Annotated in this window: 200 protein-coding genes, 3 tRNA genes, 1 other RNA gene, 4 pseudogenes and 1 riboswitch (1 of these 209 cut by a window edge); of the genes and pseudogenes, 64 read left to right on the top strand and 144 right to left on the bottom strand. The window is 57.7% G+C overall.

Annotated elements, in window-relative coordinates:
• The 4 genes from AQ621_RS07140 to AQ621_RS07125 form a co-directional block, all read right to left on the bottom strand.
• Nucleotides 1-471: the 5' end (the start) of a FimL-related protein gene (locus AQ621_RS07140; protein WP_058340869.1), read on the bottom strand. Its footprint begins 1,236 nt before the window's first position; only the first 471 of its 1,707 coding nucleotides appear in the window; it begins with the start codon at nucleotides 469-471; its stop codon lies off the left edge, out of view.
• A 133-nt stretch (nucleotides 472-604) separates the two neighbouring features.
• A complete protein-coding gene (gene dnaQ / locus AQ621_RS07135; RefSeq protein WP_058340868.1) occupies nucleotides 605-1,315 on the bottom strand; it encodes a DNA polymerase III subunit epsilon in 711 nt (236 codons plus the stop codon).
• 44 nt (nucleotides 1,316-1,359) lie between these two features.
• Nucleotides 1,360-1,803: a ribonuclease HI gene (gene rnhA, locus AQ621_RS07130; RefSeq protein WP_058340867.1), complete on the bottom strand. Its 444-nt coding sequence runs from the start codon at nucleotides 1,801-1,803 to the stop codon at nucleotides 1,360-1,362.
• Nucleotides 1,804-2,604 carry a class I SAM-dependent methyltransferase gene (locus AQ621_RS07125; protein WP_058340990.1) on the bottom strand — a complete coding sequence of 267 codons (801 nt, stop codon included), beginning with the start codon at nucleotides 2,602-2,604 and terminating at the stop codon, nucleotides 1,804-1,806.
• 118 nt (nucleotides 2,605-2,722) lie between these two features.
• On the opposite strand from AQ621_RS07125, the gene gloB reads away from it, so the two are divergent.
• From gloB to AQ621_RS07085, 8 genes and pseudogenes are all read left to right on the top strand, one after another.
• On the top strand, nucleotides 2,723-3,517 hold the full coding sequence (gene gloB, locus AQ621_RS07120; protein WP_058340866.1) for a hydroxyacylglutathione hydrolase: 795 nt from the start codon (nucleotides 2,723-2,725) through the stop codon (nucleotides 3,515-3,517).
• Between the two features lie 166 nt (nucleotides 3,518-3,683).
• On the top strand, nucleotides 3,684-5,423 hold the full coding sequence (locus tag AQ621_RS07115) for a LysM peptidoglycan-binding domain-containing protein (protein WP_058340865.1): 1,740 nt from the start codon (nucleotides 3,684-3,686) through the stop codon (nucleotides 5,421-5,423).
• 12 nt (nucleotides 5,424-5,435) lie between these two features.
• A complete protein-coding gene (locus tag AQ621_RS07110; RefSeq protein ID WP_058340864.1) occupies nucleotides 5,436-7,268 on the top strand; it encodes an extracellular solute-binding protein in 1,833 nt (610 codons plus the stop codon).
• Nucleotides 7,269-7,314: 46 nt separating this feature from the next.
• A pseudogene (locus AQ621_RS07105) lies at nucleotides 7,315-8,401 on the top strand (microcin C ABC transporter permease YejB).
• Nucleotides 8,401-9,423: an ABC transporter permease gene (locus AQ621_RS07100; RefSeq protein ID WP_058340863.1), complete on the top strand. Its 1,023-nt coding sequence runs from the start codon at nucleotides 8,401-8,403 to the stop codon at nucleotides 9,421-9,423. Before AQ621_RS07105 ends, AQ621_RS07100 begins: the two are co-directional and overlap by 1 nt.
• Nucleotide 9,424: 1 nt before the next feature.
• The gene (locus AQ621_RS07095; RefSeq protein WP_058340862.1) at nucleotides 9,425-11,023 is read left to right on the top strand and encodes an ABC transporter ATP-binding protein; all 1,599 of its coding nucleotides are present in this window, start codon (nucleotides 9,425-9,427) and stop codon (nucleotides 11,021-11,023) included.
• Nucleotides 11,024-11,092: 69 nt separating this feature from the next.
• Nucleotides 11,093-11,878 (top strand): enoyl-ACP reductase FabI, encoded by a 786-nt coding sequence (locus AQ621_RS07090; RefSeq protein ID WP_058340861.1) that lies wholly within the window; start codon nucleotides 11,093-11,095, stop codon nucleotides 11,876-11,878.
• A gap of 117 nt (nucleotides 11,879-11,995) precedes the next feature.
• Nucleotides 11,996-13,069 carry a 3-deoxy-7-phosphoheptulonate synthase gene (locus AQ621_RS07085; protein ID WP_058340860.1) on the top strand — a complete coding sequence of 358 codons (1,074 nt, stop codon included), beginning with the start codon at nucleotides 11,996-11,998 and terminating at the stop codon, nucleotides 13,067-13,069.
• Between the two features lie 71 nt (nucleotides 13,070-13,140).
• On the opposite strand, the pseudogene cobA reads toward AQ621_RS07085, so the two are convergent.
• The 21 genes and pseudogenes from cobA to leuC all read right to left on the bottom strand — a co-directional run.
• A pseudogene (gene cobA, locus AQ621_RS07080) lies at nucleotides 13,141-13,956 on the bottom strand (uroporphyrinogen-III C-methyltransferase); the annotation flags it as partial.
• A gap of 38 nt (nucleotides 13,957-13,994) precedes the next feature.
• Nucleotides 13,995-15,269: a serine--tRNA ligase gene (gene serS, locus AQ621_RS07075; protein ID WP_058340858.1), complete on the bottom strand. Its 1,275-nt coding sequence runs from the start codon at nucleotides 15,267-15,269 to the stop codon at nucleotides 13,995-13,997.
• A 118-nt stretch (nucleotides 15,270-15,387) separates the two neighbouring features.
• Nucleotides 15,388-16,722: a replication-associated recombination protein A gene (locus AQ621_RS07070; protein ID WP_058340857.1), complete on the bottom strand. Its 1,335-nt coding sequence runs from the start codon at nucleotides 16,720-16,722 to the stop codon at nucleotides 15,388-15,390.
• The gene (lolA, locus tag AQ621_RS07065; RefSeq protein WP_058340856.1) at nucleotides 16,722-17,375 is read right to left on the bottom strand and encodes an outer membrane lipoprotein periplasmic chaperone LolA; all 654 of its coding nucleotides are present in this window, start codon (nucleotides 17,373-17,375) and stop codon (nucleotides 16,722-16,724) included. The genes AQ621_RS07070 and lolA overlap by 1 nt, the downstream gene beginning before the upstream one ends.
• Nucleotides 17,376-17,409: 34 nt before the next feature.
• Nucleotides 17,410-19,068: pseudogene (locus AQ621_RS17990) on the bottom strand (DNA translocase FtsK); the annotation flags it as partial.
• 381 nt (nucleotides 19,069-19,449) lie between these two features.
• Nucleotides 19,450-19,848: pseudogene (locus AQ621_RS17985) on the bottom strand (DNA translocase FtsK 4TM domain-containing protein); the annotation flags it as partial.
• A gap of 161 nt (nucleotides 19,849-20,009) precedes the next feature.
• Nucleotides 20,010-21,233, bottom strand: a complete 1,224-nt coding sequence (locus AQ621_RS07055; RefSeq protein ID WP_058340854.1) for an O-succinylhomoserine sulfhydrylase — start codon at nucleotides 21,231-21,233, stop codon at nucleotides 20,010-20,012.
• 21 nt (nucleotides 21,234-21,254) lie between these two features.
• Nucleotides 21,255-22,778, bottom strand: a complete 1,524-nt coding sequence (gene purF / locus AQ621_RS07050; RefSeq protein WP_058340853.1) for an amidophosphoribosyltransferase — start codon at nucleotides 22,776-22,778, stop codon at nucleotides 21,255-21,257.
• Between the two features lie 34 nt (nucleotides 22,779-22,812).
• Nucleotides 22,813-23,382, bottom strand: a complete 570-nt coding sequence (locus tag AQ621_RS07045) for a CvpA family protein (RefSeq protein ID WP_058340852.1) — start codon at nucleotides 23,380-23,382, stop codon at nucleotides 22,813-22,815.
• A 103-nt stretch (nucleotides 23,383-23,485) separates the two neighbouring features.
• On the bottom strand, nucleotides 23,486-24,145 hold the full coding sequence (locus AQ621_RS07040; RefSeq protein WP_058340851.1) for an SPOR domain-containing protein: 660 nt from the start codon (nucleotides 24,143-24,145) through the stop codon (nucleotides 23,486-23,488).
• Nucleotides 24,146-24,235: 90 nt separating this feature from the next.
• Complete coding sequence (gene folC, locus AQ621_RS07035; RefSeq protein WP_058340850.1) at nucleotides 24,236-25,546, bottom strand: bifunctional tetrahydrofolate synthase/dihydrofolate synthase; 1,311 nt, start codon at nucleotides 25,544-25,546, stop codon at nucleotides 24,236-24,238.
• On the bottom strand, nucleotides 25,527-26,456 hold the full coding sequence (gene accD, locus AQ621_RS07030; protein WP_058340849.1) for an acetyl-CoA carboxylase, carboxyltransferase subunit beta: 930 nt from the start codon (nucleotides 26,454-26,456) through the stop codon (nucleotides 25,527-25,529). The genes folC and accD overlap by 20 nt, the downstream gene beginning before the upstream one ends.
• Before the next feature lie 38 nt (nucleotides 26,457-26,494).
• The gene (gene trpA, locus AQ621_RS07025; protein ID WP_058340848.1) at nucleotides 26,495-27,304 is read right to left on the bottom strand and encodes a tryptophan synthase subunit alpha; all 810 of its coding nucleotides are present in this window, start codon (nucleotides 27,302-27,304) and stop codon (nucleotides 26,495-26,497) included.
• A 17-nt stretch (nucleotides 27,305-27,321) separates the two neighbouring features.
• Entirely contained in the window at nucleotides 27,322-28,518 is a 1,197-nt protein-coding gene (trpB, locus tag AQ621_RS07020; protein ID WP_173637038.1) for a tryptophan synthase subunit beta, read from the bottom strand.
• Nucleotides 28,519-28,522: 4 nt separating this feature from the next.
• Nucleotides 28,523-29,152, bottom strand: a complete 630-nt coding sequence (locus AQ621_RS07015) for a phosphoribosylanthranilate isomerase (protein WP_058340846.1) — start codon at nucleotides 29,150-29,152, stop codon at nucleotides 28,523-28,525.
• The gene (gene truA / locus AQ621_RS07010) at nucleotides 29,149-30,057 is read right to left on the bottom strand and encodes a tRNA pseudouridine(38-40) synthase TruA (RefSeq protein ID WP_058340845.1); all 909 of its coding nucleotides are present in this window, start codon (nucleotides 30,055-30,057) and stop codon (nucleotides 29,149-29,151) included. Before truA ends, AQ621_RS07015 begins: the two co-directional genes overlap by 4 nt.
• Nucleotides 30,058-30,144: 87 nt before the next feature.
• Nucleotides 30,145-33,234, bottom strand: coding sequence for a FimV/HubP family polar landmark protein (locus AQ621_RS07005; protein ID WP_058340844.1), 3,090 nt, complete (start codon nucleotides 33,232-33,234; stop codon nucleotides 30,145-30,147).
• Between the two features lie 313 nt (nucleotides 33,235-33,547).
• Entirely contained in the window at nucleotides 33,548-34,663 is a 1,116-nt protein-coding gene (gene asd / locus AQ621_RS07000; RefSeq protein ID WP_058340843.1) for an aspartate-semialdehyde dehydrogenase, read from the bottom strand.
• A 126-nt stretch (nucleotides 34,664-34,789) separates the two neighbouring features.
• On the bottom strand, nucleotides 34,790-35,863 hold the full coding sequence (gene leuB, locus AQ621_RS06995; RefSeq protein ID WP_058340842.1) for a 3-isopropylmalate dehydrogenase: 1,074 nt from the start codon (nucleotides 35,861-35,863) through the stop codon (nucleotides 34,790-34,792).
• Between the two features lie 17 nt (nucleotides 35,864-35,880).
• Nucleotides 35,881-36,528, bottom strand: a complete 648-nt coding sequence (gene leuD, locus AQ621_RS06990) for a 3-isopropylmalate dehydratase small subunit (protein WP_058340841.1) — start codon at nucleotides 36,526-36,528, stop codon at nucleotides 35,881-35,883.
• A gap of 17 nt (nucleotides 36,529-36,545) precedes the next feature.
• Nucleotides 36,546-37,964, bottom strand: coding sequence for a 3-isopropylmalate dehydratase large subunit (leuC, locus tag AQ621_RS06985; protein ID WP_058340840.1), 1,419 nt, complete (start codon nucleotides 37,962-37,964; stop codon nucleotides 36,546-36,548).
• A 488-nt stretch (nucleotides 37,965-38,452) separates the two neighbouring features.
• Here leuC and AQ621_RS06980 point away from each other — a divergent pair, with 488 nt between their 5' ends.
• Both AQ621_RS06980 and AQ621_RS06975 read left to right on the top strand, forming a co-directional pair.
• Complete coding sequence (locus AQ621_RS06980) at nucleotides 38,453-39,334, top strand: LysR family transcriptional regulator (RefSeq protein ID WP_058340839.1); 882 nt, start codon at nucleotides 38,453-38,455, stop codon at nucleotides 39,332-39,334.
• A gap of 24 nt (nucleotides 39,335-39,358) precedes the next feature.
• Nucleotides 39,359-40,516, top strand: a complete 1,158-nt coding sequence (locus AQ621_RS06975; RefSeq protein WP_058340838.1) for a PilT/PilU family type 4a pilus ATPase — start codon at nucleotides 39,359-39,361, stop codon at nucleotides 40,514-40,516.
• A gap of 8 nt (nucleotides 40,517-40,524) precedes the next feature.
• Here the strand turns inward: AQ621_RS06975 and AQ621_RS06970 are convergent, their stop codons facing one another.
• From AQ621_RS06970 to AQ621_RS06925, 10 genes are all read right to left on the bottom strand, one after another.
• Nucleotides 40,525-41,667 (bottom strand): MFS transporter, encoded by a 1,143-nt coding sequence (locus AQ621_RS06970; RefSeq protein WP_058340837.1) that lies wholly within the window; start codon nucleotides 41,665-41,667, stop codon nucleotides 40,525-40,527.
• Between the two features lie 18 nt (nucleotides 41,668-41,685).
• On the bottom strand, nucleotides 41,686-42,780 hold the full coding sequence (gene aroC / locus AQ621_RS06965) for a chorismate synthase (RefSeq protein WP_058340836.1): 1,095 nt from the start codon (nucleotides 42,778-42,780) through the stop codon (nucleotides 41,686-41,688).
• Nucleotides 42,781-42,817: 37 nt separating this feature from the next.
• Nucleotides 42,818-43,723 carry a 50S ribosomal protein L3 N(5)-glutamine methyltransferase gene (gene prmB / locus AQ621_RS06960; protein ID WP_058340835.1) on the bottom strand — a complete coding sequence of 302 codons (906 nt, stop codon included), beginning with the start codon at nucleotides 43,721-43,723 and terminating at the stop codon, nucleotides 42,818-42,820.
• Between the two features lie 84 nt (nucleotides 43,724-43,807).
• On the bottom strand, nucleotides 43,808-45,004 hold the full coding sequence (locus AQ621_RS06955) for a patatin-like phospholipase family protein (RefSeq protein WP_058340834.1): 1,197 nt from the start codon (nucleotides 45,002-45,004) through the stop codon (nucleotides 43,808-43,810).
• 3 nt (nucleotides 45,005-45,007) lie between these two features.
• Entirely contained in the window at nucleotides 45,008-45,817 is an 810-nt protein-coding gene (locus AQ621_RS06950) for a DUF4892 domain-containing protein (RefSeq protein ID WP_227508260.1), read from the bottom strand.
• Between the two features lie 94 nt (nucleotides 45,818-45,911).
• A complete protein-coding gene (locus AQ621_RS06945; protein WP_058340832.1) occupies nucleotides 45,912-46,832 on the bottom strand; it encodes an alpha/beta fold hydrolase in 921 nt (306 codons plus the stop codon).
• 12 nt (nucleotides 46,833-46,844) lie between these two features.
• Nucleotides 46,845-47,195: a PilZ domain-containing protein gene (locus AQ621_RS06940; protein WP_022990106.1), complete on the bottom strand. Its 351-nt coding sequence runs from the start codon at nucleotides 47,193-47,195 to the stop codon at nucleotides 46,845-46,847.
• A gap of 59 nt (nucleotides 47,196-47,254) precedes the next feature.
• Entirely contained in the window at nucleotides 47,255-48,286 is a 1,032-nt protein-coding gene (gene holB, locus AQ621_RS06935; RefSeq protein ID WP_058340831.1) for a DNA polymerase III subunit delta', read from the bottom strand.
• Nucleotides 48,279-50,375, bottom strand: coding sequence for a transglutaminase TgpA family protein (locus tag AQ621_RS06930; RefSeq protein ID WP_058340830.1), 2,097 nt, complete (start codon nucleotides 50,373-50,375; stop codon nucleotides 48,279-48,281). The genes holB and AQ621_RS06930 overlap by 8 nt, the downstream gene beginning before the upstream one ends.
• Complete coding sequence (locus AQ621_RS06925) at nucleotides 50,372-51,400, bottom strand: DUF58 domain-containing protein (RefSeq protein WP_058340989.1); 1,029 nt, start codon at nucleotides 51,398-51,400, stop codon at nucleotides 50,372-50,374. The genes AQ621_RS06930 and AQ621_RS06925 overlap by 4 nt, the downstream gene beginning before the upstream one ends.
• A gap of 251 nt (nucleotides 51,401-51,651) precedes the next feature.
• On the opposite strand from AQ621_RS06925, the gene AQ621_RS06920 reads away from it, so the two are divergent.
• A complete protein-coding gene (locus AQ621_RS06920; RefSeq protein WP_058340829.1) occupies nucleotides 51,652-52,266 on the top strand; it encodes a hypothetical protein in 615 nt (204 codons plus the stop codon).
• A 135-nt stretch (nucleotides 52,267-52,401) separates the two neighbouring features.
• Here AQ621_RS06920 and AQ621_RS06915 read toward each other — a convergent pair whose 3' ends face one another.
• Together AQ621_RS06915 and AQ621_RS06910 are read right to left on the bottom strand one after the other, a co-directional pair.
• On the bottom strand, nucleotides 52,402-53,391 hold the full coding sequence (locus AQ621_RS06915) for a DUF6160 family protein (RefSeq protein ID WP_058340828.1): 990 nt from the start codon (nucleotides 53,389-53,391) through the stop codon (nucleotides 52,402-52,404).
• Between the two features lie 156 nt (nucleotides 53,392-53,547).
• Nucleotides 53,548-54,129 carry a hypothetical protein gene (locus AQ621_RS06910; RefSeq protein WP_058340827.1) on the bottom strand — a complete coding sequence of 194 codons (582 nt, stop codon included), beginning with the start codon at nucleotides 54,127-54,129 and terminating at the stop codon, nucleotides 53,548-53,550.
• A gap of 171 nt (nucleotides 54,130-54,300) precedes the next feature.
• Between AQ621_RS06910 and pabB the strand changes: the two genes are divergently transcribed.
• Nucleotides 54,301-55,662 carry an aminodeoxychorismate synthase component I gene (gene pabB / locus AQ621_RS06905; RefSeq protein ID WP_058340826.1) on the top strand — a complete coding sequence of 454 codons (1,362 nt, stop codon included), beginning with the start codon at nucleotides 54,301-54,303 and terminating at the stop codon, nucleotides 55,660-55,662.
• 58 nt (nucleotides 55,663-55,720) lie between these two features.
• On the opposite strand, the gene thrH is transcribed toward pabB, so the two are convergent.
• Nucleotides 55,721-56,335 (bottom strand): bifunctional phosphoserine phosphatase/homoserine phosphotransferase ThrH, encoded by a 615-nt coding sequence (thrH, locus tag AQ621_RS06900; RefSeq protein ID WP_058340825.1) that lies wholly within the window; start codon nucleotides 56,333-56,335, stop codon nucleotides 55,721-55,723.
• 209 nt (nucleotides 56,336-56,544) lie between these two features.
• Here thrH and AQ621_RS06895 point away from each other — a divergent pair, with 209 nt between their 5' ends.
• Entirely contained in the window at nucleotides 56,545-57,270 is a 726-nt protein-coding gene (locus AQ621_RS06895; RefSeq protein WP_058340824.1) for a phosphoadenylyl-sulfate reductase, read from the top strand.
• A 67-nt stretch (nucleotides 57,271-57,337) separates the two neighbouring features.
• On the opposite strand, the gene cysB is transcribed toward AQ621_RS06895, so the two are convergent.
• Complete coding sequence (gene cysB, locus AQ621_RS06890; protein WP_058340823.1) at nucleotides 57,338-58,315, bottom strand: HTH-type transcriptional regulator CysB; 978 nt, start codon at nucleotides 58,313-58,315, stop codon at nucleotides 57,338-57,340.
• A 214-nt stretch (nucleotides 58,316-58,529) separates the two neighbouring features.
• Between cysB and AQ621_RS06885 the strand changes: the two genes are divergently transcribed.
• A complete protein-coding gene (locus AQ621_RS06885) occupies nucleotides 58,530-61,286 on the top strand; it encodes a winged helix-turn-helix domain-containing protein (RefSeq protein ID WP_058340822.1) in 2,757 nt (918 codons plus the stop codon).
• Between the two features lie 236 nt (nucleotides 61,287-61,522).
• Here AQ621_RS06885 and dinG read toward each other — a convergent pair whose 3' ends face one another.
• Genes dinG through AQ621_RS06860 form a run of 5 tightly spaced genes read right to left on the bottom strand, consistent with a single transcriptional unit; the run spans nucleotide 61,523 to nucleotide 68,402 of the window.
• Complete coding sequence (dinG, locus tag AQ621_RS06880) at nucleotides 61,523-63,709, bottom strand: ATP-dependent DNA helicase DinG (RefSeq protein ID WP_058340821.1); 2,187 nt, start codon at nucleotides 63,707-63,709, stop codon at nucleotides 61,523-61,525.
• On the bottom strand, nucleotides 63,709-64,416 hold the full coding sequence (locus AQ621_RS06875) for a general secretion pathway protein GspB (RefSeq protein ID WP_058340820.1): 708 nt from the start codon (nucleotides 64,414-64,416) through the stop codon (nucleotides 63,709-63,711). Before AQ621_RS06875 ends, dinG begins: the two co-directional genes overlap by 1 nt.
• Before the next feature lie 3 nt (nucleotides 64,417-64,419).
• Entirely contained in the window at nucleotides 64,420-66,108 is a 1,689-nt protein-coding gene (locus AQ621_RS06870; protein ID WP_058340819.1) for an ExeA family protein, read from the bottom strand.
• A 6-nt stretch (nucleotides 66,109-66,114) separates the two neighbouring features.
• Complete coding sequence (locus AQ621_RS06865; protein ID WP_022989022.1) at nucleotides 66,115-67,599, bottom strand: DUF3336 domain-containing protein; 1,485 nt, start codon at nucleotides 67,597-67,599, stop codon at nucleotides 66,115-66,117.
• A 23-nt stretch (nucleotides 67,600-67,622) separates the two neighbouring features.
• A complete protein-coding gene (locus AQ621_RS06860) occupies nucleotides 67,623-68,402 on the bottom strand; it encodes an MlaA family lipoprotein (protein WP_058340818.1) in 780 nt (259 codons plus the stop codon).
• Nucleotides 68,403-68,492: 90 nt separating this feature from the next.
• Here AQ621_RS06860 and AQ621_RS06855 point away from each other — a divergent pair, with 90 nt between their 5' ends.
• Nucleotides 68,493-68,900, top strand: coding sequence for an acyl-CoA thioesterase (locus AQ621_RS06855; RefSeq protein WP_058340817.1), 408 nt, complete (start codon nucleotides 68,493-68,495; stop codon nucleotides 68,898-68,900).
• Nucleotides 68,901-68,906: 6 nt separating this feature from the next.
• On the opposite strand, the gene AQ621_RS06850 is transcribed toward AQ621_RS06855, so the two are convergent.
• The 3 genes from AQ621_RS06850 to AQ621_RS06840 all read right to left on the bottom strand — a co-directional run bounded on the left by AQ621_RS06850 (nucleotide 68,907) and on the right by AQ621_RS06840 (nucleotide 75,892).
• The gene (locus tag AQ621_RS06850) at nucleotides 68,907-70,028 is read right to left on the bottom strand and encodes a beta-ketoacyl-ACP synthase III (RefSeq protein WP_058340816.1); all 1,122 of its coding nucleotides are present in this window, start codon (nucleotides 70,026-70,028) and stop codon (nucleotides 68,907-68,909) included.
• 117 nt (nucleotides 70,029-70,145) lie between these two features.
• Nucleotides 70,146-74,078, bottom strand: a complete 3,933-nt coding sequence (gene hrpA / locus AQ621_RS06845; RefSeq protein WP_082640933.1) for an ATP-dependent RNA helicase HrpA — start codon at nucleotides 74,076-74,078, stop codon at nucleotides 70,146-70,148.
• A 140-nt stretch (nucleotides 74,079-74,218) separates the two neighbouring features.
• A complete protein-coding gene (locus tag AQ621_RS06840; RefSeq protein WP_058340815.1) occupies nucleotides 74,219-75,892 on the bottom strand; it encodes a long-chain fatty acid--CoA ligase in 1,674 nt (557 codons plus the stop codon).
• Between the two features lie 165 nt (nucleotides 75,893-76,057).
• Between AQ621_RS06840 and AQ621_RS06835 the strand changes: the two genes are divergently transcribed.
• On the top strand, nucleotides 76,058-76,543 hold the full coding sequence (locus AQ621_RS06835) for a MaoC/PaaZ C-terminal domain-containing protein (RefSeq protein ID WP_058340814.1): 486 nt from the start codon (nucleotides 76,058-76,060) through the stop codon (nucleotides 76,541-76,543).
• Between the two features lie 11 nt (nucleotides 76,544-76,554).
• Here the strand turns inward: AQ621_RS06835 and AQ621_RS06830 are convergent, their stop codons facing one another.
• The 19 genes from AQ621_RS06830 to AQ621_RS06745 form a co-directional block, all read right to left on the bottom strand.
• Nucleotides 76,555-77,538 carry an AgmX/PglI C-terminal domain-containing protein gene (locus AQ621_RS06830; RefSeq protein WP_058340813.1) on the bottom strand — a complete coding sequence of 328 codons (984 nt, stop codon included), beginning with the start codon at nucleotides 77,536-77,538 and terminating at the stop codon, nucleotides 76,555-76,557.
• Nucleotides 77,531-78,019: an ExbD/TolR family protein gene (locus AQ621_RS06825; protein ID WP_058340812.1), complete on the bottom strand. Its 489-nt coding sequence runs from the start codon at nucleotides 78,017-78,019 to the stop codon at nucleotides 77,531-77,533. The genes AQ621_RS06830 and AQ621_RS06825 overlap by 8 nt, the downstream gene beginning before the upstream one ends.
• Nucleotides 78,016-78,546 (bottom strand): ExbD/TolR family protein, encoded by a 531-nt coding sequence (locus tag AQ621_RS06820; RefSeq protein ID WP_058340811.1) that lies wholly within the window; start codon nucleotides 78,544-78,546, stop codon nucleotides 78,016-78,018. Before AQ621_RS06820 ends, AQ621_RS06825 begins: the two co-directional genes overlap by 4 nt.
• Before the next feature lie 40 nt (nucleotides 78,547-78,586).
• On the bottom strand, nucleotides 78,587-79,231 hold the full coding sequence (locus tag AQ621_RS06815) for a MotA/TolQ/ExbB proton channel family protein (RefSeq protein WP_022989032.1): 645 nt from the start codon (nucleotides 79,229-79,231) through the stop codon (nucleotides 78,587-78,589).
• A gap of 26 nt (nucleotides 79,232-79,257) precedes the next feature.
• Entirely contained in the window at nucleotides 79,258-79,608 is a 351-nt protein-coding gene (locus tag AQ621_RS06810; protein WP_058340810.1) for a hypothetical protein, read from the bottom strand.
• The gene (locus AQ621_RS06805) at nucleotides 79,605-80,093 is read right to left on the bottom strand and encodes a tetratricopeptide repeat protein (RefSeq protein WP_058340809.1); all 489 of its coding nucleotides are present in this window, start codon (nucleotides 80,091-80,093) and stop codon (nucleotides 79,605-79,607) included. The genes AQ621_RS06810 and AQ621_RS06805 overlap by 4 nt, the downstream gene beginning before the upstream one ends.
• The gene (locus AQ621_RS06800; protein WP_227508258.1) at nucleotides 80,086-82,884 is read right to left on the bottom strand and encodes a tetratricopeptide repeat protein; all 2,799 of its coding nucleotides are present in this window, start codon (nucleotides 82,882-82,884) and stop codon (nucleotides 80,086-80,088) included. Before AQ621_RS06800 ends, AQ621_RS06805 begins: the two co-directional genes overlap by 8 nt.
• The gene (locus tag AQ621_RS17710; protein WP_201785320.1) at nucleotides 82,881-84,485 is read right to left on the bottom strand and encodes a hypothetical protein; all 1,605 of its coding nucleotides are present in this window, start codon (nucleotides 84,483-84,485) and stop codon (nucleotides 82,881-82,883) included. Before AQ621_RS17710 ends, AQ621_RS06800 begins: the two co-directional genes overlap by 4 nt.
• Nucleotides 84,486-84,867: 382 nt before the next feature.
• Nucleotides 84,868-86,046, bottom strand: a complete 1,179-nt coding sequence (locus AQ621_RS06790) for a vWA domain-containing protein (protein ID WP_058340808.1) — start codon at nucleotides 86,044-86,046, stop codon at nucleotides 84,868-84,870.
• A 22-nt stretch (nucleotides 86,047-86,068) separates the two neighbouring features.
• Nucleotides 86,069-86,911 carry an AAA family ATPase gene (locus tag AQ621_RS06785; protein ID WP_058340807.1) on the bottom strand — a complete coding sequence of 281 codons (843 nt, stop codon included), beginning with the start codon at nucleotides 86,909-86,911 and terminating at the stop codon, nucleotides 86,069-86,071.
• 31 nt (nucleotides 86,912-86,942) lie between these two features.
• Nucleotides 86,943-87,287 (bottom strand): hypothetical protein, encoded by a 345-nt coding sequence (locus AQ621_RS06780; RefSeq protein WP_022989039.1) that lies wholly within the window; start codon nucleotides 87,285-87,287, stop codon nucleotides 86,943-86,945.
• Nucleotides 87,287-87,733, bottom strand: a complete 447-nt coding sequence (locus tag AQ621_RS06775) for a YcgN family cysteine cluster protein (RefSeq protein WP_058340806.1) — start codon at nucleotides 87,731-87,733, stop codon at nucleotides 87,287-87,289. The genes AQ621_RS06780 and AQ621_RS06775 overlap by 1 nt, the downstream gene beginning before the upstream one ends.
• The gene (locus AQ621_RS06770) at nucleotides 87,730-88,023 is read right to left on the bottom strand and encodes a YcgL domain-containing protein (protein WP_058340805.1); all 294 of its coding nucleotides are present in this window, start codon (nucleotides 88,021-88,023) and stop codon (nucleotides 87,730-87,732) included. The genes AQ621_RS06775 and AQ621_RS06770 overlap by 4 nt, the downstream gene beginning before the upstream one ends.
• Nucleotides 88,020-89,171: a ribonuclease D gene (locus AQ621_RS06765; protein ID WP_058340804.1), complete on the bottom strand. Its 1,152-nt coding sequence runs from the start codon at nucleotides 89,169-89,171 to the stop codon at nucleotides 88,020-88,022. The genes AQ621_RS06770 and AQ621_RS06765 overlap by 4 nt, the downstream gene beginning before the upstream one ends.
• A gap of 14 nt (nucleotides 89,172-89,185) precedes the next feature.
• On the bottom strand, nucleotides 89,186-89,788 hold the full coding sequence (gene recR, locus AQ621_RS06760) for a recombination mediator RecR (RefSeq protein WP_022989043.1): 603 nt from the start codon (nucleotides 89,786-89,788) through the stop codon (nucleotides 89,186-89,188).
• 32 nt (nucleotides 89,789-89,820) lie between these two features.
• Nucleotides 89,821-90,144 (bottom strand): YbaB/EbfC family nucleoid-associated protein, encoded by a 324-nt coding sequence (locus AQ621_RS06755; RefSeq protein ID WP_022989044.1) that lies wholly within the window; start codon nucleotides 90,142-90,144, stop codon nucleotides 89,821-89,823.
• 4 nt (nucleotides 90,145-90,148) lie between these two features.
• Entirely contained in the window at nucleotides 90,149-92,023 is a 1,875-nt protein-coding gene (dnaX, locus tag AQ621_RS06750; protein WP_058340803.1) for a DNA polymerase III subunit gamma/tau, read from the bottom strand.
• 259 nt (nucleotides 92,024-92,282) lie between these two features.
• An RNA gene (gene ffs, locus AQ621_RS17265) (signal recognition particle sRNA small type) lies at nucleotides 92,283-92,379 on the bottom strand.
• Nucleotides 92,380-92,459: 80 nt separating this feature from the next.
• Nucleotides 92,460-93,221 carry a 2OG-Fe(II) oxygenase gene (locus tag AQ621_RS06745; protein ID WP_058340802.1) on the bottom strand — a complete coding sequence of 254 codons (762 nt, stop codon included), beginning with the start codon at nucleotides 93,219-93,221 and terminating at the stop codon, nucleotides 92,460-92,462.
• Nucleotides 93,222-93,330: 109 nt separating this feature from the next.
• Here AQ621_RS06745 and AQ621_RS06740 point away from each other — a divergent pair, with 109 nt between their 5' ends.
• The 15 genes from AQ621_RS06740 (at nucleotide 93,331) to AQ621_RS06670 (ending at nucleotide 114,485) form a co-directional block, all read left to right on the top strand.
• Entirely contained in the window at nucleotides 93,331-94,251 is a 921-nt protein-coding gene (locus AQ621_RS06740; RefSeq protein ID WP_058340801.1) for a D-hexose-6-phosphate mutarotase, read from the top strand.
• Between the two features lie 34 nt (nucleotides 94,252-94,285).
• A complete protein-coding gene (locus AQ621_RS06735; RefSeq protein ID WP_058340800.1) occupies nucleotides 94,286-95,101 on the top strand; it encodes a lysophospholipid acyltransferase family protein in 816 nt (271 codons plus the stop codon).
• The gene (locus AQ621_RS06730) at nucleotides 95,101-96,048 is read left to right on the top strand and encodes an SDR family oxidoreductase (RefSeq protein WP_058340799.1); all 948 of its coding nucleotides are present in this window, start codon (nucleotides 95,101-95,103) and stop codon (nucleotides 96,046-96,048) included. The genes AQ621_RS06735 and AQ621_RS06730 overlap by 1 nt, the downstream gene beginning before the upstream one ends.
• A 109-nt stretch (nucleotides 96,049-96,157) precedes the next feature.
• Nucleotides 96,158-98,287 carry an XrtA/PEP-CTERM system histidine kinase PrsK gene (gene prsK / locus AQ621_RS06725; RefSeq protein ID WP_058340798.1) on the top strand — a complete coding sequence of 710 codons (2,130 nt, stop codon included), beginning with the start codon at nucleotides 96,158-96,160 and terminating at the stop codon, nucleotides 98,285-98,287.
• A gap of 97 nt (nucleotides 98,288-98,384) precedes the next feature.
• The gene (gene prsR / locus AQ621_RS06720) at nucleotides 98,385-99,755 is read left to right on the top strand and encodes a PEP-CTERM-box response regulator transcription factor (RefSeq protein WP_058340797.1); all 1,371 of its coding nucleotides are present in this window, start codon (nucleotides 98,385-98,387) and stop codon (nucleotides 99,753-99,755) included.
• 46 nt (nucleotides 99,756-99,801) lie between these two features.
• Nucleotides 99,802-102,258, top strand: a complete 2,457-nt coding sequence (locus AQ621_RS06715; RefSeq protein ID WP_058340796.1) for a tetratricopeptide repeat protein — start codon at nucleotides 99,802-99,804, stop codon at nucleotides 102,256-102,258.
• Between the two features lie 191 nt (nucleotides 102,259-102,449).
• Nucleotides 102,450-102,536, top strand: a riboswitch (cyclic di-GMP riboswitch).
• 41 nt (nucleotides 102,537-102,577) lie between these two features.
• Nucleotides 102,578-103,336, top strand: coding sequence for a PEP-CTERM sorting domain-containing protein (locus AQ621_RS06710; RefSeq protein WP_058340795.1), 759 nt, complete (start codon nucleotides 102,578-102,580; stop codon nucleotides 103,334-103,336).
• Nucleotides 103,337-103,450: 114 nt separating this feature from the next.
• A complete protein-coding gene (locus AQ621_RS06705) occupies nucleotides 103,451-104,902 on the top strand; it encodes an exosortase/archaeosortase family protein (protein ID WP_058340794.1) in 1,452 nt (483 codons plus the stop codon).
• Nucleotides 104,899-105,828, top strand: coding sequence for a phosphotransferase (locus tag AQ621_RS06700; protein WP_058340793.1), 930 nt, complete (start codon nucleotides 104,899-104,901; stop codon nucleotides 105,826-105,828). The genes AQ621_RS06705 and AQ621_RS06700 overlap by 4 nt, the downstream gene beginning before the upstream one ends.
• 29 nt (nucleotides 105,829-105,857) lie before the next feature.
• The gene (locus tag AQ621_RS06695; RefSeq protein ID WP_058340792.1) at nucleotides 105,858-108,443 is read left to right on the top strand and encodes an RIFT barrel domain-containing protein; all 2,586 of its coding nucleotides are present in this window, start codon (nucleotides 105,858-105,860) and stop codon (nucleotides 108,441-108,443) included.
• Entirely contained in the window at nucleotides 108,443-109,051 is a 609-nt protein-coding gene (locus tag AQ621_RS06690) for an acyltransferase (protein WP_058340791.1), read from the top strand. Before AQ621_RS06695 ends, AQ621_RS06690 begins: the two co-directional genes overlap by 1 nt.
• Nucleotides 109,048-110,751: a hypothetical protein gene (locus tag AQ621_RS06685; protein WP_058340790.1), complete on the top strand. Its 1,704-nt coding sequence runs from the start codon at nucleotides 109,048-109,050 to the stop codon at nucleotides 110,749-110,751. The genes AQ621_RS06690 and AQ621_RS06685 overlap by 4 nt, the downstream gene beginning before the upstream one ends.
• The gene (locus AQ621_RS06680) at nucleotides 110,748-112,133 is read left to right on the top strand and encodes a phenylacetate--CoA ligase family protein (protein WP_058340789.1); all 1,386 of its coding nucleotides are present in this window, start codon (nucleotides 110,748-110,750) and stop codon (nucleotides 112,131-112,133) included. Before AQ621_RS06685 ends, AQ621_RS06680 begins: the two co-directional genes overlap by 4 nt.
• Nucleotides 112,124-113,050 carry a glycosyltransferase family 2 protein gene (locus AQ621_RS06675; protein ID WP_058340788.1) on the top strand — a complete coding sequence of 309 codons (927 nt, stop codon included), beginning with the start codon at nucleotides 112,124-112,126 and terminating at the stop codon, nucleotides 113,048-113,050. The genes AQ621_RS06680 and AQ621_RS06675 overlap by 10 nt, the downstream gene beginning before the upstream one ends.
• Nucleotides 113,037-114,485, top strand: a complete 1,449-nt coding sequence (locus tag AQ621_RS06670) for a hypothetical protein (protein ID WP_058340787.1) — start codon at nucleotides 113,037-113,039, stop codon at nucleotides 114,483-114,485. Before AQ621_RS06675 ends, AQ621_RS06670 begins: the two co-directional genes overlap by 14 nt.
• Before the next feature lie 37 nt (nucleotides 114,486-114,522).
• Here AQ621_RS06670 and AQ621_RS06665 read toward each other — a convergent pair whose 3' ends face one another.
• Complete coding sequence (locus AQ621_RS06665; protein ID WP_058340786.1) at nucleotides 114,523-115,641, bottom strand: hypothetical protein; 1,119 nt, start codon at nucleotides 115,639-115,641, stop codon at nucleotides 114,523-114,525.
• 222 nt (nucleotides 115,642-115,863) lie between these two features.
• On the opposite strand from AQ621_RS06665, the gene wecB reads away from it, so the two are divergent.
• From wecB to AQ621_RS06650, 3 genes are read left to right on the top strand one after another with little or no spacing between them, the layout of a single operon-like run.
• Nucleotides 115,864-117,036: a non-hydrolyzing UDP-N-acetylglucosamine 2-epimerase gene (gene wecB, locus AQ621_RS06660; RefSeq protein WP_058340785.1), complete on the top strand. Its 1,173-nt coding sequence runs from the start codon at nucleotides 115,864-115,866 to the stop codon at nucleotides 117,034-117,036.
• Nucleotides 117,033-118,301: a UDP-N-acetyl-D-mannosamine dehydrogenase gene (gene wecC / locus AQ621_RS06655; protein WP_058340784.1), complete on the top strand. Its 1,269-nt coding sequence runs from the start codon at nucleotides 117,033-117,035 to the stop codon at nucleotides 118,299-118,301. Before wecB ends, wecC begins: the two co-directional genes overlap by 4 nt.
• A gap of 31 nt (nucleotides 118,302-118,332) precedes the next feature.
• A complete protein-coding gene (locus tag AQ621_RS06650; protein ID WP_082640931.1) occupies nucleotides 118,333-119,766 on the top strand; it encodes a glycosyltransferase in 1,434 nt (477 codons plus the stop codon).
• 22 nt (nucleotides 119,767-119,788) lie between these two features.
• On the opposite strand, the gene AQ621_RS06645 is transcribed toward AQ621_RS06650, so the two are convergent.
• From AQ621_RS06645 to AQ621_RS06570, 16 genes are all read right to left on the bottom strand, one after another.
• On the bottom strand, nucleotides 119,789-121,786 hold the full coding sequence (locus tag AQ621_RS06645) for a PA14 domain-containing protein (RefSeq protein ID WP_058340782.1): 1,998 nt from the start codon (nucleotides 121,784-121,786) through the stop codon (nucleotides 119,789-119,791).
• Between the two features lie 102 nt (nucleotides 121,787-121,888).
• Nucleotides 121,889-123,328, bottom strand: a complete 1,440-nt coding sequence (locus AQ621_RS06640; RefSeq protein WP_058340781.1) for an oligosaccharide flippase family protein — start codon at nucleotides 123,326-123,328, stop codon at nucleotides 121,889-121,891.
• Nucleotides 123,329-123,340: 12 nt separating this feature from the next.
• Nucleotides 123,341-124,474: a glycosyltransferase gene (locus AQ621_RS06635; protein WP_058340780.1), complete on the bottom strand. Its 1,134-nt coding sequence runs from the start codon at nucleotides 124,472-124,474 to the stop codon at nucleotides 123,341-123,343.
• A complete protein-coding gene (asnB, locus tag AQ621_RS06630) occupies nucleotides 124,474-126,387 on the bottom strand; it encodes an asparagine synthase (glutamine-hydrolyzing) (RefSeq protein ID WP_058340779.1) in 1,914 nt (637 codons plus the stop codon). Before asnB ends, AQ621_RS06635 begins: the two co-directional genes overlap by 1 nt.
• 2 nt (nucleotides 126,388-126,389) lie before the next feature.
• On the bottom strand, nucleotides 126,390-127,553 hold the full coding sequence (locus tag AQ621_RS06625) for a glycosyltransferase family 4 protein (RefSeq protein WP_058340778.1): 1,164 nt from the start codon (nucleotides 127,551-127,553) through the stop codon (nucleotides 126,390-126,392).
• Nucleotides 127,550-128,893 (bottom strand): O-antigen ligase family protein, encoded by a 1,344-nt coding sequence (locus tag AQ621_RS06620; protein WP_058340777.1) that lies wholly within the window; start codon nucleotides 128,891-128,893, stop codon nucleotides 127,550-127,552. Before AQ621_RS06620 ends, AQ621_RS06625 begins: the two co-directional genes overlap by 4 nt.
• Nucleotides 128,893-130,071: a glycosyltransferase family 2 protein gene (locus AQ621_RS06615; RefSeq protein ID WP_227508257.1), complete on the bottom strand. Its 1,179-nt coding sequence runs from the start codon at nucleotides 130,069-130,071 to the stop codon at nucleotides 128,893-128,895. The genes AQ621_RS06620 and AQ621_RS06615 overlap by 1 nt, the downstream gene beginning before the upstream one ends.
• Nucleotides 130,068-131,192: a FemAB family XrtA/PEP-CTERM system-associated protein gene (locus AQ621_RS06610; RefSeq protein WP_227508256.1), complete on the bottom strand. Its 1,125-nt coding sequence runs from the start codon at nucleotides 131,190-131,192 to the stop codon at nucleotides 130,068-130,070. Before AQ621_RS06610 ends, AQ621_RS06615 begins: the two co-directional genes overlap by 4 nt.
• Nucleotides 131,189-132,313, bottom strand: coding sequence for a GNAT family N-acetyltransferase (locus AQ621_RS06605; protein WP_058340776.1), 1,125 nt, complete (start codon nucleotides 132,311-132,313; stop codon nucleotides 131,189-131,191). Before AQ621_RS06605 ends, AQ621_RS06610 begins: the two co-directional genes overlap by 4 nt.
• 26 nt (nucleotides 132,314-132,339) lie before the next feature.
• Nucleotides 132,340-134,166 carry a carbamoyltransferase family protein gene (locus tag AQ621_RS06600; RefSeq protein ID WP_058340775.1) on the bottom strand — a complete coding sequence of 609 codons (1,827 nt, stop codon included), beginning with the start codon at nucleotides 134,164-134,166 and terminating at the stop codon, nucleotides 132,340-132,342.
• On the bottom strand, nucleotides 134,163-135,158 hold the full coding sequence (locus tag AQ621_RS06595; protein WP_058340774.1) for a polysaccharide deacetylase family protein: 996 nt from the start codon (nucleotides 135,156-135,158) through the stop codon (nucleotides 134,163-134,165). Before AQ621_RS06595 ends, AQ621_RS06600 begins: the two co-directional genes overlap by 4 nt.
• A 23-nt stretch (nucleotides 135,159-135,181) precedes the next feature.
• The gene (locus AQ621_RS06590; protein WP_058340773.1) at nucleotides 135,182-136,528 is read right to left on the bottom strand and encodes a hypothetical protein; all 1,347 of its coding nucleotides are present in this window, start codon (nucleotides 136,526-136,528) and stop codon (nucleotides 135,182-135,184) included.
• Nucleotides 136,529-136,532: 4 nt separating this feature from the next.
• The gene (locus AQ621_RS06585; RefSeq protein WP_058340772.1) at nucleotides 136,533-137,408 is read right to left on the bottom strand and encodes a P-loop NTPase family protein; all 876 of its coding nucleotides are present in this window, start codon (nucleotides 137,406-137,408) and stop codon (nucleotides 136,533-136,535) included.
• Nucleotides 137,408-138,979, bottom strand: a complete 1,572-nt coding sequence (locus AQ621_RS06580) for an XrtA system polysaccharide chain length determinant (RefSeq protein WP_058340771.1) — start codon at nucleotides 138,977-138,979, stop codon at nucleotides 137,408-137,410. The genes AQ621_RS06585 and AQ621_RS06580 overlap by 1 nt, the downstream gene beginning before the upstream one ends.
• The gene (locus AQ621_RS06575; protein ID WP_058340770.1) at nucleotides 138,979-139,617 is read right to left on the bottom strand and encodes an XrtA/PEP-CTERM system exopolysaccharide export protein; all 639 of its coding nucleotides are present in this window, start codon (nucleotides 139,615-139,617) and stop codon (nucleotides 138,979-138,981) included. The genes AQ621_RS06580 and AQ621_RS06575 overlap by 1 nt, the downstream gene beginning before the upstream one ends.
• Before the next feature lie 36 nt (nucleotides 139,618-139,653).
• The gene (locus tag AQ621_RS06570; protein ID WP_058340769.1) at nucleotides 139,654-141,054 is read right to left on the bottom strand and encodes a TIGR03013 family XrtA/PEP-CTERM system glycosyltransferase; all 1,401 of its coding nucleotides are present in this window, start codon (nucleotides 141,052-141,054) and stop codon (nucleotides 139,654-139,656) included.
• 257 nt (nucleotides 141,055-141,311) lie between these two features.
• On the opposite strand from AQ621_RS06570, the gene AQ621_RS06565 reads away from it, so the two are divergent.
• The 3 genes from AQ621_RS06565 to AQ621_RS06555 all read left to right on the top strand — a co-directional run bounded on the left by AQ621_RS06565 (nucleotide 141,312) and on the right by AQ621_RS06555 (nucleotide 144,245).
• Nucleotides 141,312-142,223 carry an XrtA system polysaccharide deacetylase gene (locus AQ621_RS06565; RefSeq protein ID WP_058340768.1) on the top strand — a complete coding sequence of 304 codons (912 nt, stop codon included), beginning with the start codon at nucleotides 141,312-141,314 and terminating at the stop codon, nucleotides 142,221-142,223.
• A 20-nt stretch (nucleotides 142,224-142,243) separates the two neighbouring features.
• Entirely contained in the window at nucleotides 142,244-143,287 is a 1,044-nt protein-coding gene (locus AQ621_RS06560) for an ExeA family protein (RefSeq protein ID WP_058340767.1), read from the top strand.
• Between the two features lie 220 nt (nucleotides 143,288-143,507).
• The gene (locus AQ621_RS06555; protein WP_058340766.1) at nucleotides 143,508-144,245 is read left to right on the top strand and encodes a THxN family PEP-CTERM protein; all 738 of its coding nucleotides are present in this window, start codon (nucleotides 143,508-143,510) and stop codon (nucleotides 144,243-144,245) included.
• Nucleotides 144,246-144,304: 59 nt separating this feature from the next.
• Here AQ621_RS06555 and prpF read toward each other — a convergent pair whose 3' ends face one another.
• The 5 genes from prpF to AQ621_RS06530 all read right to left on the bottom strand — a co-directional run bounded on the left by prpF (nucleotide 144,305) and on the right by AQ621_RS06530 (nucleotide 151,220).
• Nucleotides 144,305-145,483: a 2-methylaconitate cis-trans isomerase PrpF gene (gene prpF / locus AQ621_RS06550; protein WP_058340765.1), complete on the bottom strand. Its 1,179-nt coding sequence runs from the start codon at nucleotides 145,481-145,483 to the stop codon at nucleotides 144,305-144,307.
• A 236-nt stretch (nucleotides 145,484-145,719) separates the two neighbouring features.
• A complete protein-coding gene (gene acnD / locus AQ621_RS06545) occupies nucleotides 145,720-148,344 on the bottom strand; it encodes a Fe/S-dependent 2-methylisocitrate dehydratase AcnD (protein WP_058340764.1) in 2,625 nt (874 codons plus the stop codon).
• 13 nt (nucleotides 148,345-148,357) lie between these two features.
• Complete coding sequence (gene prpC, locus AQ621_RS06540; RefSeq protein WP_058340763.1) at nucleotides 148,358-149,491, bottom strand: bifunctional 2-methylcitrate synthase/citrate synthase; 1,134 nt, start codon at nucleotides 149,489-149,491, stop codon at nucleotides 148,358-148,360.
• 143 nt (nucleotides 149,492-149,634) lie between these two features.
• Entirely contained in the window at nucleotides 149,635-150,522 is an 888-nt protein-coding gene (gene prpB / locus AQ621_RS06535) for a methylisocitrate lyase (protein ID WP_058340762.1), read from the bottom strand.
• A 17-nt stretch (nucleotides 150,523-150,539) separates the two neighbouring features.
• Nucleotides 150,540-151,220, bottom strand: a complete 681-nt coding sequence (locus tag AQ621_RS06530; protein WP_058340984.1) for a GntR family transcriptional regulator — start codon at nucleotides 151,218-151,220, stop codon at nucleotides 150,540-150,542.
• A gap of 231 nt (nucleotides 151,221-151,451) precedes the next feature.
• Here AQ621_RS06530 and galU point away from each other — a divergent pair, with 231 nt between their 5' ends.
• Nucleotides 151,452-152,288 carry a UTP--glucose-1-phosphate uridylyltransferase GalU gene (gene galU / locus AQ621_RS06525; RefSeq protein ID WP_058340761.1) on the top strand — a complete coding sequence of 279 codons (837 nt, stop codon included), beginning with the start codon at nucleotides 151,452-151,454 and terminating at the stop codon, nucleotides 152,286-152,288.
• Between the two features lie 18 nt (nucleotides 152,289-152,306).
• Here the strand turns inward: galU and AQ621_RS06520 are convergent, their stop codons facing one another.
• A complete protein-coding gene (locus tag AQ621_RS06520) occupies nucleotides 152,307-152,723 on the bottom strand; it encodes a helix-turn-helix domain-containing protein (RefSeq protein WP_058340760.1) in 417 nt (138 codons plus the stop codon).
• Nucleotides 152,724-152,842: 119 nt separating this feature from the next.
• Between AQ621_RS06520 and AQ621_RS06515 the strand changes: the two genes are divergently transcribed.
• Nucleotides 152,843-153,715: a RibD family protein gene (locus tag AQ621_RS06515; protein ID WP_058340759.1), complete on the top strand. Its 873-nt coding sequence runs from the start codon at nucleotides 152,843-152,845 to the stop codon at nucleotides 153,713-153,715.
• On the opposite strand, the gene AQ621_RS06510 is transcribed toward AQ621_RS06515, so the two are convergent.
• From AQ621_RS06510 to AQ621_RS06495, 4 genes are read right to left on the bottom strand one after another with little or no spacing between them, the layout of a single operon-like run.
• Nucleotides 153,716-154,663, bottom strand: a complete 948-nt coding sequence (locus AQ621_RS06510) for a lysylphosphatidylglycerol synthase transmembrane domain-containing protein (RefSeq protein WP_082640927.1) — start codon at nucleotides 154,661-154,663, stop codon at nucleotides 153,716-153,718.
• Entirely contained in the window at nucleotides 154,648-156,567 is a 1,920-nt protein-coding gene (locus AQ621_RS06505; protein ID WP_058340758.1) for a glycosyltransferase, read from the bottom strand. The genes AQ621_RS06510 and AQ621_RS06505 overlap by 16 nt, the downstream gene beginning before the upstream one ends.
• Nucleotides 156,554-156,952 (bottom strand): 6-pyruvoyl trahydropterin synthase family protein, encoded by a 399-nt coding sequence (locus AQ621_RS06500; protein WP_058340757.1) that lies wholly within the window; start codon nucleotides 156,950-156,952, stop codon nucleotides 156,554-156,556. Before AQ621_RS06500 ends, AQ621_RS06505 begins: the two co-directional genes overlap by 14 nt.
• Nucleotides 156,953-156,964: 12 nt before the next feature.
• On the bottom strand, nucleotides 156,965-157,945 hold the full coding sequence (locus AQ621_RS06495; protein ID WP_058340756.1) for a zinc-dependent alcohol dehydrogenase: 981 nt from the start codon (nucleotides 157,943-157,945) through the stop codon (nucleotides 156,965-156,967).
• A 111-nt stretch (nucleotides 157,946-158,056) separates the two neighbouring features.
• Between AQ621_RS06495 and AQ621_RS06490 the strand changes: the two genes are divergently transcribed.
• The 6 genes from AQ621_RS06490 (at nucleotide 158,057) to AQ621_RS06465 (ending at nucleotide 162,899) form a co-directional block, all read left to right on the top strand.
• Entirely contained in the window at nucleotides 158,057-158,800 is a 744-nt protein-coding gene (locus AQ621_RS06490) for a CDP-alcohol phosphatidyltransferase family protein (RefSeq protein WP_058340755.1), read from the top strand.
• A complete protein-coding gene (locus AQ621_RS06485) occupies nucleotides 158,781-159,383 on the top strand; it encodes a YceI family protein (protein ID WP_058340754.1) in 603 nt (200 codons plus the stop codon). The genes AQ621_RS06490 and AQ621_RS06485 overlap by 20 nt, the downstream gene beginning before the upstream one ends.
• 128 nt (nucleotides 159,384-159,511) lie before the next feature.
• Complete coding sequence (locus AQ621_RS06480) at nucleotides 159,512-160,576, top strand: hypothetical protein (RefSeq protein WP_058340753.1); 1,065 nt, start codon at nucleotides 159,512-159,514, stop codon at nucleotides 160,574-160,576.
• Between the two features lie 34 nt (nucleotides 160,577-160,610).
• Nucleotides 160,611-161,702 (top strand): hypothetical protein, encoded by a 1,092-nt coding sequence (locus AQ621_RS06475; protein WP_058340752.1) that lies wholly within the window; start codon nucleotides 160,611-160,613, stop codon nucleotides 161,700-161,702.
• 117 nt (nucleotides 161,703-161,819) lie between these two features.
• Entirely contained in the window at nucleotides 161,820-162,779 is a 960-nt protein-coding gene (locus AQ621_RS06470; RefSeq protein WP_022989067.1) for a DMT family transporter, read from the top strand.
• A 43-nt stretch (nucleotides 162,780-162,822) separates the two neighbouring features.
• Nucleotides 162,823-162,899: transfer RNA gene (locus tag AQ621_RS06465), tRNA-Val, on the top strand.
• Between the two features lie 15 nt (nucleotides 162,900-162,914).
• On the opposite strand, the gene AQ621_RS17640 is transcribed toward AQ621_RS06465, so the two are convergent.
• Nucleotides 162,915-163,058, bottom strand: coding sequence for a hypothetical protein (locus tag AQ621_RS17640; RefSeq protein WP_158499524.1), 144 nt, complete (start codon nucleotides 163,056-163,058; stop codon nucleotides 162,915-162,917).
• A 489-nt stretch (nucleotides 163,059-163,547) separates the two neighbouring features.
• On the opposite strand from AQ621_RS17640, the gene AQ621_RS06460 reads away from it, so the two are divergent.
• From AQ621_RS06460 to AQ621_RS06450, 3 genes are all read left to right on the top strand, one after another.
• A complete protein-coding gene (locus AQ621_RS06460; RefSeq protein ID WP_058340751.1) occupies nucleotides 163,548-164,378 on the top strand; it encodes an AraC family transcriptional regulator in 831 nt (276 codons plus the stop codon).
• Between the two features lie 82 nt (nucleotides 164,379-164,460).
• Nucleotides 164,461-165,081, top strand: coding sequence for a LysE family translocator (locus AQ621_RS06455; RefSeq protein WP_058340750.1), 621 nt, complete (start codon nucleotides 164,461-164,463; stop codon nucleotides 165,079-165,081).
• 64 nt (nucleotides 165,082-165,145) lie between these two features.
• Entirely contained in the window at nucleotides 165,146-165,943 is a 798-nt protein-coding gene (locus AQ621_RS06450) for a thioesterase family protein (protein WP_058340749.1), read from the top strand.
• Nucleotides 165,944-166,150: 207 nt separating this feature from the next.
• Here the strand turns inward: AQ621_RS06450 and AQ621_RS06445 are convergent, their stop codons facing one another.
• From AQ621_RS06445 to AQ621_RS06435, 3 genes are read right to left on the bottom strand one after another with little or no spacing between them, the layout of a single operon-like run.
• Complete coding sequence (locus tag AQ621_RS06445) at nucleotides 166,151-169,273, bottom strand: efflux RND transporter permease subunit (protein ID WP_058340748.1); 3,123 nt, start codon at nucleotides 169,271-169,273, stop codon at nucleotides 166,151-166,153.
• Nucleotides 169,270-170,565, bottom strand: a complete 1,296-nt coding sequence (locus tag AQ621_RS06440; protein WP_058340747.1) for an efflux RND transporter periplasmic adaptor subunit — start codon at nucleotides 170,563-170,565, stop codon at nucleotides 169,270-169,272. The genes AQ621_RS06445 and AQ621_RS06440 overlap by 4 nt, the downstream gene beginning before the upstream one ends.
• A gap of 5 nt (nucleotides 170,566-170,570) precedes the next feature.
• Complete coding sequence (locus AQ621_RS06435) at nucleotides 170,571-171,890, bottom strand: TolC family protein (protein ID WP_058340982.1); 1,320 nt, start codon at nucleotides 171,888-171,890, stop codon at nucleotides 170,571-170,573.
• A gap of 215 nt (nucleotides 171,891-172,105) precedes the next feature.
• On the opposite strand from AQ621_RS06435, the gene AQ621_RS06430 reads away from it, so the two are divergent.
• The 3 genes from AQ621_RS06430 (at nucleotide 172,106) to AQ621_RS06420 (ending at nucleotide 173,506) form a co-directional block, all read left to right on the top strand.
• On the top strand, nucleotides 172,106-172,390 hold the full coding sequence (locus AQ621_RS06430; protein WP_058340746.1) for a hypothetical protein: 285 nt from the start codon (nucleotides 172,106-172,108) through the stop codon (nucleotides 172,388-172,390).
• Between the two features lie 149 nt (nucleotides 172,391-172,539).
• Nucleotides 172,540-172,779 carry a hypothetical protein gene (locus tag AQ621_RS17635; RefSeq protein WP_022990664.1) on the top strand — a complete coding sequence of 80 codons (240 nt, stop codon included), beginning with the start codon at nucleotides 172,540-172,542 and terminating at the stop codon, nucleotides 172,777-172,779.
• A 217-nt stretch (nucleotides 172,780-172,996) separates the two neighbouring features.
• On the top strand, nucleotides 172,997-173,506 hold the full coding sequence (locus AQ621_RS06420; RefSeq protein ID WP_227508254.1) for an ATP-grasp domain-containing protein: 510 nt from the start codon (nucleotides 172,997-172,999) through the stop codon (nucleotides 173,504-173,506).
• A gap of 60 nt (nucleotides 173,507-173,566) precedes the next feature.
• On the opposite strand, the gene AQ621_RS06415 is transcribed toward AQ621_RS06420, so the two are convergent.
• The 9 genes from AQ621_RS06415 to AQ621_RS06375 all read right to left on the bottom strand — a co-directional run bounded on the left by AQ621_RS06415 (nucleotide 173,567) and on the right by AQ621_RS06375 (nucleotide 182,172).
• Nucleotides 173,567-174,025 (bottom strand): hypothetical protein, encoded by a 459-nt coding sequence (locus AQ621_RS06415; RefSeq protein WP_058340745.1) that lies wholly within the window; start codon nucleotides 174,023-174,025, stop codon nucleotides 173,567-173,569.
• A gap of 184 nt (nucleotides 174,026-174,209) precedes the next feature.
• Complete coding sequence (locus tag AQ621_RS06410) at nucleotides 174,210-174,596, bottom strand: DUF302 domain-containing protein (protein WP_058340744.1); 387 nt, start codon at nucleotides 174,594-174,596, stop codon at nucleotides 174,210-174,212.
• Between the two features lie 24 nt (nucleotides 174,597-174,620).
• Nucleotides 174,621-176,981, bottom strand: a complete 2,361-nt coding sequence (locus AQ621_RS06405) for a heavy metal translocating P-type ATPase (protein WP_058340743.1) — start codon at nucleotides 176,979-176,981, stop codon at nucleotides 174,621-174,623.
• A complete protein-coding gene (locus AQ621_RS06400; protein WP_022990675.1) occupies nucleotides 176,974-177,201 on the bottom strand; it encodes a DUF805 domain-containing protein in 228 nt (75 codons plus the stop codon). Before AQ621_RS06400 ends, AQ621_RS06405 begins: the two co-directional genes overlap by 8 nt.
• Before the next feature lie 27 nt (nucleotides 177,202-177,228).
• Complete coding sequence (locus AQ621_RS06395; RefSeq protein ID WP_058340742.1) at nucleotides 177,229-178,581, bottom strand: APC family permease; 1,353 nt, start codon at nucleotides 178,579-178,581, stop codon at nucleotides 177,229-177,231.
• 11 nt (nucleotides 178,582-178,592) lie between these two features.
• Nucleotides 178,593-178,946 (bottom strand): hypothetical protein, encoded by a 354-nt coding sequence (locus AQ621_RS06390; protein WP_048496392.1) that lies wholly within the window; start codon nucleotides 178,944-178,946, stop codon nucleotides 178,593-178,595.
• Between the two features lie 152 nt (nucleotides 178,947-179,098).
• Nucleotides 179,099-179,848, bottom strand: a complete 750-nt coding sequence (locus tag AQ621_RS06385; RefSeq protein ID WP_058340741.1) for a copper resistance protein B — start codon at nucleotides 179,846-179,848, stop codon at nucleotides 179,099-179,101.
• Complete coding sequence (locus AQ621_RS06380; RefSeq protein WP_058340740.1) at nucleotides 179,845-181,554, bottom strand: copper resistance system multicopper oxidase; 1,710 nt, start codon at nucleotides 181,552-181,554, stop codon at nucleotides 179,845-179,847. The genes AQ621_RS06385 and AQ621_RS06380 overlap by 4 nt, the downstream gene beginning before the upstream one ends.
• Nucleotides 181,555-181,638: 84 nt before the next feature.
• Nucleotides 181,639-182,172, bottom strand: a complete 534-nt coding sequence (locus tag AQ621_RS06375) for a cupredoxin domain-containing protein (RefSeq protein ID WP_058340739.1) — start codon at nucleotides 182,170-182,172, stop codon at nucleotides 181,639-181,641.
• A 199-nt stretch (nucleotides 182,173-182,371) separates the two neighbouring features.
• On the opposite strand from AQ621_RS06375, the gene AQ621_RS06370 reads away from it, so the two are divergent.
• Together AQ621_RS06370 and AQ621_RS06365 are read left to right on the top strand one after the other, a co-directional pair.
• Nucleotides 182,372-183,037, top strand: a complete 666-nt coding sequence (locus AQ621_RS06370) for a response regulator transcription factor (RefSeq protein ID WP_022990681.1) — start codon at nucleotides 182,372-182,374, stop codon at nucleotides 183,035-183,037.
• The gene (locus AQ621_RS06365; RefSeq protein ID WP_058340738.1) at nucleotides 183,024-184,358 is read left to right on the top strand and encodes an ATP-binding protein; all 1,335 of its coding nucleotides are present in this window, start codon (nucleotides 183,024-183,026) and stop codon (nucleotides 184,356-184,358) included. The genes AQ621_RS06370 and AQ621_RS06365 overlap by 14 nt, the downstream gene beginning before the upstream one ends.
• A 334-nt stretch (nucleotides 184,359-184,692) precedes the next feature.
• On the opposite strand, the gene AQ621_RS17260 is transcribed toward AQ621_RS06365, so the two are convergent.
• Nucleotides 184,693-184,854: a DUF2897 family protein gene (locus tag AQ621_RS17260; RefSeq protein WP_082640925.1), complete on the bottom strand. Its 162-nt coding sequence runs from the start codon at nucleotides 184,852-184,854 to the stop codon at nucleotides 184,693-184,695.
• Between the two features lie 123 nt (nucleotides 184,855-184,977).
• Between AQ621_RS17260 and AQ621_RS06360 the strand changes: the two genes are divergently transcribed.
• Nucleotides 184,978-185,781, top strand: coding sequence for an RluA family pseudouridine synthase (locus AQ621_RS06360; RefSeq protein ID WP_058340737.1), 804 nt, complete (start codon nucleotides 184,978-184,980; stop codon nucleotides 185,779-185,781).
• 48 nt (nucleotides 185,782-185,829) lie between these two features.
• Here the strand turns inward: AQ621_RS06360 and AQ621_RS06355 are convergent, their stop codons facing one another.
• Genes AQ621_RS06355 through dapA form a run of 5 tightly spaced genes read right to left on the bottom strand, consistent with a single transcriptional unit; the run spans nucleotide 185,830 to nucleotide 190,415 of the window.
• The gene (locus tag AQ621_RS06355; protein ID WP_058340736.1) at nucleotides 185,830-186,837 is read right to left on the bottom strand and encodes an NAD-dependent epimerase; all 1,008 of its coding nucleotides are present in this window, start codon (nucleotides 186,835-186,837) and stop codon (nucleotides 185,830-185,832) included.
• Nucleotides 186,838-186,887: 50 nt separating this feature from the next.
• Nucleotides 186,888-187,622, bottom strand: a complete 735-nt coding sequence (locus AQ621_RS06350; RefSeq protein WP_058340735.1) for a TIGR04219 family outer membrane beta-barrel protein — start codon at nucleotides 187,620-187,622, stop codon at nucleotides 186,888-186,890.
• A gap of 29 nt (nucleotides 187,623-187,651) precedes the next feature.
• Nucleotides 187,652-188,365 carry a phosphoribosylaminoimidazolesuccinocarboxamide synthase gene (gene purC, locus AQ621_RS06345; RefSeq protein WP_058340734.1) on the bottom strand — a complete coding sequence of 238 codons (714 nt, stop codon included), beginning with the start codon at nucleotides 188,363-188,365 and terminating at the stop codon, nucleotides 187,652-187,654.
• A gap of 42 nt (nucleotides 188,366-188,407) precedes the next feature.
• Nucleotides 188,408-189,502, bottom strand: coding sequence for an outer membrane protein assembly factor BamC (gene bamC, locus AQ621_RS06340; RefSeq protein ID WP_058340733.1), 1,095 nt, complete (start codon nucleotides 189,500-189,502; stop codon nucleotides 188,408-188,410).
• Nucleotides 189,503-189,536: 34 nt separating this feature from the next.
• Nucleotides 189,537-190,415, bottom strand: coding sequence for a 4-hydroxy-tetrahydrodipicolinate synthase (dapA, locus tag AQ621_RS06335; RefSeq protein WP_058340732.1), 879 nt, complete (start codon nucleotides 190,413-190,415; stop codon nucleotides 189,537-189,539).
• Between the two features lie 74 nt (nucleotides 190,416-190,489).
• Here dapA and AQ621_RS06330 point away from each other — a divergent pair, with 74 nt between their 5' ends.
• The gene (locus AQ621_RS06330; RefSeq protein ID WP_058340731.1) at nucleotides 190,490-190,957 is read left to right on the top strand and encodes a peroxiredoxin; all 468 of its coding nucleotides are present in this window, start codon (nucleotides 190,490-190,492) and stop codon (nucleotides 190,955-190,957) included.
• Nucleotide 190,958: 1 nt separating this feature from the next.
• On the opposite strand, the gene AQ621_RS06325 is transcribed toward AQ621_RS06330, so the two are convergent.
• Together AQ621_RS06325 and AQ621_RS06320 are read right to left on the bottom strand one after the other, a co-directional pair.
• The gene (locus tag AQ621_RS06325; protein ID WP_058340730.1) at nucleotides 190,959-192,035 is read right to left on the bottom strand and encodes an AI-2E family transporter; all 1,077 of its coding nucleotides are present in this window, start codon (nucleotides 192,033-192,035) and stop codon (nucleotides 190,959-190,961) included.
• A 15-nt stretch (nucleotides 192,036-192,050) separates the two neighbouring features.
• Nucleotides 192,051-192,278, bottom strand: a complete 228-nt coding sequence (locus AQ621_RS06320; protein WP_058340729.1) for a sulfurtransferase TusA family protein — start codon at nucleotides 192,276-192,278, stop codon at nucleotides 192,051-192,053.
• Between the two features lie 156 nt (nucleotides 192,279-192,434).
• Between AQ621_RS06320 and AQ621_RS06315 the strand changes: the two genes are divergently transcribed.
• Nucleotides 192,435-193,904 (top strand): M48 family metalloprotease, encoded by a 1,470-nt coding sequence (locus AQ621_RS06315; protein WP_058340728.1) that lies wholly within the window; start codon nucleotides 192,435-192,437, stop codon nucleotides 193,902-193,904.
• An 18-nt stretch (nucleotides 193,905-193,922) separates the two neighbouring features.
• On the opposite strand, the gene nadA is transcribed toward AQ621_RS06315, so the two are convergent.
• From nadA to aspS, 14 genes are all read right to left on the bottom strand, one after another.
• Nucleotides 193,923-194,984, bottom strand: a complete 1,062-nt coding sequence (nadA, locus tag AQ621_RS06310; RefSeq protein WP_058340727.1) for a quinolinate synthase NadA — start codon at nucleotides 194,982-194,984, stop codon at nucleotides 193,923-193,925.
• A 194-nt stretch (nucleotides 194,985-195,178) separates the two neighbouring features.
• Nucleotides 195,179-195,254: transfer RNA gene (locus tag AQ621_RS06305), tRNA-Lys, on the bottom strand.
• A 62-nt stretch (nucleotides 195,255-195,316) separates the two neighbouring features.
• Nucleotides 195,317-195,392 (bottom strand) — tRNA-Lys (locus AQ621_RS06300).
• A 112-nt stretch (nucleotides 195,393-195,504) separates the two neighbouring features.
• On the bottom strand, nucleotides 195,505-196,251 hold the full coding sequence (gene ybgF / locus AQ621_RS06295) for a tol-pal system protein YbgF (protein WP_058340726.1): 747 nt from the start codon (nucleotides 196,249-196,251) through the stop codon (nucleotides 195,505-195,507).
• Between the two features lie 25 nt (nucleotides 196,252-196,276).
• Nucleotides 196,277-196,846, bottom strand: coding sequence for a peptidoglycan-associated lipoprotein Pal (gene pal, locus AQ621_RS06290; protein ID WP_058340725.1), 570 nt, complete (start codon nucleotides 196,844-196,846; stop codon nucleotides 196,277-196,279).
• A gap of 59 nt (nucleotides 196,847-196,905) precedes the next feature.
• Nucleotides 196,906-198,189 (bottom strand): Tol-Pal system beta propeller repeat protein TolB, encoded by a 1,284-nt coding sequence (tolB, locus tag AQ621_RS06285; RefSeq protein ID WP_058340981.1) that lies wholly within the window; start codon nucleotides 198,187-198,189, stop codon nucleotides 196,906-196,908.
• Nucleotides 198,190-198,242: 53 nt separating this feature from the next.
• The gene (tolA, locus tag AQ621_RS06280) at nucleotides 198,243-199,250 is read right to left on the bottom strand and encodes a cell envelope integrity protein TolA (RefSeq protein WP_082640921.1); all 1,008 of its coding nucleotides are present in this window, start codon (nucleotides 199,248-199,250) and stop codon (nucleotides 198,243-198,245) included.
• 18 nt (nucleotides 199,251-199,268) lie between these two features.
• A complete protein-coding gene (gene tolR / locus AQ621_RS06275; protein WP_022989105.1) occupies nucleotides 199,269-199,715 on the bottom strand; it encodes a protein TolR in 447 nt (148 codons plus the stop codon).
• A 31-nt stretch (nucleotides 199,716-199,746) separates the two neighbouring features.
• Nucleotides 199,747-200,436: a protein TolQ gene (gene tolQ / locus AQ621_RS06270; protein WP_022989106.1), complete on the bottom strand. Its 690-nt coding sequence runs from the start codon at nucleotides 200,434-200,436 to the stop codon at nucleotides 199,747-199,749.
• A gap of 36 nt (nucleotides 200,437-200,472) precedes the next feature.
• Complete coding sequence (ybgC, locus tag AQ621_RS06265) at nucleotides 200,473-200,895, bottom strand: tol-pal system-associated acyl-CoA thioesterase (protein WP_058340723.1); 423 nt, start codon at nucleotides 200,893-200,895, stop codon at nucleotides 200,473-200,475.
• On the bottom strand, nucleotides 200,888-201,919 hold the full coding sequence (ruvB, locus tag AQ621_RS06260; protein WP_058340722.1) for a Holliday junction branch migration DNA helicase RuvB: 1,032 nt from the start codon (nucleotides 201,917-201,919) through the stop codon (nucleotides 200,888-200,890). The genes ybgC and ruvB overlap by 8 nt, the downstream gene beginning before the upstream one ends.
• A gap of 147 nt (nucleotides 201,920-202,066) precedes the next feature.
• Nucleotides 202,067-202,699, bottom strand: coding sequence for a Holliday junction branch migration protein RuvA (gene ruvA, locus AQ621_RS06255; RefSeq protein ID WP_058340721.1), 633 nt, complete (start codon nucleotides 202,697-202,699; stop codon nucleotides 202,067-202,069).
• Nucleotides 202,700-202,729: 30 nt separating this feature from the next.
• Complete coding sequence (ruvC, locus tag AQ621_RS06250) at nucleotides 202,730-203,257, bottom strand: crossover junction endodeoxyribonuclease RuvC (RefSeq protein ID WP_022989110.1); 528 nt, start codon at nucleotides 203,255-203,257, stop codon at nucleotides 202,730-202,732.
• A gap of 69 nt (nucleotides 203,258-203,326) precedes the next feature.
• On the bottom strand, nucleotides 203,327-205,126 hold the full coding sequence (aspS, locus tag AQ621_RS06245) for an aspartate--tRNA ligase (protein ID WP_022989111.1): 1,800 nt from the start codon (nucleotides 205,124-205,126) through the stop codon (nucleotides 203,327-203,329).
• Between the two features lie 342 nt (nucleotides 205,127-205,468).
• On the opposite strand from aspS, the gene fabR reads away from it, so the two are divergent.
• Nucleotides 205,469-206,095, top strand: coding sequence for an HTH-type transcriptional repressor FabR (fabR, locus tag AQ621_RS06240; RefSeq protein ID WP_022989112.1), 627 nt, complete (start codon nucleotides 205,469-205,471; stop codon nucleotides 206,093-206,095).
• 13 nt (nucleotides 206,096-206,108) lie between these two features.
• Here the strand turns inward: fabR and AQ621_RS06235 are convergent, their stop codons facing one another.
• From AQ621_RS06235 to tadA, 4 genes are read right to left on the bottom strand one after another with little or no spacing between them, the layout of a single operon-like run.
• Nucleotides 206,109-206,519, bottom strand: a complete 411-nt coding sequence (locus AQ621_RS06235) for an HIT domain-containing protein (protein ID WP_058340720.1) — start codon at nucleotides 206,517-206,519, stop codon at nucleotides 206,109-206,111.
• A gap of 17 nt (nucleotides 206,520-206,536) precedes the next feature.
• Nucleotides 206,537-207,883 (bottom strand): UDP-glucose dehydrogenase family protein, encoded by a 1,347-nt coding sequence (locus tag AQ621_RS06230; RefSeq protein ID WP_058340719.1) that lies wholly within the window; start codon nucleotides 207,881-207,883, stop codon nucleotides 206,537-206,539.
• Nucleotides 207,884-207,915: 32 nt separating this feature from the next.
• Nucleotides 207,916-208,905 (bottom strand): UDP-glucose 4-epimerase GalE, encoded by a 990-nt coding sequence (gene galE / locus AQ621_RS06225; protein WP_058340718.1) that lies wholly within the window; start codon nucleotides 208,903-208,905, stop codon nucleotides 207,916-207,918.
• Nucleotides 208,906-208,911: 6 nt separating this feature from the next.
• Nucleotides 208,912-209,415 carry a tRNA adenosine(34) deaminase TadA gene (gene tadA, locus AQ621_RS06220; RefSeq protein ID WP_058340717.1) on the bottom strand — a complete coding sequence of 168 codons (504 nt, stop codon included), beginning with the start codon at nucleotides 209,413-209,415 and terminating at the stop codon, nucleotides 208,912-208,914.
• Between the two features lie 271 nt (nucleotides 209,416-209,686).
• Between tadA and AQ621_RS06215 the strand changes: the two genes are divergently transcribed.
• On the top strand, nucleotides 209,687-210,718 hold the full coding sequence (locus AQ621_RS06215; protein ID WP_058340716.1) for a zinc-dependent alcohol dehydrogenase family protein: 1,032 nt from the start codon (nucleotides 209,687-209,689) through the stop codon (nucleotides 210,716-210,718).
• A gap of 70 nt (nucleotides 210,719-210,788) precedes the next feature.
• Here the strand turns inward: AQ621_RS06215 and guaA are convergent, their stop codons facing one another.
• Together guaA and guaB are read right to left on the bottom strand one after the other, a co-directional pair.
• On the bottom strand, nucleotides 210,789-212,366 hold the full coding sequence (gene guaA / locus AQ621_RS06210) for a glutamine-hydrolyzing GMP synthase (protein WP_058340715.1): 1,578 nt from the start codon (nucleotides 212,364-212,366) through the stop codon (nucleotides 210,789-210,791).
• 64 nt (nucleotides 212,367-212,430) lie between these two features.
• A complete protein-coding gene (gene guaB, locus AQ621_RS06205; RefSeq protein ID WP_058340714.1) occupies nucleotides 212,431-213,894 on the bottom strand; it encodes an IMP dehydrogenase in 1,464 nt (487 codons plus the stop codon).
• A 190-nt stretch (nucleotides 213,895-214,084) separates the two neighbouring features.
• Between guaB and xseA the strand changes: the two genes are divergently transcribed.
• From xseA to AQ621_RS06190, 3 genes are all read left to right on the top strand, one after another.
• On the top strand, nucleotides 214,085-215,464 hold the full coding sequence (gene xseA, locus AQ621_RS06200) for an exodeoxyribonuclease VII large subunit (protein ID WP_058340713.1): 1,380 nt from the start codon (nucleotides 214,085-214,087) through the stop codon (nucleotides 215,462-215,464).
• 112 nt (nucleotides 215,465-215,576) lie between these two features.
• Nucleotides 215,577-217,451, top strand: a complete 1,875-nt coding sequence (locus AQ621_RS06195; protein ID WP_058340712.1) for a propionyl-CoA synthetase — start codon at nucleotides 215,577-215,579, stop codon at nucleotides 217,449-217,451.
• A gap of 328 nt (nucleotides 217,452-217,779) precedes the next feature.
• Complete coding sequence (locus AQ621_RS06190) at nucleotides 217,780-217,989, top strand: cold-shock protein (protein ID WP_022989121.1); 210 nt, start codon at nucleotides 217,780-217,782, stop codon at nucleotides 217,987-217,989.
• 106 nt (nucleotides 217,990-218,095) lie between these two features.
• Here the strand turns inward: AQ621_RS06190 and leuA are convergent, their stop codons facing one another.
• On the bottom strand, nucleotides 218,096-219,790 hold the full coding sequence (leuA, locus tag AQ621_RS06185; protein ID WP_058340711.1) for a 2-isopropylmalate synthase: 1,695 nt from the start codon (nucleotides 219,788-219,790) through the stop codon (nucleotides 218,096-218,098).
• Between the two features lie 137 nt (nucleotides 219,791-219,927).
• Between leuA and AQ621_RS06180 the strand changes: the two genes are divergently transcribed.
• Complete coding sequence (locus AQ621_RS06180) at nucleotides 219,928-220,425, top strand: Lrp/AsnC family transcriptional regulator (RefSeq protein ID WP_058340710.1); 498 nt, start codon at nucleotides 219,928-219,930, stop codon at nucleotides 220,423-220,425.
• On the opposite strand, the gene AQ621_RS06175 is transcribed toward AQ621_RS06180, so the two are convergent.
• Entirely contained in the window at nucleotides 220,413-221,036 is a 624-nt protein-coding gene (locus tag AQ621_RS06175; RefSeq protein ID WP_058340709.1) for a TetR/AcrR family transcriptional regulator, read from the bottom strand. The two genes, AQ621_RS06180 and AQ621_RS06175, sit on opposite strands and share 13 nt — an antisense overlap.
• Before the next feature lie 123 nt (nucleotides 221,037-221,159).
• On the opposite strand from AQ621_RS06175, the gene AQ621_RS06170 reads away from it, so the two are divergent.
• Entirely contained in the window at nucleotides 221,160-222,893 is a 1,734-nt protein-coding gene (locus AQ621_RS06170; protein ID WP_058340708.1) for a proline--tRNA ligase, read from the top strand.
• 72 nt (nucleotides 222,894-222,965) lie between these two features.
• Here AQ621_RS06170 and murB read toward each other — a convergent pair whose 3' ends face one another.
• From murB to AQ621_RS06130, 8 genes are read right to left on the bottom strand one after another with little or no spacing between them, the layout of a single operon-like run.
• Nucleotides 222,966-223,994 carry a UDP-N-acetylmuramate dehydrogenase gene (murB, locus tag AQ621_RS06165; RefSeq protein ID WP_058340707.1) on the bottom strand — a complete coding sequence of 343 codons (1,029 nt, stop codon included), beginning with the start codon at nucleotides 223,992-223,994 and terminating at the stop codon, nucleotides 222,966-222,968.
• Nucleotides 223,991-224,482 (bottom strand): low molecular weight protein-tyrosine-phosphatase, encoded by a 492-nt coding sequence (locus AQ621_RS06160; protein WP_058340706.1) that lies wholly within the window; start codon nucleotides 224,480-224,482, stop codon nucleotides 223,991-223,993. The genes murB and AQ621_RS06160 overlap by 4 nt, the downstream gene beginning before the upstream one ends.
• The gene (gene kdsB / locus AQ621_RS06155) at nucleotides 224,475-225,260 is read right to left on the bottom strand and encodes a 3-deoxy-manno-octulosonate cytidylyltransferase (RefSeq protein WP_022989128.1); all 786 of its coding nucleotides are present in this window, start codon (nucleotides 225,258-225,260) and stop codon (nucleotides 224,475-224,477) included. Before kdsB ends, AQ621_RS06160 begins: the two co-directional genes overlap by 8 nt.
• Nucleotides 225,261-225,277: 17 nt before the next feature.
• The gene (locus AQ621_RS06150; protein ID WP_022989129.1) at nucleotides 225,278-225,466 is read right to left on the bottom strand and encodes a Trm112 family protein; all 189 of its coding nucleotides are present in this window, start codon (nucleotides 225,464-225,466) and stop codon (nucleotides 225,278-225,280) included.
• A complete protein-coding gene (lpxK, locus tag AQ621_RS06145) occupies nucleotides 225,459-226,520 on the bottom strand; it encodes a tetraacyldisaccharide 4'-kinase (protein ID WP_058340705.1) in 1,062 nt (353 codons plus the stop codon). Before lpxK ends, AQ621_RS06150 begins: the two co-directional genes overlap by 8 nt.
• Entirely contained in the window at nucleotides 226,517-228,289 is a 1,773-nt protein-coding gene (msbA, locus tag AQ621_RS06140) for a lipid A export permease/ATP-binding protein MsbA (RefSeq protein WP_058340704.1), read from the bottom strand. The genes lpxK and msbA overlap by 4 nt, the downstream gene beginning before the upstream one ends.
• On the bottom strand, nucleotides 228,286-228,711 hold the full coding sequence (locus tag AQ621_RS06135) for an ExbD/TolR family protein (RefSeq protein ID WP_058340703.1): 426 nt from the start codon (nucleotides 228,709-228,711) through the stop codon (nucleotides 228,286-228,288). Before AQ621_RS06135 ends, msbA begins: the two co-directional genes overlap by 4 nt.
• A 5-nt stretch (nucleotides 228,712-228,716) precedes the next feature.
• Complete coding sequence (locus tag AQ621_RS06130; RefSeq protein WP_022989133.1) at nucleotides 228,717-229,343, bottom strand: MotA/TolQ/ExbB proton channel family protein; 627 nt, start codon at nucleotides 229,341-229,343, stop codon at nucleotides 228,717-228,719.
• Between the two features lie 142 nt (nucleotides 229,344-229,485).
• Here AQ621_RS06130 and AQ621_RS06120 point away from each other — a divergent pair.
• Nucleotides 229,486-230,618 (top strand): IS3 family transposase gene (locus AQ621_RS06120; RefSeq protein WP_413772290.1). Its coding sequence is split into 2 segments (ribosomal slippage): nucleotides 229,486-229,768 and nucleotides 229,768-230,618, totalling 1,134 coding nucleotides; the frame shifts between segments, so codons are not numbered across the junction.
• Nucleotides 230,619-230,686 lie beyond the last annotated feature (68 nt).

Genomic DNA, 230,686 nt, shown 5'->3' with positions numbered 1-230,686 from the left:
CGCCTTGCCCTTGCAGAAATCCGGGCGTCCCCTGACCTCGAGGTCAAAAAAGCAGGATTCAGGATAAGGTTTTTCGCGGCGGGCTTCGCGAAGATCGTTTATCACCGGCAGCAACAGTTCGGGATGGTCTTCCCGCTGCTGGTGGTAATACTCCACATAGCGGCGAAGAATGAACAGCGCACCACTGAGAGTGGTCAGGAGAATGTTTTTGTCGTCGTTGGCGCCAACAGGCACATCGTTGGCCAGGCTGACGGCTTCCTGGCAAAGCAGGGTGCCACCGCGCAGCTCCACCAACAGGAAAATGCCGCGAAGCTGGTTCAGGTAATCGACACAGTTTTGCAGGTCTTCCCCGCTCTCGCGGTTTTCCTGGAAACGTTCAAGGCTGGCCTCGGCCTGCTTGATGGTCTGTTCGATTTCGCTTTTGACCAGATCAAACGACTGCGATTTCGTCGCCAGAGACGATTGAACCATAAACGTTTCCTGCTTCCTTACAAAGAATAATCAGTTACCAAAAAAACTGGCGAACTTCCCATTACTTATAACACAGAATTCAAGTACCTCAAGAAAGCCGGAATGTAACATTTGGTACACCCTGACCCAGTTCTCATTCTGCTCCCTGTAACTTGCTCCAAACCGTTCCGCCGGCCTGCTTTTCCATCATCGCCATGAACGCATCATGGGCTTCGGCTTCTTCATCACTGGCGCGCACAACGGCCAGCGGCTGGCGCTCTGAACTGATCCTGCGCAGGCCTCCGGCGCTGCCATCATCACCGGCACCGCTGTCCAGTGACAGCGCGGTCTGGCCGCCGGTCATCAGCAGATAGACATCGGCCAGGATCTCGGCATCCAGCAAAGCGCCGTGCAGGTCACGGTTGCTGTTATCTACGCCGTAACGCTTACAGAGTGCGTCCAGGTTGTTCTTCTGGCCCGGATGCTTGGCCCGGGCGATAGCCAGGGTATCGACAACACCGCAGTGGTCCGCCGTTTTGCGGACAGGCTTCAGGCGGGCAAACTCGGAATCCATGAAGCCGACGTCGAACGCCGCGTTGTGGATGACCAGCTCGGCGCCCTTGATGAATTCGAAAAACTCGTCGGCAATCTCCGCAAATTTCGGTTTGTCTGTCAGGAATTCATTGGTAATGCCGTGAACGGTTATGGCTTCGGCTTCTACTTCCCGTTCCGGATTGATGTAAACGTGGTAGTTCCTGCCCGTCAGCTCCCGCTCGACCACCTCAACACAACCAATCTCGATAATCCGGTGGCCATCGTTGGGATCAATACCCGTTGTTTCGGTATCCAGTACGATCTGTCTCATTGCTTACCTTCAGAAATACCCATCAGACTTTAGAAAATGCCGGTTCAGCTGCCGGACAACTCAGCCACGCCACGATTCGCCAGCTCATCCGCCAGCTCGTTATCCGGGTGGCCGGAATGCCCTTTGACCCAGTGCCAGTTTACCTTGTGCCGGGCGGCTTCAGCATCAAGCTCCTGCCAGAGGTCGGCGTTTTTCACCGGTTTCTTTGCCGAGTTTTTCCAGCCGTTACGCTTCCAGCCGGCCATCCATTCGGTGATGCCTTTACGGACGTATTGGGAATCGGTGTACAGTTCCACCTCACACTCCCGCTTCAACGCCCTCAAGCCCTGAATGGCGGCCATGAGTTCCATACGGTTATTGGTGGTTTGCGCCTCTCCGCCGTGCATGGTTTTGCAGGCGTCGCCATAACGCAACAATACACCCCACCCGCCGGGGCCCGGGTTACCTTTACAGGCACCATCGGTATACATCACTACCTTGCCGGCCATTTACACTCCTGAACTGTTCTGCTGTTTCTTTACCGTGCCGGTACTGGCGCAGGTTCCGTGGGAACCCACAGCCCCGGGTAACGACACGACCCGTGTTTTGCGCCAGGGCACCCGCCGCTGCAACCGGGCATAGACACGTTTGCGGGCAAGGATACAGTAATAGGCCCCGACTGGCAGGAAATGTCCATGACAATCCAGGTCTTTGCTTTGCCGGCTTATATAGTTGCCCTTTCTTTGCAGCGGAAGCGTACAGAAAAACGTGGCACTGCCCTCCAGCTGAAACCCCAGCAACCTGAGCCAGTCTTCCATCCTCGCCCTGAGCAGAAAACGACCGCCCCATGGGCCGAGCTGATGCCGGGAAACAAGCTTGCGCGCGCCCCAGAGACTCAGCGGGTTAAATCCGATCAAAGCCAGGTGCCCTTCTCCCCGCAAAACCCGGGCCGACTCCCGGAGCACCTGGTGTGGATCCGGTGAAAAGTCGGCAGTGTGGTGCAGGATGACCAGGTCCATCGAATCCCCGGGAAACGGCAACTCGTCCGCATCGCAAACCGCTACGCCGTCCGGCATGTGGGTATACCAGGCTGGCGTGGTGATAATTTTCTGGGAGAAGTCGGTACCGCTGGCCAGGGGCAATCGATGGCTCAGCCCCACCTGCAATTGTCGGGCGCCGGTTAATCCATCCAGGTGATGGTCAAGGACACGCCGCTGGCTGGCCAGCAGGGCGCGGCCAAGCGGGGTCTGTATCCAGCGCTCGAAACTTTCGTGGCGTGCGGAATAATCTACAGGCTGCAAACCTTTCACCAGGATTTCTCCAACATCAGCGCCCCTGTTCCGGGCCGGATTCACGGGCGCGCTTCTTGGGATGACAGCACGGTTGCATTATCATAACAGGCACATTCATCGAGCACATGGGGTCACCATGCTCAGTATTCACCCGATTCCGGCGTTTTCAGACAACTATATCTGGTGCCTGGCAGACCAGGACACCGGCAAGGCACTGATTGTAGACCCGGGGCAGGCGCAGCCGGTGAAGGACTACCTGGCCGCCAACAACCTGGTTGCAGACACCATCCTCGTTACCCACCACCACCCAGACCACGTCGGCGGCATCAAAGACCTGCAGCAAGCATGGCCAGACGTGCGCGTGGTCGGGCCGGCGAAATCCCCGTTCAAGGGCAGCAATCACCCGGTTCACCCCGGTGACGAAGTTGTCTGGCAGGGGCTGACCTTTGACGTGCTGGCCGTACCGGGCCACACCCTCGACCACCTGGCTTATTTCAGCCCCACACAGGTCGATGGCAAGCCGGTACTGTTTTGTGGCGACACCTTATTCGTTGGCGGTTGTGGTCGCTTGTTCGAAGGCACGGCGGAGCAAATGCACCAGTCCCTGAGTACCCTCCGGGATCTGCCCGGCGATACAGCCGTGTATTGCGCCCATGAATACACCCTGGCCAACCTGCGGTTTGCCCGCAGCTGGTTGCCCGACGACCAGGCCCTGGCGGATTTCGAGCAACAGTGCCAGGCACGCCGTGACCAGGGCCTGCCCACCGTGCCCTCAACCATGGCCGCCGAGAAATCGCTGAACCTGTTCCTGCGCTGGGACGACCCGGCAGTGGCAGAAGCCGCCCATCGGTACTGTGCCGAGCAGGGTTTGCCCTCCGGCTCGGATAGCGAAATTTTTGCAGCTGTCCGGCACGGAAAGGATCATTTCTGATCCTTTCCGGCGCTGCCGGTTAACAGTTCTTGTCACAGCTGTAACACGGCAATTCTTGACCGCCGTGAAAGGGCTTTCTTAGAATCCCAACCTGCTATCGACCGTAACCAGTCATTTCTGCCGGCCCTTTATACATGACGCTGCCGGCGCTACTCGGAACTCTTTTATGCCGGTCAAACGACTCTCATATGTGTTACTCGCTTCCTCGCTGCTTTCTGCCTGCAGCAGTACCCAGATCATGGAGAACTGGAACTCCCCATCAGCCTGGTTCGGATCGGACACTGACCAGCAAGGCAACCCGGTGGATTCCGAGAAGGTAGTAGTAGCCCGGGGAGACGAAGACCTGAAAGCCTCGGTGGCTGCCGGCAATGGCGATGAAGCCACGGATGCCCCGCTGGATGACGCCATATCCCCGGAACTGCGCGCCAAGGCGAAGGATGCCCGGCAAAAACTGGACGATCCGAAAACCCGGGCAGATGCCAGTGCCGACAGCCAGGACCTTTGGGACCGGATGCGTTCAGGTTTCGCCATGGACCACTCTGTCGACAACGCCAGGGTCAAGTCACAACTCGACTGGTACGCCCGCCACCCGAGCTACATCAAGCGGGTTGTCGAACGGGGCTCTCGTTACCTGCACCATATTGTGGAAGAAACCGAGGCACGGGGTCTGCCGACAGAAATGGCCCTGCTGCCGATTGTCGAAAGTGCGTTCGACCCGTTTGCCTATTCCCATGGCCGGGCAGCCGGCCTCTGGCAGTTCATTCCTTCTACCGGCAAATACTTCGGCCTGACCCAAAGCTGGTGGCACGACGACCGCCGTGATGTTCTGGAAGCAACCGACGCAGCCCTGACCTACCTGGACCGTCTGGCAAAGCGGTTTGACGGTGACTATACCCTCGCCCTGGCCGCCTATAATGCCGGTGGCGGCACCGTATCCAGCGCCATGCGGCGTAACCGGAATGCCGGAAAACCGACGGATTTCTGGTCTCTGTCACTGCCCAAAGAAACCAGCCACTATGTGCCCAAGCTGATTGCACTGGCCAAGATCTTCGACAACCCCGAAGCCTATGGCATCGAGTTGCCAGCACTGGACGACGAGCCCTACTTCGAAGTGGTGGATACCGGCTCACAGCTGGACCTGGCCCAGGCTGCCGAGCTGGCCGGGGTGGATATTGATGAAATCTACCTGCTGAACCCGTCTTACAATCGCTGGGCCACCAATCCGGAAGGCCCGCACCGTCTCCTGGTTCCGAAACAGAATGCCGGAGAGTTCCGCCAGGCCCTGGCGAATTTCCCGAAAGAACAGCGTGTATCCTGGCAGAACTACAAGGTCCGCAAGGGCGACAACCTGAACAGCATCGCCCGGAAGTTCGGCACGACTACGTCCGTGGTGCGCCAGGTGAACAAACTGGATTCCGACCTGATCCGCATTGGCCAGAGCCTGCTGATTCCATCCTCAACCCGCGGCGCTGATGCCTATGCCCTGAGCCAGTCCCAGCGCCTGCAGCGCACCCAGTCACGCAAGCGGGATGGCAACAAGGTTTCCTATACCGTGCGTTCCGGCGACACCTTCTGGGACATCGCCCGCGAACACCGGGTATCGGTGCGTGAAGTGGCCGCCTGGAACGGTATGGCTCCCGGCGACCCGCTGATTCCCGGCAAGAAGCTGGTTATCTGGTCCAAGAATGCACAACCCACCGTTGCCTCCAACAACTCTGCCCGCAGCAAGGCAATGGTTCGCAAGGTGGGCTACCGGGTCCGCAGTGGCGACTCACTGTCTGCCATTGCCAGCCGTTTCTCGGTGAATGTGCGGGACATCGCATCATGGAACGATCTTAATACCAAGCGTTATCTGCAACCCGGACAAAGTCTGGTACTCTACGTTGACATAAGAAACAGCCCTTAACGTGCGAGAACCATGATAAAAACACGGAAAGCCGCCTTTTCACTGACCAGTATTTTCACCTCCCTGGCCCTGATGACCACCGCAGCAACCACCGTTGCGGAAACCCCGGCGGCTTCGAATCCCGCTCCCGTGCACGGCATTGCCATGCACGGCGAGCTGAAGTATCCGGAAAATTTCAGCCACTTTGACTACGTAAATCCGGACGCCCCGAAGGGCGGCACCCTGCGTATGTCTGTGGTGGCCAACGGCTTCGACAGTTTCAACCCGTTTGTTATCCGGGGTGTTGCGGCTGCTGGCGTCAGCACCTATGTTTACGACACCCTCCTGGAATCCTCTGCCGACGAACCGTTTTCCGAATACGGACTGATCGCCGGGAGCGTTGAAGTACCGGAAGACCGCAGCTACGTGATCTTCAACCTGCGGGAGCAGGCCCGCTTCCAGGACGGGGAGCCCATTACCGCCGAAGACGTTGAATTCTCGTACCGGATACTCACCACCGAAGGCCACCCTTTTTACCGCAACTACTATGCGGACGTGAGCAAGGTCACCGTCGAAAACAGCCATCGTATCCGCTTTGATTTCGGTGCCACCGAAAACCGTGAACTGCCGCTGATCCTCGGGCAGATGCGTGTGATGCCGGCCCACTACTGGGCCGACCGCAAGTTCGAAGGCAACGGCCTGGATGTTCCGGTTGGCAGCGGCCCTTACCGCATCGACAGCTACGAGGCCGGACGCTCGGTAACCTATGAGCGGGTCGATGACTATTGGGCGGAAGACCTGAGCATCCGCAAGGGCCGCTTCAATTTTGATCGCATCAAGTACGAGTACTACAACGACGACACCGTCGCCCTGGAATCCTTCAAGGCCGGCAACTTCGATCTGCGAGTGGAGACCTCCGCCAAGAACTGGGCCACTGCCTACACCGGGCGCGGCTTCGACAACGGCGAAATCACCAAGGAAGCAGTTGAGCACCACCGCCCCAGCGGCATGCAGGGCTTTGTCTTCAACACTCGCAAAGCAGTGTTCAAAGACCCGAAGGTACGCAGGGCCCTGGCCTATGCCTTTGACTTTGAATGGGCCAACCGCAACCTGTTCTTCGATCAGTACACCCGCACCGACAGCTATTTCGAGAACAGCGACCTGGCCTCCTCCGGCTTGCCCTCCGGCCGCGAGCTGGAGATTCTCGAGACGTTCCGGGATCAGCTGAACCCGGCTGTTTTCACCGAGACCTACACGCCTCCGACGACCGGTGACGGCACCTCCATGCGGGATAACCTGCGCACGGCCATGCAACTGCTGCAGCAAGCCGGCTACAGCGTCCGCGACGGCAAGATGGTGCACGCGGAAACCGGCAAGCCACTGGCCTTTGAGGTGCTGCTGTTTCAGAAAAGTTTCGAGCGCGTTGTCCTGCCCTTCCGGCAGAACCTTGAGCGCCTCGGGATTGACGTATCCGTGCGGCTGGTGGACAGCAACCAGTATGTTCAGCGGGTACGGGATTTTGATTTCGACATGATCACCCAGGTATTGCCCCAGTCCGATTCTCCGGGCAATGAGCAACGCGAATACTGGCACTCATCCAACGTGGATGTGTCCGGTTCCCGCAACTACATGGGTGTGAGTGACCCGGTGGTGGACCGCCTGGTGGAGATGGTCATCCAGGCACCGGACCGGGACGAACTGGTATACCGCGTCCGCGCCCTGGACAGGGTATTGTTGCACGGCCACTACGTGATCCCCCACTGGCACCTGACCAGGGACAGGGTTGCGTACTGGAACAAACTGCAGCGCCCGGAGGTCACACCGAAAAACGGTATCGACCTGAACAACTGGTGGGTCAAACCCTGATCCGCCGGTTTATTCCACAGCAGTAACGGAAGGACTCCTCCCCTCAATGGGCATTTACATACTCCGCAGGCTGGCCCTGATTATCCCGACCCTGGTCGGGATAATGCTGCTGAATTTTATCATCGTGCAGGCGGCGCCCGGCGGGCCTGTAGAACAGCTGATCGCTGAAATGGAAGGGCATGGCGGCAGCGCCCTGGCCCGGGCCGGTGGCGGGGACACCGGCGGTGAGGTGGCGTCGGGCTCTTCTGACAGCCGGGGTTCCCGGGGCCTGCCTCCGGAACTGCTGCAAGAAATCGAGGCAATGTACGGCTTCGACAAGCCCGCCCATGAACGTTTTCTGATGATGTTAAAGGACTACGCCACCTTCGATTTCGGCGAGTCTTTCTTCCGGGACCGTACGGTCATCCAACTGATCATCGACAAAATGCCCGTTTCGATATCCCTGGGGCTCTGGTCTACCCTCATCATTTATCTGATCTCTATTCCCCTGGGTATTCGCAAAGCGGTCTCGGACGGTTCGCGCTTCGACGTCTGGACCAGTTCCGCCATCGTGGTGGGCTACGCCATCCCCGGCTTTCTGTTCGCCATCCTGCTGATCGTACTGTTTGCCGGTGGCAGTTACTTCGACTGGTTCCCGCTGCGGGGGGCTGACCTCTGCCGATTTCGAGCAGATGACCTGGTACCAGAAGATCGGTGACTACTTCTGGCACCTGGCCCTGCCGGTAACCGCCAACGTCATTGGCGGCTTTGCCACCCTGACCCTGCTCACCAAGAACTCCTTCCTGGATGAAATCGGCAAGCAGTACGTGGTCACGGCCAGGGCCAAGGGCCTTGAGGAAAAACAGGTGCTTTACGGCCATGTATTCCGTAACGCCATGCTGATTGTGATTGCCAGCCTGCCCGGGGTGCTGGTGTCGCTGTTCTTTACCGGCTCCCTGCTGATTGAAGTTATCTTCTCCCTGGACGGTCTGGGCTTACTGGGTTTCGAGGCCGCCCTCAATCGCGATTACCCGGTCATCTTCGGCACCCTGTACATCTTCACCCTGATGGGCCTGGTCCTGAAGCTGATCAGCGACATCACCTACGTGCTGGTGGACCCCCGTATCGACTTTGAAACCCGGGAGGGTGCGTAATGCCAACACTCTCTCCCATACAGAAGCGACGGCTTCGTAACTTCAAGGCCAACCGGCGCGGCTACTGGAGCCTGTGGTTGTTCCTGCTGCTATTCGGCCTGTCCCTGGCCGCCGAGCTGATCGCCAACGACAAGCCGTTGATGGTGTCCTATCAGGGCGACTGGTATTTCCCGGTAGTACAGAACGTACCGGAGGAAACCTTTGGCGGCTTCCTGCCCACCGAAACGGACTACCGGGATGATTTTATCGCCGGGGAAATCAACGCCAACGGCTGGATGATCTGGCCGCCAATCCGCTTCAGCTACAACACCATCAACTACGACCTGGATGTACCGTCACCAGCGCCCCCCAGTGCCGAGAACTGGCTGGGTACCGATGACCAGGGCCGGGATGTCGCCGCCCGCGTTATCTACGGGTTCCGAATTTCCGTGGTGTTCGGCCTGACCCTCACCATTGCCAGCTGTATTGTGGGCGTAATCGTGGGCGCCATTCAGGGCTATTACGGCGGTAAGGTTGACCTGTTCGGGCAACGGTTCATCGAAATCTGGTCCGGCCTGCCCATGCTCTACCTGCTGATTATCCTGTCGGCTATCGTTCAGCCCAATTTCTGGTGGCTGCTGGGCATCATGCTGCTGTTCAGCTGGATGGGGCTGGTGGATGTGGTGCGCGCCGAGTTCCTGCGGGCCCGAAACTTCGAGTACGTGAAGGCTGCCCGAGCCCTGGGCCTGGAGAACCGTCACATCATGTTCCGGCACATACTGCCCAATGCCATGGTCGCCACCCTCACCTTCCTGCCCTTTATCCTGACCGGTGCCATTACCGGCCTGACCTCACTGGATTTCCTGGGTTTCGGCCTGCCGTCCGGGTCGCCATCCCTGGGGGAACTGATCGCCCAGGGCAAGTCCAACCTGCACGCACCCTGGCTGGGCATTTCAGCGTTCGTGTCTTTGTCCGTAATGCTGACCCTGCTGGTGTTTACCGGTGAAGCCGTGCGTGATGCCTTTGACCCGAGAAAGAACTGATATGAGCGAACTACTGAACATCTCGGGGCTTTCCATCCGTTTCGACAAGGGCCCGCTGGTGGTGGATGACCTGTCCCTATCCATTAACAAAGGCCAGACCCTGGCGCTGGTGGGTGAAAGCGGTTCCGGTAAGTCGGTTTCCGCCCTGTCGGTACTGCGCCTTCTGGACGAGCGCCACGCCGACTATCCGTCTGGCAGCATCACCTATCAGGGCGAAGACCTTCTGAAGGCCCCGGAAAAACGGTTGCGGCAAATCCGGGGGCGGAAGATCAGCATGATCTTCCAGGAGCCCATGACGTCCCTGAACCCGCTGCACACGGTAGAGAAGCAGATCACCGAAACGTTGGAACTGCACATGGGCCTGCGGGGCGAGCAAGCCAGGGCGCGATGCATGGAACTACTGGCGCTGGTGGGCATTCCGGAACCGGAACGTCGCCTCAAGAGTTATCCGCACCAGCTTTCTGGTGGGCAGAAGCAACGGGTCATGATCGCCATGGCCCTGGCCAACGAGCCGGAGTTACTGATCGCAGACGAACCCACCACCGCCCTGGATGTCACCGTGCAGAAGCAGGTGCTGGAACTGCTGAAATCCCTGCAGCAGAAGCTCGGTATGGCCATGCTGCTGATTACCCATGACCTGAGCCTGGTGCGCCGGTATGCCGATAACGTGGTGGTTATGGAACGCGGCAAACGGGTTGAGGAAGCACCGGTCGCCATCCTGTTTGAATCGCCATCCCACCCCTACACCCGCAAGCTGATTGATGCGGAGCCACCGGAACACCCGGTTGCGGCAGAAACCGGCGGCCCTGAGCTGATCAAAGTCGATAAGCTGAACGTGCACTTCCCCATCAAAAAGGACCTGTTTGGCCGGGTAAAAGAGAGCTACCACGCCGTTCGGGACGTGGCTTTCACAGTGCGCCCCGGGGAAACCCTGGGCATTGTCGGCGAAAGCGGCAGTGGCAAGACCACCATCGGCCACGCCTTGTTAAAGCTTACCGGCGCAACCGGCAACATCCAGCTGGGTGGCACCGACATCGGCAACCTCACCCAGAAAGCCTTCCGGCCCTGGCGCAAGCGTATCCAGATTGTGTTCCAGGACCCGTTCGGCAGCCTGAGCCCGCGCATGTCCATTGCCGAAATTGTCGGCGAAGGCCTGACGATTCACGACCCGGACAACCAGGACCAGCACGAAGCCCGTGTCATCCGCGCCTTGCAGGATGTCGGTCTGGACCCGGAAGCCAGGCACCGATACCCCCATGAGTTCTCCGGAGGGCAACGCCAGCGCATTGCGATCGCCCGTGCCCTGGTTCTGCAACCTGAGCTGATTATCCTGGACGAGCCGACATCCGCGCTGGACCGAACCGTGCAGAAACAGGTGATCGAACTGTTGCGGGATATACAGCAGCGATATCGGTTAAGCTATATCTTTATCAGCCATGACCTGGCCGTCGTCCGGGCATTGAGCCACAAGCTGCTGGTGCTCCATCATGGCAGCATCGTGGAGTACGGCGATGCGGAGAAGATCTTCCGGCAACCGGAACAGCCGTATACCCGGGAATTGCTGAACGCAGCCTTCTTCTACCAGACTACGACCAATTGACCGTTACCCGCGTGTACCCCGGTCGGGGATAATACGCGCAAATCACAGGAACACAGGGAGCAGATACCCATGGGAATTCTCAGTGGCAAGAAAGCACTGATTGTTGGCGTAGCCAGCAAGCATTCCATCGCTTACGGCATTGCCGAGGCGTTCGCCCGTGAAGGCGCCGAACTGGCCTTCACCTACCAGAACGAAAAGCTGCAGTCCCGCGTTGAGAAATTCGCGGAACAGTGGGGCAGCACCATCACCCTGCCCTGCGATGTCGCCAGCGACGAGGAAATCGAGAATGTGTTCACCGAGCTTAACAAGCACTGGGACAACATCGACATCATCATCCACGCCGTTGGCTTTGCCCCGGCCCACGAGCTGAACGGCAACTATGTGGATGTCACCACCCGCGAAGGCTTCAAGATTGCCCACGACATCAGCTCCTACAGCTTCGTGGCGCTGGCCAAGGGCGCCCGCAAGATGATGCACGAAGGCAGCAGCCTGCTGACCCTGAGCTACCTGGGTGCCGAACGTGTCCTGCAGAACTACAACGTGATGGGCCTGGCCAAGGCCTCACTGGAAGCCAACGTCCGTTACATGGCCGCCAGTCTGGGCGAAGAAGGCATCCGGGTGAACGCGATTTCTGCCGGCCCGATCAAGACCCTGGCCGCGTCCGGCATCGCCAGCTTCCGCCGTATGCTGAGCGAGAACGCCAAGCGCGCTCCGTTGCGTCGTAACGTGACCACCATTGAAGTGGGTAACGCCGCTGCGTTTATGTCGTCTGACCTGGCCTCCGGTATCACTGGCGAGGTTCTGTACGTAGACGCCGGCGCCAATATCTCCGGCATGGGTTCGCTGGACGACTGAGCACCGCCGTTGAAAAGCACTGCCAAATAACGCAGACTAACCAGCTCACCGGCGGGCGGACAACCGCCTGCCGGCACCATTTGCGTTAATCTTCAGTCACCGGGGAAGCACTACAAGATGTCGGGCAAGAAACTGGAAAACCTGAACGTGGCCAGCCAGGAACCACTGATCACTCCTGAAGCCCTGAAAAGCGAACTGCCGCTTTCAGATACCGCTGCAGAAACCGTGGCCAACGGCCGTCAGGCAATCTACGACATCATGGACGGCAAAGACCACCGTCTGTTCATTGTAGTTGGCCCCTGCTCTATCCACGACGTGGACGCTGCCCGGGACTATGCCAACCGACTGAAGAAACTGGCCGACGAAGTCAGCGATACCCTGCTGCTGGTGATGCGGGTTTACTTTGAAAAGCCGCGGACTACCGTTGGCTGGAAAGGCCTGATCAACGATCCGCACCTGAACGATACCTTCGACATCGAACAGGGCCTGCACATCGGCCGTCGCCTGCTGCTGGATATCAATGAACTGGGCCTGCCAACGGCAACCGAGGCGCTGGATCCGATTTCTCCGCAGTACCTGCAGGACACCATCGCCTGGTCTGCCATCGGAGCCCGTACCACGGAATCCCAGACCCACCGGGAAATGAGCAGTGGCCTGTCTATGGCTATCGGCTTCAAGAACGGCACCGACGGCAGCCTGGATGTTGCTGTTAACGCCATGAAGTCGGTCTCCCATCCTCACAGCTTCCTGGGTATCGACCAGCAGGGTAAAGGCGCCATCATCCGCACCAAGGGCAACAACTACGGTCACGTAGTACTGCGCGGTGGCGGTGGTAAGCCCAACTACGATTCTGTGAACGTTGCCCTGTGTGAGCAGGCACTGGAGAAAGCCGATCTGCGCAAGTCCATCATGGTGGACTGCAGCCACGCCAACTCCAGCAAAGACCCGGCCATCCAGCCGCTGGTAATGCAGGACGTTACCCACCAGATCCTGGAAGGCAACAAGTCTATCCAGAGCCTGATGGTGGAAAGCAACATCAACTGGGGCAACCAGTCTATTCCGGAAAACCTGGCAGACCTGAAGTACGGCGTGTCGGTGACCGACGCCTGTATCGACTGGGAAACCACCGAGAAAGCAATCCGCACCATGCGTGAAAAGCTCAAGGACGTACTGCCCAAGCGAATCGACTGATTCGATTCGCGAGGCATAAAAAAACCGGGCTCATTCAGCCCGGTTTTTTTGTGCCTGATGTTTGGCCAAACTCAATATGGCTCGGGTTGTACGCCCAGCCAGTCCAGGCGGTTGCGCAGGGTGACCACCTCGCCAATAATCACCAGCGTGGGCGCGGCCACTTCCCGGTTTTCGATGATACCCACGATGGTCTCCAGCGTACCGGTAATGACTTCCTGCTCCGGCGTGGTGCCCTTTGACACCAGTGCAACCGGCATATCCGGCGCCATGCCGTGGGCGATCAACTCCCGACTGATAATCGGCAGGCCCACCAGCCCCATGTAGAACACCAGGGTCTGGCTGGTCTGCACAAAATCAGCCCAGGGCAGATCACAACTGTCGTTCTTCAGGTGGCCGGTAATAAACCGGACCGACTGGGCATAGTCCCGATGGGTCAACGGAATTCCCGCGTAGGCCGAACAACCAGAGGCGGCGGTGATACCCGGCACGACCTGAAACCGCACCCCGGCCTGGGCCAGGGTTTCGATTTCCTCGCCACCACGGCCGAAGATAAACGGATCGCCGCCCTTCAGGCGTACTACCTTATGCCCTTCACGGGCCAGGTCCACCAGGCGCTGGTTAATCTGATCCTGCGGCAGGGTATGGTTAGCACGCTGCTTGCCGACATGGATCTTCTCGGCAGTTTCCGGAATCAGCGCCATGATTTCCGGTGACACCAGGCGGTCGTACAATACCACTTCCGCGTTGGTAATCAGCCGCCAGGCTTTCAGGGTCAGCAACTCGGGGTCGCCGGGCCCGGCGCCCACCAGGGCAACCTCTCCGGCAGAGTTGTTCGGGTTTTCGGTAATCGGATTCGCCCGATACCTTGGTGCGGCAGAGGCCACACCAATCGCTCCTGGCGGTGGAGTACCTTCTTTATTCTGGCTCATTGGATTCTGTCCAGGCCTCTCATATACGGCTTCAGCACTTCCGGAACGAGGATGCTGCCGTCCGCCTGCTGGTAGTTTTCCATCACCGCAATCATGGCACGGCCCACCGCCAGGCCGGAGCCATTAAGGGTGTGCACCGGCTCCGGCTTGCCGGTTTCCGGGTTGCGCCAGCGGGCCTGCATACGGCGGGCCTGGAAATCGCGGGTATTGGAGCAGGAAGAAATTTCACGGTACTTGCCCTGCCCCGGCAACCACACTTCCAGGTCGAAGGTCTTGGCCGCAGAGAAGCCCATATCGCCGCCACACAGGGTCATTACCCGGTACGGCAGTTCCAGCAGTTGCAGCACTTTCTCGGCGTGGCCGGTGAGCTGCTCCAGCGCCTTGGCGGAGTCTTCCGGGCGCACCACCTGAACCAGCTCTACCTTGTCGAACTGGTGCTGACGAATCATGCCCCGCACGTCGCGGCCGTAGGAGCCGGCTTCGCTGCGGAAACAGGGTGTGTGGCAAACCAGGCGCAGCGGCAGCTCCGCATCCTCCAGAATGGTGTCAGACACCAGGTTGGTGGCCGGCACTTCCGCCGTGGGAATCAGGTACAGCGGGTTGTCACCGGCGGTACGGAACAGGTCTTCCTCGAACTTCGGCAACTGACCGGTACCAAACAGGGTATTGGCATTCACCAGGTACGGCACATAGGCCTCGGTGTAACCATGCTCTTCGGTGTGCAGGTCGAGCATGAACTGGGCCAGGGCCCGGTGCAGACGGGCCAGCTGGCCCCGCATAACGGCAAACCGGGAATGGGCCAGCTGGCTGGCTTTCTCGAAATCCAGGCCTTTCAGGTCTTCACCCAGTGCCACGTGATCTTTCGGCTCAAAGTCGAATTCCCGGGGCGTGCCCCACAGGCGGGTTTCGACGTTGTCGTCTTCATTCTTGCCCGCCGGAACGTCTTCGTCCGGCAGGTTGGGAATTCCGGCGAAGAAGGCATTCAGGGATTCCTGGACGGAACGCAATTCGTCTTCCGCTTCAGCTTTCTGGCGCTTCAGGTTGTCCACTTCCTCCAGCAAAGGCTTGATATCCTGGCCAGATGCCTTGGCCTTGCCGATGGACTTGGAACGCTTGTTCTGCTCGCTCTGCAGTGTTTCCGTACGAACCTGGATGGCTCGGCGGCTTTCCTCTAACCGTTCGAAGGTAGCCACATCAAACTCGAAGTTCTTAATGGCCAGCCGGCGGGCGATTTCTTCAGTCTGGGTACGGACACGTTTCGGATCGAGCATGATCTTCCTGAATTTTCCGGTTAACGAATGAATTAGAATATAGCGGCATTATACCTGCCGGAGTGCTGCTGGCCACCTTCTGCCCTGCGCCCGCCACAAATTCAGTAAACCGGGGGTATCAATAGCGCTTTTTCGGGCTCTGGGCATCCAGGGCGTCGAGTCGTTGGCGTTTCTCGGCCAGCTTGATTTCCAGCCCGCGCATCACCGGTTCGTAGTAACGGCGCTGGTGGATGGCTTCCGGCAGGTAGGATTCGCCGGCGGCGAAGGCATCCGGCTCGTCATGGGCGTAACGGTATTCCTCGCCATGGCCCATGCTTTTGAGGAGCTTGGTCGGGGCATTTCGCAGGTGCACCGGCACTTCATAATCCGGGTCTTTGCGAATGTCGGCCATGCACTGGTTGTAGGCCTTGTAGACCGCATTGCTCTTGGGCGCCATGGCCAGGTAGGTAACCGCCTGGGCCAGGGCCAGTTCCCCTTCCGGAGAGCCGAGCCTTTCCTGGGCGTCCCAGGCCTGCATGGTGATCTGCAGCGCCCGGGGGTCCGCGTTGCCGATATCTTCGCTGGCGATGCGCACCAGCCGGCGCGCCACGTAGAGCGGATCACAACCGCCGTCGAGCATCCGGCACAGCCAGTACAGGGAGCCGTCCGGGTTGGAGCCGCGTACGGATTTGTGCAGGGCCGAAATCTGGTCGTAGAACACGTCGCCGCCCTTATCGAAGCGGCGCAAACTGGTTTGCAGCACCTGCTCCAGGGTGGCGGCGGTAATACGGCTGGCCTCTGGCCCTTCCGGGTCTGCCAGGTCGGCCGCGACTTCCAGGATATTCAGGGCCCGCCGGGCATCGCCACCGGCGGATTCGGCCAGGGTGTCCAGTACGTCTTCGTCAATCAGCAGCCTGCCGCCAAAACCGGCGTCACTGGTGAGCGCCCGGTGCAGGAGTTGCAGGATGTCATCCCGCTCAAGGTTTTTGAGCACATAAACCCGGGTGCGGGATAACAGGGCGCTGTTCAGCTCGAAGGAAGGGTTTTCCGTAGTGGCGCCCACAAAGATGAAGGTGCCATTCTCGATATGGGGAAGAAACGCGTCCTGCTGGCTTTTATTGAAGCGGTGTACTTCATCCACAAACAGCAGGGTTTCGCGCCCCTGGGACTGTTTTCGATTGCGGGCCCGCTCCACCACTTCGCGGATTTCTTTCACCCCGCTAAGCACCGCAGACAGGGTTTCATAGGAAAGCTCGCCAACATTGGCCAGCAACCGGGCAAAGGTGGTTTTGCCCACCCCGGGCGGCCCCCAAAGGATCATGGAGTGCAACTGGCCCTGTTCTACGGCCCGGCGCAGGGGTTTGCCGGGGCCAACGAGGTGCTTCTGGCCTACGTAGTCATCAAGGGTTGCCGGCCGCATGCGGGCGGCCAGCGGCTGGAAACCGGCTTCAGTCTGAAACAGGCTGTCCTGCATCAGACGCCGTCCCGGATAACATCAACCTCCTCCGGGTATTCCAGCCGGAAGGCGCTGCGTTCAATATCTTCGTTCAGGCGGATCTCGTCAAAGCTGAGAATGCTCATCTGGGACAGGGAATCCTCCATGCGCATTTCCTGCAGCTCACCATCGTAGAAGCTCAGGCGCAACGAGGTAAACAGCGAATCGGCGCTGCGAGGCTCCAGGGTAAATTCCCGGGTATCTTCCCCGATACTGCGGCCAGACACCCTGTAGCTCTCATTCAGGTTACCCACTTCGCCACTGAGCAACAGCGCCGGGGTGGTCTGGATACGATCGTCCAGGGTATGGATGGTTACCTGCTCCAGGTCCGGATCGTAAACCTCCACTTTTTCACCATCACTGACAATGAATTGGGACAGCGGCGCACCGGTTTCCCAGTAGAACAGGCCCGGGCGCTTGGCCTTCAGGTTGCCCCGGGTTTCCTGCACGCGGCCACCGCTGGAGTCCACCACAATCTGGATAAACCGGGCCTGGTAGGTTTCGTAGCTGCGCAGCATGGCGGACAGCTGCTCTGCCGCTTTCAGGGATTCCTGCTCGCTGTCAGCCAGGGCCGGTGCTGCCGAGCCAAGGGCCGTCACCAACGCGAACCCGGCCAGCAGTGATCTGATCATAGTAGCCTTCAAAGCACCTAGCATAGTTGATCTCCTAGTCTCGTGGCGGCGGGGGCGCCAGCACTTCACGTGCGCCATTGTGTCCCGCCGGACTGACCACACCGGAAGCTTCCATGGCATCCACCAGATTGGCGGCCCGGTTGTAGCCGATTTTGAATTTACGCTGCACCGACGAGATCGACACCCGCCGGTTTTCTGTGACAAAGGCCACCGCCTCGTCAAACAGGGCATCCCCTTCGTCTCCACCGCCCCCTTCCGAGAGGGTTGGAACGCCCGGCAGATTCTCGCCCTCGGCGCCATTAAGGACGTCGTCCACGTACTCCGGTTCGCCCCGGGCTTTCCAGGCGCTGACGACCCGATGCACTTCGTCATCGTCCACAAAGGCGCCGTGAACCCGAACCGGCAGGCCGGAGCCCGGCGGCAGGTACAGCATGTCACCGTGGCCCAGCAGCTGCTCTGCCCCGCCCTGGTCCAGTACTGTGCGTGAGTCGATCTTGGACGACACCTGGAACGAAATCCGGGTCGGGATGTTAGCCTTGATCAGGCCGGTAATCACGTCCACCGACGGCCGCTGGGTGGCCAGGATCAGGTGGATACCCGCCGCCCGGGCTTTCTGGGCGATTCGGGCAATCAGCTCTTCCACCTTCTTGCCGACAATCATCATCATGTCTGCGAATTCGTCGATCACCACCACGATAAACGGCAGGGTGTCGAGTTCCGGGCGTTCCTGCTCGTCATTGGCCAGGTATTCGTCCGGTTTCCAGAGCGGGTCCAGCAAGGGTTCGCCTTCGGCGCGGGCGTCCTTCACCTTCTTGTTGTAACCGGCAATGTTACGCACGCCCAGATTCGCCATCAGGCGGTAGCGGCGCTCCATCTCGGCCACACACCAGCGCAATGCATTGGCGGCTTCTTTCATGTCGGTTACGACCGGCGCCAGCAGGTGGGGAATGCCGTCGTAGATGCTCAGCTCCAGCATCTTCGGGTCCACCATGATGAAGCGGACTTCTTCCGGAGTCGCCTTAAGCAGCATACTCAGCAGCATGGCATTGACACCCACAGACTTACCGGAACCGGTGGTACCGGCCACCAGCAGGTGGGGCATCTTGGCCAGGTTGGCCACCATGGGGTTGCCACCGATATCATTACCCAGTGCCAGGGTCAGCGCAGACGACGATTCGGTAAATACCCGGGCTCCCAGCACCTCGCTCAGGCGCACGATTTCCCGCTCTTCGTTCGGTATCTCGATACCCACTACGGATTTTCCGGGAATCACTTCCACAACCCGAACGCTGAGCACCGCCAGGGAGCGGGCGAGGTCTTTGGCCAGGTTGGAAATCTTGCTGACTTTCACCCCGGCCGCAGGCTTGATCTCGAACCGGGTAATGACCGGCCCGGGGTTTACTTCTACAACCTCGACGGACACCCCGAAATCGGCCAGCTTTTCTTCCAGCAGGCGGGACATGTGTTCCAGGGATTCCTCGGAGTAGCCTTTTTCTTTGTGCTCTTCGGCCGGGTCCAGCAGGGAAATGGGCGGAATCGGGCTCTCGATGTCCTCGAGGAGCGACGCCTGCTTGTTGGAAGCTTTCTTATCCGACGGTTTCTGCTCGTCTTTCTTGAACGGAGAAATCTTCAGGGACCGGCTGGCTTGAGGAGCCGGTTTGTCGGAGCTGAGAGCCGGCTCGGGCCGGGGCTCGTCGACTTCACGGGAGCTGAAGCTTTCCAGCTGCACCGGTTCCGGGTCTACATTGGCAAGGCCCTCCAGCCCGGGTTCTTTACGGACTTTCGGTGCAGGCGCCTTCTGCTCTTTGTTGGCGACCTTGGCGCGGCGGCGGAACAGACGGTTCCACCAACGCTCGGATTTTGGTTGGGTGCTGTCCGGACCTTCATCAGCCACCTTGTCCCGAATAACCGGCGGCTCGGGTTCCGGCTTTGCGGGCCGTTCGGGTTTCTCGGCTTTGTCACCCGTGCGGGTGAACAGAGCCTTCACGGCCAGCCCGGCTTTCAGGGTTAAGGCCCCCACCTGGTCCATGAGCCGGAACCAGGACAAACCAATGGTGACCGTCAGGGCAAACAGGAAGATCGCAATTAACAGCAGTGTAGTGGCCGGCAAGTTAAAGAAGCGCACCATGGCTTCCGACACCGCCATACCCATGACACCACCGGAGGATTCCCCCAGCCCGAACACCGAATACAGTGACAGCAGGCTGGTGGCAGAGAGCAGGATCAGCAGGAAGCCACCGAAGCGCACCATGAACAACGGCCAGTGCAAATCCAGTGACTGGTTACGCAGGCGAATAAGCATGACTGCATAACCGGCAATCATGGCAGGAAACAGCCAGGAAACGTGGCCGAAGAAATCCATCAGCAGGCTGGCTAGCCAGGCGCCGGTACGCCCTGCGTAGTTCTGTACGCTGGTGTCGTGGCCGATACTGGCCCAGCCGGGATCAGACGGGCTGAAGGTAAACAGGGCCATGGCCAGATAGATGCAAAGCACTATCAGGCCGATGACAGCCCCTTCACGGGCGCCCTGTGCCATCAGGCGGCGAAAGCGTTTCTGTTTTTCCGTCAGCTCGGCTGATACTGCTTTTTTCGCTTTAGCGGATTCCGCCATGAATGCCCAAACCGTCAGTGAGTTTAATCTTTCAGTGCCTGAAAACCTCGATCCAGATCGGTTTTCAGGTCATCTATGGCTTCTATGCCAACAGACAACCGAATCAGGTTTTCGGTGATGCCTGCCTTGGCCTTGTCTTCCGGCGCCAGCCGCCCGTGGGTGGTGGTTGCCGGATGGGTGATGGTGGTTTTCACATCGCCCAGGTTTGCGGTGATGGAAATCATCCGGGTGGCATCGATAAACCGCCACGCCTGCTCCCGCCCGCCTTTCACCTGGAACGACACCACACCGCCAAAACCGTCTTGCTGACGTTTGGCCAGCTCGTGCTGGGGATGGCTTTCCAGGCCGGCATAGAACACCTTTTCAACCTCCGGATGCTGTTCCAGCCAACGAGCCAACTCTAACGCATTGGCACAGTGAGCTCGCATACGAATCGGTAAGGTTTCCAGGCCCTTCTGGAACACCCAGGCGTTGAACGGGCTCATGGTGGGGCCGGCAGAGCGGATGAAACCGTAAATTTCGTCCAGGTACTTTGCCGGGCCAACAACCACGCCGCCGACACAACGGCCCTGACCGTCCAGGTACTTGGTGGCCGAATGCACTACCAGGTCTGCGCCATGTTCCAGCGGCCGCTGCAGCACCGGGGTGCAGAAGCAGTTATCCACCACAAACAGGGCATCGTTGGCATGGGCCAGTGCCGACAGTGCAGCAAGGTCGGCCACATCACACAAGGGGTTGGAGGGGGTCTCGATGAACAGCATGCGGGTTTCCGGCCGCACCGCGGCCTGCCACTGTTCCATATCCGTCAGCGACACAAAGGTGGTTTCCACCCCGAATTTTGCCATGTACTTCTGGAACAGCACGTTGGTGGTGCCGAACACGCCCCGGGAGCAAATCACATGGTCCCCGGCTTTCAGCAGCGCCATACAGGTGCTGAGAACCGCCGCCATGCCGGAGGCGGTGGCGACGGCTTTCTCGCCGCCTTCCATCGCCGCAATCCGGCCTTCGAAGGCCTGCACCGTGGGGTTGGTAAAGCGGGAATAGATGTTACCCGGCTCCTCGCCTCCAAAGCGCGCCGCCGCCTGGGCGGCACTGCCGTAGACAAAGCTGGATGTCGGGAAAATCGCATCACTGTGTTCCAGCTGCCCGGTACGGATCTGCCCTGCCCTGACCGCCAGGGTGTCCACAGACATGCCGTCCAGGTCCGATTCCGGAATCCAGAGCTGTTCTTCGCGGCCGTAAGTCATCGGGTTCTCCTGGTGCTGGGGTCAGTCTTCATCATTGTGCAGGTCGATAATACCGTTATCTTCATCCATCACCTGGCCACCGGAACGCTTGGTGTCGTTGCGCTGGTCTTCCAGGCGCGCCAGGTAGGCGGCATCGACATCACCGGTCACGTATTCGCCGGTAAATACCGAACATTCCCAGCCATCGATATCATCATTGACGTCGTCCACACAGGCCACCAGGTCTTCAAGGTCCTGGTATACCAACCAGTCTGCGCCAATCAGGTCGCGAACTTCCTCAACCGTGCGGTCGTGGGCAATCAGTTCATTGGCAGACGGCATGTCGATGCCGTAAACGTTCGGGTAGCGTACAGGGGGCGCAGCCGAGGCAAAGTAAACGTTGCGGGCGCCGGCGTCCCGGGCCATCTGCACGATTTCCTTACAGGTGGTGCCGCGCACAATGGAGTCATCCACCAGCATCACGTTCTTGCCGCGGAATTCCAGGTCAATCGGGTTCAGCTTCTGGCGCACGGACTTCTTGCGCATCTTCTGGCCCGGCATGATGAAGGTACGGCCGATGTAACGGTTCTTGATGAAGCCTTCGCGGTACTTCACGCCCAGCTGGTAAGCCATCTGCATGGCAGAGGTACGGCTGGTGTCGGGAATCGGAATCACCACGTCGATGTCGTGTTCCGGGCGTTCGCGCAGCACTTTGTCAGCCAGCACTTCACCCATACGCAGGCGGGCCTTGTACACAGACACGCGGTCCATGATGGAATCCGGGCGGGCAAAGTAAACGTGCTCGAAAATACAGGGGTACAGCTTGGGCGCCTCGGCGCACTGTTCGCTGTAGAGGGTGCCGTCGGTTTCAATATACACCGCCTCGCCCGGTGCAATATCGCGCACCATGGTGAAGCCGGCCGCGTTAAGGGCCACGCTTTCAGACGCGATCATGTATTCCTTCTGGCCGTTTTCGTTCTCGCGCACACCGTAGCAGGCCGGGCGGATACCGTTGGGATCACGGAATCCGACAATGCCGTAGCCGGTAATCATGGCGATAACGGCATAGGCACCGCGACAGCGCTTGTGCACGGCCCGCACCGCCGAGAAGATCTCATCCTTGGTGGGGTTCAGCTTGCCCTGCTTCTGCAGTTCGTGGGCGAACACGTTCAGCAGGACTTCGGAGTCGGAATTGGTGTTGATATGGCGCAGGTCGGTACGGAACAGGTCCTCGGCAAGGTCGTCGGCGTTGGTGAGGTTGCCGTTATGGGCCAGGGTAATGCCGTAAGGGCTGTTCACGTAGAACGGCTGGGCTTCTGCCGAGCTTGAGCTGCCGGCAGTCGGATAACGGACATGGCCGATGCCCACGTTACCCGCCAGGCGGCGCATGTGCCGGGTGTGGAATACATCCCGAACCAGCCCGTTGTCCTTGCGCAGGTAAAACCGGTTGTCCTGGAAGGTCACAATTCCCGCCGCATCCTGGCCACGGTGCTGAAGAACGGTCAGCGCATCGTAAAGCAGCTGATTAACGTTGGAAGTACTGACAATACCGACAATGCCACACATGGCTGGGCAACTCTCCGAGTGTTAGAACTGAATGTTATCGGGATGCAGACGCGGGTTGCACGTCTTCGATTTCGTTAGCAGGTACGGGTTGTTCCTGCGCTTTGTCTGCCGGCCCGAGAAAACGGGCAAATTCATCCCCCAGTGTCCGGCGTGACCAGTCTTCGACTACTGCAAGCCGGTCAATCATCACTGAGGTTTTCCACCAGGTATCCTGTGCCAGCGGTGTGTATCGGGTAAATGCGATAGCGACGATAACCACCACCACGCCCCTCAGCAGGCCAAACCCCATGCCCAGCACCCTGTCTGTCGCGGACAAACCGGTGGCCCGGACCAGGTGGCCGATCATGTTATTGATGATCGCACCGATAATCAGGGTGCCGAAAAAAAGAATCGCGAACGCGGCGATCAGCCGCACTAACGGTGTTTCAACCGAAGATTCCAGCAGCGATTGCATCTGGGGGTGAAAGGTTCGGGCGATGATAAACGCGCCAATCCAGGTTACCAGCGACAGGGCTTCTTTTACGAAGCCACGCTTGAGACTGATAACCGTGGAAACTGTAATGAGGGCAATGATGACCCAGTCAATCCAGATCAGCGTTTCCATGAACATCCCGGTGTAGAAAAGGAAACGCGAATTCTATCAGGAAACCGCACCGCACCAAACTGCAGAGTGCCCAAAACAGCGGTTGATTTCCGGCGCCGGCGGATTATTTACCGCCAGTGGTCACCAGGCTGTTCAGATTGAATTCCTTGTCGAGTACGGCCTTTGCCTTCCTGGCCTCAGCTTCGCTCACAAAGGGGCCGCTGAACACGCGGGTCAATTCGGTGTCACCACGGGTCACTTGCTGCAGGTGTGCTCCGTACTCCATCTCGATCACCTTGTCCCGCAGGCGACGGGCATTATCGGCGTTGCCGAAGCTGCCAAGCTGAACAATCCAGGCTCCCTCAAGGGTTTTGGAAAACTCCTTGGGTTGCTCGGGCTCACTGGCACTGGCCACCGGTTCGGTTGCCTGCTGTGGCTCTGGCGCTTGCTGTGGTTCTGCCTGCGGAGGTGTTTGCGCAGGAGTTGCTTCCGCAGCTGTTTGAGAAGCTGGCTCTTCAACTGTTTCCGCCACCGCGGCATCGGCCTCTGCAGGCTCTTCAACCATTCGGTAACCGACGCTCGAATCGTCTGTTTCAGGCTCTTCGAAATTCCGGGCGTCCGGCTGGGCCGGCATATCCACTTCCGGGAACGGCGGCTCTTCAGGGATGGTGATCGGTGTGGACTGACGTTCCGAGTGCGGCTCATCAAAAATCATCGGGACAAAAATAACCGCCAATGAAATCAGTACCAGCGCGCCGATTATCCGTTGCTTCAATCCATCCACCGTTGACGGCTCCCGTTCATTATCCGTTCACCACGATACTAACCGCCACCTGCGCCAAGTCCAAGCCCACCGCACAGGAATGGACAAAGTTTAAGAACCGGCACCCGCCAACTTCGCCCGGGCCTCGGCAACGGTATAGAAAGAACCGAACACCACGATACAGTCATCCGGACGGGCATTGGCGATAGCCGCATCCAACGCCTGACTGACCGAACTATAGCCCTCACCATCGGTGATGCCACAGGCGCGCGCATGGGAGACCAGCTGGTCAACGGCAAGGCCGCGGGGAACATCCAGCCCGGCGAAATACCACTGATCGGCCACAGACTTCATGGCCGTCATCACGCCTTCTACGTCTTTATCTGCCAGTGCCGCATAAACCGCATGCACCTTTGAGCCTGTACGGCGACCGGCCGAGACCTGCCCGGAAAGCCAGCGCGCCGCGTGGGGATTATGGCCAACGTCTACCCGTATAAACGGACTGCTACCAAGCAGCTCGAATCTCCCGGGAACACTGACCGTTCGGGCAATATCACCCAGCGATGACGGCGCCACATCTGGCAGCAACTTACGCGCCAGCACAACCGCTGCGGCAACACTTTGTACCGGCAGGGGGCCGGCCGGAAGCTTGATGTGATCTCCCGCTACGGTCAGTTCAACGGTATTGGCATCACCATTGGCTGGTGCCAGCTGGTAATCCCTTCCGGTTACCTGAAGGTTCACTTTCTGCGCGGCCGCTTGCTGAAGAACGGAAGCCGGTGGCTCCGGGTCGGCACACACGGCAAAGATTCCGGGCCGTAAAATGCCGGCCTTCTCAAAACCGATCACTTCCCGGTTATCACCCAGAAAGCCGATGTGGTCGATATCAATGGAGGTAATGACTGCGAAATCAGCATCGAGTACGTTCACGGCATCAAGCCTGCCGCCCAGGCCAACCTCGACTATCCAGTCTTCCACGCCGGCATCGGCAAATGCGACAAACGCAGCCAGGGTGCCGAACTCGAAATACGTCAGGGATACCTTGCCCCGGGCTTCTTCCACTTTCTCGAAAGCGCTCACCAAGACCGGGTCTGAAATATCTGTGCCATTCAGGCGAACCCGTTCGTTGTAGTCCTGGAGATGCGGAGAGGTGTAAGCCCCGGTGGTGCGGCCCGCTGCCAGCAACAGCTTTTCCAGGGTGGCAACTGTGGTGCCCTTGCCATTGGTACCCGCCACGGTAATGATCCGGGCATTGGGCTTGCGCGGGAACAGGCGGCGAAGAACCACCAGAACGCGGTCCAGGCCAAGGTCGATTTCGGTAGGATGGATGGCTTCAAGCCAGTTCAGCCAGTCCTGAACGGAAGCCCCGGCGCCGGGGCTGGATGCCGGCGCCGGAGAGGGATCAGTGCCCGGAGGGTTCATCTGTATCGGGTTTCTCGGTAATTTCGAATTCGATCGGAGCCTCGGTCCCCGGCTTCTCACCACCGGTGAACTTGGCCAGCAGGTGGGCAATACGCTCACGCATGTTATGACGGTGCAGGATCATGTCGATGGCACCGTGCTCCAGCAGGAATTCGCTGCGCTGGAAGCCTTCCGGCAGTTTCTCACGCACGGTTTGCTCGATAACGCGCGGGCCGGCAAAACCGATCAACGCATAGGGCTCGGCAATGTTCAGGTCACCCAGCATGGCCAGGCTGGCAGACACACCACCGAATACCGGGTCGGTGAGCACGGAAATGTAGGGAATGCCCTCTTGCTTCATGCGCTCGAGGACCGCAGCGGTTTTCGCCATCTGCATCAGCGACAGGATCGCCTCCTGCATACGGGCACCACCACTGGCAGAGAAGCACACCAGCGGAATACGGTGCTCCAGGGCCACATTGGCAGCCTGGACGAACTTCTCACCCACTACCTGGCCCATGGAACCGCCCAGGAAATTAAATTCAAAGGCGCAGGCTACCAGCGGAACACCCATGGTCGTGCCTTTGAAGGCCACCAGTGCGTCTTTCTCGCCCGTGGCTTTCTGGGCCGCCGACAGGCGATCCTTGTAACGCTTGGTGTCTTTGAACTTCAGGCGATCGGAAGGCTCGAGTTCTGCAGCGATTTCCTCACGGCCGTCTTTGTCCAGGAAGATATCCAGCCGACGGCGGGCGTTTACCCGCATGTGGTGGTTACACTTCGGGCAAACGTCGAGATTCTTCTCGAGCTCCGGCTTGTACAGGAAGGCGCCACACTTGGGGCATTTTTTCCACAAACCTTCCGGCACGCCGGTACGCTGCCGTGATTCCGAGCGAATCTTGCTCGGCATGATCTTTTCCAGCCAGTTACTCATGCTTTCATCCTGTCCTTTGATGCCTGGACGCCGTTAACTCAGGAGAGACTGTCCAGAGCCTCGCGCATCGGGTGCAACAGATCGGTCAGGGCCTTACGAAGACCGTCCGGATCTGTCTGGTGTCGGGCTATTGTATCCACCAGCACGCTGCCAACAATTACACCATCGGATACTCTGCCTACTGCGGCGGCAGTTTCTGCATCGCGTATACCGAAGCCGACACCCACCGGCAGAGCGGTCAGTTCGTGCACATGCGCTACTTTCCGGGCCACTTCGTCGACGTCAATGGTGGCAGAGCCGGTCACACCCTTGATAGAAACATAGTACACATAGCCGGAAGAGTGCTCACTGATTGCCCTGATTCGTTCATCCGTGGTGGTCGGCGCCAGCAGGAAGATCGGATCCAGCTTGCGCTCGGCGAACAGCGGGGCCACCTGATCTGCCTCTTCCGGCGGGAGGTCTACCGTCAGCACCCCATCAAGGCCCGCATCGGCAGCCCCATCGGCGAACGCCTCATAACCCATGGCTTCCATGGGGTTGAGGTAGCCCATCAACACAACCGGCGTGTCACTATCGGTTTTTCTGAACTCTTTCACCATACCCAGCACATCGCGCAGCGACGTGTTGAACTTCAGCGCCCGCTCACAGGCCAGCTGGATAACCGGGCCGTCTGCCATCGGGTCCGAGAACGGCACGCCCAGCTCGATGATATCGGCACCGGCCGCCACCAGTGTGTGCATCAGGCCCACGGTCTGATCCGGGTGCGGATCACCGGCCGTGATATAGGGGATCAGGGCCTTCCGGCCCTGCTCTTTCAGTGATTTCAGTACACCTTCAATTCGGCTCATGCCTGCTCCTGATACCTTCAGATCTCGATGCCATCCAATTGGGCAATGGTGTGAATATCTTTGTCGCCACGACCGGAGACATTGATGACCAGCATTTGGTCTTTATCCATAGTAGCAGCCAGCTTGAGTGCGTAGGCCACCGCATGGGCAGACTCCAGTGCCGGCATGATACCTTCAATACGGGTCAGTTTGCGGAAACCGTCCAGTGCTTCTTCATCGGTTACCGAAACGTAGTTGGCGCGGCCAACATCCTTCAACCAGGAATGCTCGGGCCCTACGCCCGGATAGTCCAGGCCTGCGCTGACCGAATGGGTGCCGGCAATCTGGCCATTTTCGTCTTCCATCAGGTAAGTACGGTTACCGTGCAGTACGCCCGGGCGGCCGGCACACAGGGGTGCGGCATGCTGGCCGGTTTCAATGCCCAGGCCACCGGCTTCCACGCCGTAAAGTTCAACAGATTCGTCGGTCAGGAACGGGTAAAACATTCCGATTGCGTTGGAACCCCCACCCACGCAGGCTACCAGTGCATCCGGCAGTTTGCCGGTTTTCTCCAGCGACTGGCGACGGGTTTCACGGCCGATCACAGACTGGAAGTCGCGCACCAGCAACGGGTACGGATGCGGGCCAGCCACGGTGCCGATGATGTAGAACGTCTCATCGACGTTCGCTACCCAGTCACGCATGGCATCGTTCATGGCGTCTTTCAGGGTTTTGGTACCACTCTCAACGGCATGCACCGTGGCACCCAGCAGTTTCATCCGGTACACGTTAAGGGACTGGCGCTTGACGTCTTCAGAGCCCATAAACACGTGGCATTCGAGACCCAGACGGGCACACACGGTAGCCGTGGCCACACCATGCTGGCCGGCCCCGGTTTCCGCAATAATGCGTTTCTTGCCCAGGAAGCTGGCCAGCAACGCCTGGCCGATCGTGTTGTTCACCTTGTGGGCGCCGGTGTGGTTCAGGTCTTCCCGTTTCAGCCAGATCTGGGCACCACCGGTTTCCCGGGTCAGGCGCTCGGCAAAGTAAAGAGGGCTTGGGCGACCTACATAATCAGCGAGATCCTTGTCGAACGCAGCCTGAAACTCAGGGTCGTCTTTCAGGCGCAGATACTCCCGCTCGAGCGTCATCAGGGAGTCCATCAGGGTTTCCGATACAAACCGGCCACCAAAGGCACCGAAGTGGCCTTTCGCATCGGGAAGCGCTTTGAGCATTTCTTCAGTCAGTTTTACAGACACGGTGAACCTCTTTAATGAATTCGGATAGTTTGGTGGCGTCTTTCCTGCCTTTACTCTGCTCTACCCCACCACTCACATCGACAGCCCAGGGCCGTACCTGCTCGATAGCGCTGGCTACGTTAGCAGATGACAAACCACCGGCCAATATCAGGGGCAGCGGCCGTTGTTCCGGAATCAGCTGCCAGTTGAAGGAATGACCTGTACCGCCGTAACGGTCCGGATCCCAGGCATCCACCAGCAGACCACAGGCATTCTGGTAGTCCACGAAGGCCTGTTCGATCTGGCCGGCTTCCTGAACCCGGATCGCTTTAATCCAGCGCCGCCCGAAAGAGGCGCAGAATTCCGGCGTTTCGTCGCCGTGAAACTGCAACAAGTCCAGCGGCACCTGTTCAAGCACCTGTTTGACGAACGCTGGCTCCGGATTAACGAATAGCCCGGTCAGCGTGACAAAGGCCGGAATCCTGGCCGCAAGTTGTTTTGCCTGCTCTGCAGAAACAGCCCGGGGGCTCTTGTCGAAAAACACCAGGCCAATGGCATCTGCACCGGCGTGAATGGCCGCTTCCACATCCTCTGGCCGGGTCAGGCCGCAGATCTTAACGCGGGTTGTCATGATTCCGTTACCGGCTGTTTCGGGTGAATATGGCTTGGCGGAATGGGCTGGTTCCCCTCGGCTGAAAACCAGGGACTGGCGAAACCGGGCCCGCACAGGGCTTTCGGAATACCATACCCGTCAGGATACCCCACATCCACCAGATAAAGCCCGTGTGGCGGTGCAGTGACCCCGGCAAGCTTGCGATCCCTTGCCTCAAGCACGTCGCCAACCCACTCCACCGATTCCTTTCCTGTGCCCACATCCATCAGGGCACCGGCTATATTCCGAACCATATGGTGCAAAAACGCATTGGCCTGCACATCAATTACGACATAACTGCCGCTTCGGGTTACCGAAATCCGCTCCATGTAACGCACCGGCGTACGGGACTGGCAGCCGGCTGCCCGGAATGAGGTGAAATCGTGCTCGCCGATAAGTGCCTGGGCGGCCTGGTGCATTCTGTGCTCGTCCAGCGGGCGAAAGTTCCAGCTCACCTGCCCTCGCTGGATTCCCGGCCTGACCGCGTGGTTGTAGATGATATACCGATAGCGGCGGTAAACCGCAGAAAAACGGGCATGAAAGTCATCGACCCCGTTGCCGGCCCAGTGCACGGCAATGTCATCGGGCAAGGCTGTGTTCATACCCATCACCCAGGACCGGAGGTTTCGTACCGAGGGAGTATCAAAATGGGCAATCTGAAAACTGGCATGCACCCCGGCATCGGTCCGGCCGGCACACACCAGGTCCACCGGATGATCAGCCACCTTTGCCACAGCCTTTTCCAGTTCGGCCTGCACTGATCGCACACCGCTTTTCTGGAGCTGCCAGCCATGGAAGCGCCGGCCGTCGTACTCAAAGGCAATGGCAACACGGCCATTACCGATGGCGTTATCTGTGGTCAGGGGTTGTGGAATAAGAAACAAGGGTCAGCCCGGAATGATGTCTTCTGAAAAACAAAGCGCCGGCACAAAGGCCGGCGCTGTTGCCACGATGGAACTGATTATAACGGATCAGGAAAGATTTTTAAGGAGCTCCTGCGCCTCGGCTTTCTGATCATCGTTACCTTCCAGTGCAACTTCCTCCAGGATGTCACGGGCACCGTCGCTGTCACCCATCTCGATGTAGGCACGGGCCAGGTCGAGCTTGGTGGCCGCCTCATCGGTGCCGGCCAGGAAATCGAAGTCGTCGTCTTCAAGATCGCTTTCGTCGATATCCAGTCCGGTAGCGGGAGTAACCGCCTCGTCTGACGCGCCCTCTTCCGGGATTTCCGGAATTTCTGCGTCAGTGCCGGACGCCTCAGCCTCAGGTTCAGGCTCAACAACCGGCAAATCGCCAAGAGGGTCTTCTTCGGTCTCCAGTTCCTGCAGGGCATCTTCAAGGCCCAGTTCTTCGTCGACCTCCGGGCTCTCGCTGTCTTCAGAGAATTCTTCCATCAGGGCCAGGTCTTCGTCGGAAACGTCCAGCTCCAGCTCTTCAAGGGAAGAATCTTCAAGGTCCAGCTCTTCCAGGGAGTCTTCCTCGCTGGATACTTTCTCCAGCTCGGCATCCAGCTCGTCCAGGAAGGATTCGTCCAGCGACTCGCCCTCGAGGCCGAGGTCGACCTCTTCTTCAGCAGGCAGCTCGCTTTCGGATTCGCCGGTGACAGGCTTATCCAGATTGTCCAACTCTTCCGCCTGTTCCGGTTCACCCAGCTCTTCAAGCTCACCCAGCTCCAGACTCAGGTCTTCCTCGTCCGCCTTTTCGGGCTGCTCGGAATCCAGCTGGTCCAGACCGGCATCTTCAGCGTCCAGTTCGAAATCGGAGAGATCGAATTCAACGGAATTGTCGTCTGCATCGGTTTCGAGTGAGCTGTCGGATTCCAGCTCGCCGAACTCGTTTTCTTTCACTTCATCGGCAGCGGCTTCAAATTCATCCGCCTTGAGCTCATCAGACAGGGACCAGTCTTCTTCCGGCTCCTGCTCCGGTGTCTCGAAGGAAAGTGCCTGCTCCGGTTCGTTATCCGTCAGACTGAAGGAATCGGAACGCAGCTGGGACTCCAGGTCATCAATGCTGGGCATGGACTCCGCTTCGTCCAGACGGCTACGAATGGCTTCCGCTTCCTGCAGGGCGGACTCGTCTTCCAGCGCCGCTACTTCACCGTACTGCTTCTCGAACGCATCGCGGTCCTGGTTATCTGCATAGACAGACAACAGCTTCAGTCGCAGGTCTGCACGGCTGGGCTCGCGGGAAATTGCGGTTTCCAGGACTTCGATGGCCTGATCGTTACGACCGTAGGCAATGTAGGTCTCGGCTTCTGTCAGCGCATCGGCAGTTTCTTCCTGGTCGCTGCCGGCAACAGCCGCTGCAGGGCCAAGGTCTACCGAATCATCTGCCGACTCGTCTTCACCACGATTGAACTCATCGTAGAAATCCTGCTCGCGCTTGGCGTTTTTGCGAGCCACCAGTAGCAGAAGCAGGAGCAACAGAATTAGGCCACCACCCAGCGCAATCTGGTACATCGGGTTGCCCAGAATGGTGTCCATCAACTGACCAAAGAAACCTTTCTCTTTGGCAGGTGCAGTCTGCGACGGCTTGGGCTGAGGCTTGGTTTCTTCCTGAGCCGGGGCTACAGCCGCTGCAGGGGCGCCGGCTTCAGCAGATGCTGTCGCTTCTGCAGACTCGGCGGTTTCACTATCACCTTCGCCTTCAGCAGCACTGGCTTCCGCTTGCTCGCCAGCACCAGACATTGCGGCAGTCGTATCCGCGCTGCCCTCAGCCATGCCAGCCTCAGTATCAGTATCAGCACTTTCACCTTCCCGGGCCACAGCGCTTTCGCCGGCCTGAGTCGTCGGTTCTTCTGCGTCAGCAGACTCCGTATCCGCGGCGGTTTCACCATCAGCATCGGCGTCCGTACCTGCGGCACCGGCCTGGGCACTGTCACCCTCGGCCACGAGCGCCGCAGCAGCAGCTTCTTCCTGGGTCATACCCTGAAGTTCCGCCAACTGGCTATTCTTCAGCTCGAGCAGGCGCTGCAGGGTCTGAACCTGTTCCTGCATATCCTGCAGGCGACTGGACAGCTCTTCGTTTTCACGACGAGTCGCATCCAGCTCTTCCATGGCAACGGCATTACCGGCGTCTGCACCGCCAGCCTGTTCGCCATCGCCACCGGCTGAACCGCCTTCGTCATCGGTACGGGGAGAGGTTTCTTCCTCGGCTACCAGCAGTTTCAGTTCGTCGGTGCCGTCGGCGCCGGCTGTGCCAGCTGCCTGTGCCGGAGCGGATTCCGCCTGGGCGACACGGGTTGCATCAACAGGGCGTGGAGACTGGAATTCCTCGTTCTGTCGGGCTACAACACGATTGGCCTCGGCTTTGGTGCGGCGCTGAATCTGATCAAGGGTCGGCGCACGAAGTACCTGGCCGCGCTTCAGCTTGTTGATATTGCCGTCGATGAAGGCATCCGGATTGAGATCCTGGATGGCCAGCATCATTTGCTGCATGGACACAGAACTATCCGGCCTCATGCGCTGGGCAATCGTCCAAAGCGTGTCAGACGGTCCCGTCGGGCCAAAGCTGTCAGGCTGATAGCCCCGGGCCGGCGCACGCTGAACAGCCGCTTCACGACGAACAGATTCCGGACTGCGAGTGGTGGTTTGACGTGCCGGCGCAGATGCCGCCGACGATACAGGGGCACTCACCTGCTCCCGCACACCGGATTCCTCGGCATAGACCGGGGGATCAACCAGAACCGCATATTCCCGCATCAGGCGACCGTTGGGCCAGGTCAGTTCCAGCAGGAAGTTCAGGTATGGTTCACGCACCGGTTCACGGGACGACACGTTAATGGCAAGGTTGCCATCGGAGCCCGTTACCACCTCGAACTTCAGTTTGCTCAGAAACTGGTTCCGCTCCAGACCTACCCGTTGATAAGCAGCCTCCGGTGCCACATTGACGAATACATCACCCGGATCCACACCCGCACTCTGTCTGAGTGAGATTTCTGCGTCCAGGGGCTCATTCAGCCAGGACTGCAGTTCGATTTCACCGAGTCCCAGGGCCTGTGCCATGCCGGAGCCAAGCCCTCCCGCCAGCGCCAGGGCAACCGCAAGCTTGCGTACCTTCATGCTTTTTCCTTTCCAGTCTCCGTTATTCGTTACTGCTGACTTTCAACAGAATCGGACGAGGTTGGATGACGTTTCGTCTTGTTATTTCTCGTTTTTATATCGTAAGTCTAACTATGGTGGGGAAAGTATTGATGATAAGTCCCCTTTTATCAATCAATCAGCTGCAATCCTTGCACTGATTCCTGACCTGTCAGGCGGAACTCCTTACTGCCCTTGAAAATAACAGGGGCGGACGCTGAAATCAGCCTCCGCCCCCGACCGGTTTGCTAAAAACCGGACACAGTTGGCATTAATTGCCCCTGCGTAACATTTCTTAACGCTCTTGCAGAATCCGCAGCATGCGGCGCAGCGGTTCAGCGGCGCCCCAAAGCAGCTGGTCACCCACGGTGAACGCTGAAATGTATTCCGGCCCCATGGCCAGTTTCCGGATGCGCCCAATAGGAATACTCAGGGTACCGGTCACCTTGGTCGGGGTCAGTTCCTGCATGGTGGCGTCACGATCGTTAGGGATCACCTTCACCCAGTCGTTGCCCTTGGCCAGGATGCCTTCGATTTCAGAAACCGAAAGATCCTTCTTGAGCTTGATGGTCAGCGCCTGGCTGTGAGAACGCATAGCGCCAATACGCACGCAGATACCATCAATGGGGATCGGGTTGCCGGAGCGGCCCAGAATCTTGTTGGTCTCCACTCCCGCTTTCCACTCTTCCTTGCTCATGCCGTTATCGAGCTGCTTGTCGATAAACGGAATCAGGCTGCCGGCCAGTGGCACACCGAAATGCTCGGTGGGGAAATCGCCGGAACGCATGGTGTCGGTCACCTTGCGGTCGATTTCCAGGATGGCGGATGAGGGATCGGCCAGCTCTGATTTCACGCTCTCGTTCAGGGCGCCCATCTGGTTCAGCAGTTCACGCATGTTCTGGGCACCAGAACCGGAAGCCGCCTGGTACGTCATCGGAGAAACCCACTCGATCAGGTCCTGCTCCAGCAGGCCACCCAGGGCCAGCATCATCAGGCTGACGGTGCAGTTACCACCAACGTAGTCCTTCACGCCTTTATCAAGGGCGGAGTCGATCACGTTACGGTTAACCGGGTCCAGCACGATCACGGAATGATCCACCATCCGCAGGGTGGATGCGGCATCAATCCAGTAGCCTTCCCAGCCCGCATCACGCAGCTTCTGGTAAACCTCGGTGGTGTAATCGCCGCCCTGACAGGTCACGATCACATCCATGCCTTTCAAGGTATCGATATCAAAGGCGTCCTGCAGAGGAGGAACACCTTCCTTGCCTACGTCCGGGGCCGGCTTCCCTGTTTGGGAAGTGGTGAAAAACACCGGATCGATATCGGCAAAATCGTTTTCTTCACGCATGCGCTGCATTAGGACTGAGCCTACCATGCCACGCCAACCTACAAGTCCAACTCGCTTCATGTGCGACCTTTGAACCTCACATTATGCCCGCCCATTACCGTTATCGCTGGCAGGGACAGGATGGATGATCCCGCAGCGGCAGCATCGCGCCGCTGTCGGGTCTCGGTTTGCCGGATCAAGCCTGGCTTAAAGTGCGTTCAGAACCGCCTCACCCATTTCGCGGGTGGAGACCTTCTGGCCGCCGTCAGACATGATGTCTGCGGTACGCAGGCCCTGATCCAGCACCTTGCTGACCGCCGCTTCAATCGCTGCTGCGGCTTCTTCCTCATTCAGGCTGTAACGCAGCATCATGGCTGCACTGATGATGGTGGCCAGCGGATTGGCAATGCCCTTACCGGCGATATCCGGTGCCGAACCGTGACAAGGCTCGTACATGCCCTGCTTTTCAGAGTTCAGCGACGCAGACGGCAACATGCCGATAGAGCCGGTGAGCATAGCCGCTTCGTCAGAAAGAATATCACCAAACATGTTGCCAGTCACAATCACATCGAATTGCTTCGGCGCACGAACCAGCTGCATGGCAGCGTTGTCCACGTACATGTGGGACAGCTCCACGTCGGGATATTCGCGCTTAAGGTCTTCCATGATTTCCCGCCACAGCACGGTCACTTCCAGCACGTTGGCTTTGTCTACGGAACACAGCTTCTTGCCCCGTTGCTGGGCCGCCTCAAATGCAACCCGGCCAATCCGGCGAATCTCGGATTCGGTATATTGATAGGTGTTGTAACCCTGGCGCTCACCGTTCTCCAGCTCACGCACACCACGGGGCTGGCCGAAATAGATACCGCCGGTCAGCTCGCGCACGATCAGGATATCCAGCCCGGAAACCACTTCCGGCTTCAGGGAAGACGCAGACGCCAGCTGCGGGTACAGAATGGCCGGGCGCAGGTTGGCAAACAGCTGCAGGTTAGAACGCAAACCCAGCAACCCCTTCTCCGGGCGCTTGGCCATCGGCAGGCTGTCCCACTGGGGACCACCTACAGCCCCCAGCAGAATGGCGTCGGCCTTGCGGGCCTTCTCCAGGGTCTCGTCCGGCAGCGGAGTATCATTGGCATCGATGGCCGCACCACCGACCAACGCGCTGTCAAAGCTCAGGCCAAGAGCAAACTGTTCGTTAACCTTGTGCAGAACCTTTTCTGCCTCGGCAACAATTTCCGGACCAATGCCGTCACCCGGCAGAAGCAATACATTACGGGACATATCCAATTCCTTGTTAATCAATTTCCAGCGTTAAACAGCCAGGGAGCCGTCTTGCGGCGAGCTTCTTCGTAGGCACGAATGGTATCGGCATCTTCCAGCGTTACACCAATGTCGTCCAGACCATTCAGCAGACAGTGGCGACGGAAGTCATCCACATCAAAACCAAACGACTCGCCAGACGGCGTGGTCACGGTCTTGGCTTCCAGGTCAACGGTCAGCTGGTAGCCCTCGTTCGCTTCGGCTTCCTTGAACAGCTTGTCGACAACTTCTTCATCCAAAACAATGGGTAACAGGCCGTTCTTAAAGCAGTTGTTGTAGAAGATATCGGCAAAGCTCGGGGCAATGATCACCCGGAAACCGAAATCATCCAGCGCCCAGGGCGCGTGTTCACGGCTGGAACCGCAACCGAAGTTGGCCCGGGCCAGCAGTACACTGGCGTTTTTGTAACGGTCCTGGTTCAGCACAAAATCCGGATTCAGCGGACGGCCAGCACAATCCTGGTCCGGCTTGCCTTCGTCCAGGTAGCGCAGTTCATCAAACAGGTTCGGACCAAAGCCCGTGCGCTTGATGGACTTCAGAAACTGCTTGGGAATAATCATGTCCGTGTCCACGTTGGAACGGTCCATGGGGGCTACAATGCCCTGGTGTTGCGTAAATGCGCGCATGGTCTCTCTCCTGTGGCTCAGTGCATCAATTCACGGACATCAACGAAGTGGCCGGTTACCGCAGCTGCAGCAGCCATGGCCGGGCTCACCAGGTGGGTACGCCCACCAAAGCCCTGACGACCTTCGAAGTTCCGGTTAGAGGTAGACGCACAATGCTCGCCCTGCCCCAGCTTGTCGGCGTTCATGGCCAGACACATGGAGCAACCCGGATCACGCCATTCCAGACCCGCCTCGATAAAAATCTTGTCCAGGCCTTCCTGCTCCGCCTGCGCTTTAACCAGGCCGGAACCCGGAACCACCATCGCCTGCTTCAGGCTGGAAGCCACCTTGCGGCCTTTCACCACCGCAGCCGCTTCGCGCAAGTCTTCAATCCGGCTGTTGGTGCAGGAACCGATAAACACACGATCCAACTGAATGTCGGTGATCTTCTGGTTCGGCTGCAAGCCCATGTACTTAAGCGCGCGCACAATGCCTTCACGCTTGATGGGATCTTCTTCCTTCGCCGGGTCCGGCACATTGCCGTCGACACCGGTTACCATCTCCGGAGACGTACCCCAGCTCACCTGCGGCTGGATAGCCGTGCCATCCAGCTCAACCACCTTGTCGAAAACCGCGTCGTCGTCGCTGTGCAGGGTGCGCCAGTATTCAACGGCCTTGTCCCAGGTCTGGCCTTTGGGAGAGAACGGGCGGCCTTTCACATACTCGATGGTGGTGTCATCTACCGCCACCATACCCACACGGGCACCGCCCTCGATGGCCATGTTGCAGATGGTCATCCGGCCTTCCATGCTCAAACCACGGATCGCCTCGCCACCAAACTCGATGGCGTAACCGGTACCGCCAGCGGTACCGATCTTGCCGATGATGGCCAGAACCACATCCTTGCCGGTCACACCCGCGCCAAGTTTGCCGTTCACCTTCACCAGCATGTTCTTCATCTTTTTCTGAACCAGGCACTGGGTGGCCAGAACATGCTCAACTTCAGAGGTACCGATACCGTGGGCCAGGCAACCAAAGGCGCCGTGAGTAGAGGTATGGGAATCCCCACACACAATGCTCATGCCCGGCAAGGTTGCACCCTGCTCCGGCCCGATCACGTGCACGATGCCCTGGCGCTGGTCCTTGATCTTGAATTCCAGGATCCCGAATTCGTCGCAGTTCTTGTCCAGGGTTTCCACCTGGGTGCGGGAAACCGGATCGACAATGCCATCGATGCCCCGATCACGATCGGTAGTCGGCACGTTATGATCCGGTGTCGCGATGTTGGCATCAATCCGCCAGGGCTTGCGGCCGGCAATGCGAAGGCCTTCGAATGCCTGCGGTGAGGTTACTTCGTGAAGCAACTGACGGTCGATGTAAATCAACGCGGAGCCGTCGTCCCGCTGTTTGACCAAATGGTCGTCCCACAATTTGTCGTATAAAGTCTTGCCCGCCATGGTTCTCTCTCACTCTCTGGGGGTTTCTGTTTCTGCTTTGATGCCTCTATCTTACTCTTCCGTCTGACATAACCTCAATTCATCTTTTTCATCCATCGCATTCCCTTTGGTTATGCTCTATATTCCAGGTAATCCGGAGTTTGGCGTTAACTTCGATCCAACTCCGTGCCGGGCGCACGTTGGTGGGGCCCGCTTCCCAAAAGGCGCTCAAGCCATCCATGGGCGCTTGTCTCCGGCCATCCATGGCCTCCGAAACTTTTGGGAAGCGGACCCCACCAACGCGCTCGAAACGCCGTGCAAATGCCCACACCAGACGGCCTATTCAATTGTCCGCGGAGCGGCTTCAGGGCCCCCTCCCAAAAATGTGCGGAGCCATGGATGGCGGAGCCCAAGCGTCACACGGACGTGCCGAAGGAGCGTTTTTTGGGAGGGGGCCCTGAAGCCGCTCCCAGCTCCCCAACAAGAGGTAAGAAGCAAGGGGGTACATAGTGGATCCAAACGCACTGAAGGCATTCCTGACAATCGTAGACCAGGGTTCCTTCTCGGAAGCCGCAGAAGCCCTGCACCTGACACAGCCGGCTATCAGTAAACGCCTTGCGGCCCTGGAAAACCAGCTGGGCACCAAGCTGATAGAACGCGGCCACCGGGAAATCCGTGTCACCGAAGCCGGCGCCAGGCTGCTGCCCCACGCCAGACGCATCCTCGATGAAATCCACAACGCCCGCATGGCGCTGTCAGCCGACGACGGCATCATCAGCGGCGAACTCGAAATCATCGCCAGCCACCACATTGGCCTGCACCACCTCCCGAACTGGCTGCGACGGTTCGTCAGTGACTACCCGGAGGTAACGGTCAACCTGCAGTTTATGGAATCCGATGCCGCTTACAGTCAAATGCTCAAACGTAACGCAGAGCTGGCGTTTGTCACACTCAGTGACAGCATGGGAAGCGAGTTCGTGGTATACGAACAGTGGTCTGATCCTATGGCCTTTGTGGTGGGCGCCGGCCATGAGCTTGCAGTGGGTAAAAACGCCAGTCTTGAAGACCTGGCCCAGTATCCCGCGCTGCTGCCAGACACCACCACGGCAACGTACCGGGCGGTCAGCCGCTTGTTTCTGGAAGCCAACCTTCCGCTCAAACAGCAGATCCCCACCAACTATCTTGAGACCATCAAGATGATGGCCAGTGTAGGCCTTGGCTGGAGTGTGTTGCCGGTGAGCATGGTGGATGAAAGCTTGCACCAGCTGGACACCGGGTTTCCGGTCAGCCGGGTGCTGGGGGCGGTGGGCCTGTCAGGCCGGCATCTGGGCCCGGCGGCGACCGCCCTGCTCGGTATTGTTCATGACGAAGAAGCAAACCAAACAACCTGATCCGGATAAACAACGGGAGACAAGATGGGCTTTGACGATTACCTGAAAATCCTGGCCAAGCACGATGGCTCAGACCTTTACCTGAGCACCGGTGCTCCGCCCTGCGCCAAGTTCCACGGTACCCTGAAGCCCATCGACCGAACGCCACTGGCGCCCGGCGAGATCAAGGATATTGCCTGGTCGATCATGGATGAGGAGCAGCGGGCCGAGTTCGACCAGGAGCTGGAGATGAACCTCGCTTACAGCATCCCGAAAGTCGGCCGGTTCCGGATCAACATCTTCCGCCAGCGCAACGAGATATCCATCGTTGCCCGGAACATCGTCACCGAAATTCCGAATGCCGATGCCCTGGGGCTGCCGCCGATCCTGAAAGACGTGGTGATGGCCAAGCGCGGGCTGGTGCTGTTTGTGGGGGCGACCGGCTCCGGTAAGTCCACCTCCCTGGCGGCGCTGATCGACCACCGTAACAGCAATTCTGCCGGCCATATCATCACCATTGAAGACCCGGTGGAATACATTCACCGGCACAAGAAGAGCATCGTGAACCAGCGGGAAGTGGGCGTGGATACCCGCAGTTTCCAGAAAGCCCTGAAGAACACCCTGCGCCAGGCGCCGGATGTGATCCTGATCGGCGAGATCCGGGACCGGGAAACCATGGAACACGCCCTGGCGTTTGCCGAAACCGGGCACCTGTGTATCTCTACCCTGCACGCCAACAACGCCAACCAGGCCCTGGACCGGATCATCAACTTCTTCCCGGAAGAACGCCGGCCGCAGCTGCTGATGGATCTGTCGATGAACCTTCGGGCGTTTGTGTCACAGCGCCTCATTCCTACTGTGGACAAGAAACGTACCGCTGCCATCGAGATCCTGCTGGGCACACCTACTATCAGCGAGCTGATCCTGCGGGGCGAGATCGACGGCATCAAGGAGATCATGGAGAAGTCTGCCAACCTGGGCATGCAAACCTTCGACCTGGCCCTGTTCAAGCTCTGGCAGGAAGGCAAGATCAGTGAAGAAGAAGCCCTGAAGAACGCAGATTCCGCCAACAACCTGCGCCTGCGCATCAAGCTGTACGGCCAGGATGGCTCGTCCGCGAAAGACAGCACCAGTTCCGGCGGCCCCAGCGGCAGCGGGCTGTCCCTGCAACTGGAAGACAATGAGGAAGACCCGGATCAATAAACGCCCGGTCAGGCCTCTTTCGGCGGGGGTTGCAGCCCCCGCCAGGTAACCATGATGGCAAGGGCCATGGCTACGGCACCGCCCCAGAAGGCGGCCGAGGTGCTGTAGCCATCCACCAGGAACCCAGACATCCAGGCCCCGAGCGCGCCACCGGCGCCGAAGGTCAAACCGCTGTACAGCGCCTGCCCCTGACCATGGTGATGTTTACCGAAGAAGCCCTGAATGTACTGCACCGAAACCGCATGTAAGGCGCCGTAAGACGCCGCGTGCAGCAGCTGGGCAAAGATCAGTACCGGCACAAGCCCGGTCAGCTCGGCAATCAGCCCCCAGCGAATCATGGTCAACACCAGCGAGCCAAGCACAATCTGGCGCACGGTAAACCGGGTCGACAACCGGTGCATGATCAGGAACAGCCCGATTTCCGCAATCACCCCCAGTGACCACAATAGGCCGATCGACAGCTTGCCGTAGCCGTGTTGCTCCAGATGAATACTGAAAAACGTGTAGTAAGCGCCGTGGGACACCTGCAGCAGGAAGTTCATCAGGAAGAAGGCCACCACCGCCGGATGGGTAACGATGGCTTTCAGGCTGCCTTTGGGAGCAGACTCTTTGCGTTCACCCCGTTCGGACGGCACCAGGAAGGCCGACACGGCAATGCCGGCGAAGACCGGCAGCAACAGCCAGGGCAAATAGCGAATCGGCACCAGTTCCAGCAAGCCGCCTACCAGCGCCACCGCACCGATAAAGCCCACCGAGCCCCACAGCCGAACCTTGCCGTAACGTTCTTTTTTTGAACCCAGCACCCGCAGGGTGATCACTTCATACAGCGGAAGAATCGCGTTCCAGAAAAAGGTAAACGCGAACATAACCAACAGCAGGCCGTAAAAGCCGGGCTCCAGAAACACTCCGGCAAAAAACAGGGAACCGGTGATAGCTCCGAAGCGTACCAGCCTTACCCGCTGGCCTGTGCGGTCGCCCAGCCAGCCCCACACGCTGGGGGCCACTACCTTGGTCAGCTGAATGGTCGCCATCAGGGTGGCGATTTGCAGATAGGAAAAGCCCTGCCCCTCCAGGTAGAGGGACCAATAAGGCAAAAGCCCTCCAAGGAGGGCGAAGAACCAGAAGTAAAGGTTAGACAGCCGCCAGTAGATGGTAGCGCCTCCCGGTTATCAGAGCTGGCCGAGTACCGGCGTATCGACGCTTACATCACCATTCTGGCCACGATGGCGCAGGTAATGATCCATCAGCACAATGGCCATCATGGCTTCGGCAATCGGCGTGGCCCGGATACCCACACAGGGGTCGTGCCGGCCAGTGGTGATCACTTCCACCGGGTTGCCATTCACATCGATACTGCGGCCCGGCAGGCGCAAGCTGGATGTGGGTTTCAGGGCAATACTCGCGACAATGGGCTGACCGGAGGAAATGCCACCCAGCACGCCGCCGGCGTGGTTAGACAGAAAACCTTCTGGAGTCATCTCGTCCCGGTGCTCCGTACCCTTCTGCTCCACGCAGCCAAAACCGGCGCCGATTTCCACACCCTTAACGGCGTTAATGCTCATCAGGGCATGGGCCAGGTCGGCATCCAGCCGGTCAAAAATAGGCTCGCCCAGCCCGGGCGGAACACCGTCGGCCACCACGTTGATGCGGGCACCAATGGAGTCGCCCTCTTTACGCAGCGCGTCCATATAGGCTTCCATTTCCGGCACCTTGTCGGCATCCGGGCAGAAGAACGGGTTCTGCCGTACCTGATCCCAATCCAGCTTCTCGATCTTGATGGGGCCCAGCTGTGACAAGTAACCCCGAATACGAATACCCAGACGCTGCTCCAGGAACTTGCGGGCAACGGCGCCAGCGGCCACCCGCATGGCAGTTTCCCGGGCCGAGGAACGGCCGCCGCCACGATAGTCACGCACGCCGTATTTGTGGGTGTAGGTGTAATCGGCGTGGGCCGGGCGGAACTGTTCGGAAATCTTGGAATAGTCCTTGGAGCGCTGATCGGTGTTCTCGATGATCAGGCCAATGGGCGTGCCGGTGGTTTTACCTTCGAACACACCGGACAGAATCCGCACCTCATCCGGTTCCCGGCGCTGGGTGGTATGGCGGGATGTGCCCGGCTTACGCAGGTCCAGGTCCTTCTGCATATCCGCTTCAGACAGCTCCAGCCCGGGAGGGCAACCGTCAATAATGCAGCCCAGAGCCGCCCCGTGGCTTTCACCGAAGGTGGTTACGGTAAACAGTTTTCCAAACGTATTTCCGGACATAATTCAGCACTTTATAAAGGTTTTATAATAAATTACTTCAGCTGTTTCTAGCCTGCCATTCACGCAGGTCCCGGGCCGTAACCAGGAACACGCCGTCGCCGCCATTCTCGAATTCCAGCCAGGTCAGCGGCAGGTCCGGATAGGCATCGTCCATCGCACCCCACGAGTTACCCACTTCCACAATCAGCAGGCCGTCTTCGGTCAGGTGATCGGCGGCACCGGCAATGATGCGGTGGGCAATATCCAGGCCGTCGTCGCCTGCGGCAAGGCCCAGTGCCGGCTCATGCTGGTATTCTTCCGGCATGTCCGCCAGGTCTTCCGCATCCACATACGGCGGATTGCTGAGGATGACATCGTAGCGGCCCTCGATGTTGTCGAACACATCCGAGCGAACCGTTTGTACCCGCCCTTCCAGGCCGTGCATCTCGATGTTGGATTCGGCAACCGCCAGCGCATCTTCAGAAATATCCGACAGGTCTACATCTGCCTCGTCGAACACCGTCGCGGCGCCGATTCCGATACAACCGCTGCCCGTGCACAGGTCCAGAATGCGCTGAACGTGGGTGCCGCCAAGCCAGGGCTGCAAGCCGTTTTCCAGCAGCTCTCCCAGCGGTGACCGGGGCACCAGTACCCGCTCATCCACGTTAAAGGGCATGCCCATGAACCAGCCTTCGCCCAGTAAATAGGCAATGGGCACACGCTCGTTAATGCGCCGCTCGATACGCTCGATGATCACCTCCCGCTCGCTGCGGGTCAGGCGCGCATCCAGGAACAGGTTGTTGTTTTCCAGCGGCAGGTGAACGCTGCGAAGCACCAGTTGCACGGCTTCGTCCCACACGTTATCGGTGCCATGGCCAAAGTACAGGGGCGAGGCAGCAAACCGTGAGGCGGCATAGCGCAACAGGTCGCGAATAGTCTGCAGGTCATCTACGGGGCTGGTCACAAAGTCGGTTTCCTGGTCGGTAAGTTTCAGCGCGGCATTATACGCTGATTAGGCCGATGGCTGCAGCTTTCCGCCCGCCTGCCATCACAGCGCCAGCGGGCCGGAACTGCTGCGGCTGGCCTCAAATCGGTCCAGTGCCGCCGTCATACGTTCGCGCCCCAGCTGGATCAGCTCCGGCGCCTTGTGGAAGTCGTAGCTGCGGGACGCGTTCTTGGGAATATTGATCAGCAAGTCCGGCGGATAACCGGCAATCTTGTACTGCACCAGGGCGCTCTGCATGGTTTCGATGGTCAGGTTCATCACATCAAACTTGCCAATGCCCAGCTTGTCCCAGTCGATGGTGTCGTGCTCTTCCCGCTTTTCCGCATCCGGGTGATCGGCAGGCACCGGAGCCTTGGCCTTGGCCTCAATCGCTTTTTCCTGCGACTTTTTGGCAATCTCCCGGCTGATCTTCTGTTCCGGTGTTTCGTCCTCACTGCCCTTGCGGTTAGTGAGCGCTTTCAGGGCATCCCAGTCGAACCAGCGGGAAGCTTTGTCCCGGAGCGCATCCATCCACTCTTCCATATCGCCGCCGGTATCCTCTGCGAGCGTCAGTGCTGCGTCCGGAATTCGCTGGAGTTGCTCTTCCTCGCCCGCCAGGTTGACCGCCATAATCAGGTCTGCGTGGGCAGAGATGGTGGGAATAATCGGTAAGGGATTCAGCACCGCACCGTCCACCAGCACCCGGCCGTCCAGCACCAGCGGCGTCACTACACTGGGAATCGCAATGGAGGCACGGATAGCCTTGTCCAGGGGCCCTTCCTGGAACCAGATTTCCTTATGTGCCAGCAGGTCAGTCGCTACGGCCGTAAAGGGAATCGGCAGGTCTTCAATGCGGGTATCACCCAGAATTTCCCGCACGATGGAAAACACCTTCTCGCCCCGGATGGCACCGATGGAGCTGAAGGTAAGGTCCAGCAGCTTGATCACATCAAACTGCCCTAACCCGGTTACCCAGTCTTTGTACTCTTTCAGCTTGCCGGCGGCATACATACCGCCAATCAGGGCGCCCATGGAGCAGCCGGAAATGGCAGCAATCTTGTAACCACGCTCTACCAGCACTTCAATGGCGCCAATGTGGGCATAGCCCCGGGCGCCACCGCTGCCCAGGGTCAAGGCAACGGTCTTGCCCTTGCCGGTCTTGCGAACATTGCCGCGGGCAGGCGCACTTGCAGGAGAAACATCAGAGCTTTTTATGACAGCACTGGCGCCGTTATCAACCGGTTTATCCTTCTGTGCCATGGCTTACCTCTTGATCACCAATACTTCTACACGATCACCACGACGATCCGGGTCTTCCACCTGCACCACGGGCCCTACCGTGACAATTCGAATCTGGCTGCGGGAGATTCCGGTTTTGCCCAGAACTTCGGCCAGGGCATCACCTGCCTGCCGGGCGCGCTCCAGGGCCGCCTCCAGACGCTCGCCGTCCTGCAGCGAGGAGAACGCGGCCAACACCACCTCGGCGCCCTCATCAGCCGCCCAGTCGGTCAGCCTGCGCCGGTCATCGGCACTGAAATCAAATCGATAGGTAACGCCACCGCTCCAGGGCACCACCACCGGCCCCTTCATGCGCCCGTTTGACGCTTCAAAGCCGGGAATGGACGCGCCGGCACCTACCTCCAGCTGCTCCACCCACACATACTCCCGCAGGTTACCGCGAGTGACGGTATACACCAGCGTGAGCCACTGAGTGCCGTTCTCGTCTTCCACTGCAGCGGCCACGTAATCCTGGCTGCCATCCCGACCCAACAGGCGGGATTGCTGGAAAATCTGGTTGGCCCAGACGTTGTTACGGCCGCACTGTATACCGGAACACTGGTACAGAACACTGGCGCCCCTGGCCCGGAGTTCCGTCAGGTAATGGTCCAGTGCAGCCTCGCGACTGGCATCGCGGTTGATCTCGAACAGCTGCCCCTGGCCAGACACCGGCAGGCGCGCCATTACATCGGAACGGATTTCGTTGCGAATCTCCCGCACCGGGCTGAACAGCACCAAGTGGCCGCTGGATTCAATCGCTGCGGTGTTCTGCAGCGACGATTGCGAGAACTGCACAGGGGCCTGCGCAAGAGCGTTCGCCTGGACAGCACCGGCAGACGCAAACAGAACTACGGCCGCCAAACATCTCAAAAAGCCACTGCTGGATCGGTTAAACATCAAAAAGAAACCTTTTTATGGCATCACTGACTGGCGTGGTATCGCCATCCAGGTGACAGTGGTGGCCGCCGGGAACATCCACCGTGGTCAGCTCCGGAATCAGCGCCGCGCGCTGATCCAGCCCCTTCCGGTAAGTCAGCAGGCCTTCCTCGGCACGCACAAACAGCGCCGGGGTTTTAATGGCCGCCAAAGAGGCTTCCACCTGTTGCTCTGTCATCATCAAAGCCGTGGGGTGCCGCAACCTTGCATCGGTCTGCCAGACATACCCCACCCCGTAACTGCGCATGTTCCGGGGCACCAGCAAGCTGGCCGCCTCGGCACTCAGGGGGCTGAGGCCTCCCTCGCGAATTCGTGCTGCGGTTTCCACATCCGGATAGATCGCCGGCGGTGCCGAACCGTTACGCTTTTTCTGCAATGCCCGGCGCAGCTGGGGAATGGTTTCTTCCGCCGGGCGGCTAAGCGCCCCCAGGCTGTCGATCATCACCAGCCGCCGAACCCGCTCCGGAAAGGCCGCTGCGTACAAAGCACATACGATGCCGCCCAGAGAATGGCCGACCAGGTCTATCGGTTCTTTTTCGCTGTGCGGAAAATGGCTGTCGATCAGTTCGGAAAGGTCGGCCACATAGTCCATCAGCCAGTAGCTGTACCCCGGCGGCCGGTGGCCGGACTGGCCGTGGCCTGCCATGTCGATGGCGTGGACCGGCGCATGGGCGGCAATTTCCGGCGCAAGGCGGGCAAAGCTCATGGCGTTATCCAGCCAGCCGTGCACCATCAGCACAGGTTGCCGGGTGGCTGCTTCGCGGGGCGGATGCCAGCTCAGGCCGGCAAGGGTGATGTTTTCGAGTGGCCAGTGCGCCTCCCGGCAGTCGGCCGGAACTTCGTGCCCACTGTCGGGTAACACTGTGTCATTCATGCAAGGCAGGTCCTACATGGTGTGGGTGGGGCGATCAGAGCTCAGGGAGCCAGCCAGGTATGATTCGATCTTGGTGCGGGCGGTTTCATCATCACCGTTGAACTGCACACCAATACCGGCAGCCCGGTTGCCCTGGGCGCCTTTCGGGGTTATCCACACAACCTTGCCGGCCACCGGGATTTTCTCCGGCTCGTCCATCAGGGTCAGCAGCAGGAAAACCTCGTCGCCAAGCTGGTACTGCTTGTGGGTGGGAATGAACAGGCCACCCTGCTTTATGTAAGGCATATAGGCTGCGTACAGCGCGGCTTTGTCGTTGATAGTCTGGGTCAGAATACCACTGCGTGCTCCGAATCCGGGCCCCATATCAAACACCTTCTTTTTTCTGATATTTCGCAATCATAGCAGCTGTTAACCGCTAAAGCTCAACCTGCGGCGCGCTTTCTGGGCATCAAATCACGCCAGGCAGTCAACAGCTGGCTGGCCTCCAGTTCCGGGCTGGCATTATACACGGCGGCCTCCCGGCTCTGCCGGACCCGGTCCAGCAATTCATGGGCCCGCCAGGGCGGATTGCTGCGGGCCAGGAACATCAGCATGTCTGCCGCTTCGGTATCATTGGGCTGACCGCCGGCGCTGCACCGGGCCAGGTCGGCGGCCCAGCTTTCGAACAGCCAGAGGGTATCCTCCAGGCCGATGGTCTTGAAGCACTTCGCCGCATCACCCACGGTGATCTGCCCTTTCATAAACTGCTTGAACGCCTCGAAGGCCTTGTCCCGTAACCCCGGAAACTCGCCGGTGGCATATTCCAGCGCCAACCTCGGCGCATTACCCGCCAGCATCAGACTCTTGGCCAGCACCCCGGCTCCGGGGCGCTGATCTTCCTCCAGCCCGGATACCTGCGCAGCCAGCCAGTTCTGGGCCTGTTCTTCCGCCGGCACCGGAATGGTCAACGCCTGGCACCGGGAGCGAATGGTGGGCAGCACCGGCCGGCCACTTTCCTGCAACAGCAGCAGGGTGACATCCGGCAGCGGTTCTTCCAGGGTTTTCAGCAGGGCGTTGGCGGCATTGATGTTCAGCAGGTCTGCCCGGTCGACAATGGCCACCTTGTGATGGGCCACCTGGGGCGAACCCACGGCAAAGGTCGACAATGCCCTCACCTGGTCCACCTTTACCATGCGGGATTTCTCCGGCGCGTAGATTCGCAAATCCGGATGACTGCCCGCACGCAGCAACTCACACTGCTTGCAGTGGCCGCAAGCCACCAGGTTGCCATTGCCCAGGTCTTCCCGGCGATCGCACAGCAACAACCCGGCAACAGCCTCGGCCCAGGCACGCTTGCCCACACCCCGTTCGCCGGCCACCAGCAAGGCGTGAGGCAGCCGGTCTTCCGCCAGCCGGTGCTGAACCGCGTGCCAGGCCTTGGCCAGCCAGGGCATGTCTTGGGCGATATCACTCATTGGGTGGAGTCCGTGTTTCGGGTACTGGTTCCGGGCCATTGCGCCGTTGCCGCTTCATGGTACACAGCAACCGCTTCAAACGGCGGGTGTCGTCGGCAGAGGCCGGCGCGGATGAGGCACTATAGTAATGATTGTTCACGGCCCGGGCAAAGACCCGCGCCGATTCAGACACAGCGGGAACCGCCCGGGACAGCCTTTGCGCCAGCGCCTCCGGAGTTTCACCAACCCGCACCGGAACGCCCGCCTGTTCACAGAACCGATGCCAGCTGCTGACCACCCGGCGGAACGCATCCTGCCGTGCGCCCCGCTTCATGCCCAGGGCAGACACCAGGCCGGCCACCAGCAACGCCAGGCCGACAATACCTGCAGTCAGGTAGCCCAGTTCCTTCATACCTACGCCACCGGGCAACCGGGACATCAAATCCATCTGGCTCTGGCCCTGATAACCCACCACCCAGCGCTGCCATTGGTAGTTGATGCGGTCCAGCTGCAGTGAGGCCCACTGCAAGACCTGCAGATCGCTGTAACGCTGAGGCGAGATCAGTTCGTTCTCCAGAAATGAACCTTCGTCTGCCATGGCGTCTCGCAGCCCGGATTCAATCCGGCTGGGTGCGATGGCGGCGGTAGGATCAACCCTTACCCAACCGCGCCCTTCAAGCCACACTTCCACCCATGCATGGGCATCGTACTGGCGAACGATGTAGTACTCGTTGTTGGCACCGGCGTCGCCACCCTGGTAACCCACAACCACCCTTGCCGGAATACCTGCTGCCCGGAACACAAAAGTAGCTGCACCGGCATAGTGGGCACAGAAGCCCCGCTTTTCATCGAACAACAGGGCATCAATGCCATCTTCCGGCATGGCCGGTGGCCGCAGCGTGTAGAAATACTCCTGCTCCCGGAACCGGCGCATCAACTCCATCACGGTTTGTTCCGGGCTTAACTGCGAACCCAGCTGCTGCGCCAGTTCCCGTGCCCGGGGATTCCCCTGGGCCGGCAGCTGCAGGTATCGGCGTTGCTCCGGCGGTGACAACCCCTGCACTGCGCTGCTCGCCGCCACATTGCCCAGAGCCATCCGATAGCGCACAGAGCTGTCTGCCGGGCGCCGGAAACGGAACAGGTTTTGCTCTGCCTCTACCACGTTATCCGAGACAGCTTCGGAGCCATCCAAAGCGAACGCCCAGCGCTGGTCGGTAGGTTCCAGCAGCACATCGTACTGGTTCGGCTCCAGGTCCCCCACGCCGCCATCGATGGCTACCCGGCCCGGCCGGAAGAAACGCTCGGAATCGCCCTGACGCCAGGTTTCGCCGTCCAGGCGGTCCAGGATCAGCCCGCGCCAGTAGCGGTCACGGTAATCCGGGGCTTCGCCGCCAAAGGTCACCCGAAAAGCCCGCTCACTGCTCTGGGCCAGGTTGGAGATATCTCCCGGGCGCATGGTGTCCGAAATCCCGCTCCGGGCCTGGCCAGACACCATGGGCACACTCCACAGCGGCGCCATGCGGGGGAAGAACACAAACAGCAGGATCACCACCGGCAGGGTTTTCAGCATCAGAAGGCCAAGGCGCTTCCAGCCCCGGCCGATGGCATTGGGCAGGTCCGGCGCGTTTATGGTTTGCAGCCCCACCAGCAACAGTGCAATGGCGGCAAAGTTCACCAGCGCCCAGAGAATGTCCTGCCGGAACAGGAAATTCACCGTGGCCAGGTACACCAGGATGAAGAACAGCACATAGAAGTCCCGGGCACTGCGGGTTTCCAGCCATTTCAGGCCCACCGCCAGCACAAAGAACGAGGCGGCGGTATCCACCGTAAAGCGCCCCTGAACCGTGGCAATGTACACCGCCATCAGGATCAGCATGATACCGGTGCGCAACCAGCGTCCGGGCAAACGCACCCGGCCCATCTGCGCCAGCCAGCGCCAGCCGGCCAGCACCACACACGCGGCAATCAACCACACCGGCAGTCGATCCCACTGGGGCACAAGTAATACCGCAAAGGCCGCAATCAGCCACAGCAGGGCCTTACCGGGAATGGTTTCTTTCGGCGGTTCTTCCCGGCCACTGAACAAGCCAAAAGGCAGGGAAAGCTTCATACCGCACTGCCTCCCCGTGCTGCCCGATCCAGTTTCCTGCGGGTACCAAAGGCCCTGGCATCATCATCCCGGGGCTTTTCCTCGCCCCAGATAGCCAGCGCCAGCAGGCAACGCTCCACATGCACCTTGCCGGAATCCGGCTCGATCACCTCACCCGGCAGGTTCAGGCCAAAACGGGCGCCCTTTGCAGCCCTGTCCTGTACCAGCCAGGCCAGGTAACTCAAGCGCAGTTCGTTATCCACGCCGGGAAACGCGGCAAAATCCAGCCAGTGTGGGCTACCCTGCTTCGCCTCCCAATCTGCCACCACCATCTGGCCGGAGCGGGCAAAGCGCTTCCACATCACCCGGGGGCTTAAGTCCCCCTCCCGCCAGGGCCGCAAGTCCGCTTCGTCCTGCCCGGCTGTTTTCGCGGCCGCCGCGTTCTCCGGGCCATCCTCCAGGGTACTGAGCGCTTCCGGCGCCCCTATTGGCCGCGGAAACACCAACCCGGCCGAAGACGGCCGCACCCAGGACCAGGCCTTCAGCAAACCAAACGGAAACCGGGTTTCAATACGCACCCGGTCGGGGCGCAGATAGCCACGCCAGGCCGAAGGGACAGGCAGGGTGACGTCTTTCGACTCCCCCGCTGGCACATGAATACCCTCAACCCGCGAGTCCTCCACCGACAATCTGATCGACAAGGCATCGTCCTTGCCACTGCTGACCCGGAACCGGAAAGGAATATCTTCACCAGCCACACCTTCCCCTGCCTGAATGAGGGCAAGCGTCAAGCCGGACAAATTGCGATGGGTCTGATGCATGGCCCCCACAAACAGGGCGCCCAGCATGAAAGTAAGCAGGTAAATCAGGCTGTTCTGATAATTGATGCCGGTAATCAGCATGATCAGCAACAGAATGCCGAACACCACGCCGGCGCCGGTGGGCAGAATGCAGATGTTTTTCTGGCTGAACAGAACGCTGTCTGCACGGGGAATACGGCGGTTGATCCAGCGGCTGAAACGACGGCCAACAGATTGTTTTATCATGCCCATCAGGCCGGAAGACTCCTGAAAAGTTCAATGCAGTTTACGGACTATGAAACCATATCCACAGTGTTTTTATAACTGTACTCCGTAGGGGAAGATTCTGATCACAATACCGGCACTTTCCGGTTGAAATCGTGTCAGACAAACCGAATACTGACAAAATGAAGCGCATAGCCTGAATGCCCTGAGTTCAGCAGTCCTCGCAGTCTCAGCAGCGCCTCTGCACACACCGGTTACCCAAGAGGCAACTCATGATACGTCGCAAACTGCTTGCCGCTGCCATAACGGCCGCCATCGCTGCTCCCGCAATTGCGGGCGTACAAACCATGACGTCTGACGAAATGGTAGAGACCTACGTAGAAGACTCCGCCGTTATCGTGGTACCCAAAGACCAGCAGAAGTCCGAGGCGGACCGCCAGCGCATCATCCAGGCCCTGACCATTTCCCCGGGCGAGCCGGTTGTCACCGAATCGGAAGAAGAAGCCTACCGGGAAGCTCTGCAACGCTACCTGGAAGATGACCGCAAAGATTCCTTAACCGACGCCGAAGAAGAATTCCTGCGCCGCGCCCTGCTGCTGCCGGTAGACGAACTGACAAGAGTCCAGCCACCAGCCGAATTCCGCCCGGACATCCCCCAGCTGATCTTCGGCCAGCAACCGGAAATTCCGGACGAACCCTTTACCCAAACCTTCCTGAACGACCAGCTGGGTATCGGCTTTGACGGCCAGAACCTGAATTTCAGCATCGGTAACCCGCCGGGGATAGACCGGATCAATATTCCGCAGGGGATTAACGAAGGGCCGATTAATCTGACACCGCGACCTGGGGGTGGGTTTGATCTTTCTATTCAGGTGCCGGATCAGTAAGGCCCGATAACTGCCTTCGCGACAAACGAAAAACGGCAGCCTGTTCACTGCCGTTTTTTTGTGCCTGCGTGTTCTGCAGAACCAAAAACGCCCCGCCGAGGCGGGGCGTTGCACCAGGATTGGTGTCAGGTCGGATTAGTGACCGTAGACTGCCAGCTTGGTGTCGGAGATGTGAAGGTTGTCGATACCAATGGTACCGATATTGGCCCCGCCAACGATGGTCTGAGCGATATTAACGTCCATCAGCACATCTTTTACATCCACACGCAGCACATCAGTTTTGGTAGATGCACCAAGGCCATCGCCTTTGTAGACATCAACACTCGCAATGGCAAACGACTTGCCGAGGGCACCGGAAGCCAGTTGAGCCAGAGTCGGAGCACCATCACCAGTCGCGGGATCATAGTCGCCCCTGAACTGCTGCGACTGACCACTCTCATCTCTATTCAGCAGACCTTCGAGTTCGGCATCTGTGTATACTTCACCACCAGCATTAGCACCGGCGATGGTCATACCACGAATTCCGACACCAAGGAAATCAACATCGAAATCCATACGTTCAACGGTGAAGGCAACATCCAGCATCAGGCTACCACTGTCCGCGACGCCACCCACATTAGCGGTGTCTACACGAATATCTAGTGCTCCGAGCATACCAAAACCTTTCAGGCCCGAGAGAAGGGTGGTGCTTTCGGTTCCATCTGCTGAGTTCAGCGACATTGAACCTGCCTGCATACCCCAGTCAATCGGCGCACCGGTGATTGAACCTACATGGATCATTGCATCACCATCTGCTGCAACGTCGATGTCAATTTTCAGGTCATCCAACGTTCTGCTTTGAGTCGCCATACCCGGTACAGCGATGAACTCACCAGGATTGGCCGGATCATCGAGAAGACCGCTAGCATTAGCACCACCAAGCTTGATGTCGTTAACGGCAAACGTACCTTCGTCAGTGTAGGTAAATTTACCAATCTCTACATAGGTTTCCAGCTCAATAGTCACACCAGCCTGACCGGTGACGTTACCCATAGAGGTGTCGTCAAGGGCTTTCATTCCAGCGTGAGAAGCCATCGGAGCGGCAGCAATTGCAGCTACCAGAGCAATTTTTTTCAGGCCTTTCATTATTATCTCCTTAAGAAACTCTTTTTTTGTTGTGCGAGTTTATTGGGATGTGGAGAACATCCTCCACACCTCCATTTAAGATTGTTTTACAGTCTTAATCCGTGACTACCCTCACAATTCACCCAATCAGGATTTAAGGCCAAAACCAGAGAGCCGTTACTGCTTTTTGTCGTAGAAAATCTGAAAAGGTTTTTTCTGAGATAGCGCTCCGCCAAACGCAACCTTCCCTCCGCTCAATTCCAACGGTATCAACTTGGTACCTGATACACCTAACCTGTGCTCATGTTCTACAACCACAACCCGTTGAGATTCATCATCTTTCTGTATGGTACCTGGGTATACGATTAACGCTGAGTCAATACCATCGTGCCTGGCGAGGGACTTCAGGCTCACCCGAATCATGTGCAGCTTCATTTCCGGAGGTGCCTGTGAAGCCTCATCTGCAAATGTGACTTCCTTGATTTCTTTGTCTTTCATAATCATCCACGCTCTAGGCCGGAAGACTCCGGCGGCTTCAACATCGCTCTCAACACTGGCAATCGCTTTATCAAGCAAAGAGTTCAGATCCTTCTCTGCCGTCAGCAACACAATCGCCAACTCCTCATTTGTGAGTTCGCCATCGGCCAAGACATGATCCTCAGAAAGCTGGTTAGTCTGACTTTGGGCTAGTGCCGTAGGACCAGCCACTATCGATAACATCAAGCTCGCAGCGAGTGTGTAGGTTTTGAATCCAGTCATGGCATGTCTTCCACTATTGTTTTACTGATTTCCGGAACCCGGGCTGAAACTCCGGTAAAATACCGTCCACCCGATTTCTTGCGTAAAACCATTAAATCAGCGCCTGTCCCAATCGGACAACGCCCGTTTTGTGCTGCGCGTAGCATTCTTCCAATTTTTAACGGAGGTAACTTGGCCTTTCCTGTCTGTCAGTCCATTTCCCGCCAGCAGTTTGATCAGCTTTGCAGCTATTCGGCCGCAGAGCCGGACTTTGTATTTCTGGGCGGCCAGGCAATTGCGGGTGGGCGCGGGGCTGCGCGGGGGTTCTCCTGCCAGGCGGTGGAACGGGTCTCGTTGCCAGCCAATGCAGGCATGGGCGTGGACACTCAGGCTTTGGCCCGGAAGATGGAACGGCTGGCGGCGCCTTACCAGCACGCGCTCAGTTCGTTAAAGGCAGCACCCTGCCCGCTGATCGGCGGTTGGGTCGGCAGCCTGGCCTACGAGTTCGGCTATGCCCGGGAAGCCAAGCTGCAAGGGCTGGTGCCCAAGCTGCCAGTGCCGCTGATGTTTGCCGGGTTGTATCTGTGGTTTGCCAGTGAAGACCTGGAAACAGGTGACTGTTATCTGTGGGTACACCCGGACTTGCCGCAGGCCCAGCAAAAACAGCTGGAGAACTGGCTGGCTACACCCGCTGAGCCACAGCCAAGGCACTGGGCCATGGAGCAGCCGTTCAAACCGACTCAAGCCCCGGCCAATTTCCGCAATCGCGTGCAACAGGTGCAGGATTACATCCAGGCCGGCGATTGCTATCAGGCCAACTTGTCCCAGTCTTTCGAAGGACACTACAGCGGCGATCCCTGGCTGGCGTTCACGGAACTGAGCCTTGCCAACCCCACACCCTACGCGGCGTTTCTGCGCCATGAAGGCAGCGCGGTGGTGTCGGTGTCACCGGAGCGATTCCTGGCAATCCGCGACGGGGTGATCGAAACCAGTCCAATCAAAGGCACCCGGCGGCGCGGCGCCACGCCGGAGCAGGACAAGGCCCTGGCCGATGAGCTGCTGGCCTCGGAAAAAGACCGGGCCGAAAACCTGATGATTGTGGATTTGCTGCGCAACGACCTGAGCGTGAACGCCCTGCCCGGCTCGGTGAAGGTGGACGAGTTGTTTGCGCTGGAAAGTTACCAGAATGTCCACCACCTGGTGAGCCACATTCGCGCACAACTGAAGCCCGGTGTCAGCCCGTTACAGGCGCTGTTTGATGCCTTCCCCGGCGGCTCCATCACCGGTGCCCCGAAAATCCGGGCCATGGAGATTATCCACGAGCTGGAACCCCACTGGCGCGGGCCCTATTGCGGGTCGGTGTTCTATTACGGGCTGGATGGGCGGCTGGACAGCAACATTGCCATTCGCACCCTGCTTTGCGAGGCGAACGGAACGATCAGATGCTGGGGTGGCGGCGGAATTGTGGCGGATTCAGACCCGGAGGCGGAATATCAGGAAACCCTGACCAAGGTGAAGCCACTGATGGACTTTCTGGAACAACTAAAGCGGTAAGCGCGAACGATCTGCGCCGCCGGGTTCCCGCAGCGGCACAGACCGGAATACCGGAAAATCAGGCGCCGTGAATGGCGCTGGCTTTCAGGAATTCTTGCTTCAGGTCGTCAAAGTTGTGCACCGCCGGGAACTGCGGGAACTCGTCGATCACGTTCTGGGGCGCGTGGAACAGAATACCGGCTTCGGCCTGGCCCAGCATGGTGGTGTCGTTGTAGGAATCACCGGCGGCAATCACCCGGTAGTTCAGCAACTGGAACGCACGCACAGACTGGCGCTTGGGGTCGCGCTGGCGCAGCAGATAGTTGGTGATCTGGCCGTTGTCGGCCACTTCCAGCTTGTGGCACAACAGCGCTGGATAGCCCAGTTTCTTCATCAGCGGCATGGCGAATTCGTAGAAGGTGTCCGACAGGATCACCACCTGGAAACGCTCGCGCAACCAGTCCAGGAACTCCCGGGCGCCGGGCAGCGGGTCCAGTGTACCGATCACTTCCTGGATTTCCGGCAGGCCGTAGCCGTGCTCGTCCAGAATGCGCAGGCGCTGTTTCATCAGTACGTCGTAGTCAGGAATATCCCGGGTGGTTGCCTTGAGTTCTTCAATACCGGTTTTTTCTGCAAAGGCGATCCAGATTTCCGGGATGAGTACGCCCTCAAGGTCAAGACATGCGAGTTCCACAACGGTCTCCTGAATAAATGATAAGGTGGCAGGCACAACAGGCGCCCGACTTGCTGCCGCGTATGATATGAAAAACGGGGCGGGAATGCATCGGGAATCCCGGTCTTTAACCTGCCGGCGAGCTATAAATATATAGTTTGTCATTCCTTCAGGTTATGAGCGGTTTGATGATAGCCTTGCGGCAACACGATAACGATTGCTGGAACAACATGACTGATATCGATTCTCTGCGCACCGAACTGGACGGCCAGAGCCCCCGGGCTATCCTGAAAGCCGCCATCGCCCGCTACGACAACATCGCCATTTCCTTCAGCGGTGCGGAAGATGTGGTGCTGATCGAAATGGCCCACAAGCTGACGGACAACCTGCAGGTGTTCACCCTGGACACCGGCCGGCTGCACCCGGAAACCTACGAGTTTATCGAGAAAGTGCGCCAGCATTACGGCATCGAGATTGAAGTGCTGTTTCCGGATTCCGACGAAGTTCAGGCCCTGGTGGGCAAGAAAGGCTTGTTCAGCTTCTACGAAGACGGCCATTCGGAATGCTGCGGCATCCGCAAGGTGAACCCACTGCGCAAGAAACTGGCCACGGTGGATGCCTGGATTACCGGCCAGCGCCGGGACCAGAGCCCGGGCACCCGGAATGAGGTGCCGGTGGTGCAGGTCGATACGGCGTTCTCTACCGATGATAAAACGCTGGTGAAGTTCAACCCGCTGGCGAACTGGACCTCTAAAGAAGTCTGGGACTACATCCGCATGGCAGAAGCCCCCTACAACAGCCTGCACGAAAAGGGTTTTGTCAGCATCGGCTGCCAGCCCTGCACCCGCCCGGTACTGCCAGGCCAGCACGAGCGCGAAGGCCGCTGGTGGTGGGAGGAAGCCACCCATAAAGAGTGTGGTCTGCATGCCGGCAACCTGATTGGCAAATCCGGCTAACCTCCCTCCAGAATCAAAAAAAGCCCGCCTGTCATCGCTGACGGCGGGCTTTCTTTGTTCAGGGGCCTCAGTAAACCGGCAGCTCAATGTCCTTGAACAGTTCCTGAATCTCGGTACGGCTGCCCTGATGGGCCACCACGCGATCCACCATTTCCTTGGTCAGGTGCGGTGCAAAGCGTTGCATGAAGTCGTACATATAACCCCGCAGGAACGTACCCTTGCGGAAGCCGATACGGGTCACCGACGGGCGGAACAACTTGCTGGCATCCAGTGCCACCAGATCGGTATCGGTTTTCGGGTCGAACGCCATGCTGGCGATAATGCCCACACCCAGCCCCAGGCGTACGTAGGTTTTGATAACGTCGGCATCCGCCGCCGTGAACACCACTTTCGGGGTCAAACCCTTGGACTGGAAAGCCTCATCCAGCTTGGAGCGGCCGGTAAAGCCGAACACGTAGGTGACCAGCTGGTACTCGGCCAGCTCTTCCAGCGTCAGCTCCTGCCCCCTGGCCAGTGGATGGTCTTTCGGCACCACCACGCAGCGGTTCCAGCGATAGCAGGGCATCATCAGCAGGTCGTTGAACAGGTCCATGCCCTCGGTGGCGATGGCAAAGTCCACGGCACCGTTGGCCGCCATCTCGGAGATCTGCATGGGCGTACCCTGGTGCATATGCAGCGACACATCCGGATACTCTTCAATAAACCCGCTGATCACCGGAGGCAAGGCATAGCGTGCCTGGGTGTGGGTAGTGGCAATGCTGAGGTCGCCCTTGCGCTGGTTGCTGAACTCCTGGGCAATTTTCTTGATACCTTCTACCCGGCGCAGGATTTCTCCGGCCTCGCGGATGATAATCTCGCCGCCCGGGGTGATGCGGGTCAGGTGCTTGCCGCTGCGGGCAAATACTTCCAGCCCCAGCTCGTCTTCCAGCAGACGGATTTGCTTGGAAATGCCCGGCTGTGAGGTAAACAGGCTCTGGGCGGTGGCGGACACATTCAAATCGTGGTGCGCAACTTCCCAGATATACCGCAGTTGTTGTAATTTCATTGAATCTGTCGCTCCCTGGATGAGTCTACCGCCCGATAATACGCATAAGAACGGTTATTTTCATTCTTTTTTGATATACAAAAGGTAACTGTATTCAGTGTAGACCAATTCCGTGCTTTCGCAGCCCCGCCAAAGCCTTGCGTCACCGCAGCCCTTGACTTGCCGGCAGCAAAGCACACAATCCATTACCTACATTTCGGTTAACCGGACAACCATGCTGCTGAACACCAAGTTTCTGAGGCCAACACCAGACCCGCGAGCCGTGCGCCGGCAACGGCTCGATTCGCTGCTGGAGCCGGAAACCGGCAAGCGGCTGAATATGGTGGTTGCGCCGGCGGGCTTCGGTAAAACCACCCTGGTAAGCCAGTGGTGTGCCCTGAACAGCCACCGCACCGCCTGGTTATCGCTGGACGAACACGACAACCAGCCACGCCAGTTCTGGCAGTATGTGGTGGGGGCCTTTGAACACGCCGGGCTGATGGGGCTGGAAGATATCCGCAAACAGCTCGCCCGCAGTGACGGAGAAGACCAGACCGCCGCCATCACCGGTTTGATCAACACCCTGAGCCAGGACGACACGGCCTGGTTCCTGGTGCTGGACGACTACCACGAGATCACCAGCGACACCATTCACCGCCAGCTGGGCTGGTTTATCGACTACCTGCCCCCGGGCATGCTGGTGACCCTTGCTTCCCGCACCGAACCACCCTTGCCCCTTGCCCGCTGGCGGGTACGGCGGCAGGTGCAGGATATTCATCCGGGGTTGCTGGCGTTCTCTGAAGACGAATGCCGGGCATTCTTCCGGGACACCATGGCCATGGAGTTATCGGAGCAGGAAATCCGCTCGGTGTGCCAGCGCACCGAAGGCTGGGTGGCCGCCATGCAATTGTCGGCGCTGTCGGCCAAGTCTGGCCAGCTCAACCTGGACCAGACTTCCGCGCCTCCAAGCCTGAACCCGGACGGCCGGCTGATCAGCGATTACGTGCTCACCGAGGTGCTGCGCCAGTTGCCCCGGGAACTGATGGACTTCCTGCTGGATACCGCCTGCTGCCCTCGCCTGTCCGGCGCCCTGTGCGATGCCATCCGGGAACGCAGCGACAGCCAGGATGCGTTGACCCGGCTACTGGCCCAGAACCTGTTCCTGATTCCGCTGGATACCCGTAACGAGTGGTTCCGCTACCACGACCTGTTCCGGGAAGCCCTGTTGCAGCGCATTCAAAGCAAAGATCCCGCCCGGGCAGAGCTGATGCAATCCCGCACCATCGACTGGCTGCTCAGCCATGGCCAGGTGCAGGAAGCCATCGGCCAGATTGTCCGGCGCAAAGACACCGAGCGGCTGGCCCGGGTGCTCTCGGAGCACGGCAACAACCTGATCCACGGCGGTTTCCATTTGCCGGTACTGGAATGGCTGGAGAAAATCCCTGCGGATGTCATCAACGACGGCCCGCAGCTGCAGATGCTCAAGGTCTGGGGTCTGTTCTTCGCCAACCGGGTAGAAGGGCTGGAGCCCTTGCTGACCCGGGTGGAAGACCTGCTGGACCGCCGGGTGGCGGACTCTCACCCGGATGCCGAAGGCGCCCTGGCCATTCACAGTGAAGTATCGCTGGTGCGTTCGTACCTGGCCCGCAGCCGAAACGACGAGAAGAACGCCTCGGACCTGACCCGGCAGGTGCTCAAGGACATCGACAAGATCAGCATTCCCCTGAAATCCGTCACCTACTACGGCCTGGGCATGGATTATTTCGGTAAGGGCGAGCTGAACGAGGCCGAAGAAGCCCTGGAAAGCGCCGTGTATTACGGTCAGGTGGAGCGAAAACCTAGCACTGTGCTGTCTTCCGGCGGGTTGCTGGCCTGGATCCAGTACAACCGGGGCGACACCGACCTTGCCCTGGAAACCACCAGCCGGGTACGGCAATGGGTAGACGAACACTACGCCGACCCCAGCCAGCCGCGGCTGATCTCCTGTTGGCAGAACAGCGCCCTGATTGAGATCTACCGGGAACAGAACCAACCCCAGACCGCAGCCGGCTACCTGTCGCCATTGCTCGAACACGTCGAAAAAGGCACCGAGCCCGGCCAGCATGTGGTCATCCAGTTTGTTCGGGGCCACCTGGCGTTCAGTGAAGACAAGCTGGATGCCGCCATCGACGCCCTGAAAGATGCCGTTGCCGTTGGCCGAAAACGCCGGGATCACATCCTGTTTGATCCGCCCGCTGCTGCTGCCCTGCTGGCGCGCTGTTACCTGGCCACAGGCCAGGCTGACAAGGCCATGGAATGCCTGCAGCCGGCCCTTGAAGAACCGGCCTCCAACCCCCTGAACCGGGAGCAGAACCAGATCGCCCTGGCCCGGGTATTGATTGCCCGGAATGACAGCCAGAAGGCCCAGGAGATACTGTCTGCGCTGATTCCCGCTGCCGAGCGCAACGCCCATACCCGGCACCTGGTAGAGATTCTGCTGGTGTACGCCGAGGCCCTGTTCGGCCAGGGATATGAGGAAGAAGCCAACCGGATGCTGGAACGGGCCATGGACAGGGCTGAACATGCCGGCTTCCTGCGTCTGTTTGCTGAAGAAAGTCCGGCACTGCGGGAGAAGATGCTGGAGCTGCCGCGGCTGAGAACACCGGGGCGCTGGAACCGGGAATTGCTGACCATGCTGAAGGATCAACTGCTGGAGCCACCCATGGCTGCCGGTTCAGAACCGGCGGAGCCGGAGGCGGCCGCCGCAACCCCCGCACCGAGATCCGCTGACAGCGAACTGGCCGAACCTTTAAGCCAACGGGAACAGGAAGTGCTGGAGTTGATCAACCAGGGCCTGGCCAACAAGGATATCGCCGGCAAGATGTCGGTGGCACCGGCGACGGTGAAAGCCCACATCCGTAACCTCTACGGCAAGCTGGGCGTGGGCCGGCGCACCGAGGCTCTGGCCCGGGCCCGGGAGCTTGGGCTGTTGGGGGACACGACCAAAACGTGACACAGTTCACACTTTACCCGAATTAAGCCCCCTCACTACGCCCTTTGGACGATCCGTTTACGCCCCCTTACGCCCTATCATTTAACCATGGTGAGGTTAGCGCCTTACCGCGAATTCTGAAATTCAGGCCTTCAGATTTCTTGTTCCGCGTTATTTCGACGCCCGGGTTCGTCAGAACCCCTTGATAAGAGCCACCCGATTGGGATGGCTCTTTTTTTATGGGCAGAAGGAAAGGCTCAGTATTCGATTACGCGCCGGAACGGCGGCAGGGCATCCAGCAGCAGCTGGCCATAGCGACGGGCGACAATACGCCGGTCCAGGATGGTCACCCGGCCGGTATCCTGTTCGGTACGCAACAAACGGCCCACAGCCTGAACCAGCTTCACCGAGGCATCCGGCACGGTAATTTCCATAAACGGGTTACCCCCACGCTGGGTAACCCACTCCGCCAGGCTGGCGTCGATGGGGTCATCCGGCACGGAGAACGGCAGGCGCGTAATCACTACGTGGTGCAGGTACTTGCCCGGCAAATCGATCCCTTCGGCAAAGCTGGCAACGCCAAACAGCACGCTGGGCTTGCCTTCATCAATGCGGGCGCAGTGCTGCTTGAGCACCTCATTCTTGGCCATGTCGTCCTGGGTCCGGATCAGTTCCGGGTATTCCGGAGCCAGGGCATCCCTCACCTGCTGCATCTGCCGGCGGGAGGTAAACAATACCAGGGTGGCTTTTTCGCCGGCCCAGAGTTCCGGCAGGCGCTTGATCAGGGCATCGCCAAAACCGTCATCGGTGGGCATGGCATTCATGGCCGGAACTTCCACCGTGGCCATTTCGCCATAACGGAACGAGCTGGGCACCACCAGGTAACGGCTGGCTTCCGGCAGGCCGGCCCGGGACCGCAGGCGATCGAACTTGCCCAGCGCCGTCAGGGTGGCACTGGTGAGCACCGCACCATAGGCCCGGGACCAAAGCCGTGAATACAACAGGTTGTCGGCCAGCACCGGCGAGCTGTACAGGGTAATGTCTTCAGCGTGATCCCAGCGCTGGCGCACCGCCCACCGGGCCGCGGGCGGGCCTTTGCGGATAACCGGGGCCGCGTCTGTACTTTCAGTTTGAGTGGTGGCATCGGAACCGGTCGCCCCTTCACACCAGGCCGCCCACAGGCGCAACTGCTCTTCTGCCCGGCTGTGGAAGGCACCAATCACGGGATACCAGGAATCGGCGGTGTCCCGGTCCAGTTCCGGATCTTTGCGTTCGTCGAAGGCATTCTGCAGTTCTTCAACCAGGGTGCCCAACTGCCGGCACAGGCCGGCGGTCACAATGCGCGTTTCGGCCGCCAGTTCCGCCAGGGTATCCGGCAGCTCGCCATCCGGGTATCGCCATTGGGCGCTGCGGCGCTCATCGTTGAATTCCCAGGCGGTATTAAGCTCCACCTCGTCGTACACCTTGGCGAGGGCGAGGTCGAGATCCCGACCAGACAGGCTGATCTTGTCCACGGCCTTGGCTGCCTGCGAACCACCGGGCAACCAGGGCTGCATTTTCACCAGGGCCTGGGACAGCTGCTTCAGCCACTGGCGGGTGGAGTTCAGGGGAACCGAGGCGGCAAAGTGGTTCAGGGCCTTGTCTGGCAGGTGGTGGGCTTCGTCGAAGATAAACAGGGCATTTTCGGGCTCCGGCAGTATGGCGCCGCCGCCCAGAGCCAGGTCTGCCAGGACGAGGTCATGGTTGGCCACCACCACATCGGCATCGTCCAGGTCTTTGCGGGCATCGAAAAAGGCGCAGCTGTCGAAATAGGCGCAGTGGCGATTGGTGCACTGGCGGTGGTCGGTGGTCACCTGGCGCCAGATTTCATCGGGGATCTGTTCCGGCCAATGGTCCCGGTCGCCGTCCCATTCCCGGGAGCCGTAGCTGGCCAGCATTTTTTCAAAGGTAATCCGGCTGGCCGCTTCATCGTCGGCCGGCTGGTCCAGCAGAAACAGGGGCATGGTGTCGCTGTCGCCATGGCCTTCGTCGTGCAGCCGGGATTCCAGCCGGGACATACACAGGTAACGGCCACGGCCCTTGGCCAGGGTCCAGCTGAAATCCAGCTTGCTGTGCTTGCGCAGGTCCGGCAGGTCTTTCAGGACAATCTGGTCCTGCAGGGCAACGGTGGCGGTGGAAATCACCAGGGTTTTGCCCAGCGCCCTGGCCACAGGGATGGCCGCAACCAGGTACGCCAGGGTTTTACCGGTACCGGTACCGGCCTCCACCACGCAGGTGGCCGGCGGCGAGGTGCGCTGACCATCGTTGTCGGTGATATCACCCATGTAGCGGGCAATCTCGGCAATCATCAGGCGCTGGCCATAACGGGCACGGATGTCCTTGCCGGCCAGCAAGTCACGGTAGGCCTGCTGGATTTGCTGCTTTACGTCTTCGGTCAGGGCCATTATCTCGGGCTCACCCAGTCCCTCACGGTACCAACACGGAAGTACTGGCCGTTCTTGCTGAGCACCACGCCGTCTTCGGTAATGCGTTCAATGGTGAGCTGCTCGAACCGGTCGCCGGTGCGCAGGTAACGATTATTGATCATCACGCGGCTGGCGGACGGATCCGAGGAATAGATATGGCTGTTGAAGGTCAAGTCGGGCACGCTCTTCTGAAAGGACAGGGGCAATTCTACCAGATGCGGCACCCTGCCCTCTGGCTGGGGCTGGGTCAAGCCCGGATTGGATTTTGACTGGCTGGGCACGATCACCACCGGTTCTGCCCAGAGCTCTTCGGTGCCGGAATGGGCTTCCGGCACATCCGGAATCGGTACCGCCGGCGCCGGCGCTGGCTCCGGTTGTACCGTTGCAACCGGTTCCGGTTCGGGCTTCGCTTTCGGGGCGTCTGCAACAGACTGTTCTGTCGGTACCGGTTGTGCCGGGGCTGGTTCGGACTGAATGACGGTGGCAACCGGGCCGGTGTCCGGCCAGAACACATAGGCCATCACCCCGGCATTGACCAGCAAGGCCAGCACCACAATCCACACCACCGCGGGTACCCGTTTTTTCTTCGGCCGATACACCATCTGTACCTGGTGGCCGAGATCCGGAGCCTTGCCTTGCCGGCGCTCCGCTTCGGACTTTCTGAGGGCATCAAGGATGTACGACATAACCTACCGGGTGCCTCCCGCCGGGGCTGTTACCAGGCGCGGCACCCGCACTTTAAGGTCGTTGTTCATCTGAATGATGGTCATGGCGCCGGGAATACCGTCTACCGTCAAACCTTTCTGCTCCTGGTACCAGCGCACCTGCTGCTCCATGGCCAGGCGCTTTATCCGGGTACTTTCTGGCCCGGAACCGGCCAGCCGGTCTGCGATTTCCATCATACGGGCACCAATCCAAAGCTCCTGGCCGGACTCATCGCCGTAGAAGCCGTCACCGGTCATGAATTCCGGCACCCGCCAGAGTACCTGGAAATCGCCAAACCAATAGCGCTCCAGTTCCCGGAACGGAACCGTTTCGGTGCCCCCCGGAACCGCCAGTGTGGCTGTTTCGCCATCCAGTGAACGCAGCACCGCATAGCGGGCCTCGCCATTTTCCGGCTTGAGCACTAACAGGGCCGGGCGATCAATAAATTCCAGGCTACGGCGGCTGCCCTGGCGCTCCAGGCAACGCAAACCTGAATTCTGGGCATGGTCACAGGCGTTGGGGAAAGCGGTAGGGTTGTAGTCGTTGCCCCAGATACCAAACAGTTCAACAAAGGCCTGGGCGCGGGGCATGGCGTGGTTGTCGAGGACAAACGAAGCCGGCAGGCTGGCAGCGGGTTCTGCCGGCTCGGGGCTTTGTTCGGCAGGAACGGGATCTGTAGTCTCGTCCCGCTCGATGGTGCCACCGGTCTGAACTTCCGGGTCGCTATCGGCCAGGGCCTTGTTCACCGAATCCGGGCTGTCCAGCAGCCACAGGGTGGCAATAATGGCCAGCAGAATACTGGCTGCCACCAGGGCCAGTTGGCTTTTGGCCGGCCCGCCGGAGCCGGTCCGGCGGCTGCCGTTACGGATACCACCGGTCACTTCTTTCGCAGCCCGCTTGATATGGGCGCGGGTTATCTGGTGCTCGCCCTCGGCATAGGCGCCCAGCAGCGCTCGGTCGCTGATCAGGTTGATCAACCGGGGTACACCCTCGCTGGCGCGATACAGATTTTTGACCGCACCGGCAGAAAAAAGGTCACCGCGCAGGCCAGCCACGCTCAGCCGGTATTGCAGGTAGGCCGGCAGTTCCGCCTGGTCGATGGCATCCAGGTGGTAACGGGCGGTTACCCGCTGGTTCAGCTGGCGCAGTTCCGGCAGGGCCAGGATGTCCTGCAGTTCCGGCTGGCCCAGCAGCACTATCTGCAACAGCTTTTTCTCGGCAGTTTCCAGGTTGGTCAGCAGGCGCAGCTGCTCCAGCACTTCTGCGGAGAGGTTCTGGGCCTCATCGATAATCAGCACCTTGTGCCGGCCGGCGGCGTGGGCCTTGAGCAGGTCCTGGTTGATCGCATCCACCAGGATCTTGATGGTGGCGTTGGCTGCGTGGGCAATGCCCAGCTCGTCGCAGATAGCCGACAGCAACTCCCGGGCCGAGAGCCGGGGATTCAGGATAAGCGCTATGTCGACGTGATCCGGCGCGTTCTCGATAAAACAGCGGCAGACCGTGGTTTTGCCGGTTCCTACCTCACCGGTAATCACGATAAAACCGCCCTGCCCCTGCACGCCATACATCAGGTGCGCCAGAGCTTCCTTGTGGCGGTCACTCAGGTACAGGTAGCGGGGGTCCGGCGCAATGGAGAAAGGCGGTTCCCGAAAGCCAAAAAAATCGTAGTACATGTTTCCTCAGGACCTGGCCGGCGCAGTACCGCTGACCAGTTTCAATTCTACCGCCCGCCGGTTCTGCTGCTTAAGGCGGCGCACACAACGTTCGAGGGTCTTGGAAATCCGGGCATGGGTCCGGATCATCGAAATCTTCGGCCAGGTGGCCCGCTCGCCAGCCAGGATCATCTCGCGAACATACTCCGGGCTCGGGTTCGACAACATGCCGCGATAGTGCCGCAAGGAATACTCCGGGGCAATGGTTACGTCGCCGGAGTAACGCTGGGCCATAATGGTATACAGTTGCCCGGAGGCCTGCCTGAGCAATTCCGGGCGAACCCGCTTGCGCAGGTAGTCGAACACGCCACGGCCATGGAACTGCACTTCGGACTTCAGGAAATGCATCGGCAACCGCGGCAGCGAGAGTTTTTCGTCTGTCTGTTCCGCCAGGAACGGCACCACATGGGGGTTGGTCTGGCTGACAATGCTGAAATTGGCATCGTACAAATGCATCAGGCGCTCGATGGGCAGGTCACTGACCACGGAACCGTCCACAAACTGGATTCTGGGCATGTAAGGCAGTGCATTGCCGTAAAGGTCTTTCTTCATCAGGGTAACCGGCGGGAACACCCCGGGCACCGCAGCACTGGCCAGGGCGGCGCTCCACACCATCAGGTACGGCGAGGTATAACCGCACAACAACCGGGCTTTCTGATTGGACTGCACTGGCGACACGCTGATGTTAATGCTGCGGCCAGTGCGCTGATAGGCTTCTTCGAAGGTGTATTCGCCAATATTCGCGCGCAGACATTGCTGCAGGGTTTGCTGGTCCATCAGGCCTTCGCCGCGCATGGCGCTGATCAGCCCGCGCCATTTCCAGGCCTTGAGGTTGTGGTTCTCCGGCACCAGCATTTCCGGTATCTCGGCATCGGTGTGCACCCCGAGAATACCCGCGATAATAGCGCCGATACTGGAGCCGGCAATCACCTGGGGCAGCAGCCCCTTTTCCCACAGTGCCTTGATGACTCCGAAATGGAACATGCCCAGCGATGCGCCACCGCTGAGCAACAGGGTGGGCCGGCCGAAGCTGGTCAGGGTATCGCGGAAGAACTGCAGCTTGTCATAAACCGGAAAGCCCGGCACCGGGTGATCGCACAGGTAATCCAGGGCTTCACACACCTGGCTGATGTATTCTTCGATCAGGTGCTTGGTGCCCACCCGGGAACGGGTGTACAGCGCCGGGTTCCCCATATTGCCCAGATCGTGGTGCAGCCCTTCGCGCAGCGCCCGCTTGAGGCGCTCGAAGTCGTTCTGCTGGCGATACTGTTTGAGGTTGCTCAGACGATCGTAGATCAGTTCGTAGTGGTAAAGGTCAGAAACGAACTCTTCCTTCCACTCGGCATTGCCTTCCAGAAAATCCAGCTCCAGCCCGGCTTCCATCCACTGTTCATAGGTCGTGGCGCCGGCCAGGGCTTTGCGAAAACGGGAAATTCTGGGGTCCTTGATCACCTGTTGCCTCCCGGCTTTACTGCTCAGAAATCCTCGAGCATGAAATCGTCGTCGTCCGCGAAGGGATCTTCCGTGATCTTACCATCGTTAATCAGGAATTCACGACGCTGCAGGAAGGCATTGCGCACAAACGTGTACTGGTCCCCGGAAATAAAGCTTTCTGCCGGAATCAGGTCTGCCCGCTTATCAACAATCTGCAGGGTACGCAGGTAATACCATTCCGGGCTGTCGACCGCATCCCAGGCTGACGGCAGCATAAAACTGTCTGAGGCCAGGCCGCTAAAATGCCGTGGCGTGGACGGGCCCAGCAGCGGAAGCATCAGGTAAGGGCCGGAGCCTACGCCCCAGTGACCGAGGGTCTGGCCGAAATCTTCCGGTCGCTCGGGCAGTTCCCACGCGGTGGCTACATCAAAGATACCGCCCAGACCGAACACGGTATTGAAGGTGAACCGGCCAAAGGCCACCACTGCCGATTCCCCTTTCAGCTGAAACAGGCTGTTGGTGAAGTTGCGGATTTCGGTGAGGTTGTTGAAGAAATTGGTGACGCCACGATCTACGACGTCCGGGGTCACGGTCCGGTAACCACTGGCTACCGGGCGCAGGAACCAGCGGTCAATGGCATCGTTGAAGGCGTAGACCTTGCGGTTCCAGTTCTCGTAGGGGTCGTCGGTATTGGCAGGCATCGCCTCGCCTTCCATGGGCGGCTCTTGCAGATTCTGGGCCTGCACGGCTGTTGCACCAAGGGCCAGTGCCATAAACAACAGCATGCCGGGCGCCCAACGCCGGATATCAAACTCTCTCATTTTGCACTCTCGGGTTGTTTAACCTGTTTCAGTTCGTCGACAATACCGGCGTTTTATTATTCTTGTGTCACTGTTCCGGAGGAAACTCAGATGTCTGTACCGGGTAATCCCGTCAGTTCCCTGTCCATGGCCCTGCGCTGGGGCGATATGGATGCATACGGCCACGCCAATAATACAGTTTACTTCCGTTTTTACGAGGAAGCCCGCATTGTCTGGCTGGCGGAACTGGGTCTGGGTAAAGCAGAAGACCCGACCGGACCGGTCATTATAAAGACCAGCGCCACCTTTCTGAAGGAACTGACGCACCCTGCCAGTGTCGTTGTTGAAACCTATGCAGACAAAGCGGGAACGACCAGCCTCGACACCTACCATCTGCTGAAAGATGCCGACACCGGCGATGTATACACGGAAGGCTATGCAAAGATCGTGTGGGTAGACCGGACAACCCGCAAATCCACCCCGCTGCCAGACACCCTGAAGGCCCTGGCAGCGAGGTAAACCGGATTAGCGGTGGCGAACCACCACGCTGCCGATGGAATAGCCGGCACCGAAGGAGCAGATCACTCCCAGGTCGCCGGCTTTCAGGTCATCCTTGTGCTTGTGGAAGGCAATGATTGAGCCGGCCGAACTTGTGTTGGCGTATTCGTCCAGAATCACCGGTGCTTCCTGCTCGGTGGCATCCCGGCCAAGAACCTTGCGGGCAATCAGCTGGTTCATGTTCAGGTTGGCCTGGTGCAGCCACATGCGGTCCAGGTTGTCCGGTTCCAGGTTCAGGGAAGCCAGGTGATCCTGGATAGTGGAAGCCACCAGCGGTGACACTTCCTTGAATACCTTGCGGCCCTGCTGGATAAACAGCTTGTCCGCTTTGCCCACGCCACTGTCATCCGCCCGGTTCAGGAAACCGAAGTTGTTACGGATGTTGTTGGAGAACTGGGTCTTCAGACGAGTGCCCAGAATCTCGAAGCCCTGCCCCGGCTGGGTGTTTTCTTCCCGCTCCACCAGGATGGCGGTGCAGGCGTCACCAAAGATAAAGTGGCTGTCGCGGTCACGGAAGTTCAGGTGGCCGGAGCAGATTTCCGGGCTGACCACCAGTACGGCGCGGGCGGCACCGTTTTCCACCGAGTTCACCGCAGCCTGCAAGCCGAAGGTGGCAGAACTGCAGGCCACGTTCATGTCGTAGGCGAAGCCGTTAATACCCAGGGCTTCCTGCACCTCAATAGCCACGGCGGGATAGGCGCGCTGCATGTTGGAGCATGCCACAATCACCGCGTCTACATCGGCGGCGGTTTTACCTGCCTGTTCAAGGGCTTCTTTACAGGCTGCAACTGCCATGTCGCACTGCACCGATGGCTCATCGTTGCTGCGCTCGGGAATGTACGGTTTCATCCGCTTCGGGTCCAGGATTCCTTCCCGGTCGATCACGTGCCGGCGCTTGATGCCAGACGCCTTTTCGATAAAAGCAGATGACGAGGGTTGCAGGGCTGTCAGCTCGCCGCGGGCTATCTCTTCCGCATGCTCATTGTTGTACAGCTCTACATACTGGTTGAAGGCTTCGACCAGTTCGTCGTTCTCGATGATGGCGGGCGGCGTAAACAGGCCGGTTCCGCTGATGACGGCTTTAATCACAATAACCCCACGTCATGGTTATAAAACAGTTTTTGACAATTAACTGTCAGAAATACTAACACAGTCCGCCGGATTTGCCCGCTGGACTATCATCCACGGGCACCAGGCTGGTGCAATTTATATCCGGGTGTTTTCCCACTGCTTATCCAGCCGCTTGACCGACACCGTCATGGCGGTGCCCAGTTGCTGGGCGAAGAAGGAGACCCGGTACTCTTCGAGCATCCACCGGTACAGTTCCAGCTCCGGGTCACGAACGCCCTGGCGTTTCTGCTGTTCCTGCCTGGTGGCATAACGGGCCCAGAGCGGCTCGATGGTGTGCAGAAACTCCCGCTCCCGACCCATTTCCCGGGGCATTTTCTCCAGCCGTATCAAAGCCGCTTCGAAATACACCCCGAATCGATTCAGCCACGTTGCCGGCGTGGCCACCAGGAAACCGGGATACACCAGGTGCTGCAACTGGAATTTCAGGTCTGCCATGCTGTTGGCGAGGGCCAGGTTGATCTTGCCTTTGAGTTGCTTTGCCACCTTCTGGTAGCCGCTCATGGCCTGGAACAGTCGCTCATCAGCCGCTTCCAGGGCTGGAATGAAATCGCCCCGGTGCTGCTCGTAAACCCGGTTGAAGGCGTCTTCATCCCTGGGCAGGTCCCCGGCCAGGAAGTGCTGCATCACCGCAGACAACAGCAGGTCATCCAGCAGTGCCTTCGCCTGCCCGACCGGGGCAAACATCAGTGCAGACTGCTTGAACCGGGGCAGCTTGCGCTCCAGGTCTGACAGGGTGTTTCCGAAACGATTGATGATCAGGCGGGCGATACCACGGCGGGTAGTGTCACCGGCGGTCAGCCGGTCCAGGCAGCGGATTTCCCGAACCTGTTTGCCCAGGTCTTCCAGGGCCGGGTACACGGTTACCTGCATGCCGCCCTTTTCGGTCTGGACCTGCTCCGGCAGGCTGCCGAACTGCCAGTCCGGGTATTCCTTTACCTTATGTTTGCCAGTGTTTTCGCTGGTAGCCGACGCCAGCGCTTCGGTTGCCCTGCCCTCCAGCTTCGCCTGCAGCTCGTCGGTGTCCCGGCTTTCGGCAATGGTTTTATCCTTGTTGCCGGTTACCCGAAGGTTCATCCGCAGGTGTCTGGGTAATTCGTCTTCCGGCCAGGCCTGGGGGTCAATCTGCACACCGGTCATCCGGCGCAGCTGCTCGCCTAGCTTCAGGGCCAGCGGCTCGTTACCCGGCTGCATGTTGGCGAGCGCGGCATCGACAAAATCCGGCACCGGCACAAAGTTCCGGCGCAGGGATTTGGGCAAGCCTTTAACCAGTGCGATGCATTTCTCTCGCAAAAGACCCGGCACCAGCCACTCCAACCGGCGGGAGGGAATCTGCTTCAGGGCCATCAGCGGCACTTTCAGGGTCACCCCGTCACGCTCGCTGGTGGGTTCGAATTCATAGCTCAGTGGGTATTTCACCCCTTCCCACTCCAGATAGTCGGGATACTGCTCCGCCGCGCCCTGGTCCAGCGGGCGTTGCAGCACATCAGCTTCGGTCAGTTCCAGCTTTTTCAGTTCTTCTGCCGACAGGCCTTTCCACCAGCTCTCAAAATGCCGGCCACTGACGATTTCCGAAGGCAGGCGCTCGTCGTAGAAGGCCACCAGCACTTCGTCGTCGACCAGCAGGTCGCGGCGACGGGTTTTCTTCTCCAGGTTTTCGACGGTGTCGAGCATTTCCCGGTTGCGGGCAATGAAGGGGGCTCTGGACTGATAATCGCCTTCCACCAGAGCCCGCCGGATAAACAGGTTTCGGCATTCTGCCGGATCAACCTTGGCGTAGGGAATGCGGCGTTTGGGCACCACATCCAGGCCGTAGAGGGTGACCTTTTCATAGCCCATGACCTGGGCCCGCTTCTGTTCCCAGTGCGGCTCGAAATAATGATGCTTCACAATATGCCCGGCCAGCGGCTCCACCCACTCCGGCTGGATACCCGCCACCATGCGGGCGAACACCTTGCTGGTTTCGACAATTTCCGCCGCCACAATCCACTTGGGGCCGGACTTGGCCACTTTCGAGCCGGGAAAGATCATCACCTTACGGTTTCGGGTGGCCAGGTATTCCCGCTTCTCGACTTTCACGGCGACCTGGCCCAGCAACCCGGCCAGAATGGCCTTGTGGATCTGGTCGTAGTTGGCGGGGTCCCGATTCATGCTGAGCTTTTGCTCGCGGCAAATCAGGGTCAGCTGGCGATGAATATCGCGCCACTCGCGCATACGCATCCAGCTCAGGAAAGTTTTCTGGCACAGCTTTTTCAGCTGGCTCTGGGACAACTCCTGGCGCTGCTCCTCGAACCAGTTCCAGATATTCAACAAGGTCGCAAAGTCGGATTCCTTGTCGTTGAACGGGGCGTGCGCCTGGTCTGCCGCCTGTTGCTTGTCCTGGGGCCGCTCTCTCGGGTCCTGGATACTCAGGCCGGCGATCACAATCAGCACTTCGGCAAGGCTGCCGTGGTCGGCAGCGGTGACCAGCATCCGCGCCAGCCGCGGGTCCAGCGGCAAGCGAGCCATGGTGCGGCCTAGTTTAGTAACCCGCCGCTTGTCGTCAACCGCGCTCAGCTCTTCCAGCAGTTTGTAGCCATCGTTCACCTGGCGGCGATCCGGTGCTTCCAGGAACGGGAAATGGCGAATCTCGCCCAGCCCGGAGGTGGCCATCTGCAGGATAACGGACGCCAGGTTGGTACGCAGAATCTCCGGATCGGTGAACTCCGGGCGATTCAGGAAATCGGTTTCATCGTACAGGCGAAAACAGATACCCGGTGCCACCCGGCCACAACGCCCTGCCCGCTGGTTGGCACTGGCCTGGGAGATGGGCTCGATAGGCAGGCGCTGGATCTTTGAACGAACGCTGTAACGGCTGATGCGGGCAACGCCGGTGTCGATCACATAGCGGATGCCAGGCACCGTCAGGGAGGTTTCCGCCACGTTGGTAGAGAGCACAATGCGCCGGCCCTTGTGGGCCTGGAAAACGCGGTTCTGCTCCTGGTTACTGAGCCGGGAATACAGCGGCAGCACGTCGGTGTGCCGCAGCTCGGCATGGCGCAGCACCTTGCTCAGGGCCCGGATTTCCCGCTCGCCGGGCAGGAACACCAGCACATCCCCCGGAGGCTGCTTTTCCGTGCGCTCGTGCTGTTCGATTTCTTCGAGGGCCGAGAGCACCCCATCGGTCCAGCCCTGATCCCGGTCGTCTTCATCTCCCGCCAGCGGGCGGTAGCGAACATCCACCGGATAGGTACGGCCGCTGACTTCAATCACCGGGGCCTTGTCAAAGAACTCGCTGAAGCGATCTACCTCAATGGTGGCGGAGGTGATGATGATTTTCAGGTCCGGCCGCTTGGGCAGTAACTGGCGCAGGTACCCCAGCAGGAAGTCGATATTCAGGCTGCGCTCGTGGGCTTCATCGATAATCAGGGTGTCGTACTTGTCCAGAAAGCGGTCGTGCTGGATTTCCGCCAGCAGGATACCGTCTGTCATCACCTTGATCCGGGACGACTCGGAGGTGTTATCGGTGAAACGCACCTGATAACCCACCTGCTGCCCGACCTGCTCGCCCAGCTCCTCCGCAATCCGGGCAGACACACTGCGTGCCGCAATCCGCCTGGGCTGGGTATGGCCCACCAGCCCGCGAATGCCCCGGCCCAGGTTCAGGCAGATTTTGGGAATCTGGGTGGTTTTACCGGAGCCGGTTTCGCCGGCGATGATCACCACCTGGTTTTGCTCGATGGCCCGGCTGATGTCCTCTACCCGGGCGCTGACCGGCAGGCTGTCCGGAAAACTGGCTGGCTTGTGCAGGGCTTGTCGCTTCTGCACCTTGTCCAGCCCCTGATCCAGCCAGCGTGCCATTTTCTCCAGATCCTTCTGCCCGGGCTTGCCCTTGCTCCGGCTGACCTGACGAATAATGCGCGCCGCCTCCTGCTGGTTACAGGCGTCCAGCTGGCTCATAAAAGCCTTCACGGCTGCTTGCGGGTCAGCGGTGATGGTATCGGGTGCGTTACTACGGGTCGGTTCTGTCATTGCTCGGTTTACGGGCTCTTGCTGGGGGCTGGATCTGTTCAGGCGCCACAGTCTAACGGGAAATCGCCCCAGCAGAAACACAAAGACCCCGCCGAAGCAGGGTCTCTGGGCTCTCCCGGGAGAGCAGGCAACACCAGGAATCAGGCGTTGGCTTCATCCCGCAGTTCGCGGCGCAGGATCTTGCCCACGTTACTCTTGGGCAGTTCGTCGCGGAATTCAAAGTGCTTGGGCACCTTGTACGCCGTCAGGCGCTCGCGGCAGAATTCCTTGATCTCGTTGGCGGTAACGCCTTCCTTGGTGGGCACCACGTAAACCTTCACGGCTTCGCCGCTCTTGGCATCCGGGATACCAACCGCAGCACACTCCACCACTTTCGGATGGCTGGTTACCACGTCTTCGATTTCGTTCGGGAACACGTTGAAGCCAGACACGATAATCATGTCTTTTTTACGGTCGACGATACGGATGTAGCCGTCTTCCTGGATCAGCGCGATGTCGCCGGTTTTCAGGTAACCGTCTTCAGTGAAGGACTTCTGGGTGTCATCCGGGCGCTGCCAGTAACCACGCATTACCTGCGGGCCTTTCACGCACAGCTCACCAGGTTCGCCAACCGGGGTTTCATTGCCGTCGTCATCAATGGTCTTGATCACGGTAGACGGAATCGGCAGGCCGATGGTGCCAATCTGGATGGCGCTGCGGGGGTTGAAGGTAACCACCGGGGAGGTTTCGGTCATGCCGTAACCTTCGCTGATTTCACAACCGGTCACACGCTCCCACATCTTGGCCGTGTCGCTGGTCAGGGCCATACCACCGGAGGCGGTCAGCTTCAGGCCGGAGAAGTCCAGGTCCTGGAATTCTTCGTTGTTGCACAGGGCGACAAACAGGGTGTTCAGGCCGATAAAGGCAGAGAACTTCTGCTTCTGAAGCTCCTTCACAAAGCCCGGGATATCACGGGGGTTCGGGATCAGGATGTTGTGGGCACCGGCTTCCATCATGATGCCGCAGTTCAGGGTGAAGGAATAAATGTGGTACAGGGGCAGCGGTGCGATCACCACTTCCTTGCCTTCTTCAATCTGATCTTCCAGCATCGGGCGAACCTGGGTCAGGTTAGCCACCAGGTTGGCGTGGGTCAGCATGGCACCCTTGGCTACGCCGGTTGTACCGCCGGTATACTGCAGTGCAGCCAGGTCATCCAGCTTGATGTCGACCGGGGTGAACTTCTCGCGAGCACCGGCGCTGAGTACGGCTGGCAGCTTGTGGGCACCGGGGATGTTGAACGGCGGTACCATTTTCTTCAGGTACTTAACCGCAGCGTTCATCAGGGTGCGCTTGAGCGGTGAATGCATGTCGGCCACTTCGGTAATGATGACATGCTCGATACCGGTATGAGGCAGCACCTTCTCCGCGTTCTCGGCCATGTTGGCCAGTACCACCAGGGCCTTGGCGCCGGAGTCGTTGAACTGGTGCTCCATTTCACGAGTGGTATACAGCGGGTTGGTGTTCACCACGATCATGCCCGCACGCATGGCACCGAAAACCACAACCGGGTACTGGGAAACGTTGGGCATCTGTACCGCGATGCGGTCGCCGGGTTTCAGGTCGGTTTTGTTCTGAAGCCACGCAGCAAAGTTGCGGCTCTGGGTATCAAGATCCTTGTAGGTCAGCGTGGCGCCGACTGCGGAGAATGCCGGGCGGTCACCGTATTTCTTAACGGCCTGCTCGAAGACATCCACCATGTTCTTGTATTTCTTAAGGTCTACCTCCCGGGGAATGCCGGCGGGGTATTTGTCTTGATAGAACTGCTCGAAATCCATCACCATCTCCTGTCTGAACGGCGCGAATTGATTAAAAAATCAACCCTACAAAAGTATCAGCCTCAAAAAGTGGTGGAGAGAATAGCAGTTTTGTTAACGATGAGGTAGGTTTCAGGGCAACGAAAGCACTCCCCTTGCTGGAAACACCAATCACCGGAGCCTGTGATGAGCGACACCCTCGATACCCTGGAAAATATCACCTACAGCGAGCTGAACGAAGGCGATTCTGCCACCTTCACCCGAACCCTGACCGAAGACGAGCTGGTGCTGTTTGCGGCCGTGTCCGGAGACGTTAACCCGGTGCACCTGGACTCCGAATTTGCCGCTGAATCCATGTTCAAGGAACGCATTGCCCATGGCATGTGGAGTGGCTCCCTGATTTCTGCCGCACTGGCGACCGTGATGCCGGGCCCGGGCACGATCTACCTGGAGCAAAGCCTGGCATTCAAGCGGCCGGTGAAGCTGGACGATACCCTGACCGTCACCCTCACGGTGCTGGCCAAGGAACCGAAGAACCGGGTGGTGTTCGGTTGCGATGTGCGCAACCAGAACGACCAGCAAGTGGTAAGCGGCGAAGCCAAGGTGATCGCCCCTACCGAGAAAATTTCCCTGCAGAAACCCCGCCTGCCGAAGATTACCATCGAAGGCTGAACCGGCGCTGATCAGCCCGGAAGGAATTCAATCGGGAATTGAACCTTCCGGGTTTCTACCTGCGCCGATCCGAAGTTGAACATCCGCACCCGCATGGCGATGCGCTGCTCAAGGCCGGGGTTACCAAGCTCTGAGCCCACCACCTGGCAGGCCGAGACGCTACCATCCGGCTCGATAACCAGTTCCAGGGTAACCTTGCCTTCCAGGGTCGGATCTTGCCGCAACTCGCGCTGGTACAGCGAATACAGCACGCTCTTCTGGGCATCGAATACCTGCCGGATATTGCTCATGGCACGCTGGCCAACCGAAGGCCTGGCAGCTGGCTTCGTGCGGGCCACCTGTACCTCTTCTTTCGGTGCCTGCACCTGACTCACCTGGTGTTCGGCAACCGCCACCTCCCTGACTGGCGCGTCACTGTCCTGCACGCCACCACTGCCGGCTAACGCTTGCTCCCGGTTCACCTCGGGTTCCGCCACATCAGATTCATCACCGGTGATATTGGCCTGCCGTGCCACCGGTACCGGCGTTTGTTCCGGCCGGGTCAAGGCGGCCAGCCGGTCTTTCATGGCAAAAAGGCCGGAACGGGAGGCGGTTTCCCTCGCTTGCTCGGTAGTCTGGGCAGGCTTATCCGCGACGGTTGCACCCGGTTTCGCAGGTTCCGGCTGAGGCTGCGGAGCCGGTTCCGGCGGCGTCACTTCTTCGACGTTTGCGACCGGTTCTGGCTCCGGCTCCGGCTCAGGTTCGGGTTCATGTTCGGGTTTGACCGGCTCGGGCGGTTCTACCGGCGCCGGGGCTTCGACCAGCCGGGCCAGTCTGGGCGGCACCTTTTCGGCCTCGGACCGCTCCAACTTGGGCACGATCAGCCCCGGAATGATCACCGCAGGCACCAGGAATGCCGCTAGCATAACGATCACAATTACGCCAAAGCGAATGCTTTCGGCCCGGTCATGGCTCCAGGGTAAACGGGTGCTTCCGACCTGCTGACGCTCAGCCATTGCGAACCTCCGCTTCCACGGCCAGCCGTACCTGGCGGAACTGCTCGTCTACGCAGGTTTTCATGATCTTTCGCAGCAACCGGTAGTCGGTCTCCCGGCCTGCCATAATGGTGACTTCCAGCCCCTGTTCCGGCACCTCGCTCCAGCGGTTTCGACGATAGGCCAGCTCTTCCGACAATCCGGCCACGTGCAGATCACTTGCGCCAATAGTATCCACCCGGGCGACTTCCCGGCCCTGCACCCAAATGGACTGGCCGCTGACCTGAATGGTCAGGTTCTCAACGGCATCCTTCTCCGAAGTGGAAACCGGTAAAGGCACATCGGCGGTGTTCTGCATCACTTTTACATCAGAGGAATTCACCATCAGGAAGAACACCAGAATGGTGAAGATATCCATCAGCGACACCAGGTTCAGGCCGCCGGCCCGGTGCATCCTGCGGTAATGACGCTGGCGCAGCCTTGCTCTGCGGGAGGTTTTCATGCGCCCTCCCCGTTTGCCGCATCTGCCCGGGCGGCCAGTGTCCGGCCCTCTTCAGCATCCATCAGGGAAACATCCGGAAACAGCTCCGCTTCCACCACGCTGGCAGCCACCACCGCAGGATAGGAACGCACCGTATCCATGACGGTCACCAGGGTCTGGTAATCCACCTCCGGCCCCACTTCCAGGATCACATCGGTTTTATCCGGCAACCGGGACTTGATCTGCTGCAGCACCGTGCGCAAGCCCTCGTAGTCCTGATTCTGCTCTTTGGCCGGCAGCACCTCGATCAGCCCGCGATCGCTGTCGGCCACTTCCAGCCCATCAGGAATCACGGTAACCACCAGCCGGAACTGGTCTGCCGGTGGAGCCTCTCCCGCTTCCATGCCCGGGAAGTTGAGCTCGATCATGCGGATCTGGGTGAACACCATGCCCAGCAGCAATACCGGAACCAGGACGATCATCAGGTTCAGAAACGCGGTAATGTCCAGGTCCGCCGAGGCCTCAAGCCTGCGATGTCGACGTCTCATATCGCCATACTCCTGTTTGTCCTGGCTTTATGATGCGGGCTCACGCAGCGACCGGTGCATCCGGGTCGGACACGATATTCAGCAGTTTCACGCCGGCCATCTCGAAGCTGTCGACAATTTCATTGGTGCGGGTTTGCAGCAAGGCGTGGAACAGCAGCAGCGGAATGGCAGAGATCAGGCCAAAGGCGGTGGTGTTCATGGCTACGGAAATACTTTCCGACAACAAGGTGGCTTTCTGGGCCGGATCCGCCGCGGCAACCGCGGTAAAAGCGGCGATCAGGCCGATGATGGTGCCAAGCAGGCCAAGCAGCGTGGCGACATTGGCCAGGGTTGCCAGGTACTGGGTGCGCTTTTCCAGCCTTGGCAAGACTTCCATCAAGCCTTCTTCCATGGCGTATTCGATGTCTTCACGGCGGCTGTTGGACAGCAGGCGGGAAATCCCGGCCCCCATCACGGCAGCAATGGCGCTGTCGGAGGTAGACGCAGCTTTCATGGCCCGCTTGAAATCCCGCTTTTGCAGGGCCGGCAGAATACCCCGCTCAAAGGCGAGCCGGTTTCTGCGCCGCACTGCTCCCAGGTAGATGAAGCGCTCCAGTGTTATGGCCAGGCCAAGCGCCAGAACCAGCGCAATGGGGTACATGAATGGGCCGCCTTCCTGAAAGAATCGGATGATGGTGTCGAGCATGGTGCGTTTCTCCGTTTACTGCTGTGTCACGGTTGGGTCTGGCCGGGTGCTGCGGTTAAGGGCTGCAGCACCAGCGGGTTCAGGGTCTGCCGGAACTGGCGATGGCTTTCCAGAGTCCGGGTTGAAAGTGGTTGATCCAGTTCCGGGGCTTCCCGGTTCAGTTCAGCGCGAGGCCGGCGCGGCAGGCTGGGTGCCTGCCAGGGCAAAATGTAGAGCACCCGGGGGTCATCTTCGCCGCCACTGGCGGAAATTCCGGCCACCTCAAAGCCAGGCTGCTCCGGCGATTCGGCCTCGGTTGTGTCGGCACTTTGCGCCAACGCGGCATGGGCAAAAACCAGCATCAGGGCGGTTGCGACAGCACGAACTACTGCGCTCATTGCAATCTCCTCTGAAGGTCGGCCATCCAGCCGGTGACAGCCTTGTCTTCCTCCGCGGCCAACTCGGTATAGCGCTGGTAATGGCTAAGCGCAGCGGAAAGATCGAGCAGGTAAATTTCTGAAATAACTGCCAGGTTGTAATGGAGATCAGCCACATCCGGGCTAGCCTGGATGGCGGTTTTGAGCACGCCGGCGGCTTCTTCAAACCGGTTTTGCTGCTTCAGCAGCAGGGCCAGGTTGTTGGCCGCCGCAGCGTCGGTCGGGTCCAGCGCCACGGCTTTTTGTAATGCTTCAATGGCAACCGACGTCTGGCCTTGCTGGTGCGCGAGCATGCCCTGCCGGGCCAGTTCCCGGGCCTGCTCCGGCGAACGTACAGGCTCCGGTTCCGCTTGTTTGGAGACAGGCGCATTAACGGCACACCCCGCCAGCATGGCCAGGCCCACCAGCACACCGACCGTGCGGCAGCGAATACTGAACTCAGGCATCGTCGTTACCCTCCATGTTCCAGCTCATCCATCGCAGTTCTCGCTGGTAACGGCCCGGATGCATACCTGCCAGCGCTTCCAGGCTGCGGGCGATCCACTGGTCATAGCCCTGCCTGGTAATGCGCTGATGGTTACGGGCATGCAGTTCCATGGCCCGCTCTTCCAGCGGGAAGGCTTCTTCCTCCAGCAGCATCTGGTATTGCATGGTTTCCATATCGTTCAGTTCGGCCGGCACCTCTGATGCCATCAGGTCACTGGCCAGGGTTCGGTAGAGCTCTGCCCGCCGGTACAAGACTTCGGACTGCACGTCCTCACCGGCAAAGGACTCCGCTTGCAGCAGGTAGGTTTGCGCCTGCTCCATGGCTTGCTGCTTTCTGGCGAGGGTGGTTTCGAGGGGCGCAGTCAACGCAATGGCTGCGAAACGTTCACCAGCACCGGAGCCCAGCGCCAACGCAGCATCTGCGGCCCATTGCAGGGCCTCTTCCGAGTGCCACTCACTGGCGTCTTCCCGGGCCAGCAGGATGTTCTGCTGATTGGAAACATCAACGCCAGACTCAATCAGGCGCTGACGCATGGTCTGCTGCTGCAGGTGATCCTTCGCATCGGCGGGCTCAGGCGCAACGGCCAGCCACTGCTGGTAAAGATCGTTACGTTCCGGCTCAGCACCCGCCTCGTGGTACAGCGCTGCGGCACGCAGCTTTATGGGCCAGGGCTCCGGCGTAGACCCGGCAGCGGCCATGAGTTCGCCCGCGGCTTTCACCGGCTGACCGGATTGTTGATAGGCGTAGACCAGCTTTTCACTGGTTTCAGCCGTAAGGGCATCTTCAGGAAAATCGAGGCGGAACCGGCGCAATTCATTAATGGCGGTTTGCCAGTCTGCAGCCTTCAGCAGGGTGTTGGCAGCATCGAAGCGGGCCTTGATGGCGATCTCCGAGCCAGGGAGGATGGTTTCCACTCGCTGGAAATTGGCAACGGCCAATGCCGTCTTGCCAGCGCCCGCTGCGGTTTCTGCTTGCCGGTATATTGCGGTGGCCAACTGGTTCTGGATTTTTTGCTCATCATCCCGGGCCTCGGCCACCTCAGGGGTTGCCTGCACCAGTTGCAGCGCCTGGCGCCAGGCTGCCTCCGCCTGCGAATAGTCGCCATCACCCTGCCGTACCCGGGCCGTAACCAGCCAGGCGGCGTACTGTTCCCGAGGGCTGGCTTGTGGCCAGTCCAGCGTGGCGCGGGCATACCGAAGCGCCTGCTGGCCGTCGCCGGCTTCCAGCCAGCGATTGGCGAGATCGGCACGTAAAGCGGACAGCCTGGCATCCGGCCCGAAGGCATTGGTGTAGCGTTGTTCGGCGGAACTCAGGCTGGCCAGTGCCCCGGTAACAGATTTGGAGCGGTTGCCCAGCCTGCCACGCAGAATGCTGATCGCCGCCCAGGCAGATTCCGCAGAGCGGTCATGGGAATACGTGTAGGCCGCTTTCTCGAAATTGGCCAGGGCCTGGTCGAGGCGCCCCATCTGCAATCTTGAATCGCCGGCCAGGTGCAGGATTTCGCCGGTGTTATCGGCTCGCAACGCCAGGGATTCGTAATAATCAGCCGACTGGCTCCAGCGCTTGCCGGCGTAGTGATAGTCGGCCAGGAACCGGCTGTAATCCCGCCAGTTTGCCTTCTGGTTGCCGTTCAGGGCGGTATAACGCGCATCCGAAGCGAAGCGCGTAACATAATCGGAACGTGCGACTCTGGCGGCCGCGGCATCTCCGGCCATCTGCCAGAATTCAACGCTCTGGGCCAGCATATCCGATGCTGCGGCGTTGTCCGGATAGGCTGCCGCAAAGGCTTCATTGACCGCCACCGCCTGCTGGTAGCGGCCCTCATGGGCGTGCAGATCCGCCAGCCGGTCATAGAGAATCGGAACCCAGGGCGCCGGGTTGCGCCCGGCAAGCCAGCGGTCCAGTGATCGCGCGTTATCGGAGCGGGCCGCCATCACCGCCAGGATACGGAAGCTGTCTTCGATCATGTCCCGGCTCTCGGCCGGCGGTGACTGCAGCCGTTCGGGCTCCGGCAGGTGCTGATCCAGCAACGCCATGAACGATTTCACCGCACGATCCCAGGCACCTGCCCCCTGCTTGAACTGGCTCCAGCCCATCATGTAGCGGGCTTTTGAGGCGATATCCTGTTTACCATCGCCATCCAGCAGTTGGCGATACCCCGCTTCGGCCTCCCGGTAACGACCGGCGGAAAAGTCGGCTTCAGCAACCCGGAACCGGGCTTCCGGCACCAGCGGGGATTTCGGGTACAGGCCAATCAGCTGCTCAAGCCGGTCGATGGACTGCTGGTGCTGGCCGGTCAGCGCGTGGGCTTTCGCCATCTGGTACAGGAGTTCATCCAGCCGGCCGGAGAAAGACCCCCTGGCCAGGATGTCTTCATAGCTCTCCAGCACTTCCTCGTAGATACCCGCCTCCTGTTCGGCGGAAAAACCCACCTCCTGGCCGGAGCGGTCACGGATGTTGTTCAGGCGGTTGAGGGCATCGATGCGCACTTCAGGTTCGTCAGAACTCTCGAACAACTTCTGGTAGCGGCGAGCAACTTCGGCAGGCGAAATGGCCGGTAATGGCCGGCTTTCGAATTTCAGGAACACCGGGCGCATGTCACCCAGGGTTTCGCCGTCGCGACCAAGCTCCACCCGGAAGGATTCCTGGCCCAGAGCCGGTGCCGATACCAGCGCTGCCATCAGCAAGCAGGTGCGTAACTTCAGCCGGGCGGTGGTTTTCGTTGGGGCCATCGGGGTCATTAGCGTCATTGGGGGCTCTCCCCGCTGGCTTCATAGGCCAGTTTTTCCAGTGCCAGGTATTCGTAAAGGTGCGCCACTTGTTGTTCGGTTCTGTCTATGGCGTGTTCCATGCGCCGGTCTTCGTTGGCCACAAAGGCCAGGGCCAGTTCGTCCAGTTGGCCGGACGCCTGCTGCCGGGTTTGCAAAACCTGCTGGCCAAGCGCCCGGCCAGTGGTGGCCAGTTCCCGGGCCGCTACCAGCAGATCGTTCATGCCACCGTGGTGTTCGATGACCTGCGCAAATACTTCAAGGTTGTGCCGGTTTTCCTCCAGGGTGGCCGACATCTCGTCCAGCCCGGCTACCCGGCGTACCGCGATCTGGGTGTCGGCTTTTTCCAGGAAACGAAGCAAATAGGCCATGCGTGGCTGGGTCAGGGTTCGGCTGTCCGAAAGGAACCACTCGGTCTGCGGGCCGCGGGCATCGGTTACCAGGGTTTTATAGGCGCCATCGCTTTTAATGCCACCTGCCAGCTTTGAAAGGGTTGTCCGCTCGCCTTCAAAGGCGACGTTGGCGGCCAGCCAGGACTCCCCGGCCTGGCCGGGATAACCGGCAATGTCGTAGCCCCGCCCCATGCCAATCCAGGCTTCCGCCACACCGGGAAACGCCAGGGGGAACTTCTTGGCCCGGTGCCAGCTCTGCATGGCGCCCCGGTGGTTCTCCTTGCCGGAAAGAGCGAGGCCATGCAGGTAAAGCGCTCTCGGAGCGTGGTAACTGTCGAGCGAGACCTTTTCCAGAAACCCCAACGCCTTGTCGTATTCCTCGTTATTCAGGGCCAGGTAACCGGCGCGCAGATGCAGCTGGTCGAGTAGATCACGGCTGCGTGCCGACTCGGTATCATGGGCCGCCATCGACATAGCCACCCGCAGGGCAACCAGCGCCCGGGACGGATCAAGGTCGGTCTCGGCAAAGTCAGCCGCCAGGTTCATGTAACCCACTGCGGCCAGGTAACCTTCCTTCATCCCGGCCAGAATCTGACCGGCCTTATCGAGCCTGCCCTGCTGCCGGGCCTGCTCGGCGTCCTGCAGTAATTCCTTTTGCCGGTTGGGCCGTGCAATAGCCGCATTCCCGGCTTCAGAGGGCGTCGCCCCGGCCCAGGGCTGTTTGTCCAGGCTAACCCGGGGCTCGTAATCCGGCCCGGTCGCGTCGATGCTCATCTGCAGCTGCATCGCACCCGACACTTTGCGGAACGGGTGTACCACCTCACGACGGACAAACCGCTTGTTCACCGCCCTGGCGTTGATAACGGCGGTCAGCTGATGGTTGCCATCCGCCATATAGCCAGTAAACAGGGGGTAGCTGCGGCCGGCTTCAAGGGATTCCCTCTCGGAAAGGGTAAAGAGGTGATTACCAACCGGCCGGCCATTCAGGAACAGTTCGACAGAATCCAGATCCAGTGCTTCCGGATTGGCGAGGGAGAGGGATACCGCAACGCGGGTATCGATGGTCTTGCGCAGCTGTTTCTCAAGGGTGTGCACGCTGGCAGCGTGGCGTGAGACCTCAGCCTCCAGGCCACTGATGGCATTGTCGATGGCCGCAGCACTGGCCTGGGCCATGGCTGCAATCATCAACATAACAGGAAGACCGGATATCCAAAGCCCCCTGCTCCGTGGGGGTATCCGGCACTGTTGTGATTTTTGTCTGCCGAACATGCTGATCCTGCTGTGTAACAATTCGAAAGGAAGAGTAACACCGGCTACAAACCAAGAACGGTATCCAATTCACCAAATGGCATTTTGGGTCAGACAGCAAAAGTGTCGGTTTATTTGACACATGACGGGAGCTGAGGGACTAACCAGACAGCGATTTTCCGGTTAACTTATTGATCTTGCTTCAGAAGGGAAAGGGTTGGCCCCTGACTTGCTTTAACGGAAGGGGCGGGAGCGCTGAATGGGCAACCCCCGCTTGAATATGCCGAGCTTTTGCCGATGCGTTAACCGCGCATCGGCTTTTTTTTTATTTGCTCAGCTGCTTCATGGCCGATTCCAGGCCTTCAATGGTAAGCGGGTACATGTGGTCTTCCACCAGCTGACGGGTAATCCCCAGCGACCCTCCGGTCCCCCAATAGCTCTCCGGTAACGGATTCAGCCAGACCACCTTGTTGAAGTGCTCGGTAATCCGCTGCATCCAGGTGGCACCGGCTTCTTCGTTCCAGTGCTCGATGGAGCCGCCCGGGTGGGTAATCTCGTAGGGTGCCATGGTGGCATCACCCACAAAGATCACTTTGTAGTCCGGCGTGTACTTGTGAAGGATGTCCCAGGTGCTGCTGGTTTCATTCATGCGACGAATATTGTTCTTCCACACACTCTCGTACACGAAGTTGTGAAAGTAGAAATACTCCATGTGCTTGAATTCCAGCCGCGCCGCCGAGAACAGCTCCTCGCAGACCCGGATGTGCGGGTCCATGGAACCACCCACATCGAAGAAAATCAGCACTTTAACGGCATTATGCCGCTCCGGAACCATCTTCAGGTCGAGGTAGCCGGCGTTACGGGCGGTGGAGCGGATGGTGTCATCCATATCCAGCTGATCGGCCGCCCCCTGTCGAGCAAATTTACGCAACCGGCGCAGGGCCACCTTGATGTTGCGAATGCCCAGGGTGATGCTGTCGTCCAGGTCTTTGAATTCGCGTTTTTCCCAGACCTTAACCGCCCTGCCCTGACGACCGTCTTTCTGGCCGATGCGGAAACCCTCGGGGTTGTAGCCGTTGGCGCCGAATGGCGAGGTGCCACCCGTTCCAATCCACTTGTTGCCACCGGCATGGCGTTCTTTCTGCTCTTCCATGCGTTTCTTGAAGGTTTCGATCAGCTCCTCGAGGCCGCCCAGGGATTCGATTTTCGCCTTCTCTTCCTCGGACAAATGCTTCTCGAACTCGGCCCGCAGCCAGTCGTCCGGAATCAGTGCCTCGAGCAGGTCATCCAGGTTTTCGATGCCTTCGAAATACGCCTTGAACGCCCGGTCGAACTTGTCGAAATGGCGCTCATCTTTCACCAGACACACTCGCGCAAGGTAGTAGAATTCTTCCATATCGGCAAAGGCCAGGCGCTGCTGGAGGGCTTCCAGCAGGTCCAGGAATTCCCGCAGGCTGGCCGGAACCTTGGCCCGGCGCACTTCGAGAAAAAAGTCGATCAACATAAAGCGAAACTCTTGCCAGAGATCAGTTGCGGCGGCGCGCCATGAACGCCAGCTTCTGCAGCAGGTGCACGTCTTGCTCGTTCTTAACCAGTGCACCATAAAGCGGCGGCAGTGCCGAACTGCTATCTTTTTCCTGCAGCGCCTTGGCAGACAGTTCATCGGCCATCAGCAGCTTCAGCCAGTCGATCAGCTCGGAGGTAGACGGTTTTTTCTTCAGGCCGGGCACCTTGCGCACGTCAAAGAACACTTCCAGCGCGTCCCGCACCACTTGCTGCTGCAGCCCTGGGAAATGCACGTCCACGATTTCCTGCATGGTGTCGTGGTCCGGGAAGCTGATGTAGTGGAAGAAGCAACGGCGCAGGAAAGCGTCTGGCAGTTCTTTTTCGTTGTTACTGGTGATGACCACGATGGGGCGTTTCTTCGCTTTGACGAACTCCTGGGTTTCGTAAACGAAGAACTCCATGCGGTCGAGTTCCAGCAGCAGGTCGTTCGGGAATTCGATGTCGGCCTTGTCGATTTCGTCGATCAGCAGCACCACCTGGTCGTCGGCCTCAAAGGCTTCCCACAGCTTGCCTTTGACGATGTAGTTACGAATGTCTTTGACCTTCTCATCGCCCAGCTGGGAATCCCGCAGGCGGGAGACCGCGTCGTACTCGTACAGGCCCTGCTGGGCCTTGGTGGTGGACTTGATGTGCCAGGGAATCAGGCGCATGCCCAGGGCCGCCGCCATTTCTTCCGCCAGCAGGGTTTTGCCGGTGCCGGGCTCGCCTTTGATCAGCAACGGGCGCTGAAGCGCGATCGCTGCGTTAACAGCCATCTGCAGGTCATCGGTGGCTACGTATTTTTCGGTACCGGTAAATTTCATGGGTCTGTGTCCTGTTTGGTTTCTATGAAAATTATTTGCGTACCAGGCGGTAGCGAACGAGATCCAGTATCCACACCAGCAGCATCACCAGCGATGCCACGGTGAAGTTGAATATGGCGGAACCGGCCGCGCTGATGTCACCAAGAATCAGCTCGTAGCCGGCAAACAGCCAGGCCGGGATGTACCAGCCTGCCACTTCCGGTGATTCCACGGGGGTCAGCAGCAACACAACCAGTGCTGCCAGCAGCAAGGTGCGCAGCCCGTATAGTGGCAGCAGGCGGAACAGCGCTTTCATCATGTAGAAAAACACGACAAACGCAACGGCGTAGGCCGCCCAGAAAATCCCGTATGCCAGTGAGGCGTCAGTATCGATCATTACAAAATCCAGTGAATGATATGTTCTTCCCAGTCTTGTTCGGCAACGGCGTCTTCAGAAACCACCTTGCCCCGTACTGAAACACCGGCCCTGTGCACGGAATCCGGATCGCCGCTTCGCAGCGGGTGCCAGTCCGCCAGCGGCCGGCCTTCTGCCAGGGTGCGATAAGCGCAGGTTTGCGGCATCCAGTGGTACTCTTTCACCGTGTCCGGCGTCAGCACCGTGCACGCCGGTACCTTTTTCAGGCGCTCGCTGTAAACCGTGCAGCGGCAGGTTTCCAGGTCCATATACCGGCACGCGAGGTCGGTATGGTACACCTCGCCGGTGTCTTCATCTTCCAGCTTCTGCAGGCAGCACAGGCCGCAGCCATCGCACAGGGATTCCCATTCGGCCGGCGTCATTTCATCCAGGCGCTTGCGCTGCCAGAAGGGAATCTCGGCAATCATTTTTGACGCTGCTCGATCTTGCGCTTGAAATCGACGATATAGGTTTCCTGCTCTTCCGGCATCTGAAGGAAAAAGGATTTATCGTGGATAGCTTCAAGGACTTCTTTCCCGGTCGTGCGGGCCAGTTTCTTGTCCGGTGTCAGCAGCAGGTCCATCGAATGGACCGGCTTTCCGAAGATGCTCCGCAATGCTTCCGGCAGATCGTCCCAAACCTGGCCGCGGCGTACGTAGATATAGGTGTCTATCTTCTTGCTGCTGCGAAACACCGAAACGAATTCACGGTCTGTCATGGTCTGAGAAGTTCCTCGATGTCTGTTTCTACCGGCTCCAGCAATTCGCCTCGCCAGCCTTGAAAAAATTCATTTCCGGCCAGGGTGCCGTCTTGCAACACCTTTTCGATACGCTTTCTGGGAGCCAGAAGTTCTATCGGAATATCATGATCTTCCGCCACCTTGTTAAAGCAACGCTTTACCTTTTTATAGACAGCTTGCTGGTCCCGGCTCAGGGGCCGGGGGATTGGCTCGAGCTTGGCATTATCGGCTTCCCGGCCTTCGCGGACAAGTTCCAGCAGGTGCTCGCCATAGCGTTTTACGATACCGCCGGGAACGCCCTGAATGTCGTTCAGCGTTCTCAGTGAACCCGGCAGGCGTTCGGCGATGGCAATCAGCAGGCCATCGTTCAGCACCCGGTTTCGGGGGCGGTCGACCTTCTGGCATTCCCGCTCCCGCCAGACCACCAGCAACCGCAAAACAGCCTGCTGCTCCCGGGTTAGAGTCCAGCCACCGCGCAGTTTCAGGTAATGCTGCTCCGGATCTTCCTGGCCTGCGGCTTCATCGGCAAAGCGCTGGGATTCCTCGGCCAGGGCCTGTTCCAGATTCCGCTGCTTCAGCTTTTCAATCACCCAGTTGTACAGGGGCTCCAGAAAACGGATGTCGTCTATAGCGTACCGCTGTTGCTCCGGCGACAGCGGGCGGGACACCCAGTCTGAGCGGGTAACGGATTTGTCGAGGGCTTCTCCGAACAGGGTTTCCACCAGCTTCGCGTAACCGAGCGAGAACCCGGCACCGGCCATGGCGGCGCCAATTTGCAGGTCCAGCAGCCCGGCCGGTGCCACGTTCAGCCAGTGGCGGAACAGTTCCAGGTCTTCGCTCATGGCGTACAGCAGCTTCGGGCGAGCCGGGTCTGCCAGCATAGTGCGGAACCCTGCCGAGCCTTCGGCTACGTCGGGGTCTATCAGCCAGTACTCCCCTTGCCCGCCCAGTTGCACCAGGCCGGGGATGGGGTAAAAGGTGGAGACCCGTTCAAATTCAGTATCCAGCGCCACCGGCGCGCCGGGCGCCAGCTGCTCCAGCCACTGATCAAGCTCCGCCGGGCTGCTGAGCCAGCGGACAGTCTCGGGGGCCGGGGGAACCGGTGCGGCCAATGGGCTATCTGTCATAGGAAAACCTGGAGTTATTCGGAAAGGGGTTTACGGCCCCGGAAGGCGTGTGTGAGGGTAAAACCGTCGACGTAACCCAGCTCGCCACCCACCGGAATACCGTGGGCCAGCCGGGTAATGAGGATATTCTGGCCATCCAGTCGGTCGGCAATATAGTGGGCTGTGGCTTCACCTTCCACCGTGGGGTTGGTGGCCAGGATCAGCTCGGTAACGCCTTCTTCGCGCACCCGCCGGAGCAAACGTTCAATGCCGATTTCTTCCGGGCCGACGCCATCGATGGGCGACAAGTGACCCATCAACACAAAGTAGCTGCCCCGGTAGTCACCGGCCTGCTCGATAGCCAGAAGATCTGACGGGCTCTCTACCACACACAGGGTACCGGTGCGGCGTTCGGGCTTTTCGCAGATCTGGCAGATGTCGGTATCGGAAAAGTTCTGGCAGCTGTCGCAGCGGCGCACACCGTCCATAGCCTGGCTCAGGGCGCCGGCCAGCCGGGTGCCGCCGGAACGTCCCCGTTCCAGCAGATGAAAGGCCATACGCTGGGCGGTTTTCTGGCCTACTCCGGGTAAACACCGGAGTGATTCCACCAATTCATCAACCAGGGGGCTGAATGCCATGAATACTCCTCAATTCCGATGGCAGGCTGGCGTCAGAACGGCATCTTGAAGCCGGGCGGCATGCCCATGCCAGACATCATGCCGGACATTTTGTCCTTCTGGTTGGCCTCTACCCGGCGAACGGCATCGTTCACTGCGGCTGCCAGCAGGTCTTCCAGGATTTCCTTGTCTTCGGACAGCAAGGAAGGATCGATCTCTACCTTTTTGACGTCGTGTCGACCGTTCATGGTAACTTTCACCAGCCCGGCGCCGGATTCTCCGGTCACTTCCGCCTTGGCGATTTCTTCCTGGGCCTTCTGCATCTGCTCTTGCATCTGCTGGGCCTTTTTCATCAGGTCGCCCATATTGTTCATCATCTGCTTATCTCCTGCCTGTCTCTGCGGGGCGGATGGATTCTTCTACCACCCGTCCTTCAAATCGTTCAACGATGCTATGCACCACCGGATCTTGCCGGATGGCAGCTTCTGCGGCTTTCTGCCGGGCGACCCGCTGGCGCTCTTCAAATGCCGCCGGAGTATGGGGCCCGGGAATGCCCTGCTCTATCTTTAACTGTGTGGCGTCGCCAAAGTAGGATCTCAAGGCCGCCACAATTTTTTCTTCGTGTCGCGCGTTCAGCAGCCGGGCATGGCCTTCATCCAGGGTAAGCACCACGGTTTGCCCGTCCATGGCCATGGCGCTGTAGCTGGCCAGGTTGCCGGGCATGCCGGTGATTTCCAGCTGCCGGTAGTCACGTTCCCAGACAAAGCCGTCCGGGTTAACCGATTCGGCCGATGCCACAGCTTCGGGCTCCGGATCCGGTTCGGTGACAGCCTCCGGTGTTTCGACCGGCTGCGGGCTACGGGGTTCCGGTTCGCTGACCGGCTCCTGCGCGACCGGTGGTTCCGGGGCCACTTCGTCATAATACGGGGGCTCCGGCTCATCCTCCCAGGGCGGGGTATCCATAACCGGTGGTTCCGGCATGGATTCTGCCGCAGGCTCCGGTGCGGGCGCAGGTTCCGGCTCCGGTTGCGGTGATGGCGCTACGGGCGGCGGCTCAGGTTGCGGATGTTCCGCAACCGGGGGCGATACCGGGCCAGGGTCAGGCTCCGGTTCGGCGCGGCCGGTGTTTTCCGTGTTACCGGAAGTCACTGCTGGCGGCTCACGACGGTCAGCCCCTGGCCGGAACGCGAGCATACGCAGCATGGTCATTTCAAAACCCATGCGGGCGTCTGGCGTTACCGCGAGGTCTTTGCGGCCGATCAGGGCGGTCTGGTAGAACAGTTGGGCATCTTCGGCACTCAGCTGCCTGGCCAGCGCCTGCACCTGGGCGGCATCACCCAGCGAGTTATCGGCACTGCCCGGCACCACCTGCTCCATAGTCACGCGATGGAACAGGGAAAGCAGGTCTGCCAGGATGACCCCGTAATCCGGCGCAAATTCCGAAATCCGGCTGATTTCCGCAAGCAAGCCAGGGCCGTCCCGCTCTACCAGGGTACTGACTATCCGCTCGATGTCCCGCTGGTCGATGGTACCCAGCATAGTACTGACATCGCTGGCGCTGAGGTTCTCGTTGCCGAAGGCGATGGCCTGGTCGGTCAGGCTCAGGGCATCCCGCATACTGCCGTCGGCTGCCCTGGCCAGCAGCCACAGGGCCGGCTCTTCAAAAGGAATGGTTTCTTCTGTCAGCACGTGTTTCAGGTGGCCGACAATGTGTTCCGGCGTCATCCGTTTGAGGTTGAACTGCAAACAGCGGGACAGCACGGTAACCGGCAGTTTCTGGGGGTCGGTGGTGGCCAGCAGGAACTTCACGTGCTCCGGCGGCTCTTCCAGGGTTTTCAGAAACGCGTTGAAGGACTGGTTGGTGAGCATGTGCACCTCGTCGATGAGGTACACCTTGAACCTGCCACGACTGGGTGCGTACTGAACGTTATCGGTCAGTTCGCGCATGTCATCCACGCCGGTGCGGGATGCGGCGTCGATTTCGATAAGATCGACAAACCGGCCTTCCAGGATCTCCTTACAGCTGTCACATTCGCCGCAAGGGTTCGGGGTAATGCCGGTTTCACAGTTAAGGCACCGGGCCAGCAGGCGGCCAATGGTGGTTTTACCAACACCCCGGGTACCGGTGAACAGATACGCATGGTGCAGGCGCTGGTGTTCCAGTGCGTGAACAAGTGCCTGCAGCACGTGTTCCTGCCCAACCATGTCTTCAAACGTACGGGGGCGCCATTTCCGGGCTAAAACCTGATAGCTCATGTTCCGTCAACTGCTGTGAAAAATGCGCTTAACTCTAGCATGGACCCGGTTTCAGAAGAAGGATGACGTGGCTATGAATCCATGCCGGCCGTGCGCTCCAGGGCGTGAACCAGAGTTGGCAGCATGCCAAAAACACTATAGACAGGGATAAGTGCCAACAGGGCCACATGGCGCCCAACTGTGAGGCACATCACAAAGCGATATCGGAAAACAGAGAAAATCGGAAAGAAAGAACAACGAGGGGAAAATCTGGGGGTGACCCCACCAGCAATCCCCCGGCACACACATCCACCGCTTCGGCTGCTCCCTTCCGGGCCTGACCGGGTTCACGGTTTCATGTTGCGGAGGCACCAATGGGGCCACCATAACGGCGTTTCGGGACATTTCCCCGAAAGCGGCGCGAATAGTATCAGAAGGGTTTCAGGACTACAACGGCCTATAGCGGTAATGGCACTTCATCCTGCCGGAACCAGCAGGCAATGCTGTAACGGGTGCGCCTTGCCGGCAGAACCTCATGGGGTACCTGCTCGCTCAGGAACAGCACCGCCCTGCCTGCTTCCGGACGCACCTGCCCGACCATCTGCCCGGAATCGGCCGCTGCGAACACCCGCAGTTCTCCGCCATCTTCCAGCCCCCAATCCTCGTTCAGGTACAACACCAGGCTGACCACCCGGGAGGCACGGCCACGAAAGCTGTCCAGGTGGCGCTTATAGAAATCGCCGGAGTGATAGGTCGCGTAATGGGCCTCAAACCGCTTAAGCCCCAGATACAGGCGCCGGTTCAGCCCCTCCCTTATCTGTTCGAAGCACTCGAACAACATTCGTTGCGGCTCACTGTAACCATCCAGCCAGGCAATCTTATCGCGGCGCACACTGCGGTCTTTCACCAGGTCCGTGCCCCGGCCGATGCCGGCGCGGCTCATGACCTCGGTTTTATCCAGGATGCCCACTTCGTTGCGTAACGCCGCCAGCAAACCAGCCGGCAACCGGGGGGTAAGGTCCAGCTCCATCCAGGCCGATTCACTCAAACGATCCGCCAGCTCATCCAGCCAGAAGTCATCAATCGTTGGCTGAACATCTGCCCCGGTAACGGTGCTTATCAGTTCGTCACCGGCAACCTGTTCAAGCTGATCGGCAGCACGTTCCAGCACAGGATCCGGAAACGGAATGATAATGGCCTGGTCGGTGTCTGAATGCATGGAGGGGCCTCACGGAATTTTCCGGCTATTGTAGGGTCAAACTCGCCGGCAAGCCGTATTTAATTTACTCTGCGGATAAGAAGATACACTTAAGGAAAAACCACCCGCCATGCCTGAAAGCAGCCACACTCCGCCGGCATCCGTCACCCCGGGCCAATGGTCGTTCACCCGCTGGAAGACCATTGGCCAGCTGGAAGCCCTGGAGGTTCATCATCCGGTGTTCAGCGCTACGGTGTTTCTGCAGGGCGCGCACCTCACCCACTTTGCCGTAAACGACGACACCAACTGGCTGTGGCTGAGTGATACCGCCCGATTTGAACCAGGCCGTGCCATACGCGGCGGCATTCCTGTGTGCTGGCCCTGGTTTGGCGACCCGGCCCGCAACCCGCCGGAGATCCGCAAACGGGTGCATACCCCCTCAGCCCATGGCTTCGCCCGCACTGCCCTCTGGCGGCTGGAAGATGTCCGGGAAAGTGCCCACGAAGTGGAAATCAGCCTGTCCCTGAATGCTAATGACGACTTCGCAGACCAATGGGATGGCCACGCTCTCGCGCTGATCACCTTCAGCTTTTCAGTCCGCGGCTGCCAGATTGCCCTGACCACCACCAATCTATCCAAAGACCCGCTGTCCCTGAGCCAGGCCCTGCACACCTATCTGCCAACCTCGGACATCAGCCGCACCCGGCTGCTGGGGCTGGGCCACAGCCAATATATGGATACCCTGAAAGACTGGGACTACTTTGAACAGGAAGGCCCGGTTTATTTTGACGGTGAAACCGATCGCATCTACGAATCGGCAGAGCCACTGACCCTGGTCACCCCCGCGGGAAAACGCAAACTGACATCTGTTGGCAGTGATTCCACGGTAGTGTGGAACCCCGGCCCCGAGAAAGCCTTAAGACTTTCTGACTTTCCTGGCACTGGCTGGCAAAAAATGGTGTGTGTCGAAACGGCCAATGCAGCTACCGACTACCGGGTATTAAATGAGGGCCAAAGCCACACGCTTGGCGTTGTAATTGGTCGCGGCTGACGGCCAGAAGTAATCGTCAACACAGGGAGCGGGCATGGGCCTGGCATCTTATCTGAAATCCCGACTGGTTCCGGCGGAGCTGGAAGAACAGTTGAACCGAATTCGTAAACCCATCGGCAGCCTTGGCTACGACCCCTGGGGATTCAACAACGATGCCGTTAAGTATGGCTTCACCCTCACCCGGCAAATCTACGAGAAATACTTTCGGGTAGAGGCCTCCGGCGTGGAGAAGGTTCCAGCGGAAGGCCCGGTATTGCTGATCGCCAACCATTCCGGCCAGCTGCCCCTGGACGGCCTGCTGATCGGCTATGCGCTGGCTTCCCGCCCGGACCGGCCTCGCATCCCCAGAGCCATGATCGAGCGCTTCTTCCCGACCGTCCCATGGCTGGGCAACCTGCTCAACGATGTGGGCGCTGTACTGGGCGACCCCATCAACTGCGCCAAGATGCTGGAGAACGATGAAGCCGTCATCGTGTTTCCTGAAGGGGTTCGGGGCTCCGGCAAACTCTACCGGGACCGCTACCAGCTCAAACGCTTTGGCAACGGATTCATGCACCTGGCGATGAAATACAACACCCCGATTGTGCCGGTGGGTGTTGTCGGCTGCGAAGAAACCATTCCGGCCATTGCCAACATCAAACCCCTGGCCAAGGCGCTGGGCGTGCCCTACGTACCGGTGGCGCTACCGGTGATCTTCCCGGTGAAAGTGCGCCTGAACTTTGGCGACCCCATGTACTTCGACAACAACGAGATTCCGGAAGTACAGGTGACCGAACGGGTTGAAGCGGTCAAGACAGAAATCCGCAAACTGATCGACAAAGGCCTGAGCGAGCGGGAGGGGCTGTTCTGATGTCTGAACAACGCAAGCCCAGAATCCTTGTTACCGGTGCAGCCGGCGCCCTCACCCAGCAAGTCATTAACCGCCTGCGCGATAACTGCGACATTGTCGCGGTGGACTTCCGGCAGCAGGTGTACCTGGGCGATGACATTCCCAGCTACTGCATCGACCTGAACAAACGCGGCTTCGAGGACCTGTTCCGGCAATACCGGTTTGACGGCGTTATCCACCTGGGCCGGCTGATGACCAGCGAACTGACCCGGATGCGCCGCTACAACGCCAACGTACTGGGCACCCAGAGGCTACTGGACCTCTCCCACAAATACGGCATCAAACGGGTGATTATCCTCTCCACCTTCCACGTGTATGGCGCCATGGCCTACAACCCGGCGCTGATTGACGAGGCAGCACCCCTGAAAAGTGCCGGGCTGAGCGCAGACCTGGTGGATTCCGTGGAACTGGAAAACCTGGCCAACATCTACCTGTGGCGGTATCCGGAGCTGAACATCACCATTCTGCGGCCCTGCAACATCGTCGGCCCGGGTGTACGCAACACCATGAGCGCCCTGCTCTCCAGTGAACGGGCGCCGGTGCTGGCAGGTTTTTCGCCGATGATGCAGTTCATCCATATTGACGACATGGCCGATGCCATCGTGCTGGCCTGGCAAAAGCCGGTTAAAGGCGTATTCAACGTGGCGCCCCACGATTGGGTAGCCTACCAGCAAGCCCTGAAGATGTGCGGCTGCAAGCGTATTCCGATTCTGTCTGTGCCACCCATTGTGCCGAAAACCATTGCCCGGCTATTGAACCTGAAAAGCTTCCCACACTACCTGCTGGCTTTCTTCAAGTACCCGGTGGTGATTGACGGGCGAGCCTTTGCCAGGGAGTTCGGCTTCAAGCCCAAGCGCCCCCTGAAAGAAATCTTCCGCTACTATCGCAACAACAAGCGCCCGGTGTAACCTTTACGGTTAACGGGCGCCCTTTTTCCGGAATTCCATAGACGGAGAGTGGCGAACAGGGCTACTCTGTACAAAATAAGTACAGAACTACGGTTCAAGGATTGACCGGATGCTCAGGGACTTCAGCCTGATCAGCTATGGCTCTGCCGCGGCAGTATTCGCGGTATTGTCTGTATTTGTTGCCACCCGCTACCTGCGCCGGGATATCGACCGCGGGCTGTTTCTGGCTGCCTTCGTGACCACCCTCTGGGCCGGCACACTGGTGGCGCAGGATATCTGGGGCCACCCAGGGTTCCTGATCCGCTACCTGCTGGAACTGCTACGCGACACCGCCTGGATCCTCCTGCTGTTTGCCATGCTTCGAACCGCCTTCCGGCAGGGCCGGCTGGCAGGCCAGATGAAAAAGGCGCTCGGTGTAGCCACCTTCGTACTTATCGTCACCCTGATATCCCTCGGCGCCATCGAATTTGTCTTCAGTGTTGATATCGTTAACGGCAAAACCATGCTGCTGGGCCAAATTGCCCTGTCTTTGCTCGGGCTTTCATTGGTTGAACAGATCTGGAGAAACTCCCCCGCTTTTGGCCGCTCCAGCCTTAAATACCTTTGTATTGGCATAGCGACCCTGTTCGCTTTCGACTTTTTCATGTACGCCGATGCCCTTCTGTTCGGCAAGGTATCCGAGGCATTCTGGAATGCCCGGGGCTTTGTGAATGCAGCGTTGATGCCCCTGTTCGCCATCAACGTGATCAACACTCGCAAACAACCGGTCGACTTCCAGCTATCCCGTTCCGCCGTTTTCCATGCCGGCACCCTGATTCTGGCGGCCGGCTACCTGCTCCTGCTGGCCGTCGGCGGTTACTATGTGCGGGCCTTTGGGGGCCAGTGGGGCGAGGCCCTGCAGGTGCTGTTAATTACCGTGTCCATAGCTTTCCTGGTCACCCTGCTGATGTCCCGCCGGGTGCGCGCCCGCCTGATGGTGTTTATCAGCCAGAACTTCTTCGACTACAAATACGATTATCGTGAAGAGTGGCTGAAAATGACCCGGGAACTGGCCAACCTCAGTGACGACCCACCCTTGCCGGAGCGGGTGATTCGAATTCTAGCCGGGCTGGTGGAAAGCAACTCCGGGGCTATCTGGCTGAAAGATGACCAAGCCGGTTATGCAATGAAGGCCAGCGCCAACCTGGCCACTCCCCGATACACCGTTATTGACGACGATTCCGACCTGGTGCGCTTTTTCCAGGAGCAGGAATGGATAATCGACCTTCAGGAGTATCAGGAAGACCCTATCCGGTATGACCTGATGGAGCTGCCGGACATAATCCGGAACACCCCGGACGCCTGGCTGGTGATACCGCTGTACCTTGGTAACGAACTGTACGGGATCGCCCTGGTTGGCAAGCCCTATGCCCACGTGGAACTGAACTGGGAAAACTTTGACCTGATCAAAGTGGTGGCCCGGCAAACCTGTAACCTGCTGGCCCAGACTGATGCCCAGAACCGGTTGTCCCGCGCTATGCAGTTCGAGGCTTTAAACAGGGCCTCCGCGTTTATGGTGCATGACCTGAAAACCCTGATCGCCCAGCTCTCCCTGCTGGTGAAGAACGCACCGAAACACCGGGACAATCCAGCCTTCATTGATGACATGATTGCCACCACAGACCACGCGGTTCGCAAAATGTCGAACCTGGTAGATCACATCCGGAAGCCACATACCACTCCGGACCAGGCCACCGATACCAGCCTGGACCTGACGGGGCTGCTTGAGGAATTAATCGAACACAACAGCCGACGCAGCCCCGCACCCCGCCTGATGGGCAGTCCGGCCCCCATCATGGTTCGGGCCGACAAGGAGCAGCTTCGCAACGTGCTGGGCCACCTGATCCAGAACGCGCAGGATGCCACCCCGCCCGATGGCGAGATCACCATCAACCTCAAGCCTGCCAGGGGCAACGTTGTGATGTTTATCCAGGACACCGGCTGTGGCATGACCGAAGAGTTTATCAGCACCCAGCTCTTCAAACCCTTTGCCAGCACCAAGGGGCTGACCGGCATGGGAATTGGCGCCTACCAGGCCCGGGAATACATCCGGGAACTCGGGGGCAGTATTGATGTAACCAGTGAGCCGGGCGTGGGCTCCTGCTTCTCTGTGCGCCTGCCTGTTGCGGCTTCTACCCAGCAGAACGCCAAGTATTTGCCGGCCACTACGAACCCCACACCCAAACAAGGCGTCAACTAATTGACGTTTTGCAGACTTTTACAAATTCAAACATTGCAAACCGTCAATATTAAGTTAAGAATCGTAACAAGAGACAAACAAAGGATTGATTGTTGTTGTGAAGCGACTGCTGATAGTAGAGGACGACCCCGGACTGCAAAGCCAGATGCGCTGGTGCTTCAGTGACCAAATCGAGGTTTCGGTTGCGGCTGACCGCGATTCCGCACTGACTGCGCTGCGCCGCATGGAACCGCAGGTAATCACACTGGACCTTGGCCTGCCGCCCGACGCTGGTGGTGCTTCCGAGGGCTTTGCCCTTCTGGAAGAGATCCTCCGGCTGGCCCCGATGACCAAGGTGATTGTGGTGACAGGCCGGGAAGACAAGGAAAACGCCGTAAAGGCGATCGGCATGGGCGCCTCGGACTTTTACCAGAAGCCCCTGGACGCCGACATACTGACCTTTGTGGTTAACCGGGCCTTCCGGCTGGCAGAGCTGGAACAGGAAAACCGCGAACTCATCGGCCAGACCAACGGCGCCAGCATAAAAGGGATTGTCGCCGCCAGTCCTGAAATGATGGAGATCTGCCGAACCATCGAGAAAGTCGCCCCCACCGACGTAACCACCCTGATTACCGGCGAGACCGGTACCGGCAAGGAACTGCTGGCCAGGGCCCTGCATGACCTGAGCCACCGGACAGACCAGCCCTTTGCCGCCATCAATTGCGCTGCTATCCCTGAAAACCTGCTGGAAAGCGAGCTGTTCGGCTTTGAAAAAGGCTCCTTTACCGGCGCCACCCAGGCCAAGAAAGGAAAAATTGAAAGCGCCAACGGCGGCACCCTGTTCCTGGACGAAATAGGCGATATGCCCATGGCTCTGCAGGCCAAGCTATTGCGCTTCCTGCAAGAACGCGTTGTTGACCGGGTAGGCTCGGTAAAACCGGTCCCGGTGGATGTACGTGTAGTGTGCGCCACACACAGGAACGTTCAGGAACTGATTACTCAAGGAGAATTCCGGGAAGATCTCTATTACCGCATCAGCGAGATAACGCTGGATGTACCCGCCCTGCGCGAGCGGGACGGAGACGCCCTGGTAATCGCCCAGTCGTTACTGAAAAGCCTGGGCAAGCAACTGGACCGGCAAAACCTGAGCTTTTCCGAAGACGCCGTGCAGGCCATCACCAGCTATGCCTGGCCGGGCAATGTGCGGGAAATGATCAACAAGGTGAAGCGCGCCATCATCATGGCCGATGGCAAACGGGTAAGCGCCGGCGACCTGCAGTTAAGCACTGGCGAGGGTGAATCGGTCAACCAGCTGAACCTGAGGCAGGTACGGGAACAAGCCGAGAAACAAGCCATTCTCCAGGCCCTGCATTGCACCTCGTTCAACATGTCCCAGGCGTCCCGGTTACTGGGGGTCACGCGCCCCACCCTGTACAACCTCACCGACAAATACAGGATAGAAACCTCGGCGGGGTCGCCCGCCTCCTGACCCATTTACCCGCTATTTTGCCTATCGTTATCAAGGAGCAGATACCGTGCACACAACAACAAATAACCGAACAAAACCTCGGCTCACAACACTGCTACTTGCCGGCGCCCTGCTGCTGCCGTTACCGGTTCTGACTGGCTGCAATAACCAGAGCACATCCAACGAAGCAACGTCCCATATTACAAGGGCTGAAACCTACGCAGACCAGGGCCAATACCGGTCCGCCTTGCTGGAAGTAAGAAACGCAGTTCAGGCAGAGCCGGATAACGTTGGCCACATCGTCCACCTGGCTGAACTGTATCTGCAGATAGGCGCGTCCCGGCAGGCCTCCGAACTGCTGGAACCCTGGCTGAAAGACCATGCCTCACAGGTGGCCATTCCACTGGCCGAAGCCTACGTAAACCAGGGCAAACATCTTTCAGCCACTGAGACCCTGGCCCTTCACAATGCTTCCACCCCCCAGGAACAATTACGGGCGTCGCTGGTTCGCGCTGAAACCCTGCGCCTGTCCGGAGACAAGGCTGAAGCGCTGTCCCTGTATCGCAGCCTGATGGACAACAACCCGTCGAATCTGGATGCAGTGACCGGCACCCTGAAAACCCAGATGGACCTGAACCAGACCTCACAAACCATCCGCAGCGCCGATGACTGGATGGCGAGGAACCAGCCCGAGCCAGAAGTGCAATACTGGAAAGGCATGGCCCAATACCGGGAGAACGACCTGGAAAACGCCGCAGCCACACTGACAGACGCCGCAGGCAGCATGCCGACATCTGATGTTTTCCTGCCGGTGCGCCGGCAAGTACTGACGGCACTGTCCCGGGTGCTGACCGAGCAGGGCAAGATTACCGAAGCCCAGGTTTACAACAAAATCCTGGCCGACAACCAGAATTCCGGTGCCCGGGAGCAAGGCGAAGCTGCGGTAGCGGCGCTACGTGAAGGCAACGTCGACCAGGCCAAAACCATTCTCCGGGACATGCTGAAGCTGGACCCGGAAAACCAGCAGGCGGCCCTGATGCTCGGGGCACTGGAAACCGGCACCGGCGAGCTGGATGAAGGCGCCCGCTTGCTGACAGAGAACCTTGACCCTGAAACCACACCCACCCCCTTCCTGCGCGCCGCTGCCATGGCACAAATCGACCAGGGCGACCGGGAAGAAGCACTGAAAACTCTGGAACGGGCCATGCAGGCCCGGCCGGACGACAACGAAATCATTGCCATGCACGGCATTCTGGCCCTGAGCCTGCCCGGCAAGGAAAGTGACGGCGTGGCCAGCCTGAGCAAAGCCATCAGCAACGAACCCGAACGCACTCGTTTGCGGTTGGCCCTGGCCCAGCACTACCTGCGCAACAACCAGCCGGAGCAGGCACTGGGCCAACTGCGAATGGCTTTCGCCGCCCAGCCGGAAGACTGGCACACCACCGGCACTTACATGAATGTGTTGCTGGCCCGCGGTGAAGAAACCGAGGCTAAGGAACTGAGGGACTCACTGGTTAATGGCTATGGCGATATGCCCCAGGCGGTGCTGCTGGCCAGCCTGGCGGACAGCCGCCTTGGGGATACCGACGCCGCTACGGCGCGAATAGAGAAGCTGGCACAGAAGCACCCGGAAATGGCACAACCCAGACTGGCACTGGCCGCCATCCTGGCCCGAACCGGTAACCGCGAGCGGGCAATCGAAGAACTGGTGCAAGTGCGCACCCTGCTGGGAGAAGAGCAAACCTCCGAGACCATTGCCGTAAACCGCCTGCTTGGCCAGCTACTGGTTGCAGAAACCCGCTCAGCAGTTCAGGCCGAAGACTACCCGACCGCCCGGGCCAAAGCGGCAGAAGCCGTTGCCCTGGCACCGGATAACCAGGGCCTGGCCCTGCTGGCCGTCGGCGTTTCGCAGGCTGAGGGCAAGCATCAGCAAGCGCTGGAAGAACTACAGGCGGTGGAAGACAATCTCGGCGTTACTACCGCAACCGTACTGGCGAGGACATCCATACTGGAATCCCAAAACGGACCCGAAGCAGCCTGGACGTACCTGAAGGAACAATGGCAGGAACGCAAGGAAACCGCCCTTCTGCCCACCCTGCTCCGCCTGGCAGCCAGCCAGGGCCCGGAAGCCCGAGGCGAAATCACCAGCCAATGGCTGGACCATGAACCACAAAGTATTGCCGCCAACCTGGCCCGTGCCGACTGGCTGATGAACAACAACCAGGACGAACTGGCCGCCACCCACTATGACTATGTTCTGGAGCAGCAGCCCAACAACATTGCTGCCCTGAACAACCTGGCCTGGCTGCTGAGGGAAAACGATACCGAACGGGCGCTGGAACTCGCCCGCAGAGCCAGTGAACAGGCCCCCCAAAACTCTGCCGTGCTGGACACCTATGGCTGGGTGCTGCACCTGGCCGGCGACCACCAGCAAGCTGTCACCGCCCTGGAAAAAGCGCTGGCACTGGCGCCGGGTAACGAAGACATCACCAGCCACCTGGAAAGCGCCAGGAAAGCCTTGTAAGAAATCCTGACAAAACGTCGATGCCACACGAACCAGAAGGGCCGGATCGCTATAAGCACCGGCCCTGTTTTTTGTGCTGTCGAAAACTTTTACATACGTCTCTTGGCTGCCGAAGAAATTCAACGAAAATTCAGGCAGTTAACTGGTTGGCACGATTATCGCTTAATACAAGGAGAAGATCGGGTTTTATCCCGGTCAGGGGCCAAACCACCCGCGAGGATGGGACGGAAAGCCAAGGATCTCTGGTCAGTATCCGAAGAGACAGCCTGGTTGCAAAGCAAACTACAGGGACTTAGAGCTTCACAACCGGAGAAGACCCATGAATATAAAAATGCTAGTTACCAGTATCGCATTGGCCGGCGTGGCGTTTAGCGCTCAGGCCGTGCCAGTAAACGTGTCCGAAGCCAACGGAGAGCGGTCTCTGCAGACGATCATTGCAGAGGATGTTATCGCGCCGGGTTACACCACATCACTCGACGTGAACACAGACCAGGCCTCACCCTCTGACCTGTGGAAGAACTCCGACTCAGGACTCTCACCAACCCGGTACATCGCCTCTATCGCAGGGCTGTCCGGATCCACAACCTTTGGTATCTACGATCCGAACGACCTGACCAAGACCTACACCATCTTCGATGGCTCGGTAGATGGTGTTGGCGCCGGTGAGACCTTCGGTCTGGATGCCAACGGTGATGTCTACTCAGATTTCAACACCTTTACCGGTGTGACATTCAGCAGCACCACCTTCGGCTTTTTCATCGATGTAGCCGGCCAGATGATCTATTCCCAGAATTCCCTGAACGCTACCAGCACACTGACGGACCAGCAGCATATGGTGGCCTATCAGGGTCAGGGCGACACCATCAACCTTCCAGGATTTGGAGGTGACACCACCTGGACCCAAGGTGGATGGTTGCTGGCATGGGAAGATACCCTTGGCCAAGGCTCAGACTATGATTTCAACGACCTTGTTGTGTTCATTGAGTCAGCTATTCCGGTACCGGAGCCTGGCACCCTTGCCCTGCTCGGCCTCGGACTGGCCGGCCTTGGTGCCGCCCGTCGTCGCCAAAAAGCCTGATCGTCCTGGGCTTTCAGAAAAGCCAGCTTCGGCTGGCTTTTTTGTGCGCACATTTGTTTTATGTCGTCACAAACAACGGTATTCTGAAGCTGTAGCAATGCCGGTGGACAGAAGATGTTAAGGAAGACATTAGACAACCTGCCCTATGCCCTGCCGTACCTGATCGTCACCGCAGTCAGCGTAGCTTTGTTCTATCCAACCTGGATAAGGCTGGCATCAGAATGGCTGGAGTTTGAGCAGGTACTGGCCCATGGATTGGCCACCGCGGTTATCTACGTAGCGCTTCTCTTGATCCACCCTCCGTTGCCGACCAATACGCCAGACTCTTCAGCATCCAGGTTTCAGGTAATCGGCATCCTGATTCTCTTAGTCACCACGCTAATCTGGGCATTACTCGAGCTGGTCAGAATAGACACCCTCACCTATCTGATGCTGCCCGCCGGCCTGCTTGCCACCAGTTGGGCGTTGCTGGGTCTTCACAGAGCGCTGCGCTTACTTCCCTACGTTATCCTGCTCGCCCTTTCTCTGCCGATCTGGGCGGATTTCATCCCTGCCCTGGTCGCCATTGCCAGCGCCGTGGTGAGCAACTGGGTTCGATTGTTCGGGATGACCGCATTGATTGAAGGCAACAGCATCACCCTGCCCTACGGCCGCCTGGTTATCGCCGATGGCTGCTCCGGCATTCGCTACTTCGCTATTTCCATTTTGCTCGCCGCCATGATGTCTATCCTCAATGACTACCGCTGGCGTGGATGGCTGTGCTTCCTGGCCACAGCCATGATTCTCGGGTTGATTGCCAACTGGGTAAGAATCTTCATTCTGGTCGTTATCGGCTATCAATCCGAAATGCAAAGTGAACTGCTGACCGACCATGAACTGATGGGCTGGGTAGTCTACGGTGTCTTTATTTTGCCTGCGCTCTACTTCGCGCCGGTAAAGCGCCGGACAGAAATCAATGCACCCGATGCCAAGCGACTCTCACGCAAAGGTGTATTCGCGGTTCTAGTGGCTCTGATAGCGGGGCCAATCGCCCTCAACGTGGTTCAACTCTCCGGTGACGAAACCAGCCCCTGGGCGCCACAGAATGCGGCTATGAGTCCCGGCCAGCCCTCCGAATTGCCCCTTCAGCTGCGGCTCCCGGATAACCTCGACCACAAAGTATGGGCAACGCCGGATGGTGCCTGGCTATCAGTGGCACAAAGTGAGCGCTCTGCCGCTACCGATCATAAGCTGGTGCCCTACCTCAGGCCGCCCATTGATTCGGAGAAGTGGCTGCTTCAGGAAAGCCAAGGCGAGTTAAAAATCTACCAGAGGCGAGGTGGCAGACAGCGGGTGGCGGTTTTGCAGTGGTATCAGGTTGGGGATTACGCAGCCCAAAGCTACCGCGATGCGAAGTTATGGCAGATTCCAGCTACATTAAGTGGAGCTAGACGGTTTGCGCTGGTTTCAGTCATGGCGGAGTGTGAGCCCAGGCAATGCAACCGGGCTATCGAAAACGTGGGAGCAGCCCAGAACACCATTAGCCTGAGCCCGTTACCACCAGAGAACAAGGCAAGCTCGCAATGAACCAAAGTAATGCTGGCACTGCCAAGATCAACCCGAGAAGCACCGGGTTCATCAATAATGAGGTTTACCGCAAGCATACCAGTGAGCGGGGCCTGGCCGACGAAGCCGGAGAGCTGCAAAGGTGCATGCAATTAGGTGTTGCTACAGAAAACGTAAGCCCCATACGCCTGGTAGATTTTGATGCGGTCACCAACACCCTCACCACCGAACGCGTTCACGGCGATGAACTGTTCCACACGCTCTGGAATGCAACTTACTTGCTAGGCCGGCTGAGAGGCCATCGCCTCAATGATCCGCAGACGATTTTTTCCAGAGTCGGAGAACTTGGACAATGGCTGGCGCTTTACCACAGAACCTCAGCCAGCCACAACGCAGATAACTCGAAAGCCGCCTGGCTCTTGCACGCAACCGAACGCAAGATTCGGGACATCCGGCAGGAGAAACTTCTGCCAGAGCGGTTACTGAACAAAATCGAGACAAGGTTTCTACCAGTTCTGGAGAAACTGAATACCCGGACCTTTCTGGCTGAAAACGGTGCTTTCGTTTGCAGGGTTCACGGGGACTTCATTGTCTATAACGTTCTTATTGATCAGAACCGCCAACTTCACGTAGTAGATTTTGGTGATACACGGGTGTCTGGCAACTATGAAGATGTGACCCGCATGTATAGCAGCCTCTATGCGATTACTGACACCAACCGGACCCGCAGGCGACGCCTTGGCCACTTGCCATCGGTATTCCTTAATGGCTACGGGTTATCAATGCAGGCTACGGAAACTCCATACTTCAAGTGCAACATGGCCTATAATTACCTCACGCATCTTGAAGGTCAGCACTATATGAGAGACCTGTTGTCCTGGAACTCGAACATCGAGATGAGCCAGATAACCAGGGCCGGAATGCGATGGATTAAGCGCGAGCTTTAGCGTGTTGTATAAAAGGAATTAGGTGTGAAATGGCAACATCGGTTGATATTGTCCTCAAGGAAGAATCCGGAATTCACAGAGTAAGCGAGCCGCTCTCTGTAGGGATTCCTTTTGCCAAAGGCCAGCACCCGGCAGGAACAACGTTCCGGGTGAATGATGCCAACGGCAACAGCGTGCCTGCAGCTTTCAAATCGCTATGCCATTGGCCGGACGGCAGTGTTCGCTGGGTGCTTGCCGAGTTTCTTTACAGCCTGCCCCCCCACCAGACCGAGACCCTCACAGTCTCCGAACAGCCCTCACCCGAAGCATCCGCCACGGGCATTACGCAGACACCGCGCGGATGGGCCATTGAAACTGAGGCTGGTGATTTGCTGCTTCATAAGGGCCAGCCGGCCTGGGAGTTTTTCGGGGCAACTTCACCAATAAGAACCGAGGCAAAGCTCACCTCTAAAGACGGGCTACCGTGCCACCCGGTTTCGAATGGCGACTGGGAAATACAGCACCAGAACCCCGTCTATGCTGAAGCCTCGCTTAGCGGCCACTGGATGACAGCAGACGAAGCACGCCTTGCAGATTTCAGTTGCCGACTGCGCATCTATCTCCAGACCGGACTCGCGAACATTGAAATGCAGATCCATAACCCCAAGCGGGCCAGGCACCCCGGCGGCCTATGGGACCTTGGTGACGAGGGTTCCGTGTATTTCGGCAGTCTGGAGCTGATTACCGAAACCGGCTGTCCACAAGAAGTGAAGATTCAGCCAGATTCCCTGAATGTTCCGGAGGCGGCATTTACGCTGCGAGATTTTGAGCTGTATCAGGAGTCATCTGGCGGAGAAAATTGGAATAGCCTCAACCACATTGACAAAAATGGAGGCCTGACAACCCTGTACCGCGGATACCGACTGACCTCGGAGAACGCCCTGGAACACACAGGAGATCGGGCAAACCCGCTGTTATCACTGACGGGTGACGGACAGCCATTCCAGCTGGCCATGCCGACCTTCTGGCAAAACTTCCCCAGCAACATTGGGTACCAAAAAGGGAAAATTATCGTCGGACTTTTCCCTACGCGGCCACATAACCAAAGCTACGAACTCCAGGGTGGCGAACGAAAAACTCTTCACCACTTGATGGCCTATGCAAATACCAGCAACCTGACATGGGCTTACGCCCCACTCTGCCCACGCCTGGCTCCTGAGGTTTACGAATCAACAGACGCATTCCTCTGGTTCAAAGCCAATGCAGACAAAGATGCGCTCGATACCCTGATCCAGGAAGGGCTGGATGGCCCTTCCAACTTCTTCCAGAAGCGGGAAGTGATTGATGAGTACGGCTGGCGCAACTTCGGTGACATTTTCGCGGACCATGAAACCCTGTACCAGCCGCCTGGCGAAGCGCCACTGATCTCCCACTACAACAACCAGTACGATGCCATCTATGGCTTCGCCCGCCAGTTCGCGCTCACCGGAGACCGGCGGTGGTTCGAACTCATGGATGACCTGGCAAAGCACGTAACGGATATTGATATCTACCATACAAATGAAGACCGGGCCGAGTATAACAACGGGCTGTTTTGGCATACGGACCACTATCTGCCGGCCCATACGGCGACACATCGCACCTTTAGCCGGCGTAACGACACCAGCTCCACGCCGGGGCAAACTGGTGGCGGGCCGGCTGAGGAACACTGTTACAGCACAGGCCTTCTTTATCACTACTACCTGACTGGCTGCGAAGAATCTCGGCAGGAAGTATTAGCGCTGGCCAAGTGGATGAGCAAAATCCACGAAGGCACCAACACACTTTTTGAGTCACTCATCAGAATCAAAAGGTATGACCTTCCTCGCCTCAAAGCCATACTCCAGCGCGCGATAGTATCGCCACACACTTACCTGTTTACCCGAGGAACCGGCAACTATATCCAAACGCTTTTGGACGCAAGCACCCTCGCACCTGAGCAAGGGTGGTTATCCCAGGCCGAGAAGGTTATCCAAGGTACTGTTCACCCTAATGACAACATTGAAGCCCGCGACCTCCTAAACGTAGAAAACAGCTGGTCATACCTCATTTTATTGGCCAGTATCAGTCGGTACCTGACTATCAAACAGCAGGAAGGGGACTTCGATTACAGCTACCAGTACGCTCTAACAAGTTTCCGTCACTACACCCGATGGATGCTACGCCACGAAGAACCCTTCCTGACTCGCCCCGACCATCTAGAGTTCCCTAACCACACCTGGGCGGCCCAAGACATCCGGAAAGCAATGCTGATGCATCAGGCAGCTTGCTTTGACCCTGATCATAAAGAGCAATATTTGACCAAAGCACAGGACTGGATGGAATATGTCACCAAGACGCTTCGCAGTAGTACAGAGACCTATTTAGCCCGCATCCAGATTATCTTGCTTCAGAACTATGGCCCGCATCACCCCAATAGTCTGAAGCTTCCGGACAACGTCCTGAATCCAGATCTGTTGGAGCAGCTCGAGGCAAACAGCCCCAGACTCTCCATCGCCGCACTCTCTGCTCGGATCAGCAAACGCCTTCTTACAGGCCTGGTGAACTTCCGGCCAGATAAAGAAAAAGCCTGGCTCAACGCGAGGTTGGAACGCTAATGACCGCACGTAACGTACTAAAAAGGGGCACCAAGAACCTGTTCCTACTGCTGATGCTGCCGGCTTTCCTTTTGTATGGCCTTTTGGCAACAGTGGGGGGAAAAGACGCCACTTTTCAGTCTTTCTCTCAATGTCTCAGCCTGATACCGGGCAAACTGGGAATCTACATGCGTGCAGCATTCTATCGCCTGGCCTGCCCTGAAACATCCGACGAAATCTCTGTGGGATTCCTGACAGTGTTTTCTCACTGGGACACAACAATCCGTAAAGGCGTTTACATCGGCCCTCAATGCAATATTGGTAAGTGCACGATTGGCGAAAGAGCTTTGCTAGGTAGTGGGGTTCACGTTTTAAGCGGGAGCCGACAGCACGAGTTTTCCGATCCGGACAAGCCAATACAGGAACAACGGGGAGCATTCGAAAAAATTGCGATCGGCAGCGACTGCTGGCTTGGCAACCAGGCTTTGGTTATGGCGAGCGTTCCGAAAGGATCAATTATTGCTGCAGGAACGGTCTACATCAGAGAATTAGATGAGCAGGCTGCCATTTTTGCTGGGAACCCTGCCAAGGTGATTAAGCATAGGGTACAGGGAGTGCACTCACAATGATGCCCAACTCTTTTTTAATCGAAGTTAATTCAAAGGTGGGCGTCAGATCTGGTGGGGACCAACTTTCCGGTAGCGTGAACTTAAAGACAAATAAGATTTGTGAACGCTTCATTCAGATCAAAGAATTAGATGAGCGGTTCGCCTTGTTTATTGGCGAGTATACAGCCACTCCGTTTGAAACAACAGCAATGTCTGCCGGGACCCTTATTGAGTATTCACCTGAGAATAATAAGCTACTCGTACAGTGCGACAGGCTAGGAACTGGAATTCTTTTCTGGAAAGCCATTGAAGGAAGTTTCCTTATCTCTAATCGACTTGAAAATCTTGTGACCGCAGACTCACAGCCGGACTGGAGTAGCGTTCAGCAGTACCTCCATACCGGTTATACGGTGTCTGATCGCACGTTTTATACAGATACTCATCAGACTTTACCTAATACCATCTTGGAAGTAGATGCCCGGACATCCTCCGTGAGCGTCTGTAAACGGGATGTCCCGGAGAGTCATGGCAATGAATCAAGAACCAACCTTCTGATAGCAATCGAAGAGCAACTCACTCGTCGCCTTTCCAAGACAGAACCCTCCACACTCATGATGTCCGCCGGGTGGGACTCACGGACGCTGTTGCTTAGTCCTGAAGCAATCAAGTCTTGTTATTCTCACGGGGACCTAAGCAGCCGAGAGCTGACACTTACACGTTCACTGTCCGGCTCTATGAGAAAAGACCACCTATTCATCGATACCCAAAACTGCTCATTCGACAGCAGCTTTATTGACTCGATGCTGGAGTCCCTTGGTTACGGAATTTTTCCCATCTGGTTTTCCGCAGCGCAAAACATTCAAGCGTGGACAGGGTCACCGATGATGAGTGGCGTGCTTGGGGAGCTACTGGGAGGTCACTATGGTTTGATGGCCTGGGGAACGCGCTTGCAAAAAGCGCTTTCCTCTTTATTGCTGGTCAGCGAGTCAATCGTGACTGATGATCAGATTACCAAGGCAGTGAATAACTATGCTGAGCCACCAAAGTCTCACTGGTTTATCTCAACTGAAGGTCAGGACGTTCTAGACGAATACCGAACGGAAACAAAGGACAGAGTGTTGGAGTCGATTGAAGGTCAAAAGCGGGAATCTGGCAGCTGGCAGCGCACACTCGAAGACTTCAATATGGAGCACCGCGCACGACAATATATTCTTAAGCAACCTCAGGCAGCGTCAACTACTGTCGGTTATACCCTTCCATTTGCAGACGAGCATCTAATTGACTTGGTGAGGAGCCTAGACTTTGAGCAACGGGTCCACAATAAAGCCAATAGAGAAATATTACAAAGATCTAACCCGAGCTTATTGAAATCCCCGATGGCAGCAACACTGATACCGGCACGTCATCCGATCATTCTGCAGGAATTATCCAGAATTGTAAGAATCGCTGGCGAACAACTAAGAAGTATGGTCGGCAAAACACCTCGGCGTTTAGGCTGGTTTAACTACGAACACTTGTACAGCGGAAACACCTTACATGAGATCACCGACTCATTGATTGACCCCATCTGGGATAAAGGGGCGATGCACCAAGCATTGATCAATAACCCTCAGAATCATATCGATGCGGGATCAACCCTTGATATGATTTGCAAGCTGAAAACGGTGGACCACTATCTCCAATACCTGAATTCACCGAAATGGAGGTCGAGAAAAGTATGACCGCCATCAGTGAAAAACTTTATTTTGCATCCCCAGTACGACTCCAAAACATGCTTGTGTCTGCAATGGGCTATAAACTTTATCAAAAGCGCTACACAGGCATCTATCACAACCTAAGAGAGCTTGTAAGGGAGTCCAGGGAATGGTCTGAAGCGAAGCAAACCGATTATCAGAGTGAACAGTTGCACACGATGGTCAAGCATTGCAGAGAGAACATTCCTTATTATCAATCGCTCTTTGCAGAGTACGGGCTGCACGAAAATGATATTACAAGCCCGACAGACCTAATAAAGCTCCCTGTACTGAGCAAAAAAGCCCTAAGAGAGCGCGGTCGAGAGTTCCGCACAGGACGCGAAAACCCTTTCATAATCCAACGCACTAGTGGAAGCACTGGCACGCCTCTCTCCCTACATGTGAACGAGCGTACTTATAAACTGGCTATGGCCCTCCTGGTCGATCACGAAGAGTTCCATGGCGTGCCGTTCGGCGCTCGACGCGCAACCTTCGCAGGACGAATGTTACAGCGCCCAGAAAACATGAATCCACCGTTTGCCCGTTTCAACCGCGCCGAAAACCAACGACTCTACTCAAGCTATCACCTGAATCAAACAACGTTCCCACACTACCAACGGGACCTGGACCGTTTCCAACCACTCGAGATCATTGGATACCCCTCAGCAATCAGCGATCTAGCTAACCACTATCAGCAGTCTAACAGTAAGCCGAACTTCAGGCCTAAAGCCATTATCACCAACTCGGAAACACTACTTGAGTGGCAGAGAGAGCGTATAGAGTCAGTGTTTCGGGCCCCCGTCTTCGATTACTACGGCACGGCAGAATATGTTCTATTTGCAGGCCAAGGACTGAACGGTCTGTATAAGGTCAATCCAATAATTAGTATTACTGAGATCCTACCAACTGATGAGTCAACAAAGACGGGAGCCGTGGTAGCAACAAGCCTGACAAATACCTGCATGCCCCTCTTACGATATAACCTTGGTGATATTGCAACCAAACCTACTTCTACCAGAGATATGCAAACAAGTGTAAGCCACCTTGAATCAATTACCGGAAGGATCGATGATTACGTTTTGACTCCAGACGGTCGGAGGATCGGAAGACTAGATCACATATTTAAAGGGACTTCAAACATTTCCGAAGCGCAAATAGTTCAGGACTCGATAGATCACTGTAAGGTAATAGTAGTAAAACAAAATAAAAACGACAGCCTGAATAGCTCAGAAATAATAAATAATTTCAAACTTAGAGTTGGCGAAAAAATGAAAATAGACATTGATGTTTCCCATTCGATACCAAGAAACAGAAATGGAAAATTTAGATCAGTAATTTCTTTACTGAACGAGAATGAAGAATGTCTATAAAGGTCAGCATTATCATTCCCTGCTTTAACGAAGAGCGCCACATAAAAAGTTGCCTGGAGTCGGTCAGGAACCAAGAATTTCCAAGAGATAGATTTGAGGTAATAGTTGTTGACAACGGGTCGACCGATAACTCTCCAAGAATTTCAGAAAAACTTTCAGATAAAGTCATCTTCGCTCCCCAAATAAATGTCGGAGCAGTACGTAACATCGGAGCAAAAATCGCAAAAGGTGAACTACTGGCGTTTATTGATGCAGACTGTTTGATCGACGAACACTGGATAGCAAGGGCCTCAGACTTATTAGAAAAAGATAAAACTTCCATCTTTGGTGGTGGCTGCCTACTTCCTGTCGATGCAAACTGGTTAGAGCGCAACTGGCTTCTAGAGGGTCCAGATGGGAACACCCTACCAAAGGAGTTAATAGGATGCAGCATTGTAGTTAGCAAGCTTCTATTCCAAGAACTTCAGGGGTTCGATGAAACTCTTGAATCTGGAGAAGACTCAGAGCTTTCAATCAGAGCTAAAGATCATGGCATCGTAGTTAATATCTGCAGACAACTTAACGTTACCCATCTTGGAAACTCGAAGACAATAAAATCTTTTTTAAAAAGACAAGCATGGCACGCAAAATCATACTCAGGTTTTGGCTTTAAAAATTTAAGGGATCCTGTTTTCATAATCATAACTACCTTTATTTTTAGCTGCATAAGCACAATATTTCAACCTTATCCATCCATCATCATTGCAGCGCTGTGCCCTGCAACGCTAACAGTCAAACGCATCCTACGAGCTAAATTGAAACTAACAAACACCAACATTCCAGCTCTTTACCTTATTGACGTTCTTTATATTACCGGCAGAGCCTTTGCTATATTTAAGTCTCTGACTAGAAAAGGCCCATCAGATGAAAAACATTAGACGATCTCACGAAATAGGAAATCTAGTTTGGATAGTTAAGATCATTAAATCCTCTCTGGCCTGGGAAGCTGTTATTGGAAAGCATGTTGAAATAACAAAAAACTGTATTGTTGAAGGGATATGGGATGCACCTTTCAGCGAAGAGAACTTTGAAGAATCAAACGCATTCTATGGCTCAGGTATAATATTTAAAGAAAACTCCATCATTGCTGTCCCATCCACAGCTCTAGTCGATCGAATTTATATGGCCACAACAGACAATGATATTGTGTTATCAAACAGCTTAATTCACATCCTTAGAGAAACAGAGTCGGATATAGACGAAAATCATGATTATCGAATTGAGCAAGATAGCATACTTAAAGGAACAAGAACGTATAAAAAGGAATTCCCAATAAAAAGCAAAAAAAACTACATTCTTCAGCAGATAATACACAGCCCTATAAAGATAACGAATAAGACATTAGAATATTTAGATAGAAAATCCGACCCGGACTTTAACAACTTTTCTTCGTACATAAAAGAGCTAGAATCTACAATCAAAAGACTTATTGAAAATGCAAAATCCAATGATCGAAGAAAACCCATGAAAATAGCATCTACGATTTCAAAAGGTTATGACTCCACCTTTGTAACTTCATTATTACCCGCCAATGAACTAGAATTCTGCTATACCAGAAAAAGGTCAAGCTCGATATTTCCAAGCCCATTCTTTAAATCACACACTAACGATGATGGCACTCCTATCGCTAGAATATTCAACCTTTCTACAAGGCACCTTACTGACGACCACATTAACGACGAGGAGTTACTTTTCTTGGCCTCCACTCCTTCTGACCCGGAAACGGTTTTCTTCGATCTGTACCTTGACGTTAAGAATAGCGGCCATCCATTTGTGATTTTCACTGGCTATCATGGCGATAAAGTATGGGAAAAAGACCTACAGCCCAAATACCTAAGCGAAGAAATAATTCGCGGCGACACGTCAGGATTTGGATTAAGCGAGCCAAGGGTTGAAGCGGGATTTATCAACGCTGCCATTCCATTTTTATACAGTGACTCAATCAAAAGGATAAACAATATATCCAACCTTCACGAGCAGGCCAACTGGTCAATCAAAGGGAATTATAACCGACCGATCCCGAGGCGGTACCTTGAAGAACGAAAAGGGATAGCTCGAAAACTGTTTGGACAGAAAAAGAAAGCGGCAATAGATTATTACAATACGCCCAAAAACCAAAACCTAAAGCGAGAATTTATAAACCACATCAAGTCAAATAACGGCATTAACAATACAAGGATATTTATGGAGAGGTATATAGAGATTATCTTGCTAATTAAAAACAAAATCACAAATCAGAACAATAGAAGAAATACACTAAACCTACCATACAAAATGCACATATGGGCAATAAAAAAACTAATAAAGAAATAAATTTAAAATAGCAAAACCCAAGATTGCATATTTAATATTAATTTATAATTACGTCTCCAGGAGGGACCGGAGGTTGCTTATCGCTAAGATAACCCACTCTATCACTGGGCAGACTCGATCTTATAACGATGTCGTCAATTGCATACCACTCTATTACCCTCATTTCGTCCGGATAATCCACGAAGTAATCATTGCCTCCAAACTTAACAGAGTTCCACTTATATAATTTCTCTGATCCAGTCTGCGTCCAAGGAACACTATCATTTTTTAAAATCAAAGAGCCATTCAACCATTGCATAAATACACCGTCCGCGACCCCAGGCCCCGAGTTGGTTCTCACATAAAATTCCACCCTGTTCCACTCTGAACCAAATACATTTTCGTGATTTGCAAGGTAGTCTGAATTTATCTTTAGTGCTGTATTAGGAATTGAGTCGCCGCTAATCCTATCTAATAGTCTCGGGTCATTATCTACAACGCCATCTCCATTAAAATCATAAGTATTAGAGGTATAATTACCCGAAATATCATTATTTTGCATAGAAGCGTGCAGATAAGGTAGTGATGGATTGGACCATCCTGATGGTTCGGAATACCAGCTTAGCTTATTTCTGACCCCAAAGCTATTGTGGCTATAGCTCCAAACGAAACCAACATTCACGTAGCTCCAGAAGGCGCTACTTCTTGTTTCGGGTGAAGATACAATACGAAAAATTTTAGATGATCCCGAGTTGGTCCAATCAGGCTGAAAGCGAATCCAAAAACTAACATACACCTCATCTAGATCGTTCAGTTCTTTTACCAATTGACCGTCGCCATTCCAGGTATCTGTGTAGCCGTAGCGTCTCAGTACCAGCGCCTTCCCTTCACCTCCTCTAGCCATCTCCAAGTTTGCAGCTAAAATTTCCATTGCTTCGTTACCATCGGGGTAACCCCGAGAAGGTGACCAAGCAGGGTCATGCCTTACGGCGTCCCAATTTCTTGGAATAATCGCCCCTTCATCGGCCCATTGGGTAGTATTAGTTGTATACATGGCTCCATGCCAATCCGGCTGATCATCAAAGTTCTCTTCAAAGATCACCTCGGCACCCACCGGCGCAGCGGCCATAGCCCCAACCAAAATCCATTTTCCAAAATGTGCGCGAACGTCGAACATGGGTAGCGTCCTTTAGGATCAGTTACAGCCAGCTCAGAACTTCTTATGCCGACTCAATGTAAACTTTTGTATCAAGCATAGCACCACCTTCCAACTTCCGCACAGCCGTTGATAGATCTATTTTTCCGCACAGTTTCTGCTACTAGCCTGTACAGTTATCAGCCAGATTATGGTAACGTTTTGTAACAGGAAGCCAACAATCATAACTCTCCAAGGAAGGCCATCGGCATGAGAGTTCTCACCGTTTTCGGCACACGCCCGGAGGCCATTAAAATGGCACCTCTGGCGCTACGCCTAAAGGCAGACTCAAGGTTTGAGTCCAGGGTCTGCGTTACCGCACAGCATCGCCACATGCTGGACCAGGTACTCGCCCTTTTTGATCTGGAGCCCGACTTCGATCTGAACGTTATGAAACCCGGACAATCCCTAGCTGCGCTTACGGGAAGAGTTCTTTCCGGTGTTGAGGAGGTTTTGCAATCCTTCAAGCCGGATCTCGTACTGGTTCATGGCGATACATCTACAACCTTTGCGGCGAGTCTGGCAGCGTATTATCAGCAGATACCGGTAGCGCATATCGAGGCGGGGTTGCGGACGGGCGACATCTATTCCCCGTGGCCGGAGGAAGGCAACCGTAAGCTCACCGGGGCGCTTACGCAGCTACATTTTGCACCCACGAACACGGCCAGGGATAACTTGCTCAGAGAAGGCATCCCGGAGTCGAACATTTACGTTACCGGCAATACCGTAATTGATGCCCTGCTCTCTACGCGGGAGAAAATTCACGGTAGTGCTGCTCTGCGATCCGAGTTCGAGGAACAATTCAGTTTTCTTGACCCCGGCAAACGGCTGATTCTGGTCACCGGGCACCGCCGGGAAAGCTTTGGCTCCGGTTTTGAGCGCATCTGTCATGCTCTCAAATCAATCGCAGAAACCCATCCCGACACCGAGATTGTTTATCCCGTACACCTGAATCCGCAGGTTCAGGAGCCCGTTCTTCGGCTTCTTGCCGATCGGCCGCGCATTCATCTGATTCAGCCACAAGACTACCTTCCTTTCGTCTACCTGATGGACCGCGCCTATTTACTGTTAACGGACTCTGGCGGAATTCAGGAAGAAGCACCCTCTCTGGGCAAACCGGTCCTGGTTATGCGGGACACCACTGAACGGCCTGAAGCGATCTCAGCCGGTACCGTCCGGTTGGTGGGTACCGATGTGGAGCGGATTGTTGAGGAGGTTAGCCTGTTACTAACGGACTCAGAGAACTATCAGCGGATGAGTAAAGCCCACAACCCCTACGGCGATGGTCAGGCCTGTGCTCGTATTGTTGATTTCCTCGGTGATTATTTCGTTGCCAACCTGCCCGGCGCCATTCAGCAACAAGGAGTCGTGCTATGAGTATGAGTCGAATCGTGGTTATGGGGCTCGGATATGTCGGCCTGCCAACTGCGGCCGTGTTCGCGTCTCGTCGGCTGCAGGTTCTCGGTGTAGATGTTAACGAGAAAGCGGTTAATACGATCAATCAGGGCAAGATCCACATTGTTGAACCCTCCCTGGACATTGTGGTGCGCGCGACGGTTACTGAAGGCTACCTGAAGGCTGCTACCGAGCCAGTTGCTGCCGATGCTTTCCTGATTGCGGTCCCCACGCCGTTCAAAGAAGGAAAGGTGCCCGATCTAAGCTATGTCGAATGCGCCACCCGCTCGCTGGCCAAGGTTCTGGAGGCCGGTAACCTTGTGGTGCTCGAATCCACTTCGCCAGTTGGCACTACCGAAAAGGTCTGCGAATGGCTGGCACAGGAGCGCCCCGACCTAACCTTCCCCCACACCCATGGCGAGAACTCTGATATCCGGGTTGCCCACTGTCCCGAGCGGGTTCTTCCCGGTCAGGTTATTCGGGAACTGGTGGAGAACGATCGTGTTATCGGAGGCATCACGCCAAAGTGCGCTGAAGAGGCCGTAACTCTCTATAAGCAAGTTGTGCAAGGCCAATGCGTTGTCACCAACGCACGTACGGCCGAGATGGCGAAGCTGACCGAGAACAGTTTCCGGGACGTAAACATCGCCTTTGCTAACGAGCTTTCGGTGATCTGTGACAAGTTAGATATCGACGTCTGGGAAATGATCAAGCTTGCCAACCGCCATCCCAGAGTCAATATCCTCCAGCCTGGTGCCGGTGTTGGCGGCCACTGCATTGCCGTTGACCCCTGGTTCATTGTTGACAGTGCCCCTGAACAGGCACGGCTGATCCGCACGGCACGAGCAATCAACGACGGCAAGCCGCACTGGGTTCTCACCAAGGTGGAGCAAGCGATCAAGGAACTCGAGGCAGGGAAACAGGGAATCCAGCGAAGTGATATCAAGGTTGCCTGCCTTGGTGTTGCCTTTAAGCCAGACATCGACGATCTGCGGGAGAGCCCCGCTTTACGAATAACACAGGATATTGCCCGTTTAGGGTGCCAGGTTCTTGTAGTAGAACCGAACGTTCAAGAGCTTCCGCCCTCGCTTCAGGCGCCGAACATTCACCATGCGACCATGCTTCAGGTTCTTCAAACTGCGAATGTTACCTGCGCTTTAGTTAAACATGCGTCGTTTATGGAGGTTCGCAGTCTGCTACAGGAGCTGGACGGACTGATCGATGTTGTGGGGCTCACCCACAGCTAAAGGGATATTTCAGGGATAAGGATAGATACCCATGGCATCAGCAACCCCTACGAGGACGCAATCCGGCGATCTCGGTGGCCGTCGAGTGCTTTTTATTGCCTACTTTTTTCCTCCGGCCATCAGTACCGGAGTACCGGGCAGCATGCGTACGGTGAAGTTTCTTCGATACCTTCACAACGGGGAGTGCCATGTATTAACGGGGCCGGCGGATACACGGGAACAGGACAACGCCCTTGCCCATCTGAGCCTCCCTGTAAATGGCGAGGTTATACACAGGGTGGCGCCGTGGGATATCTTCAAAAAACTTCTGGGCATGAGACAGGCGCTTAAAGGATTGGCTCAACGGGAGCCTGCTTCCAACAATCATAGTGAAAGTTCGGCGCAGCCCACGCAAACCTCCGTTTTCAAAGCCACCGCCGAAGACACCGATACCCGCAGTCAGTTTCAGCGCCTGAAAGACTTCATCTACGATCTCTGCTACTTCCCTGATCAGGCCGGGCCATGGATTTTTCCCGCAGCCCGGGCCGGGAAAAAGCTGGTTCGGGACAGGAACATTGACGTAATCTTCGCAACCGGCTCGCCATGGTCAGGCCTGATAACCGGATACATGATCAGCAAGGCAACCGGCAAACCTCTCATTGTCGACTTTCGGGACCCCTGGATGGATAACCCTTTCCATCAATCCAAGGGGCGCTTTCTGGATGATTGGGCCGGCAAACTTGAACGTAAGGTTGTAGAGCATGCAGCAGCGGTTTCTCTGAATACCGAACCTCTACGTAAAGCCTTCCTCGCCCGTTACCCCGAAATGAATCCGGAACGGTTCTTCGTAATGCCCAACGGGTACGACCTGTCCGATTTCAACCTTGAGGGCTCGCCGGCTCACCCAGATAACGAAAGACCGTATGTGGACCTATATCACGCCGGCTTTTTGTACGGCGTGCGCGATCCAGCACCACTACTTGACGCTATCCGCCTGCTCAATCAGAAAGTTACCGAAGAGGGACAGCAGGAAAAGCAATTCCGCTTTATTCAGATAGGTGAAGTGCAACTCACCTACGACATAAAGGAACGCTACAAAGACCTGTTTGAAAGCGGAGCATTGAAGCTCGAGCCTGCAAGGCCTTACAAGGAGTGCCTCGCGGAGCTGGCAACCGCAGATGCGGTGGTTAACATTCAACCGTTTACAGAGAGCCAGGTTCCATCAAAGCTTTACGACTACCTGGCACTGAACAAACCGATGATCAGCATCACCCCGGACAACGGCGCTCTGAGTGAGCTGGTCCGGCAGAAGAAACTCGGGCTCTGTGCTGATCCCTCCCGCCCGGACGAGGTGGTCTCCGTGCTGCGCGAGCTCAGGCAGCAACATGGTTCAGAGTTCACCGGATATGCTAACCGGCGTGAATTTGATGTTGCAGATATTGCAGCGAATCTTGCGGTAAAAATAAAGGAACTCAGCCAAAGCTGAGCTCCTTTAAAGTAAGAGGCTTTTACTCAACTGAACGGCTCACCACCTCAGAATTGGGACTCCAAAGCCCGGCACTGTCTCTCACCCGTACGGCAAAGTACCAGGTTCCTGCTTCAAGTCCCTCAAACGTGTACTCGGTCTCCGCAGGCCCTACTTCCACTCGCTCGGTAAGTTCAGTTTCAGATTGACCATATAGAATTTCGTAGGCATCAATCTCTGATAGTGAAATCGAACTACCATCCAGCCGTGTACCAGGCGCAGTCCAGCTCAAGGTAACGGTGGTTGTAGATGTTGGAGGAGCTTGCTCGACAGGAGGCTGCTCGGGTGCAGGACTGCTACCCACGGTGCCACCAGACCACTCGTCGTCTGGCTCGAGTGTTCTTGGATCCAGCTGTTCGTTGTAGGCTTGCTGCACTGTCACATTACGGCTGTTCAGCACCTTGGTTGAGTTTTGTTCGTACGGGTTGAGACCAAACCTCAATGCCCAGCTATCCGGAATACCATCCCCACTGGAGTCCTCAGAGACAGGGGCATCTAATGCCGTGGTTAGCAGCACAGATGATTCAGGAAGTCGCTGGCCGGTTTCGCCATCTTGAATTTCCAGGAAAATCCGTGCTCCACCATAACTCTCTGAGTATTCGATGATTAAAGGTACTGGTTCTCCCGCTTCTACGGATCTCGAGGCTGTGTAATAGTTGGATGTGCTTCCACCACTCCAGCGGTCCATAATCCGCTCTCCACCCAGATAGATTCTGACGCCGTCATCCCGACGCGCCCGGAACGTATAGCTCCGCGCCCCCTCACTATGAGGCGGCTGGAAATAACCTACCCAGCGAGCGCTAAAGACATCGTTAGGGATTCCCTCGCCTGGCGACCCACTACCCCAGTCGAACTCAACCTTGTCATCCAGGCGAGCGAAGAAGAACTGATCAAGGTCTCGTCCGGAAAAATACTGACCGACCATACCCGGAACCAATTCCGCTTCTTTCACAGGCACATCTTGGGCATCGGTAAAATCGGTTCCAGCGTTATATTCATCCAGATTGGAAACGCCATCTCCATCCAGGTCTCCGCGGGCATCTCCCGGGTTAAGCGGGTCCAAACCGTAGGCAAACTCCACACCATCAGGTATGCCATCGCCGTCTGTGTCCGGACTTCCAGGGTTCGCACCAAAGCGGAACTCATCTGTTGCTGTCAGGAAATCATTGTCCCGGTCAGATGTGGCGTCTGCAGAATCAGAGGCGCTCAGGCCATGAAACTCTTCCCAATTGTCATAGAGGCCGTCCTGATCATCATCAAGTGGCGGATAGGAAGGATTGAAAGCCAAGCCCTGTCCACCATCGAAGTAACCTACCCGATAGCCCAGCGAAAATCCCTCTTTCGATAGCTCGTCGCCGGGATAGATAGCGCTGCTTTCTCCGTAGGAATACAGGTAATCACCTGCAACTATCGATTGCGTGATCCCCGGGCCCTCCCAGGCAACCGAGAAATGGTCCCCGCCATAGCCCTCACGGTGAATCACCTCAAAGTAATAACGCTTACCGGCTTCCAGGTTGAATATCGGAGAGGCTTGGGAGCTGTATTTGTCGAACTGGTTGCGAGAACTGTAGCGCGGCACGCTGGCAACGACCTGGGCATCTGCTGAACTGGCGGTGGTACTGAAAACAAACTGCGCTTCGTCATCCGCACTGATAAAGAAACGGTAAGTGCCGCTACTTGGCGGAACAATAAACCCACGAACAAATCCCCCATACTGATCTGCACGGTTATCGAGCATTTCCAGGCGGGCCAGCTCTGAAACCTCATCCGGGTTATCAGGGAACCGACCCAAGGCCGTAAGCTCGTCTATCGACGAAGCCGTCACGTTATCAAAATACCGTAACTCTACCTTTCCTTGCTCGCTTGTCGGCGGTAGGGAGGCCGTGGGTGGCAGTGAATCGATGTCACGTACTGACCAGGACTGGCACCCTCCCAACAGGCCAAAGGCCAGACAGGCCGACAGCTTCATTCCATTTGCCATAGCAGACTCCATAGGTTTCAGTGCGTAACATTACGTGAAGTATTGTATCTACACTCAAAAGCTGCCACTCAGGCCATGTACCGATTGGTGATAACACTCTGATCAGACGTGCAAGATTCGTATAACACGAACCAGCTCTGCTCGCAGGGGATGTTTCAAAGCAACAATCAGTCCGAGCCAGACAGGCGGCAATACGCTCGCAACGACCAACAGACCTGCTACCATGCCGAAACCTTGTGCAAGCATGGCCTCATAACAGCCCCAGGCAGCCAGCCCGCACAAAACCATGATGAGGGCATTCTGCCTCCAGGCCCGCACCATAAGCGCCGGGTTCAGGCCCAGATACCGCCAAAGCACCCAACTGGTCACTACAAGGTCGATAGCTCCCGCTCCGGCGAAACCCGCCGCTACGGCCTTAAGGCCAAGCGGGGATAAAAGCAGGATCGCCAGAAAATGTGCGAAGAACACAACCGCCTCTTTGATCACCATGACCTTTTCAAAGCCCCGGGCCATCAACAAGTCACTAGAGAACCAATGCACCATCCGGAAGATTGCCCACCAGGCAATCAGCGAAGCATAAGGCGCAGCCTGAAGCCACTGATCACCGAAAAAGAGATAGATCGCTGGAAGGCTAACCACACTTGCCACAGCCAGAACCGGCCAGATCAACCCGCCAAGCATCACGCTGGCCTGCAGATAAGCCTGATTAATATCACCCCCGCTGCGCTTTACGTCTGACAGATACGGCAGCACCACAGGCTTTACGCCCATGATGAGGGTCTGAGAGACAAATTCGATGAATCCGAGCCCCCGGGAGAATAGGCCGACCTGAAGCGGTGTGCCCAGCTTACCAATGATCATATCCGGGACTGTGACCACGCCTTTGCGTAAGAAACCCGCTAACGAGGTGTAGATCCCGAAGCGGGCAATAGTCCCCACACGCTGGAAAGAGGGCCCCCAGGGCATACCCGCCGGCCTGTAATAAATCAAAACCAGCAGTTCGACCAAAACAGCAAGTGTGTACCCCCAAGCCAGGGCGTAATAGCTGAACCCGGCCAGAATCAGGCTGATGGTAATCAGCACATTAGCCAGTGTGGTGTAGAGCTTGACTACAAACAGCTCCTTAAACCGGAAGGACCTCATCAACACGGACGTTGGTATGCTGATGAATGGAGCAACAAAGAAGCTCACCGAGAGTATCCGGAAAATAATCGATAAGGGCTCCAGCTCATAGAACCCTGCCACCCACGGCGCCGCCAGCCAGATCAGCAGACCCAGTCCCCAGGAAATCAGTACCGTGAGCCCGGTGGCTGAACGGATTTTCTCTTCTGTCAGCTCCTGCTCCCGAACCAGATAGGCTCCTGCTCCGAGCAAACGAAACTCACTCATGACCATCACGATAGCGCTGGCGATCGCGAAGGTTCCAATTTCCTCTGGCGTCAGCAAGCGGGCAATAATCATGGTTGAGAAAAGGCCCATGAAACGCATGCTGTAGCGAGTTACAGAGGAGTACAGAACGGCCCGCCGGATACTGCTGGACATTAATCTTTTCCTTCAGGCAAACAGCTGGTGATAAATGCGAAGGTAATTCTTAACCATAGCCTCAGCCGAAAACTGGCTTTGAAATCGAGCCCTGGCGGCTGCGGAGATTTGTTCTCTCAAGACGGTTTGCTGCTTTAGCCTTGCCATCTCTTGGGCAAACACTACTGTGTCAGCATCCGGAGTAATCAATCCGGACACCTCATGCTCGACAACCTCGACATTGCCACCGACAGCTGTAACTACAGCAGGAATCCCCAGACTCATCGCTTCCAGAAGCGTCATCGAGGTGCCTTCCGTGTGAGAGGACAGCAAAAATGCATCCATCAGCGCGAGGTGTTGGGCCGGCTCATTAATGAAGCCGGTGAAGCAAACCTTTTCTGAAAGACCAAGACTCGCGGCCAGAGCCTCAAGTGCCTGCCTTTCCGGGCCATCGCCAACCATAAGCAGATAGCTTTCCGGGTAATCTTTCAGGCAGCGGGCGAAGCTTTGCAGCATCATTGTCTGGTTCTTGACTGGGTCAAGCCGGGAAACGGTCCCATAAACAAAGCTGTCTTCCGGAATCCCCAACTCACTTCTGAGCTCACTAATACGAGCAGGATTAGCCTTCAACGGCTGAATGCCGTTGTATATCACCTGGATTTTGCTTTTGGGCATGAACTCATATTTTGCCAGGGCGTCCCGGGTCGCACCGGAGATGGCCACAATCGCCGGCGTCAGAAGTGCCAGAAGAGGGTTGATCAGAGCGGCCTTATACCGGTAACGATCCGGGTAGAAACGCCCGTGTTCCGTGAACACCACTTTTGCGCCGGTTCCCAGTGCAGCCAGCCGACCGTAAAGGAACGGAGTGTATTGATGGCAATGAACAATGCTCACATCCTGTGCCCGGATAAGGTTGCGCAGGCCCCGTATTAGTTTCCAGTCGAATCCGGGGGCGCGGGAGATCCGGTGCACGGGAATACCGTCCTCCCGCATCTGCTCCCCGATTGCGCCAACCTGGCCATCGATACAGACTATTTCGTGTTCAACCTCCTGCCCCCGGCTACCCAGAACCAGTTGCCTTATAACCTGCTCAGTGCCCCCTATTCCCATGTTAAACGTAAGGTGGAGGACTTTCGGTTGGGGGGCGTTGTGTTTGGGGGAGTCCATCAAACCTGCCCTCCTCCGGTTTGGTCTTTCTGATAACTCTGCCACCAGAGTTCAAAAGCCAGCAAAGACCAAAGCTCCTGGGTTACATAGTTCTTACCGGACTGATGCAGCTCCCACAGGCGGCGGATTCCAGCGGGATCGAACAGGTTCGACAGACCACTGTCCGGTGCCAGAAGCAACGATTCAGCCATTTCCCGGAGCTCGTACCGCAACCACTGGGCCAGGGGCACAGAAAATCCCATTTTCTTTCTGTACAGCACATCCTGCGGCAGCATGCCTGAGAACGCTTTTTTCAGTATGTGCTTCTTGTCTTTCCCATGAAGTTTTAATCGTGACGGAATATTGGCTGCGAATTCGACCACGCGGTAATCCAGTAACGGCGCCCGAGTTTCCAGGGAGTTTGCCATGCTCATCCGGTCGACCTTCACCAGAATGTCACCCGGCAGGTAGGTTTTGATGTCGGTGTACAGGATTCGCGATAGGTGGTCGTCGGCCTTAGCCTGCCGGTAATGGTGCCGGGTTATCTCACCGGAGTCGTAGTCTTTGGTTTCCCTGGCCAGCTCTCCCGTTACCAGTGAATTCCAGATTTCCGGCCGAAAGAAGCAGTTTGAGGTATAGAACGCCTGGTCTGGTTCTGTCGCCAGGGTTCCCAGCAAGGAGTTCGCTTTCTTAGCCGGTGTGTTATCCATTTGGCCGAGCATTCTTGCCAACAACGGAAACAGCGAACGTCGTATCCCACCGGGCACCAAACTGCGAATCTGGTTTTCAATCTGGTCAGTGCGGTATTTGCTGTAGCCGGCAAAATTCTCATCACCGCCGTCCCCGGCCAGAGCCACGGTCACTTTCTGCCGTGCCAGTTGAGACACAAAATATGTGGGTACAAACGAAGGATCTGCAAAGGGTTCGTCAAAGTATCTGGAAATTTTGCCCAGTGATCCGGCAACGTTTTCCTTAACGGTAAATTCGTGATGATCCGTCCCAAACTGGTTCGCAACTTTCTGCGCCCACACCACCTCATCGAAGTGCCTGGAGTCAAACCCGATGGAACACGTAGTCACCGGCATTTGGCTGTGCCCGGCCATCAAGCCAACAACCGCACTGGAATCAACCCCGCCACTGAGAAATGCACCAAGCGGAACATCGCTGACCATCCGCAACCGGACCGCATCGTCAATCAAGGCATACAGTTCTTCCGCCAGCGAATCCGCGCTTCGAGATGACGGGTTATCGAACGCCAGATCCCAGTACTGGGCCTGCTGGACTTTTACACCATCGGTTTCCAGCCAATGGCCCGGGGGCAGCTTATAAATATTCCGATAGATGGTTTTAGGGTCTGGAACATACTGGTAGGCAAAGAAATCCTTGATCGCATCGTGCCGCAGTTCCGTGTTCAAGAAGGGCAGGGGCAACAAGGCTTTGATCTCGGAGGCGAAGGCGAAATGGCCACCGTTGTGATAGAAGTAAAGCGGCTTTTTACCCAGGCGATCCCTTGCAAGAAACAGGCTGCTGGCAGTCTTGTCCCAGACAGCGATCGCAAACATCCCGTTCAGCAGACCCAGACATTCCGGCCCCATAGTTTCATAAAGTGTCAGCAAGACTTCGGTGTCGGTCCCTGTGCGAAAAACATGGCCTTCGCGACACAGGTGTTCCCTCAATTCCTGAAAGTTGTAAATCTCGCCGTTAAATGCAATCACATACCGGCCAGAGGCAGACACCATAGGCTGGTTTCCTGCCTCAGACAGATCAATGATGCTGAGCCGACGGTGAACCATCCCGACTCCATCATCAGTCCAGATAGCCCCGGCATCTGGCCCGCGGTGCCTGATGCTTTCGCCCATGCGCGCAAGCCAGTCTTTATGGGCAGCTCTGTCGGGTGTAGAAGGCGTTCTTAGAAAACCGGCCAAACCACACATTCTCAGCCTGCCCTCCTGACCGATACTGCCTCTCCGACAGGCCCGTTCAGCAGATTGGAAAACAAAGTTTCATACTCCTGAGCCATGCGAACGGCGGAGTAACGTTCTTTAACCATCTCACGGGCATTCCGGGTAAGGGATTCGGTCAGTTTCTTGTCGTTCAACACACGGCTGCAACACTCAATCAGTGCCGCTTGATCTCCCAGAGGAGCAAGCAAACCGGTTCGTTCGTGCTCAACCAGCTGATCAACCCCGGAAATATCGTAAGCGACCACGGGAATTCCCATGGCCATGGCCTCCATCATGCAACGGGGAATGCCCTCCAGGGAGGAGGTCATCACGAAAAGGTCAAAACGGGAAAGCAGGTTCAGGCGATCACTGCGAAAGCCTAGAAATTCAACGGCGCTCTCACTCGCCATCTTACTGGCCTGAGCCTCCAGCTCTGCCCTTTGGGCGCCATCGCCCAGCAACTGAAGGCGCAGGCGATTATCTGTCTGGTACAGAGCATCAAACACCGCAAGCAGATCAGGAATTCCCTTGCGGGGAATCATCTGGCCGATAAAGCCAATGGTCCGGTGCGCAGACTCATTGGCTCCCGGACGCCCTGCCTCACCAGCTCTGAACGCATCAATCTCGGTTAGATCAACACCATTGCGAATAAAACGGGTTCTGGTGGCAGGCACACCAAACCGTGCCATATCCTGAACCAGCTCTTCCGAAAGCGGCACCACCTGGTCAAAATACCGCAGCATAAAAGTTCCAACCTTTATAAAAGCACTCAGCTTGAATCCCACCTTCCCGGAAAACCCGTGTGGTGTGCTCACGCACTTTATACCGGTGCGGCGGGCGGCAATCAGGCCGAGGATGTCCGATTTATAACCATGGGTGTGGATGATGTGGATGTTCCTTTCACGAATCACCCGGCATAGCTCTTTAATTACCCTAGCATCGAACCGGCCGTTCATATCCAGGTAGTGAACCTTCTGTCCCTCACTCGTCGGGTACTGCTCGGCCACTGTAAGATCCTGGTCTGCGCTCTCACGGGTGACGGCCAGGTCGCAGTTCACGGCAGTTGTATCAATGTTGTTGGCCAGTGCCAGTACCCAGCGTTCTGCACCGTAGAAGCCGGCAGGGGTTATGAACTGTAAAACGTTAATCGGTGTCATGTGGGCATTTCCGTTGCGTTGGGTGATTGCCGCTTTCCAAGCCTTCTGTGGGCCAGGTGCTCCTGAAATTGCAGGTAGTAGACATTGCCCGCAGCCGCTACGAACAGAATCATCCACCACAGAATTTCAGACCGGAAACGGTCTATAAACGAGGCAGACACCATGTAGGAAAGCAATGCGACCTCAAGGGCGACAATCCGAAAATACTCGTCCGTTCGCCCCTCACTGATCAGTCGTTTCTTGGCTTGCCGGTTTACCTTCAAAAGCGACATCAGCAAGAAGAAGAACAAGATCGGGCCCGGCCACCCGAGTTCGGACAGCAGCTGGAACCAGGAAGAATGAACCGCTCGCTTTTCTACCTTTCCCCGCACCTCCGGAGGAATGTAAGCCGCGCTGATTTGCTGATAACCCATGATGCCAAGCCCCGCCGGGTGCTCTTTCATCATGGTAAAAGTGGCCCACCAGAACTCCATGCGGCCGGCGCCACTGGATTTGTCTTCGAGGTCTTGCATGGTATTCATGCGGCCCCAGAACTGGTCGTCGGTAAGATAGAGCGCGCCGGAGAGGCCACCCACTACGATCAGAATTGCCATCGCCCGCTGGCCCTTTTTCTGGAAACGGGAAAACAGCATATACAGCAGGTAAATCCCCACGCCCGTGGCTGCCCCCAAAAACGCCCCCCGGCTATTGATCAGAACCAGCCCATTGGCGATCAGGCCGCCACAAAGTACGCACAGCACTCGGGTTTTGAAGTTACCCATCCAGGCCAGGTACATCAGGATGACCGCTGCAGGCACCAGGGTGATAGCGGCATCATTAGCATCGGTACCATCGGCCATACCGATGCCCTCTACCCTGTCTCCGGCGTTTCGGCCAGTGACAGTCGCCAGGTACCCCAGATAGGTAGCTCCGGCGATGTAACCCCACATCACTGCGTGCAGTGCTCTTTCCGAGTGAATGAGTTTGTAGGCAACCGCAATAATGATGACCGTTTTGGTGAAGTCGAAGGTGAACTTGTCATGGGCCACCGGGTTGATGGCGTGCAGGTACATGAAGTAATACATCCCGAGAATCAGGATGATCCATTTCGTAGCGGGCTGGGCCAGCCAGGGGCTTTTCGCTGCCTGCTCCCGGTGGCGGGTTACCAGTACAAAAATCATCAAGACAACCGCAATCAAGGAGTACCTGAGGCCCGGAATCGACGCCGACCACCACCGATCATCCGGATTCAAAAAATAAACCAGCTGATACAACACAAACGCTGCCGTACCGCTATACATCAACGCAGCCACAATCCCGCCAAAGAACACCAACAAAAACAGCAGCGCAAACTTGGACATCAGCTCTGCTCCCGGCCGTTAACCGGCCTGGCACTGTTCCAGGTAACCTGGGTTTCTCCCCGCATGGCTTTCACAATCCCTCGGACCGCATAGAGATTGACCATCACGAAGTAATAGGGTGTGGAGAGCCAGGCCGGCATTGCGTTTTTGTCTTTGCTCAGGTGGCCGGCACAGGCCAGAATCAGCAGTACGGCAGCGCCCAGGGTGATGAGCTGAAAGAGTCGGAAACCCACCAGCGCCAGTAGTACGCTACCGGTTGTTCCGGCCAGCAAGAACAGCGGTATCAGCCAGCGCAGCAGTTTGTGGGAGATAACCTCCCAGGCAAACACCCCTGCCCTCAACGGATTCATGGTGGACGTCACCCGCATCAGGCCACGAATGCTGCGGTTAACAATGCGTTCTTTACGGGCGATTTCCTTGTCGAATTCACCGGCGGTCTCTTCAAAGCACCGGGCTTCAGCATCAAACACGCCCCGGTAACCCTTGGCTATTATCTGCAGCGGGTTCACAAAGTCGTTGATATCTTTTTGCTGCAGTGGCTCCCACAGACGGGTACGAATGGCATAGATGGCACCATCTCCACCGACCACCGAGTGCAGGCGAGACTCCATCTGCTTAATCGCCATTTCATAGCGCCAGTACAAATTCTCATTTCTGGCGCTGGCTCCTGCGTCGCCGTCTGTGTAGAGCGCCGCTCCGACGGCGTAACCCACGTCCAGGTCAGCAAAGTTGCGTGCCAGTTTGGTGATGGCATCGGCGGCGTACATGGCATTGGCGTCGCTGAATACCACCAGGTCGGTGTCCACGCTTTCCATGGCCAGGTTCAGGCCCATGGTTTTACCCAGCCGGCCCTCCTGGCGGATCAGCCGCACGCCCTGCCCCTGATACTCGCGAACGATGTCATCGGTGCCGTCATCAGAGCCATCAGACACCGCCAGAATCGTCAGCTTATTGCGCGGGTAATCCAGTGCCAGCGCGTTATCGAGCTTGGCACGGATAACCGGCGCTTCGTTATAACACGATATAATCAGGCTCACGGTCGGTGTGATGTCGCCAATCCGGTGGGTCCGCGCCGGGTAACCCCGGGTAAAAAGCCAGAGCATGGCCGGGTATCCAGCATACACATAGACCGGCACCAACAGGCTCACAACCGTGATCACTAAGACTATCGACATCATAAGCTGATATGTTTCCTTAACTTCGGCCCCAGCCGGTTGGCCAGCTGCAGTGGCAGCCTCCGCCAGCAGGCTTCAATCCAGCTTCGAAGTTTCTTTGCCAGCAACCCCGGTTCAGTAGCCGGGGACTGAAGCACCGAACCATCCGGTTGCCATTGTTGCCAGTCCAGCGCCACAGGCTCTGCGCCCCACTGTTTTTTGAAACGGTAGGTGCCTTCGCCAAAAGAAGATCGCCCGAAATCGAATTGCCTGCATCCGTAATCGGCAACATGGCTCAGTAACTGCCAGTACAGCAGCATGTTCGGCGCCAGGTGATTGTATTCCGCTAGGGTGGAAGCCCAGGGGATACAGGCTGTCTTGCCCTGCACCAGCACGATGCCGGCACCCACTACCTCATTTTCAAGACGAACAATGCCCACCAGCAGGCGGTCGTCGTAGGAAGTTTTCAGGGCATCAAACCACTCCCTGCCGTGAACCGGAGAGCCAAGGCGCCGCATGTTGGCGGCGAACACCGGGTAGAAGGCGTCGATTCCGGAGGCACCGGTTACCACTTCGGCCGTCAGGCCATTTTTTTCCGCTTTGCGAATCTGGCTGCGCAGTTTGGGTTTATAGCTGGCGAACAGCCGTTCGGAAGACTCCGGTAAAGAAGCGACCATGCTGACTTTGCGGTTGCTTTTCCGCTGTTCCAGCTCGGCGATATCCTGTTCGCAGAGTGCCGGCCCTCTGCGCCGCACTTCCAGGGTGCTTGCACCCAACTCGGAGAGCAGGGTTCGAACGCCGGTTTTCAGGGCCGGTTCGCCTTCCACGGTCTCATACAGGGGGCCCGCCAGATCACAGAACGGCAAAGACACCAGGGAGCCACCGCCAATGCGGCGCAACTGGCAAACCGGTAGTACCGCAACCAGACGGTGCCCGCGCCATGCGGTGACTACCCAGCATGGGTGGCCGTATGCCTGCTCCACCGCGTCCAGCCAGGCAATATTGTGATAAGCCGTCGCGTGTGGATGGGAAGCCACAAAATTCTGGTAGGCGCTTCGGTCCACATCCACGCAACGCTCCACTTTCACATCAGCGGGTAGCGTCTGTTTATGCCCGGTGACATCAGCCATGGCCATCACCGTCATTTCAGCCTCCCTCCGGCCTCGGGAAGGAGCCGGTTACGGGCTTTGCGCATCACGTCTTCCAGCTTCAGCTTGAAGCGGTCCCGCTGCAGCGACACCTGCACCAGCTGCTTATGAAGCGATCCCAACTGGGTTTTATAGCGCTCGTCGCCTCCCATAAAGTCGTAATAATGGAATCCGTGGTGGCGGTAGTCTTCAATGCACAGGCTGTGGCCCAACAAACCGGGCTTGTAGCGGTTGTCGGGCTCGGTCTTCATGCCGCCCAGATAGAAATACACCTTCTGGTCGTAGAGCAGGTTGTAGAAGGAGGCGATCATGTCGTCTCCGGCCTTAACCGAAACCAGGTCTACCCCGCCGCTGGCCCATTGGTCCTGAATCAGGCTGCGGTGGAAACGTACAAAATCCGGGTTGGCGTAGCCGCTCTGGTCCGGGCCTGCACCCCAACGATTCAGGTGTAACGGCCCGATGCTGTCAAAGATAGCCACTGCTTCTTCGGCGGAATCGGGCCGCACCAGCTCCACAGCGCCCCACGCTTCATAAAGCCGGTGAGATCGATTGATCTGGTAACGAGTGTTTCGCGTCAGGGTGTCCCGGTAATGCTGACCGCTGCGGCGCAAGGCATCCAGGTCTACCCCGTAACAGGGGGCTTCCCATCGCAGATGGGCGAAGAGGCCGGTAAGCTCGGCGTAGTGGCGGGCCTCTTCGGCATCTATAGCGCCTACAATGAATTCATCCCACTGGGTCATATCGTTACAGAGGTGTTTCAGGCACGCGGCTGCAACTGACGCTTCCATGCCCTGCTCTGCAAGGAACCCGTTATACTCAATCCAGATCTGGTCTTGTTGCCGGTGCCCGGTCTGGTGCAGTCGCAGGCAGTTGGAACGGAGCACACCATGGCGCCGCTCTTCCGTCTGCACCACAATGCCAAGGCCCACTACCCGATCGCCTTGGGTTACTTCGAGAACCTGCGCCTGAGGTTCATAAACCGCCAGCCAATGCCCCAGCCATTGCCAGGACAAAAACACGGTTGGCGAAGCCCGGCCTTCCAGGTCGCGCCAAAGCGCTTCCAGCCGCTCAAGGTCAGCAACCGGGTAGCGAACAACCTGCAACCGTTCAGAGTTCATACAACGCATCCTGCTCCATGGCGCGTTCAGTGCTTCGGGCTCGGATGTTTCACCAGGTACGGCCCCATCACCAGATAATCCAGCGCCCCCTGCAAGAAGGCCCTGACGGCATCTTCCGGGCTACTGACAATCGGCTCTTCGTGCATGTTAAAGCTGGTATTAATCAGGCTCGGAATGCCACTTAGCTTCTCGTACTCTTTCAGGATGTCGTAGTAACCCGGGTTAACCTCACGACGGATCAGTTGCGGCCTGGCCGTGCCGTCTACATGCACTGCTGCCGGACAGTTTTCCCGCATAAACTCGGTGCAGTCGAAGGTGATGGTCATGAATTCAGCCGCGTGTTCTGCACCTTTGATGTTGTGATAACAGCGCTCCCTGGCCTCGTACAAGGTCACCGGCGCAAAGGGCATAAACTCGGTGCGGCCCAGGCGTTTGTTCAGCCACTGGTTCACTTCCGGCTCCCGGGCGTGATACATGATGGAGCGATTGCCCAGCGCCCTCGGGCCATATTCCATGCGGCCATCAAAGCGGGCGACCACCTGTCCGCTGTGGATCAGCGCAGCCACTTCTGCCGCCAGGTGTTCTGGCCGGGAGAAACTCAGGCCCTCGGCCTGCAATGCCTTTTCAAGCTGCGCCTCCGGGAAGTCCGGGCCAAAATAGGCGCTGGAAATTGACGGCTTAATACCGCCTGGCCAGCTGTGATAAAGCGCAGCACCGGTGCCGCAGCCGCCATCACCCATATTCGGGTACACGAAGATGTGATTGACCCCTTCAATCTCAAACAACCGCTGGTTCAGCTTCACGTTGGCAGTCACACCACCGGACAACACCAACGTGTCGATACCGGTTTTCTGAACCCAGTGGCGAACGTAGTTGCAGGCCACTTGCTCCAGCACATACTGATAGGCCGCCGCCACGTCGATCTTCGGGAACCGGCTCGCCAGGTAACGGGAGAAATACACGTTATTGGCTTCGTAGATGCGAAAATCCCCGGGCGCTTGCTCAATCCGGCCCAGAAGGATGTCCCCCAGAATGGATGGATCACCGTATGACGCCAGACCTACGATTTTGCCTTCATGGCGGCTGGGCTTGTAGCCGAGGCTTGAGGTGACATGCTCGTAAAGTGTACCGAGGGAATTCGGAAACGGCAGGCCATGGAGGCGTTTTATCTTGCCATTACTGGCCTCGCTGACGGAACCGGCCAATCCTGAGCCATAGCCATCCAGGGTCACACACAGGGCACGGTCAAACCCGCTGCACAGAAAACTGTTGGCGGCATGGGAAAGATGGTGATCCATGCGCTTGACTGGTTTGATCCAGCCATTTTCGGCCAGTCCATTATTAAGATCCTGCTCCCAGCGTTTGAAGCTCTCGGTTGCAGCCTCACCCCACTGGCGCGATGCCTTGAACGCGGCGTTGTTGGAAGCCAGTTTCTGGGCCCCCGCCATGCTGTAAAACGAGCTGTGTAAAAAGCTCTTTTCCATGATGGCATTGGGATGTTCCAGGCCATGAATGGGCTGATTGCGATCCGGCACCTTCTCCAGCGCTTCCTTTACCTGCCTGCTCAGGTCCGCGGGCTGAAAGCCTTTGATAAAGGTTTTCTCGTCTTCCAGGTTCTTGTGGAAGAGCTTCTGTTCGTTTTCCCAGGTGAGAAATGGATAGCACACCAGGTCAAAATCCTGCATTTGCAGGCCGGTGTAATCCAGTGCCGCCTCCAGCGCCAGCTGGGGAAAGCCGTCCTGCTGCTTGGTGCGGGAAAAACGTTCTTCCCCTGCGGCGAACAGAATTTCACCATCTTCAACAATGGCAACGGTTGAATCCTTGTCCAGGGGGGAAATCCCGAGAACTTTCATACCATGCTCTCCATAAGGGTACGCAGACGAGTTGGCGTGGTCGCCTTACCGCCCAGATCATTAAAGAAAAAATCGAAATACTGCCGGAAGCTCGCCAGGAACTGCTCCAGCTGCGGTTCATCCTGAACGTAGGTGGTGTTGCCGGGCACCACACTCGGGCTGTGAAAACTCCAGGTGAAGGTTCGCACCCCTTGGCGGTAAAGGGCTTTGGTCAGTTTCACGTGTTCATCCGGCGTAAAGCCTTCAGGTGACAGCATCAGGCGGTCGACCGCACCGGCCCGGGAAAGAATGCCCGGCGCCTTGAAGCGGATCATTCGGGTTGCCAGCTCATACAGCGGCACGGCGGCGGGTCTGGCCCAGCCGATAAACCCACCGGTACAGGGAATTTCCAGCAGCGGTTGTCCTGCCGGCCCGAACCAGAACGGCCGCGCATCGAAGCGGCGATAGTCCGGGCCGCCATCTGCGCGGGAATCCAGCGGCGGGCATACGGAAAGATCGATACTGAATCCCAGATCCCGAAGAATCTGCCCGGTGTTGGGGCCGAAACCGTATCGCCCCGCCTTGTAGGCTACGGGCGCTACGCCCAGGTTCTGGCGAATGGTTTCCTTCAGAACCGTCAGCTTTTCCCGTTCCAGGGGTTCCGGCAGGTTACCCGGGTAGGTATTCGGCCGCGTAAGTTCCTCTGTCTGGGGCGGGTTCACCCAGGGGTGCAGATGGGCGCCAATCTCACAAAGGCCCTGCTCCGCATAGTCCCGCAGTTTCCGGTAACCCTGAACTTTGGCGGCGATGGGATAATCGATCACGTAGCAGGGCTGAATGCCGTAGTCGTTGAAAATATCCTGCACCCGGTCGATACAGTCCATGGCAGTGACCCGGTCTTCGAATGCATCCGGCTCGGCCTTCCAGTCGAACTCTTCCTCGGTATCGATCACCACCAGCAATTGCGGCGGCGTTTCCTTTGCAAGTTCGATGTAGCGTTTGTTGTCGAACATGATTCCCTTCTGTCCGTGGTGGTTCAACGTGTTGACGTCAGGCTGAAATCTTTGGCGATAAACAGTCGGACGGCATACTGTTCCTGGTCAGCATTTTCCGCTTTGCGCCGGACCCAGCTTTGCCTCAGCTGCAACCCCATGCGCACGTCTTCCGCCAGCCGGCGGCTAACGCCAAGAATCAACTGATGCCTCTGCTCGTCAATACGCCCGGTTTCAATTCCGGAATCCGCCTGCCAGCTGTAGGAGGCCGTCAGCTGGTGCAGGTTTGTAATATCCACGCCCAGATTCAGGGCCGCGCCGTAGTTGTAGGTGGTTGCGCCCGAAAGCTCGGATTCCAGCTGCTCGACCTGGGCGGTGGCCCCCAAGCTGCACACATCACACAGCTTGCTGGTGTTATGGGAAACCAAAACCGCATCACTCACCACCAGTTCCCGGAGCTCTATGGTGTCCGGCAGAAAGGCAAACTGAGGCGGAAGGTTCAAGGACAGATCCGTTGTACTGTCTGATAACCGCCGGTTGTACTCCACAGAGGTGCTGGATTCCGGGCCTGCCCAGGTTCGGGTCAGGAAACCAGTCATGGCGTCACTTTCCTGGGTAGACTGCCCCGGGTAGTCGGCTTCAGACCAGCTCTTACCCGCGCCGATGCTGAAAAAACCGTTCTCAAGGTACAGGCTGTAATTCAGCTCTGCGTTGTCGATGGTGGTATCAACACCCGCATCATCAGCCCAACTACGACGGGCACTCAGGCCCGCCGTAGATCGCTCGGTCAACCGGCGCGAGAAATCGGCGCTGACCGTCTGGGACTCGGAATCATTGAGGTCGCCACTGCCGTAGCTTTTACCCGCTTGGCCAGCCAGCCTCAGGGAAGACACTTCGCCGGGCTGGAAAGTAAGCCCGGCCCCGCCGGTCAGGGTATTCCGGGTATCGTAGTCGCCGGCGTTCAGCAGGAAACCGGTGTTGTTACGAACAGACTGGATGCTGTGGCCAAGATTGAAATCCAGGGGGTTCGCAGTCGTTGCGTAGTCGTAGCGGGCCGCACCGTTTACCGAGCTGGAATCGGTCTGGTCTCCGGACGGCAGATCTCTGCTGGTAGACAGGCTGCCACCGTAATTCAACGATAAATGATTGGCGCCACTTCTGAGAGCGCCCCCCACCTGGCCGGACACACCTGCCCCGGGCTTGGTGTTGTTGCGTCGGCCATCGGCGGTATCCATTCGGGTATGCACGGCTTCGCCAAAGGCCGAGGCCGAACCGGACACACTCTCTATCGTGTCCGACAATGACTGGGCCACCACCGGGGCACTTAGAACCACCGCTGCGCATGACAGCGGGGCAACTAACCATCTGAACCTTTCTTCCCTGAGCTTCATGGCTTCACTCCTGGAAAACCAGACCGGCGAATTTCTGCGGATCAACCGCATCCACGCATTCCGCCGCTGTTTCTGCTGTCACATCGCCAAAAGGCACGCCAAACACGATCTGGTCGGCAAACCGCTCCAGAATGCGGGCCTCGGTACTGCGCCGGATAGGCGGCGTGTTAAGGATAATGCAGCGGTCCGGGTAACGGTGCTTGAGCTCTTGCATCAGGTCACGCATACGCGCCGCTGCGAACAGCTCCACTGCATGGGACACCCGGGTACCGGCCGGTACTACGGTTAAGCGGTCTACACCGCTGGGGTACAGAATGGACTTGATATCCACCTTTGCATCCGCGACATAATCCGTCACACCACTGCCCATTTTTGATGAGACCAATGCCGGCAGCGCATTGTCGTGAGGATCGCAGTCCACCAAAAGAGCCGAGGTGTGGGCGTCCATGGCAAACGCTGCCGCCAGGTTGTAGGCGGTCAGCACCGAGCCGGAATCATTGCCAAGGCTGCTGTACATCACAGTAAAGCCCTTGTCGCCAGCCCGGTTTCTGAGCTGGATACGCAGCTCCCGGTAAGCATCCATCACCCGCTTGTCGGGCATACCCGGATAGATGATTTTCTTTTCCCGGAGCTGCTGCTGGGTCCAGGGTTTGGGATTGGCAATCATCCCCAGCGACAAGGCAGGGTCGTAAACCGTTGGGCGGTGGTCTGCTGCGTCGGTAACAATGGGGCCCAGGTCCGGAATCCGGCGCTGGGTACCGGCAAACGGCCTCTCCTTCCGGAATTGCTCTTCGGAACGGGCCTCCCCGGGTTGAGCCTTGTGCTGGCGCCGCTCTTCCTGGCTTTTCAACAGCGCTTTGTAGAGTTTGTTGTCGTCCATCAAGCGCCCCCACTGCCAAGCAGCTCGCTGACTTTACGCACCAGCTGTTCCGGCGTTACGCCCATTACACTGAATAGCAAAAACGCAAGGTAGCCGGCCATAAAGATCCCCAGAATAAACAGCAGACCAATCACATCTTTGCGAAGCAAACGGTCTTTCCATGAACTGCTGTAGTGTGGAATGGTAGCCAGCACCGGTATCGCAGGCGGCAGCGCCAACTGGAGTGTCCGGGGCGAGCGTACCCGCTGATCGAACATCACCAGCATCACCAGCAAGCCAAGTACCGTTGCACTGCCCAGGAATGGCCCGGCAATCCCAACCTGATAGAGTTGCAGGCCATCCCAGGACACTGGATAGGATGCGGGCTCCTGGATCTTGTAGCTGACCCCCTCTCCCTGTACGTCCAGGGTCATGGTCAACCTTGCCTTCTCACGGCGCTGCAACATATCTTCATAGACTTCCCGGGTAACGTCGTAATCCCGGGTCAGTTCACTCAGTTCGGCCTGGTTCGCCGCAACCCTTTCACCACGCTGGAAGGCTTCATCCAGCAGGGCCTGCAAAGATGTCAGCCGGTTTTTCTGCCCCGCCAGCCGTGTAGTGCTTTCAGCCAGCTGCAACTTCAGGCTTTCGTATACCGGGTTTTCCATTACTTCGGTCAGGGCACCTTCCCGCTCCTGGGCGGGCTGGGTGGCTATCTGGCGCTGAAGGTCTTCAATCTGGCCAAGGACCGAGACCACATCCGGGTGCTTCTCGTGATATTGCAGCAACAGGCTGTCCCGCTCCTGCCGCAACGCTGCCAGCCGTCGCTCTGCTGAGGATTGACCGGCATTGAGCGTAATGCGTCGTACCGGCTGCTCTTCGGCCAGCTGGGCACGAGTCAGTTCCACCTGGGATTCGGTCTGTTCAATCTCCAGTTTCAGGGTTTCGATATCACCGCGCAGGCGCTCGATCCGAGCCGTGACATTGCCCTCGGTTCCATCCTGGTTACGAACCCGGAACTCCTTCAGCCGCTGCTCGGCTTCTTCGAGCTGGCGCTGGTAGGCCTTCACCTGTGAATCAATAAACTCGAACGCGCCCTGGCTTTCTGAACGCTTCTTGCGCGCCGTGCGTTCAAGGAAACGGTTCAGTACTGCACTCAGCACCTGGAACGACTGGTCCGGCTCCCCGCTGCTGTAGGTCAGCTCCAGAAAACTCCGGTTGGTTACCCTGAGATTCACCTGCTTGCGCAACGTTGCAATCGCGGCATTGCGCTGCTGGTCCGGCTCCATGCCGGTGATCAGGCCGGTGTCTGCCGCCACCTGTTCCAGGAAAGTCCGGCTCTGGATCAGCTCCCGGGCCTCGTTGATACGGTCCAGTTGCGATACTTCCGCCTGGCCCCGCAAAAGCGGCTGCAGCACGCTGCTCTGGTCGGCATAGAGCACGGCATGGGAGGTATAGGTTTTAGGTGTCACAAAGGCCACGGCCAACACGCCGGCCGTCACCAGCATAAAGATCACCGCCGCCATAACCCGCTTGCGGTACAGCTCCAGCTTTACCGCACGCAGCGTATCAAGAAGGAGCTGGAGATCCATCAGAGTTCACCGCGGAACAGCTGCTTTCTGGGAACGCTGATCACATCCCCTGGCTGCAGGGCGTGATTGGCACTCATATCGCCATCTTTCAGCATGGCGCCCAGGTCCAGGCTGTAGCTCTGGTACTGGCCGTCAATCATGCGGGTCAGCGTTGCCCGGCCATCGGCGGCGAAGTCTGTCAGCCCACCCGCCAGCAGAACCAGGTCAAGCACGGTCATGCCCGGCTGGAACGCCACCGACTGGGGCGACATCACTTGCCCGGTAATACGAATGCGGTTGCGGAATTCCTTGCTCACCGGATTGGTCACCATCACGGTCACTTCCGGTGTACGGATGTAGTCTGCCAGGCCCAGGGTAATTTCTGAGGCCAGCTCTTCCGGCCGCTTGCCCTCGGCCTTTACGTCTCCCATGAGAGGCAACGAGATATAGCCATCGGGGCGCACCGTAATGGACTGCCCGAGCTCAGGGTTACGCCACACATGCACGGTTACGGTATCGCCAACGCCGATTTCGTATGCTTCCGGCTCCACCTCCGAAGCTGGTGGCATGGTTTCCGAGGGTGGCAAAGCCGAGCAGGCGGCCAGCATCACCGCAAACAGGGCCAGCACTCCGTTTCTGATTACAACCAAGGCATTCATGTAGAACCTCCCGTTCCTTTTTTTATTGCGGCTGTGTCAGCGCACACCTTTTCCAAGCAGTACTACTTCTGCCGTCTGGATCATAATCAGGAAATCCATCAGCAGGCTGCGGTTTTTCGAGTAATACAGGTCGTATTCCAGCTTCCCCCTGGCATCCTCTACCGAGGCCCCATAAGGATATTTAAGTTGAGCCCACCCCATCAGGCCAGGCCGAACATAGTGACGGGTGTCGTAATACGGGATCTTTTCCCGCAACTCCGAGACAAACTCGGGGCGCTCGGGCCGCGGGCCGACAATGCTCATATCGCCGCGAATCACGTTGTAAATCTGTGGCAGTTCATCAAGCCGGGTGTTGCGGATGAATGCGCCAACCCGGGTAACCCGGCTGTCGTTGGCGGAAGCCCACTGGGCCTTACCATCTTTTTCGGCGTCCTGGCGCATACTGCGGAACTTGAAAATGCGGAACTCCCGGCCCAGCAGGCCGACCCGGGTCTGGCTGTAGATAATGGGGCGACCGGTTTCCAGCAGGATCGCGATGGCGGTAAATACCATGAACGGCAGGGTGATAATCAGCAGGAATAATCCAAGGGTGAGATCCACAATCCGCTTGGTCCATTGCTGGCGCCGTGACGCCTGAAAACCCTCGGAGAAAACAATCCAGGACGGGTGCACCAGGTCCAGCTTGACCTTTTTCAGCTCCCGCTCGTAAAAATCGATCCCGTTGGTGACCGCAATACCCCGCAATTTGCATTCCATCAGCTCCGGAACCGGTAACCAGCCGCCTTCAGCTTTCCGACGCTCTTGCTGAAGCACGACAATTTCCGAGATACGGTTTTGCCGGCAGTATTGGTAGATATCTGCGGGCGCGGTAATCAAGCGGTCAGCCGAAACCACGGGAGAGGCGGAATCCGAGACGCACCCAAGGATACGAACGCCCAGCGCCCGCATGTTGCGGTCGTATTCCGCCAGCATCCAGGCTGCGTAGTCTCCGGAACCAAAGATAACAACACGGCGCACGAGCTTTTCAGAATCCACCAGCGCCGAGAAGCTGCGGCGAAGCATGATCACGGCAAAGGAACACAAGAGGATGGCCCAGAACAGATTGGTGCTGCCCGGGTCGAGGTCCGGAAGGAAGGCATAGACAAGCATCAGGCCGATGCCGCCAAGGAAGCAGTAGGCAACGAGGGTGCGGAAATACAGCTGGGCGACGGTTTCCTGGACAATACCGGTGTAGCCACCCATGGCCAGGGTGCCCAGGCTCAGAATGCCGGCAAACAGCACTGACGAGTACACATCCTCAGGCACAGCCTGGCCACCCGCGAACGGGTAGGCTACCGCCAGCACCACGAATATGCCCAGCAAAACTGCAAATTCAAGCACCGCCAATACCAGGTACGGTATGTGGAGGTAATGTTTTCGGAAACGTATATAGGACACGTTAAACTTCCTTGTCGGCTGCCGGAAACTGCCAACGACAACGCAACCTGTTTACAGCATCGCCACCGCGAAACTGTTCCCTTTTTGTACATTTTTCATTGTGCGCCTGGCTCCTGCCAAGCTCAAGCCGATTGTATCTTTTTGTAACATATTTTTACATTATTTTAACTTTTGTCTTTAATATTTATCAGGGATTGATTGTTTTCAAGCCAGCTGTAGGTGAAAATCGGTGCAAGTCATACAGGGAAGGAACTCCTATGCCAGACCGGATGCCGTCTGACCAGCCGCTACACGCCATGAGCATAGATGTGGAAGATTATTTCCACGTCGCAGCGCTATCCGGTGTAATAAAACCGGAACAGTGGCCAACCTTGCCTTCCCGTGTGGAACAGAACACCCGCAAGCTTCTTGATCTGTTCGAACGGCACCAGGTCAAGGCAACCTTCTTTGTGCTGGGCTGGGTAGCGGAACACTACCCGGAACTGGTTCGGGAGATTGATCGCGCAGGCCATGAGATTGCCTCCCACGGCTATAGTCACCAGCTGATTTACCGGCAATCTCCGGAAACCTTCCGGCAGGAAACCCGGCGTTCCAAAGCCCTTCTTGAAGACCTTACCGGCAAAGCGGTGCACGGCTACCGGGCCGCCAGCTATTCCATCACCAAGGATTCGCTGTGGGCCCTCGACATCCTTGCTGAATGCGGTTTTCGCTGGGACTCCAGCATCTTTCCGGTCAGGCATGACAACTACGGTATCCCCGGCTCACCCCGGGCGCCTTACACCATCCGTACGGATAACGGGGCCTTGTTACAGGAATTTCCTCTAACCACAGCTCGGGTACTCGGCTTACCGGTTCCGGCAGCGGGTGGCGGCTATTTCCGCCAGTTCCCATACCCGCTGTTCCGCTATCTGTTCAACAACGCCTCCGGCAACGGCCATCGCCCCCAGATGTTCTATCTCCACCCCTGGGAGGTCGACCCGGAGCAACCCAGGTTTAATAACGCCAGCTGGTTCTCCCGGTTCCGCCACTACACCAATCTGGACAAGTGCGAGCAGCGGCTGGAGCAACTGCTGCAGGATTTCCGCTTCAGCACCGTCAGCGAGAGCTTCCGCGCCTACAGCCCGGAGCGGCAAACCCTCAGCACCCGGCAGATTCTCGGCATAGCCTGAGTATTCCACAGGAATTGACTATGTACCTGGACTTCTTCGGACTACATCGACACCCCTTCCGCATCACCCCGGAAGACGACTTCATCTATATGAGCCAGCAGCATTCGCGGGCCTATGTGTACATGTCTTCTGCTATCTGGAGTTCGGAAGGTTTTGTGGTGATCAGTGGCGAGATTGGTTCGGGCAAGACCACTCTGCTGAAGAAAACCATCCGCAACCTGGAAGGCAACCTCAAGCTGCTGAACATCTCCTACACCAACCTGGAATCCCGGGACCTGTTTGCCCTGATCCTGCGCAAGGCCGGGCTGGAAGTGAAAGACGACACCAAGGTGGCCATGCTGTTCCAGATTACCGAGTATCTGGAGAGCATGGCGCGGGAAGGCACCCCGGTGGTGCTGACCATCGATGAAGCCCAGAACCTGACCCGTGAAAACCTGGAAGATATCCGCATGCTCACCGGCATGGAGAGTATGGGCGGGCCATCCATGCGGGTCATCCTGCTCGGCCAGCCGGAACTGAGACAGGCCATAACATCGATTCCTCAATTGGCCCAGCGGGTAAAACTGTTTTTCCACCTCGAGGGCCTCACTCCGGCAGAAACCGCCGAGTATATTGATTACCGGCTACTGGTTTCCGGCCATGGTGGCAACAAACTGTTCGATGAAGAAACGGTGCGGGAGATTCACAAAATCAGCGGCGGCATTCCCAGGCTGATCAATAAACTGTGCGACGGCATGCTGATGTGCGCCTACTCCGAAGACCGACCGTTTATTGACCCGCACGACCTGAACTCTATTCGTACCGAGATACTGGGCGAAGAGCCGGTGCGCAAGAAGCCCCGCTCCGGGTACCGTCCACAAACAACCCCCGCCTACCCCACCCCGCCACCTTCGACCACCGGCCCTGAGGCTGCACCATCAAACTCTGAGCGTAGCCTGGACCGCATCGCCAGTGCGCTGGAAAAAATCGAGGCCCAATTGACCAGGTTATTCCCTGACGGGCACACAGACGACAGCTTCAAAAAATCCCTGGACAACCTGACCAGCCTGATCCGAAAGAAATAGCCCCCCCTGAGGCGCTCGCTTGCCAGTCCCGGCCGCAACTGTCCGCTTTCTTTACAACTTACAAGCAGTATTCGCGGGAATGCGAGGCTATCGCTGCCTCAGGAGCCTGATTAAATTCGGAAAGTTCCCCCTTGGTACGGGCAGTGCTGGTGATGTGTGGGCGTCCAGTTATTCGTGGACCAAGGAGTAGAAACAAGGCTTTTGCCAGTGAGGGAACATTATGAACAGGAAAATTTTAATGGCAGGCATGGCTGCCGCAGCATTAACAACAGGGGCCGCATCAGCAGCTACGATTGACATCAACAACGTGGTCGGCACCTGGACAGCAACCAACCCAGGGTCACCTCCTATTAATATCGTTGGATCGGGCGAAGAAATTCGTTGGGGGTCAGGTTCTAGTGGTCCGAGCGGTTATCGCTTTGACTCTGTCACCCCTCCCCCTGTCTTGGGCATTGCTGAGGAGGTGGCTTTTGACCTGGGTACGTTTACCCATTTCAACAACCCGATTTCTGCAAATTCCGCATCGCTGCTTTCAGCAACACTTGAGGTTGTGACGGACCTGGAGATAGACAGCACCCAGTATTCGATAACCTCGTACTTCGATTTTCTGCACAATGAAACACCCAACGCGGCGAACCCTTGTGCTGACGGCGGGGGTCAGGGTTCGGGAGTAAACTCAAACGGCTGCGCAGACCAGGTCACCTTTAGCCTGAATGTGGGAGCCTCCGACAGCATTTCGATCGGAGGGGTCGATTACTACATCGACATTCTTGGCTTCTTCTACAGTGGCGAATTGGCCGATGACTTCTGGACCGTGGAAGACGCAACCAACGTGGCAACCCTCAGGGGCGTGTTCACCTCCGACGTTGCGGACGTCCCGGAACCCGGCACTCTGGCTTTGCTGGGTCTGGGCCTCGCGGGCCTCGGCCTGAGAAGGAAATTCCGCCAGGCCGCCTGACACGTTCTGTGTAGGCAAATCCAGTACCGCCCCGGGGCTCCGGGGCGGTACTGCGTTGCTCAGAAGGTATCGCCGGGCACCCTCACCCAACCTTCCATGATAACCCGCGCACTGCGGCTCATGATGGCCTTGGTGGCAGTCCATTCGCCGTTCACTTCTTTCGCTTCAGCACCCACGCCCAGAGTTCCGGACGGGTGGCCGAACGTCACTTCGGTACGGTCACCGCCGCCGGCGGCCAGGTTCACCAGTGTTCCGGGAATCGCGGAAGCCGTTGCGATAGCGACGGCTGCGGTACCCATCATGGCGTGGTGAAGCTTGCCCATAGACAAGGCGCGAACCAGCACGTCGATATCCGCCGCATTGATCTGCTTGCCGCTGGAAGACACATAATCCGCCGGCCTGGCCACAAACGCCACCTTCGGCGTGTGTTGACGGTTAGCCGCCTCGGCAACATCCTTGATCAGGCCCATTTTCACTGCGCCGTGGGCACGGATGGTCTCGAACATGGCCAGCGCTTTCGGGTCGCTGTTGATGTCGTTCTGCAGCTCCGTGCCTTTATAACCGATGTCTTCCGCATTCAGGAAGATGGTCGGTATTCCGGCGTTGATCATGGTCGCTTTCAGGGTTCCGATACCCGGCACGTCCAGGTCATCCACCAGGTTGCCGGTGGGGAACATGGAACCCTCACCATCGGCCGGATCCATGAATTCGATCTTCACTTCCGCAGCCGGGAAGGTTACGCCATCCAGTTCGAAATCACCGGTCTCCTGCACTTCACCGTTGGTGATGGGCACATGGGCCACGATGGTTTTCTTGATGTTGGCCTGCCAGATGCGCACCGTGCAGATACCGTTTTCAGGAATCCGCTCTTTGGCAACAAATCCGCTGTTAATGGCGAAGGCGCCAACAGCAGCAGTGAGATTGCCGCAGTTACCACTCCAGTCCAAAAACGGCTTGTCGATCGCCACCTGGCCGAACAGGTAGTCCACATCGTGGTCCGGCTGCGTCGGCGCGGCCAGAATCACCGTTTTGCTGGTACTGGAGGTGGCGTTACCCAGGCCGTCGATCTGCTTTTCGTAGGGATCGGGACTGCCGATCACCCGAAGCAGCAGCTTGTCGCGGGCCTCGCCGGGCACCTGGCAGGCTTCCGGCAGGTCTTGCAGGCGGAAAAACGCGCCTTTACTGGTACCGCCACGCATGTAGGTGGCTGGAACCTTGATCTGTGGAGGAAAACTCATGGTATCGCCTCTTGTAGAAAAAGACTTTTTGGCCACGGAATCCACGGAAAAACACGGAAAAATAAAAGACGTAAAGATTTTTTTGCCACGAAACCCACTAAAGAACACGAAATTAAAGAGAAAGAAATTTTAATTTTTCAGTCAGTCATCTTTGTTCGTGTTCTTTAGTGGATTTCGTGGCAAATCATTCTTCTTTTTTCCGTGTCCTTCCGTGGATTCCGTGGCCAATCAGGTCTTTAAGCCGCGCCTTCGGAGGCCAGGAAGTTCTGGGCGAAGCGCTGCAGTACGCCGCCTGCGGAGTACACGGTGACTTCTTCCGCGGTATCCAGTCGGCAGATTACCGGTACCCGGTCTTCTTCACCGGTCTTGCGGTGGATGACCAGTTCCAGCTTCGCACCCGGGGCTGCGGCACCTTCTACGTCGTAGGTTTCCGTGCCGTCCAGCTGCAGGGTCTGGCGTGTGGTGCCTTCCTCGAACTGCAGGGGCATTACACCCATGCCGATCAGGTTGGTACGGTGAATGCGCTCGAAGCCTTCAGCAACGATGGCTTCCACACCCGCCAGGGCAACACCCTTGGCGGCCCAGTCACGGGAAGAACCCTGACCATAGTCGGCGCCGGCGATGATGATCAGCGGCTGCTTGCGCTCCATGTAGGTTTCAATGGCTTCCCACATGCGCATGGTCTTGCCTTCCGGCTCAACACGGGCCAGGGAGCCCTGCACCACTTCGCCGTTTTCGTCCCGAACCATTTCGTTGAACAGTTTCGGGTTGGCCAGGGTGGCACGCTGGGCGGTCAGGTGATCACCACGGTGGGTGGCGTAGGAGTTAAAGTCTTCCTCCGGCAGGCCCATCTTGTGCAGGTATTCACCGGCGGCGGAGTCCATCATGATGGCGTTGGACGGTGACAGGTGGTCAGTGGTGATGTTATCCGGCAGGATCGCCAGCGGGCGCATGCCCTTGAGCTGGCGCTCAGCCGCCATGGTGCCTTCCCAGTACGGCGGGCGGCGAATGTAGGTGGACTGAGGGCGCCACTCGTACAGCGGGCTCTTAGCCTGCTCGGCTTCATCCAGGTTGAACATCGGGATGTACACCTGCTTGAACTGCTCCGGCTTAACGAATTCGCCAACAATGCGGTCGATTTCTTCATCAGACGGCCACAGGTCTTTCAGGGTGACCGGCTTGCCGTCCTTGTCGTAGCCCAGGGCGTCCTGTTCGATATCGAAACGCACAGTACCGGCGATGGCGTAGGCCACAACCAGTGGCGGAGACGCCAGGAACGCCTGCTTGGCGTAGGGGTGAATCCGGCCGTCGAAGTTGCGGTTACCAGACAACACCGCAGTGGAGTACAGGTCGCGGTCGATGATTTCTTTTTGGATTTTCGGGTCCAGCGCACCAGACATACCGTTACAGGTGGTGCAGGCGTAGGCCACGATACCGAAGCCCAGTTTTTCCATTTCCGGCAGCAGGCCGGCTTCTTCCAGGTACAGGCGGGCAACCTTGGAGCCCGGTGCGAAGGAAGATTTCACCCAGGGCTTGCGCACCAGCCCCAGCTCGTTGGCTTTCTTGGCCAGCAGGCCGGCAGCCACCACGTTGCGGGGGTTGGAGGTGTTGGTGCAGGAAGTGATCGCAGCGATGATCACCGCGCCATCGGGCATCAGGCCCTTCTTCTCTTCTTCCAGGGCCTTGTCCAGGTTCACGGCAATGCCGCGGTCGTGCAGGTCGGAAGTGGCCACACGGCGGTGCGGGTTAGACGGGCCAGCCACGTTACGCACAACGGTTGAAAGATCAAACTCCAGCACACGCTCGTACTGGGCTTCGGTCATTTCAGTCGCCCACAGGCCGGTTTCTTTAGCGTACTTCTCAACCAGGTCTACCTGCTCGGGCTCACGGCCGGTCAGCTTCAGGTAGTCAATGGTCTGCTCGTCGATGTAGAACATCGCGGCGGTGGCACCGTATTCCGGAGTCATGTTGGAAATGGTGGCACGGTCGCCGATAGTCAGGCTGGAAGCGCCTTCGCCGAAGAATTCCAGGTAAGCACCAACAACGCGTTCCTTACGCAGGAACTCGGTAATGGCCAGGACGATATCGGTGGCAGTGATGCCCGGCTGGCGCTTGCCAGTCAGCTTCACACCCACGATATCCGGAAGGCGCATCATGGAAGGCTGGCCCAGCATAACGGTTTCTGCTTCCAGGCCACCCACGCCCACAGCAATAACACCCAGGGCATCAATGTGCGGGGTGTGGCTGTCGGTACCTACGCAGGTGTCCGGGAAGGCGATCGGATGGCCGTCTTCGTCCGGGCGGTTCTGGATCACCGGAGACATTTTCTCCAGGTTGATCTGGTGCATGATGCCGTTACCGGCCGGAATCACATCCACGTTACGGAACGCGGTGCGGGTCCAGTTGATAAAGTGGAAACGGTCTTCGTTGCGGCGGTCTTCGATGGCACGGTTCTTTTCGAACGCGTCCGGATCAAAGCCCGGTGCTTCCACCGCCAGGGAGTGATCCACGATCAGCTGGGTGGGCACCACCGGGTTAACTTTAGAAGGATCACCGCCCTTCTCCGCGATGGCATCACGCAGGCCGGCCAGGTCTACCAGGGCAGTCTGGCCCAGGATGTCGTGGCACACCACACGGGCCGGGTACCAGGGAAAGTCCAGGTCACGGCGGCGCTCGATCAGCTGCTTCAGGGAATCGGTCAGGGATTCCTTGTCACAACGACGCACCAGCTGCTCGGCCAGGATCTTGGAGGTGTACGGCAGCTTGGCGTAGGAGCCCGGCTGAATGGCCTCTATCGCCTGGCGGGTGTCGTAGTATTCCAGGTCAGTGCCTGGAAGGGCTTTTCTGAATTCGGTATTCATGGTTTAAAACCTCTTAAGAACGCTCACCAATCGGCAACCAATCCTGGTGCTCAGGGCCAGTGTATTCGGCACTCGGGCGGATGATGCGGTTGTTGGCGCGTTGCTCTTTTACGTGGGCAGTCCAGCCGGAAACCCGGGACATTACGAAGATCGGGGTGAACAGCTCGGTCGGGATGCCCATGAAGTGATAGGCAGATGCGTGGAAGAAGTCGGCGTTACAGAACAGCTTCTTCTCGCGCCACATAACTTCTTCGCAGCGAACAGATACCGGGTACAGCACGGTGTCGCCCACTTCCTTGGCCAGCTTCTCGGACCACTTCTTGATAATGGCGTTGCGCGGGTCGGATTCGCTGTAGATAGCGTGCCCGAAGCCCATGATTTTCTCTTTGCGCTCTAGCATACCCATCAGGCCGGCTTCGGCTTCTTCCGGAGTCTGGAACTTCTGGATCAGCTCCATGGCCGCTTCGTTAGCACCGCCGTGCAGCGGGCCACGCAGGGAACCGATGGCGCCGGTTACGCAGCTGTGGATGTCAGACAGCGTGGAGGCACATACGCGCGCGGTGAAGGTAGACGCGTTGAATTCGTGCTCGGCGTACAGAATCAGGGAAACGTTCATCACCTGCTCGTGCAGCTCGCTCGGCTTCTTGCCGTGCAGCAACTCCAGGAACACGCCGCCGATGGAATCACTTTCGGTGTTGGCGGTGTCGATACGCACGCCTTCGTGGGCGAAGCGGTACCAGTAGGTGATGATGGCCGGGAACACCGCCAGCATACGGTCGATCTTGTCGTCCTGCTCGCTGAAGTCCTGCTCGGTTTCCAGGTTACCCAGCATGGAGCAACCGGTTCGCATGACGTCCATCGGGTGGGCGTCTTTGGGGATCTGCTCCAGCACCAGTTTCAGGGCATCCGGCAGGGTGCGCAGGCTTTTGAGCTTGGCCTTGTAGGCATCCAGCTCGGCCTGGTTCGGCAGCTTGCCACGCAGCAGCAGGTAGGCCACTTCTTCGAACTGGGCGTTGTCAGCCAGGTCGGTGATGTCATAGCCGCGGTAGGTCAGGCCGGTACCGGTTTTGCCAACGGTACACAGGGCAGTTTCGCCAGCTACCTGGCCGCGCAGGCCTGCTCCACCTAGTTTCTTTGCTTCAGCCATGTTGGTCTCCCGTAGTTTCTGTTTTGTTCGTTTTAATTAAATCAAGCGATGTCAGGAGTTCGGCAGGAGGTCTGACCCCGAGTTCGACAGGGGTCTGACCCCGAAGGGGGTCAGACCCCCTAACTCCAACCTTTTCAGTTCACTCAGTCTTTCTTCTGGGCAAACAGCTGGTCCAGCTTCTGCTCGAAATCGTGGTAGTTCAGGAAATCGTACAGCTCCATACGGGTCTGCATCAGGTCTACCACGTCTTTCTGATCGCCCTTCTCGAGGATGTTCTGGTACACCGTCAGCGCGGCCTTGTTCATGGCGCGGAAGGCGCTCAGCGGGTACAGCACCATGGCGGCGCCGGCTTCGGCCAGTTCAGACTTGTTGTACAGCGGCGTGGCACCGAATTCGGTGATGTTAGCCAGGATCGGCGCATCGATGGCTTCGGCGAACGCTTTGTAGTCGCTCAGCTCGTGCACTGCTTCGGCGAAGATACCGTCTGCACCGGCTTCAATGCAGGCCTTGGCGCGGTCGATAGCAGCTTCCAGACCTTCTTTCTGGAAGGCATCGGTACGGGCCATGATGAAGAAGTCTTTGTCTTCCCGGGCATCGGCAGCAGCCTTGATGCGGTCAACCATTTCCTCTTTGGAAACGATTTCCTTGTTCGGGCGGTGACCACAGCGTTTCTGGGCAACCTGGTCTTCGATATGAACCGCAGCAGCACCGGCGCGTTCCATTTCACGGATAGTACGGCCGATGTTGAAGGCTCCGCCCCAACCGGTGTCGATATCCACCAGCAGCGGTACGTCTGTGGCGGCCGTAATGCGGCGCACATCTTCCACCACATCGTTCATGGTGGTCATGCCCAGGTCAGGCAGACCATAGGAGGCGTTAGCCACACCACCACCGGAAAGGTAAATGGCCTGGTGACCTACCCGCTCTGCCATCATGGCGGCGTAGGCATTGATAGTACCAACAATTTGCAGCGGCTGGTTTTCTTTCAGGGCCTTGCGGAAACGGGCACCAGGGGAGAGTTTGTTAGCCATGTCATTTACCTCTTTTTTCAGATAGTTAGAACGCCTTCTTGAATCTTTTTCTCAATATTCTTGCGGGCGGCGTTGATGTGTCTTTTCATCAGGAATTCGGCGAGTTCTCCATCACGCTGGGCAATGGCTTCGACGATACGGCGGTGTTCACCCAGCGCCATGTGCGGGCGCCCGGCGGAGGTGCTTAACCGGTAACGGTACATGCGCACCATGTAATAAAGGTCGCCCAGCAGCATCTGGGCCAGCTTTGTATTGCGACTGCCGGTGGCAATCCGGTGGTGGAAATCGTAGTCACCTTCAGCCTGGTAATAAGCTTGCCCCTGAGCTTCTTCTATCATCTTTTCATGACTGTCCAGGGTCGCTTTCAAGTCACGGATTTCCTCATCGGTCATCCGCTCGGCAGCCTGGCGCGCCGCCAGCCCTTCCATCACTTCGCGAATCCGGTAGAGTTCAATCAGCTCATCAGCGCTGACAGACACCACCTTAACCCCGGCATGGGGCCGGCGAACCAGCAGGCCGCGAGACTCCAGCCGGCCCAGTGCTTCACGCAGCGGGCCCCGGGTCAGGTTAAAGCGGGAGCACAGCTCTACCTCACCGATCTTCTCACCGGGCGCAAGGTCTCCGGTAACAATAGCAGTTTGCAGACAATCAAAAGCCTCATCGGCGCGGGTTAACGATTGAATCGCAGGCTGGCTCATAGGTTTGTTAACAATATCTGTTGAATTGTTCTGGAATTTACGCATCAAACCCCGGATTGTCAACAATACTGATTTTCTGGTTAGACTATTTGCTAACAATGACTGCGACCTTTATTACACAGGGCTACCGGAACACCCACGCGCCCTCCCCCTTGCCCGACAAGTCCGGTAAACTCTCGGACTTGTGAATCATTTTCTGTGTATCACCGGATCAATACTAAGGACGCCCACATGATCAGGAAGTGCCTGTTCCCCGTTGCCGGCTACGGCACCCGCTTTCTTCCGGCCACCAAGGCCATGCCCAAGGAAATCCTGCCGGTTGTTAACAAACCGCTGGTGCAGTACGGGGTAGAAGAAGCGGCTGATGCCGGAATCCACGAATTCGGATTTGTAACCGGCCGGGGCAAGCGTGCGATCGAAGACCATTTCGATATCAGCTACGAGCTGGAGCACCAGATTGCCGGCTCCGGCAAAGAAGGCCTGCTCACCTCGATCCGGGACCTGATCGACAACAACACCTTTGCCTTCACCCGCCAGAACGAGATGAAGGGGTTGGGCCACGCCATCCTCACCGGCCGCAACCTGGTGGGCGACAACCCGTTTGCCGTGGTGCTCGCGGATGACTTTTGCGTGGGCCCGGAAGACGGCGAGGGCGTGCTGACCCAGATGGTGAAACTGTATAACCAGTTCCGCTGCTCCATCGTGGCGATCGAAGAAGTGCCGCAGGACGAAACCCACAAATACGGCGTGATTGCCGGTGAGTCCATGAAAGACGGCCTGTACCGCATCACCGACATGGTGGAAAAGCCGGCCCCGGAAGATGCGCCCAGCAACCTGGCGATCATTGGCCGTTACATCCTGACTCCGGACATTTTCGACATCCTGGAGCGCACGCCTCCAGGCAAGAACGGCGAAGTCCAGATTACCGATGCCCTGCTGGAGCAGGCGAAGAATGGCTGTGTGCTGGCGTACCAGTTCAAGGGCCAGCGTTTTGACTGCGGCAGCATTGATGGCTTTGTAGAGGCCACCAACTACGTTTACGAGAACATCTACAAGAAAGAGAACTAAAAGCGGAATCCGGGGCGCCTAGCGCCCCAGCAACTGCAGAACCATGCGCCGGTTATCGTCTGTTGTCTTGCGGAACCGGCGCAGCAGTTCCGCCTCGCCGTCTGTCAGCTGAACCCGGCTGATTTCCTGCTCCAGCTCCTGCAGCGCTACCGAAAGATCATCACTGTTACTGAAGGCCAGGCCTGGCAGCTCCAGCTGGTCACTGTCTCCGGCCTCTTCCATATCGAGCAGCTGTTCAAGGGGCGTCTCGGTCCTGAGACACAGATCCAGCAATTCGGTAACCCCGGGAAAGCCCCGCTGGCGGGCATCTTCCGCCTCCCAGCTGCGCACCCGCGCCTCGTCTACACCGCAGATTTCAGCAATATCGGCCAAAGACAGCTGCCCCTGCTCCCTTACATGCCGCAGGCGCCTGTTGAACGATTGCAGGTAGCGCATGTCTCAATGCCCCTGAAAATTTGAGAAAAAGTGAATCAATTTGAAAATGTAGCGTACCTACAGCTTTGTACACAATGTTCCTATACTGAAATCACAACAAACATACACGCAGGTAGCCCATGGTCAGGAACGCACTGGACACCGACATCGCATGGCAGCTGATACTCGACGCCGCCAACCGCAGCAACATCACCTTGCCGGCGCCGGGCTCTGATCAACCCGCCCTGAAAATCAACGGCAAAAGCTGGGAGCTGGTACAACCCGCCAGCGAACAGGTGCACAGTCTGTTTTCCTTATTCATGCCCCTGTGCCGGCCGCTGGAAGACGCCAGCAGCATCCGGGTGATTGGCCAGTTAGGCCAGAGCCTGGATGGCCGCATCGCCACCGTGACCGGCTGTTCCCGGTTTATCAATGGCGACGACGGCATTACCCACCTGCACCGGATCCGTGCCCTCTGTGACGCGGTTGTAGTGGGCGCAGGTACTGCCAGCACAGACAACCCCCGGCTGACCGTTCGCCGCGCACCCGGCCGGAACCCGGTACGGGTGGTGATCGACCGCCACGAACGGGTACCGGCAAGCCATCACCTGTTTACCGACAAAGCGGCCCCTACTCTGCACCTGGTTGCCGGGCACTATCAGCCGGGCCAGCAGCGCATAGAGCCCGGTGCCGTCACCCGGGTGCCCTGCCTGGGCAGCAGCAGCGACACGCAACCGGTCGACCCCAAACATATTCTCCGGGTGTTACAGGACTTTGGCTTGCGCAAGATTTTTATCGAAGGCGGCGGCGTGACCGTGTCGTCGTTTCTGCGGGCCGGCCTGCTGGACCGGTTGCATGTGATGGTGGCGCCGATGATTATCGGCAGTGGCCGCCCGGCCTTTTCCCTGCCAGAGATTGACCAGCTTGATGAGGCCCTGCGACCGGAAGCTCAGCTGGTAAACCTGGGGAGCGATATGTTGTTTGACTTGTCTTTCTACCCGGACCGCAGCTGATCAACGCCCGGAAACCAGCACCAGGGCCCCGGGCAGGCTGGCCAGAAACACCATAGCACCATAACCCACACTCAGGGCCACACCCTGCTCCGCAGGCAGGCCGGCCAGCGGCCAGAGCAAAGCGGCGGCGCCCTCGCGAACGCCCCAACCGGAAATGGTGACAGGCACCGCCATCGCCAGCAAAAGCAACACACAGAGCCCGGCCAGCATCCAGGGTGACACGCCCTGCCCCAAGACATCCATATCCGCCGCCAGAAGCAGGAAGACCGCCAGGTAAGTACCCAGCACCAGCAGGGAGGTCAGGCACTGCAAGCAGGCATTGCGCCAGCCATAAAAAGCCTTCCGGAGATCTGCACCCAGGTTTCGCAAATAACTCCCTAGCCTGCTTCCATTTTTCCGGCGAAACATCAGGGAAGCACCCACACCAGCCAGCACCAGAGCCACCATGCCGGCCCCAGCGCTAAGTGACGTTCCAGCGTAAGCAGCCTGAAGTTCAAACCGGCCACCTAGCCACAACGCCGTCGTCGCCAGCACTGCCACCGGCAACAGCACCAACTGGCCAGACAAGCGCTCGAGCATCACAGCATGGATAATAGCCCTGGTGGGGTTGCCAGATAGCGGCTCACCCACCGGGGCCCGGGCATGCCGCCAGGCACGGTTCACATCCCCCATCACGCCGCCCGGCAAAACCTGGTTCAGGAAGCCGGCGAGATAGTACTCACGCATTGCCACCGGATACTTCAGGGAAACCCTGAGCCGGCGGGCGGTGAACCACCAGCGCCAGGCCGACAGCGCCACCTGTACCACCGATACCCCCAGCATCAGGGCAATGAAGGGCACAGAAAGTCTGGCCAGGGACGCTCGCAACGCCCCGGTATCCAATAGCGACAACACCAGCCCGAGTAAGGCCACCGTAACCAGCCATCGAAGGATCAGGCGGGTGGCCATGCCAGCAAGTCCTCGTGTTGAACGGAAATTCGCAGCTCGCCGGCAGCGAGTTGCTGTTTTCGGGCATGGAGCCAGCGATTGATTTCTGCCCCTGCCGAAGGCTGTTGTTCGCTCGCTGCCCGGGCCCAGCCCGTCATTAACAAAAGCGCCAGCTCCTGCTCGCCCGAATCCAGCTGCCAGGGGCTGGGCGCTACAGACACCTGGTAGCCAGTGGCCACCAGCAAGGCCCGCAGCCGGCGGGTGGCATCTGGCCCCAGTGCGGCACCGTTGCCCTTCTCGCCATGTTGATGCTGGTTGACCAGCGCCCGGAGCCTGTCGTCTGACGGGTGTTCAGGTGAAAGCTCAAAGCGCCCACTGTAGCTGAGCACAACATGAACAGCCGCATTGCGGGCAACCACGGCACGTACCAAAGCCTGCAACCATTCGTCACTGACCAGGTCAATCAATGCCGAAGCACAGACCAGGTCTGCATCTGGCGGCAGCGCATCCTGCATGTTGTTTGCAGACAGGCTTGCTGCGCTCAGGCTGACCGGCACGCCTGCACCCTGAACCCGCTCCGCAGCGGTGCCCGCCAGGCTGCCGTCAGGCTCAATCAGTGTCCAGTGCTGCGGTCCGGGTAGTCGGGGAGCCAGGTACACAGGGTTCGACCCCCTGCCAGTACCAATATCGACAAGGTGCAGGGGCCTGACGGTGCCTCGGGTACGCTGGTAACGATGCTGACGAACCCGTAGCCACGCCGCCAGCTGGTCTGTGAGTTTCGGGTTTCTTGCCCGGTGATCCGCCGGCTCCCTGGCCCTGAGCCAGTGATCATCAAAGCGCGCCGGGTTTGCCGTTTCTGCACCATCAAGGCCTGCAACGAAATCCCGTGCAGTGTCTCGCCAGCGCCGTATCCTTGCCCGGCTTTCGCGGGCGCCTGCCCTCAGGCGCGCCAGTTCGTCGGGGTTCTCAAGCAACCTCGACAGAGCCTGCCCAAGTGCACCTACGTCACCTGCCGGATACAACTGCACGCCCGATCGGGCACCGGTTTCCCTCAGTGCGCCGCCATCAGAGCTGAGTAGCGGCAGGCCGCAGGCCAGGGCCTCATCCACCACCATGCCGTAACCTTCATACACCGAGGGCAGTACAAACAGGTCAGCCTGCTGATAGGCATTCCACAACCCGGTTTCTGAAACCTCACCGGTCAGTCGAATACAGCCGGCCAGCCCCGATTCACGTATCTGCGCCTTTACCTCCGCCGAGTAAGTCGAGTCTCTCTGATCGCTGCCAAGCAGGGTGCATTGCCAGGGAGCCGTTGCCACACACGCCAGCGCCTGCACCAGCTGATCCTGGGCCTTGCGCCGGGACAAATGCCCCACACAAAGAATCCGCACAGGATCTGATGGATTTCGGGTTGGCGCCGAAGCCGTCGACAGGGCAAAGAATTCGTCATCAACGGCCGGCAAAGCCGCAGTCACCGAGGCCGCTGGCACCCCATAATGAGCCAGCCTGCCAGCCGTGTAATAGCTGGTGGTGAACACCTTGCAAACACAGGCGAGAGCCCGGGTTTCGGCATCTTTCAGCCAGGCTTGTTCAGCAGCTGACAAACCGGTTTCGTCCGCCAGTGGGTGGTGCACCAGCGCCATCAGATTTAACCGCTTTCGATGGCGCTCCAGCACCTCGGGCATTCCACCCATCGCCAAGCCGTCCAGAACAACGGATGCGCCCTCTGGCAACACTTTCAAATAGCGGTCCATGGCATTGATGGCTGTGCCATCCGGCCGGGGGAACTCGCCCTCCAGCCCATCAAGGTGAACCTTCAACCCTGTGTCTGCCAGGGCCTCAGCAAGTTTGCGTACATACCGGTAGCCCCCGGTGTTCTGTTGAGGGTCTCCGGGCACCACAAACCAGAGTTCAGATACCGGCATGGTAGCTGGCCCAGGCAATATGGGATTCGCTCAGGGTTACTTTCAGGCTGACCACACCCTTACCGTCTTCGCCCAACCGGCCGGCATGGATGGCTGCGGCCATGCGATCCAACACCACCTTGGCCATGAACTCGGTGGTGGTGTTGCGCCCGGCAAGTTCGGGCAAGTCGTCGAGATTCTTCATGTTAAATTCAGAAAGCACTTCTTTGAGCAGTTCTGAAGCCTGGCCGATGTCGACAATCAGGTCATTGCTGTCGAGCACATGGCGTTCAAAGGTAACATCCACCACATAAGTGGCACCGTGCAGCCCCTGGGCCGGGCCGAAAATATCTCCGTTAAAGCTATGGGCGATCATCATGTGATCGCGAACGGTCAAACTGAACATCGGATTTTCCTTTTAGTAAACAATACGATGGCAAAGTGCATCAGCACCGGGCCTGAGTATGTCGGCCGCTACCTGTGGAAGTACTTCAAAACGCGACTCACCGCTGATCAGAACATCCAGCTCCGGGGCAGCCAACAACTGCAGGGCCAGCGCCAGCCGCCTGCGATGATCCCAGCGCGGGCGCCGTTCCACGGGCAGCTGGCCAACCTGGCTGGATTTCAGCGTCAGGCGCCCGGGATGGAAGGCCTGCCCCAAGGGTACCTGAACGGGCTGGTCTCCATACCAGCTGAGTTCAATTACCCGTGCTTCTGCCCCCGCCAGGGCCAATGCCGTCGCCAACCCCGCAGGTTGGCCGGACGCGTGAATCACAAGGTCACAATCGGCAAAATCCGGTTCAGTGGAGAAAGCAAAGCCCAGCCGTTCGGCCACTGCCTGCCGTTGCCCGTTCGGGTCGATGGCCAGCAGTTCCACACCGGGAATCCGGCTAACCAGCCATGCCGCCAGTAGCCCAACCACACCCAGGCCAACCACCGCAACGCGATCCCCGACCGCCGGCTGGGCATCCCAGACACCGTTGACTGCTGTTTCCATATTGGCAGCCAGTATCGCCCTGGCCGGCGGCACTGCGGCAGGCACCGGAATAACGGCCTCGGCCGGCACGGAGTAACGCCGCTGGTGCGGGTAAAGGCAGAACACCGGTTGGCCTTGCAAGTCGGCTGGCCCATCAAGCACCTCGCCAACACTGGCGTAGCCATACTTAACCGGCCCGGGGAAACCACCCTCCTGAAACGGCGCCCGCATACGCTGATGCTCGGTAACCGGCACCCGCTGGTTGTACACCAGAGATTCAGTCCCCCGGCTGATCGCCGAATAAAGGGCCTGGACCACTACCCGCCTGGTTCCTGTCTGAGACCGTTCCGGCTCCGGGGCCGGCCGAAGTTCGGATGACTGAAACCCGGTTATCCAGAAGGCTTCGTTCTTATTTAATTGCATGGAGAGTCCATTTTCTGGTTGGCTGCGTACGCAAAAACAACATCCCCAAACTATAGTTAGAAAACGGGGCCTTGCTCACGCCACTTACAGGCTATACGGACGCAACGGCGTATGGATTCCATCAGCACCACAACCACGCCCACATCTACCACAGCGAGAGACCTCGTTGCTGGGGGCTTCACGCTTTTTGTGTTGGCGTTAACCCTGCAACTGGCAATCAGCCTGCCCGCCGGCTTTCTTGCGCTCAGTGCGGTGCTCTATGCAGTCCAGGGCGCACTGATCCTTCGTTACTGGCCGGGGCGAAAGCCTTTTGGCTGGGCCAACCGGGCTACCCTCGCCCGCTCAGTTATTGTACTGGTACTGATCGCCTGGGCGCCCTATCTCGGCGGGCAGGCGGCGCCGGCGTTGTGGACCTTCGCACTGCTCAGCCTGGGGGCGCTGATTCTTGATGGCGTGGATGGCAAGGTCGCCCGCGCCACCGGCAGCCACAGCGAATTCGGCGCCCGTTTTGATATGGAACTCGACGCGCTGTTCATCCTTGGGCTTTGCCTTGCCGTACTGGCGCTTGATAAGGCCGGCACCTGGGTGTTGGCCCTCGGCCTCATGCGTTACGCCTTTATTGCCGCCAGCCTTGGCTTTGGCTGGCTCAACGCCAACCTGCCAGACAGTTTTCGCCGCAAAACGGTTTGTGTCTGGCAGGTGGTTACCCTGATGGTCGCCGTTATTCCCATCATTCCACCGGTTTTTGCCAGCCTCACCCTCGGGCTTGCGCTTGTACTGCTTGCCTGGTCGTTTTTTGTGGACGTGCGCTGGCTCTATCAACGGAGACACAATCATGACTCTGCCAAACCTTAAAGCAATCACCGCCTCTGCCCTTCTGCTCCTGCCGCTGGCCCTGCAAGCGGAGCCCGCTAAATTTGTGGTGGATGAAGAGCATTTCTCCATGAGTTTCGAAATCATGCACGTGGGCTATGCCCCGGTTATGGGCATGTTCCGGGACGTTGAAGGAGAGTTTGAATACGACGAGGAAACCGGAGAGCTCAGCTCAGGCAAACTGATGTTCAAAGCTGCCAGCGTGTTCACCAACCACGAAAAACGTGATGACCACGTGCGTAACAAGGACTTCCTGAACGCCAGAGCTCATCCCGACATCACCTTTGTGGTCACCGGCTTTGAAAAAACCGGAGACGACACCGGCACCGTAACCGGCGATCTGACCCTCCTGGGCCAGACCCGCCCCGTGGACGTGGACGTTACCCTGAACAAAGCGGCGGAGTACCCCTTCGGCCATGAGGAGTACACGCTGGGCATCAGCGCAGAAACCGTCATCAAGCGCAGCGACTGGGGTATGACCTACGGTGTCGACAACGGCATGGTGGGTGATGAAGTAACCCTGCGGTTCGGTTTTGAAGCCATCAAAGACAGCGGCTGGTTTTGATTATTTTGCGAACAAGATCGCAAAATAAGCGTAAATCGCCGCAGTTCTGAGCTAATTTTTTGCCGTTTCGAACAATCCGATCCTATGGTTAAAAGTTAACCAGACCAACAACAAGAACAGGATCTGATATGCCAAACAAGGCATTGCTTGTCACGGTTGCGGTGATTTCCGGGGTGGCCGCAACCAGCTGGCTGCTTGCAACAGACAACACGGGCAGGTTTTCTGGCCACACCACAAAACTGGCCGGAGAACCCTCCCCTGTCCACCGCCAGGCTGATCCGGTGGCAGCCAGCCAACCGAACCAGCAGCAACCAGAGCCACCTTCAGACAACGCGCTGGGCTTCATGCTTGCCAGCGTAGCAGACGACTACCGCCAGACAATCCGTTACCCGGAATACTCGATTCCCCTTACTCCCGCGCAGGCCGAGGCCTACCAGGGTAACCGCTACCATCCCGTGGTCTTGCCGCTGGAGGGCGACGGAGAGTTTGTCGTTACCCTGGATAAATTCCGCTTTACCCGAGGCGACCCCATACTGGTGGCTGCCTCCCTTACCGGCCGGCAGGTTTTCGGCGACACCATGAGCGCAACGCTGGAAAGCATGCCAGACAGGGACAGGGAAGATTCGGCCGTACTGGAATCAGTAGAGCCCGGCTATTACGAAGGCACGGTGAGCTCTGATCACGACCCGGGCGAATACCGACTGATCGTGGAAGCCCGGGTAGACGGCTCTGCCGTGCGCCATGTTTCCACCCTCAACATCGAGCCGGACCTTGGCAACTTCGAGGGGCTCGACAGCCCTTATGTCACTGGAAATGACCTGATTATCCCCGTGAAGTTCGACCCCAAAAACAGCGGCCACTATTCGCTGTCTGCCCAACTTTACAGCGGCAATACCCCCCTGGCTCAGCTACAGCAGGAGACCGCACTGAGCAGCGGATCGGGCACTATCGAATTGCGGGCTCATGGCAGCGTACTGGCGGGCAAAGACCTTCAGGGCAGCCTGCAACTGCGCAACCTGCAGATACGCCAGCTGCCCGCCCGGCCCGGCGACCCGACCCACTATGCCTATGGCCCCGATGAGGGCTACGAATTTTCACCCCCGGACCTTGAAAAACTCCGTGACGAGCCGGCGGTGAATCCTGAATCAGAGCAACGTGCCCAGCTGCTTCAGCAACTGGCGGACAAGTTCTGATGTACAACAATAACTTCGAAAAACGGAGCTGATAATGACAATAAAAGAACGAAGCCTGAAACCTTCAAAACACACCCTCGCAGTCGCCCTCGCCGGCACCCTGTTCGCAGGAGCCGCGCAGGCACAACTGGCGGGCCATAACGTGATTCTGGTGCACGGGTTCATGATGGATGACCTGTCCAACCCGCCTGCCAGCTTCAGCGATGTGCAGCAAGCCGGTGCCGATAACTGGCGGGATTACTGGCTGAACCGGTCTGAGGCCCGCATCGACTGGCCCAGCAATGCCCGGGTAGAAGGACAGATTGCCCAGACGGCCTACCAGCAGGTTCGGCAAATCAGCCAACAAGGCCTGTGCAACAATTACTGCATCATGGTGACCCACTCAACCGGTGACCTGGTTACCCGACACCTGCTGGAAAACCAGTCCCGCTGGTTACAGGCCGACGGCCTTCAGCCCCTGAAAATACTGGCCGTGCTTGACCTGGCCGGCGCTGGCGGTGGCACCGAACTGGCAGACCTTGCCGTGAGCGTGGCCTACAACGACAGCTGGTATAACTGGCCGGTGAAGCAGGCCGTGAAAGCCTTTACAGGCATCGATCCGGAACCCGGAAACCTGGGCGTGGTAAACGACCTGCAAACCAACACTGCCCGCAACCTGGCCGTTAACCCGAACTCCATTCCGCGCCTGCGGTTTGTGGGTGGTGGTTCCTCCTATGGCGGTATCACCAAGCCGTACATTGAAGGCACAGACGACGGCGTGGTGCCTACCCACTCGGCCTGTGGCGCCACCAGTGCCAACGGCATAGACTCCTGTTCCGGCAACCTGAGCATGGCCGGCAAGGTTTCGAGCCAGAACGGCCCATCGGGGCTGTATTACAACCACTACCCGGTGCTGATGAGTGAAGGCGCCAACCACGGAGACGTAATCACCAACCAAACGGGTAACATGGCCGTTCCGGTGGTTAACAACACGGTGCTCAATGGCCTGCAGGTAGACTTCGCCAGCCGCACTTACAACAAACGCGCCTGGTGGCAGCTCTGGGGCTCCGGTGACCAGTATGTAGAAGTTCCCGGTTCCGACCAGACCAGCATGTCCAACCTGCTTTACACCACGCTGAACAACTAACGGACTGCACTGATGGCTCAAGGACGAGCCGCTACCCCTCGGTTTTCGCTGCTTTATTTTTTAGTACCCTAACGATAGATTGATCAACCTTTCCCATACAGCTGGCCTGGTTCGATCATGTCTGACGCCCACAAATCCGATCTGCTGCTTGTTGTCGTTACCCTGTTCGCAGCATTCGGCTGGATGTTCTCCAAAGAAGCGGTGCTGATGATGCCACCGTTAATGTTCATGGCAGCCCGGTTTCTGATCGCAGGCAGTGTGCTGGCCCTGATCGCCCTGCCGTCACTCCTGCGCCTGAGTGCAGACCAGCTTGGCCGCGCCGTTGGCGTGGGCGCCGTGTTCGGCATCGCGATGACTTGCTGGATTATGGGCCTGTTCCACGCCGAGAGCATGGGCGAAGGTGCCTTTCTGACCAGCCTGGGTGTGGTGATTGTGCCGGTACTGGCGCGACTGGTATTCGGCGAACCACAACCCATCAGCACCTGGCTGGCCATCCCCATCGCCGTCTCCGGCCTGGCATTGCTTTCTCTGGAAAACGGCTTCCGGCCAGACCCCGGGCAACTCTATTTCGTGGCCGCAGCGTTCATCTTCGCGCTGTATTTCACCCTGAATACCCGGGCCGCCAACCAGCGCACCGTGGTCAACAAGCGCGGCGAAACCATCCAGAAACAAAAGGTACCGGCATTACCGCTAACGGCCATGGCGTTGCTGACCGTGGGATTGGTTACCCTGGCTGAATCCGCCATCAGTGAGCCCTGGGCACCCACCCTGACCAACCCGCCCCCCATGCTTTATGTATGGGTACTGGCCAGCGCAGTCGTCGCCACTGCGGGGCGCTTTCTGCTGCAAACCTATGCCCAGAGCCTTTCGATACACAGCCACGGAGTGGTGATACTGGTACTGGAACCGGTGTGGGTAGCACTGTTCGCCACCGCCTGGTTTGGCGAAAGCATGACCGCCCTGCAAATGGCCGGTTGCGGCCTGATCTTCGCAGCACTGCTGGTGAACCGCTGGGGTGCCCTGAGCCGCGCTATTAAAGGCCTGCTGAAAGCCAAAAATCAGCCTCAAAGAGGTTGACCAACCCCCGCGAAATCCGTATATTTCGTCTCCGTTGCGAGACAGGACCATAGCTCAGTTGGTTAGAGCGCTACCTTGACATGGTAGAGGTCCGCGGTTCGAATCCGCGTGGTCCTACCAATCTTGCCAAGAAAGTCAGTTGCTTACGGCGATCGTGAGAACTGGCTTTTTTTGTTTCTCCGCATGATCTCCCACACAAAGACACACCATAAACGAGCAGGCATCCAGCAGTTCCCCTCTCAGAGCGGCGAAGGCATATCCGACTTCAATGATCTCCATGTTATGGATACTCTGAAGCCGAGAGCCCCGGGGGTTGTCATCGCTGTAGGAATAGCTTACACACACCCGCACAGGATCATAACTGGGAAAAGCCCTGTATTCTGATTATCAACGACGAACTAGAAATACGCCGTTTCCTGCGCACCAGCCCCGACCGAGCTTCAACATCGATTCGTCATGTCGCCACAACTTGGGCGAAACTTGAGACACCGGAGTGGCCGGTATGGTCGCAAAGCGAACGTTCAGAACGGGCGATCAAAGACTTTTCACAGTCCTCCGTTTGGGGCATAGCGGTTTCACGCTCGGTGGGGGTAAGTCCACAGCTTTTTTAGGAATGTCCGCAGTAACGGGGTTGAACCCGATCCAGCCGCTACCCAATACAGTTATTCAGTCCAATGCGCAATTTTGTCCAAGAAATGCATCTGTGCTCAGCCCTATACTACATCGTAACCTGTAGACGCTTCCTGATGCGTAGAACGGTGAGTTGTTATGAAGCAAGACAATCTATTCCAATATGCTAAAAGCCAACACCTTGATCAGGTAACTGCATTGCAAGCCGAGATGAGGGACTTTTCTTATGGGAAACATGCTCATGAGGAGTATTCGTTTGGCGTAACACTGGCTGGCCGTCAGGATTTCTTTGCCAGTGGTTCGTTTCATCGCAGCTACCCAGGAAATATCATCATCTTCAACCCAGGTGAGGTACATGATGGTCATTCAGGTGTGGATGATGCACTGCTGTACCGCATGCTCTATATACATCCTGACCAGTTGGAACCAATGCTTCGCAGTGCAGGTGTAAAGCAAAGCAGTGATTTCCGAATCAAGGATACCCTGTTGGATGATCCGTTGTTACGTCAGCATATTCTCAATATTGCCTTGTTGATTGAAACTCACGCCGAAAGTGAGCTTCAGCAAGAGTGCGAGCTTTATCAGTTGGCAGCACGTGTCGCGGAGCGTCATGAAAGCCTCGCCCTCGATAACAGCGGCCGAAAGACCGACAGCCTGCTGCTTCGAGCCCGAGATTTTATCCATGCGAATATCCAGACAGATTTATCTCTGGATGAAATAAGCCAACACGCAAGCCTCTCAAAATACCATTTCCTGCGCATGTTCCGGCAGCAATTTGGCATGACGCCACACCAATATGTTCTCAATTGCCGAATCAACCGTGCTCGTGAAGATCTGGAGTCAGGCGTCTCGCTTGATGACGTTGTATTTAACTACGGATTCAGCGACCTCAGTCACTTTAACCGCCGGTTCAAACCGATCTACGGCACCACGCCAAGAGAATATCAGCAACACTTTCTCAGCGGTTGATCTAAACCTCGTTACTAAAACAGCAACGATTGGGCAACGTCGTTAATCCCCAATTTCTTTTTCTAATTCCAGGGTATTCACTATGATTGAAATGCTAGCGTACGCGTTTGGCATTATGTACACACCCGGCCCGTCAAATCTTTTAAGCCTGAATGCCGGTCTCAATTCTCAGGTCGGTCCTACCTTACGCTTCAGTATGGGTGTTGGGTTCGCCATGCTGCTGCTATTCCTTGTCTTCGGATATACCGGATCTTGGTTGGTGAACCCAAACTACCAACTATTTATCAGCTGTGCCGGCAGTCTCTATATTGCCTACTTGGCGTACACGATCGCTCAAGCCAGCATCAACCCCTCTTTAGAGAACTCCACAGAACAGTCAAAAGCCCCAGCTAGCAATTTGAGTTTCAGAACCGGGCTAGTTATGCAATTGCTCAACCCTAAGTCCTACATTGCTATTTTGCCTATCGTGACCGTGCAGTTCCCAGCGGCGGAGATCGCTGGCAGCTCGATTTTGATCTGGTCATTACTGTTATCGATTCTAGCGTTCGGTGCGCCAAGCGCATACCTGCTGATCGGTGCACGTCTGGGAAAAAGGATTAGTCAGCCACACTATTTTCGTTTCCTGAATTTGAGTATGGCGTTGTTGCTGCTGTATGTGGCAGGCGATATTGCCTATAACGATGCATACTTGAAATGGGGATAGTTTTTTTTAAAAACTGACGAAATAATTCAATAGCTCAGCAAATAAAAACACTGAAGGAGCAACCATGAGCCCTTTCTCACTACCAGACGCCTTCTATCATCAGCAAGATGAGGGGCGCTTCCTGCCCACCGAGGCAACAATCGGCCCATGGTCATCACTCACCCAGCACGGCGGCCCTCCCATCGCCCTGATCTCCCGTGCTCTTCGTTCCTATCCTGCACCGCCCGAGTTAGAGATAGCCCGAATAACGGCTGAGATTCTAGGGCCTATTCCTGTCGAACCCTGCGAAATTACCGTCAGGACCCTACGGCCTGGCAAGCGAATTGAACTTCTTCAGGCTGAAATGAGGTGTAATGATCGAACTGTCCTTTTGGCCCATGCATGGCTGCTTGAGCGTCAAGCCAATTGTCTAGAACCAGTGCCAGATCCCTTCACTCCCCCCGATCTACCAGAGGAGCAACCCCAGCGCTACTTCAGCGGCATGGGGCCCTTTCCCTACGCCCAAGCTATTGAGTGGCGCTTCACCGAAGGCTGCTTTTCTAGGCAAGGGCCGGCCACGGTGTGGGCCCGCCCAAGAATCCCCTTGGTTAAAGATGCAACCCCGCATAGCCTCGATGCGCTGCTATTGATGCTGGACTCGGCCAACGGTATCAGCGCCGAACTGGATATCAACAGCTGGAGCTTCGTGCCTGTCGATCTCACTCTGAATATGCACCGACTCCCTGAAGGTCCTTGGGTCGGGATGGATGCTCGGACACAAATCGATTCCGGAGGGGTCGGCGCAGTCACCACCTCAGTTTTTGATACTCAAGGCGCTCTAGGACGAAGCCTCCACACGCTCTTTGTTCGCCCTCTCCGTTAGTCAGCAGCAATTCATTTAATATATTTAGCTTAAGACCTAAACGAGAGTTGGACTGAAATGCGACCGTTGGTCGCAAAGCGAACGTTCAGGCAAATAGATTTTGGAATATGCGCAGTAGACGGGTAGGCACTCTGCGAATGATCGTGATAACCGGTAAAGACGTGATAGCAAGGTGCCAGGCCGAATCTTGGCACCTTGCTATCGGCGTTACTCACCAAGAGTTCGCTGTTTCCAGAGATAAAAGAGCACAGGAATCACCAGCAGCGCCAGAATGACAGCGGAAATCATACCGCCCACCATAGGTGCCGCAATCCGGCCCATCACCTCCGACCCTGTACCGGTGCCAATCATAATGGGCACAAGCCCCCCGATAATGGCGGCCGCCGTCATCATGATTGGCCGAACCCGCATACCGGCACCGTGTAGTACGGCATGGCGGAGGGTTTCTCGCCTTGGCGTCAGCCCTTTGTCATCACACGTTTCCAGCATTGCGTTATAAGCCTGATTCAAATACACCAGCATGATCACCCCAATCTCTACCGCAACGCCGGCCAGCGCAATGAAACCGACACCGACGGCTACCGAAAAATTATAACCAAGCAGATACATCAGCCAGATAGCACCGATCATCGCAAACGGTAGCGTGCCCATAATAATCCCCACTTCGGCAAAACGGCGGAAGTTAAGAAACAGCAGGATGACGATGATGGCCAGCGTTAACGGCACCACATAGGTCAGTTTTTCCTTCGCACGGAGCATGTACTCATACTGCCCAGACCAGTTGATTGAATAACCGGGAGGTAGATCCAGCTCTTCACTCACGGTAACCATGGCCTGTTCAACATAGGTGCCTACGTCGACACCCTCAATATCCACAAAGGTCCAGCCGTTCAGGCGGGCATTCTCACTCTTAATGGCCGGCGGGCCATCCTCCACGCCGATCTCCGCCACATCTGCCAGGGCAATGCGCTGGCCGGATGCGGTCACGATGGGCAGTTGCTCCAGCTTCTCGGGCGAATCCCGGTAGTCTTCCGGATAACGAAGATTAATGGGATACCGCTCAAGTCCCTCGATGGTTCTGGAAACGTTGATTCCACCAATAGCGGAGGCCACTACCTGCTGAACATCAGCGATATTCAGCCCATAACGAGCGGCACGCTCACGATCAATATCCACCTTGATGTAGCGGCCCCCAGCGACTCGCTCAGAGTAAACGGAGGCTGTACCGGGGATGTCGACCATGACTTCCTCAAGGCGTTTACCGATGTTCTGGATGACGGTAAGGTCCGGACCGGCAATCTTGATGCCCACCGGCGTTTTAATACCCGTTGCCAGCATATCGATGCGCGTGATGATCGGCATAACCCAGGCATTGGTTACCCCCGGGAACCGAATCAGAGTATTGAGCTCCTGCTTCAGCTTTTCGGTGGTCATGCCTTCCCGCCATTGATCCCTCGGCTTGAGCTGGATGAAGGTCTCGATCATCGTCAATGGAGCCGGATCGGTAGCGGTATCCGCCCGCCCCACTTTGCCGAACACGGTTTCGACTTCGGGTACGGTGGCAATCAGCTTGTCCGTTTGCTGCAACAGTTCCCGAGCCTTACCAATGGAGATGCCCGGGTAGGTGGTGGGCATGTACATCAGGTCGCCTTCATCCAGTGGCGGGATGAATTCACTGCCGATTTTGGTGGCTGGCCAAAGGCCCACAGCCAATGCCAGCAACGCAACAATAACCGTCGTTTTCGGGAAGCGTAACACCAGCTTCAGCACCGGCATATAAACGCCAACCAGCAGGCGGTTCACGGGGTTCTTGTGCTCCGGCAGCACCTTGCCGCGAATGAAATAGCCCATCAGCACCGGCACCAGCGTCACCGCCAGGGCCGCACTCGCCGCCATGGCGTAGGTTTTGGTGAACGCCAGGGGAGAAAACATCCGCCCTTCCTGCGCCTCCAGGGCAAACACCGGCACAAAACTGACGGTAATGATCAGGAGCGAGAAAAACAGCGCGGGCCCGACCTCAGAGGCTGACCGTGCAACGACTTCCCATCGGTTCTCAGACGTTAACGGGGTTCGCTCCATGTGTTTGTGCATGTTCTCGATCATTACAATAGCACCATCAATCATGGCGCCGATAGCGATGGCAATCCCCCCGAGTGACATGATGTTGGCATTGATGCCTTGCCAGTGCATGACGATAAAGGCCGCCAGAATACCCACGGGAAGGCTAAGAATCGCCACCAGCGACGAGCGCACGTGGAACAGGAAGACGATGCACACCAGGCCCACCACCAGAAACTCTTCAAGCAGCTTGAAGCCGAGATTATTGACCGCCCGCTCAATCAGACCAGAGCGATCGTAAACCGTCACCACCTCGACGCCTTCAGGCAAACTGGATTTCAGGTCTTCCAGTTTCGCCTTCACGCCATTAATGGTTGCCTGAGCGTTCTCACCAAAGCGCATCACCACAACACCGCCGACGGTTTCACCTTCCCCATTCAGTTCGGCAACCCCACGCCGCATCTGCGGGCCAACTTCAGCGGTGGCCACATCTTTCAGCAATATGGGGGTACCGTTGTCATCGAGTCCTAATGGAATCGACAGAAGATCCTCACGGGACTTTATATAGCCAGACGTGCGCACCATGTATTCCGCCTCGGCCATCTCGATGACGGAGGCGCCCACTTCCTGGTTGCCTCTCTTAATGGCGTTCTGGATGTGAGCCAGAGGAATTCCCAGCGCCCTGAGTTTTTCCGGGCTGACCTTGACCTGGTACTGCTTCACCATACCGCCTAGCGCAGCCACCTCAGAGACACCCGGCACCGTTTGCAGTTCGTACTTCAGGAACCAGTCCTGCAGGCTGCGCAACTGGCTTAGGTCCTGGTTCCCAGTGCGGTCTACCAGCGCATACAGGTAAACCCAGCCAACTCCGGTAGCGTCTGGCCCGAGCTGAGGCCTTGCAGAGTCTGGAAGGCTGGGCGCAACCTGGGACAGGTATTCCAGTACCCGGGAGCGGGCCCAGTACATGTCGGTGTCTTCATCGAAGATCACGTAAACATAGGAGTCACCGAAGAACGAGTATCCCCTGACCGTTTTCGCGCCCGGTACCGAGAGCATGGCTGTCGTCATCGGGTAGGTGACTTGGTCTTCCACCACCTGCGGCGCCTGGCCCGGGAAACTGGTTTTGATAATGACCTGCACATCGGACAGATCCGGCAGAGCATCCACCGGCGTTTGTTTCAGCGAATAAAGGCCGAGCCCTGTGATAAGCAACGTCGCCAGCAACACCAGGAAGCGGTTACGAATAGACCAGTGAATAATAGCGGCAATCATGACTCGCCCCCGCCATGGCTCATGGTGCTGTGATCCATCCCTTCATGATCCATCCCCTGCTCATCCATATCCTGAGGCGATGACATCCGTTGGAAGTCCGAGGTTTTGCTGGATTCCGAATCGATCAGGAACTGGGCGGATGTGACCACCGTGTCGCCTGGCGAGAGGCCATTGAGTATTTCCGCATACTTGTCGCCGACGCGCCCAACGGTCACGTTAACCGACTTGAAGGCGCCCTCTTCCATCGCCAGAACCAGTCGGTCGCTCTGTCCGGTGCGGATGACCGACTCCCGTGGCACCAGAAACTGCCGCTGTCCCCGTTCGCCCTGAACATCCAGGCGAGCGAACATGCCTGGCATCAGGACACCATCATCGTTATCAAAGCGCATCCGCACTTGCGCCGTCCGGGTTTTCGGGTTCACTTCGGGGTAGACGTAATCCACGTTTCCGCGCCACTCGCGACCGGGCATGTAATCCAGCGTCATCTGCACCCGGTTACCAGCCTCTACGGCGGAAAGCTGGCTTTCAAACACTTCGCCGATCACCCAGACCTCATCCAGCGCGGCAATCGATAGAACCCGGTTTCCGGGCTTGATGAACATACCCTCACGAACATTCAGATTCTCGATCACCCCGGAACCCGGAGCGTAAACCGTCATGGTTCTCTGGACTTCGCGCTTCTGGCGCAGTTGGCTGATCAGACTAGCCGGTACGTTCAGCGCCAACAATCGCTCGGTAGCAGCATCAACCAGTCTCTGATTGCCACGGTTCATCGCGAGAAGCAGTTCTTCCTGCGCATTCACAAGGGTGGGCGAGTACAGCGTGTACAAAGGCTTGCCTTGCTCAACAGGCTCGCCCTCGGCTTTGACATAAAGCGCTTCGATCCAGCCTTCAACACGAGGGTGCACGTGGGCCATCTCGTCTTCGTTGTACTGCACGTAGCCTACGGTAGTAATGTTGTTAGGCAGGCGCCCCTGAATCACCGGCTCCGTTCGAACCCCAAGGTTGTTGACGACCGTTGGTGAAATTCGGACCGTGCCGGCTGGATCCTCAGCTGACCCACCCTCCTCGTATACCGGGATCAGATCCATCCCCATCGGGGATTTTCCGGGTTTGTCACTTTTGAAATTGGGGTCCATCGGGGCTACCCAATACAGCGGCTCCTTTGGGCCAGAAGCGGCCATTTCAGCTGCAGGCGTCGAAGTCGCGTCAGTGTCAAGCCAGTACGTGGCCCCTGCACCGGCGAGGCCGCCGAGCAATACAAAGCCCAAAGGGCGAGCAAAATTAGCCATGATGGTCAGTCCTGGTAACGATTCAGTGAAAAGGAAGGTATGTCGGAAGTGTCGGACGTCAGATAACGGAAACTCGCCAGATTCTTGGCCCGCTCGGCCATCATCTGTATCAATTCAACCTGGGTATTAAGCTCTGCAATTCGCGCTCGTACCGCTTCGGCGAAGTCGCCGTCATCGTTGTTGTAAGCAGTCAATGCTGCGCTTGCCTGCGCCTCCATTTGCGGCAGCAGGGTCTGTTCATAGAGCTCTATGCGGTCATCCAGTCGTTCGATCCGGGCCACGGCCGCACGGGCTTTGGCCTGAAGTCCCCGGATCTGCAAAATACGTTCTGTTTTTGCCGCCTCCAGTCGCGCCACTGATGCATTCAGTTTTCGATCCTGCCGGTTGCCTGTAAAGATCGGGAGATCAAAGCCAATGCCTACAGAGAACAGGTCGGCCCTGTCCTGACCGTTTGGTGCCCGCTCCCTGTATCCATATTGTGCAGATACTGACCATTCCGGCTTGTAGGCCTGGCGAGCCAGGTCAACGTCAACACTCTGGGCATCAATCAACTGATCAGTCGCGCGGATTGACGGATGACGGATCAGTGCGTCTGCGGATGTTTCAGCCCAGCCTAGAGGAAACACTCTCAGCAACTCGTTGGGTACATTTTTACTGACAGCCAGCTTGGCTTGGTCCGGGCCTATCCACTCTGCCAGCGCCTCGCGGTTCGATGCCTGTTGCAAATGCAGCACCGTCAGCCGGTCCTCAAGTCGCGTCAGTTCCAGCGAGGCACGGATTACATCCTGCTGCCTGGAACCTATGCTTGCTGAGGTATACCCGGCCTCGGCGACATCCTCTAACTGCTGAAACAGAGCACGATTATCTTCAATCAGTTCGATGCTTTGCTGGGTTCGCCAGACCTCAAGCCAGAGATGCGCTACCGATTCCATGACCTGCACCCGGCGGTTCTCGCGCCGAAAAGGCTGAACGCCTGCCATTTCCTGCTTTTTTTCACTGGCCAGCTGACGGCTATCACCTCGCGGAATTCGCTGGGTAAATCCAATGGTGGCCTGAGTCATTGCCTCCTGTCCGGTATCGAAAGTATCCGTGGGCAAGTTCGCGGCACCAAGCGTCATCCGGGGGTCCGGGAGTGCCCCATCGGCAACAGCTTCTTCCAACAGAGCATCTTGCATCTGCACACTCTGACGCAGCCACGGATCGTTCTCGATGGCCGCATCAATCGCGCCGGTTAACTCAAGTCTGGTTGCCGTCCAAGCGGGCAAACTGGTCAAAACCAGAGCACCGAGAAAGGCCGGCTTTATAAGGTGAGGAAGAATGGACAACGTTATATCTCCATTGAAATGTTTCTGACTCGCAATCTTATAGCGCTTATCTGAAACCAAACTGAATTGCAGAATGAAAATGCACAATTTGATTTATATCAAGATACTGTTATTCCTGAAAAAAATTACTTTATTTTAAATTTTCTTATTTCTTTCAGGATCAATTCAGAAACCGATGCTTTAATTAAATCACCAACCAACTAGGAGGTGTAAGAATGAAAAGTTTACTTATATTTGCAGCAGCAGTTACTGTTTCAACGTCCGTACTCGCCGGCAACATGTCAGACAATAAGGACATGAGGGCCATGCACAGCCAAATGATGGACAAATCATCCATTGAAGAAATACTTAAGAATGAAGAGATGCAGCGCTTGCACAGAGACATGACACGTAATGCGATGTCCGAAGGGGGCTTTGAGGCTCGCGTGCAAATGATGACGGAAGAAGGCCGGGCTTATCACAACGCTCTGAAACAAAGGCAAAAAAATACCGCAGGGTAATTCCTGCGGCAAAGTCAACTCGTGGAGACGCAAGCGTCGGCTGGCTCGGGCTTCGAGCAGTCGACGTCCTGATCACGCTCAAGTAAATCACAGATAACTGAAACTGAACTGAATTTCTTGAACGGTTTAAGGTAATTAAGGAGAGCATCATGAAAAAAATCATTATCGCTGCCGCAGCTGCCACTTTATTTTCTACAATGGCCACTGCCAATTCAGGATTGGCCGATCGAATTAATGAAGCGCGCACTTACCCGAACAAAACAGCCGACGCAAAAACCAGAATGATGACCTGCATGAAAGAAATGCAATCTCAAAAATCAATGAACGGGTCCAATGTCAATAAGCAGCAAAAAATATCAGTCAGAAACACACACCACAATCATACTTAAATAAATCCAGCGTGTTAGAGAATAACCAGTAGTCGACTGTCTCTTAGAACGACAGTCGACTATTTATTAAATATTGAAAATACAGAAAGTAATATACTTCACTTCCACGATGCCTCTTCATTTGGCTCTCAGAGTCAACCACCCAAGAAACATCCATTTGACAATCAGGCCCGTTATCGGTGGCAAGAAAACCCATTGTGCAAGAGGAATTACCCCTGTGCCTGCCTACCTCGACGGCGCGGCGGTCGTCACGCCCAATCCACGCGCCCATGCGCTGATGGCCGACAAACGGAACCTGATCCTGCTATCTGATGCCCAAACCCTGCGCGACTGGGGCCTGAGTGAAACCGAGGCAGGATTTCTGGATAGAGCTGTACCGAAGACCCGGCTGGTTTCAGCAAGTGATGAGGCGGAGTTGTGGAGCAACCGGCGTAAACTGTTTTTCAAACCGGTAGCGGGCCATGGCAGCAAGGGCGTCTATCGGGGCGAAAAACTAACCCGCCGCGTTTTCGAAGAGATCCTGAAGGGTGATTACATCGCGCAGAACTTCGTTCCCGCCGGAGAACGCACCCTGAGAGTGGATGGCACGGTCACCACCAGAAAGGTCGATATCCGTTTGTACACCTATGCCGGGCAACATCTGCTTGCCGCTGCCCGTGTGTACCAGGGCCAGGCCACCAACTTTCGAACGCCGGGAGGTGGCTTTGCGCCCGTCTTTGAGGTGTGAAGGTGAGCCTCAATTGGAAACATTCAAAGGGATTAAGCCGTCAGCAAAAGTGCTCGGATCTCATAGATCCTGCATTCGGCCAACCTGACGAGCCAGTCTCATCGACTCATTTTCCTCCATCGCCAAAAGAGATTCGAACAGCTCTTTTGCTTCTGGAATTTCGGCTTTTCCAATCAGCGTTTTGTAGAGATCAATAATCTGATCATGAAAGTCGAACACTTCCCGGCAGATACCATCAAAATCAAGCTTCGCGTAAGGCTCGTCGCAGGTTCGATGAGTTTTGATCGGATTATGGGACAGGTAGTCGTACACCCGAGTTTCCAGTGCCTTCTTATCCCATTGGTGCTCAAACTCGTTCACGATCCGCTCTATTTCCGATTCATGAGCTGCCAGATAATCCAAAAGCGCACGGGCCCGTTCTTCCTCGTGCTTTGTTGCGCAATGGGACAGACAGCTCGCCAGATGTGAGTGCAGATCGCGCGTCCAGTCGATCAGTTGTCCAAAAGTCTTTATATCCATATCTTTTTTCCTTTTTTCCTTTTTTCTTCTCCATAATATGACTGACATCAAATAGGTATCCCGTCGTCAAATGAGGAGTCCTATTTGCATTTCCAGTGTTCAGTTGGGCTATGCGCTCGCCTGGCTAATTCGCTAATCCATTGCAAACCGCAGGCACTGCAGCAAATCGCCGCCTCTACCGGCTTCAGATCGATTCCACAACCTCAGAGAGCATATCCCTGACCTTCCCGGCAACCTGCTTGAGCTCGTCATTATCGATGGCGCTCATGGAAGCCAATGGATCCTCTGCACTTACCTCAATGCCCTCCGAAACCTCACGAAGAATAACGTTGCAAGGCAGCATGGCACCCACGCGAGGCTCCACACCGATGGCTTCCCAGGCCATGCCAGGATTGCAGGCCCCGAGAATCCGATAGGCCAACATATCCTTGTCCAGCTTTTTCTTCATGGTGGCTTTGACATCAATTTCTGTCAGCACACCGAACCCGTGATCAGTGAGGGCCTGACGCGCTCTTCTGTCCACGTCCTCGAAATCGACATCTTTGATAACTCGATCGATCGTGTATGACATAGCTACCTCCAATGATTCAGAAGTTCATTGCTTTGACCCGAGTTTCACCACCCTCAAACGCAGCGCATTCACAATCACGCTGACCGAGGACAGCGACATGGCGGCCGCTGCAAAAATGGGCGACAGCAGTATCCCGAAAAACGGGTACAAAACCCCTGCCGCTATCGGAACACCGGCGGAGTTGTAAACGAAGGCGAAAAACAGGTTCTGACGGATATTGCGCATGGTCGCCAGAGACAAACGGCGCGCCTCGACAATGCCCATCAGGTCGCCGCGCAGCAGCGTAATGCCGGCGCTTTCGATGGCGACATCGGTCCCGGTGCCCATGGCCACACCGACATCCGCCGTTGCCAGTGCAGGCGCATCGTTTACGCCGTCACCCGCCATCACGACAACACGGCCTTCGTCTTTCAGGCGCTGGACGATCTTGCCCTTATCTTCCGGCAGGACTTCCGCTTCCACTTCGTCGATATGCAGTTTTCGGGCAACTGCTTCAGCTGAAGTGCGGTTATCGCCGGTCAGCATGACCACCCGGATGCCGTCTTTTTGCAGCGCGGAAATAGCGGCTTCGGTGGTTTCCTTGACCGGATCGGCAATCGCCAGCAACCCTGCGACGTTTCCGTCGACAGCAGCAAAAATCACGGTAGCACCATCTTTTCGGAGCTGGTCGGCGTCGCCGTCAAATCGCGTGGTGTCGACATTTTCCGACTCCATGAGAAGGCGGTTACCAAGTAGCACCCGCTTGCCGTCTATTCGACCGGTAACCCCTTTACCATTCGGAGAGTCAAAGTCTTCCGCATCCGGAAGCTTCAGGTCCATGCCCTTGGCTTTATCGAGTATGGCGTGAGCCAGTGGGTGCTCACTGCCTTTCTCCAGGCCGCCTGCATAACGCATGAGACTACTGTCATCGAACCCGTTGGCCGCGACAAGCCGGGTGACTTGCGGCTTGCCCTCTGTCAGCGTGCCGGTTTTATCCACCACCACGGTGTCCACCTTCTCCATACGCTCCAAGGCTTCCGCATCGCGAATCAGAACGCCACTTTGAGCACCGCGTCCGACACCCACCATGATGGACATGGGCGTCGCCAAGCCAAGTGCGCAAGGGCAGGCAATGATCAGAACACTGACCGCTGCAATCAGCCCGAACGCCATAGGCGGTGCGGGTCCAAAGAAGGACCAAGCAATAAAGGCGACAATAGCAATCACAATAACTGCCGGCACAAACCAGCCTGCTACCTTGTCAGCCAGCCCCTGGATCGGTGCGCGGCTACGCTGGGCGCTGGCCACCATCTGGACAATCTGGGACAGCATGGTATCGCGGCCAACTTTGTCGGCCCGCATGATGAAGCTGCCCTGCTGGTTTATGCTGCCGCCGATCACCTGGTCGCCGGATTTCTTGCTGACCGCCAGGGGCTCGCCGGTCACCATGGACTCATCCACGTTGGAGCTGCCTTCAAGCACCTCGCCGTCCAGCGGCACCTTGTCACCGGGGCGCACCCGCAGGCGGTCGCCCACCTTGACCTGATCAAGCGACACATCGGATTCGCTGCCATCGTCGTCCAGTTTTCTGGCCGTCGCCGGTGCCAGATCCAGCAGGGCCTTGATGGCACCAGAGGTTTTCTCTCTGGCGCGCAATTCCAGCACCTGCCCCAGCAGCACCAGCACCACGATGACAGCAGCCGCCTCGAAGTAGACGGCGACCGACCCGTCTTCCTGCCGGAAGGCGCCTGGGAAGATCTGCGGCGCCAGGGTCGCAACCAGGCTGTAGATCAGCGCGACGCCGGTACCAATGGCAATGAGCGTAAACATGTTCAAGTTACGACTAACCACGGATTTCCAACCCCGGACGAAGAAGGGCCAACCGCACCAGAGCACCACAGGCGTTGCCAGCACCAGTTGAATCCAGTTGGACATCTGCGGGGCTATAATGTGATCGAGTCCGGTGAGGTGCCCACCCATCTCCAGCACCAGTACAGGCAGGGCCAGCACCAGGCCGATCCAGAATCGGCGGGTCATGTCTTTGAGTTCTTCCGAAGGCCCGTCGTCCAGGCTTACCTGCTCGGGCTCCAGGGCCATGCCGCAGATTGGGCAGTCCCCTGGCCCTTGCTGCCGAATCTCGGGGTGCATGGGACAGGTATACATAGTGCCCGGCGCTACCGGCTCTTGCTGTTTCTTTTCCCAATCGAGGTACTGCTCAGGGTCCTCGTCGAATTTGGACTGGCAACGCGACGAGCAGAAGTACCAGGTTTTACCGCCATGCTGGCTGCGGTGTTCCGCGGTATGCGGATCGACTGCCATGCCGCAAACCGGATCCTTGGCGGTGTGCCCGCCAGGTTCTTTATCGGCGTGGTGATCGTGGTCATGGGCGTGATGGTGCTCAGCCATTCTGATCTCCTGTTTTATCGGCGGGCCAGTCTGCAAATGCAATGAAATACAGCAGAACCAGATTGACGATAGGGATCAGTATCAGTACACCCATCCACCCCGGATACCCCGTGCGCTGGCAAATACGCCAGGCCGGAATGACGACCACAATGGCAATCACCAGCATCCACAGCCAGTGGCCTGCCCACATGGTGTTCCCGAACATGTTATCTCCCATCATGGCAATAGCCTCTCTTCCTGATTCAGATTAATGATGATGCGCATGACTCTCTTCCTGTTTCGCTTGCGCCGATTCCGGTGATCTTTTAAGGAAAATCTGCTCGGATACTGCAATCACGATCATGGTCACGACTGCCACGCTGATGACGAACGGGTCCGTATTAAGCTTTACCCAGACGAAGCCGCCCAGCGCCAAAAGATCCAACAAGATGGCTGTTGCTGGCACCCAGGTGTTGGCCTTAATGTCTTTGCGTAGATAACGGAGCACACCCCAGTGAATGGCAATGTCCATAATCAGATAAAACACGATACCCAACGCAGCAATGCGTGACAGGTCAAAGAAGGCGGTCAGAATCAGACCCAGGACAACGGTATACACCAGTGTGTGCTTCTGAATGCTGCCGGGCATCCCGAAATGCCGATGAGGAACCAGTTTCATCTCCGTCAGCATGGCCAACATGCGGGACACAGCAAATACACTGGCCAGAATTCCTCCCGCCGTGGCCATCATGGCAATCGCAACAGTAAACCAGACGCCGTATTCGCCGAGAGCGGGGCGTGCAGCAGCGGCGAGAGAGTAATCCTGCGTTTCGATAATTTCAGCCAGAGATAGATTGCTGGCGACCGCAAATCCCACCAGCGTGTAGATCACCACACAGGCGGCAATGGAAATCACGATGGCGCGCCCAACGTTTCGCTTCGGGTCGATGACTTCCGAACCACTGTTGGTGATGGTCGTAAAGCCTTTGAACGCAAGAATGCCCAACGCGGTCGCGCCCAAGAAGTTGCCCAGCGTTCCGGCTTCACCGGGCTCCGAAAAATCAACCGAGATTGAGTCGGCAATCCAGACCCCGACCAGACCGAAAATCAGTATGCCGCCGATTTTCAGGATCCCGATAAAGGAAGCCACCCCTTGAATCATCCGATTGCCCAGCAGGTTGATCAGAAAGGCCGCAAGAATGAGCGCCACGCCGAGAATGGGCACCATGCGGCCACTGTCATCCCCGCCGAAAAGTTGCATGGTGTAAGAGCCAAAGGTCCGGGCCAGGAAGCTCTGAGCGATGACCATGGAAAAATACATCAACAGGGCGTTGAAAGCCGTTGGCAGCCGGTTTCCGTAGGCTTTATGCAAGTACATGCCAATGCCCCCGGCCGACGGGTAGGCGTTGGAAATCTTGATATAGGAATACGCGCTGAAGCCAACAATCAAGGCCGCCGCGAGAAAGGCCAGCGGGAAAAGAACGCCGGTCATCTGCGCCATCTGCCCGGTCAGAGCAAAAATACCGGCGCCAATCATGACGCCGGTACCCAGCATCACCGTCCCTGGCAGAGTGAGACTACCTTCCTGGTAGCGAGTGCTTCGATCTTCCTCCCTGCTCATTCAATCTCCTCTTATTTTTTCATGGGTGGAATCTTGGAACAGCAGAACGGCTCATGCTTGGCATTTGCCCGGACGTTGTCGTCGGTAAACCGGTACCAGGCCAGTTTGCGCCGGGTCCACCATCCGGTTTTCAATCGGCCACCGTAAGCCTTGATCAGTTCCAGTAATTCATCGACGGACCAGTGGGTTCCATCGTACGTCACCTGCAATGTGCCATTTGGCTTACGCTCGGCGAAATCAACGCATGGGTGGTGATTCAGATCGTGGATGAGCCCCTCCCACTGATCCTCTCCAAGCCCCTCGACGGTCATTTTTCGGCGCAACAAAAACTGCTCCTGGTTGGTTGCTTTGTGTGCTTTGGTCATGGGGTGACACCTCTCTTCCTGATGACTTCTCCCTGTATCAAAACACTTCAACCTGAACTGCGACTGAAAATGGACACAGACTTTCGGTGGATTTGAGTTACATCAAATCATAGACGAAAAAGGGCCGTGGGTTTCCCCATGGCCTATCAGCATCAGAATGCGATTCGAGCGCCGATCACGGCAAACCAGTCTTCTGTGCCACCGCCGTCCGCCTCGGCCAGGTCGGCGCTATCGCCATACTTACGCTCGTGCACCACACCCACGTAGGGTGAGAACGCACGGTCGATCAGGTCGTAGCTGAGCCGGAGGCCGGTTTCGGTGGAAACCAATCCCTTGCCGACGCCGATCTCTTCATCCTCACTGAACGCTACTGAGGCATCCAGCGTTGCCGCCAGAATCCAGTAGTTGGTGAACAGCAATTCGTACTCAGCGTCCAGTTCAGCTGACGTATCGCCATCCTTGCTGACATACAGATTTGCATCGATCTCAAACCATTGGGGCGCCAGCCCGGCCACACCGAGAACCGCATACGTACGGTCCGGCCCCTCGGGCGTATCGAAACGCACGCCCGCTTTGGCGTCGAAGAACTTGGAGATAGGGATCTGGCCGACCAGCTGGTTTTCCAGCGTTTCGTAGGCCTGCTCCTCTATCTCGTACTCCCCGGTTGTGAGCAGCCGGACTTTAAAGTCGTCGGTGCCATAGAAGGCATCCGCATTCCAGACGCCCAGCTCCTCGTCATCGTCGCTGTAGCGGTACTCAAATTCCTCGAATTGAACGCCCCAGGTTGTGAGCGGCTGTTTTCGAGCGGTCGTGTCGGAGATCATTTCCTGAGCTGTCACCGCCGTTGAGACACCAATAGAGGCAAGGAAGCTGACTGCGACAATTGATCGAATACAGCTCATACCTCACCTCCATCTTTGGCAATCACGTCTGTTTTGGCCTGCGTCGACTCTGGCCCACCTTCAACAATGACCTTGCGGAACATACCAGCGGCCGCGTGATAGGACAGGTGACAGTGGAACGCCCACTGACCGGGCTCGTCGACCTCGGTTTCCATGTAAACCGTGGTGCCTGGCTGCACACTGACCGTGTGCTTGATCGGGTTCCATTGGTCTGCACCAACATCGAGAATGGACCACATACCGTGCAGGTGCATAGGGTGAGTCATCATGGTCTCGTTCACGAATTTGAAGCGAACTCGCTCACCGTATTTGAGACGAATTGGGTCTGCGTCTTCGTACTTGACGCCATTAATGCTCCAGGTATAACGCTCCATATTGCCGGTCAAACGAAGCTCAATTTCCCGGGTCGGTTCGCGGTCTTCATACAGTGGATCTTGGGCCTTCAGGTCAGCATAGGACAGGAACTTGCCGCCATTGGCTGCCGTGGGTACAAGGCCACTTCCCTTGGCGTAAAAGGGGTCGCTTTGGCCGCCTTTTCCCATCGCCATGGAACCATGATCCATGCCTTCCATGTTGGAATGATCCATTCCGGACATCCCTTCTGAGCTATTCATATCCATGTCGCCATGATCCATACCGGCCATGTTGCCATGGTCCATGCCGGGCATACCGCTCATGTCTGCCATAGTCAGGCGCGCCGGATCACGCAGTTGCGGAACAGCCGCTTCCATACCTTCTTCGGGGGCCAACGTTGCCCTGGCATAGCCGGACCGCCCCATGGATTCAGCAAAAATGGTGTAGGCCTGCTTGTCTCTCGGGCGAACGATCACATCGTAGGTTTCCGCCACACCAATCCGGAATTCATCCACACTAACCGGCTGAACGTTGTTGCCATCAGCCTGCACAACAGTCATGTCCAGACCTGGAATCCGGATGTCGAAGTAGGTCATGGCCGAGGAATTGATAAAACGCAACCGAATGCGCTCGCCTGGTTCAAAGAGTCCCGTCCAGTTTTGGTCCGGCCCTTTGCCGTTGATCAGGCCCGTAAAGCCCTGCAAGTCCTCAACGTCCGCCTTCATCATCCGCATACCACCCCAGGCCATACGGTCACTGACGGTGTTCATCAGACCATTTTTTGAAACGTCCGAGAAAAACTCGCCAACGGTTTGCTGCTCGCGGTTGTAGTAATCCGGCATCATTTTCAGGTTGCGCATGATGCGGTCACCGGAATGGGGGTGTTTGTCGGTGAGCTGCACCACGTATTCCCGATCGTAGCGAAACGGCTCACGACCTTCAGGCTCAATAACAATAGAACCATAAGCGCCATCTGGCTCCTGGAAGCCTGAATGGCTGTGGAACCAGTAGGTGCCCGCCTGTTGGATTGGGAATTCGTAGGTGAAGGTTTCACCCGGTTTGATACCTGGGAAGCTGATTCCGGGCACGCCGTCCTGATCAAAAGGAAGGATCAAACCATGCCAGTGAATGGACGTCATCTCATCCAGGTTGTTGGTCACGTTGATCTTGACGTTTTCGCCTTCCTTGAAGCGCATCACTGGCCCGGGGGATTTCCCGTTGTATCCAATGCCTTCCTTCACGAAATCGCCGGTATCAATTTTTACCCGGTCGACCGTAAGGTCGTATTCGCCGGCCAGAACCATGGCTGGCATCAGCAGGCTCAAAAGCCCTGTCAAAAAGCGTGGTTTCATCTGTGTTGCTCCGAACTACACGTCATTGAAGCCGGGCCGAGAAACGTGTCTCAGCCCCGCGCTCGCGGACCTCAGTTAAGCGAGTTACTCGAAATTGACCTCACCGTACATCCCGGCCTGATAGTGGCCCGGCACGTTGCAGGCAAATTCGATATTGCCTTTATCAGAGAACTTCCATACCACTTCTTTACTTTGGCCCGGTTCCAGCAACACGCTGTTCGGGTCGTCATGCTTCATGGAATGGCCATTCCCCATATCCATATTCATCATGTCGTGGTTCAGCTTGCCGCCCTGGATGACGCCATGCTCAACCATCATCATCATTTCCTCTTGATGAGCTTCGTGCATGTCGGGAGTGCCAACATTGAACTCATGGACGAGGTTTCCCTTGTTCTCCACCACGAAGCGAACGGTTTCACCCGGCTTTACACTGATTTCTTCGGGTTCGTAGTAGTTGTCGTACATCTCGACAGTTACGGTTCGGCTGGCCTCCGACGCTTTGCCAGGTTCACCGCTTGTAGCGCCGTGCCCGTGGCCACCATCATGGGCGCCAGCCGCAAACGCTGTTGCCGACATTGAAAGCGCCATACCCGCTACGAATAGTTTTGATGCATTCATCTTTTTATCCTCTGTAAAATATTGCTCGAAAAACACTGCAGGATTGAGCCCCAATCTTGAGCAATGTTCAGAATCGGTTGTTACCTTCTCTCACTAACCTGAATTCTTTCTGAAAAACTCGAACTATTTTCCGTTCAGGCTGAATTCAGGTTAATCAGTCACACTTTCGACCGCGGACCATACATAGAAGGAAAAACTCATGCGTTTACTGCTCGTCGAAGATGACCGCTTGCTTGCTGAGGGTCTGGTCAGGCAGTTGGGAAAAGCAGGTTTCAGCGTTGATACAACTCCCAGTGCCCGAGAAGCCGTCGTTCTGGGTGAGCAAGAGGATTACCGTGCTGTTGTTCTGGACCTGGGTCTACCTGATGGCAACGGGCTGGACGTATTGAGAAAGTGGCGAACGAATCACGTCAGCTGTCCGGTCTTGATTCTGACCGCGAGAGGCGATTGGCAGGATAAGGTTAACGGCTTAAAAGCCGGGGCAGACGATTACCTGGCAAAACCTTTTCAGACAGAAGAGCTAATCGCACGCCTCAACGCACTCGTGCGTCGAAGTGAAGGAAGGGTCCATGCTCAGGTTAAAGCCGGCCGCTTTGAACTGGACGAAAACCGCCAGAGTCTCAAGATGGACGACGGCGTGGAACATACACTTACCGGCACCGAATTCCGGCTGCTACGTTGTTTGATGAGCCGCCCTGGCCACGTCTTTTCCAAAGAACAACTAATGGAACAGCTTTACAACTTGAATGATAGCCCGAGCGAAAACGTCATTGAGGCGTATATTCGGAGGTTAAGGAAGCTAGTGGGCAGCGAAACCATCTCAACACGACGCGGCCAGGGGTACATTTTTAATGCGATTCCTTAAAAAGCCTGCGTCCGTAAAAGGAACCTTGCTTGCGCTGTTACTGCCCGCCGGAATTGGTCTAATGGGGGTGGCGTGGTTGGTCCATGGCTTGCTGCTCGACCGAATGTCTCGGGAATTCGTTGAAAGCCGACTGAAAGATGAAGTCGTTTTCCTTGAGCACCAGATTCGCGACGCGAATGGTGAAGTTGACACTCTCCAGACGGGCGATTATTTCCAGGATGTTTTTCATCATGCCTTTGCCATACATACACCCGAACAGACCATCATTTCACCCGATACTTGGGAGCCCTTGTTAACGCCTCTGATTGAAAACGAAGAAGACGGAACCGTTCGCGTAGAAGATGCCGAAACCACTGATACTCCCTTAGACATCCTCGCCTACCGAAAGTCTTTTCAGGTCGGTGAAACACCCATCGTCGTAATCGTTTCTGAAGATCTGGGTGCGCTGAAACGCAGCCAAGCTGCACTTCATGCCTGGACCGCCGTAGTATCAGTTCTGTTGATTATGCTCTTGGTCGCCGTGCTCTGGTTCGGAATCACGGTGTCCATGCGACCGGTTGTCACACTCAAAGCCGCATTAAAAAGACTCCAGGACGGAGAGATCTCCCGAATCAACGTTCAGTCGCCAGAGGAGTTCCACCCGCTGGTTCTTCAACTAAATCAGTTGCTGGACTCCTTAGATCAGCGACTGGAGCGCTCCAGGGACGCTCTCGCAAACCTGTCTCATAGCGTCAAAACCCCCATCGCAGCCGTCCGGCAGATACTGGAAGACGACACACGTCCTCTCGACACCAATCTAAGGCGCCAGATGGTGGAGCGACTAAGCGATATCGACAGGCAATTAGAAGCTGAAATGCGTCGAAGCCGTTTTGCAGGGCCCCAGATTGGAAAAAGCGCCTACCCCATAAAACAGGCACGGGATCTTTTGTGGATGCTCGGTCGTTTATATCCGGAAAAGTCGTTTGAACTATCGAGTTCTCTGCCTGAAGACAGCCGATGGCCGATAGAAGAACATGATCTAAATGAAGTATTGGGCAACTTACTCGACAATGCTGGCAAATGGTCTTCGAGATGCGTAGAGCTCTCTGTGGAACAAGGCAGCGGCTTCAAGCGAATAGTTGTTGCTGATGATGGCCCAGGGGTTAATCACAAGGATTTAGCCAGTTTGGGCCAAAGGGGTCTGCGGCTAGATGAGCAAACACCTGGGCACGGTCTCGGCCTTGCTATCGTTCGAGATATAGTGACTCGCTATGAAGGTAAAATCAGCTTTTCGACTAAGTCCTGTAGCGGTTTACGCGTTTCTATCGAATTATTAAGATAAACTCGAATGTTCGCTTTTGTTTAAGACCAGACAGCGGCAACCAGCCGCCCCCACAACCCTGGAGCAACGGTCAAAACAGACCTTTCTATGCCAGAGAAAACGATCACCGCGCCGGCCGCAGGTTCGTCGGACTAGGAAATGTGCGTTCTCGATCATAAACCTCGGAGCCAGGCGCCATTACCTTCAGCGCAGGCCTTTGCACACTTGCCGGAAACGTGAGCCCGGCAGAGGCCATGAAACAAGCCGACCCTTCCGCTCTACCTGGCAAAGCAGAAGGGTCGGGACCGAATCATTTCTGAGTAGTGCAGGCGCCTTGCCATAGCGAGCATTTACATTACCACTCCTCATCCTTCTTCTCCTGCTCCGCCTTACGCTCCCGAATCTTCTCCAGCTTTTCCTTGGGAATCTTCATATTGGCGCTATCACGCAAAGACAGCAGGCTGCCGACAACCAATGCGAATGCAGCGAAAAGAAATAGCCAGCCAATGAGCGGCATAATACGGTCTCCTTGAATATCGGCCTTTACGAACAGTAGCACAGCCGGTAAAGGCGCGCTCCCGTAGCCGTTTCCGCTATAATGCCCGGCCTGCTTACCTGAAACCGGAGTACTCCAGCCACCATGCGCCAGACCATCGACCTGACTGTTGAAAGCTCCCTGCTTGCGGTAGATGCGCTGGCGGAAGCATCCGGCCTGCCCAAGCAGCGCATCAAGGATGCCATGGCCAAGGGCGCCTGCTGGTGGACCCAGAAAGGCAAGCAGGTGCGGTTGCGGAAGGCCAAGCGGGAGCTGAAGCCGGGCACTCGCATCCAGTTGTTCTATGATGACCAGGTTCTGGCGCGCCAACCGGAAGAACCCGAATTGCTGGAGAACAAAGGTCGTTACACTGTCTGGTTCAAACCGCACGGGTTGCTGTCCCAGGGTTCGCAGTGGGGCGACCACTGCAGCCTGCTGCGTCTGGCTGAAACCGAACTGAACAAACCCTGTTTTCTGGTGCACCGGCTGGACGGGGATGCCGCGGGCATCATGTTGATCGCCCACGATGGTAAAGCCGCGGCAGCGCTGTCCCAACTTTTCTCCGGACGAACCATGACCAAGATCTACCGGGCCCGGGTAACCGGCAACCTGGTTGCAGACGACCTGCGGATCGACACGCCCCTGGACGGCAAAGCCTCGGTCAGTCGCGTGACTACCCTCAGCTATGATGCAGATTCCGATACCACCGAGTTGGAAGTCCGCATCGAAACTGGCCGGAAACACCAGATACGGCGACACCTGTCCGGTATTGATCACCCGATTGTCGGAGACAGGCTTTACGGAACAGCAGATTCTGCCGGGCTGCAACTGACCGCAGTTGAACTGGCCTTCCACTGCCCGGTCACCGGCAGACCGGTATCTTTTGCGCTAACCAACCAGGTCTCATAAACAAAGAAGGCCAGCAACGATGCTGGCCTTCTTTCTGTGCAGTGGCGATCAGACCTTGTAGAAATCCCGGTACCAGTCCACGAAGTTGGCTATGCCCTCTTCCACGGTGGTAGACGGCTTGTAGTCCACATCATTGATCAGGTCATCCACATTGGCGTAGGTCGCCGGCACGTCACCGGGCTGCATGGGCAACAGGTTCTTCTCGGCCTTTTTGCCGACCCGCTCTTCGATGATCTCGATAAACCGGGACAGCTCCACCGGGTTATTGCTGCCGATGTTGTAGATGCGGTACGGCGCCTTGCTGGTACCCGGGTCCGGCTGGGCACCGCTCCAGTCTTCGTTGGGCTGGGCGACGTTGTCCAGCGTACGGATGACACCCTCTACGATATCGTCGATGTAGGTGAAATCCCGCTTGTGATGGCCGTGGTTGAACACATCAATCGGCTCGCCCGCCAGGATCTTCTTGGTGAAGATAAACAGCGCCATATCCGGCCGGCCCCAGGGACCGTATACGGTAAAGAACCGCAGGCCGGTGGTGGGCAGGTTGTACAGGTGGCTGTAGGTGTGAGCCATCAGCTCATTGGCCTTCTTGGAGGCCGCGTACAGGCTCAGGGGGTGGTCTACGTTGTCATGCACGGAGAACGGCATGGTCTCGTTAGCGCCGTATACCGAACTGCTGGAGGCGTACACCAGGTGCTTCACGTCGTTATGGCGGCAGCCTTCCAGGATGTTCATAAAGCCAACCAGGTTGGCCTCTACGTAGGCGTGGGGGTTCTCCAGGGAATAGCGTACGCCGGCCTGGGCGGCCAGGTGCACCACCCGCTCGGGCTTGTGTTCCCGGAACAGGGCTTCCATAGCGGCCCGGTCTGCTACGTCCTGGCGCACTTCGGTGAACCCCACCTTGCCGGTTAGCCGGGCCAGGCGAGCCTCTTTCAGGTTCACATCGTAATAGTCGTTTACGTTGTCCACGCCGATGACTTCATCACCGCGATCCAGCAGTCGATGGGCCAGGTGTGAGCCGATAAAACCGGCGGTTCCCGTAACGAGGATTTTCAAGATCTGTTCTCCATGAAAAATGGCGCCCGGAGGCGCCTTTTAATGCTCGCTCAGAAGGTGAAGCCGACGCTGGCGAAGGGGCCGGAGAGCTCCACGTCCAGCTTGTCGTCGTCATCTTCGTAATCAATCGCCATTTCGCGGTAGCCTGCACGCAGCTGCAGCATGGCAATCTCGAACTGGCCGTACACGTTCACATCGTGCAGGGAGTCGCCGCTGTAGCTTACAAAGTTACCGTCAGCGCCCACAGATACACCGGTGAACGGCAGGTCGAAGCGGGCGGCCAGGTAGCCCATGGGTACCACGGCATCGACGGTGGTTTTACTGACGTTGGCGGTATTGGTCTGGTCCCGAACGATCAGCTCACCATCAAACTTGCGAGCGGTCAGGCCGAGATCCAGGTTTACCCAGTTATCCAGCACTTCGTAGTAGAAGGTGGCGTCCAGTTGGTCGAGATCCAGATCGGAGTTAACGTCGGCGTTGATGATGTCATCAAAGCCTTCGGGACCAATCTTACCGCTCCCACTCTCGGAAATGCTGGTGTAGTTCACCCGCACGTTCGGCAGCAGCGGCACCGGATGCTCGAAGTAAGCCGTGAAGTTGGCGTTGCTGTCGCTGTCCATATTGAGATCATTCTCGATATCAACGGCAGAGCCTTTGTTCACCACCTCACCGGAGAAATCGGAATCCCAGTAGCTTACGTTTGCGCCCACGCCCAGAATGTCGGCATTGGCCAACGGGGCCGCCAGTACCAGCGAACCACCTACAGCAATCATCAACTTACGCATACATCACCTTTCTGCTTGTTGTGCTTTATTCAGTCAAAGTTGATGCCAAGACGGCGACCAACTTCCTCATAGGTTTCGATGACATCACCAAGCCCTTGACGGAAACGGTCCTTGTCCATCTTCTTGCGGGTTTCCTTGTCCCAGATACGGCAGCCGTCGGGGCTGAACTCGTCACCCAGTACAATCTCGCCACCGCTGCGGCCGAATTCCAGCTTGTAGTCCACCAGCAGCATGCCGGCGTCATCAAACAGGGCCTTCAGTACGTCGTTCACCTTGTAGGTGAGCTCTTTCATCCTGGCCAGTTCCTGCTCGCCGGCCCAGCCGAAGCTGACCGCCAGGGATTCGTTTACCATCGGATCGTGCAGGGCATCGTTCTTCAGGAACAGTTCGAACGTAGGCGGATTCAGCTCCTGGCCTTCTTCTACACCCAGGCGACGGCACAGGCTGCCGGCGGAAATATTGCGAACCACACACTCCACCGGAATCATGTCCAGCTTCTTGACCAGCGATTCGGTGTCCGACAGCAGGCCCTCGAAGTGAGTCGGTACACCGGCTGCTTCCAGCTTCTCCATGATGAAGGCGTTGAACTTGTTGTTCACCATGCCTTTGCGGTTCAGCTGTTCTTTCTTCTCGCCGTCAAAGGCCGAGGTGTCATCCCGGAATACCAGAACAAAACGCTCGGGGTCGTCAGTGCGATATACGGATTTTGCCTTGCCGGCGTAGAGTTCTTCACGCTTTTCCATTGGGGTCTCCAAACGCGGGCGACCTGTCAGCCGCCCCGTTGATCAATACAGTTGTTCAAACAAACGGGTGAGCAAGTCAGATGCGCTGTACTCACCCGTGTAGTTGTCCTGCTGCTCGGCCGTTACAAACACGGCGTCGTCTTGCTGCTCAACCCGCACAGTATGGGTGTGAGTGGGTTCGTCTTTACTGCTGAACCAGGAGAACCAGCCGGGCGAGCGCTCGTCTTCGGTGCGGAAATCCACCTGGAACCAACCGGCACTGCGGTTAAGATCCATTACCTCAGCGTCGATCTCGGTCAGGGAACGGTTTACCTCAGCCCAGGTCCGGCCGTAATCCAGCTCTACCCTCACCGCAGTGGCAACGTCGCCTTCCGACAACAGTCGCACCAAAGGCTCGGCTACCATGCCAGACGCTGCCCGGGAGAAGGACTTGTTGTCTTCACGGGCTTTCAGGAACTCGCCCAGTTCACCCAGCAGGGCTTTCTGGCGCTCCAGGGCCGATTCAGAACCGGCAGCACCGTCATCCCAGCTGACCAGGCCCTCAGGGTTCTCTGCCAGTTCAACCGTGCGGACACGAATCTCGGTGGTCTTGCGGCGGATACCCGGAGCCAGGCGGGTCTGTACCAGCACCCGCGGCTCGTCGGCGGCCGGGGTGTTATCCAGGCCGAGAAGCTCACGGCTGCGCTTGCTGAAGTTGGCCAGCTCACTCTGCATAACGCCCAGCTGGGGGCTGTCGTGGGCCATGCCCAGGCCTGACTGGTTCATCCAGGCGCTGACCACCGGCCACAGCCGGCCCGGCACTTCGTTCACCAGCAGCCAGGCCCGACCATCCAGCTCTTCGATCACATAGTTCTGATCGAGAATCTCGGAGGTCATGTCCGGGGGTTTGGGAATCGACGACGGATACATCCGGCGGGAATCATCGGTATTGATGCTCCGTACCGGCATGATTTCAGAAAAACGGGACTGGTCTGCGCTCTCCGGGATTTCAATGGGCTGCCCTTCGGGCGCATCCACGTAGCGCTGGGAACGGTCTTCCAGCAAGCTGCAACCAGCCAGGCTGGTTACAAGCAGAATCCCGGCCACTGGCCGGGACATCTGCGGGGTTTTACTGCGGGCTCGTGCAAGAAACTGCATCGGCAACTCCGGTTAGCGGGTGGTTCTTACGGCTTCAGAGAACACCAGCGGCTCTGAGGGCGTCTTCCACCTCGCCGTGGAACTTCTCGCTGAGCGGTGTCAGCGGCAATCGGATGCCTTCACCAATCATGCCCATGCGCTGCAAGGCCCATTTCACCGGAATCGGATTGGCTTCCAGGAACAGCTTGCGGTTCAGCGGCATCAGCAGCTCGTTAAGGCGAGCGGTTTCGCCCTGATCACCGGCAACCGCCGCTTCACACAGCTGGGACATGGCTTTCGGAGCCACGTTCGCGGTTACCGAAACGTTACCCTTGGCGCCGGCCAGCATCAGGTCTGCGGCTGTGGCGTCGTCACCGGAGTAAACCGCCAGGCGGCCTTTAACGGCCTCGATCAGTTCGCTGCCGCGGGGAATGTTACCGGTGGCGTCTTTAATACCGACAATATTGGGAATATCAGCCAGGCGCTCAACGGTCTCGTTCAACATGTCACAGGCGGTACGCCCCGGCACGTTGTACAGAATCTGGTTCATGCCCGGTACAGCTTCGGCGATGGTCTTGAAGTGCTGGTACAGGCCTTCTTGGGTCGGCTTGTTGTAGTAAGGCACCACAAGCAGACAGGCATCGGCACCCAGTTTATGGGCTTCAGTGGTCAGTTCGATCGCTTCGCGCGTACTATTACCACCGGTACCGGCAATCACAGGAATCCGGCCGGCCACCCGTTTTATGATATGCCCGATAACCCGACAATGCTCTTTCGGGTCCAGGGTTGCGGATTCGCCGGTGGTGCCGACAGCCACAATGCCGTGAGTGCCGTTTTCGATATGAAAGTCGACCAGTTTGTCCAGATCCTCCCAGTGAATCTCACCGTCTGGATGCATGGGCGTGACCAGTGCGACAAGGCTACCCGTAATCATAAAAGCTCCGTCCGAATAAAACCGATATGGTAATGTTGGGCTCGTAACGACACAAGGGAATTCAAGGAGAACTCATGTCATCTGTAGCATTGAACCAACCCATCCCTGATTTTGAAGCCGAGGCCACCGGTGAACAGGTCATCCGGCCGGCCGACCTCAGGGGCAAAAACATCGTTATCTATTTCTACCCGAAAGACAATACACCCGGCTGCACCACCGAGGGCCAGGACTTCCGCGATCGCATGTCACAGTTCGCGGAGCTGGACACCGAAATCTTTGGTGTTTCCCGGGATGGCCTGAAGGCTCACGAGAACTTTCGGGCGAAATACGATTTCCCCTTTCACCTGATCTCAGACAAAGATGAAACCCTGTGCAAGCTGTTTGACGTCATCAAACTGAAAAAGCTCTATGGCAAGGAGCATCTTGGCATCGAACGCAGCACCTTCCTGTTCGACAAGAAAGGTGTGCTGCGCCAGGAGTGGCGGGGCGTAAAAGTACCCGGCCACGTTGACGAAGTGCTCGAGGCCGTCAAGGCGCTCTGAATCAGGTTTCCTGTGCCGGTGCGGGTATGTCTTCCTGCACCGGCCACGCGGCAAACACGGCTTTCAGCATGGTTGCCAGCGGAATCGCAAAGAACACACCCCACAAGCCCCAGATACCTCCGAAGAACAGTACCGCCACGATAATGGCCACCGGGTGCAGGTTGTTAACCTCTGAAAACAGTACCGGAACAAGCACGTTGCCATCCAACGCCTGGATAATGCCGTAAACCACCATGATCCAGATAAACTGGCTGCTCCAGCCAAAGGCGAACAAGCCGATCACGGCGACCGGCACGGTCACCACGGCGGCACCGATATAGGGAATCACCACGCTCAGCCCCACCAGCAAAGAGAGCAGCGCAGCATAGGGCATGCCCAGCAACTTGAACGCCACGTAGGTGGTCCCGCCAACGATCAGGATTTCCACGGCTTTACCGCGCACATAGTTGGCACATTGCAGGTTAACTTCGTGCCAGATACGAACCATCATCGGGCGTTGCGGCGGCAGCAGGCGGCCAATGGAATTGACGATGAGCTCCCGGTCTTTCAGGAAGAAAAACACCAGGATCGGCACCAGCACCATATAAATCAGCAGGGCCACCAGGTCCGGAATACTGGAAAGCGAGAAAGACACCAGCCACTGGGTTGCGTGCCCTACTTCCGCAGAGATTTCCGCGTAGATCAGGTTCACCGCCTCTTCGGAGACCAGATGGGGATATTCCTGCGGCAACAGTGAAAGATACGACTGCAGCTCGCGGATAATCCGGGGCGCTTCGCCGGCCAGGGTGCTCACCTGCGTCCAGATAAGCGGCAGCAGGCCGAAGATAAACCCGATCAGCACACCCATAAACACCAGGAACACCGAAATAACCGCAACCGTCTGGGGAACCCCCATGCGATTCAGCTTGGACACCAGCCCTTGCAGGATAAAAGCGACAATCAGTGATGCAATGGCCGGCGCCAGCATGGCACCGAACCAGATGACGAAAATTGTTCCGGTCACCAGCAGCAAAAACAGGATGACCGCTTCTTCGTCCGAGAAATACTTGTGGGCCAGGCCCCGTAAAATTCTGACCATGAAAATCTCCGGAAATTAACCGCCGCACTCTATCATGAAACGATAGACGCCATTACTCTCCGATTGGCTGACAAGCCGGTGGGGCGACATGGCAACATAGGCGGGAATGTCCCGGTTAGAGCCGGCATCGGTAGCCAGCACTTCCAGCTGCTCACCCGGCGACATGCCGTTGAGCTCAAGCTTGGTCTTCAGTAACGGCATCGGGCAGCGCAGGCCGCTTGCGTCCAGACTTCGGTCAGCCATAAGAAAAAGTTACCATTAACATTCAGTCAGTATTCAGGCACGCATTATGCCGGTGGTGTTACCCTATTGCACCTCAAGAGTTGGTAATCCAAACCAGAACTTCGAAGGGCACCACTGGTCTAACGGCCATCTGAAACCGGGGCAGTATCGGAATCCATGACGCACTCCAAAAATCGCCGAAGCAGATCGCGTTTAAGCCTGGCCCTGACCCTGGCCGCCAGCCTGCTGACCACACCGGCTGCGCTGACCGCCAATAACTCCACACTGCCCAGCATTGGCGGCAGCGGTGGCCTGATTTCCGGCCAGCAGGAGGCCGACATCGGCCAGCAGGTGATGACCTCCATCCGGCGCTCGGCCCCGCAGATCCAGGATCCGCTGGTTTACGACTATCTCAGTTCAATGATTTACCGGCTGGTGCCCTCGGCTCCGCTGGATGATCGCAATCTCAGCCTGGCACTGATCGACAGCCCTGCCCTGAACGCCTTTGCCGTGCCCGGCGGTATCGTTGGCGTGAATGGCGGGCTGTTTTTGAACGCCGCCACCGAGCAGCAGTTTGCTTCGGTACTGGCCCACGAACTGGCGCACCTGAGCCAGCGTCACTTTGCCCGGCGCATGCAACAGCAGGAAACCAGCGCACCGCTGACCCTCGCCGGCATGATTGCCGGCATTGTGTTATCGGCCGTTACCCAGTCAGACATCGGCATTGCCGCCATTGCCGGCACCCAGGCTATCTCCATGCAGAACATGCTGGCCTACAGCCGATCCCACGAACAGGAAGCTGACCGTGTGGGCCTGGACATCCTGGCCAGCGCCGGCATGGATCCGCGGGGCATGCCGGAAATGTTCGAGATCATGATGCGCCAGAACCGCCTGCAAGGTAACCGGCTGCCGGAATACCTTTCCACGCACCCCCTCACCCAGAGCCGGGTAGCCGACACCCGCAACCGGGCCGAACAATACCCCGACGACCGGGTGCGGGATGGCCAGGAATACCACCTTGTCCGCAGCCGCCTGCAGGTGCACTACGCCCAATCCCCGGAGATTGCGATCGAAACCTTCGAGGCCTACCTGAACCGGAACGACGCCCAGCGCAACGATGCCATCCGCTATGGCCTGGCCGTGGCCTATCACGAAGCCAGGCAGTACCAGAAGGCAGAAAACATCCTGAGGGAACTGCTGGAAGACAATCCGGGGCGCATCACGTTTCAGGTCTCCCTGGCCGAAACACAAATCAGCCAGCAGCGCTTTGCCGAGGCCAGGAACCTGTTGCAGGGTGCGCTGTCACGCAATCCGGGCAACTACCCGATCAGCATGATGCTGGCCAGCGCCGAAATCGGTGACGGTAACGGCTCTGCAGCAGCGTCTGTACTCAGGGATATGAGCCGACAATATCCGCACCAGGAACAGGTCTGGCTGCGACTGGCAGAAGCAGAAGGTATGGCCCGCAATATTGTGGGCGTGCATCGGGCACGGGCAGAGTATGAGGTACTGATGGGAGACTGGCGTGCGGCCCAGCGCCAGTTGCGCCAGGCCCAGGAACTGCTGCCGGCCGGGTCTACCGAACGGCAGGTGATCAATCAGCGCCTGGGCGAAATTGCCAGCCGCCTTCAGGAGGCCCGCCAGTAAGAACGGGCAAGGCTGAAATCAGGCGTTGCCTGCGGCCTTCAGGTTCATATTGGCAGTAAAGTCCAGCATACGGCGCAGGGGGCGCAAGGCATCCTCACGCAATGCATCGTCTACCAGCACTTCCTGGTCACCGGTTTCCAGGACATGCAGCAGGTTCTCGAGCCCGTTCATGGCCATCCAGGGGCAATGGGCACAGCTGCGGCAGGTAGCACCGTTTCCGGCAGTCGGAGCTTCAATCAAAGTCTTGTTCGGCGCCAGCTGCTGCATCTTATAGAAGATACCGTTGTCGGTGGCGACAATGAACTCTTCATTCGGCAGGGTCTGCACCGCGTTAATCAGCTGGGACGTTGAACCCACCACATCCGCCATCTGCACCACGGCATCCGGTGATTCCGGGTGCACCAGCACGGCGGCATCCGGATACAGGGCCTTGAGATCTTCCAGGCCACGGAACTTGAATTCCTCGTGCACAATGCAGGAGCCGTCCCACAGCAGCACATCGGCGCCCGTGGTTTTCTGCACGTAGTGGCCAAGGTGTTTATCTGGCGCCCACAGGATTTTCTCGCCCCGGGCATCCAGGTGCTCAACAATTGCCTGGGCACAGCTGGAGGTAACCACCCAGTCTGCCCTCGCCTTCACGGCCGCCGAAGTATTGGCGTAGACCACCACGGTCCGGTCCGGATGCTGGTCGCAGAACTCGGAGAACTCGTCCGCCGGGCAGCCCACATCCAGCGAGCAGGTCGCTTCCAGGGTGGGCATAAGCACACGCTTTTCCGGGTTAAGGATCTTGGCGGTCTCGCCCATGAAGCGGACGCCTGCCACCACAACCGTAGACGCGGGATGCTGGTTGCCAAAGCGGGCCATTTCCAGCGAGTCTGCCACACAGCCACCGGTTTCCTCAGCCAGTCGCTGGATGTCCGGGTCTGTGTAGTAATGCGCAACCAGCACGGCATCCTTCGCCTTGAGGGCATCTTTGATGCGCGCCTCGAGGTCGGCCTTTTCACTGTCGCTCAAAGGCTTGGGCTCGGCCTGGTGGGCCAGGTGTTCCTGAACAAGGATACGGTCTTGCGCTCGTGTCATCGCTGGATCTCTGAAATACGTTTACAGCCAGAGTATATCACTTCCCCACCGCATTTCATCGGCCTGCAATATACCCGTGATAAAGCCCTGAGTGGCAGCCGGGGCTGATTAAAAGATGGTGGCCCGACAGGCAAAAAAAAAGAGCCCTAAGGCTCTTTTTTTCAACCAAATCGCCCTGAGGCAATCCGGTTTGTTGGTGGGTCGTGAAGGATTCGAACCTTCGACCAATTGGTTAAAAGCCAACTGCTCTACCAACTGAGCTAACGACCCGTAACGGTTTTGCCGGCTTTTCATCCGGCGAACACCCGCGCTGGTTTCGGGCATTCTGTGTTTGGTGGGTCGTGAAGGATTCGAACCTTCGACCAATTGGTTAAAAGCCAACTGCTCTACCAACTGAGCTAACGACCCAAACGAGGCGCACATATTACTGAATTTTTTTTGGTGATCAACCCCTTTTTTCGGGAATCTTTATATTTTTTTCCTGACTGATCACCGGACAACCAGATCGTTCAATGTGCGATCAACTTCCTGCACTGTCCAGGTATTTTTTAGCCAGGCCTGCGGCAGACGACTGCGGATAACGATCGATCACGCTCTGCATCCGGCGCACGGCTTCGTCTTTCTCACCCAGCCGATCCAGCGCGACGCCCAGCTTGTAGACCGCATCTGGCGCTTTGCGGTGATCACTGTAGCGGGTTGCCACAAGCGTGAACGCCTGCTTGGCCTGCTCGGGCTGCGGCTTTGCCAGATAAACCTCACCGAGCCAGTAATAGGCATTCACGGTAAGGTCGCCTTCGGGATACTTGTCGACAAAGTCATACAGCCGTGAAATGGCGGTGTCGTAGTCTTTGTCGTTACGGATCAGGCTGATGATCTCGTCATACGCCTGTTTCTCGTCCGCTTCCGGAGACCGGTAAACCTTCACCGGCTGTACCGGCTGCGAGCCACTGCCCCCTGAAGCGTTCGCGGCCCCGCCTGAACTTGCGGCAGCAGGCTCAGGGCGCGCCTCGATCGCCTTGGAGAGATCCAGGATACGCTGATCCAGGTCGACGTACCGATCCCGGCCCTGCTGTTGCAACCGGTTAATTTCATGCTGCTGCTCTTCAACCCGGCCCTGCAGGCGGCGAACATCGCCCTGCAACTGCTGGATCATATAGAACAGTTCGGCACTGCTCTGGGAGGAGACATTCGACGACTGTGCCTGAACGACTCCCGCCAGGCCAAGGCCCAGCGGGATCAGCACGGTCGCCATGAGCTGTTTTCTCATGGGCCCGTCCGGTTAATCAGAAGGTTTACTGGAAAATCAACTCTACGCGACGGTTCTGCGCCCGGGCGCTGTCGGAAGTGCCACGTACAGCCGGCTTCTCTTCTCCGTAGCTTACGGTTTCCATCTGGCCACGGGAAGCCCCGTTCACAATCAGGAAACGCTGGATAGCATTGGCACGGCGCTCACCAAGGGCCAGGTTGTACTCCTTGGTACCGCGGTCATCGGCGTGGCCTTCCAGGCGAACCTGCTGGCGCGGGTTGTCGGCCAGGTAGCGGGCGTGGGCAACCAGCACGTCACGGGCTTCCTGCTTGATTTCGGAAGTATCGAAATCGAAGTAGAAGGTCGTGATATCACGCAGGGCCTGCTGCTCGGCCTGCTCACGGGCAGCCTGGCGCTCTTCGTCGCTCAGAACACCGGAGGAAACGCCATCGCCATCGTCGCCACCATACACCGTGGAGCCGTCATCACCGCCGATAGCCTGGACGTCAGAACCGTAGGCTTCGTCTTCCATGTTTTCGCCGGTGGAGCTACAGCCTGCTACCAGTCCGGCAGAAAGCACCATAGCGAACACTTTTGTTGAGAATGACAGTTTCATACTTCCTTTCCCTCTTTTTGAGTTTGCTTAAACCAGTTTTTCTGCCCGCGCTAACAGCATCAGCGGGTGATCGGCCCCCAGGCCGGTTCTCTTACATCGCCATCGGCCGCAGGCAGGCTGTAGGCCGCACCGCCGTCGGCAGAAACAACGGTCAACACGCTGGCTCCGTTCTGGCCGGTGGCATAGATCAGCAGTCGGCCGTTGGGCGACACACTGGGTGATTCATCCGATTCGGTGCGGGTGATAATGCTTTCGTCACCGGTTTTCAGGTTGGTGCGGGCGATGTGGAATGCCCGGTCCCGCTGGTGCACGTAATACACGTACTCACCCTTGTTATCCGGCCGCGGCCGCGCGTTGTAGCGACTGCCGAAGGTGATCCGGCGCGGCTCGGCACCCGGGCGCTCCATGAAGTAGATCTGCGGGCCACCGGAACGGTCCGAGGTAAAGTAAATGCCCTTGTTGGCATAGTCCCAGGCCGGCTCGGTGTCGATGGCCCAGTGGTTGGTCAGCTTGGTGGTTTTCCGGCTGGCCAGGTCCATCTGGTAGATTTCCGCATTGCCGTCACGGGACAGAGTCATCAACAGGGACTTGCCGTCTTCCGACCAGGCCGGGGCCGAGTTCAGGCCGGAGAAATCCGCTACCTTGTCCCGCTGCCCGGAAGACAGCTCGTGCACATAGATGGCGGGCTTGCCGGTTTCGAACGACACATAGGCCAGTTTCTTGCCGTCCGGCGACCAGGCCGGAGACAGAATCGGCTCACGGCTTTCCAGCCGGATTTTTGCCCGCTTGCCGTCCACGTCACTGACCTGGAGCCGGTAACGCATCTGGTCGCCCTCACCGCTCACGGTCACATAGGCGAGCTTGGTGGAGAACACGCCCGGCTCTCCGGTAATGGCTTCGTAAATGCGGTCGCTGATGTGGTGCGCCAGGGTGCGGACGCTGCCAACACCGGCAGCTGCGGTCTCACCCAGAATCCGCTTCTCCTGGTTTACATCAAACAGTTCATAGCGGGCCTGAACCCTGTCGCCACTGCGGGTCAGTTCGCCTACCAGCACATAGCGCTGGCCGAGCATGCGCCAGTCCCGGAAGTACACATCTGAACCCTTCGATGGCAGGCTCAGCATTTTCGAGGGTTCAAGCGTGCGGAACTCACCGCTCATGGTGAGGTCGCCTTGTACGATACTGCTCACCTTGTCGCCCGGCGGCATGGCGCCGCTTTCGGCAAACGGCACAACCGACACCGGAATGGCCGAGTTCGCCCCTTCGGTTATCCGGATCAGCAGCTCGGCGCTGGCGTTACCTGCCGACAGCATCATCGCTGCCAGCCAGCCGGTCAGGAGCATTTTCACGGTTGTTTTATGGCAACTCGTTTTTTGTGTCATATCAGTCCCTGGCCTCACCGCAGGCGTTGCGGATTGAATTCAATCGTAAACTGGCGGAAGTACCGCTCGAAAGTATCCCTGTCGTCCGGTACCGGGTAGCGGTTAAGCGAGCGGGCCGCACCCAGCGCCGAGTTATCGAATGCTGTATTACCACTACTGCTGACCAGCCGCACATTGGCGAGTTCCCCGGTCGGCAACAGGGTGATCTGTAGCCTGGCCACCATGTTCCCTGTGGCGGAAGACGGCGGATACCAAACCTGAGTCAGACGATCCCGAATCAGGGCCTGGTATTTTTCGCTGTCACTGAGCATCCGGGCTTCCCGGGCTCGTGCCGCTGCCGCCTCCTGCTGGCGCCGTGCTTCTGCCTCACGTTCCTGCCGCGCCTGCTCAGCCAGTGCTTCCAGCTGCTGTTCTTTCAGGCGGCGCTCGGCTTCTTTGCGTTTGCGCTCTGCCTCTTCCCGGGCTTGCTGTTCCTGGCGCTGGCGTTCGGCCTCCTCACGGCGGCGCTGCTCTTCTTCCGCCTTACGCTTAGCCTCTTCGCGGGCACGCTGCTCCTGCTCGGCTTTCTGGCGAGCACGCTCCTTTGCCTCGGCTTCCGCTTTCTGGCGGGCGGCTTCTTTCTCGCGAGCCTGTTGCTCGGCCAACTCCCGGGCTTTCGCCTCCTGCTGCTTGCGCTCCTGCTCTCGCTTGCGAGCCTGCTCTTCGGCCTCTTTGCGCCTGGCTTCTTCCTGTTGCCGCTTGCGCTCGGCTTCCGCTTGCTGCCGCTCTTTCTCTTCCTGCAAGCGACGCTCTTCTTCCTTGTCGCGCTGATCCTGCTCGTCGACCACCGGGCTGGGCTTGGGCTCGGGGCTTACCAGCCTTGCCGAGATACTGCGGGGCTCCGGTTCCTGTACAGGATTGGTCCACGACCAGCCTGCCAGGGCAATCACCAGAAGCAACACATGCAGCGCCACCGATAACACAACCGGCGACTTCCACGGTGGCGTATCGGTACTGATCGTTTCCCGTTCGTGACCTGTCACAACTCGTTCGCCACCTTGTTACGGGTTAGTGTCGGGCATGTCTGTGATAAGTCCAACGCCACTGGCGCCGGCCGCCTGCAGTGCCGCCATCAGGCGCACCACAACACCGTAATCCACAAACTCGTCCCCGCGCACCATGATTTCACTGTTGGCCCGCTGGGAAAGAATCTTCGCCACCTGGTCGGTCACTTCGTCCAGCGACATCGGATCGCCGCCACGATCACCCACTTCCAGGTAATAGGCGCCATTGGCATCCACCGACACGGTAATGGATTCCACGTCTTTGTCCTGCTGGATCGGGTCAGACGTGGTCTCCGGCAAATCCACCTTCACCCCCTGGGTGAGCATGGGCGCCGTCACCATAAAGATCACCAGCAGCACCAGCATTACGTCAATGTAGGGCACCACGTTGATTTCCGACATCGGCCTGCGCCGCTGCTGGGGCATCATTCCCATGCCTTTCATACCGCTTCTCCCCTTTGCCCGGTGTCAGCCATCAGCCTGCGGCCTGGTCGTTGTTGTGAACCCGGCGATGCAGGATGCTGGAGAATTCCTCCGCGAAGGTCTCGTAGTTCTTCAGCAAGGCATCAGACATAGCGGCGAACCGGTTGTAGGCAATAACCGCCGGAATCGCGGCAAACAGACCCATGGCGGTGGCGATCAGGGCTTCGGAAATGCCCGGCGCAACCGTAGCCAGGGTTGCCTGCTGAACCTGCGCCAGGCCCCGGAAGGAGTTCATGATGCCCCAAACGGTACCGAACAGGCCCACGTAGGGACTGGTGGAACCCACCGTGGCCAGGAACGGCAAATGGGTTTCGAGCCGCTCCTGCTCCCGGGAGAAAGCCACCCGCATAGCGCGCTGGGCACCCTCCATGACCGCATCGGCGTCCCGGCTTTGCTGGCGCAGGCGGGAGAATTCCTTGAAACCGGACCGGAACACCGCCTCCATGCCGGAGTACGGCGTGGGGTCTGAGCTTACTTCCTTGTACAGCTGGCCCAGGTCCATGCCAGACCAGAACCTTTCTTCAAAGGCCAACTGCGCACGCTTGGCCTTGCGAAACACCTGCAGGCGCTGAAAGATCAAAGCCCAGGACATAACCGAGGCTGCCACCAGCAGCAACATAACCAGTTGCACCAGTACCCCGGCGTTCGCAATCAGATGCCAGACTGAAAGTTCCGCTTCCACTATCTACTCCCGACCATGTTTATATTTTTCAATTCGTTACGCGGAGCTCTTAAGAATCTCCAACATGTTTTCCGGCAAGCGGCGGGGCTTGCCGGTATCCAGTGCAATGCACGCCACCCGCACTTCTGCCTCACACAATAACTCCCGGCTCTCCGCCTTAAGTACCTGCTGGCGAAAGCTCATCCATACCCGGGACGATGCCACCGGCTCGGCTGTAACCAGCAACTGATCATCCAGCTTTGCCGGCGTCCGGTAATGGATGTTCATGCGCTGCACCACGTAGCTGATGTTGTCCTCAAGGCCAGCCCGAAGGCCCACACCCCGGCTGCGAACCCATTCGGTTCGTGCCCGCTCCATGTAGTGCAGGTACTTGGCGTGGAAAACAATACCACCGGCATCCGTATCTTCTATATACACCCTGATGGGTAGTTCGAAGATATTCGGGCTGTTCTCAGTCAAAACGATCTTCCTCCCTACCGGATTTCGGCGGCACCACACCGAAATGCTGGTAGGCGTTGGAGGTCACCATACGCCCCCGGGGGGTGCGCACCATGTAGCCTTGCTGGATCAGGAACGGTTCCAGCACATCCTCGATGGTGCCCCGCTCCTCGCTGATTGCTGCCGCCAGGCTCTCTACGCCCACCGGGCCACCATCAAACTTTTCGATCATCGCCAGTAACAGGCGGCGGTCCATGTGATCAAAGCCCTGGCTGTCTACTTTCAGCATATTCAGGGCCTGGTCGGCGATATCGGCGGTGATATGGCCGTCTGACCGAACTTCCGCGAAGTCCCGCACCCGGCGCAGCAGCCGGTTGGCAATCCGTGGTGTGCCCCGGGAGCGGCGGGCAATCTCGAAGGCACCGGACTCATCAATTTTCACTGACGACAGGCGGGCCGAACGGATGATGATGTGGGTAAGGTCCTGGGTGTTATAGAACTCAAGCCGCTGCACAATGCCAAAGCGATCCCGCAACGGCGAAGTCAGCAGGCCGGCACGGGTGGTGGCACCCACCAGCGTGAACGGTGGCAAGTCCAGCTTGATGGAGCGGGCGGCCGGCCCTTCTCCGATCATGATATCCAGCTGGTAGTCTTCCATGGCCGGATACAGCACTTCTTCAACCGCAGCGCTCAGGCGATGAATCTCGTCGATAAACAGGACATCGCCTTCTTCCAGATTGGTGAGCATGGCGGCCAGGTCGCCGGCTTTCTCCAGCACCGGTCCGGAGGTGGTCTTGATGGACACCCCCATCTCGTTGGCAATGATGTTGGCCAGCGTGGTTTTACCCAGCCCCGGCGGGCCGAAGATCAACACGTGGTCCAGGGCTTCCTGCCGGGCACGGGCGGCAGAAATGAAGATCTCCATCTGTTCACGGACACTGGGCTGGCCAACATACTCGGATAGCAGCGTAGGCCGGATGGCCCGGTCCTGTACTTCCTCGTAGTCTCCGGCTGTCGCCGATATCAGTCGGTCCGATTCAATCATGGCATTATCCGCTTGCTGGGAATAAACAACGTGCCCATTGGTTGCCCCTGAATTCCAGGTTGCACCAATTGTACAAAGGGCTTGGTTCGAGTCACGTTACGCTCTCTACACAATAGTGTCATGGAGCGACACAAAAAAGCCGGGACATCACCCGGCCGGTATCATGTTCTTCAGGGCAAGCCGTATCAGCATTTCGCTGGTCATCTCCGGCTCGGCCACCTTGCTGATGGCCTTTGCCGCTTCCTGGGGTTTGTAGCCCAGGGCAATCAGGGCCGCTTCCGCCTCGTCCCGCGGGTCCGGGCCTGTTGGCGGTTGATTACCAGGGCCCCCGGATGCAGCCGGGGTGTCCGGCATCGCCGGCACAAACTGCCCTTCCAGCTGTCCGATACGGTCCGCCATCTCGATCAGCAGTCGCTCTGCCGTCTTTTTGCCGACGCCGGGCAGTTTCACCAGGGCGTTGACGTCTTTCACTTCCACGCAGCGGATAAACTGCTGCGCATCCAGGCCGGAGAGTATGCCTACCGCCAGCTTGGGGCCTACACCGTTGACCTTGATCAGCAGGCGGAACAAATCACGGTCGAGCCGTGAGGCAAAGCCGAACAGGCTCTGGGCATCTTCCCGCACCGCAAAATGGGTGTGCAGGGTGACTTCCTGGCCTGCATCCGGAAGATGAAAAAAGGTGGTGTAGGGAATGTCGATTTCGTAACCCAGGCCGGAGCATTCCACCAGAACGTGCCCCGGCGCCTTCTCCAGCAATATTCCTCGAATACGACCAATCAAAGCAGGACTCCTGTAGCTGTTGCCAGCCGGTTATTGTTGTCGCACACGCCCGCTACGCACCTTGCCACCAGACCGTGCCAGCTTCATGACACTCTGATTCATATGGGCATGGCAAAGGGCAATGGCCAGGGCATCGGCAGCATCGGCCTGAGGCTTGCGGGACAACCCCAGCAGCGCCTGTACCATATGCTGCACCTGGGACTTGTCCGCACCACCGGTACCCACCACCGCCTGCTTGACCTGCCGGGCCGAGTACTCGTGTACCGCCAGGCCGCTGTTGGCAGCGCTGACAATGGCCGCTCCCCTGGCCTGCCCCAGTTTCAGGGCGGAATCCGGGTTGCGGGCCATGAACACCTGCTCGATGGCAAATTCTTCAGGGCGATACTCGCCGATGAGAAGCGCAAGGCTTTGGAAGATGGTTTGCAGACGCTCGGCCATGGGCTTTTCCCCCACCCGGATGCAGCCGCTGTCGATGTACTCGATGGTGCGACCTTCAACGCGGATGATGCCGTAACCGGTAATTCGGGAACCGGGGTCTACCCCCAGGATGATTGCCATCCGTCTGCCCTCGGAAGTGGGAGAGTGTGGCCAGGCCGGAGGTGGCGCACCACCTCCGGCATTGTGCCCTTACTCTTTGTCTTCTGCCTTGTTGCCTTCAACGGCCTTGGCAGAGCGGCGCAGGCGAATGTGCAGTTCTTTCAGCTGCTTTTCATCAACCTCGCCCGGCGCCTGGGTCATCAGACAGGTGGCGCTCTGGGTTTTCGGGAAGGCGATGACATCGCGGATAGACGAAGAACCGGTCATCAGCATCACCAGGCGATCCAGGCCAAAGGCCAGGCCACCGTGCGGCGGGCAACCGAACTTCAGGGCATCCAGCAGGAAGCCGAACTTGGCGCGGGCTTCTTCCTCACCAATGCCGAGGATGCGGAATACGGCTTCCTGCATTTTCTCGTCGTGGATACGGATGGAACCACCACCCAGCTCGGTACCGTTCAGAACCATGTCATAGGCACGGGACAAGGCGTTCGCCGGGTCTGCGGCCAGGTCTTCCGGGCTGCAGGACGGTGCGGTGAACGGATGGTGGATAGCCGTCAGGCCGCCATCCGGCAGTTCTTCAAACATCGGGAAGTCCACAACCCACATCGGCGCCCACTCGCAGGTGAGCATGTTCAGGTCGTGGCCAACCTTTATGCGCAGGGCACCCAGGGCTTCGTTCACCACGGTAGCCTTGTCGGCACCGAAGAACACGATGTCGCCGTCTTCTGCGCCCACGCGCTCCATGATCGCCAGGGCAACGTCATCACCCAGGAACTTCACGATCGGAGATTGCAGGCCTTCGGCGCCCTTGGCCAGCTCGTTGACCTTGATGTAGGCCAGGCCTTTCGCGCCATAGATACCGACAAACTTGGTGTAGTCGTCAATCTGCTTACGGGTCAGCTCGGCACCTTTGGGCACACGCAGGGCGGCAACACGGCCTTTCGGATCCTTGGCGGGGCCGGCAAATACCTTGAAGTCGACACTTTCAACCAGGTCGCCCACGTCTTGCAGTTCCAGCGGGATACGCAGGTCCGGCTTGTCGCTGCCGTAGCGCTGCATGGCCTCGGAATACGGCATGCGCGGGAATTCCGGCAGGTCGACATCCAGCACGTCTTTGAACAGTGCACGGATCATGTCTTCGTTCAGCTTCATCAGGGTCTCTTCATCAATGAAAGAGGCCTCGATGTCTACCTGGGTGAATTCCGGCTGACGATCGGCCCGCAGGTCCTCGTCACGGAAGCACTTGGCAATCTGGTAGTAACGATCAACGCCGGACACCATCAGCATCTGCTTGAACAGCTGCGGAGACTGGGGCAGCGCGAAGAAAGAACCTTCGTGGGTACGGCTCGGCACCAGGTAGTCGCGGGCACCTTCCGGTGTGGCGCGGGTCAGGATGGGGGTTTCCACATCCATGAAGCCGCGGCTGTCCAGGAAGTTACGGATGTAGCTGGTGACCCGCGAACGGAAACGCAGGCGGTTGATCATTTCAGGACGGCGCAGGTCGATAAAGCGGTAGCGCAGGCGAACGTCTTCACCAACGTCTACATGCTCATCCAGCGGGAACGGAGGCGTGGCGGCGGCGTTCAGGATGGTGACTTCCTTGCCCAGCAGCTCCACCTGGCCGGTGGGCATGTTGTTGTTTTCGGTACCTGCCGGGCGACGACGCACGCGGCCGGTTACTTTGACAACAAATTCGCTGCGAACTTTCTCTGCCAGGGCAAAGCTTTCCGGGGTGTCCGGGTCGACAACCACCTGGGACATGCCATCCCGATCCCGCAGATCCAGGAAAATTACCCCACCGTGGTCACGGCGGCGGTGTACCCATCCGCAGAGTGTAACTTCCTGATCAATGTGAGATTCGTTGATCCCACCGCAATAATGACTGCGCATATCGGTTCCCGTTACGTTTAATGTGTACGTTTGACTTTGAATTCTGGGCGATCGGCGCCCGCATCAGGTGGGGGAAAGGCCTTCCGAAAAACGCTCGAGACATCCCTGTGCGCTTCTGCTCCGCCATCCATGGCTCCGCAAATTTTCGGAAGGCCTTTCCCCCACCTGACGCTATTGTGTTCCCGACCTCAAAGATGTTGGGCCGGCACAAATGAAAGCCGCTCATTATAAACATATTGGGATTGAAAATCAGGCGTCAGGCACCGCAAATCGGGCGTAAAGGTGACTATCAAAAAACCGGGGGCTAGAATGCATGGTTTGACCGGCGGATGGAGTTGTAAGTTGGCCACCAGAGCGGAACAGAAACAGAAAACCCGGCGGGCGCTGATGGATGCGGCCCTGGCACAGCTGAGCGCGGATCGGGGCTTTGGCAGTCTCAGTTTGCGGGAGGTTGCCCGGGAGGCCGGGATTGCGCCGACGTCGTTTTACCGGCACTTTGCCGAGCTGGATGAGCTGGGGCTGGCATTGGTGGACGAAGGCGGTGTGGCGCTGCGGCAGCTGATGCGGCAGGCCCGCAAGCGGATTGTGCGCGACGGCAGTGCTATTTCTACGTCGGTGGATACGTTTATGGAGTATCTGGGCAATAATGCCAATCTGTTCCGTCTGATGCTGCGGGAGCGTACCGGGGTGTCGAAGCCGTTCCGGACGGCGGTGAAGGCGGAGATTGATCACTTCGTGACGGAGCTGGCCGATGATTTGCGCCGGTTTGCCGAGGAGCAGAACAAGCCGCTGGCGGATGCCCGCCTGGTGGCCGAGTCCATGGTTACCCTGGTGTTCAATCAGGGCGCGGAAGCGCTGGATGCCACGCCGAAGGAGCGGGAGGAGCTGAAAGCCAAGCTGAAGACGGAGCTTCGGATGATTCTGGTAGGTTCCCAGACCCTGGCGCAGTGGCAGCAGGGCCGGGAGTAATACCAAAGAGTACTCAGGCCAGTTGCTGAAGCAGCGGCTTGAGTTTTGCCTTGATCTGTTCCAGTTCGCCGTCCTCATAGGGAACCGGCGGCTGTTTGCCCCATACCGGGCCCGGCCAGGCCGGGTCGCCTTCAAAGCGTACGATGTGGTGCAGGTGAAGCTGCGGCACCATGTTGCCCAGCGCCGCCACGTTCATCTTGTCGCCACCGAAGATCTCCATCATGCCCTGGCTCAGGGTCGACGATTCTTCCAGCAACCGTTCCTGTTGCTCTTTGTCGAGCTGGTAGATCTCCCGAATATCCGGCACCGCCGGCACCAGGATAATCCAGGGCCAGGTGCGGTCGTTCATCAGCAGGATTTCGCACAGTTGGCTGCGCCCAAGGTTATGGGTGTCTGCCGCCAGGCGTTCATGTAACTGGAACATCACCTGCCCTCCCCGGCTCAGAGCGCCGAATGGAACTGGTTACGGCCGCGGCCGATGGCGTAGTAGATCAAACCATAGCGCTCGAGCATTTCCGGCTCGTACAGGTTACGACCATCAAAGACCACCGGATGCTTGAGGGTGTTGGACACCACGTCGAAATCCGGGGAGCGGAATTCTTTCCACTCAGTGCAGATGGCCAGGGCATCGGCGCCTTTCAGGGCCTGCTCCTTGGTACCGCACAGGGTCAGGCCATCCTGGTCACCGTAGATGCGCTGGGTTTCTTCCATGGCTTCCGGATCGAAGGCCTGCACGGTGGCCCCGGCTTTCCAGAGGTCTTCCATCAGGGTGCGAGCCGAGGCTTCACGCATGTCGTCGGTATTCGGCTTGAACGCCAGTCCCCACACGGCGATGACCTTGCCCTTCAGGTCGCTCTGGAAGTAATGGCTGATCTTGTCGAACAGCACGTGCTTCTGTGCGTAGTTCACCGCTTCTACGGCATTCAGCAGCTTGGATTCGTAATCACAATCGCGGGCGGTGCGGGCCAGGGCCTGGACGTCTTTCGGGAAGCAGGAGCCGCCGTAGCCGCAGCCGGGATAGATAAAGTGGTAACCGATACGGGGGTCGGAACCGATACCGCGACGCACTTCCTCGATATCCGCGCCCAGGCGCTCGGCCAGGTTGGCCACTTCGTTCATGAAGCTGATCTTGGTGGCCAGCATGGCGTTGGCGGCGTACTTGGTCAGCTCGGCGGAACGGATGTCCATGAAGATCATCCGGTCGTGGCTGCGGTTGAACGGGTAGTAAACTTCGCGCAGCAGGTCCGCGGCTTGTTCGCTATCGGTGCCCACCACAATCCGGTCCGGCTTCATGAAGTCGTTGATGGCCGCCCCTTCTTTCAGGAACTCCGGGTTGGAGACCACATCGAAATCCAGCTCCAGGCTGCGATGATCCAGCTGCGCACGAACCGCCGCTTTCACCTTGTCGCCGGTGCCAACCGGTACGGTGGATTTGTCCACCACCACCTTGTAATCATCCATGTACTGGCCGATGGACTTGGCCACGGCCAGCACATATTGCAGGTCGGCAGAGCCGTCTTCATCCGGCGGCGTGCCCACGGCGATGAACTGCAAGGTGCCGTGCTTGACGGCTTCTTCGGTATCGGTGGTAAAGGAAAGGCGGCCCGCTTCGACCGTGTGCTTGACGATGTTATCCAGGCCCGGCTCATAGATGGGGATCTGGCCGTTCTTCAGCTTTTCGATCTTGCCCTGGTCGACATCCATGCACAGCACGTGGTGCCCCACGTCCGCCAGGCAGGCACCCGTCACCAAGCCAACATAACCGGTTCCGAAAATCGTGATTTTCATGTAACTGTTCCTGAATTTCGTTGAAAAGTGCGTCAATCAGCGGCTTTTTTCTGCAGCCAGATCTTTTCCCAGGCCAGCGCGGTGCGCACGATGGTATTGAGGTCATCGTAATCCGGCTGCCAGCCCAGAACTTTCTTGATTCGCGTGTTGTCGGCCATCAAGGCAGCCGGGTCTCCGGCGCGGCGGCCGGTTTCGGTGACCGGGAAATCCACACCGGATTCCTGCTTTACCACATCAATCACTTCCCGCACGGTAAAGCCGCGGCCGTAGCCACAGTTCAGCACCTGCGATTCCCCGCCTCCGGCCATATAATCCAGCGCCATCACATGGGCCTTGGCCAGGTCCTCCACGTGGATGTAATCGCGGATGCAGGTGCCATCGCGGGTTTCGTAATCCGTGCCGAAGACGCTCATGCCCTCGCGCTGCCCGGTCACGCACTCGCTGGCCACCTTGATCAGGTGAGTCGCTTCCGGCGTTGCCTGGCCCAGAAGTCCTTCGGGGTTAGCGCCGGCCACGTTGAAGTAGCGCAGAATCACATAGTTCAGGCTGCTGGCCGCGGCCAGGTCCATCATCATGCGCTCGCTCATCATCTTCGAAGCACCGTAGGGATTGATGGGCGCCAGCGGGAGATCTTCGGTCAGTACCGTTTCTTCCGGCATGCCATACACAGCAGCCGTGGAGGAAAACACCATGTAGGGCACCTGGTGGCTTTCCACCGCTTTGAGCAGGTTCAGGGTGTTGCGGGTGTTGTTGCTGTAATACTTGAGGGGATTGCTGACCGACTCCGGCACCACAATGTTGGCGGCAAAGTGCAGGACCGCCTCAAACTTATGCCGGGCGAAAACCGCCTCAATCGCCTGCTCGTCCGCCAGGTCGCCCACCACCAGCTCGCCGGCAGTGACCGCCCAGCGATAGCCGGTGGACAGGTTATCAAATACCACAATGTCGTGGCCTGCTGCGGCCAGCTGCCGGACCACATGGCTGCCGATATAACCGGCACCGCCGGTGACAAGTACTTTCACGTAGAATTACTCCTTCCCTGAATTCTGTTTACGCCGCCGTCGAATCTCGGCCCGCCGCCGGCTGAAAAAATCGCTGATAATCTGGCCGCACTCGCCTTCCAGAACCCCGCCTTCTGCATCCACTTGCCAGTTAAGGTGGGCTTCGTCCAGCGTGCACCGGGCAGATTCAACCGCGCCCGCTTTGGGCTCGCGTGCACCATACACAAGACGACTGATGCGGCTGTGCACAATGGCTCCCACGCACATGGTGCAAGGCTCAAGCGTGACGTATAAGGTTGCCCCGGTCAGCCGGTAATTTCCTGCCCTGGCGGAGGCGTCGCGCAAGGCCCGAATCTCCGCATGGGCCGTGGGGTCACAACCGGTAATGGGTGCATTGTAACCCACGCCCAGCTCCTGGCCATGACGGACAACAATCGCACCAACGGGCACTTCGCCTATCGAGGCCGCCCGTTCCGCCAGCACCAGTGCACGAGCCATCCAGTATTCGTCATTCTTTGGTAATTCCGACATAAACGCGGCTCTGCTGATAGCGCCTTATACAACTACGATAGTGGCCAACCCCGAAAGCGCCACGAAAATACCATTATTCGCCTTCTTAACCAAGCGACGGCGCCGGGCACGCCCTCACCAGAAGAAGGATCTTCAGTCTTTAAACTGCCATACATTTTCCCCACTCACTGCCTATAATGACATGAGTCAGTTTCAATCAGCGCAGTCTATGCAAGGCTATCGTTGCCCAGGCTGGCAGTGGCAGCCTTGCACCCTTCAAGGAGAGAACGTTATGAAAGCACTGGTATTTCACGGACCAGGAAAGCGCAGCTGGGAAGACAAGCCACAGCCTGCAATCGAGAAACCCACAGATGCCGTGGTGCGCATCACCCATACCACCATTTGCGGCACCGACCTCCACATTCTGAAAGGCGATGTGCCAGCGGTCACGAAAGGCCGTACTCTCGGCCACGAAGGCGTGGGAGTGGTTGAAGAAGTTGGTGACGGTGTAACCAACATCAAAGTTGGCGATAAGGTGTTGATTTCCTGCGTCACCTCCTGCGGCCGTTGCGACTACTGCAAGCGCGGCATCTATGCCCATTGCCGGGACGGCGGCTGGATTCTGGGGCATTTGATCGATGGCACCCAGGCCGAGTATGTACGCATCCCCCATGCCGACAACAGCCTGTATCCCCTGCCTGCAGGCATGGACCCGGCTGCTGCGGTGATGCTCAGCGACATCCTGCCCACAGGACACGAGATTGGCGCTCTCAACGGCGAAGTCAAACTGGGGGACACAGTCGCCATCATCGGCGCCGGCCCCATCGGACTGGCCGCCGTAATGACCTCCCGCTTCTACTCACCTTCGCGCATCATCATGATTGATCCGGACGAGAACCGCCTGGCGATGGCCAAGATGCTGGGGGCCACAGACACCATCGCCAGAAATCCGATCGAAACCATCAAAGAACTGACCAACGGTGAGGGTGTAGACGTCGCCATGGAGGCGGTCGGTATACCCGAGACCTTCGATATCTGCCAGAGCATTATTCGCGCCGGCGGCAACATCGCGAACATCGGTGTACACGGCAAGAGCGTGGAGTTCCGGCTGCAGGACCTATGGATCAAAAACATCACGGTGCGCACGGGCCTGGTAAGCACTAACACCATTCCGGTATTGATGAAGGTGGTCGAGAGTGGCGATGTGAAGCCTGCTGACCTGGTCACTCACCGCCTCAAACTCAATGACATCGAAAAAGCCTACGACATCTTCAGCCAGGCGGCGAAGGAGAAAGCGGTCAAGATGTTGCTGACCGCCGAATGATGACCTGAAAACGAAAAAAGGCGGCAAGCATTTCTGCTTGCCGCCTTCTGATGCTAGTCAGCCCTGCCCCCTACTCCCACTCAATGGTCGCAGGCGGCTTGGAAGAGATATCGTAGGTAACCCGCGAGACGCCGGAGATTTCGTTGATGATCCGGTTGGATACGGTTTCCAGCAGTTCGTACGGGAGCCGCGCCCAGCGTGCTGTCATAAAGTCCACGGTTTCCACGGCACGGATCGCGATCACGTATTCGTAGCGGCGGGCATCACCCACTACACCCACGGATTTCACCGGCAGGAACACGGCAAAAGCCTGGCTGGTTTTGTGGTACAGGTCCGCGCGGTGCAGCTCTTCCAGGAAGATGGCATCGGCGCGGCGCAGGATCTCGGCGTACTCTTTCTTTACTTCGCCAAGGATACGAACGCCCAGACCCGGCCCCGGGAACGGGTGGCGGTAGACCATGTCGTACGGCAGGCCAAGTTCGAGGCCGATCTTGCGGACTTCGTCCTTGAACAGCTCGCGCAGCGGCTCCACCAGTTTCATCTTCATGGTTTCCGGCAAGCCACCCACATTATGGTGGGACTTGATGACATGGGCTTTACCGGTTTTGGACGCAGCGGATTCAATCACGTCCGGATAGATGGTGCCCTGGGCCAGCCAGTTCACATCCTTGATCTTCGCGGCTTCAGCATCGAACACATCAATAAAGGTGTTACCGATGATCTTGCGCTTCTGCTCCGGATCGTTCTCGCCCTTGAGCTTGGACAGGAACAGGTCTTCGGCATCGGCACGGATAACCTTCACGCCCATGTTGCTGGCGAACATGTCCATCACCTGGTCGCCTTCGTGCAGGCGCAGCAGGCCATTATCCACGAACACGCAGGTCAGCTGGTCACCAATGGCCTTGTGCAGAAGCGCGGCGGTAACCGAGGAATCAACACCGCCGGACAAGCCCAGCAGCACCTTGTCGGAACCCACCTGCTCGCGAATCTGGCGAACGGCATCGTCAACGATCTTGGCCGGGGTCCACAGAGCCTCACAACCGGAGATGGTCAGGACAAAGTGCTCGAGGATGCGCTTACCCTGCAGGGTGTGAGTGACTTCCGGATGGAACTGAACGCCGTACAGGTTGCGGCTCAGGTCCTGCATGGCGGCAACCGGCGCGCTTTCGGTAGACGCCAGCAGCTCGAAGCCTTCCGGCATGGCAACTACTTTGTCGCCGTGGCTCATCCAGACGTCCAGCAGGGAATCGCCAGCCGGCGTCAGGTGGTCGGTAATATCTGCCAGTAGCGGGCCCTTGGCACGAACCTTAACCTGGGCATAACCGAACTCGCGCTTCTCGGAGCTGGCCACTCGGCCGCCGAGCTGCTCGGCCATGGTCTGCATGCCATAGCAAATACCCAGAACCGGGATGCCCTTGTCGAACAGGCCTTCCGGAGCACGGGGACCACCCAGCTGGGTTACCGACTCCGGACCACCGGCCAGAATGATGCCTTTGGGATTGAACTCGGCGAGTTCTTCGTCTGTGATATCAAAGGCCTTGATCTCGCAGTAAACCCCGATTTCCCGAACGCGACGGGCAATCAGCTGGGTGTACTGGGAACCGAAATCAAGAATCAGGATACGGTGGTCGTGAATGTTCTGAGCCATGGAGTCCTCGGGCTTTAAAAAAACAACGCGGCCCGGAAACCGGGCCGCATCAGATCAGGCTGAATCAACCGATGCGGTAGTTCGGCGCTTCCTTGGTGATGGTCACGTCGTGAACGTGGCTCTCACGCATACCGGCATTGGTAATCCGCACAAATTCAGGCTTGGTGCGCATTTCGTCCATGGTGGCGCTGCCAGTGTAACCCATGGAGGCGCGCAGACCGCCAACCAGCTGGTGCACGATGTTACGCATCGGGCCCTTGCAGGCAACACGACCTTCGATACCTTCCGGAACCAGCTTTTCAATACCTTTGCTGGCGTCCTGGAAGTAACGGTCGCTGGAGCCCTGCCCCATGGCACCCAGGGAACCCATACCACGGTAGGCCTTATAGCTACGACCCTGGAACAGTTCGACTTCACCCGGGGCTTCGTCAGTACCGGCCAGCAGGCTGCCAACCATCACCGCGTGGGCGCCAGCGGCAATGGCCTTGGCGATATCACCGGAGAACCGGATGCCACCGTCGGCAATCAACGGCACACCGCGCTCTTTCAGGGCAGCGGCTACATTGGAAACCGCAGAAATCTGAGGTACGCCAATACCTGCCACAATACGGGTGGTGCAGATGGAGCCGGGGCCGATACCAACCTTCACAGCATCTGCGCCTGCGTCGGCCAGGGCGATGGCTGCGTCGGAAGTCGCGATATTGCCACCAATCACCTGCACATCCGGGTAGTTCTGCTTGACCCAGCGAACCCGGTCAATCACACCCTTGGAGTGGCCGTGGGCCGTGTCTACCACGATCACGTCTACACCGGCCTCAGCCAGTGCGGCAATACGGGCTTCGGTATCGCCACCGGTACCCACCGCAGCGCCAACACGCAGACGGCCTTGTTCGTCTTTACAGGCCAGCGGGTAATCCTTGGCCTTCTGGATATCTTTAACAGTAATCAGGCCGCGCAGCTGGAAGTCGTCGTTAACCACCAGCACTTTCTCGATGCGATGGCGGTGCAGCAGCTCTTTCACATCCTCAAGGCTGGCGCCTTCTTTAACGGTAACCAGCTTGTCTTTCGGCGTCATGATATCCCGCACCGGGGTATCCATGCGGCTTTCAAAGCGGATATCACGGCCGGTAACGATACCTACCAGGTCGTTGCCATCCACCACCGGCAGGCCAGAGATGCTGTTGGCCATGGTGATATCAACCAGTTCCCGCACGGTGGTGTCCGGGTTAACGGTAATCGGGTCTTTCACCACACCGCTTTCGTATTTCTTGACCTTGCGTACCGCAGCAGCTTGCTGTTCAACCGTCATGTTCTTGTGCATGATGCCAATGCCGCCTTCCTGCGCCATGGCGATCGCCAGCTCAGCTTCGGTTACCGTGTCCATGGCCGCTGATACCAGCGGAATGTTCAGGGTGATACCTTTGGTCAACTGGGTTTTCAGCTCAACCTGGTGAGGTAGAACTTCCGAGAATCCGGGAACCAGGAGAACATCATCAAACGTGAGGGCTTCTTCGGCAATACGCAGCATTTGGGTCCGCCTTTTGAACATGCTAAGTTTGGGATTTCCCAGCTGCACCCGCGGCGGTGCAACAAAGCAAAATCCTTAATCGATCTATTATAAAGTGGTGACAGAACACAGTAAACCGCAGGGTTTTTGCGGTTTGGTTGCATCTTTCTGAATTTACGTTATTTTTGCCTGTCACCTTCGGCTATTGCGTATGAAAAAACCGGGAGCCCGCCCTTTGATACCCCCCTATCCGGACACCCGCCCAAGAGCACTGAGCGTTTCCGAACTCAATCATCAGGCCAGGCACCTGCTCGAATCCAGCTTCATGCAGGTGTGGGTGGAAGGCGAATTGTCCAGCTTTTCCCGGCCATCGTCCGGCCACTGGTACTTTTCGCTGAAAGACCAGAAATGCCAGATACGCTGCGCCATGTTTCGCGGGGCGAACCAGCGTATTCGCACCCTGCCGAAAGAAGGCGACCAGATCCGCATTCGCGGCAAGGTGACCCTCTACGAGAACAGGGGTGACTTCCAGATCATCGTAGAACACCTGGAACCTGCCGGCCTGGGGCCGCTGCAGCAGGCATTTGAAGCCCTGAAAATGAAACTGCAGGCCGAGGGCCTGTTCGACCCGGCTCGCAAAAAGCCCCTGCCCGTTACCCCGCGCCACATCGGCGTGGTCACTTCACCCACCGGCGCAGCCATTCACGACATTCTCACCGTGCTGGCACGGCGTTGCCCGGCCATTCCGGTCACGCTCTACCCCACTGCCGTTCAGGGGCAGGCTGCGACGGCCGACATTGTAAACGCCATCGATCGCGCCCAGCGCCACGGCGTGGCGGATGTGCTGATCATTGGCCGGGGCGGCGGCTCGCTGGAGGACCTCTGGTGCTTTAACGAAGAAGCCGTCGCCCGGGCGATTGCCGGATGCTCTATTCCCACCGTCAGTGCAGTGGGCCACGAAGTGGACGTTACCATCGCCGATTTCGTGGCAGACCTTCGGGCACCCACCCCCTCTGCCGCAGCGGAAAAAATCTCGCCGGATCAAAGCCAGTGGCTGCGCCGCCTGGCTGAACAGCAACTCCGGCTGGGGCAATCCGCCCGCCGCTTGCTGCTCCGGCTGGACCAGCAACTCGGCCACCTGGCCGCAAGGCTTCGGGACCCGCGCCGGGAACTCCAGGACAAAGCCCAGCGCATGGACGAGCTGGACATGCGCCTGAACAAGGCCATGAACCTGAAGCTGCAGCAACAGCAGCTTAAAACCGGACACCTGGCCCAGCGGCTGGGCACCCAGTCGCCAGCAAAAACCCTGCAGAATGCCGGGGAGCAGGTGCAGCGACTGAATGAACGGCTGAACAAAGCCATTCGCCAGAACCTGCGGCAGCAGCAGGAAAAGCTCCAGTTGAGCGCCCAGACCCTGAACGTGGTCAGCCCGCTGGCCACCCTTGGCCGCGGCTACGCCATCGTGCGGGATGACCAGAATCGCATCGTACGGAGTGCCGATCAGCTGTCAGCCGGCCAGGCCATCACCGCCCGGTTTGGACAGGGCAACGTGTCGGCAGAGGTGACGAAAGTCAATTCCGTCACAGAATAGGCCCGGAACCGATCAAAACTACGCCTATGGTCTAGTAGCCCCCTTTTTCAAAGCCCCTACAGTTGTAGCCATCAACCCTAAAACAAAAAACGATACAACTGAGGTGGAGCACATGAGCTACAACGCCGAATTCCGTCGGTCGATTGATCAGCGGGACGACTTCTGGCGCGACCAGGCGCAAAACATCGACTGGATCGAGCCACCCAGGACCATCTGGCAGGCCAAGGATAACGGCCACGGCGAATGGTTTCCCGATGGTGTACTCAATACCAGTGACGTAGCGCTGGACGCCAACATCCGCGCCGGCCGCGGCGACCAGACCGCCCTGATTTACGATTCCCCCGTTACCGATACCCGCCAGACATTCACCTACAACGAACTGCGTGACGAAGTGGCCAGCTTTGCCGGCGCACTGCGTGATCGCGGTATCGAAAAAGGCGACCGGGTAATCATCTACATGCCGATGATCCCCCAGGCTGCCATTGCCATGCTGGCCTGCGCCCGCCTTGGTGCCATCCACTCTGTGGTGTTCGGCGGTTTTGCCGCCCACGAACTGGCAGTACGGATTGAAGACGCCAAGCCCAAGGCCTTGCTGACGGCCTCCTGCGGCATCGAAATCACCAAGGTGATCGAATACAAGCCGCTGGTGGATAAAGCCATCGAGCAATCCAGCCACAAGCCGGAATTCTGCGTGGTCTACCAACGCCCGCAGGCAAAGGCAGACATGCAGGACGGCCGGGACTTTGACTGGAACACCATTTCTGCCGCAGCCAGCCCCGCAGACCCGGTACCGGTTAAAGCCAATGATCCGCTGTACGTGCTATACACCTCCGGCACCACCGGCAAGCCCAAGGGCGTGGTAAGGGATAACGGCGGCCACGCCGTCGCCCTGAAATACAGTATGGAACTGGTCTACGACGCCAAGCCCGGAGATGTGTTCTGGGCCGCCTCGGACGTCGGTTGGGTGGTTGGCCACAGCTATATTATCTACGCGCCGCTGTTCACCGGCTGTACCACCATCCTCTATGAGGGCAAGCCGGTACGCACCCCGGATGCCGGCGCTTTCTGGCGCGTGGTTGAAGAACACAAGGTGAACATGCTGTTCACCGCCCCGACTGCCTTCCGCGCCGTGCGCAAGGAAGACCCGGAAGCGGACCAGCTGGCCAAGTACGATGTGTCTTCCCTCAAGCGTATCTTCCTGGCCGGTGAGCGACTGGACCCGCCCACCTACGAGTGGCTGAAAGAACACACCGGCCTGCCGGTGCTGGACCACTGGTGGCAGACCGAAACCGGCTGGGCCATTTGCTGCAACCCGGTGGGCATTGAAATGATGGCCACCAAACCCGGCTCCGCCACGGTACCCTCCCCCGGCTTCAACGTTCAGGTGGTGGATATGGGAGGCCGCCCGGTACCCGCCGGCGAGCAAGGCCAGATTGCCGTTAAATTACCGCTGCCACCGGGCTGCCTGATGACCGTATGGGGCGACGACGAGCGCTTCCTGAACAGCTACCTGCGGCCCATCGAAGGCTTCTACAGCTCCGGCGATGGCGGTTTTATTGACGATGACGGCTACGTGTTCGTGATGGGCCGTACCGACGACGTGATCAACGTGGCGGGCCACCGCCTGTCCACCGGCGAAATGGAAGAAGTGGTTGCCTCTCACCCGGCCATCGCCGAATGCTGCGTGGTAGGTGCCCACGACGATATGAAAGGCCAGATCCCGGTCGGCCTGGTACTGATCAAGGACGGCGCCACCATCGACCAGGACGAGCTCGAAGAGGAACTGGTGGAAATGGTGCGGGAGAAGATCGGCGCTATCGCCTGCTTCCGCCGCGCCATTGTGGTGGAAAGGCTACCGAAAACCCGGTCAGGCAAAATCCTGCGGCGGGTGATCCGGCAGATCGCCGACGGTGAACAGTACAACGTACCCAGCACCATCGACGACCCGGCAATCCTGGAAGAAATCAGCGAGAAATTCGGACGCTGATCCGCCCCGGACCCTACCGTAAGAAAACCCATCAAGGCCTGCTCCCGACGGAACAGGCCTTGATGTCATTTTAATTACAACTCATTGTTTTTTATAACCAAAAACAAGAAAATCAATCTTCAGAAAATAATTGACGCCCCACAAACTCGGTCTATACTGAAAATTGCTGTGAACCTCTGCAGCGGTATTTGGCGAATGCGTTCCAACGTCCTGCCCCGGCTTTTCGTTGCCCCTTCCTCAGTACGCTCCGGATGTTTCAGCTCATAACTGCCTAAGTGCAAAAATGAAGGTCCCGTGAGGGCAAATTTCAGTAAGACAGGAAAGATCGATGTCCGATACCAAAACCGGCCACGTGAAGTGGTTCAACGAATCCAAGGGCTTTGGCTTCATCGCCCAGGAAGGCGGCAGTGACGTTTTCGTTCACTACAGTGCAATCAACTCAAACGGTTTCCGTACCCTGGCTGAAGGCCAGCAGGTACAGTTTACCGTTACCCAGGGCCCGAAAGGCCCGCAGGCGGAAAACGTAACCCCTCTGTAAGGGCGCGCGTTACCCGCCGGATGCCCCTCACGGGCAGACGGAAAAACAAGAAGGCCGGCAAATTTGCCGGCCTTCTTGCGTTCTGGTTAGCTCATCACCAACTGAGTCAGGCGGTTTCAGTCGGTTCCGGCGCCTTGGCTGCCGGCATTTCCGTACCTACGGCCTGGGCCACAGCAGAGAACAGGGCCTGCAGGGTCGCCGAGGTGGTGTCTTCCGCCAGGGCAGCAGCGCTGCAGTGCTGGCCATTGGCCGTCAGGCGAATACACGCCAGTGCGTTGGCGTTGGTGCCCTCACCCAGCGCAAACTCGTCATAGGCCTCTACGGCGACGGTTACACCAAAGCGCTTGGCCAGGCCGTCCGATACCGCTTCTACCGCACCCAGACCGCGTCCTTCCAGGGTAACCGGTGCCTTCTCGCCACCTACAACCACTTCTGCGCGCACGCCATCTTCGTCCCGGTGCAGGTCATACGAACGCAATGACCAGTCACCGTACACCTTCAGATAGCGATCTTCGAACAACCGGTGAATGGTGTGGGAATCGATCTCGCCACCATTGGTTTCGGCCTCACGCTGCACCACCTTGCTGAACTCGATCTGCAACCAGCGCGGCAGGGTAATGTCATAGTCCCGCTCCAGCACATAGGCAACGCCACCTTTACCGGACTGGCTGTTGATACGCACCACTTCTTCGTACCGGCGGCCCACGTCGAACGGGTCGATCGGCAGGTAGGCCACGTTCCAGACGTCGCCTTCCTTGCGCTTTGCCAGGCACTTGCGAATCGCATCCTGGTGACTGCCGGAGAAGGCGGTAAATACCAGCTCACCTGCATACGGATGGCGCGGATGAGTGGAAATCTCGGTGCAGGCTTCCACCACCTCGGTGATTTCCGCCATGCCGGACAAATCCAGGGTCGGGTCGATGCCCTGGGAGTACAGGTTCATGGCCATGGTCACCAGGTCCATGTTACCGGTGCGCTCACCATTGCCCATCAGGGTACCTTCCACCCGGTCAGCGCCGGCCATGACACCCAGCTCCGCGGCTGCAACCGCGCAACCCCGGTCGTTGTGGGTGTGCAGGCTGATGCTGATGTGCTCGCGGTAGCGAATGTTCTCGCAAATCCACTCTACCTGGTCGGCAAACACGTTGGGCGTGGACATCTCCACCGTGGCCGGCAGGTTGATAATGACCGGCTGGCCCTGGTCCGGACGCCAGACGTCGGTGACGGCATTAATCACTTCCGCAGCAAAGTCCAGCTCGGTGCCGGTAAAGCTCTCGGGCGAATACTGGAAGGTCCAGTCGGTATCCGGGTGGCGAGCCGCGATTTCTTTCACCAGGGTGGCGCCATTTACGGCAATCTCGCGGATACCGTCACGATCCAGGCCGAACACCTGCTCCCGCTGCACCGTAGATGTGGAGTTGTACACGTGCACAATCGCCTGCTTCGCACCTGCCAGCGCTTCATAGGTGCGCTCGATCAGTTCCGGGCGGGCCTGGGTCAGCACCTGGATTTTTACATCCTCAGGAATGCGGTTTTCCTCGATCAGCTTGCGGCAGAAATCGAAGTCCGGCTGGCTGGCCGCCGGGAAACCGATTTCGATTTCCTTGAAGCCAAGCTTGACCAGCAAATCGAACAAACGCTGCTTCTGGGCAACGGACATGGGCTTGATCAGGGACTGGTTACCATCCCGCAGGTCTACGGCACACCAGGTGGGGGCTTTTTCGATAACCTGGTCGGGCCAGCGGCGGTCTTTCTTGGCAACCGGCTTGAAGGCAACGTATTTACGATGATCAAAGGCCATATCTGACAATTCCTTTCACGGGTCTGTGTAATGACATCATTCTAACGCCGCTGCGGCGCTATTTGGTTGCTATTTCGTGGCGCTTTCACTAACTTTACGACATATAATTGCCATCTTTAAAGGTTATAAAGAATAAAATGCCCACAAAAGAAAAGACCCTGATACAAATCGACAAAACAGACAGGAAAATCCTCGAACACTTGCAGAAAGACGGTTCGCTGACCAACCAGCAGCTGGCCGAAAAGGTGGGGTTATCGCCGTCGCCCTGCCTACGCCGGGTCAGGGCCCTGGAGGAAGCGGGCATCATCATTCGCACCGTAACCATCCTGAATCACAAAAAACTGGGGCTGGCGTTGACGGCGATTATCCTGATCGGCATGGACCGGCACACACCGGAGCGGTTTGCCGCCTTCGAGGAACAGGTTGCCGACTACCCGGAAGTTCAGGAGTGCTACCTGATTACCGGCCAGAGCGCCGATTACATGCTGAAGATTGTGGTGCCGGACATGGACCACTATCACCAGTTCCTGCTGAACCGGATTACCCGTATCCCGGGGGTCAGTGGCGTACATTCCAGCTTTGTTCTGCGGCGGGTAATCGACAGCACAGCCCTGCCACTGGGCTACCTTTCCTGATGGGTCAGCTCAGCCACATAGGCCTGGGTCATCACTTTCAGTTCACCGACCAGTTGCCGGCCCTGCTGGTCCGGCAGTGTCGCTGCCAGGCGCAGAATGGACCCGGCCGCCCGCGGCAGTAACAGGCTGGCATTCCAGCGGCGGTCATCCGGCAGGTCGGGGTATTCCTGTTGCAGGCGTGCATCCAGGTCACTGGCGTTGTTGTAAAGCTCGCGCAGGTCCAGGTCCCGCAACTCGGGCATGGCTTCAACGCCACTCCAGATGGCCGAATAGGCAGGCTCGGTGCGGTAAAAGGTGTAGAACTGCTCGATCAGCACTTCGATGGCCTCATCCAGGCCAAGTTGCGGCAGCTTCTCCCGGAGTGCACGTTCCATTTTCTCCACATGGCCTTCGGCAATGGCGTGGACGATGGCCGCCTTGTTCGGGAAATACCGGTAAAGGGAAGCGAGCGACATGTCCGACTGCCGGGCAATGGCCGACATGCTGGTGCCGTCTACCCCGTTCTCGTGAAAGATCGCAGCGGCATGCCGCAAGATGGCGTCTACACGCTCCCTGCTCCGGGCCTGTACAGGCTTTCGGCGTGGTGTTACGTCGATAGATTCGTCAGTCATTATCTGTACCTTGTGCAGCAGGCTCCGTACAATAACGCCCACTTTACGACAAAGAAAGGCAGAGTCAGGCCAACAGACCTGCCAATTAGTCTTAACCCCGGATTTCAAAAAACGGAAGACACCATGCGAGCAAGCCGCTACCTGATTGCCACCCAGAAAGAGACCCCCGCCGATGCCGAGATCATCAGCCACCAGCTGATGCTGCGCGCCGGCATGATCCGCAAACTGGCCGCCGGCCTTTACACCTGGCTGCCCATGGGGCTGCGTACCCTGCGCAAGGTAGAGCGGATTGTTCGTGAAGAAATGGACAAGAGCGGCGCCCAGGAAGTGCTGATGCCCGCCGTTCAGCCCGCGGAACTGTGGCAGGAATCCGGCCGCTGGGAACAGTACGGCGGCGAGCTGCTGCGCATGAACGACCGCCATGGCCGGGATTTCTGCTTCGGCCCGACCCATGAAGAAGTCATCACCGACCTGATCCGTAACGAGCTCAAGAGCTACAAGGAACTGCCGGCCAACTTCTACCAGATCCAGACCAAGTTCCGCGACGAGCGCCGCCCGCGTTTCGGTGTGATGCGCGCCCGGGAATTCATCATGAAAGACGCCTACTCGTTCCACGTGAACGCGGCGTCCCTGGATGATACCTATCAGCTGATGCACCAGACCTACTGCAACATCTTTGATCGGCTGGGCCTGGATTATCGCCCGGTGCAGGCGGATTCCGGTTCTATTGGCGGCAGCGCTTCCCACGAGTTCCACGTGCTGGCCTCCTCCGGTGAAGATGCCATCGTGTTCAGCACCGAAAGCGACTACGCCGCGAACATCGAGAAAGCCGAGGCCGTGGCTCCGGCGGGCGAACGCCCGGCACCGGGCGAAGCCATGCAGGAAGTACACACCCCGGGCCAGAAAACCATTGAAGCGGTGTCTATGTTCCTGGGCCTGCCGGCAGAGCGCAGCGTGAAAACCCTGCTGGTAAAAGGCGAAGCCGACGAGAACGGCGAATCCGGCCTGGTAGCGCTGATCCTGCGCGGCGACCACACCCTGAACGAGATCAAGGCCGAAAACCTGGCCGGCATTGCCGAGCCGCTGACCATGGCCACCGATGAAGAAATCGTGAAAGCCATTGGCTGCAACCCCGGCTCCATCGGCCCGGTTAACCTGCCGGTGCCGGTGATCGTCGACCGCAGTGCTGCCCACCTGGCTGACTTCGTATGTGGTGCCAACAAGGATGACTATCACCTGACCGGCGTGAACTGGGAGCGTGATGTAGCCCTGGGTCGGGTGGAAGACCTGCGCAACGTGGTGGAAGGTGACCAGAGCCCGGACGGCAAGGGTACCCTGGAGATCCGCCGCGGTATCGAAGTGGGCCACATTTTCAAGCTGGGCAACAAATACAGCCAGGCTATGAACGCAACTGTGCTGGACGAGAACGGCAAGGCGGTGATCATGGAAATGGGCTGCTACGGCATTGGTGTGTCCCGCATCGTAGCGGCGTCCATTGAGCAGAACCACGATGACAAGGGCATCATCTGGCCCGACGCCATTGCTCCGTTCGAAGTGGCTATCGTTACCCTGAACGCCCACAAGAACACCGTAGTGGCCGAAGCCGGTGACAAGCTTTACGAACAACTGCGCCAGGCTGGCTACGATGTGTTGCTGGATGACCGGAACGAGCGCCCGGGCGTGAAGTTTGCGGACATGGAACTGATGGGCATTCCGCACCGGTTTGTGGTTTCCGAGCGGGGCCTGGCGGCCGGTACCCTGGAATACAAGGGCCGTCGCGATGAAGATAAACAGGATATTGCCCTGGAAGAAGCCCTGCCCTTCCTGGTGAAGGCCTCACCCAAAGGCGGGCTCTAACCCGCCCGTCTGGTCTTTGGCGGGTGGCCGGCTTGGCCGCTCGCTGAAGGCAGGTAACACTGCAACAAAGTCTCAGTTACCGACGATACCCGGTTCCTGCTCCAGCCCCACCCCGAACTTGTTCCGCACCGATTCCCGCAGCTCCTGCGCCAGTGCCAGGATGTCCTGCCCGCTGCCCCCGGAATGATTGATCAATACCAGGGCCTGGCGGTTATGCACGCCGACCGTTGCGTTCCGGTAACCCTTCCAGCCGGCCTGGTCGATCAGCCAGGCTGCCGCCAGTTTGACGCCTTCAGCAACCGGGTAGGACACCACGTCCGGAAAACGGCTAACAATGTCTTCAAATTGCGCCTGGCTGACCACCGGATTCTTGAAGAAGCTTCCGGCATTGGGCAGCACAGCCGGGTCCGGCAGTTTTCGGCGGCGAACTGCCATCACCGCTTCTGCCACAGCCAGGGGCGTCAGTTGATCGGTGTCCTCGCTTCCCAGGTACTCCTGCAAGTCACGGTAACCGAGCTTCATCGGCTCGGTTCGGGACAGGGCCAGGCGGATTTCAAGAATGATGTAACGACCGGGCTGATGCTTGAACAGGCTATCCCGGTAGGCGAACTCGCAGTCGGCTGCCGGTAACTCGACCACTTCCATGGTCGTGCGATCCAGGGCCGTGACCGTTTTCAGGGTGTCGCACAGCTCCACACCGTAGGCGCCAATGTTCTGGACAGGCGCGGCCCCGGCGGTTCCCGGAATCAGTGCCAGGTTTTCGATACCCCGGTAACCGGAGCGGGCCGCATACAGCACCGCATCGTGCCAGTTTTCCCCGGCCGCCAGCACCAGTACCGCGTCATCTTCCCGCACCTGCTCCCAGGTACGCCCCCGGAGCGCCATGTGCAGCACCAGACCGTCGAAGTCACCGGCGAAGACCAGGTTACTGCCACCACCGAGTACCAGCGTTTGCTGGCCATTTTTCCGGGCCCAGCCAAGGGCCGCTTCAAGCTCGTCGGCGGTGGTAATGTCCGCAAAATAACGGGCCTTAGCCGGCACTGCCAGGGTGTTCAGGCCTTGCAGGCTGACCTGCTCACGGATCTCGGGCAGTCGGCTCAAGCCAGCCGCTCCCGGATGGATTCCAGCAGGCCTTCGCTGGCCTCGTGGATCAGGTCCAGCACCTGCTCGAAGCCGTCCTCACCGCCGTAGTAGGGGTCTGGCACCTCGGCATGGCCGGATCGACCGAACTCCAGGAACAGCCGGGGCTCTGTGCCACCGTTCTGGTTCCAGATATCCCGTACATCGGCCAGGTTGGAACGGTCCATCACCAGCACATAGTCAAACCGGTCAAGATCTTCGGCCTGGATCTGCCGCGCCCGAAGCTCCGCAATATCGACGCCGCGACGCTCCGCTGCGGCGGTGGCGCGGGCATCCGGGGCCTTGCCGATGTGCCAGTTACCGGTGCCGCAGGAATCAATATGCAGGCTTTCGAGCAAGCCCTGCTCTGCGGCCAGCTGCCGGAACACGCCCTCTGCGCTCGGCGAGCGGCAGATGTTCCCCAGGCAGACAAACAGAACGCTGACTTTTTCGGATGCTGCATCAGACATAGCGCCCTCCCGCTTCAAGCAATGCCCGAACCCGGGCCAGGTCTTCTTCGGTGTCCACGCCAGCCGCCGGTGGCCGCTCGGCAATGTCCACATGGATACGGGCACCGTTGTACAGCGCCCTCAGTTGTTCCAGCGCTTCAACCTGCTCGGTAGGCGCAGGCGGCCAGGTGACGAACTGCCGCAACACGCTGGCGCGGTAACCATAGATGCCGATATGGCGGAAATAACCCACTCCGTCGGGCAGGTCTACATCTACTGCCGGGGCATTGGCCGGCCAGAAATCCCGGGCCCAGGGAATCGGGGCACGGCTGAAATAGTGGGCCATACCTCGGGCGTCGAACACCACTTTCACCACATTCGGGTTAAACACCTGGCGGGCATCGTGAAGCCGCTCGCACAGCGTAGCGATCTCGGCTTCCGGGTACAGCTCCAGGTTCTCGGCCACCTGGTTGATCAGGGCCGGTGGAATCAGCGGCTCGTCGCCCTGCACATTCACCACCCGGTGGTCGGCATCGAGCCCCAGTTTGCGAGCCACTTCTTCCAGCCGATCGGTGCCACTGGCGTGGTTCGGTGAGGTCATCACCACCTCGGCTCCGAACCCCCTGCAGGCTTCTTCAATGCGGGCATCATCGGTGGCAACCACCACGCGGCTGGCACGGCTTTCTGCCGCGCGTTCGCACACATGCTGGATCATCGGCTTGCCAGCTATCATCGCCAGGGGCTTGCCGGGCAGTCGACTGGAAGCGTAACGGGCCGGGATAACAACGGTGAAAGACATGGACTACCCCGTGCAGATCAGTGCTTGTCGAGACGTTCGTCGGTGCTCAGGGTCCGTGCTTCAACCGCCAGCATAACCGGAATACCCTCACGGATCGGGAATGCCATGGCATCCTGATAACAGATCAGTTCGGTGCGGGCTTCGTTAAGCTTGAGTTCACCCTTGCAAACCGGGCAGGCCAGCAGGCCCAGCAGTTTTTTATCCATGGTCAGATCTCTCGGTATCATGTGGTTTCAGCTGCCCGGAACACTCCCTGAGCCGCTCGATAAAACGTTGTTCAAAAGGTTCCGATACCCGGGCCTCTACCGTCAACACCCAGGCGTTGTCTGGCGCAAAGCCACGGCATTTCACCGCATCCTTGGCGGTCATCACCAGCCACTCAAGGGCACCGGAGGCCAGGTCTTCCGGGCGGAAATGGTGATGGTCAGGAAATGGCACTTCATTAACGTGGGCACCCAGGCCACGAAGCGTGTCGAAGAATCGCCCGGGGTTGCCGATACCTGCTACCGCCCGTACCGGTTTGCCTTTCAGCTTTTCCGGGGGCACGGTCTCACCGGAATTCAGGTTCACCAGGGCGGAGGGCACCAGCTCCATGGCATGGATATCCGGATGGTCAACGCCGGCAAAGCTGTCCAGGGTCTCTCCTGCTTCAGGGAATCCGGCGCCGTTAAGGATGACAAAATCGACACTGCCCAGGCGCTCGACCGGCTCCCGCAACGGGCCTACCGGGATAATCGCACCATTGCCGATGCCCCGCCGGGCGTCGAACACCGCCAGCTCGATATCTCTGGGCAGCCGGTAGTGCTGCAGTCCGTCATCGCAGATCAGCACGTCACCCAGGCCGTTCTCCAGTGCCCAGGCAGCGCCCCGGCACCGTTCCGGGTCCACCACCACCGGGCAACCGGTTGCCTGGGCCAGCATCAGGGGCTCATCACCGCTCACACCCGGCGAAGTGCCTTCACTGACTAACAGGGGGTAGTGATTGCTTTTGCCGCCGTAGCCCCGGCTCAGAATGACCGGTTTCCAGCCTTCCTGCTTCATGCGCTGCACCAGCCGGGCGGTCAGGGGCGACTTGCCGGTACCGCCGGCGGTGATGTTACCCACCACCACCACGGGTACCGGGAGGGATTCGTTACGGGCCTGCCAGGCCTTCCGGCGCCGGGATTCCGACACCGCCCGATACAGCCAGGCCAGTGGCGTCAGCAGGGCCAGTGGCCTGCCCCGCCCGTACCAAAGCCGATCGACCAGGCTGGTACTCATGCCTGCTCGCTGAACTGAATCTGGTGCAGCTGGGCATAGGCGCCATCGGCCGCCAGCAGTTCATCGTGGTTACCGGATTCAACAATGTGGCCCTTGTCCATCACCAGGATCCGGTCGGCTTTCTCGATAGTGGAAAGACGGTGCGCAATCACCAGCGTTGTCCGCCCTTCCATGACCGTTTCCAGCGCTTCCTGGATATGCCGCTCAGACTCTGTATCCAGCGCCGAAGTGGCCTCATCCAGAATCAGGATCGGCGCGTTCTTCAGCAGCGCCCGGGCAATGGCCAGCCGCTGTCGCTGACCACCCGACAACATCACACCGTTATCGCCGATCATGGTATCCAGCCCTTCCGGCATGCGGTCGATAAACTCCAGGGCATGGGCCTTGGCCGCTGCTTCCCGAATCTCCTCACGGCTGCAATCCCGCAACGCGCCATAGGCAATGTTGGCGGCAATGGTGTCGTTGAACAGCACCACGTTCTGGTTAACCAGGGCAATCTGCGAACGCAGCGCCTGCAGGGAGAATTCTTTCAGGGAATGGTCGTCGATGCGGATATCACCGCCAGTATACTCGTAGAACCGGGGCAACAAACTCACCAGCGTGGACTTGCCACTGCCCGAGCGCCCGACCAGGGCAACGCTCTGGCCGGCCGGAATGCTCAGGGAAATGCCTTCCAGTACGTTATCCAGCTGGTCGCGGTAGCGGAAAGATACCTGGTCAAACTCGATACGGCCTTCCACCCGCTCCGGCGCGAACCCGCCACGGTCTTCTTCCGGCTGTTCGTCCATGGTTTCGAACACGTCGTAGGCGGCGGCCACACCTTTCTGGATCTTGGCGTGCACCGAAGTTACCTGGCGGATCGGCTTGGCCATGGTGGTTGCCGCGGTAATAAAGGCAACCAGTTGTCCGGTGGTCATTTCACCACGAATTTCCGGGGCCAGCATGGTCCAGACCAGGGCCGCAATGGCAATCGCCACCAGCACCTGGATCACCGGCACACTGATGGCCTGGGTGGAAGCCATTTTCAGGCTCTGCTTCAGGTTGCGCTCGCTGACATCGCGGAAACGCTCCCGCTCGTAGTCTTCGCCACCGAAGGTACGCACCACCCGGTAACCGGTGATGGACTCCGAGGCCACGTGGGTAATATCACCCATGGAGCCCTGAATGCGCTTGCTGATCCGGCGGAAGCGTTTACTGGCATAGCTGACCACGAATCCGATCACCGGCCCCACGGTGAGGAACACCAGGGTCAGTTTCCAGTTGGTATACAGCATGAAGCCCAGCAAGCCGACAATGGTCAGGCCTTCGCGCAGGGTAATGGTGATGGCATTGGTAGCCGCTTCCGCCACCTGCTCCACGTTGAACGTCAGCTTGGACACCAGCCGGCCGGCGGCGTTGTCGTCGAAGTAACGGGATGGCAGGGTCATCAGCCGGTCAAAGACATCGTTACGCAGGGCGTTGATGACATTACGGCCCACATAGCTGATGAAATACTGACTGAAGAAGGTACCCAGGCCGCGCAGGGCAAACACACCAACGATCAGGCCGGTCAGGAGCATCCGGTTCTGGTCGGTGGGGTTTTCAATGGCGGTGATCACATACTCCATGGCTGCCGCCATACCGGTAGACGCCGCCGCGTAGATAATGTTGCCCAGCACGGCCAGCGAAAACGCCAGCCAGAAAGGTTTTACGTAGGTGAGCAGGCGCTTGTAGGTTGTCCAGCTTCCAACCGGCGGAGCTTTGAGCGGTTCCGGCCTTACATCGATCACTGGCTGTCAGCCTCCCGCTCTGTGGTTATGCTCAGTTTCGCAAACCCCAGGCGACCGGCCACATCCATGGCGCGCACAACAAATTCGTGGGGAGTACGGGCATCTGCCGTGATGATAAACGGCAGGTTGCTATCTCCCTCAGCCAGTTCCCTGACACCCCGCTCCAGGGTCTCGCGCCGGTTGTTCACCAGTGTCCTGTCATTCAGGATGTACTGGCCTTCGGCATTGATCACCACGTCAATCTGGTGCACTTCAGACGGCGTTGCCGGATCACCACTGGCTTGCGGCAATTCCACTTCCAGGTGGCTTTCCCGGGTGAATGTGGTGGATACCATAAAGAAAATCAGCAGCAGGAACACCACGTCGATCAGTGGCGTCAGGTCTACCCCGACTTCCTGGCTTCGTTGGCGCTTGAACTTCACTGTGTTCAGGCTCCTTCCACGTCGATTTCACGGTCACCATGAACCACTTCCACCAGCTTTATGGCTTCCTGTTCCATGTTAACCACCAGCTCGTCAACGCGGCGGATAAAATAGCGATGGCAGATCAGTGCCGGAATGGCAACGCTCAGGCCTGCAGCCGTGGTGATCAGGGCTTCGGAAATACCGCCTGCGAGGTTGCCTGCGTTACCGACACCGGCCAGCTGGATCTCGGCGAACACTTTGATCATGCCGATAACCGTCCCCAACAGGCCCAGCAGCGGGGTAATGGTAGCAATGGTTCCCAGCGGGTTCAGGAACCGTTCCAGCTCGTGGATAACCTGGCTGGCTTCGTGTTCGATGCTTTCTTTCATGACCTCACGGCCATGCTTGGCATTGATCAGACCACCGGCCAGAACCCGGCCCAGCGGAGAGGAGCCCTGCAGGGCTTTGAGCTTGCGACCGTTAAGCTCTTTTTTCTTGATCCAGCGCCAGAGCTCATTGATCGACTGCGGCGGCGCTACGCGGGAAGCACGCAAAGACCAGAATCGCTCCAGAACGATGGCAAGGGCCAGAATGGAACAGGCAACAATAGGCACCATCAGGATGCCACCGGCTTTCAAAAGCTCGAACACGCTTGATCTCCCTGATTAATTACAAGCCGCGCTACTTTAGCATAGCTGCCGGTGCAGGCCACACCCGGAATGTCTGAAGTGGACCCCAAATTTTGGACAGGTGCCTAAGCTCTGATTCATCATCTCCATAAGGAGGAGAATCATGAGCAAGAAACGCAAGCAATACAGCGCATCATTCAAGTCCAAAGTCGCCCTGGCTGCCCTCAAGGGCGACCAGACCACATCCGAAATTGCTGCCCGTTTCCAGATCCACCCCACCATGGTCAGCACCTGGAAGCGCGAACTGCTGGAGAATGCCCCGGGCCTCTTCGAAGGCAAGAAGAAAGCCGGCAAGCAATCCGATGAGCCCAGCACAGACGAACTTTACCGAGAGATTGGCCGACTGACGGTGGAACGCGATTTTTTGTCGCGCAAGCTCGATCAGTAAGCCGTCAACAGCGGTTGGCGATGATCGAGCGTGGTCATCCCCAAGTCAGTCTTTCGCGCCAGTGTGAGCTGCTCAAGCTGAGCCGCTCATCGGTGTACTACGTCCCTCGTGAGCAGTGTCAGGAGGATCTGGATCTGATGTACCTGATTGATCAACAGCACCTGGAAACGCCGTACTATGGCTCTCGCAAGATGCGGGTCCACTTGCAGCACCAGGGCTATCGGGTCAACCGGAAGCGGGTGCAGCGGCTGATGCGCACCATGGGCATTCAGGCGGTGTATCCGCGCCCCAGAACCAGCATTCCGGGCGATGGGCACAAGGTGTACCCGTATCTGCTCACAGGGCTGAAAATCGACCGCCCCAACCAGGTGTGGGCAACAGATATTTCATATATCCCGCTGGCCCGGGGCTTCATGTATCTGGTTGCCATCATCGACTGGTACAGCCGCAAGGTGTTGTCCTGGCGAGTCTCCAACACCATGGACACAGACTTCTGCGTCGATGCACTGGAGGAGGCTCTACAGCGCCACGGAACACCGGAGGTCTTCAACACCGATCAGGGCGTCCAGTTCACCAGCGAGGCCTTCACAAGCGTTCTCAAAGAGCATGGCATCCGGATCAGCATGGACGGCAAAGGCTGCTACCATGACAACATCTTTGTGGAACGGCTCTGGCGCAGCGTCAAACACGAGTGCGTCTACCTCACTGCCTTCGAGGATGGCCGACACTTGAAGCAGGCGCTCCACCGGTACTTCCGGCATTACAATCAGACCCGGTACCACCAAACCCTTGATTACCAAACACCGGATGAGGTGTACTACCAACAACCCATGACCCTGGCAGCTTGAGCCGGGAATACAGCCGGATCAGAGCTTAACTGCACCTTCAGGCTGTCCAACTGATGGGGTCCACCTCA

Source organism: Marinobacter sp. P4B1 (assembly GCF_001447135.1).
GTDB lineage: Bacteria > Pseudomonadota > Gammaproteobacteria > Pseudomonadales > Oleiphilaceae > Marinobacter > Marinobacter vinifirmus.
This window is presented reverse-complemented; position numbering and strand designations above follow the sequence as displayed.

Coding starts and splice junctions, on each gene's coding strand:
- prsK (WP_058340798.1), top strand. CDS start 96,158: ATGCTCAGGGACTTCAGCCTGATCAGCTATGGCTCTGCCGCGGCAGTA.
- AQ621_RS06580 (WP_058340771.1), bottom strand. CDS start 138,979: ATGGATCTCCAGCTCCTTCTTGATACGCTGCGTGCGGTAAAGCTGGAG.
- AQ621_RS06230 (WP_058340719.1), bottom strand. CDS start 207,883: ATGAAAATCACGATTTTCGGAACCGGTTATGTTGGCTTGGTGACGGGT.
- guaA (WP_058340715.1), bottom strand. CDS start 212,366: ATGGCTCAGAACATTCACGACCACCGTATCCTGATTCTTGATTTCGGT.
- AQ621_RS06695 (WP_058340792.1), top strand. CDS start 105,858: ATGGCAACATCGGTTGATATTGTCCTCAAGGAAGAATCCGGAATTCAC.
- AQ621_RS06350 (WP_058340735.1), bottom strand. CDS start 187,622: ATGCGTAAGTTGATGATTGCTGTAGGTGGTTCGCTGGTACTGGCGGCC.
- leuA (WP_058340711.1), bottom strand. CDS start 219,790: ATGGCCTTTGATCATCGTAAATACGTTGCCTTCAAGCCGGTTGCCAAG.
- accD (WP_058340849.1), bottom strand. CDS start 26,456: ATGAGTAACTGGCTGGAAAAGATCATGCCGAGCAAGATTCGCTCGGAA.
- AQ621_RS06325 (WP_058340730.1), bottom strand. CDS start 192,035: ATGGTCAGAATTTTACGGGGCCTGGCCCACAAGTATTTCTCGGACGAA.
- AQ621_RS06955 (WP_058340834.1), bottom strand. CDS start 45,004: ATGGCACAGAAGGATAAACCGGTTGATAACGGCGCCAGTGCTGTCATA.
- AQ621_RS06860 (WP_058340818.1), bottom strand. CDS start 68,402: ATGAGAGAGTTTGATATCCGGCGTTGGGCGCCCGGCATGCTGTTGTTT.
- AQ621_RS06180 (WP_058340710.1), top strand. CDS start 219,928: ATGCCCACAAAAGAAAAGACCCTGATACAAATCGACAAAACAGACAGG.
- leuC (WP_058340840.1), bottom strand. CDS start 37,964: ATGGCGGGCAAGACTTTATACGACAAATTGTGGGACGACCATTTGGTC.
- rnhA (WP_058340867.1), bottom strand. CDS start 1,803: ATGGCCGGCAAGGTAGTGATGTATACCGATGGTGCCTGTAAAGGTAAC.
- AQ621_RS06315 (WP_058340728.1), top strand. CDS start 192,435: ATGACGCACTCCAAAAATCGCCGAAGCAGATCGCGTTTAAGCCTGGCC.
- AQ621_RS06530 (WP_058340984.1), bottom strand. CDS start 151,220: ATGAGCCAGCCTGCGATTCAATCGTTAACCCGCGCCGATGAGGCTTTT.
- AQ621_RS06650 (WP_082640931.1), top strand. CDS start 118,333: ATGGCATCAGCAACCCCTACGAGGACGCAATCCGGCGATCTCGGTGGC.
- AQ621_RS07070 (WP_058340857.1), bottom strand. CDS start 16,722: ATGCAGGACAGCCTGTTTCAGACTGAAGCCGGTTTCCAGCCGCTGGCC.
- AQ621_RS06235 (WP_058340720.1), bottom strand. CDS start 206,519: ATGTTCCAGTTACATGAACGCCTGGCGGCAGACACCCATAACCTTGGG.
- xseA (WP_058340713.1), top strand. CDS start 214,085: ATGAAAAAACCGGGAGCCCGCCCTTTGATACCCCCCTATCCGGACACC.
- AQ621_RS06790 (WP_058340808.1), bottom strand. CDS start 86,046: ATGTTGATCGACTTTTTTCTCGAAGTGCGCCGGGCCAAGGTTCCGGCC.
- AQ621_RS06920 (WP_058340829.1), top strand. CDS start 51,652: ATGATACGTCGCAAACTGCTTGCCGCTGCCATAACGGCCGCCATCGCT.
- AQ621_RS06885 (WP_058340822.1), top strand. CDS start 58,530: ATGCTGCTGAACACCAAGTTTCTGAGGCCAACACCAGACCCGCGAGCC.
- leuB (WP_058340842.1), bottom strand. CDS start 35,863: ATGTCCCGTAATGTATTGCTTCTGCCGGGTGACGGCATTGGTCCGGAA.
- lpxK (WP_058340705.1), bottom strand. CDS start 226,520: ATGAGTACCAGCCTGGTCGATCGGCTTTGGTACGGGCGGGGCAGGCCA.
- AQ621_RS06675 (WP_058340788.1), top strand. CDS start 112,124: ATGTCTATAAAGGTCAGCATTATCATTCCCTGCTTTAACGAAGAGCGC.
- AQ621_RS06835 (WP_058340814.1), top strand. CDS start 76,058: ATGAGCGACACCCTCGATACCCTGGAAAATATCACCTACAGCGAGCTG.
- AQ621_RS06610 (WP_227508256.1), bottom strand. CDS start 131,192: ATGACGGTGATGGCCATGGCTGATGTCACCGGGCATAAACAGACGCTA.
- AQ621_RS07090 (WP_058340861.1), top strand. CDS start 11,093: ATGGGAATTCTCAGTGGCAAGAAAGCACTGATTGTTGGCGTAGCCAGC.
- AQ621_RS06765 (WP_058340804.1), bottom strand. CDS start 89,171: ATGACAGATAGCCCATTGGCCGCACCGGTTCCCCCGGCCCCCGAGACT.
- AQ621_RS06175 (WP_058340709.1), bottom strand. CDS start 221,036: ATGACTGACGAATCTATCGACGTAACACCACGCCGAAAGCCTGTACAG.
- AQ621_RS17640 (WP_158499524.1), bottom strand. CDS start 163,058: ATGGAGATCATTGAAGTCGGATATGCCTTCGCCGCTCTGAGAGGGGAA.
- AQ621_RS17710 (WP_201785320.1), bottom strand. CDS start 84,485: ATGTTGATGATTGCAGCCATGGCCCAGGCCAGTGCTGCGGCCATCGAC.
- prpB (WP_058340762.1), bottom strand. CDS start 150,522: ATGGCTAACAAACTCTCCCCTGGTGCCCGTTTCCGCAAGGCCCTGAAA.
- ybgF (WP_058340726.1), bottom strand. CDS start 196,251: ATGAGAAAACAGCTCATGGCGACCGTGCTGATCCCGCTGGGCCTTGGC.
- AQ621_RS06735 (WP_058340800.1), top strand. CDS start 94,286: ATGGGCCTGGCATCTTATCTGAAATCCCGACTGGTTCCGGCGGAGCTG.
- AQ621_RS06590 (WP_058340773.1), bottom strand. CDS start 136,528: ATGAAGCTCAGGGAAGAAAGGTTCAGATGGTTAGTTGCCCCGCTGTCA.
- AQ621_RS06480 (WP_058340753.1), top strand. CDS start 159,512: ATGCCAAACAAGGCATTGCTTGTCACGGTTGCGGTGATTTCCGGGGTG.
- AQ621_RS06710 (WP_058340795.1), top strand. CDS start 102,578: ATGAATATAAAAATGCTAGTTACCAGTATCGCATTGGCCGGCGTGGCG.
- aroC (WP_058340836.1), bottom strand. CDS start 42,780: ATGTCCGGAAATACGTTTGGAAAACTGTTTACCGTAACCACCTTCGGT.
- AQ621_RS06810 (WP_058340810.1), bottom strand. CDS start 79,608: ATGAGCGCAGTAGTTCGTGCTGTCGCAACCGCCCTGATGCTGGTTTTT.
- AQ621_RS06440 (WP_058340747.1), bottom strand. CDS start 170,565: ATGGCTAATTTTGCTCGCCCTTTGGGCTTTGTATTGCTCGGCGGCCTC.
- AQ621_RS06615 (WP_227508257.1), bottom strand. CDS start 130,071: ATGATGTCGATAGTCTTAGTGATCACGGTTGTGAGCCTGTTGGTGCCG.
- AQ621_RS06665 (WP_058340786.1), bottom strand. CDS start 115,641: ATGTTCGACGTTCGCGCACATTTTGGAAAATGGATTTTGGTTGGGGCT.
- AQ621_RS06390 (WP_048496392.1), bottom strand. CDS start 178,946: ATGACCAAAGCACACAAAGCAACCAACCAGGAGCAGTTTTTGTTGCGC.
- AQ621_RS07115 (WP_058340865.1), top strand. CDS start 3,684: ATGCCGGTCAAACGACTCTCATATGTGTTACTCGCTTCCTCGCTGCTT.
- AQ621_RS06805 (WP_058340809.1), bottom strand. CDS start 80,093: ATGCCTGAGTTCAGTATTCGCTGCCGCACGGTCGGTGTGCTGGTGGGC.
- AQ621_RS06370 (WP_022990681.1), top strand. CDS start 182,372: ATGCGTTTACTGCTCGTCGAAGATGACCGCTTGCTTGCTGAGGGTCTG.
- AQ621_RS06500 (WP_058340757.1), bottom strand. CDS start 156,952: ATGTTCAGTTTGACCGTTCGCGATCACATGATGATCGCCCATAGCTTT.
- trpB (WP_173637038.1), bottom strand. CDS start 28,518: ATGCTCAAAGCGCTTCCCGATGCGAAAGGCCACTTCGGTGCCTTTGGT.
- dnaX (WP_058340803.1), bottom strand. CDS start 92,023: ATGAGCTATCAGGTTTTAGCCCGGAAATGGCGCCCCCGTACGTTTGAA.
- AQ621_RS06365 (WP_058340738.1), top strand. CDS start 183,024: ATGCGATTCCTTAAAAAGCCTGCGTCCGTAAAAGGAACCTTGCTTGCG.
- AQ621_RS06915 (WP_058340828.1), bottom strand. CDS start 53,391: ATGAAAGGCCTGAAAAAAATTGCTCTGGTAGCTGCAATTGCTGCCGCT.
- holB (WP_058340831.1), bottom strand. CDS start 48,286: ATGAGTGATATCGCCCAAGACATGCCCTGGCTGGCCAAGGCCTGGCAC.
- asd (WP_058340843.1), bottom strand. CDS start 34,663: ATGAAGCGAGTTGGACTTGTAGGTTGGCGTGGCATGGTAGGCTCAGTC.
- AQ621_RS06945 (WP_058340832.1), bottom strand. CDS start 46,832: ATGAATGACACAGTGTTACCCGACAGTGGGCACGAAGTTCCGGCCGAC.
- AQ621_RS06400 (WP_022990675.1), bottom strand. CDS start 177,201: ATGATGGGAGATAACATGTTCGGGAACACCATGTGGGCAGGCCACTGG.
- AQ621_RS06380 (WP_058340740.1), bottom strand. CDS start 181,554: ATGAAACCACGCTTTTTGACAGGGCTTTTGAGCCTGCTGATGCCAGCC.
- AQ621_RS06785 (WP_058340807.1), bottom strand. CDS start 86,911: ATGAAATTTACCGGTACCGAAAAATACGTAGCCACCGATGACCTGCAG.
- dnaQ (WP_058340868.1), bottom strand. CDS start 1,315: ATGAGACAGATCGTACTGGATACCGAAACAACGGGTATTGATCCCAAC.
- AQ621_RS07085 (WP_058340860.1), top strand. CDS start 11,996: ATGTCGGGCAAGAAACTGGAAAACCTGAACGTGGCCAGCCAGGAACCA.
- AQ621_RS06485 (WP_058340754.1), top strand. CDS start 158,781: ATGACTCTGCCAAACCTTAAAGCAATCACCGCCTCTGCCCTTCTGCTC.
- AQ621_RS06625 (WP_058340778.1), bottom strand. CDS start 127,553: ATGACACCGATTAACGTTTTACAGTTCATAACCCCTGCCGGCTTCTAC.
- AQ621_RS06560 (WP_058340767.1), top strand. CDS start 142,244: ATGTACCTGGACTTCTTCGGACTACATCGACACCCCTTCCGCATCACC.
- AQ621_RS06450 (WP_058340749.1), top strand. CDS start 165,146: ATGAGCCCTTTCTCACTACCAGACGCCTTCTATCATCAGCAAGATGAG.
- dinG (WP_058340821.1), bottom strand. CDS start 63,709: ATGGCCCTGACCGAAGACGTAAAGCAGCAAATCCAGCAGGCCTACCGT.
- AQ621_RS06640 (WP_058340781.1), bottom strand. CDS start 123,328: ATGTCCAGCAGTATCCGGCGGGCCGTTCTGTACTCCTCTGTAACTCGC.
- AQ621_RS17260 (WP_082640925.1), bottom strand. CDS start 184,854: ATGCCGCTCATTGGCTGGCTATTTCTTTTCGCTGCATTCGCATTGGTT.
- AQ621_RS06855 (WP_058340817.1), top strand. CDS start 68,493: ATGTCTGTACCGGGTAATCCCGTCAGTTCCCTGTCCATGGCCCTGCGC.
- AQ621_RS06645 (WP_058340782.1), bottom strand. CDS start 121,786: ATGGCAAATGGAATGAAGCTGTCGGCCTGTCTGGCCTTTGGCCTGTTG.
- AQ621_RS07055 (WP_058340854.1), bottom strand. CDS start 21,233: ATGACTTACGGCCGCGAAGAACAGCTCTGGATTCCGGAATCGGACCTG.
- purF (WP_058340853.1), bottom strand. CDS start 22,778: ATGTGTGGCATTGTCGGTATTGTCAGTACTTCCAACGTTAATCAGCTG.
- AQ621_RS06150 (WP_022989129.1), bottom strand. CDS start 225,466: ATGGATAAAAAACTGCTGGGCCTGCTGGCCTGCCCGGTTTGCAAGGGT.
- AQ621_RS06190 (WP_022989121.1), top strand. CDS start 217,780: ATGTCCGATACCAAAACCGGCCACGTGAAGTGGTTCAACGAATCCAAG.
- AQ621_RS06405 (WP_058340743.1), bottom strand. CDS start 176,981: ATGGCTGAGCACCATCACGCCCATGACCACGATCACCACGCCGATAAA.
- AQ621_RS06870 (WP_058340819.1), bottom strand. CDS start 66,108: ATGTACTACGATTTTTTTGGCTTTCGGGAACCGCCTTTCTCCATTGCG.
- AQ621_RS06775 (WP_058340806.1), bottom strand. CDS start 87,733: ATGATTGCCGAGATTCCCTTCTGGCAGCGCAAGCGCCTGGATGAAATG.
- galU (WP_058340761.1), top strand. CDS start 151,452: ATGATCAGGAAGTGCCTGTTCCCCGTTGCCGGCTACGGCACCCGCTTT.
- AQ621_RS06685 (WP_058340790.1), top strand. CDS start 109,048: ATGATGCCCAACTCTTTTTTAATCGAAGTTAATTCAAAGGTGGGCGTC.
- AQ621_RS06585 (WP_058340772.1), bottom strand. CDS start 137,408: ATGGACGACAACAAACTCTACAAAGCGCTGTTGAAAAGCCAGGAAGAG.
- wecC (WP_058340784.1), top strand. CDS start 117,033: ATGAGTATGAGTCGAATCGTGGTTATGGGGCTCGGATATGTCGGCCTG.
- AQ621_RS06840 (WP_058340815.1), bottom strand. CDS start 75,892: ATGGATTTCGAGCAGTTCTATCAAGACAAATACCCCGCCGGCATTCCC.
- lolA (WP_058340856.1), bottom strand. CDS start 17,375: ATGATCAGATCACTGCTGGCCGGGTTCGCGTTGGTGACGGCCCTTGGC.
- AQ621_RS06320 (WP_058340729.1), bottom strand. CDS start 192,278: ATGGCTGACCGAAGTCTGGACGCAAGCGGCCTGCGCTGCCCGATGCCG.
- recR (WP_022989043.1), bottom strand. CDS start 89,788: ATGGCATTCAGCCCCCTGGTTGATGAATTGGTGGAATCACTCCGGTGT.
- AQ621_RS06215 (WP_058340716.1), top strand. CDS start 209,687: ATGAAAGCACTGGTATTTCACGGACCAGGAAAGCGCAGCTGGGAAGAC.
- AQ621_RS06395 (WP_058340742.1), bottom strand. CDS start 178,581: ATGAGCAGGGAGGAAGATCGAAGCACTCGCTACCAGGAAGGTAGTCTC.
- guaB (WP_058340714.1), bottom strand. CDS start 213,894: ATGCTGCGTATTGCCGAAGAAGCCCTCACGTTTGATGATGTTCTCCTG.
- AQ621_RS06780 (WP_022989039.1), bottom strand. CDS start 87,287: ATGATCGATACTGACGCCTCACTGGCATACGGGATTTTCTGGGCGGCC.
- tadA (WP_058340717.1), bottom strand. CDS start 209,415: ATGTCGGAATTACCAAAGAATGACGAATACTGGATGGCTCGTGCACTG.
- prpF (WP_058340765.1), bottom strand. CDS start 145,483: ATGAGTTTTCCTCCACAGATCAAGGTTCCAGCCACCTACATGCGTGGC.
- AQ621_RS06605 (WP_058340776.1), bottom strand. CDS start 132,313: ATGAACTCTGAACGGTTGCAGGTTGTTCGCTACCCGGTTGCTGACCTT.
- leuD (WP_058340841.1), bottom strand. CDS start 36,528: ATGCGCGCATTTACGCAACACCAGGGCATTGTAGCCCCCATGGACCGT.
- AQ621_RS06730 (WP_058340799.1), top strand. CDS start 95,101: ATGTCTGAACAACGCAAGCCCAGAATCCTTGTTACCGGTGCAGCCGGC.
- AQ621_RS06515 (WP_058340759.1), top strand. CDS start 152,843: ATGGTCAGGAACGCACTGGACACCGACATCGCATGGCAGCTGATACTC.
- cysB (WP_058340823.1), bottom strand. CDS start 58,315: ATGAAATTACAACAACTGCGGTATATCTGGGAAGTTGCGCACCACGAT.
- AQ621_RS06415 (WP_058340745.1), bottom strand. CDS start 174,025: ATGGATATAAAGACTTTTGGACAACTGATCGACTGGACGCGCGATCTG.
- AQ621_RS06565 (WP_058340768.1), top strand. CDS start 141,312: ATGCCAGACCGGATGCCGTCTGACCAGCCGCTACACGCCATGAGCATA.
- AQ621_RS06445 (WP_058340748.1), bottom strand. CDS start 169,273: ATGATTGCCGCTATTATTCACTGGTCTATTCGTAACCGCTTCCTGGTG.
- bamC (WP_058340733.1), bottom strand. CDS start 189,502: ATGCAGTTTCTTGCACGAGCCCGCAGTAAAACCCCGCAGATGTCCCGG.
- AQ621_RS06740 (WP_058340801.1), top strand. CDS start 93,331: ATGCCTGAAAGCAGCCACACTCCGCCGGCATCCGTCACCCCGGGCCAA.
- aspS (WP_022989111.1), bottom strand. CDS start 205,126: ATGCGCAGTCATTATTGCGGTGGGATCAACGAATCTCACATTGATCAG.
- AQ621_RS06475 (WP_058340752.1), top strand. CDS start 160,611: ATGACAATAAAAGAACGAAGCCTGAAACCTTCAAAACACACCCTCGCA.
- hrpA (WP_082640933.1), bottom strand. CDS start 74,078: ATGACAGAACCGACCCGTAGTAACGCACCCGATACCATCACCGCTGAC.
- AQ621_RS06170 (WP_058340708.1), top strand. CDS start 221,160: ATGCGAGCAAGCCGCTACCTGATTGCCACCCAGAAAGAGACCCCCGCC.
- AQ621_RS06875 (WP_058340820.1), bottom strand. CDS start 64,416: ATGTCGTACATCCTTGATGCCCTCAGAAAGTCCGAAGCGGAGCGCCGG.
- AQ621_RS06455 (WP_058340750.1), top strand. CDS start 164,461: ATGATTGAAATGCTAGCGTACGCGTTTGGCATTATGTACACACCCGGC.
- AQ621_RS06160 (WP_058340706.1), bottom strand. CDS start 224,482: ATGTCTGATGCAGCATCCGAAAAAGTCAGCGTTCTGTTTGTCTGCCTG.
- AQ621_RS06505 (WP_058340758.1), bottom strand. CDS start 156,567: ATGCCGGTATCTGAACTCTGGTTTGTGGTGCCCGGAGACCCTCAACAG.
- AQ621_RS07015 (WP_058340846.1), bottom strand. CDS start 29,152: ATGACAACCCGCGTTAAGATCTGCGGCCTGACCCGGCCAGAGGATGTG.
- AQ621_RS06575 (WP_058340770.1), bottom strand. CDS start 139,617: ATGAATGCCTTGGTTGTAATCAGAAACGGAGTGCTGGCCCTGTTTGCG.
- AQ621_RS06360 (WP_058340737.1), top strand. CDS start 184,978: ATGCGCCAGACCATCGACCTGACTGTTGAAAGCTCCCTGCTTGCGGTA.
- tolB (WP_058340981.1), bottom strand. CDS start 198,189: ATGCTCCTGACCGGCTGGCTGGCAGCGATGATGCTGTCGGCAGGTAAC.
- AQ621_RS06770 (WP_058340805.1), bottom strand. CDS start 88,023: ATGACAGACCGTGAATTCGTTTCGGTGTTTCGCAGCAGCAAGAAGATA.
- AQ621_RS06600 (WP_058340775.1), bottom strand. CDS start 134,166: ATGAAAGTTCTCGGGATTTCCCCCCTGGACAAGGATTCAACCGTTGCC.
- AQ621_RS07110 (WP_058340864.1), top strand. CDS start 5,436: ATGATAAAAACACGGAAAGCCGCCTTTTCACTGACCAGTATTTTCACC.
- AQ621_RS06925 (WP_058340989.1), bottom strand. CDS start 51,400: ATGATAAAACAATCTGTTGGCCGTCGTTTCAGCCGCTGGATCAACCGC.
- AQ621_RS07095 (WP_058340862.1), top strand. CDS start 9,425: ATGAGCGAACTACTGAACATCTCGGGGCTTTCCATCCGTTTCGACAAG.
- AQ621_RS17635 (WP_022990664.1), top strand. CDS start 172,540: ATGAAAAAAATCATTATCGCTGCCGCAGCTGCCACTTTATTTTCTACA.
- tolR (WP_022989105.1), bottom strand. CDS start 199,715: ATGAAAGGCATGGGAATGATGCCCCAGCAGCGGCGCAGGCCGATGTCG.
- AQ621_RS07100 (WP_058340863.1), top strand. CDS start 8,401: ATGCCAACACTCTCTCCCATACAGAAGCGACGGCTTCGTAACTTCAAG.
- AQ621_RS06940 (WP_022990106.1), bottom strand. CDS start 47,195: ATGGGGCCCGGATTCGGAGCACGCAGTGGTATTCTGACCCAGACTATC.
- folC (WP_058340850.1), bottom strand. CDS start 25,546: ATGAACCCTCCGGGCACTGATCCCTCTCCGGCGCCGGCATCCAGCCCC.
- AQ621_RS07005 (WP_058340844.1), bottom strand. CDS start 33,234: ATGAAGGTACGCAAGCTTGCGGTTGCCCTGGCGCTGGCGGGAGGGCTT.
- AQ621_RS06620 (WP_058340777.1), bottom strand. CDS start 128,893: ATGTCCAAGTTTGCGCTGCTGTTTTTGTTGGTGTTCTTTGGCGGGATT.
- ruvB (WP_058340722.1), bottom strand. CDS start 201,919: ATGATTGAATCGGACCGACTGATATCGGCGACAGCCGGAGACTACGAG.
- AQ621_RS06635 (WP_058340780.1), bottom strand. CDS start 124,474: ATGGACTCCCCCAAACACAACGCCCCCCAACCGAAAGTCCTCCACCTT.
- AQ621_RS06330 (WP_058340731.1), top strand. CDS start 190,490: ATGTCATCTGTAGCATTGAACCAACCCATCCCTGATTTTGAAGCCGAG.
- AQ621_RS06910 (WP_058340827.1), bottom strand. CDS start 54,129: ATGACTGGATTCAAAACCTACACACTCGCTGCGAGCTTGATGTTATCG.
- AQ621_RS06595 (WP_058340774.1), bottom strand. CDS start 135,158: ATGTTCGACAACAAACGCTACATCGAACTTGCAAAGGAAACGCCGCCG.
- AQ621_RS06520 (WP_058340760.1), bottom strand. CDS start 152,723: ATGCGCTACCTGCAATCGTTCAACAGGCGCCTGCGGCATGTAAGGGAG.
- AQ621_RS06820 (WP_058340811.1), bottom strand. CDS start 78,546: ATGAGACGTCGACATCGCAGGCTTGAGGCCTCGGCGGACCTGGACATT.
- AQ621_RS06680 (WP_058340789.1), top strand. CDS start 110,748: ATGACCGCCATCAGTGAAAAACTTTATTTTGCATCCCCAGTACGACTC.
- AQ621_RS06555 (WP_058340766.1), top strand. CDS start 143,508: ATGAACAGGAAAATTTTAATGGCAGGCATGGCTGCCGCAGCATTAACA.
- AQ621_RS06830 (WP_058340813.1), bottom strand. CDS start 77,538: ATGGCTGAGCGTCAGCAGGTCGGAAGCACCCGTTTACCCTGGAGCCAT.
- AQ621_RS06510 (WP_082640927.1), bottom strand. CDS start 154,663: ATGGCCACCCGCCTGATCCTTCGATGGCTGGTTACGGTGGCCTTACTC.
- AQ621_RS06690 (WP_058340791.1), top strand. CDS start 108,443: ATGACCGCACGTAACGTACTAAAAAGGGGCACCAAGAACCTGTTCCTA.
- AQ621_RS06410 (WP_058340744.1), bottom strand. CDS start 174,596: ATGTCATACACGATCGATCGAGTTATCAAAGATGTCGATTTCGAGGAC.
- AQ621_RS06930 (WP_058340830.1), bottom strand. CDS start 50,375: ATGAAGCTTTCCCTGCCTTTTGGCTTGTTCAGTGGCCGGGAAGAACCG.
- serS (WP_058340858.1), bottom strand. CDS start 15,269: ATGCTCGATCCGAAACGTGTCCGTACCCAGACTGAAGAAATCGCCCGC.
- AQ621_RS06495 (WP_058340756.1), bottom strand. CDS start 157,945: ATGCAATTAAATAAGAACGAAGCCTTCTGGATAACCGGGTTTCAGTCA.
- prpC (WP_058340763.1), bottom strand. CDS start 149,491: ATGGCTGAAGCAAAGAAACTAGGTGGAGCAGGCCTGCGCGGCCAGGTA.
- pal (WP_058340725.1), bottom strand. CDS start 196,846: ATGAAACTGTCATTCTCAACAAAAGTGTTCGCTATGGTGCTTTCTGCC.
- kdsB (WP_022989128.1), bottom strand. CDS start 225,260: ATGTCTTTCACCGTTGTTATCCCGGCCCGTTACGCTTCCAGTCGACTG.
- AQ621_RS06385 (WP_058340741.1), bottom strand. CDS start 179,848: ATGAGCTGTATTCGATCAATTGTCGCAGTCAGCTTCCTTGCCTCTATT.
- AQ621_RS06670 (WP_058340787.1), top strand. CDS start 113,037: ATGAAAAACATTAGACGATCTCACGAAATAGGAAATCTAGTTTGGATA.
- AQ621_RS06895 (WP_058340824.1), top strand. CDS start 56,545: ATGACTGATATCGATTCTCTGCGCACCGAACTGGACGGCCAGAGCCCC.
- AQ621_RS06375 (WP_058340739.1), bottom strand. CDS start 182,172: ATGAATGCATCAAAACTATTCGTAGCGGGTATGGCGCTTTCAATGTCG.
- AQ621_RS06490 (WP_058340755.1), top strand. CDS start 158,057: ATGGATTCCATCAGCACCACAACCACGCCCACATCTACCACAGCGAGA.
- trpA (WP_058340848.1), bottom strand. CDS start 27,304: ATGAGCCGAATTGAAGGTGTACTGAAATCACTGAAAGAGCAGGGCCGG.
- AQ621_RS06700 (WP_058340793.1), top strand. CDS start 104,899: ATGAACCAAAGTAATGCTGGCACTGCCAAGATCAACCCGAGAAGCACC.
- AQ621_RS06975 (WP_058340838.1), top strand. CDS start 39,359: ATGGGCTTTGACGATTACCTGAAAATCCTGGCCAAGCACGATGGCTCA.
- AQ621_RS06430 (WP_058340746.1), top strand. CDS start 172,106: ATGAAAAGTTTACTTATATTTGCAGCAGCAGTTACTGTTTCAACGTCC.
- AQ621_RS06195 (WP_058340712.1), top strand. CDS start 215,577: ATGAGCTACAACGCCGAATTCCGTCGGTCGATTGATCAGCGGGACGAC.
- acnD (WP_058340764.1), bottom strand. CDS start 148,344: ATGAATACCGAATTCAGAAAAGCCCTTCCAGGCACTGACCTGGAATAC.
- asnB (WP_058340779.1), bottom strand. CDS start 126,387: ATGTGTGGTTTGGCCGGTTTTCTAAGAACGCCTTCTACACCCGACAGA.
- nadA (WP_058340727.1), bottom strand. CDS start 194,984: ATGACACGAGCGCAAGACCGTATCCTTGTTCAGGAACACCTGGCCCAC.
- AQ621_RS06460 (WP_058340751.1), top strand. CDS start 163,548: ATGAAGCAAGACAATCTATTCCAATATGCTAAAAGCCAACACCTTGAT.
- purC (WP_058340734.1), bottom strand. CDS start 188,365: ATGGAAAAGCGTGAAGAACTCTACGCCGGCAAGGCAAAATCCGTATAT.
- AQ621_RS06755 (WP_022989044.1), bottom strand. CDS start 90,144: ATGATGAACAATATGGGCGACCTGATGAAAAAGGCCCAGCAGATGCAA.
- AQ621_RS06825 (WP_058340812.1), bottom strand. CDS start 78,019: ATGAAAACCTCCCGCAGAGCAAGGCTGCGCCAGCGTCATTACCGCAGG.
- AQ621_RS06815 (WP_022989032.1), bottom strand. CDS start 79,231: ATGCTCGACACCATCATCCGATTCTTTCAGGAAGGCGGCCCATTCATG.
- dapA (WP_058340732.1), bottom strand. CDS start 190,415: ATGATTACGGGTAGCCTTGTCGCACTGGTCACGCCCATGCATCCAGAC.
- AQ621_RS06470 (WP_022989067.1), top strand. CDS start 161,820: ATGTCTGACGCCCACAAATCCGATCTGCTGCTTGTTGTCGTTACCCTG.
- AQ621_RS06705 (WP_058340794.1), top strand. CDS start 103,451: ATGTTAAGGAAGACATTAGACAACCTGCCCTATGCCCTGCCGTACCTG.
- AQ621_RS07045 (WP_058340852.1), bottom strand. CDS start 23,382: ATGGAAACGCTGATCTGGATTGACTGGGTCATCATTGCCCTCATTACA.
- AQ621_RS06800 (WP_227508258.1), bottom strand. CDS start 82,884: ATGACGCTAATGACCCCGATGGCCCCAACGAAAACCACCGCCCGGCTG.
- gloB (WP_058340866.1), top strand. CDS start 2,723: ATGCTCAGTATTCACCCGATTCCGGCGTTTTCAGACAACTATATCTGG.
- ruvC (WP_022989110.1), bottom strand. CDS start 203,257: ATGGCAATCATCCTGGGGGTAGACCCCGGTTCCCGAATTACCGGTTAC.
- AQ621_RS06745 (WP_058340802.1), bottom strand. CDS start 93,221: ATGCATTCAGACACCGACCAGGCCATTATCATTCCGTTTCCGGATCCT.